This is a genomic window from Mycobacterium sp. 155 (genome assembly GCF_000373905.1).
GTDB lineage: Bacteria > Actinomycetota > Actinomycetes > Mycobacteriales > Mycobacteriaceae > Mycobacterium.
Window position 1 is genome coordinate 3,624,290 of sequence record NZ_KB892705.1, and the last position, 230,686, is coordinate 3,854,975.

203 protein-coding genes, 3 tRNA genes and 8 pseudogenes (1 of these 214 only partly in view) are annotated in these 230,686 nt (G+C 65.1%); 100 read left to right on the forward strand and 114 right to left on the reverse strand.

What is annotated here, in order from left to right; genetic code table 11:
- Positions 1-5: 5 nt before the first annotated feature.
- Together B133_RS0117230 and B133_RS0117235 are read right to left on the reverse strand one after the other, a co-directional pair.
- Entirely contained in the window at positions 6-284 is a 279-nt protein-coding gene (locus tag B133_RS0117230) for a barstar family protein (protein ID WP_018602794.1), read from the reverse strand.
- The gene (locus tag B133_RS0117235) at positions 281-670 is read right to left on the reverse strand and encodes a ribonuclease domain-containing protein (RefSeq protein ID WP_369751496.1); all 390 of its coding nucleotides are present in this window, start codon (positions 668-670) and stop codon (positions 281-283) included. The genes B133_RS0117230 and B133_RS0117235 overlap by 4 nt, the downstream gene beginning before the upstream one ends.
- Before the next feature lie 138 nt (positions 671-808).
- Here B133_RS0117235 and B133_RS0117240 point away from each other — a divergent pair, with 138 nt between their 5' ends.
- Positions 809-2,908 carry an acyltransferase family protein gene (locus B133_RS0117240; RefSeq protein WP_018602798.1) on the forward strand — a complete coding sequence of 700 codons (2,100 nt, stop codon included), beginning with the start codon at positions 809-811 and terminating at the stop codon, positions 2,906-2,908.
- 19 nt (positions 2,909-2,927) lie between these two features.
- Here the strand turns inward: B133_RS0117240 and B133_RS0117245 are convergent, their stop codons facing one another.
- Together B133_RS0117245 and B133_RS0117250 are read right to left on the reverse strand one after the other, a co-directional pair.
- Entirely contained in the window at positions 2,928-3,698 is a 771-nt protein-coding gene (locus B133_RS0117245; RefSeq protein WP_026256548.1) for a fructosamine kinase family protein, read from the reverse strand.
- 125 nt (positions 3,699-3,823) lie between these two features.
- Positions 3,824-4,222 carry a nitroreductase/quinone reductase family protein gene (locus tag B133_RS0117250; protein ID WP_018602802.1) on the reverse strand — a complete coding sequence of 133 codons (399 nt, stop codon included), beginning with the start codon at positions 4,220-4,222 and terminating at the stop codon, positions 3,824-3,826.
- 489 nt (positions 4,223-4,711) lie between these two features.
- On the opposite strand from B133_RS0117250, the gene B133_RS24675 reads away from it, so the two are divergent.
- Positions 4,712-5,548: an MAP_0585 family protein gene (locus B133_RS24675; protein ID WP_198291010.1), complete on the forward strand. Its 837-nt coding sequence runs from the start codon at positions 4,712-4,714 to the stop codon at positions 5,546-5,548.
- 54 nt (positions 5,549-5,602) lie between these two features.
- Complete coding sequence (locus B133_RS0117260; RefSeq protein ID WP_026256549.1) at positions 5,603-6,097, forward strand: lipoprotein LpqH; 495 nt, start codon at positions 5,603-5,605, stop codon at positions 6,095-6,097.
- A gap of 63 nt (positions 6,098-6,160) precedes the next feature.
- Here B133_RS0117260 and B133_RS0117265 read toward each other — a convergent pair whose 3' ends face one another.
- The 15 genes from B133_RS0117265 to B133_RS0117335 form a co-directional block, all read right to left on the reverse strand.
- Positions 6,161-6,829 carry a YoaK family protein gene (locus tag B133_RS0117265; RefSeq protein WP_026256550.1) on the reverse strand — a complete coding sequence of 223 codons (669 nt, stop codon included), beginning with the start codon at positions 6,827-6,829 and terminating at the stop codon, positions 6,161-6,163.
- 15 nt (positions 6,830-6,844) lie between these two features.
- The gene (locus B133_RS0117270) at positions 6,845-7,801 is read right to left on the reverse strand and encodes a hypothetical protein (RefSeq protein ID WP_018602809.1); all 957 of its coding nucleotides are present in this window, start codon (positions 7,799-7,801) and stop codon (positions 6,845-6,847) included.
- Complete coding sequence (locus B133_RS0117275) at positions 7,768-8,322, reverse strand: hypothetical protein (RefSeq protein WP_018602810.1); 555 nt, start codon at positions 8,320-8,322, stop codon at positions 7,768-7,770. Before B133_RS0117275 ends, B133_RS0117270 begins: the two co-directional genes overlap by 34 nt.
- Positions 8,322-9,326 (reverse strand): RDD family protein, encoded by a 1,005-nt coding sequence (locus B133_RS0117280; protein WP_018602812.1) that lies wholly within the window; start codon positions 9,324-9,326, stop codon positions 8,322-8,324. The genes B133_RS0117275 and B133_RS0117280 overlap by 1 nt, the downstream gene beginning before the upstream one ends.
- Positions 9,323-9,961: a hypothetical protein gene (locus B133_RS0117285; RefSeq protein ID WP_018602814.1), complete on the reverse strand. Its 639-nt coding sequence runs from the start codon at positions 9,959-9,961 to the stop codon at positions 9,323-9,325. The genes B133_RS0117280 and B133_RS0117285 overlap by 4 nt, the downstream gene beginning before the upstream one ends.
- Positions 9,931-11,490 carry an MCE family protein gene (locus B133_RS0117290; protein WP_018602816.1) on the reverse strand — a complete coding sequence of 520 codons (1,560 nt, stop codon included), beginning with the start codon at positions 11,488-11,490 and terminating at the stop codon, positions 9,931-9,933. Before B133_RS0117290 ends, B133_RS0117285 begins: the two co-directional genes overlap by 31 nt.
- Before the next feature lies 1 nt (position 11,491).
- Positions 11,492-12,664, reverse strand: coding sequence for a virulence factor Mce family protein (locus B133_RS0117295; protein WP_018602818.1), 1,173 nt, complete (start codon positions 12,662-12,664; stop codon positions 11,492-11,494).
- The gene (locus B133_RS0117300; RefSeq protein ID WP_018602819.1) at positions 12,664-14,283 is read right to left on the reverse strand and encodes a virulence factor Mce family protein; all 1,620 of its coding nucleotides are present in this window, start codon (positions 14,281-14,283) and stop codon (positions 12,664-12,666) included. The genes B133_RS0117295 and B133_RS0117300 overlap by 1 nt, the downstream gene beginning before the upstream one ends.
- Before the next feature lie 17 nt (positions 14,284-14,300).
- Entirely contained in the window at positions 14,301-15,878 is a 1,578-nt protein-coding gene (locus B133_RS0117305) for a virulence factor Mce family protein (RefSeq protein ID WP_026256554.1), read from the reverse strand.
- Positions 15,875-16,906, reverse strand: coding sequence for an MCE family protein (locus B133_RS0117310; RefSeq protein ID WP_018602823.1), 1,032 nt, complete (start codon positions 16,904-16,906; stop codon positions 15,875-15,877). The genes B133_RS0117305 and B133_RS0117310 overlap by 4 nt, the downstream gene beginning before the upstream one ends.
- A gap of 61 nt (positions 16,907-16,967) precedes the next feature.
- Entirely contained in the window at positions 16,968-18,188 is a 1,221-nt protein-coding gene (locus tag B133_RS0117315; protein WP_018602825.1) for an MCE family protein, read from the reverse strand.
- A 4-nt stretch (positions 18,189-18,192) separates the two neighbouring features.
- Positions 18,193-18,969 (reverse strand): MlaE family ABC transporter permease, encoded by a 777-nt coding sequence (locus B133_RS0117320; protein WP_369751497.1) that lies wholly within the window; start codon positions 18,967-18,969, stop codon positions 18,193-18,195.
- A gap of 94 nt (positions 18,970-19,063) precedes the next feature.
- A complete protein-coding gene (locus B133_RS0117325) occupies positions 19,064-19,807 on the reverse strand; it encodes an MlaE family ABC transporter permease (protein ID WP_369751498.1) in 744 nt (247 codons plus the stop codon).
- 369 nt (positions 19,808-20,176) lie between these two features.
- A complete protein-coding gene (locus tag B133_RS0117330) occupies positions 20,177-20,620 on the reverse strand; it encodes an SRPBCC family protein (RefSeq protein ID WP_018602829.1) in 444 nt (147 codons plus the stop codon).
- Positions 20,604-21,056: a thioesterase family protein gene (locus B133_RS0117335; protein WP_018602830.1), complete on the reverse strand. Its 453-nt coding sequence runs from the start codon at positions 21,054-21,056 to the stop codon at positions 20,604-20,606. Before B133_RS0117335 ends, B133_RS0117330 begins: the two co-directional genes overlap by 17 nt.
- Before the next feature lie 108 nt (positions 21,057-21,164).
- Here B133_RS0117335 and B133_RS0117340 point away from each other — a divergent pair, with 108 nt between their 5' ends.
- Positions 21,165-21,638 carry a GbsR/MarR family transcriptional regulator gene (locus tag B133_RS0117340; protein ID WP_018602831.1) on the forward strand — a complete coding sequence of 158 codons (474 nt, stop codon included), beginning with the start codon at positions 21,165-21,167 and terminating at the stop codon, positions 21,636-21,638.
- Positions 21,635-22,453 (forward strand): class I SAM-dependent methyltransferase, encoded by an 819-nt coding sequence (locus B133_RS0117345; RefSeq protein ID WP_018602832.1) that lies wholly within the window; start codon positions 21,635-21,637, stop codon positions 22,451-22,453. Before B133_RS0117340 ends, B133_RS0117345 begins: the two co-directional genes overlap by 4 nt.
- Here B133_RS0117345 and B133_RS0117350 read toward each other — a convergent pair.
- A complete protein-coding gene (locus tag B133_RS0117350) occupies positions 22,450-23,115 on the reverse strand; it encodes a TetR/AcrR family transcriptional regulator (protein WP_018602833.1) in 666 nt (221 codons plus the stop codon). The genes B133_RS0117345 and B133_RS0117350 overlap by 4 nt on opposite strands.
- Before the next feature lie 90 nt (positions 23,116-23,205).
- Here B133_RS0117350 and B133_RS24115 point away from each other — a divergent pair, with 90 nt between their 5' ends.
- A complete protein-coding gene (locus B133_RS24115) occupies positions 23,206-23,316 on the forward strand; it encodes a hypothetical protein (protein WP_018602834.1) in 111 nt (36 codons plus the stop codon).
- Positions 23,317-23,332: 16 nt separating this feature from the next.
- Here the strand turns inward: B133_RS24115 and B133_RS0117360 are convergent, their stop codons facing one another.
- A complete protein-coding gene (locus B133_RS0117360; protein WP_026256555.1) occupies positions 23,333-23,950 on the reverse strand; it encodes a DUF1345 domain-containing protein in 618 nt (205 codons plus the stop codon).
- Positions 23,951-24,083: 133 nt separating this feature from the next.
- Between B133_RS0117360 and B133_RS0117365 the strand changes: the two genes are divergently transcribed.
- The 5 genes from B133_RS0117365 (at position 24,084) to B133_RS0117385 (ending at position 31,045) form a co-directional block, all read left to right on the forward strand.
- Positions 24,084-25,088: a magnesium transporter CorA family protein gene (locus B133_RS0117365; RefSeq protein WP_018602836.1), complete on the forward strand. Its 1,005-nt coding sequence runs from the start codon at positions 24,084-24,086 to the stop codon at positions 25,086-25,088.
- A 109-nt stretch (positions 25,089-25,197) separates the two neighbouring features.
- On the forward strand, positions 25,198-26,733 hold the full coding sequence (locus B133_RS0117370) for a Re/Si-specific NAD(P)(+) transhydrogenase subunit alpha (protein ID WP_018602837.1): 1,536 nt from the start codon (positions 25,198-25,200) through the stop codon (positions 26,731-26,733).
- Between the two features lie 28 nt (positions 26,734-26,761).
- On the forward strand, positions 26,762-28,201 hold the full coding sequence (pntB, locus tag B133_RS0117375; protein ID WP_018602838.1) for a Re/Si-specific NAD(P)(+) transhydrogenase subunit beta: 1,440 nt from the start codon (positions 26,762-26,764) through the stop codon (positions 28,199-28,201).
- Between the two features lie 36 nt (positions 28,202-28,237).
- Positions 28,238-29,377: an acyl-CoA dehydrogenase family protein gene (locus B133_RS0117380; RefSeq protein WP_018602839.1), complete on the forward strand. Its 1,140-nt coding sequence runs from the start codon at positions 28,238-28,240 to the stop codon at positions 29,375-29,377.
- A gap of 84 nt (positions 29,378-29,461) precedes the next feature.
- Complete coding sequence (locus B133_RS0117385; RefSeq protein WP_157626041.1) at positions 29,462-31,045, forward strand: LCP family protein; 1,584 nt, start codon at positions 29,462-29,464, stop codon at positions 31,043-31,045.
- Between the two features lie 4 nt (positions 31,046-31,049).
- Here B133_RS0117385 and B133_RS0117390 read toward each other — a convergent pair whose 3' ends face one another.
- Both B133_RS0117390 and B133_RS0117395 read right to left on the reverse strand, forming a co-directional pair.
- Positions 31,050-32,213 (reverse strand): sensor histidine kinase, encoded by a 1,164-nt coding sequence (locus tag B133_RS0117390; protein ID WP_018602841.1) that lies wholly within the window; start codon positions 32,211-32,213, stop codon positions 31,050-31,052.
- Position 32,214: 1 nt separating this feature from the next.
- The gene (locus B133_RS0117395; protein ID WP_036418696.1) at positions 32,215-32,865 is read right to left on the reverse strand and encodes a response regulator transcription factor; all 651 of its coding nucleotides are present in this window, start codon (positions 32,863-32,865) and stop codon (positions 32,215-32,217) included.
- 75 nt (positions 32,866-32,940) lie between these two features.
- On the opposite strand from B133_RS0117395, the gene B133_RS0117400 reads away from it, so the two are divergent.
- Together B133_RS0117400 and B133_RS0117405 are read left to right on the forward strand one after the other, a co-directional pair.
- Entirely contained in the window at positions 32,941-33,822 is an 882-nt protein-coding gene (locus B133_RS0117400; RefSeq protein WP_026256556.1) for a LysR family transcriptional regulator, read from the forward strand.
- Positions 33,823-33,883: 61 nt separating this feature from the next.
- The gene (locus tag B133_RS0117405; protein ID WP_018602844.1) at positions 33,884-35,167 is read left to right on the forward strand and encodes an MFS transporter; all 1,284 of its coding nucleotides are present in this window, start codon (positions 33,884-33,886) and stop codon (positions 35,165-35,167) included.
- Here the strand turns inward: B133_RS0117405 and B133_RS0117410 are convergent.
- Complete coding sequence (locus tag B133_RS0117410) at positions 35,113-35,574, reverse strand: nuclear transport factor 2 family protein (protein WP_018602845.1); 462 nt, start codon at positions 35,572-35,574, stop codon at positions 35,113-35,115. The two genes, B133_RS0117405 and B133_RS0117410, sit on opposite strands and share 55 nt — an antisense overlap.
- A gap of 56 nt (positions 35,575-35,630) precedes the next feature.
- Between B133_RS0117410 and B133_RS22965 the strand changes: the two genes are divergently transcribed.
- From B133_RS22965 to B133_RS0117425, 3 genes are all read left to right on the forward strand, one after another.
- Positions 35,631-36,872 (forward strand): acyl-CoA dehydrogenase family protein, encoded by a 1,242-nt coding sequence (locus B133_RS22965; protein ID WP_198291085.1) that lies wholly within the window; start codon positions 35,631-35,633, stop codon positions 36,870-36,872.
- The gene (locus B133_RS0117420; protein WP_018602847.1) at positions 36,869-37,669 is read left to right on the forward strand and encodes a tyrosine-protein phosphatase; all 801 of its coding nucleotides are present in this window, start codon (positions 36,869-36,871) and stop codon (positions 37,667-37,669) included. The genes B133_RS22965 and B133_RS0117420 overlap by 4 nt, the downstream gene beginning before the upstream one ends.
- A gap of 315 nt (positions 37,670-37,984) precedes the next feature.
- On the forward strand, positions 37,985-39,214 hold the full coding sequence (locus B133_RS0117425; protein WP_018602038.1) for a DDE-type integrase/transposase/recombinase: 1,230 nt from the start codon (positions 37,985-37,987) through the stop codon (positions 39,212-39,214).
- Between the two features lie 464 nt (positions 39,215-39,678).
- Here the strand turns inward: B133_RS0117425 and B133_RS0117430 are convergent, their stop codons facing one another.
- The 4 genes from B133_RS0117430 to B133_RS0117445 are packed head-to-tail and all read right to left on the reverse strand — an operon-like array spanning position 39,679 to position 42,324.
- Positions 39,679-40,248: a YceI family protein gene (locus tag B133_RS0117430; protein ID WP_018602849.1), complete on the reverse strand. Its 570-nt coding sequence runs from the start codon at positions 40,246-40,248 to the stop codon at positions 39,679-39,681.
- Positions 40,218-40,703: a DUF456 domain-containing protein gene (locus tag B133_RS0117435; protein ID WP_026256558.1), complete on the reverse strand. Its 486-nt coding sequence runs from the start codon at positions 40,701-40,703 to the stop codon at positions 40,218-40,220. Before B133_RS0117435 ends, B133_RS0117430 begins: the two co-directional genes overlap by 31 nt.
- A complete protein-coding gene (locus B133_RS0117440) occupies positions 40,700-41,422 on the reverse strand; it encodes a methyltransferase domain-containing protein (protein ID WP_018602851.1) in 723 nt (240 codons plus the stop codon). Before B133_RS0117440 ends, B133_RS0117435 begins: the two co-directional genes overlap by 4 nt.
- Before the next feature lie 41 nt (positions 41,423-41,463).
- The gene (locus B133_RS0117445; protein ID WP_018602852.1) at positions 41,464-42,324 is read right to left on the reverse strand and encodes an SDR family oxidoreductase; all 861 of its coding nucleotides are present in this window, start codon (positions 42,322-42,324) and stop codon (positions 41,464-41,466) included.
- Positions 42,325-42,535: 211 nt separating this feature from the next.
- Between B133_RS0117445 and B133_RS24120 the strand changes: the two genes are divergently transcribed.
- Positions 42,536-42,703: a hypothetical protein gene (locus B133_RS24120; RefSeq protein ID WP_018602855.1), complete on the forward strand. Its 168-nt coding sequence runs from the start codon at positions 42,536-42,538 to the stop codon at positions 42,701-42,703.
- Between the two features lie 59 nt (positions 42,704-42,762).
- Here B133_RS24120 and B133_RS0117455 read toward each other — a convergent pair whose 3' ends face one another.
- Together B133_RS0117455 and B133_RS0117460 are read right to left on the reverse strand one after the other, a co-directional pair.
- Positions 42,763-43,698, reverse strand: a complete 936-nt coding sequence (locus B133_RS0117455) for a class I SAM-dependent methyltransferase (RefSeq protein ID WP_018602857.1) — start codon at positions 43,696-43,698, stop codon at positions 42,763-42,765.
- 60 nt (positions 43,699-43,758) lie between these two features.
- On the reverse strand, positions 43,759-44,394 hold the full coding sequence (locus B133_RS0117460; RefSeq protein WP_026256559.1) for a TetR/AcrR family transcriptional regulator: 636 nt from the start codon (positions 44,392-44,394) through the stop codon (positions 43,759-43,761).
- A 195-nt stretch (positions 44,395-44,589) separates the two neighbouring features.
- Between B133_RS0117460 and B133_RS0117465 the strand changes: the two genes are divergently transcribed.
- Positions 44,590-46,731, forward strand: a complete 2,142-nt coding sequence (locus tag B133_RS0117465) for an FUSC family protein (protein WP_018602861.1) — start codon at positions 44,590-44,592, stop codon at positions 46,729-46,731.
- A gap of 5 nt (positions 46,732-46,736) precedes the next feature.
- Here B133_RS0117465 and B133_RS0117470 read toward each other — a convergent pair whose 3' ends face one another.
- On the reverse strand, positions 46,737-47,723 hold the full coding sequence (locus tag B133_RS0117470) for a pirin family protein (protein WP_018602863.1): 987 nt from the start codon (positions 47,721-47,723) through the stop codon (positions 46,737-46,739).
- Positions 47,724-47,818: 95 nt separating this feature from the next.
- Positions 47,819-49,501, reverse strand: coding sequence for a putative PEP-binding protein (locus B133_RS0117475; RefSeq protein ID WP_051088064.1), 1,683 nt, complete (start codon positions 49,499-49,501; stop codon positions 47,819-47,821).
- A gap of 103 nt (positions 49,502-49,604) precedes the next feature.
- On the opposite strand from B133_RS0117475, the gene B133_RS0117480 reads away from it, so the two are divergent.
- The 9 genes from B133_RS0117480 (at position 49,605) to B133_RS0117520 (ending at position 59,023) form a co-directional block, all read left to right on the forward strand.
- Positions 49,605-50,372 (forward strand): DeoR/GlpR family DNA-binding transcription regulator, encoded by a 768-nt coding sequence (locus B133_RS0117480; RefSeq protein WP_018602866.1) that lies wholly within the window; start codon positions 49,605-49,607, stop codon positions 50,370-50,372.
- Entirely contained in the window at positions 50,369-51,337 is a 969-nt protein-coding gene (locus B133_RS0117485) for a 1-phosphofructokinase family hexose kinase (RefSeq protein WP_018602868.1), read from the forward strand. Before B133_RS0117480 ends, B133_RS0117485 begins: the two co-directional genes overlap by 4 nt.
- Positions 51,334-53,361: a fructose-specific PTS transporter subunit EIIC gene (locus B133_RS0117490; RefSeq protein ID WP_018602870.1), complete on the forward strand. Its 2,028-nt coding sequence runs from the start codon at positions 51,334-51,336 to the stop codon at positions 53,359-53,361. The genes B133_RS0117485 and B133_RS0117490 overlap by 4 nt, the downstream gene beginning before the upstream one ends.
- A 12-nt stretch (positions 53,362-53,373) precedes the next feature.
- Positions 53,374-53,631: an HPr family phosphocarrier protein gene (locus B133_RS0117495; protein ID WP_018602872.1), complete on the forward strand. Its 258-nt coding sequence runs from the start codon at positions 53,374-53,376 to the stop codon at positions 53,629-53,631.
- 324 nt (positions 53,632-53,955) lie between these two features.
- A complete protein-coding gene (gene mycP / locus B133_RS0117500) occupies positions 53,956-55,263 on the forward strand; it encodes a type VII secretion-associated serine protease mycosin (protein ID WP_369751499.1) in 1,308 nt (435 codons plus the stop codon).
- Positions 55,260-56,654, forward strand: coding sequence for a type VII secretion protein EccE (gene eccE / locus B133_RS0117505; RefSeq protein ID WP_018602874.1), 1,395 nt, complete (start codon positions 55,260-55,262; stop codon positions 56,652-56,654). Before mycP ends, eccE begins: the two co-directional genes overlap by 4 nt.
- A 99-nt stretch (positions 56,655-56,753) precedes the next feature.
- The gene (locus B133_RS0117510) at positions 56,754-57,080 is read left to right on the forward strand and encodes a YbaB/EbfC family nucleoid-associated protein (protein WP_018602876.1); all 327 of its coding nucleotides are present in this window, start codon (positions 56,754-56,756) and stop codon (positions 57,078-57,080) included.
- Positions 57,081-57,155: 75 nt separating this feature from the next.
- Entirely contained in the window at positions 57,156-58,700 is a 1,545-nt protein-coding gene (locus B133_RS25210; RefSeq protein ID WP_018602878.1) for a hypothetical protein, read from the forward strand.
- Positions 58,697-59,023: a YbaB/EbfC family nucleoid-associated protein gene (locus B133_RS0117520; protein ID WP_018602880.1), complete on the forward strand. Its 327-nt coding sequence runs from the start codon at positions 58,697-58,699 to the stop codon at positions 59,021-59,023. Before B133_RS25210 ends, B133_RS0117520 begins: the two co-directional genes overlap by 4 nt.
- A gap of 72 nt (positions 59,024-59,095) precedes the next feature.
- Here the strand turns inward: B133_RS0117520 and B133_RS24490 are convergent, their stop codons facing one another.
- The 17 genes from B133_RS24490 to B133_RS0117620 all read right to left on the reverse strand — a co-directional run bounded on the left by B133_RS24490 (position 59,096) and on the right by B133_RS0117620 (position 79,542).
- A complete protein-coding gene (locus tag B133_RS24490) occupies positions 59,096-61,330 on the reverse strand; it encodes a hypothetical protein (protein ID WP_157625912.1) in 2,235 nt (744 codons plus the stop codon).
- Positions 61,331-61,355: 25 nt separating this feature from the next.
- Positions 61,356-62,315, reverse strand: coding sequence for a hypothetical protein (locus B133_RS23855; RefSeq protein ID WP_232423318.1), 960 nt, complete (start codon positions 62,313-62,315; stop codon positions 61,356-61,358).
- Positions 62,316-62,586: 271 nt separating this feature from the next.
- Positions 62,587-63,312 (reverse strand): hypothetical protein, encoded by a 726-nt coding sequence (locus B133_RS0117550; protein WP_018602890.1) that lies wholly within the window; start codon positions 63,310-63,312, stop codon positions 62,587-62,589.
- A gap of 424 nt (positions 63,313-63,736) precedes the next feature.
- Entirely contained in the window at positions 63,737-65,269 is a 1,533-nt protein-coding gene (gene eccD, locus B133_RS0117555) for a type VII secretion integral membrane protein EccD (RefSeq protein ID WP_081618249.1), read from the reverse strand.
- Positions 65,266-66,690 carry a MinD/ParA family protein gene (locus tag B133_RS0117560; protein WP_018602892.1) on the reverse strand — a complete coding sequence of 475 codons (1,425 nt, stop codon included), beginning with the start codon at positions 66,688-66,690 and terminating at the stop codon, positions 65,266-65,268. Before B133_RS0117560 ends, eccD begins: the two co-directional genes overlap by 4 nt.
- Before the next feature lie 124 nt (positions 66,691-66,814).
- A complete protein-coding gene (locus tag B133_RS0117565; protein WP_018602893.1) occupies positions 66,815-67,102 on the reverse strand; it encodes a WXG100 family type VII secretion target in 288 nt (95 codons plus the stop codon).
- Between the two features lie 32 nt (positions 67,103-67,134).
- Positions 67,135-67,434, reverse strand: coding sequence for a WXG100 family type VII secretion target (locus B133_RS0117570; RefSeq protein WP_018602894.1), 300 nt, complete (start codon positions 67,432-67,434; stop codon positions 67,135-67,137).
- Between the two features lie 89 nt (positions 67,435-67,523).
- Positions 67,524-68,810: a PPE family protein gene (locus tag B133_RS0117575; protein WP_018602895.1), complete on the reverse strand. Its 1,287-nt coding sequence runs from the start codon at positions 68,808-68,810 to the stop codon at positions 67,524-67,526.
- A gap of 82 nt (positions 68,811-68,892) precedes the next feature.
- Entirely contained in the window at positions 68,893-69,186 is a 294-nt protein-coding gene (locus B133_RS0117580; protein WP_018602896.1) for a PE family protein, read from the reverse strand.
- A gap of 148 nt (positions 69,187-69,334) precedes the next feature.
- Positions 69,335-71,131 (reverse strand): type VII secretion protein EccCb, encoded by a 1,797-nt coding sequence (gene eccCb / locus B133_RS0117585; protein ID WP_018602897.1) that lies wholly within the window; start codon positions 71,129-71,131, stop codon positions 69,335-69,337.
- The gene (gene eccCa, locus B133_RS0117590) at positions 71,128-73,368 is read right to left on the reverse strand and encodes a type VII secretion protein EccCa (RefSeq protein ID WP_018602898.1); all 2,241 of its coding nucleotides are present in this window, start codon (positions 73,366-73,368) and stop codon (positions 71,128-71,130) included. Before eccCa ends, eccCb begins: the two co-directional genes overlap by 4 nt.
- The gene (eccB, locus tag B133_RS0117595; protein WP_018602899.1) at positions 73,365-74,807 is read right to left on the reverse strand and encodes a type VII secretion protein EccB; all 1,443 of its coding nucleotides are present in this window, start codon (positions 74,805-74,807) and stop codon (positions 73,365-73,367) included. The genes eccCa and eccB overlap by 4 nt, the downstream gene beginning before the upstream one ends.
- Before the next feature lie 13 nt (positions 74,808-74,820).
- Positions 74,821-76,545: a type VII secretion AAA-ATPase EccA gene (eccA, locus tag B133_RS0117600; protein ID WP_018602900.1), complete on the reverse strand. Its 1,725-nt coding sequence runs from the start codon at positions 76,543-76,545 to the stop codon at positions 74,821-74,823.
- A complete protein-coding gene (locus B133_RS0117605; protein ID WP_018602901.1) occupies positions 76,538-76,999 on the reverse strand; it encodes a YbaB/EbfC family nucleoid-associated protein in 462 nt (153 codons plus the stop codon). The genes eccA and B133_RS0117605 overlap by 8 nt, the downstream gene beginning before the upstream one ends.
- Before the next feature lie 14 nt (positions 77,000-77,013).
- Positions 77,014-77,862 (reverse strand): ESX secretion-associated protein EspG, encoded by an 849-nt coding sequence (locus B133_RS0117610; protein ID WP_018602902.1) that lies wholly within the window; start codon positions 77,860-77,862, stop codon positions 77,014-77,016.
- On the reverse strand, positions 77,859-78,200 hold the full coding sequence (locus B133_RS0117615; RefSeq protein ID WP_018602903.1) for an ESX-1 secretion-associated protein: 342 nt from the start codon (positions 78,198-78,200) through the stop codon (positions 77,859-77,861). Before B133_RS0117615 ends, B133_RS0117610 begins: the two co-directional genes overlap by 4 nt.
- Before the next feature lie 28 nt (positions 78,201-78,228).
- Positions 78,229-79,542 carry an EspA/EspE family type VII secretion system effector gene (locus tag B133_RS0117620; RefSeq protein ID WP_198291011.1) on the reverse strand — a complete coding sequence of 438 codons (1,314 nt, stop codon included), beginning with the start codon at positions 79,540-79,542 and terminating at the stop codon, positions 78,229-78,231.
- 212 nt (positions 79,543-79,754) lie between these two features.
- Between B133_RS0117620 and B133_RS0117625 the strand changes: the two genes are divergently transcribed.
- Positions 79,755-81,176, forward strand: a complete 1,422-nt coding sequence (locus B133_RS0117625) for a MinD/ParA family protein (RefSeq protein ID WP_018602905.1) — start codon at positions 79,755-79,757, stop codon at positions 81,174-81,176.
- A gap of 24 nt (positions 81,177-81,200) precedes the next feature.
- Here B133_RS0117625 and B133_RS0117630 read toward each other — a convergent pair whose 3' ends face one another.
- Positions 81,201-81,971: a hypothetical protein gene (locus B133_RS0117630; protein ID WP_018602906.1), complete on the reverse strand. Its 771-nt coding sequence runs from the start codon at positions 81,969-81,971 to the stop codon at positions 81,201-81,203.
- 384 nt (positions 81,972-82,355) lie between these two features.
- On the opposite strand from B133_RS0117630, the gene B133_RS0117635 reads away from it, so the two are divergent.
- Positions 82,356-82,649: a WhiB family transcriptional regulator gene (locus tag B133_RS0117635; RefSeq protein WP_018602907.1), complete on the forward strand. Its 294-nt coding sequence runs from the start codon at positions 82,356-82,358 to the stop codon at positions 82,647-82,649.
- Between the two features lie 270 nt (positions 82,650-82,919).
- On the forward strand, positions 82,920-83,885 hold the full coding sequence (locus tag B133_RS0117640; protein ID WP_018602908.1) for a pirin family protein: 966 nt from the start codon (positions 82,920-82,922) through the stop codon (positions 83,883-83,885).
- Here B133_RS0117640 and B133_RS0117645 read toward each other — a convergent pair.
- Together B133_RS0117645 and B133_RS0117650 are read right to left on the reverse strand one after the other, a co-directional pair.
- A complete protein-coding gene (locus B133_RS0117645) occupies positions 83,882-84,397 on the reverse strand; it encodes a PPOX class F420-dependent oxidoreductase (protein ID WP_018602910.1) in 516 nt (171 codons plus the stop codon). The genes B133_RS0117640 and B133_RS0117645 overlap by 4 nt on opposite strands.
- Before the next feature lie 35 nt (positions 84,398-84,432).
- On the reverse strand, positions 84,433-85,185 hold the full coding sequence (locus B133_RS0117650) for a DUF4190 domain-containing protein (protein WP_232423320.1): 753 nt from the start codon (positions 85,183-85,185) through the stop codon (positions 84,433-84,435).
- A 203-nt stretch (positions 85,186-85,388) separates the two neighbouring features.
- Between B133_RS0117650 and ygiD the strand changes: the two genes are divergently transcribed.
- The 3 genes and pseudogenes from ygiD (at position 85,389) to B133_RS22980 (ending at position 87,194) form a co-directional block, all read left to right on the forward strand.
- Positions 85,389-86,153, forward strand: a complete 765-nt coding sequence (ygiD, locus tag B133_RS0117655; RefSeq protein ID WP_018602914.1) for a 4,5-DOPA dioxygenase extradiol — start codon at positions 85,389-85,391, stop codon at positions 86,151-86,153.
- A gap of 36 nt (positions 86,154-86,189) precedes the next feature.
- Positions 86,190-86,606: an EVE domain-containing protein gene (locus B133_RS0117660; protein ID WP_018602916.1), complete on the forward strand. Its 417-nt coding sequence runs from the start codon at positions 86,190-86,192 to the stop codon at positions 86,604-86,606.
- Positions 86,607-86,628: 22 nt separating this feature from the next.
- Positions 86,629-87,194 (forward strand): annotated as a pseudogene (locus B133_RS22980) (class I SAM-dependent methyltransferase).
- Positions 87,195-87,485: 291 nt separating this feature from the next.
- On the opposite strand, the pseudogene B133_RS24680 reads toward B133_RS22980, so the two are convergent.
- The 8 genes and pseudogenes from B133_RS24680 to B133_RS0117700 all read right to left on the reverse strand — a co-directional run.
- Positions 87,486-87,794: pseudogene (locus B133_RS24680) on the reverse strand (HNH endonuclease signature motif containing protein); the annotation flags it as partial.
- A 106-nt stretch (positions 87,795-87,900) separates the two neighbouring features.
- A complete protein-coding gene (gene ltrA / locus B133_RS0117670) occupies positions 87,901-89,337 on the reverse strand; it encodes a group II intron reverse transcriptase/maturase (protein ID WP_018601686.1) in 1,437 nt (478 codons plus the stop codon).
- A 617-nt stretch (positions 89,338-89,954) separates the two neighbouring features.
- Positions 89,955-90,951 (reverse strand): annotated as a pseudogene (locus B133_RS22985) (DUF222 domain-containing protein); the annotation flags it as partial.
- An 84-nt stretch (positions 90,952-91,035) separates the two neighbouring features.
- A complete protein-coding gene (locus B133_RS0117680) occupies positions 91,036-91,419 on the reverse strand; it encodes a hypothetical protein (protein WP_026256561.1) in 384 nt (127 codons plus the stop codon).
- Positions 91,420-91,440: 21 nt separating this feature from the next.
- Positions 91,441-94,857 carry an ATP-binding protein gene (locus B133_RS0117685; RefSeq protein WP_036419379.1) on the reverse strand — a complete coding sequence of 1,139 codons (3,417 nt, stop codon included), beginning with the start codon at positions 94,855-94,857 and terminating at the stop codon, positions 91,441-91,443.
- Entirely contained in the window at positions 94,841-95,512 is a 672-nt protein-coding gene (locus B133_RS0117690; protein WP_018602919.1) for a DUF4194 domain-containing protein, read from the reverse strand. The genes B133_RS0117685 and B133_RS0117690 overlap by 17 nt, the downstream gene beginning before the upstream one ends.
- Before the next feature lie 60 nt (positions 95,513-95,572).
- The gene (locus B133_RS0117695; RefSeq protein ID WP_198291086.1) at positions 95,573-97,030 is read right to left on the reverse strand and encodes a DUF3375 domain-containing protein; all 1,458 of its coding nucleotides are present in this window, start codon (positions 97,028-97,030) and stop codon (positions 95,573-95,575) included.
- Between the two features lie 113 nt (positions 97,031-97,143).
- Entirely contained in the window at positions 97,144-99,387 is a 2,244-nt protein-coding gene (locus B133_RS0117700) for an NADP-dependent isocitrate dehydrogenase (protein ID WP_018602921.1), read from the reverse strand.
- A gap of 495 nt (positions 99,388-99,882) precedes the next feature.
- Here B133_RS0117700 and B133_RS0117705 point away from each other — a divergent pair, with 495 nt between their 5' ends.
- From B133_RS0117705 to B133_RS0117730, 6 genes are all read left to right on the forward strand, one after another.
- Positions 99,883-100,224 (forward strand): helix-turn-helix transcriptional regulator, encoded by a 342-nt coding sequence (locus tag B133_RS0117705; protein WP_018602922.1) that lies wholly within the window; start codon positions 99,883-99,885, stop codon positions 100,222-100,224.
- A 3-nt stretch (positions 100,225-100,227) separates the two neighbouring features.
- The gene (locus tag B133_RS0117710) at positions 100,228-100,713 is read left to right on the forward strand and encodes an SRPBCC domain-containing protein (RefSeq protein WP_018602924.1); all 486 of its coding nucleotides are present in this window, start codon (positions 100,228-100,230) and stop codon (positions 100,711-100,713) included.
- 50 nt (positions 100,714-100,763) lie between these two features.
- The gene (locus tag B133_RS0117715) at positions 100,764-102,263 is read left to right on the forward strand and encodes an amidase (protein WP_018602925.1); all 1,500 of its coding nucleotides are present in this window, start codon (positions 100,764-100,766) and stop codon (positions 102,261-102,263) included.
- Positions 102,264-102,415: 152 nt separating this feature from the next.
- On the forward strand, positions 102,416-107,911 hold the full coding sequence (locus B133_RS0117720) for a glutamate synthase-related protein (RefSeq protein ID WP_018602928.1): 5,496 nt from the start codon (positions 102,416-102,418) through the stop codon (positions 107,909-107,911).
- The gene (locus B133_RS0117725) at positions 107,908-109,644 is read left to right on the forward strand and encodes a sulfite reductase flavoprotein subunit alpha (protein WP_018602930.1); all 1,737 of its coding nucleotides are present in this window, start codon (positions 107,908-107,910) and stop codon (positions 109,642-109,644) included. Before B133_RS0117720 ends, B133_RS0117725 begins: the two co-directional genes overlap by 4 nt.
- Before the next feature lie 154 nt (positions 109,645-109,798).
- Positions 109,799-111,007, forward strand: coding sequence for a GNAT family N-acetyltransferase (locus B133_RS0117730; protein ID WP_036418709.1), 1,209 nt, complete (start codon positions 109,799-109,801; stop codon positions 111,005-111,007).
- 48 nt (positions 111,008-111,055) lie between these two features.
- Here B133_RS0117730 and B133_RS22990 read toward each other — a convergent pair whose 3' ends face one another.
- Positions 111,056-111,274, reverse strand: coding sequence for a type II toxin-antitoxin system death-on-curing family toxin (locus tag B133_RS22990; protein WP_018602934.1), 219 nt, complete (start codon positions 111,272-111,274; stop codon positions 111,056-111,058).
- Positions 111,275-111,441: 167 nt separating this feature from the next.
- The gene (locus B133_RS23865) at positions 111,442-112,533 is read right to left on the reverse strand and encodes a DNA cytosine methyltransferase (RefSeq protein WP_036418711.1); all 1,092 of its coding nucleotides are present in this window, start codon (positions 112,531-112,533) and stop codon (positions 111,442-111,444) included.
- A 126-nt stretch (positions 112,534-112,659) separates the two neighbouring features.
- On the opposite strand from B133_RS23865, the gene B133_RS23870 reads away from it, so the two are divergent.
- The 5 genes from B133_RS23870 (at position 112,660) to B133_RS24495 (ending at position 119,265) form a co-directional block, all read left to right on the forward strand.
- Complete coding sequence (locus B133_RS23870; protein ID WP_018602941.1) at positions 112,660-113,043, forward strand: very short patch repair endonuclease; 384 nt, start codon at positions 112,660-112,662, stop codon at positions 113,041-113,043.
- Between the two features lie 86 nt (positions 113,044-113,129).
- Positions 113,130-114,635 carry an ATP-binding protein gene (locus tag B133_RS0117750; RefSeq protein ID WP_036419382.1) on the forward strand — a complete coding sequence of 502 codons (1,506 nt, stop codon included), beginning with the start codon at positions 113,130-113,132 and terminating at the stop codon, positions 114,633-114,635.
- 25 nt (positions 114,636-114,660) lie between these two features.
- Positions 114,661-115,647: a PD-(D/E)XK motif protein gene (locus B133_RS0117755; protein ID WP_018602946.1), complete on the forward strand. Its 987-nt coding sequence runs from the start codon at positions 114,661-114,663 to the stop codon at positions 115,645-115,647.
- The gene (locus B133_RS22995) at positions 115,644-118,628 is read left to right on the forward strand and encodes a Z1 domain-containing protein (protein WP_051088066.1); all 2,985 of its coding nucleotides are present in this window, start codon (positions 115,644-115,646) and stop codon (positions 118,626-118,628) included. The genes B133_RS0117755 and B133_RS22995 overlap by 4 nt, the downstream gene beginning before the upstream one ends.
- Before the next feature lie 13 nt (positions 118,629-118,641).
- Positions 118,642-119,265 (forward strand): hypothetical protein, encoded by a 624-nt coding sequence (locus B133_RS24495; protein WP_157625914.1) that lies wholly within the window; start codon positions 118,642-118,644, stop codon positions 119,263-119,265.
- 531 nt (positions 119,266-119,796) lie between these two features.
- On the opposite strand, the gene B133_RS0117775 is transcribed toward B133_RS24495, so the two are convergent.
- Positions 119,797-119,879, reverse strand: a tRNA-Leu gene (locus B133_RS0117775).
- Between the two features lie 261 nt (positions 119,880-120,140).
- Here B133_RS0117775 and B133_RS0117780 point away from each other — a divergent pair.
- The 7 genes from B133_RS0117780 to pknB all read left to right on the forward strand — a co-directional run bounded on the left by B133_RS0117780 (position 120,141) and on the right by pknB (position 130,006).
- Entirely contained in the window at positions 120,141-121,661 is a 1,521-nt protein-coding gene (locus B133_RS0117780) for a DUF3662 and FHA domain-containing protein (protein WP_018602952.1), read from the forward strand.
- A gap of 130 nt (positions 121,662-121,791) precedes the next feature.
- Positions 121,792-122,259 (forward strand): FHA domain-containing protein, encoded by a 468-nt coding sequence (locus tag B133_RS0117785; protein ID WP_018602954.1) that lies wholly within the window; start codon positions 121,792-121,794, stop codon positions 122,257-122,259.
- Between the two features lie 75 nt (positions 122,260-122,334).
- Positions 122,335-123,858: a PP2C family serine/threonine-protein phosphatase gene (locus B133_RS0117790; protein ID WP_018602955.1), complete on the forward strand. Its 1,524-nt coding sequence runs from the start codon at positions 122,335-122,337 to the stop codon at positions 123,856-123,858.
- Complete coding sequence (locus tag B133_RS0117795) at positions 123,855-125,270, forward strand: FtsW/RodA/SpoVE family cell cycle protein (protein ID WP_018602956.1); 1,416 nt, start codon at positions 123,855-123,857, stop codon at positions 125,268-125,270. Before B133_RS0117790 ends, B133_RS0117795 begins: the two co-directional genes overlap by 4 nt.
- Entirely contained in the window at positions 125,267-126,745 is a 1,479-nt protein-coding gene (gene pbpA / locus B133_RS0117800) for a D,D-transpeptidase PbpA (protein ID WP_018602957.1), read from the forward strand. The genes B133_RS0117795 and pbpA overlap by 4 nt, the downstream gene beginning before the upstream one ends.
- Before the next feature lie 82 nt (positions 126,746-126,827).
- Positions 126,828-128,129 (forward strand): protein kinase, encoded by a 1,302-nt coding sequence (locus B133_RS0117805; RefSeq protein WP_018602959.1) that lies wholly within the window; start codon positions 126,828-126,830, stop codon positions 128,127-128,129.
- Positions 128,126-130,006, forward strand: coding sequence for a Stk1 family PASTA domain-containing Ser/Thr kinase (pknB, locus tag B133_RS0117810; RefSeq protein WP_018602960.1), 1,881 nt, complete (start codon positions 128,126-128,128; stop codon positions 130,004-130,006). The genes B133_RS0117805 and pknB overlap by 4 nt, the downstream gene beginning before the upstream one ends.
- On the opposite strand, the gene B133_RS0117815 is transcribed toward pknB, so the two are convergent.
- Entirely contained in the window at positions 129,984-130,658 is a 675-nt protein-coding gene (locus tag B133_RS0117815) for an aminodeoxychorismate/anthranilate synthase component II (RefSeq protein ID WP_018602961.1), read from the reverse strand. The genes pknB and B133_RS0117815 overlap by 23 nt on opposite strands.
- Before the next feature lie 17 nt (positions 130,659-130,675).
- Positions 130,676-131,425, reverse strand: coding sequence for a DUF881 domain-containing protein (locus tag B133_RS0117820; protein ID WP_026256568.1), 750 nt, complete (start codon positions 131,423-131,425; stop codon positions 130,676-130,678).
- 95 nt (positions 131,426-131,520) lie between these two features.
- Here B133_RS0117820 and crgA point away from each other — a divergent pair, with 95 nt between their 5' ends.
- Both crgA and B133_RS0117830 read left to right on the forward strand, forming a co-directional pair.
- The gene (gene crgA, locus B133_RS0117825; protein ID WP_018602963.1) at positions 131,521-131,805 is read left to right on the forward strand and encodes a cell division protein CrgA; all 285 of its coding nucleotides are present in this window, start codon (positions 131,521-131,523) and stop codon (positions 131,803-131,805) included.
- Positions 131,806-131,960: 155 nt separating this feature from the next.
- Positions 131,961-132,368, forward strand: a complete 408-nt coding sequence (locus tag B133_RS0117830; protein ID WP_026256569.1) for a PH domain-containing protein — start codon at positions 131,961-131,963, stop codon at positions 132,366-132,368.
- A 70-nt stretch (positions 132,369-132,438) separates the two neighbouring features.
- Here the strand turns inward: B133_RS0117830 and B133_RS0117835 are convergent, their stop codons facing one another.
- On the reverse strand, positions 132,439-132,984 hold the full coding sequence (locus B133_RS0117835; RefSeq protein WP_018602965.1) for a peptidylprolyl isomerase: 546 nt from the start codon (positions 132,982-132,984) through the stop codon (positions 132,439-132,441).
- Positions 132,985-133,087: 103 nt separating this feature from the next.
- Here B133_RS0117835 and cwsA point away from each other — a divergent pair, with 103 nt between their 5' ends.
- Positions 133,088-133,495: a cell wall synthesis protein CwsA gene (gene cwsA / locus B133_RS0117840; protein WP_018602967.1), complete on the forward strand. Its 408-nt coding sequence runs from the start codon at positions 133,088-133,090 to the stop codon at positions 133,493-133,495.
- A gap of 230 nt (positions 133,496-133,725) precedes the next feature.
- Here the strand turns inward: cwsA and B133_RS0117845 are convergent, their stop codons facing one another.
- From B133_RS0117845 to dnaA, 12 genes are all read right to left on the reverse strand, one after another.
- Positions 133,726-134,457: a peroxiredoxin gene (locus tag B133_RS0117845; RefSeq protein ID WP_026256571.1), complete on the reverse strand. Its 732-nt coding sequence runs from the start codon at positions 134,455-134,457 to the stop codon at positions 133,726-133,728.
- Positions 134,458-134,689: 232 nt separating this feature from the next.
- A tRNA-Ala gene (locus tag B133_RS0117850) sits at positions 134,690-134,762 on the reverse strand.
- A 161-nt stretch (positions 134,763-134,923) separates the two neighbouring features.
- Positions 134,924-134,997, reverse strand: a tRNA-Ile gene (locus B133_RS0117860).
- Between the two features lie 83 nt (positions 134,998-135,080).
- The gene (locus B133_RS0117865; RefSeq protein WP_026256572.1) at positions 135,081-135,989 is read right to left on the reverse strand and encodes a DUF3566 domain-containing protein; all 909 of its coding nucleotides are present in this window, start codon (positions 135,987-135,989) and stop codon (positions 135,081-135,083) included.
- A gap of 51 nt (positions 135,990-136,040) precedes the next feature.
- A complete protein-coding gene (gyrA, locus tag B133_RS0117870; protein ID WP_018602975.1) occupies positions 136,041-139,817 on the reverse strand; it encodes an intein-containing DNA gyrase subunit A in 3,777 nt (1,258 codons plus the stop codon).
- Between the two features lie 191 nt (positions 139,818-140,008).
- The gene (locus B133_RS0117875) at positions 140,009-140,812 is read right to left on the reverse strand and encodes a DUF5336 domain-containing protein (protein WP_018602977.1); all 804 of its coding nucleotides are present in this window, start codon (positions 140,810-140,812) and stop codon (positions 140,009-140,011) included.
- A 112-nt stretch (positions 140,813-140,924) separates the two neighbouring features.
- Complete coding sequence (gene gyrB / locus B133_RS0117880) at positions 140,925-142,937, reverse strand: DNA topoisomerase (ATP-hydrolyzing) subunit B (RefSeq protein ID WP_018602979.1); 2,013 nt, start codon at positions 142,935-142,937, stop codon at positions 140,925-140,927.
- Positions 142,938-143,156: 219 nt separating this feature from the next.
- A complete protein-coding gene (locus tag B133_RS0117885; protein ID WP_018602981.1) occupies positions 143,157-143,729 on the reverse strand; it encodes a DUF721 family protein in 573 nt (190 codons plus the stop codon).
- Complete coding sequence (gene recF / locus B133_RS0117890) at positions 143,726-144,880, reverse strand: DNA replication/repair protein RecF (protein WP_018602983.1); 1,155 nt, start codon at positions 144,878-144,880, stop codon at positions 143,726-143,728. The genes B133_RS0117885 and recF overlap by 4 nt, the downstream gene beginning before the upstream one ends.
- A gap of 16 nt (positions 144,881-144,896) precedes the next feature.
- Positions 144,897-145,790, reverse strand: coding sequence for a phosphogluconate dehydrogenase (NAD(+)-dependent, decarboxylating) (gnd, locus tag B133_RS0117895; RefSeq protein ID WP_018602986.1), 894 nt, complete (start codon positions 145,788-145,790; stop codon positions 144,897-144,899).
- A 25-nt stretch (positions 145,791-145,815) separates the two neighbouring features.
- A complete protein-coding gene (dnaN, locus tag B133_RS0117900; RefSeq protein WP_018602987.1) occupies positions 145,816-147,006 on the reverse strand; it encodes a DNA polymerase III subunit beta in 1,191 nt (396 codons plus the stop codon).
- A 589-nt stretch (positions 147,007-147,595) separates the two neighbouring features.
- Positions 147,596-149,050, reverse strand: a complete 1,455-nt coding sequence (dnaA, locus tag B133_RS0117910; protein WP_018602991.1) for a chromosomal replication initiator protein DnaA — start codon at positions 149,048-149,050, stop codon at positions 147,596-147,598.
- Positions 149,051-149,561: 511 nt separating this feature from the next.
- Here dnaA and rpmH point away from each other — a divergent pair.
- The 10 genes and pseudogenes from rpmH (at position 149,562) to B133_RS23005 (ending at position 156,084) form a co-directional block, all read left to right on the forward strand.
- Positions 149,562-149,705 carry a 50S ribosomal protein L34 gene (gene rpmH / locus B133_RS23880; protein ID WP_070355130.1) on the forward strand — a complete coding sequence of 48 codons (144 nt, stop codon included), beginning with the start codon at positions 149,562-149,564 and terminating at the stop codon, positions 149,703-149,705.
- A 21-nt stretch (positions 149,706-149,726) separates the two neighbouring features.
- Positions 149,727-150,083, forward strand: coding sequence for a ribonuclease P protein component (gene rnpA / locus B133_RS0117915; protein WP_018602993.1), 357 nt, complete (start codon positions 149,727-149,729; stop codon positions 150,081-150,083).
- On the forward strand, positions 150,080-150,364 hold the full coding sequence (yidD, locus tag B133_RS23885; protein ID WP_081618252.1) for a membrane protein insertion efficiency factor YidD: 285 nt from the start codon (positions 150,080-150,082) through the stop codon (positions 150,362-150,364). Before rnpA ends, yidD begins: the two co-directional genes overlap by 4 nt.
- The gene (gene yidC / locus B133_RS0117920; protein WP_036419389.1) at positions 150,339-151,421 is read left to right on the forward strand and encodes a membrane protein insertase YidC; all 1,083 of its coding nucleotides are present in this window, start codon (positions 150,339-150,341) and stop codon (positions 151,419-151,421) included. The genes yidD and yidC overlap by 26 nt, the downstream gene beginning before the upstream one ends.
- 35 nt (positions 151,422-151,456) lie before the next feature.
- Positions 151,457-151,993 (forward strand): R3H domain-containing nucleic acid-binding protein, encoded by a 537-nt coding sequence (locus tag B133_RS0117925; protein ID WP_018602997.1) that lies wholly within the window; start codon positions 151,457-151,459, stop codon positions 151,991-151,993.
- Positions 151,994-152,053: 60 nt separating this feature from the next.
- The gene (gene rsmG / locus B133_RS0117930; RefSeq protein WP_036418718.1) at positions 152,054-152,728 is read left to right on the forward strand and encodes a 16S rRNA (guanine(527)-N(7))-methyltransferase RsmG; all 675 of its coding nucleotides are present in this window, start codon (positions 152,054-152,056) and stop codon (positions 152,726-152,728) included.
- Between the two features lie 2 nt (positions 152,729-152,730).
- A complete protein-coding gene (locus B133_RS0117935) occupies positions 152,731-153,699 on the forward strand; it encodes a ParA family protein (protein ID WP_085974198.1) in 969 nt (322 codons plus the stop codon).
- A gap of 51 nt (positions 153,700-153,750) precedes the next feature.
- On the forward strand, positions 153,751-154,746 hold the full coding sequence (locus B133_RS0117940; protein ID WP_018603004.1) for a ParB/RepB/Spo0J family partition protein: 996 nt from the start codon (positions 153,751-153,753) through the stop codon (positions 154,744-154,746).
- A 228-nt stretch (positions 154,747-154,974) separates the two neighbouring features.
- Positions 154,975-155,775, forward strand: coding sequence for a hypothetical protein (locus B133_RS23000; RefSeq protein ID WP_018603006.1), 801 nt, complete (start codon positions 154,975-154,977; stop codon positions 155,773-155,775).
- A gap of 29 nt (positions 155,776-155,804) precedes the next feature.
- Positions 155,805-156,084: pseudogene (locus tag B133_RS23005) on the forward strand (putative quinol monooxygenase).
- 36 nt (positions 156,085-156,120) lie between these two features.
- Here the strand turns inward: B133_RS23005 and B133_RS0117955 are convergent.
- The 8 genes from B133_RS0117955 to B133_RS0117990 all read right to left on the reverse strand — a co-directional run bounded on the left by B133_RS0117955 (position 156,121) and on the right by B133_RS0117990 (position 167,042).
- Positions 156,121-157,311, reverse strand: a complete 1,191-nt coding sequence (locus B133_RS0117955; RefSeq protein WP_018603010.1) for an N-acetylmuramoyl-L-alanine amidase — start codon at positions 157,309-157,311, stop codon at positions 156,121-156,123.
- A gap of 127 nt (positions 157,312-157,438) precedes the next feature.
- Positions 157,439-157,771 carry a thioredoxin gene (gene trxA, locus B133_RS0117960; protein WP_018603012.1) on the reverse strand — a complete coding sequence of 111 codons (333 nt, stop codon included), beginning with the start codon at positions 157,769-157,771 and terminating at the stop codon, positions 157,439-157,441.
- A gap of 34 nt (positions 157,772-157,805) precedes the next feature.
- On the reverse strand, positions 157,806-158,741 hold the full coding sequence (trxB, locus tag B133_RS0117965; protein ID WP_018603013.1) for a thioredoxin-disulfide reductase: 936 nt from the start codon (positions 158,739-158,741) through the stop codon (positions 157,806-157,808).
- 85 nt (positions 158,742-158,826) lie between these two features.
- A complete protein-coding gene (locus tag B133_RS0117970) occupies positions 158,827-159,555 on the reverse strand; it encodes a hypothetical protein (protein ID WP_018603016.1) in 729 nt (242 codons plus the stop codon).
- Positions 159,506-160,144, reverse strand: a complete 639-nt coding sequence (sigM, locus tag B133_RS0117975; RefSeq protein WP_018603018.1) for an RNA polymerase sigma factor SigM — start codon at positions 160,142-160,144, stop codon at positions 159,506-159,508. Before sigM ends, B133_RS0117970 begins: the two co-directional genes overlap by 50 nt.
- Positions 160,145-160,243: 99 nt before the next feature.
- On the reverse strand, positions 160,244-163,846 hold the full coding sequence (murJ, locus tag B133_RS0117980) for a murein biosynthesis integral membrane protein MurJ (RefSeq protein WP_018603020.1): 3,603 nt from the start codon (positions 163,844-163,846) through the stop codon (positions 160,244-160,246).
- On the reverse strand, positions 163,843-166,215 hold the full coding sequence (locus B133_RS0117985) for a hypothetical protein (RefSeq protein WP_081618298.1): 2,373 nt from the start codon (positions 166,213-166,215) through the stop codon (positions 163,843-163,845). Before B133_RS0117985 ends, murJ begins: the two co-directional genes overlap by 4 nt.
- A gap of 26 nt (positions 166,216-166,241) precedes the next feature.
- Positions 166,242-167,042 carry an NUDIX hydrolase gene (locus tag B133_RS0117990; protein WP_018603024.1) on the reverse strand — a complete coding sequence of 267 codons (801 nt, stop codon included), beginning with the start codon at positions 167,040-167,042 and terminating at the stop codon, positions 166,242-166,244.
- Between the two features lie 84 nt (positions 167,043-167,126).
- On the opposite strand from B133_RS0117990, the gene B133_RS0117995 reads away from it, so the two are divergent.
- Both B133_RS0117995 and B133_RS0118000 read left to right on the forward strand, forming a co-directional pair.
- Positions 167,127-168,569, forward strand: coding sequence for a CCA tRNA nucleotidyltransferase (locus B133_RS0117995; protein ID WP_018603026.1), 1,443 nt, complete (start codon positions 167,127-167,129; stop codon positions 168,567-168,569).
- 18 nt (positions 168,570-168,587) lie between these two features.
- Positions 168,588-169,100 (forward strand): hypothetical protein, encoded by a 513-nt coding sequence (locus tag B133_RS0118000; RefSeq protein ID WP_018603027.1) that lies wholly within the window; start codon positions 168,588-168,590, stop codon positions 169,098-169,100.
- 1 nt (position 169,101) lies between these two features.
- Here the strand turns inward: B133_RS0118000 and B133_RS0118005 are convergent, their stop codons facing one another.
- Together B133_RS0118005 and B133_RS0118010 are read right to left on the reverse strand one after the other, a co-directional pair.
- Entirely contained in the window at positions 169,102-169,914 is an 813-nt protein-coding gene (locus B133_RS0118005; protein WP_018603028.1) for a TIGR03084 family metal-binding protein, read from the reverse strand.
- Positions 169,915-169,935: 21 nt separating this feature from the next.
- Complete coding sequence (locus B133_RS0118010; protein WP_026256574.1) at positions 169,936-171,222, reverse strand: MFS transporter; 1,287 nt, start codon at positions 171,220-171,222, stop codon at positions 169,936-169,938.
- Between the two features lie 150 nt (positions 171,223-171,372).
- Here B133_RS0118010 and B133_RS0118015 point away from each other — a divergent pair, with 150 nt between their 5' ends.
- Positions 171,373-171,978, forward strand: a complete 606-nt coding sequence (locus B133_RS0118015) for a YqgE/AlgH family protein (protein WP_018603032.1) — start codon at positions 171,373-171,375, stop codon at positions 171,976-171,978.
- A gap of 11 nt (positions 171,979-171,989) precedes the next feature.
- On the opposite strand, the gene B133_RS0118020 is transcribed toward B133_RS0118015, so the two are convergent.
- Entirely contained in the window at positions 171,990-172,340 is a 351-nt protein-coding gene (locus B133_RS0118020) for a hypothetical protein (protein ID WP_018603034.1), read from the reverse strand.
- 59 nt (positions 172,341-172,399) lie between these two features.
- Positions 172,400-173,317: an LpqN/LpqT family lipoprotein gene (locus B133_RS0118025; RefSeq protein ID WP_018603036.1), complete on the reverse strand. Its 918-nt coding sequence runs from the start codon at positions 173,315-173,317 to the stop codon at positions 172,400-172,402.
- Positions 173,318-173,559: 242 nt separating this feature from the next.
- Here B133_RS0118025 and leuS point away from each other — a divergent pair, with 242 nt between their 5' ends.
- A complete protein-coding gene (gene leuS, locus B133_RS0118030; RefSeq protein ID WP_018603037.1) occupies positions 173,560-176,424 on the forward strand; it encodes a leucine--tRNA ligase in 2,865 nt (954 codons plus the stop codon).
- A gap of 49 nt (positions 176,425-176,473) precedes the next feature.
- Here the strand turns inward: leuS and B133_RS0118035 are convergent, their stop codons facing one another.
- Entirely contained in the window at positions 176,474-177,139 is a 666-nt protein-coding gene (locus B133_RS0118035) for an SDR family oxidoreductase (RefSeq protein WP_018603039.1), read from the reverse strand.
- Between the two features lie 76 nt (positions 177,140-177,215).
- Here B133_RS0118035 and B133_RS0118040 point away from each other — a divergent pair, with 76 nt between their 5' ends.
- Positions 177,216-178,556 (forward strand): amylo-alpha-1,6-glucosidase, encoded by a 1,341-nt coding sequence (locus B133_RS0118040; RefSeq protein WP_026256575.1) that lies wholly within the window; start codon positions 177,216-177,218, stop codon positions 178,554-178,556.
- A gap of 6 nt (positions 178,557-178,562) precedes the next feature.
- On the opposite strand, the gene B133_RS0118045 is transcribed toward B133_RS0118040, so the two are convergent.
- The 9 genes and pseudogenes from B133_RS0118045 to B133_RS0118085 all read right to left on the reverse strand — a co-directional run bounded on the left by B133_RS0118045 (position 178,563) and on the right by B133_RS0118085 (position 186,302).
- Positions 178,563-179,096, reverse strand: coding sequence for a MarR family winged helix-turn-helix transcriptional regulator (locus B133_RS0118045; RefSeq protein ID WP_018603043.1), 534 nt, complete (start codon positions 179,094-179,096; stop codon positions 178,563-178,565).
- Between the two features lie 93 nt (positions 179,097-179,189).
- The gene (locus B133_RS0118050) at positions 179,190-179,927 is read right to left on the reverse strand and encodes an amino acid ABC transporter ATP-binding protein (RefSeq protein WP_018603044.1); all 738 of its coding nucleotides are present in this window, start codon (positions 179,925-179,927) and stop codon (positions 179,190-179,192) included.
- On the reverse strand, positions 179,927-181,696 hold the full coding sequence (locus B133_RS0118055; RefSeq protein WP_026256576.1) for an ABC transporter substrate-binding protein/permease: 1,770 nt from the start codon (positions 181,694-181,696) through the stop codon (positions 179,927-179,929). Before B133_RS0118055 ends, B133_RS0118050 begins: the two co-directional genes overlap by 1 nt.
- A 113-nt stretch (positions 181,697-181,809) precedes the next feature.
- Positions 181,810-182,607, reverse strand: coding sequence for an LLM class F420-dependent oxidoreductase (locus B133_RS0118060; RefSeq protein ID WP_018603046.1), 798 nt, complete (start codon positions 182,605-182,607; stop codon positions 181,810-181,812).
- 14 nt (positions 182,608-182,621) lie between these two features.
- Positions 182,622-182,762 (reverse strand): annotated as a pseudogene (locus B133_RS24500) (alpha/beta hydrolase); the annotation flags it as partial.
- 15 nt (positions 182,763-182,777) lie between these two features.
- Positions 182,778-183,167, reverse strand: coding sequence for a hypothetical protein (locus B133_RS0118070; RefSeq protein ID WP_018603049.1), 390 nt, complete (start codon positions 183,165-183,167; stop codon positions 182,778-182,780).
- Between the two features lie 337 nt (positions 183,168-183,504).
- The gene (locus tag B133_RS0118075; protein WP_018603050.1) at positions 183,505-184,584 is read right to left on the reverse strand and encodes an inositol-3-phosphate synthase; all 1,080 of its coding nucleotides are present in this window, start codon (positions 184,582-184,584) and stop codon (positions 183,505-183,507) included.
- A 63-nt stretch (positions 184,585-184,647) separates the two neighbouring features.
- Positions 184,648-185,193: a PadR family transcriptional regulator gene (locus B133_RS0118080; protein WP_026256577.1), complete on the reverse strand. Its 546-nt coding sequence runs from the start codon at positions 185,191-185,193 to the stop codon at positions 184,648-184,650.
- A gap of 257 nt (positions 185,194-185,450) precedes the next feature.
- The gene (locus B133_RS0118085; RefSeq protein ID WP_018603052.1) at positions 185,451-186,302 is read right to left on the reverse strand and encodes a DUF1707 domain-containing protein; all 852 of its coding nucleotides are present in this window, start codon (positions 186,300-186,302) and stop codon (positions 185,451-185,453) included.
- 103 nt (positions 186,303-186,405) lie between these two features.
- Between B133_RS0118085 and B133_RS0118090 the strand changes: the two genes are divergently transcribed.
- The 12 genes and pseudogenes from B133_RS0118090 (at position 186,406) to B133_RS0118155 (ending at position 196,564) form a co-directional block, all read left to right on the forward strand.
- On the forward strand, positions 186,406-186,837 hold the full coding sequence (locus B133_RS0118090; protein ID WP_026256579.1) for a DUF5318 family protein: 432 nt from the start codon (positions 186,406-186,408) through the stop codon (positions 186,835-186,837).
- Positions 186,830-189,291, forward strand: a pseudogene (locus B133_RS23010) (transglycosylase domain-containing protein). The gene B133_RS0118090 and the pseudogene B133_RS23010 overlap by 8 nt, the downstream one beginning before the upstream one ends.
- A gap of 11 nt (positions 189,292-189,302) precedes the next feature.
- A complete protein-coding gene (locus B133_RS0118100; RefSeq protein ID WP_198291087.1) occupies positions 189,303-190,904 on the forward strand; it encodes a glycosyltransferase family 87 protein in 1,602 nt (533 codons plus the stop codon).
- 115 nt (positions 190,905-191,019) lie between these two features.
- Positions 191,020-191,310 (forward strand): 30S ribosomal protein S6, encoded by a 291-nt coding sequence (rpsF, locus tag B133_RS0118105; protein WP_018603055.1) that lies wholly within the window; start codon positions 191,020-191,022, stop codon positions 191,308-191,310.
- 69 nt (positions 191,311-191,379) lie between these two features.
- Positions 191,380-191,883, forward strand: coding sequence for a single-stranded DNA-binding protein (locus tag B133_RS0118110; protein WP_018603056.1), 504 nt, complete (start codon positions 191,380-191,382; stop codon positions 191,881-191,883).
- A 35-nt stretch (positions 191,884-191,918) separates the two neighbouring features.
- Positions 191,919-192,176 carry a 30S ribosomal protein S18 gene (gene rpsR, locus B133_RS0118115; protein ID WP_018603057.1) on the forward strand — a complete coding sequence of 86 codons (258 nt, stop codon included), beginning with the start codon at positions 191,919-191,921 and terminating at the stop codon, positions 192,174-192,176.
- An 11-nt stretch (positions 192,177-192,187) separates the two neighbouring features.
- Positions 192,188-192,643, forward strand: a complete 456-nt coding sequence (rplI, locus tag B133_RS0118120) for a 50S ribosomal protein L9 (RefSeq protein WP_018603058.1) — start codon at positions 192,188-192,190, stop codon at positions 192,641-192,643.
- A 500-nt stretch (positions 192,644-193,143) separates the two neighbouring features.
- Complete coding sequence (gene dnaB, locus B133_RS0118125; protein ID WP_026256581.1) at positions 193,144-194,535, forward strand: replicative DNA helicase; 1,392 nt, start codon at positions 193,144-193,146, stop codon at positions 194,533-194,535.
- A gap of 16 nt (positions 194,536-194,551) precedes the next feature.
- Positions 194,552-194,704 carry a hypothetical protein gene (locus B133_RS24685; RefSeq protein WP_018603060.1) on the forward strand — a complete coding sequence of 51 codons (153 nt, stop codon included), beginning with the start codon at positions 194,552-194,554 and terminating at the stop codon, positions 194,702-194,704.
- 21 nt (positions 194,705-194,725) lie between these two features.
- Positions 194,726-195,500: pseudogene (locus tag B133_RS25395) on the forward strand (IS1634 family transposase); the annotation flags it as partial.
- A 305-nt stretch (positions 195,501-195,805) separates the two neighbouring features.
- Positions 195,806-196,039, forward strand: coding sequence for a hypothetical protein (locus tag B133_RS23020; RefSeq protein WP_018603062.1), 234 nt, complete (start codon positions 195,806-195,808; stop codon positions 196,037-196,039).
- A gap of 90 nt (positions 196,040-196,129) precedes the next feature.
- Positions 196,130-196,564 carry an FHA domain-containing protein gene (locus B133_RS0118155; protein WP_018603063.1) on the forward strand — a complete coding sequence of 145 codons (435 nt, stop codon included), beginning with the start codon at positions 196,130-196,132 and terminating at the stop codon, positions 196,562-196,564.
- A 154-nt stretch (positions 196,565-196,718) separates the two neighbouring features.
- Here B133_RS0118155 and B133_RS0118160 read toward each other — a convergent pair whose 3' ends face one another.
- Positions 196,719-197,372, reverse strand: a complete 654-nt coding sequence (locus tag B133_RS0118160) for a sensor domain-containing protein (RefSeq protein WP_018603064.1) — start codon at positions 197,370-197,372, stop codon at positions 196,719-196,721.
- 340 nt (positions 197,373-197,712) lie between these two features.
- Here B133_RS0118160 and B133_RS0118165 point away from each other — a divergent pair, with 340 nt between their 5' ends.
- The 3 genes from B133_RS0118165 to B133_RS24700 all read left to right on the forward strand — a co-directional run bounded on the left by B133_RS0118165 (position 197,713) and on the right by B133_RS24700 (position 200,339).
- Complete coding sequence (locus B133_RS0118165; protein ID WP_018603065.1) at positions 197,713-199,065, forward strand: MFS transporter; 1,353 nt, start codon at positions 197,713-197,715, stop codon at positions 199,063-199,065.
- Between the two features lie 308 nt (positions 199,066-199,373).
- Positions 199,374-199,880: an isoprenylcysteine carboxylmethyltransferase family protein gene (locus B133_RS0118170; RefSeq protein WP_018603066.1), complete on the forward strand. Its 507-nt coding sequence runs from the start codon at positions 199,374-199,376 to the stop codon at positions 199,878-199,880.
- Between the two features lie 306 nt (positions 199,881-200,186).
- On the forward strand, positions 200,187-200,339 hold the full coding sequence (locus B133_RS24700) for a hypothetical protein (RefSeq protein WP_018603067.1): 153 nt from the start codon (positions 200,187-200,189) through the stop codon (positions 200,337-200,339).
- A 96-nt stretch (positions 200,340-200,435) separates the two neighbouring features.
- On the opposite strand, the gene B133_RS0118180 is transcribed toward B133_RS24700, so the two are convergent.
- On the reverse strand, positions 200,436-200,867 hold the full coding sequence (locus B133_RS0118180) for an FHA domain-containing protein (protein WP_018603068.1): 432 nt from the start codon (positions 200,865-200,867) through the stop codon (positions 200,436-200,438).
- Between the two features lie 446 nt (positions 200,868-201,313).
- Between B133_RS0118180 and B133_RS0118185 the strand changes: the two genes are divergently transcribed.
- Positions 201,314-202,063, forward strand: a complete 750-nt coding sequence (locus B133_RS0118185) for an SDR family oxidoreductase (RefSeq protein WP_026256584.1) — start codon at positions 201,314-201,316, stop codon at positions 202,061-202,063.
- 70 nt (positions 202,064-202,133) lie between these two features.
- Here the strand turns inward: B133_RS0118185 and B133_RS25040 are convergent, their stop codons facing one another.
- Positions 202,134-202,346, reverse strand: coding sequence for a hypothetical protein (locus B133_RS25040; RefSeq protein ID WP_232423383.1), 213 nt, complete (start codon positions 202,344-202,346; stop codon positions 202,134-202,136).
- Here B133_RS25040 and B133_RS0118190 point away from each other — a divergent pair.
- Positions 202,300-203,679, forward strand: coding sequence for a serine hydrolase (locus B133_RS0118190; protein WP_018603071.1), 1,380 nt, complete (start codon positions 202,300-202,302; stop codon positions 203,677-203,679). The two genes, B133_RS25040 and B133_RS0118190, sit on opposite strands and share 47 nt — an antisense overlap.
- 13 nt (positions 203,680-203,692) lie before the next feature.
- Positions 203,693-204,166 (forward strand): annotated as a pseudogene (locus tag B133_RS23025) (DUF1906 domain-containing protein); the annotation flags it as partial.
- 62 nt (positions 204,167-204,228) lie between these two features.
- Here B133_RS23025 and B133_RS0118200 read toward each other — a convergent pair.
- On the reverse strand, positions 204,229-205,257 hold the full coding sequence (locus tag B133_RS0118200) for a fused (3R)-hydroxyacyl-ACP dehydratase subunits HadA/HadB (protein WP_018603073.1): 1,029 nt from the start codon (positions 205,255-205,257) through the stop codon (positions 204,229-204,231).
- A 128-nt stretch (positions 205,258-205,385) separates the two neighbouring features.
- On the opposite strand from B133_RS0118200, the gene B133_RS0118205 reads away from it, so the two are divergent.
- From B133_RS0118205 to B133_RS0118215, 3 genes are all read left to right on the forward strand, one after another.
- The gene (locus B133_RS0118205; protein ID WP_018603074.1) at positions 205,386-206,600 is read left to right on the forward strand and encodes an NAD(P)/FAD-dependent oxidoreductase; all 1,215 of its coding nucleotides are present in this window, start codon (positions 205,386-205,388) and stop codon (positions 206,598-206,600) included.
- 9 nt (positions 206,601-206,609) lie between these two features.
- Positions 206,610-207,389: a hypothetical protein gene (locus tag B133_RS0118210; RefSeq protein ID WP_018603075.1), complete on the forward strand. Its 780-nt coding sequence runs from the start codon at positions 206,610-206,612 to the stop codon at positions 207,387-207,389.
- A gap of 193 nt (positions 207,390-207,582) precedes the next feature.
- A complete protein-coding gene (locus tag B133_RS0118215) occupies positions 207,583-208,380 on the forward strand; it encodes a L,D-transpeptidase (protein WP_026256587.1) in 798 nt (265 codons plus the stop codon).
- Positions 208,381-208,466: 86 nt separating this feature from the next.
- On the opposite strand, the gene B133_RS23895 is transcribed toward B133_RS0118215, so the two are convergent.
- Together B133_RS23895 and B133_RS0118220 are read right to left on the reverse strand one after the other, a co-directional pair.
- Positions 208,467-208,877, reverse strand: coding sequence for a hypothetical protein (locus B133_RS23895; RefSeq protein ID WP_085974200.1), 411 nt, complete (start codon positions 208,875-208,877; stop codon positions 208,467-208,469).
- A 268-nt stretch (positions 208,878-209,145) separates the two neighbouring features.
- The gene (locus tag B133_RS0118220; protein ID WP_018603077.1) at positions 209,146-209,508 is read right to left on the reverse strand and encodes a metalloregulator ArsR/SmtB family transcription factor; all 363 of its coding nucleotides are present in this window, start codon (positions 209,506-209,508) and stop codon (positions 209,146-209,148) included.
- 93 nt (positions 209,509-209,601) lie between these two features.
- Between B133_RS0118220 and B133_RS0118225 the strand changes: the two genes are divergently transcribed.
- Positions 209,602-211,617, forward strand: coding sequence for a heavy metal translocating P-type ATPase (locus B133_RS0118225; RefSeq protein WP_018603078.1), 2,016 nt, complete (start codon positions 209,602-209,604; stop codon positions 211,615-211,617).
- On the opposite strand, the gene rfbA is transcribed toward B133_RS0118225, so the two are convergent.
- From rfbA to B133_RS0118250, 5 genes are all read right to left on the reverse strand, one after another.
- Positions 211,587-212,453 (reverse strand): glucose-1-phosphate thymidylyltransferase RfbA, encoded by an 867-nt coding sequence (rfbA, locus tag B133_RS0118230; RefSeq protein WP_018603080.1) that lies wholly within the window; start codon positions 212,451-212,453, stop codon positions 211,587-211,589. The genes B133_RS0118225 and rfbA overlap by 31 nt on opposite strands.
- Positions 212,454-212,620: 167 nt before the next feature.
- Positions 212,621-215,482 (reverse strand): RND family transporter, encoded by a 2,862-nt coding sequence (locus B133_RS0118235; RefSeq protein ID WP_018603082.1) that lies wholly within the window; start codon positions 215,480-215,482, stop codon positions 212,621-212,623.
- Positions 215,479-215,880: an MmpS family transport accessory protein gene (locus tag B133_RS0118240; RefSeq protein WP_018603084.1), complete on the reverse strand. Its 402-nt coding sequence runs from the start codon at positions 215,878-215,880 to the stop codon at positions 215,479-215,481. Before B133_RS0118240 ends, B133_RS0118235 begins: the two co-directional genes overlap by 4 nt.
- Before the next feature lie 190 nt (positions 215,881-216,070).
- On the reverse strand, positions 216,071-216,679 hold the full coding sequence (locus B133_RS0118245; RefSeq protein ID WP_018603085.1) for a TetR/AcrR family transcriptional regulator: 609 nt from the start codon (positions 216,677-216,679) through the stop codon (positions 216,071-216,073).
- Between the two features lie 53 nt (positions 216,680-216,732).
- Positions 216,733-217,623, reverse strand: a complete 891-nt coding sequence (locus B133_RS0118250; RefSeq protein ID WP_232423321.1) for a DUF732 domain-containing protein — start codon at positions 217,621-217,623, stop codon at positions 216,733-216,735.
- Between the two features lie 251 nt (positions 217,624-217,874).
- Between B133_RS0118250 and B133_RS0118255 the strand changes: the two genes are divergently transcribed.
- The 7 genes from B133_RS0118255 (at position 217,875) to B133_RS0118285 (ending at position 224,360) form a co-directional block, all read left to right on the forward strand.
- Entirely contained in the window at positions 217,875-219,476 is a 1,602-nt protein-coding gene (locus tag B133_RS0118255) for a SulP family inorganic anion transporter (RefSeq protein ID WP_369751460.1), read from the forward strand.
- Positions 219,477-219,496: 20 nt separating this feature from the next.
- A complete protein-coding gene (locus B133_RS0118260; RefSeq protein ID WP_018603088.1) occupies positions 219,497-219,898 on the forward strand; it encodes a MerR family transcriptional regulator in 402 nt (133 codons plus the stop codon).
- 62 nt (positions 219,899-219,960) lie between these two features.
- Positions 219,961-220,551: a TetR family transcriptional regulator gene (locus B133_RS0118265; protein WP_018603089.1), complete on the forward strand. Its 591-nt coding sequence runs from the start codon at positions 219,961-219,963 to the stop codon at positions 220,549-220,551.
- A complete protein-coding gene (locus B133_RS23030; protein ID WP_018603090.1) occupies positions 220,548-221,510 on the forward strand; it encodes a DMT family transporter in 963 nt (320 codons plus the stop codon). The genes B133_RS0118265 and B133_RS23030 overlap by 4 nt, the downstream gene beginning before the upstream one ends.
- A gap of 72 nt (positions 221,511-221,582) precedes the next feature.
- Positions 221,583-223,286, forward strand: a complete 1,704-nt coding sequence (locus B133_RS0118275) for a metallophosphoesterase (RefSeq protein WP_018603091.1) — start codon at positions 221,583-221,585, stop codon at positions 223,284-223,286.
- Between the two features lie 10 nt (positions 223,287-223,296).
- On the forward strand, positions 223,297-223,815 hold the full coding sequence (locus B133_RS23035) for a hypothetical protein (RefSeq protein ID WP_018603092.1): 519 nt from the start codon (positions 223,297-223,299) through the stop codon (positions 223,813-223,815).
- Positions 223,812-224,360 carry an NADPH-dependent FMN reductase gene (locus B133_RS0118285; protein ID WP_018603093.1) on the forward strand — a complete coding sequence of 183 codons (549 nt, stop codon included), beginning with the start codon at positions 223,812-223,814 and terminating at the stop codon, positions 224,358-224,360. The genes B133_RS23035 and B133_RS0118285 overlap by 4 nt, the downstream gene beginning before the upstream one ends.
- A 4-nt stretch (positions 224,361-224,364) precedes the next feature.
- On the opposite strand, the gene B133_RS0118290 is transcribed toward B133_RS0118285, so the two are convergent.
- The gene (locus B133_RS0118290) at positions 224,365-225,618 is read right to left on the reverse strand and encodes an amidohydrolase (RefSeq protein ID WP_018603094.1); all 1,254 of its coding nucleotides are present in this window, start codon (positions 225,616-225,618) and stop codon (positions 224,365-224,367) included.
- A 305-nt stretch (positions 225,619-225,923) separates the two neighbouring features.
- Positions 225,924-226,358, reverse strand: coding sequence for a hypothetical protein (locus tag B133_RS0118295; RefSeq protein ID WP_018603095.1), 435 nt, complete (start codon positions 226,356-226,358; stop codon positions 225,924-225,926).
- A gap of 861 nt (positions 226,359-227,219) precedes the next feature.
- Here B133_RS0118295 and B133_RS25220 point away from each other — a divergent pair.
- Positions 227,220-228,596, forward strand: coding sequence for a PGRS repeat-containing protein (locus B133_RS25220; protein WP_018603096.1), 1,377 nt, complete (start codon positions 227,220-227,222; stop codon positions 228,594-228,596).
- Between the two features lie 164 nt (positions 228,597-228,760).
- The gene (gene purU, locus B133_RS0118305; RefSeq protein WP_018603097.1) at positions 228,761-229,690 is read left to right on the forward strand and encodes a formyltetrahydrofolate deformylase; all 930 of its coding nucleotides are present in this window, start codon (positions 228,761-228,763) and stop codon (positions 229,688-229,690) included.
- Between the two features lie 80 nt (positions 229,691-229,770).
- Here the strand turns inward: purU and B133_RS0118310 are convergent, their stop codons facing one another.
- On the reverse strand, positions 229,771-230,686 hold the 3' portion of the coding sequence (locus B133_RS0118310; RefSeq protein WP_018603098.1) for a bifunctional 2-polyprenyl-6-hydroxyphenol methylase/3-demethylubiquinol 3-O-methyltransferase UbiG. Its footprint extends 290 nt past the window's final position; the window shows 916 of its 1,206 coding nt (coding positions 291-1,206); its start codon lies beyond the right edge, outside the window — the gene reads right to left on this strand; it ends in the stop codon at positions 229,771-229,773.

Here is a 230,686-nt window from a genome sequence, read left to right on the forward strand (position 1 = left end):
GATGCTCAGGCGGTCAGCCACAAATCGACGCCCTCACCCGTGAAGACGTTCAGCAGCGTGCTCCAGGCGTCCTGCCCGAGCGCTGTCTTCACATGCTTGTAGTCGGTCAGGACGAACCTGAACTTGCTGTTCTCGGGCGTGCCGAAGCCACCGCGCAGGCAATCGGCCAGCGCGTCGAAGTTGGCGCCGAAGTAGCCACCGTCTCCATTGACGGCACGTCCGATCTCGGTGAACAGGTCGGCTTTGGATCCGACCGCGGCACCGTCGATCCGATAGGTCTTCACATGCCTCCGATCCGACAGAAGCTCTGGTAGTGGTCGCCGGTGTAATAGAACTCCGGCGGATGGTCGAGCGGCTGCCCGCCGGTGACGATACGGCGGGTGCCGCGGGTTTTCGCGCCGGGCGTGGGCACCGTGTACTCGTGGTAATAGCCCCGTTCACGCTGGGGCAGCGCGCGTTCGTAATTACCGAAGACGATGCCGTCGTTGCGCGGGTACGGGAACGGGCCACCGGATTCGATGAGCTTGACGGTCTGCACGGTCTGTGGCGGCAGCCCGCCTAGATCGCACATACCGTCGGCAGCCTTCACTGCGGTCGCCGAGGTCACCGTCGCCGACTTGACGGCTGTAGAGGCGCTGTGCCCACAACCAGCCAGCAGCCCGACCATCATCACCACTGTCGCTACCCGCCGCACCGCCACGACGCTAGCAACAAATCCCCGGATACCGCAGAACCTCGTGGCACGATCGTTACTCGAGTGAGCACAACGTCCCCTTCAGAGCAGTCCGCAGCCCGCCGCGTCGCACCCGTGAGCGGACGGAAGGCCCTGTCCGCCAAGCAATTCCGCCCTGATATCGAGGGCCTGCGCGCGGTCGCGGTACTGGCTGTCGTGCTCTACCACGCCGGCGTACCTGGGATGGGCGGCGGATTCGTCGGCGTCGACATGTTCTTCGTGGTATCAGGTTTCCTGATCACGGGGCTGCTGTGGCGGGAAGCCGGCCGGACCGGGACGGTGCGGCTGGCGTCGTTCTACGCCGCGCGGGCGCGGCGGTTGCTGCCCGCCGCCGCGGTGGTGCTGGTGGCGACGTCCATCGGCGCGGTGGCGCTGCTGCCGCCACTGCAGGCCCGCAGTGTGCTCGGCGACGCGATCGCCAGCGCACTCTACGTCGGTAATTACCGGTTCGCCGTGGACGGTACCGACTACCTGGCCGCCGACACCACCCCCTCGCCGCTGCAGCACTACTGGTCCCTCGGAGTCGAGGAACAGTTCTACCTGCTGTGGCCGGCGCTGATCATCGGGGTCGCATGGCTGTTGACGCGGTCCGGCCGGGGCACGCGCTCGGCCGTCCCGTACGCGCTGGTGCTGCTTGCCGTGACGGGTGGCTCGCTGGCACTGTCATTGGCCTGGACGCAGACGATGCCGCCGTGGGCGTTCTTCTCACTGCCCACCCGCGCGTGGGAGTTGGCCCTCGGCGGCCTGGTCGCCTTGACCGCCGCGAGTTGGCGGGCGCTGCCGCCGGGATGCGCGGCCATCGCGGGCTGGGGCGGGCTGGCGCTGATCCTGGTGACGTGCACGCAGATCGGGGGTTCGGGGCCCTACCCCGGCACCGCCGCGTTGCTGCCGACGCTGGGCACCGCGCTCGTGATCGGCGCTGGGTGCGCGATGCCCGATCTGGGTGCGGGACGGCTGCTGGCCCTGCCGGTGATGCGCGGTATCGGCCGGGTGTCCTACTCGTGGTACCTGTGGCACTGGCCGCTGCTGTTGTTGGCGCCCGCGCTGTTCGGTGGGCCGCTGGGGCTGGGCGGCAGGGTGCTCATGGTCCTGACGTCGCTGGGGCTGGCGATCCTGACGCTGCACCTCATCGAGGATCCGGCTCGGTTCGCCGCGGCCCTGCGTGCCTCCGCATGGCGGAGCCTGGCGGTCGGCGCGACTGCCACGGGAGTTGCGGTGTGCGCCGGGCTGGTTCTGCTGGCCGTGCGTCCGGTGCCGACGGGTTCGGGGCCCGCGGCGATTCCGGTCGCAGCCGTGCAGTCCCCCGTTCCCGGGCCAACACCTCGGATGCTGACGCCGGCCGAGCAGCTGCGGGCCGCCGTGGCGGCGGCGGTGAACCTACAGGCCGTGCCGTCGAATCTGTCGCCGGCGCTGGGGAACATCACCAAACCGGAGGTGTTCCTCAACGGCTGCGTGTTGTCGTGGAAAGACGTCACCCTGCCGGAATGTGCTGCCGGTCAGACGAATTCGAAAACCACGGTGGCACTGATCGGCGATTCGCATGCGGGTATGTGGTATCCGGCATTGGAACCGATTGCGCACCAGCGTGGTTGGCGGCTGGAAACGATGGCCAAGGTCACCTGTCCGGTGTTGAAGCTGCCGATCGTCAGTCCCTATCTGGGCCGTGAATACACCGAGTGCAAGCAGTGGCGGGCCACCGTGCTCGCTCGGGTGCAACAGGAACGCCCGGCGCTGGTCGTGGTCGACATGGTGCGCCGCTACGGCGCCGACTTCGGTTTCACCAGCTACGACCGGGTCTGGCTGGATGCGCTGACCCGGTTGGTTTCGCAGTTGCGGGGCATGGGCGCCAAGGTGCTGGTGCTCGGCCCTGTTCCCGATCCTCACGGCACCGTGCCGACGTGCCTCTCGGCGCACATCAACGATGTCGGAACCTGCACGCCGCAGCGATCGATCGCCATGAACGACACCGGTATTGCCGCCGAGACTGCGGCCGTGCAAGCCGGGGGCGGGCAGTACGCGAACCTCGCCGAATTCTTCTGTACGGCCGACCGCTGCCCTGTCATCATCGGCAACACCATGGTGTTCCGCGACGACAACCACATCACCACCGAGTACGCCCGACTACTGAGCCCCATCGTGGGCGGGCTGGCCGAGGGCGCGCTGGCGCGGAACTGAAACCCGGCTCGTGGCGCCGTCAGCTGCTGGCGCGCAGCAGTTTCGCAACGACTGCAGCGACCTGACCCGCATAGCCGCCGCCGAAGAGCACCACATGCGCCAACAGCGGGTAGAGCTGATGCAGCCCGACGCGACCTTGCCAGCCATCCCGCAAGGGACATACCGATTGGTAGCCGGCCAGCACCTCGCCGAGATGTGGACAACCGAACAACGTCAGCATCGCGAGATCGGTCTCGCGGTGCCCACCGTGCGCGGCCGGGTCGATCAACACCACACCCTCGGCCGTCCACATCACGTTGCCGCTCCACATGTCGCCGTGCAGCCGAGCCGGGCCGTCATCGTCGTCGAACCGGCCCGCCCGGCACAACGCCGCCACCTCGGCCAGGCCGTGACGGGCGGTCGCGTCGAGCCGTCCCGCGGCCAACGCACCCATCGGCTCCAGGCGCTCCTGCGCATAGAACTCGCCCCAAGAATTGTGGTGGGTCAACGACATCGGAAGCGGTTGCGTCATCGGCCCGAAAAACGCTGCACCGCGGTAGCCGTCGGGTCCGGCGCCGAACGCCGGGGCGCCCGCATTGTGGGTCACCGCCAGCATGCGACCGAACTCGTGTGCGGCCCGCACCGACGGGGCAACCGATTGCAGCCGTTGCAGCGTCAGCGATGTCGCGTCATATGCCAGAACCCGAGCGCACGGCACACCACCGTCGACCGTCAACCACTGCAGCCCCGCGGCTTCGGCCGCGAAAAACCCTTGCGGCGCCGCCGGATTGCGTTTGACGAAATAGTCCATCAGACCAGGCGGTGGAACCGCCGCCTTCCGCGGGATGGACTTCTTCATAGGGCGAGGGTACTGCGCGCCGTCGCTGGAACCAGCCGATAACCTGCCCCGCGCGAGGGTTTCCGTGTTCGGCAGAGTCAGCTGGGTTCGAGGTCGATCCTGATTGTCAATCTGTCGGTTCCCGCAGCCCGCACAGCAAGGCTGTTGAGACCACCGAGCTCATCGAGTCGTTTCTGGGTGTCGTCATCGGGGAGCAGTGTGGCGGTGCCGGTATGCCATCGCCCTTTGAGCCGTAACCGCACGCGGGGGTTGGCTTGAATGTTGCGGACATAGTCGGATCGGTATCCGTGTTCGGACACCAGCCAGAAACTGTTGCCCTGGCGCCGGCCGCCGATCGGCGTGACCCGCGGCAGACCGCTCTTGCGGCCGGTGGTCTCCAGCATGGTCAGCCGCGATGAGCGCCGTGCCAGCGGGTTGACGACGAGGCGCTGACCTGTATGGATGAGTCGGAATTTCAAAAGGTTTCGGTCCACCATGTCATGTCCCTCTCGTCAGATGGTGTGTCAATTCCCAGCGGCTCCAAGCATCGAACTGCCTTGCCTCGAAGAGCTACGTCAACTACATGTTGCATCATCGATATGGCGCGTCATCGACTTTCGCGCATCGTATTCACGACTTCGAGTTCACCCGTCTGCTCTGTAGACAATCCCGTTCGGGGGCGCGGACTTTCGCGAGGCGCTCACCGCGGTGGAGACACTCGGCCGACAATCGCATCCTCAAACGTTGCCATAGTCCGCTTTGAAGACAACCGCCAATCTGCTGAAGGCCACTGCCCCAGCATCATTCACACAGCTCATACATAGGTCGCACACATGCGTCCGGGTTGAGACTGCCACGCTGGCCATTCTCTGGGAGTTCGCTGCGGTTGTTCATGGACGACGTTTCGAAGCCGTCGACGGTGTCAATGTGGAGTCGTGTGCCCGCGGTGACATCACGGCGGGCGTGGTCGGGGAGAAAGAGGCACTATGACCGTGAAACGCATAGCCGGTACCGCGGCAGCGGCTGCGGGCATCGGCATGTCAGCACTGTTGGCGGCGGGACAAGCCGCGGCCGTTCCTCAGGCGCCGCCGCCTTGTGATCCAGCCAATACCGCCAACTGCCAGCCAGGGCCGGGCGGTGCCGGTGGTGCTCCTGGCGGCGCACCTCAGACGCCGAACAACGCACCACAGAGCCCGCGCGGTAATCCACCGCAAAACAACGGACCGCAGGGCCCACAGGGCAATGCGCCTCAAGGCCCGCACAACAATGGTTCGCAGAACGGGCCGCAGGGCGGTCCGCCTCAGAACGGGCCGCAGGGTCCGCAGAACAACGGACCAGAAGGCAACCCCCGTCCGAATGGCCCACAGGGCAACGGACCTCAGGGCAACGGCCCACAAAACAACGGGCCTCAGAACAACGGGCCCGACAACCATCCCAACGGTCAGCCGAACGCGCCTGCGGGCCGCTACAACCGCGGTAATGACCAGATCGGCGGACCGAGGGACGCACCGCACGGATTCAGCACCCCAGGCAACGGCGCGCCGCCGCCCCCACCGGAGCGGGGTCCAGGCTGGAATGACGGGCCTCCCCCCGGCGGTCCGCCGCCCAATTGGGACGGCCCCGCTCCTGCCGGTGGCTGGAACGGACCGCCGCCCCCCGGTGGCTGGAACCCTCGATATGAGGGCCCAGGCCGTGACATCACCCAAGCCCGAGTGGATTTCGGTCCGTTCAACTACAACGGCTACACCGCGATCCCGATCTTCAACCCCGTGTTCGGGGGCTGGGGTTTCTGGTTCTTCGGTGTGTGGATCCCGCTGTTCTGATCAGCACGACGCGGCGGCTCAGCTGCCGGAATCTACAACCTCTAAGGAGATGACATGGTCACACGCGTTGTGATGATCGGCGTAGCGAGCGCAGCGGTCGCGGCCTGCGCCATCACCGGATGCTCGAACGGTACGTCCAGCGACAACTCCAGCAAGCCTGCGTCGTCGGAGTCTGCGACGGCAGGCACTTCAGGGTCCGTTGGCGCTTCCAGCGCCACCGCAGTCCTCATCGACGGTCAGAATCAGAATGTGTCCGGGCCGGTGACATGTACTGCCGTGGAATCCGACATCAACGTCACGATCGGCGATTCGGCTTCCGGCATAGGCGCGGTCGTCAGCAACGACTCTCCGCCGAACGTCCACTCGGTGGGCCTCGGCACGGTCAACGGTATGGCACTCGGATATGCCGATGCCGCAGCGGGACACGGCGACGCGTCGGCCACCAAGACCGGCAATACGTACAAGATCACCGGCAACGCCGTCGGTTTCGACACCTCGACCCAAAAACAGGTGACGAAGTCCTTCGAGCTCGATTTCACCTGCCCATGACCGAGCATCCGGCACATCTGCCTACCGGCCAAACCCGATGTCCCGGTCCATAGCCTCGAACTCTCAAGAACCGAACCGGAAGATCAATGCGCTCGCCGCAATGACCAACGCCGCCAACGCGATCACCGGCGCCACGGCGACCAGGGTCAGCGACGCACCGACCATTGCGCCGCCCATCATGGTCGCCACCACGCCGTAGCGCAGCTTCTCCCGCTCACCGGTGCCACCGGCCAGACGGCTGTCGAGCCCGATGCCCACGATCGTCTGGGTGAGCACCGTGGTACTGAGTTCCTGGATGCCGAACTGCCGCGCGGTGGCGTTCTGGATACCGAAAGTGATGGCCAGGCCCGAGATGAGGATCAGCTTCCGGTTGTCCTGATAGTCGAGCACACCGACGCCGGCTAGGATCGAAAGCGTCAGCAATATAACGACTTCCACCGAATGCGTGACCGTCAGCCACGTCCGGGGACTGCTCTGGAGGTGCCGCGCGAACCGCCCACCCACCACCGTTCCCGCGACGAAGCTGACGAAGGCGACAACCGCCGCCGCAAGATCCACCCCGGAGTGCGGCACCAACCAGAACCCCAGAAAGATCACATTGCCGGTCATGTTCGCGACGAACACATGGCCGAGCACCAGCACGCTGACCGCATCGACGACGCCGGTCGCGAAGGTGAGCAAAAGTAACGCGGTAACGGTAAGTCGGTCGGATACCGGTGACTGAATGGCCATTGCCTGATTTCCCGGTTACAGCTGCGGCGAGAGATCCAGCTTGGTCAACGCGGGCATCTGCGTGATCCGCCAAGTGTCACCGTCACGCTTGAGCGTCAGCCGGTAGGACAGGTAGCGCAGCGACGGGATGTTCTTGGTGACCGGGCTGGTCGACACCGAGTTGGTGTAGACGATCGCAGTCGCTTCGTCGGGCCCGATGGTCTCCACCGCCGTACCCATCACCTGGGTATTGCTGGAAACTTGCGCCTGCTTGTTAGTCGGCACGATCGAGTCGACGAATGTGCGGTACTGCGCGGCGAAATCGCCCGACAAGTATTGGGACGCGCGCTGCGGCAGGGAATCGATGTTGTCCGGCGTGTAGGTCCACAGCGTGGTGATCGCGTCGGCCGCCGTCTCGGCGACCTTCAGCTTGGTCGCGACCTGTGCCTGATCCGCCAGGTACGGCTGCACCATGGCACCCGCAAAGGCTCCGGCCGCCACGAACAACGCCGCGGCCCCGGCCGCCACATACGTCAACCGCTTACCCGCCGGGCGGAACGGCACCATGACGGTTCCGGCGTCCTGGTCTTCGTTTTCGTCTTCGTCTTCGTCTTCGGGTTCCGGTTCGGCTGGCTCCTCGGAATCCGTCGAATCATCCGAATCTATTGGTACTTCACCAGATTCACCGTCCACCGCAGCGTCCTCAGCCTTACCGGCCTCCACGCGACGACCTTTACCGACCGGCGTCCGCGATTTGGTGCCGGCCTCCGGCGAGGGCGCGCCCGCCGAGGACTCGTCAGACTCCGGCTCGTCAGTTGCCGCCTCATCGGACGACTCGGTCTCCGACTCGGCGTCGGTATCGACGGGCGGCTCTTCGACCTTGCGCTGCCACGGCATCCGCAGGCGGCGACGCGGCTTGGCCGAATTCTCCGGGCCCGCCTGCTGCGACCGCTCGGTGGTCAGATCACCTGATTCAGCTGGCTGATCTTCCACTGCTGTCCCTCTCGAATCGTCGTGACCACCCAACGGTTTCCGCTCTCGATTATCGATTTCCCGTCGGGTGACCGGGTGCTCGTCTTGGCCGCGACCAGCACATCAGCGCTGCCGTTGTCGTTCCAGCGCTGGATGCCCGCGTCTTCGACGGTGCCCTGTGTCGGCTCCGCACGGGCCACCTGAACGACGATCTCATTCTCTTTTTCTTTGAACATTTTCGCGAAATCGCCAGTGGCCCACTTGTTCAGGATGTTATCGGCGTAAGGGTTCGCATGGTACGGATCGATCGTCATGTAATCGGCCATGAACTCGCGCGCCGCTCCCAGCGCCCCCGCGGCGTTCCCCTGCGCCCGATCGTCTGACACGTGGCGCACCAACATGAACGCGCTGCCGGCGATGGCCGCGGCGATCAGCAGAGTCGACAGCACCGCAACCACCGGAAGCCCCCATCGCGCGGGTGGGTTAGGTTGCACCGCAAAGTAATCCGCCTCCGCGGCGTCGATCTTGCGCCGTGGGCTCATCAACCCGCCCCGTTCATCTGTGGCTTCGTGAGCACAGTGAGGTTGTCCACCCGCCACTGCCCATCGATCTTGCGGAAGTCGACCCGCACCGTCGCGGTGAGGAACTTCAGGTTCTTCGGGTCGATGCCGCGCTGACCTTGCAACGCCAGCAACATCGTCCCCTCGGTCTTGGTCGACCCAGGTAGCACGGCGCTGCTCACGGCCCAGTACTCGTTGGTGTTTGGACCGGCCTTGCGAACCGCCGCCTGCTGCTCGGCCAGCTGCGTACGGTAGTTGTCGGTGGTCAGGGTCAGCGCCCTGGCGAAATCCTGGTCCATCGAGTCGATGCCGTAGCTCAGCAGTTGTTCGACGGTCCGCGGTCCCTGGTCGGCCAGCTGTGCGCGGGCCTGCTGGACCGTCAGCTCCTGGCGGTATGAGCTCCAATATCCCAGTCCTACCGCGGATCCACACAACAGCGCAGCCGCCAGCATGGCCACCGCGGCCCGCCGGCGGACACCGCGCACATGCTCTTCGGCGACAGCGACCCGGCGCACCTCGGTGCGGGCCAGCAGATCGGCGAACGTCCGATTGCGGCTGTCCCACAGCGGCCACAGCCAGCCGATGCACAGGGCGGCGGTATCCAGTAGATGCGCGAGCTCACGCAACGTCAACCGCACCAGCCCCGCGTCACCGCCGGCGGTCGCCACCCGGATACCGAACACCGACCGGCCCAGCGTCCAGCCGGTCGTCGCAGGCGCAACAACGCGGTTGAGCAGCATCGCGCCCCCCACCGCGACGGCCACGCCGACGTACACCCACCACAGCCAGCCGTGGGTCGGCGACGCCGCCGCCAGCACCCCCAGCGTCACGATCACGGCCAGCCCCAGCAGGACGTCGATGGCGAACGCGCCCGCACGCACCGGCCAAGACGCCAACGCCGGTTCCGGGGCGGCGGTTGCGGCCGGCGAGTCGACGGTGTCCGACGAGACGATGTCCAAGGAAGCGGTGTCCAATACCGTCGTCACGAGGTGACCTGGTCGAGCCTGGCCACTTTGTAGACACCCTCGTCGGGCGCCATCCTCACCCGAAGCCGGTAGCCCTGCTCCTCATTGGACTTCTCGCTGTTGCTGACGACTATGCGGACCGCGACCAACAGATCCATCGAGCCGTCGTCGTTGTGCTTCTCCACCGCGGCCCGCAGGTCCGAGACCTGAACCTTGACGTTTGCCGCCTGGTAGGCGTCCACCAGCATGCTGCTGTAAAGCACCGACTGCGCACCGAAATCGCCGGTCGAACAGTCGATGATCTTGGTCTGGGCCGCCGTCATTGCTGCCGTGTCGGGCGCTTGGGTCGCCGTTACACAATCCTTGGCCGCTTGCAGTGCCGCCGCCTCGTCGCGAGCGATCTGCTCGCTCTCGGCGTGCGACCGCAACGCGAGGTAGCCACCGGTACCGGCCAGCGCCGTCAGGACGAGCAACCCCGCACTGATCGCGGCCATCGCGCCCCGGCCCAGCCGGGACGGACGCCGCTCGATTTCAGCAGCCGGGGTAACTTCCGGCCCGCCGGACTGCTCTATGGCCTCCTCGGCACGAGGTTCTGGATGTTCGGTGTCCTGCTGGCCGGCGAGGTTCAGCTGGCTGGCGCCAGCATCTCCTTCCATCCGTCATCTCCTGGTCTATTCGAGTTGGTGACGGAGTACTTCACACCGTCCGGACCGACCACCTCACCGCTTGACGGGCTATAGATCGCCGTCGAACCTGCTGCCGGAGTGTAGATGCATGGATTCGGCTGCTGTCCACTGCAAGTGACGCTACCCCCTCGCGGTGCGGTCAGCGGATCGCTGGTCGGAGCCGATCCGCCCACTTCAGGGGGCGGTAACATACTCGCCGGCAACGGGTTCAACCCGGTGTTCACCGAGGGCGCGGGGATCACCCGGCCCGGATCCACAGGCTGGTCGCATCGCGCGGCCGGGGCCGGACAGTTGCGGACCTGGTTCGGGTCGCCGTACCACGGGTTGGTGCCGAGCGGCACGTACGGTTCATTGCTGCGGCACTCGGCCGGGGTGGCCGCGCGCTTGCCCGGCACATCGGCGCACGGGTAGTTACGCGCCCCACGGACCGCATTCGGCGCGTCCTTGGGGATCTTGCAGTACAGACCCGACGGCACCGGCGCCGTCGTGGTGTCGGCGGGACCCCGCCACTGCGATGCCGGCAAGAACCCCGTGAGGCACGGTGGCGGCGCGTTGATCCCGAGGCCGAGGTGAATCAGGGCTTCCGGATGAAAGGTCGTGAGTACCTGCGCGATCGAGCCGCCCTGCGGCAGCACCACCAACGCCTGCTCGACGTTCTTGTTGTAGCGCTTGAGCATGTCGATGACGATCTCGAGGTTCGCCAACGTCTGCGGCAGCGACTCCCGGACGTCCCCGAACACCGCGTTCAACTGATCCGCAGTCGGCGCGGCCTGCTGGATGCCGCTCCGTAGCACCGCATCATTCTGGGCAGTCTGGGCGGAAATCGTGTTCAGGTTCTTCGCCCAGCGCGAGATCGCGTCGCCCGAATTCACCTGACTGTCGATGATCGGCCCGGAGTTGGTCACGATGTCGTTCACCGGATCCAGGTTGTCCTTGAAATCGCTCGCGATCGCCTGTGTCGAATCGACCAGGCGCTGTAGTGATGGGCCCAAGCCGCCGACCGCTTTTGCGGTCTCGTCGAGCAGAAGGCCGATCTTCTCCTTGGGCAGCACCGACAGACCGTGCTCGGCGGCATCGAGCGCCGGCCCCACCTCAGCGGGCACGGTGCCCTTCCTGATGGTGTCGCCCGACGCGAAGTACGCATTCGACTCCCCGGAGGAGATCAGATCGATGAACTGCTCACCGACCGCCGACACCGAGTGCACGTTGGCCGTGGCGTCGGTGGGGATCTTGAACTGGTCATAGATGTTCATCTGGATCCGGGCACCGGTCTCGGTGGGCTCCACCGACGTGACCTTCCCAATGGTGGTACCGCGGTACGTGACGTTGGCGGTCTTGTACAGGCCGGCCGAGTTGGGCAACTCGGCGTTCAGGTTGTACATCCCCACGCCTGCCCAGGTCGGCAGGCGCAGGTACACCACGGCCAGCACCGCCAGCGCGACCAGCGTCAGCGTCAGGAAGATGACGAGCTGCATCTTGATGAAGCGGGTCAGCAGCATCTCATTCCCCCCTTTCCACCAGCGGGCCACCGGGCACATCGTGCGGGTTTGGGGTGAACCGGATGTCCGGGACCATCGTGTTCGGATCACGACCCCACGCCTGTTCCAGCGCCCGCAGCATGCCCGACACACCGGTGCCGGACAGGAACGCGTTATCGATCGCGCTCAGGGTCAGATCCAGGTCCAACGACACGTTGAAGTAGTCACCTCGAATGACCTTCGGGACGTTGTCGATGTTGAACGGGGCGGTGAGTATCAGCTTCAGCGCACCGACCAGATAGGGCGCGGCCCGGCTGAGCTGCTTGAGCGGACGCTGCAGGTTTTCCAGATTGGTGTGCAGATTCGCATTGGTCCCCGACAGCGTCTCGTCAGCCGCGGCCGAGAGCCGGCCCAGCGCGGTCACCGCATCGGCGAACAGATCGCGGGTGTCGGCGAAATGTTGGATCAGCGGCGGGAACTCCGTCAGCACTCGATCCAGCGTGTCGTTGCGCTGGGCGACGATGTTGAGCAGTTTATTCGTCGAATCGATGGCCCGGGTGATGTCGTCGCGCTGCTGGTTGAGCTCATTGGTGAAGGTGTCCAACCGGCCCAGGAACTCCCGGATCTGATCGGCGCGACCGTTGAGGATGTTGAACACCTCGGTCTGGATCACCTCGAGGTTGGGGATGCCACCGCCGGTCAGAATCCCGGAGATCCCGGCCAGCGTCCGCTCGATCGTCGGATACGCCGAGGACTGCGCCAGTGGGATGGTGTCGCCGCTGCGCAGCATCTCCTTGGACGGATTCTTATCCGGCGGGTTGAGCTCGATGTGCTGCGAACCCAGCAAGCTGGTCTGGCCAATCTTGGCCAGCGTGTTCTTCGGCAGCTCGATGCCCGGCTGCAGGTCGAGAGTCAACGTGGGCACCCAGTTGACCAGCTCGATGCTGCGCACCCGGCCGACGAACACGTCGCGAACCCGCACCCGGCTGTTGGCGTTGAGGGCCAGCGTTTCCGGCATCTGCACGTACAGCGTGGTGTGGCCACGTTCGGTGCCCGGGCCACCTGGCAATGGAACGTTCGCGATGCCACGCCACTGACCGCACGAGGTCAGCAGCAGCGTCGCGGCCGCCAGCGCCGCCAGTCGCAGACCCACCTTTTTGGCGGCCAGTTTCTTCGGCAACCTCGTCCAACGCATTACGGCCCTCCTGCCTCGGCTGGCAGCGGCGGTCCACCTGGTGCGGGTGCCGGGGCGACGGCTGACACCGGATCTCCGGCAACGACGCCTGGCGCCGGTCCGGGCGGTGGCCCTGGCTGTGGATACCACGGAGGCGGCAACGGAGTGTTCTCGCTGTAGGCATTCGGCGGGCCGGGCAAGTTGCCGCCCGGCGGCACCCCGAATGCCGGCGGAGCCGGCGGAGCCACGATGTCGGGACCACCCATCAGCTCGGCCAACGACTCCGGAGTCAGCATGTTCTGGGTGAACGGCTGCACCTGGACACCCTGCATGCCCGGTGCGACAGTCCAACCCGGCTCGTGGTTGCCGTGCGAGAACAAGGTGTCCCGTGCCCAGATACCGGGCACAGTGGTGTCCTTGTACCCCGGCGGCGGCTGCAGCCGCGGCTCCGAGTACGCGATCTGCTTGGGCAGCGTCATCGCGGTGCTGGCCAGGTTCATGCCGAACGGCAGGTAGTTGGACTTGATCGCGTCCAGGATCGGCGCCAGGTACTGCGCGCACAACTCGGCCGAATCCTGGTAGCCCAGACGGCTTCCCGCCTGGATCGAGCTGCAGACGAACTGCAAGGGATTGGCGAAGCTGGTCAGGCCCGGCAGCACCGGCAGACCGATGATGCCACCCTGGTTGGGCGCGACGATGTTGACGAAGTTCGCGGCGAGGTTCGGGTAGGCGTGCAGACCCGTCTCCAGCCCGTTGCGCGGCTCCGGCTGCAGGATCGCCGTGGTGGCCTCTTCGAGGTTGTTGACGTCGTGGGTCAGCACGCCGCCGTTGCGGTCCAGGAACTCGCGGGTGGTCTTGAGCACCCGATTGAGGTCCTGCAGCGCGTTGGACAGTTCCTGATCCTTGGAGAAGGAATTGGTGAACTGGACCAGATCGTTGTTGAGCGCCACGAACTGCTGATCGCTCTTGTGCAACGCATTGACGAACAGCGCCAGGCTCTTGACGATCGTGAAGAAGTCCCCGCGGCCCTGGTTGAGCGTGGTCAACGCCTCCGACAGACCATTCAGCGTGCGGTTGAGCTGTTCCCCCTTGCCGGCGAAGCCGTCTGCGAACGACTCGATGACGTCACCGAACGGACCCTTGGGCTGTTCGGGGGTCGGGCCCAGCTCGGCGAGCAGGCGGGTCACCTGGTTACGCAGCTCGTCGTACTCGATGGGGATCTGGGTGCGGTCGACCGGGATGACCGCGCCGTCCTGCATCTGCGGGCCGCCCGTGTAGGGCGGTGACAGCTGGATCACGCGGGACGCCACCAGGCTCGGGTTGAGCACCGAGGCACTGGCGTTCTCCGGCACCTTGTACCGGTTGTTGAAGTGGAACACCACCTTCATCTTGTCGCCGGCGGTTTCGATGCTGTCGATCGCGCCGACCCGGACACCCATGATGAGGACCTTGTCGCCGGGATACAGCGCAAGTACCTCGGGGAAGTAGGCCGTGACCGTGGTGTTGGTCAGCTTCTTGTACAGGCTGATGCCGAAATAGCCGACCACCAGCGCCAACACGACGGCCACCGCACCGAAGATCACCGCCAACCGCGACATGTGCGGCAGCTTCAGGTTCCGGATGTTGAAAATCGTTGACATAGCTCGACGTATCCCCCCTATCCCTGCGATCCGGGCGGAAGGAACGGCGGGTTACCCGGCAACGGGGCTGTACCCGCAGGAGGCAATTCCGGTCCGGGGCCGGGCGGTGCCGGCGGCGCGTTCAGCGGTGGCGGTATCGGCGCAAACCCGGGGACGAACTCGTCGGGTCCGGGTTGCGGGCTGACCGGCACCGTGCGGGCACCCGGCGGACCGGGGGCCAGCGGCACCGGCGCACCCGGCTGATCCGGCGGCATCTGACCCGGGATGGCCGCGCTGGGCACGCCCGGCGAATGCGCGACGCCATCCGGATTCGGCGCTGATGTGGCGACGTCCGGCGGGCTGTAGTTCGCGCCGTACGGGTTGTCGCCGAACGGTCCCGTGGTGTCGGCCGCACACGGCAGCGGGTTGCCCGGGGATGGGATGCCGTCGGCGGCAGGCGTGTACGAGCACGGAGAACCAGGCGGGACGGCCGGTCCCGGATGCTCGGGAGTGCCTTCCAGCGGGGTCGGGGCGGGCGGCGGTGCGCCGTTTTCGAATCGCTCGCCGTTGGGGTCCGGGAACCGGAACGACGGCAGGCCCGCGCTGCGCCAGAACTCCTCAGGATCGATACCGCGCTTCTTGAACGCAGCATCGACGAACGGTTGCAGAATCTGCGGCGGCAACAAGTTGACGAGCATGACCTTGAAGTACGGACCGGAGGCCAGCGCCTCGGCCAATGACGTGATGAACTTGCCCGCGATACTCAGCGTGTCGGCCAAGTCCTGCTTGCGCTGCACCAGGATGTCGCTGACCGTGCGGAGCTGCTCCAACACGTGGTTGAGGTTCGGGTTATCGCTGATCAAGCCCTCGACTTGCCTCGATACCGTCGACACCCGTTCCAACAGCATGCTGACTGCCTGGCCGCGCTGGTTGACCGCGGCCAACAGGGTCTGCGCGTTCACCAGCAGCTGGTTGACCTGCGTGCTGCGGTCGCCGAGCACTGTGGCGATCTTGTTCGCGTTGGCCAGCAGTTGCCGAATTTGATCGTCACGCTTGCCGATGGTCTCGGAGAACCTGGCCACCCCGTCCAGCGCGGCACTCAGGTGTGGCGAGGTCTGATCCACCGTCTCCGACAACACATTCAGCGATTGACGAACCGACTTGGTGTCCCAGCCCGAGGCGTTGCGCGTGACGTCGAAGATGGCGTCGTAGATCTGGTAGGGCGTCGTCGTCTGGCCTACCGGCAGAATCCCGCGCGGGGCCAGGGCCTGGTTGCCGCGCGGCTGAATCTCGATGTTCTTGCGACCCAGGATGGTGTCAGTCCGGATCGCGGCCCGGCTCTCGGTGCCGATGGTGCGGCCGCCGAGCGTATAGCCGATCACCACCTTGTCGCCGTTGATGTCCATCGACTTGACGTCGCCGACGTCCATGCCGGCGATCCGCACTCGATCACCCAGGTTCAGACCACCGGTGTCGGTGAACTGCGCATAGTAGGTCGGCACAGCGAAGATCATCGGCACGCTGGTCAACGTCGAACCCACACCGATGATGAGCGCGACGACGGCCACACCCATCAGGCCCTTACGGGACCGGTCGGAACCCTGCAGTGTCCTCATTTCGGCGTGCACCTACCCGAGGGCTGCGACGTGATCCGTACGGTTCGGACCGGTCCGCCCGGCTGCAAACCGTTGAGCTTCAACGAGATGTCGCACGCGTAGAAGTTGAAGAAGTCACCATAGATGCCACCGGCACGGCCGATGATCTTCAATGCGCCCGGCATTTGCACCAGGATGTCGTTGACCTCCTGCTTCTGGTCGATCAAGGGTTTCTGGATGACGTCGAGATATCCGAGGGTGTCCTTGAGCAGCGGCCGGTTGTCGCTCAGCAGCTCGGCAAGGGAACCCGCCACGTTGCTGATGTTGGCCACCGAGGTGGCGATCGGGTCGGCCCGGTTCTTCAGCCCGGTGATCAGCGTCTCGAAGTTCTTCAGCGTGTCGTCGAACTGCTTCTGATGCTTGACGGTGGTGTCCAGCACGATATTGAGGTTCTTGACCACCTCACCGATGGCCTGATCCCGATCGGCGATCGTAGAAGTCAGCTGGGAGGTCTGGTCCAGGATGTCGTTGATGGTGCCGCCCTGGCCCTGGAAGACCGTGATCAACGACTTGGCAATGGTGTTGACCTTGTCCGGGGCCAGCGAGTTGAACAGCGGCCGGAAGCCACCCACCAAGGCGTCGAGGTCCAGCGCGGGCTGGGTGCGTTCCAGCGGGATGGTGCTGCCGGGGGGGATGATCTTGTTGCTCTCGCCGCGCTTGAGCTCGAGGTAGCGGTTGCCGATCAAGTCCTGGTAGCGCACTGCCGCAGTGGTCTGATCGAACAACGGCAACGACTTTTCGACGTTGAACGTGACCTCGGCCTGCTCACCGCCGTTGATCAGGTCGACCTTGGATACCTTGCCGACCTCGACGCCGGCGGCGCGGACGAACTGCCCGCTGCGCAGACCGCTGACGTTCTTGAAGATCGCCGAGTACTCGCTGGTGCTGTTGAACCGGATCTGGGCGAACACCACGAAGATGAGCGCGGTGAACGTGAGCAACACCAGGGAGAAGATCCCCAGCTTGATAATCGTGCCCTTGATGCTCATGCGGCTCCCTCGCAGGCTCGGGTTCCGCATGCCCTCTGCTTATTCGTTCCGCTAGCTTCACTCATGGGTTGATCGTGTTCTCCCCCACTTGGCGGCCCCAGACATACTCGGCCGTCAACGGCTGGCCGAGTTCGAAGTGGTTGTACGGCGCGATCGACGCACCGGTGTCCATCACCAGGTACGGCATCGGCCACAGATCACGCGTGATGGGCTGCCAGCAGCCGGGCCGGCCTTCAGGACCCCCCTTGGCGTTCACCCTGGGCAGGTTGTCCGGGTACACGTACGGGTTGGCCGCACCGACGAGTTCCGCGCGTTCCCGCAGCGAGTAGCCATTGCCGCCAAGCGACGCCGCGGCACTCGGCGCCGCATCGTGGAAGTTGCGGATGGTGCAGAACAACGCCGGGCTGTACTCGTCCAACAGAGCGGACGTCGGCAGGAGATCCCGCGCGCCGCGGACCAGGTACGGCCCGCCACGTTCGAAGATGTCGCCACCGGTGTTGCCGAACCCGACCGCGGCGACCAGCGCCTGGTCGAGGTTGCCGCGCTGCTCGTTGAGCGTGCGGGCAGTGGTCACCGCATTGGTCAGCCCGTCCCACAGATCCGGTGAGGCCTTGGCGTACACCTCACTCAGGTCGGCCAGCCCCGTGATGTCATGGCGGATCTGGGGCATCCGCGGGTTGAGGTCGGCCAGGATCGTGTTGCCGTTGACGATCGACTGGCCGAACTTGTCGCCGAGCCCATCGAGCGCCTGAGCCGTCGCGGTCAGGGTCTCGTTCAGCTTGATCGGATCGACCTGTTCGGAGATCTTCGTGATGGTTTCGAACAGCGTGTTGAACTCGGTCGTCACGCCCTGCGCCTGAATGGGCGTATCTGCGGAGACACGCTCGGCGGACGGATTCGCCGGCGAGATGAACGAGATGTACTTGTTGCCGAACACCGTGGTCGCCCGCAGCTCGGCGTCCACGTTCCGCGGGATCAGCTGCAAGTACTTCGGGTCGACGTCCAAAATCAGCTTGGCTTCCGGATTGTCGTTGACCTCGACGACGTTCACCGAGGCCAGCCGACCGATCGGCACGCCGTTGAAGGTGACCTTCGACCCCGGGTCCATCGACAACCCGGCCCGGCCGGACAGCACCGTCAGCTGTGTCTTGGGCTCGAACACCCCACGAAACTGTAACCAGGTCAGGCCGAGAATCAGCGCGGTGATCACGGCCAGGACGAGCCCCGCCAACTTGTACGGCGGGGTCCTCGGCTTGTTCAGGGGGGCGTCCGGCGCGGTCATGGCGCTACACCGTGAGATTGAAGTTGGGATTGGTGCCGTACAGCGCCAACGATGCCAGCAGAACCACCACCACGATCGCGATCAACGAGGTGCGCATCGACCTCCCCACTGCCTCACCGACACCGACAGCACCGCCACTGGCGAAATAGCCGAAGTAGCAGTGGTTCAGCATCACGATGATCGACATGATGATGACCTCGAGGAAGGACCACATCACATCGTCGACGCGCAGGAACGTGTGGAAGTAGTGCTCGTACGTTCCGACAGACTGTGCATAAAAAATGGTCGTCACCGTCTGCGCCGACAGGAACGACAGCAGGATCGCCATCGCGTACAGCGGGACGATGACGATGGCGCCGGCCATGAGCCGGGTGGACACCAGGTACGAAATCGACTTGATGCCCATGACTTCCAAAGCGTCGACCTCTTCGCTGATACGCATGGCGCCAAGTTCTGCGGTGGCGCCGGCGCCGACCGTGGAGGCCAGCGCTTGACCGGTGACCACCGGCGCGACGACGCGGATGTTGGCCAGCGCCGCGAAGAAGCCCGTAAATGCCTCGACGCCAATGTTGCCCAGGGATGCGAAGCCCTGGATGGCGATCAGTGAACCGGCCGAGAGGGTGACGAAGCCGATGATGGCGACGGTGCCGCCGATGACGGCCATAGCGCCGGTGCCCATGCCGATCTCGGCAACCAGCCTCAACGTCTCACGCCGGTAGTAGCGGAAGGCGTGCGGCACGTGACCCACCGCCTGCACCACGAACCATGCGACATGGCCCATGGTGTCGAGCAGCCGCGCCGGAGCAGCCGCCACCTCGGACGTTCGCGAGAACGCCCGAGGGAACCGGGAGCGAAGGACGGTTGCCGTACTCATCTCAGGTCTTCGTTCCGAACCGCACACCGATGGTGGTGAGCACGACGTTGACTGCGAAAAGAGCGATGACGCACAACACCAGGGTCTCGTTCACCGCGGTGCCAACACCTTTCGAACCACCCGCTGTCGTCAGCCCGCGGTAGCAGCCAACCAGTCCGGCGATCAGACCGAAGAGCGTGGCCTTGATGACCGAGATCATGACCTCGGGAAAACCGGTCAGCAGCGTCAGCGTGGAGACGTAGGCACCGGCCGAGACGTTCTGGATGTACACACCGAAGAAGAAGCCACCGACCAGGCCGATGATGATCACGGTGCCGTTGAGCAGGAAGGCGACGAACGTCGCGGCGACGACGCGGGGAACCACGAGGCGCTCGATCGGGTCGATTCCGAGCACCTCCATGGCGTCGATCTCCTCACGGACCGTCCGGGCGCCGAGGTCGGCACAGATGGCCGTCGACCCGGCACCCGCCACCACCAAAACCGTCACGAGGGGCCCGAGCTGCGTCACTGCGGCCAGGCCGGCACCGGCACCGGAGATGTCGGCTGCGCCGAATTCCGCGAGCAGGATGTTCAACGTGAAGATGATGAGCACGGTCAGCGGGATGGAAACCGCGAGAGTGGGCAGGAACGCGACGCGGATCAGAAACCAGCTCTGAAGGACGAACTCCTTCCATTGGAAGGGTCGAGTGAGAAGTGCCTTGCCGGTGAGTACAGTCATCTTGAAGAAGCCACCGACCATCGCCATCGGCTTTTCGAGCTGATCACGGACGTAGCCGACAACCGCGTTGGTCGATGCCGTCACCGGCGCGCCCCCTGGACCTGCCGCACGCCCCCTCCTTGGTTCAACCCCGTCTGTGTGATCGGAATCTCCCTACTCGTGGGTAGTAAGTGAGACCACAGGACTGTACCCGATACCAGCGGGGCCGTGTACCGCATCGGCTGGATTACGCCGCGATCCGTTAGCAAACCCCGACCCGGTTAATTGTTCTCCTTGATGACCAGCAGAAACCGTTGACGGAGAATAACTTTCGCTAACGTCAATCTGCGCGCGCACGCCGAACCGCTCACGTAGTTCGGCCACCGCCGCCATTGATCGCCAAGGCCGGGTGCGTGACTACGCCGACAGCTGCGCGGCCCTGGCGATCAGGCTGCTGGCCAGGTGCTCCAGGGTGTCACCGGCGAGCTTCTTCACCATCAGGCTCGGGACCGGCAGCTTGGTGTCGACCTCGACCTCGAGGTCGACCTGGAGCAGCGTGTTCGCGCCGAGTGGCACAACCGAGAATCTCTGCTCCTGCTTGGAGAAGTGGTCGCCCTGCTGCAGCACGGTGTAAATCTGGTTCTCGGCGGGGTAGTAGACGGCGGTGATGAAGACGGCGGACTGACCCTGAATCTCGACGTCCAGCCGCAGCTGGCTGGGCCGCCCGTCGTCGTAGCGGGCCAGGATCCAGCAACCCTTGATCTCCGGGTTCCATTGCGGATACGCCTCGAAGTCGGCGACGATTGCCATGATCGCCTCAGCGGGGGATTCGACTTCGACGGTCTTACTTACCAGCGGCATCCGCCGAGCATATCGACTCCAGCAGGGACCGGATCGCGTCGGGAATCGGTACCGGGCGCCGGGAGCCCCGCTCGACGTAGACATGCACCCAGTGACCCACCGCGGCGACCGGCCCGTCGGGCCGAAAGAGCCCCAGCCGGTAGGTGACACTGCTGTGGCCCAACTGAGTCACCGATAACCCCACCACCAGCCGATCCGGAAACTGCAACTCCGAGAGGAACCGGCAGCCCGACTCTGCCACCACCCCGAGCCAGGGTGCTGTCATCGGGTCGACATCGCAGTTGGTGTTGATCCATGCATTGATCGCGGTATCGAACAGCTCGTAGTACACCGCGTTGTTCAGGTGGCCGAACATATCGTTGTCGGTCCACCGGGTGAGCACCGGCCAGTGCAGTGGAAAGTCGGCAGAGGTGAGTGCGGCGGGGGCCTCGGTCATGGCTGAAGTCTTGCAGTCACGGCAGCCTCGTTGCCGGTGAGTTCCTCGACCACCCGACCCGACGTATAGTTGATTCAGTTTGTACTGAACGAACTATCTGGAGGACTGTTGTCACCGGAAGAGTCCGAATTCGTCGACCGCATCGGGCTGTTCATGGAGCTGCTCGGCGGGTCACGGACCATGGGCCGAGTCTTCGGCTGGCTAATGATCTGCGATCCTCCGGAGCAGTCGCTGACTGCGTTGGCCGACACGTTGTCGGTCAGCAAGGCCTCGGTGAGCACCGTCGCACGCCAACTGCGGGAGGGCGGCCTGATCGAGCGGCTGCCAAGCGCCGGGCGACAGCACCGGTACCGCGTGCGCCCGGGAGGTTTCACGAGCGTGCTCAGCCTGCAGCTGTCGCGCATGGGGCTCGGTATCGAGGCCGCCGATTTCGGTCTGGCATTGCTCGACGGGAACCGCCCCGACCAGCGCGAACGGCTCGAGGATTTCAAGCACTTCTGCGAGTTCTCCAGCCAGGCGTACCACGAGGAAATGCTCCGACTATGGGCCGAATACCGAGACTCCAATAGGAGAGAGTCATGACGACAAGCAAGGTGGACTTCAGCTCCGTGCGCTGGGGGTCGGTGGAATGGACCAACCTGTGCACGCTCTACCTGCGGGCATGTGAGAGCCGGTTGCCGCAACCGGTTCTCGGCGATCATGCGGCCGCCGAGGCGGTCGAGCGCATCGACTACGACTTCAAGCGCATGCACCGGGCCTCACTGCCGTGGGCCAATCAGTTCCTGGTCGGGTTGCGCGCCAAGCAACTCGACGACTGGACCGTCGACTTCCTCACGCGCCATCCCGACGCCGTCGTACTGCATCTCGGATGCGGGCTGGACACTCGGGCTTTCCGGGTGCAGCGCCCCGAAACCGTCGACTGGTTCGATGTGGATCAGCCCGGTGTCGTGGAGCTACGGCGCAAGCTCTACGCGGACGGGCCGGGCTACCGCATGATCGGCTCGTCGGTGACCGATTCCCGCTGGCTCGACGAGGTTCCCACCGATCGTCCCGCCCTTGTTGTCGCCGAAGGACTGCTGATGTATCTCGCGGAGAGCGACGTGCGGGAGCTGCTGCTACGCCTGACCGATCGGTTCGAGCACGGCGAGGTCGACTTCGACACGATCGCCCCGATCGGGCCCAAACTGTCCAGACTGTTCAGCAACGGGATGGTCAAGTGGGGCATCAGTGACGTGGGTGAGATCGAACGCTGGAATCCGCGCCTGCAGCTCGTCGACCGGGTTCCGGCGTACACCAACTACAAGACGATCCCGCTCACCGCACAGCGACTGCTGTTGGGTTTCCTCAACGCCACCGTCGCGGGTCGCTACGACGTGTTGAACCGGTTCCGGTTCTAGATTTCGACACCCAGCGGCGATTCGTTGCGGATCTTCTCGTCCCGGATGAGCCCGCGCAGCAGCGCGGTGCTGAACTCGACGGCGATCTCCTGCGCCGAACGCCGGCCGTGCGGCCGCAGCCACCGATAGGCGCCCAGGGTCATCCCGATGTAGCCCAGGGCCAACACGTGCGAGTCGCAGTCGTAGAACTCGCCGCTGGCGATGCCCCGGTCGATGACGTCGCGGACATGCTCGTAGACCTGAGTCTCGGCGCGTCGGATATAGGCAACCTGCTCCTCGGTGAACCACTCGGTGATGTAGGGCCCCTCTTGGAAGTACACCGCCGCCTTCTCCAGGTCGTTGGCGATGCCGACCATGAGCCGACGGGTGAAGTTGTAGATCGTTTCGCGGGCCGAGGCGGTGGGATCGTCATGAAGGGCCTCGACGGTGAAATCCGCGGTGCTCTTGTAGAGGTCGTAGAGGATGAGCGACTTGCTCGCGTAGTAGTGGTAGACCGTGGCCTTGTTCAGGCCGACGGCCTCGGCCACGTCATCCATCCGGGTGCCGTGGTAGCCGCGCGCGGCGAACAGTTTCGCGGCGACACCCAGCAGCTCGTCCCGCCGCGAGGTACCGTTGGCGGACGCGGCGCCGCGACCTCGCCCTGCTTCTGCATCGGATGCCATCTAAAACTCCGTACTCACCTATCAACTCGTTGGTTGAACAGTGTAGGCAATGCCTGTTCCGCGTGGGCGTTACCGGTCTAGACTTCGCGCATGGATCCGAATCCGGATTACGACGCCAGTGACGAGATCGAGTATTTCTTCAACTGGGTCCCGTGGGGCCTGCGCGGTGTGTACCCGCCCCCGGCATATCCCCCGGTGTAGTCCCACCCGTCGGTGACTATCCGACGAGGTTGATGACCAGGTTGATGGTGCACGCGATGATCACCGTGCCGTAGATGTAACTGAACAGGCAATGCTTGAGGACCTCACCGCGCAGCTGCGAGGTGGTGACGTCGGTATCGGACACCTGGTAAGTCATCCCGAGGTTGAACGAGAAGTAGTAGAAGTCGACATACCGGGGAGGGACGTCGGAATTGAAGTCGATGTCCCTCGGCTCGCTCTGGTAATAGATCCGGGCATAGCGCGCGGCGTACATGGTGTGCAACAGCGCCCACACCGCCAGAATCGCCACTAGCGACATACCCGCATATCGGGCCTTGTCGGCATTGTTGGCCGATGCCAGCAGGATGCCGATCGAGGCGAGACTGGCGGCGAGGATGAGCACCAGCACCAGGTCCCCGACATCACCTTTGACATCGGCATCGCTCGCATGATCCCGCGTCTGATCCGGATCCATCGGCCACAGCACTGCCAACGCCCACACCACACTGAGCCCCGCCGTGACGATGACCACCGTCAGCAGCCCGACAGGCCAGTGACCGGAAAGTGCCCCCGCGCCCGCGCCGACGGCCAGCCCAGTGGCCAGGCTGATCCAGAACCTGTTGGCCCCCGATATCGACGACCGATCGCTCACAGCTCCCCCCGATCGCTACCGATTCGGCTCACCAGAGCGTACCGGCAGCCGACCACCGCCACGGGCCGAGCGCTGACGATGGTTACCGCCGCGGATCGTGATTGACTCGACACCCATGACCCAGGTGCACGGCCGGATCTGGCGAGCCGGCGAGCCGGTCGACGGCTTCGTGTTCGACGAGATCTCGGACTACCTGACCGACGAGAACACCCTGATATGGGCTGACATCTACGATCCGGACCACGACACACTGCGGGATTTGGCCGAGGAACTCGGGCTCAACATCTGGGCCGTCGAGGACGCTATCGCGCCGATGGAACGCACCAAGGCGTCCGTGTACCACACCCATACGTTCTTCACGGTCTACGCGGTGCACCTGCGCATCCCTACCGACGACATCTCGACCACCCTGGTCAAACACCGCATCTCGGCGTTCGTACTGCCCCGCGGATTGATCACCGTGCGGTTGCCTCCCACCGAGTCGGAGGCCACCGACTTCGACGCCGAAGAGGTGTCCCGACGTTTCGACGAGCTCGGCGGACAGCAGTACGGCGTCGGTGCGCTGATCCACGGTCTGCTCGACGTCGTGGTCGACGGACATTTCGAGGCAGTGCAAGAACTCGACGACGCCATCGAGTCGCTCGAAGACGAGCTGTTCGACGACGGCGGGCCGCGACGGGGACTGCAGCGACGCACCTTCCGGCTCCGCAAAGATCTGGTTCAGCTGCGGCGCGTGGTCCTGCCTATGCGCGAGGTGGTCAGCACCATCCAGCATCGCCGGATGGATTCGCAGATCTCCCCCGATCTCGACCCGCTCTACGCCGATCTCTACGACCATGTGCTGCGGGCCTCGGAGTGGACCGAGTCTCTGCGGGACATGGTCACCACCGTTTTCGAGACCAACCTGTCTCTGCAGGACGCACGGCTCAACACCGTCATGAAGAAGCTGACCGGTTGGGCCGCGATCATCGCCGTGCCGACGGCCATCACCGGCTTCTACGGCCAGAACGTCACCTACCCGGGGATCAACACCGTGGTGGGCTTCATCGCCAGCTCGACTCTGATCGTCGTGCTGGTCGTCCTGCTGTACGTGATGTTCAAACGCCGAGATTGGCTGTAGCGATTCAGTGATGGGCGCACCACTTCACCCCCTCAAGAGGGATGCGTGGTCCCACGGTGCAAATGGGAGACTCGAATCGATGCCCAATCAACAGATCGGACAGAACTAGATGATCATTGGGATACCACGGGAGTCTCAGCCAGGGGAAACGCGTGTTGCCGCCACTCCGCAGACCGTCGGACAGATCATCAAGCTCGGCTACACAGTCGTCGTCGAATCCGGCGCCGGTGCGGCCTCCAGCTTCGCCGACAGTGCATACGTAGCGGCCGGCGCCGAGATCGGGCAGCCGTGGGACGCCGACGTGGTGTTGAAGGTGAACGCGCCCAGCGACAACGAGATCGCCGAACTGCGCGACGGCGCGATACTGGTCAGCCTGATCTCGCCCGCACTGAAACCCGAGCTGGTCGAGAAACTGTCCGCCCGACCGATCACGGTGTTGGCGATGGACGCGGTACCGCGGATCTCGCGGGCTCAGTCGCTGGACGTGCTGTCCTCGATGGCCAACGTCGCGGGCTACCGCGCAGTGATCGAGGCGGCTCATGAGTTCGGCCGATTCTTCACGGGCCAGGTGACCGCGGCGGGCAAGGTGCCGCCCGCGAAGGTGCTCGTGGTGGGTGCGGGGGTGGCCGGGCTGGCCGCGATCGGTGCGGCCGGCAGCCTCGGAGCAATCGTGCGGGCCACCGACCCCCGGCCCGAGGTGGCCGATCAGGTCGCGTCGCTGGGCGCGGAGTACCTCTCGGTCGCCGACCCCGCGGCCGCGGAAAATGAGGTGTCGGCCACCGGCTACGCCAAGGAGATGGGTGACGACTACAAGGCCCGCGAGGCCGCGCTGTACGCCGAGCAGTGCAAAGACATCGACATCATCATCACCACGGCACTGATCCCCGGTAGGCCCGCGCCGCGCATCATCACCGCCGACATGGTCGCGTCGATGAAGTCGGGCAGCGTGATCGTCGACATGGCCGCGACCAACGGCGGCAACGTCGAGGGCACCGTCAAAAACCAGGTGACCGTCACGGACAACGGCGTGACCATCATCGGCTACACCGACCTCGCCGGCCAGCTGCCCACCCAGGCCTCCCAGCTGTACGGCACCAACCTGGTGAATCTGCTCAAGCTGCTGACCCCCGAGAAGGACGGAAAAGTCGTCCTCGACTTTGACGACGTGGTGCAGCGATCGATAACGGTCGTCCGCGACGGCGAGATCACCTGGCCGCCACCACCGGTGCAGGTCTCCGCCGCGCCGGTCGCCCAGCCGGCTGCCGCCGCACCAGCGGCAAAGCCAGAGAAGCACCCGATGTCGATTGGGCGCCGGCTCGGGGTCACCTTTGCCGTCGCGGCCGTCGTCTTCGCGCTGATCGCGTTATCACCCTCGGCGCTGCAGGTGCACCTCACCGTATTCGCGCTGGCGATCGTCATCGGCTACTACGTGATCGGCAACGTGCACCACGCGCTGCACACCCCGCTGATGTCGGTGACCAACGCGATCTCCGGGATCATCGTGGTGGGCGCCCTGCTGCAGATCGGCCAGCACAACCTGCCGGTCACCGTGCTGGCCTGCCTGGCGATTCTGCTCGCAAGCATCAACGTATTCGGCGGATTCGCGGTGACGCGCCGCATGCTCGCCATGTTCTCCCGCAGCTAGTGCCCACAGAAACTTCGGAGCGGATTCCATGCTCACTTTAGAAAACATCGCCACGGCGGCCTACGTCGTTGCCGCGCTGCTGTTCATCCTCGCACTGGCCGGGCTCTCCAAACACGAGACATCCAGGGCCGGAAACACTTTCGGCATGGTCGGGATGGCGGTCGCCCTGACCGCGACCATCGCGCTCGCGTTCGACCGCAAGATCGAACCGATAGGCGTGGCGCTGCTGGTCGGCGCGATGATCGTCGGCGCCGCGATAGGCCTGTGGCGCGCCCGAGTGGTCGACATGACGGGCATGCCCGAGCTGATCGCCCTGCTGCACTCCTTCGTGGGTCTGGCTGCGGTGCTCGTCGGTTGGAACGGCTACTTGCACGTCGAGCACGACCTGGCCGGTGCCGAAGCCGCGAAACTGACCGGCGAACACATGCTCGGCATCCACTCGGCCGAGGTGTTCGTCGGCGTCTTCATCGGCGCTGTCACCTTCACCGGATCGATCGTGGCCAATCTCAAGCTCTCGGCCCGTATCAAGTCCGCACCCCTGATGCTGCCCGGCAAGAACTTTCTCAACGTCGGGGCGTTGGTGGTCTTCTCCGCGCTCACCGTGTGGTTCGTCATCGAACCCCACCTGTGGCTACTGGCGGTGGTCACCGTGCTCGCGCTACTGCTGGGCCTGCACCTGGTGGCCTCCATCGGCGGCGGCGACATGCCCGTGGTGGTGTCGATGCTCAACAGCTACTCCGGGTGGGCCGCGGCCGCTTCGGGTTTCCTGCTCGGTAACGACCTGCTGATCATCACCGGCGCACTCGTCGGCTCCTCTGGTGCCTACCTGTCCTACATCATGTGCAAGGCCATGAACCGGTCGTTCATCTCTGTCATCGCCGGCGGGTTCGGGATCGAGGCCGGCCCCGCCGAGGACAAGGACTACGGCGAACCCCGTGAGATCACCGCCGATGCCGCGGCCGAGCTGCTCAGCCACGCCGACTCGGTCATCATCACCCCCGGCTACGGCATGGCCGTGGCGCAGGCTCAGTACGGTGTCGCCGACCTGGCCCGCAAGCTGCGCGAGCGCGGCGTCAACGTCCGCTTCGGCATCCACCCCGTCGCCGGCCGCCTGCCCGGTCACATGAACGTGCTGCTGGCCGAGGCCAAGGTGCCCTACGACATCGTGCTCGAGATGGACGAGATCAACGACGATTTCGACGGCACCTCCGTCGTGCTCGTGATCGGCGCCAACGACACCGTGAACCCGGCGGCGGCCGAGGACCCGGGCAGTCCGATCGCGGGCATGCCGGTGCTGACGGTGTGGAACGCCGACAACGTCATCGTGTTCAAGCGGTCCATGGCCTCCGGCTATGCCGGCGTGCAGAACCCGCTGTTCTTCCGTGAGAACACCCAGATGTTGTTCGGCGACGCCCGCGACCGGGTGAACGACATCCTCGCCGCCCTGCCCGCCGCACAGCGCGTGTAACCATCCGAACTGAGCAGGAAACTAGGATGTGCAAGTATGCCGGTCGACCGCTTGCTGCCATCCGATGAGGCACGCGAACTTATCGCCCTGACCTGCGATATCGCCGACAAGGTGCTGGATCCGATCGTCGACGAATATGAGCGGCACGAAAAGTATCCGGAAGGGGTCTTCGCCCGGTTGGGGGATGCGGGGCTGCTGACCCTGCCCCAGCCCGCGGAATGGGGTGGCGGCGGTCAGCCCTACGAGGTGTACCTGCAGGTGCTCGAGGAGATCGCCGCCCGGTGGGCCGCCATAGCGGTCGCGGTCAGCGTGAACAGCCTGTCATCGCATCCGCTGCTGGTGTTCGGGAGCGACGAGCAAAAGCGGCGCTGGCTGCCCGGCACGCTCTCGGGCAGCCAGATCGGCGCGTACAGCCTGTCGGAGCCCGGGGCGGGCTCGGATGCCGCGGCGCTGCGCTGTGCGGCCAAGCGCTTCGGTGACAGCTACGTGCTCAACGGTTCCAAGGCGTGGATCACCCATGGCGGCAAGGCCGACTTCTATACGTTGTTCGCGCGCACGGGCGAGGGTTCCCGCGGAGTGTCATGCTTCCTGGTGCCCGGGGATCTCGAAGGCCTGACCTTCGGGAAGCCCGAGGAGAAGATGGGCCTGCACGCGGTGCCCACCACCTCGGCGTTCTACGACAACGCCGTCATCGAAGCCGAGCGGCTCATCGGTGCCGAGGGCCAGGGTCTGTCCATCGCGTTCTCGGCCCTGGATTCGGGACGCTTGGGCATCGCCGCGGTAGCCGTGGGTATCGCCCAGGCCGCGCTCGACGAGGCCGTGCGCTACGCCAACGAGCGCAGCACGTTCGGCCGCAAGATCATCGACCATCAGGGCTTGGGGTTCCTGCTGGCCGACATGGCCGCCGCTGTGATCAGCGCCCGGGCCACCTACGTCGACGCCGCTCGCCGCCGCGACGCCGGACTGCCGTATTCGACGCAGGCCAGCGTGGCCAAGCTCACCGCCACCGATGCCGCGATGAAAGTGACGACCGACGCCGTACAGGTCTTCGGCGGGGTCGGCTACACGCGCGACTACCGCGTGGAACGTTTCATGCGGGAAGCCAAGATCACCCAGATCTTCGAAGGCACCAACCAGATTCAGCGGCTGGTGATCGCGCGGGGGTTGAGATCCTGACAGGCCGCATAATGGCAGGTAGCCCCATAATGACAGGCGACTATGACACAGCCCGCGCATGCGCACCATTCCGCTCGGCACCGGATGGACCGCCGAGCACCACGCCGCGGTCTTCGGGTTGCCCGCAGGGTGATCGTCGGGCTGGCCGCGACAGCCGTGCTGGCGGGCACGGGCATGGCCTGGGCCGGCTATCACGGCGCGCTCAACGGCATCACTACGTCCAATGCGCTGGCGGGCGGTCCCGCGTCGTCGGGTAACACCGAGAACATCCTCATCATGGGACTGGACAGCCGGCTCGATCAGCACGGCAATCCGCTGCCGCAGGACATCTACGATGCTCTGCACGCCGGCGATGAGACGGTCGGGGGCTATAACGCCAACGTGCTGATCGTCGTTCACCTGCCGGGCGACGGGAGCCCGGCCACGGCGTTCTCCATCCCGCGCGACGACTATGTACAGCTGGCCGGATGCCCGTCGGGCACCTGCAAGGGCAAGATCAAGCAGGCCTACGGGCTGGCCTACCAGCATGCGATGGACAGCCTGGAGTCGGAATCCGACAACGCGGCCGTCCACGAGCAGCAAGCCCGCGAGGCGGGACGCAAAGCCGAGATCGCCACGGTGCGCAATCTGCTGGGTATCCCGATCGATCACTTCGTCGAGGTCACCCTTGGCGCGTTCTTCCAGATCGCCAAGGCTGTCCAGCCGATCACCGTATGCCTCAACGCCGACACGTCGGATCCCTACTCAGGAGCCAACTTTCGCAAGGGCGTCCAGGAGATCGACGCCGCTCAGGCCATGGCGTTCGTGCGGCAGCGCCGTGACGTCAACGACGAGAACTTCACCGACCTCGACCGCACCCGGCGCCAGCAGGCATTCATCGCGGCGCTGGTGTCCGCGCTGGGTCACAACGGCGGGCTGAACGACGCCAGCACGCTGCACAACCTACTGAACGTCGCCAAGCAGAACGTGGCCCTGGACTCCGGTTTCGATCTCGCCGAATTCACCAGGCGCGCATCGGCTCTCACCGATCATCCGCCGTCGCTGTACACCTTGCCGATCAAGGAGTTCGGGCGGGACTCCCTGGGCGAGGACGTCAACATCATCGACGTACCCACCGTCCGCAAGATCGTGCACGACCTGGTCTCCGGACCCGATTCCGGTTCCACGCCGACCAGTACGCCGGCGAAAGAGTCGAAACTCGACGGTCACGGTGCTGTACTCGACGTAGTCAACGCGTCGTCCTACAGCGGACTGGCCACACATCTGGAGTCCACCTTCACCGCAAAGGGATTCACCGAGGGGCAGATCAGTGACGCACCGGCGTTGTCGGCGACCACCACGCTCGAGTTCGGGCAGGGCGCCGACGCGGCGGCGCACGCATTGGCCGACGAACTGGGACTGACGGCCGCGCCGGCCACCGGTGTCACTCCCGGCGCCGTGCAGTTGACCATCGGCACCGACTTCCCCGCGGACGAGTACCTCGGCCAGGGCGCCGACGCGATGTCGGGCAGCCAGACGTCGTCTGGAACTTCGTGGTCGACGACAACCGCGTCGACTACCGCGAGCGCACCCGTGACCACCGTGGCCGCCACCGCGACCGGTAGCTACACACCCGCGCCGACGGACCTGACCCAGATGAAGGTTTCAGGTATTCCGTGCGTGAAATAGGCTGCTAGAGCACCACTGTCACGCGGGTACCCACTCCCGGCCGGGTGTCGACGTTGATGGTGCCGCCGTTGGCTTCGACCCGGACCTGCAACGACGCCAAGCCGATGTGCCCGCTTGCGACGGATGTCGTCACCCTCGCCGGGTCGAAGCCGACGCCGTCATCGGCCACCACCAACACGATCCGATCCCCTTTGCAATGCAGGCCGACGGTCACCTCGGTGGCGCGGGCGTGCTTGTTCACATTCGCCAGCAGTTCGCGGGCCACCCGGTACAGCAGGGCCTGCGACGCCGGCTGGCCGACGTCCCCGATGTCGGCGGTGATCACCAGATCGCGATTATCGTACTGGCGCAACAATTCCCGCACCGCCGCGGCAAGTCCGAGCTGCGCGAGCACTTGCGGGTGCAGTTCGGTGACCGTCAAGCGCAACCCGGCAGCGGTCTCCTGCAGCGCCGCGCGCACCCGATCCAGCGCTGGATCCGGAATGCGTTCGCGGATCTCGTCGAGATCCAGCCGCGCGGCCAGCAGAGTCTGCAACGGCCCGTCGTGCAGGTGCTCTGCGAGTTCGGCATTGCGGATGTCGTCGGCGCGCGCGGATTCCGACACCAATCGGCGGCGTACTTCCAGCAGCGACCGCACCCGCGCCGACCGGCGCACCAGCACCAGGGACAACGCGGTGGTCGCCACCGCAAGCCAGACCAGGAAGCCCACGTTCATGTAAACGACGTTGGGCAGCCCGACGTTGTCGTCACGCTTGGAGTAGAAAATCCACACCACCAAGTAGCCGAGCGCGGTCGCAGCGCCGAGCAGCGCGGTGAGCATCGGACGGTCTTGGAACGCGATGGAGATCGGCAGCAGGAAGAACACCGGCAGCAGCGCTGCCGTGGCGCCGCCCGAGACCGCGCACAGCGCCACCAGCACCAGCACGTCCACGGCCGTCGACGCCCATTCCACCCAGCGCGGCATCGGCCCGCGCAGCACCACCACCAGCCAGAGCACCGCCGCTATGGCGTACACACCGATGATCACCGCGTAGACCTCGGGCAGCCAGTGGTCCACTTCCCACACCGAGACCAGCATGAGGATCAACACGATCAACGGGATCCGCAATATCGCCGATACCCGCACGGGTTGCGAGGCAAAGAAGTCGACGGTCCGTTGAAACGGCATATCAGTCCAGCAGCTTGCGCCGCATCGCCTCGGCGACCGCGGCGGCACGGTCACCGACCCCGAGCTTCTCGTAGAGCCGCTGCACATGCGTCTTGACCGTCGACGGCGCGAGGTAGAGCTCCTTGGCCATGGCCGGAATGCTGCGTCCCTTGGCGATGAGATCGAGCACCTCGCGCTCACGCGGGCTGAGCACCGGGGTGTCGGGATCGTTGCGCCGCCGGATTTCGCCGGCCAGCCCGGCGGCCAGGTTCGGGTCGATCACGTCGCGACCCTTCGCACAGGACAACACCGCGTTGACCAGCTCGCTGCGGGTCGACTCCTTGGACAAGAACCCCGCCGCGCCCTGCTGCAGGGCCGTGTACACGATGGCTGACTCGTCATGCGCCGAGATCAACAACACCCGGGTCCCAAGTTCGTCGCGACTGACCGCGGCCGCCACTTGCGCGCCGTCGAGTTGCGGCATGCGGTAGTCCAGCAGAGCCACCTGGGGGCGATGGGTCTTGATGAGCTCCAGTGCGTCCGCGCCGTTGTCGGCCTCGGCGACGACGTCGATCTCACCACTGGAGGTCAATGCCCGCACTACACCTTCGCGGAACATCGGATGGTCATCGCCCACTACCACCCGCACCTTGTCGACCATGGGGCACAGCATCCCACAGCGTCGCTCTTCACCGGGCCGGAAAACCCCTTGGTTCTGCCGCTGGAACGGACCCGGGACAATCACCACATGCACCTGGACGAGCTGCACTGGTTCGTCGTGCTCGCCGAGACCGAGCACGTCACCGACGCCGCGGCCGAGCTGCACATCAGCCAGCCCACGCTGTCGCGCGCGCTGGCCCGGTTGGAGGACGAGGTGGGCACACCGTTGTTCGACCGGGTCGGGCGCCGGCTACGGCTCAACGCCTACGGTGAGATCCTGCTCGAGCATGCGCGCCGGAGTTTGGCCGAAATGCGTTCTGCCACTGAGCGAATTGCCGCCCTGCACGATCCCGACACCGGAACCGTCCGGCTGGCATTCCTGCACTCACAGGCCAGCTGGTTCGTTCCGGATCTGCTGCGCCGGTTCCGCGCCGAGGCTCCGCGCGTGCAGTTCGGCCTGATCCAGGGTGCCGCCCACGAGATCGTCGAAGCGCTCGCCGGGGGCCGGGTGGACCTGGCCATCACCTCGCCCCGCCCGGAGGGATACCGGTGGCGCGGGCTGTACCTGGAACGGTTGTGCCTGGCTGTGCCGCGCGGACACCGGCTCGCCGGGCGGACCCGGATCCGCCTGGCCGACGCCGGCGCCGAGCCGTTCGTCGCGCTGGCACCCGGGTTCGGGCTGCGTCAGCTCACCGATGAATTGTGCGCGGAGGCCGGGATCGAGCCGCAGGTGGTGTTCGAGGCCATGGAGATCCCGACCATGGAGGGTTTGGTTGCAGCCGGTTTCGGTGTCGCGGTGGTGCCGGTTCCGCGGCCCGAGCGGGCCGAGCCGGGGGCCGTCTACATCCCGTTGTCGCAGACCTCGGCCAAGCGCCATCTGGGTCTGGCCTGGTCCGCGGACCGTCCGTTGCCGCCCGCTGCCGAGAGGTTCGCTCAGTTCGTCATACGTGAATCGCATGAAGAGCACTAAATCTATGCATTGGACACATCGGATGTAGCTGCCTAACGTCGACGGGGTGACTGCTGCTCCTGTGATCTCCGTTGACTGGCAAGGGCACACGCGCGGCTCCGCCGACTACCGGCGGTTGCTCGCCGCGTTGTTCTGCGCCGGAGTCGCGACCTTCGCGCAACTGTATTCCCCACAGGCCGTGCTGCCCCTGATCGCGCGCGACCTGGGTACCGGCGCTGCCGGCACCGCTCTGGCCATCTCGACGGCGACCATCGGTCTGGCGGTCGGAGTGATCCCGTGGGCGGCGCTGGCAGACCGCATCGGCCGCGTCCAGGCGATGACGATATCCGTCACGGCTGCCGCGGTTCTCGGGCTACTGGTGCCGCTGTCACCGACTTTCCACCTGCTGCTGACCGGCCGTTTTCTGGAGGGGTTGGCGGTGGCCGGAGTGCCGGCAATCGCGGTCGCGTACCTGACCGAGGAGATCAACGCCGGACATGCGGCCCGGGCTGCAGGCACCTACGTCGCAGGCACGACGATCGGCGGGCTGTCCGGCCGACTGGTAACAGGGCCCGTCGCCGAACACTTCGGCTGGCGCATCGGCGTGCTGACGGTGGCCGTGCTGTGCGGACTGGCTGCGTTTGCGTTCGCCAAACTGGCCCCGCCGGCGCAGGGATTCACCCCCGCCCGCAGCCACCGCGAGCTGGGCCCGCGGCTGTGGGCCAACCTGCGCTCACCGCGTCAGCTGGTGCTGTACGCCCAGGGTTTCCTGCTGATGGGCGGGTTCATCGCGATCTACAACTTCCTGGGCTTCCGGCTGATGGCTGCGCCGTTCCATCTGCCCCAGACCGCGGTAAGCCTGGTGTTCCTGGCCTACCTGGCGGGCACCTGGGCGTCGGCGCGGGCCGGGGCCGAAGCCACTCGGTTCGGCAGGCGGACAGTACTGCTCGCCTCGATCGCGACGATGGTCGTCGGCGTCGCCATCACGCTGAGCGACAACCTCGCGGCGGTGCTGGCGGGCCTGGTGATCGCTACCGCAGGGTTCTTCGGGGCGCACGCCGTAGTTTCAGGTTGGGTCGGCACCGCCGCAGCTCCCGAGGGCAAGGCGCAGGCCTCCTCGCTGTACAACCTCTTCTACTACGGCGGGTCCAGTGCGGTGGGCTGGTTCGGCGGCGTTGCGTTTGATGCGGTCGGCTGGCCTGCCGTGGCGGCGCTGGTCATCGCCCTGGCGGTGGTAGCGGGGTTGCTGGCGTGCACGCTCAAACACCACAGCGGCGGGCCGCTCAAACACCACAGCGGCGGGCCGCTCAACTACCAGAGTTCGATATCGCGGCCGTATTCCGACTCCGGACGCGGACCGAAGTAGCGCCGCTGCGATTCGTCGATGAGAACGTCGTTGATGCTGGCTTCACGCCGCGCCATCAGCCCGTCATCGGTGAACTGCCACAGCTCGTTGCCGTAGCTGCGGTACCACTGCCCGTCGGCGTCGTGCCATTCGTACTGGAACCGCACCGCCATCCGGTTCTCCCGGAAGCCCCACAGGCTCTTGCGCAGCACGTAGTCCAGCTCGCGCTCCCATTTGCGGGTCAGGAACGCCACGATCTGCTCCCGGCCGACGATGTGTTCGGCACGGTTGCGCCAGTGGGAATCCGGCGTGTAGGCCAGGCTGACGCGTTGCGGATCGCGGGTATTCCAGGCGTCTTCGGCGGCTTGGACTTTCTGAGCAGCCGTCTCCTGAGTGAACGGCGGGAACGGGGGGCGAGGTCCGGTCATGTCACCTTTCTACCTGTCTAACCATGTGTCATATCGTGGCTTGCATGGACTTCGCGATGTCGGCCAAGGCGACTGATCACCACAAGCGGCTCACCGACTTCATGACCGAGCATGTCTTCCCGGCAGAGGCGTCCTACGACGCCTATCGAGAAGAGAAAGGTCCGAAAGACCACACGGTGCCGCCGGTGATCGAGGAGCTCAAGGCCAAGGCGAAGGCCGCCGGGCTGTGGAATCTGTTCCTGCCCTCGGAGTCGGGGCTGACCAACCTGGAGTACGCGCCGCTCGCCGAGATCTCGGGCTGGAGCCCGGAGATCGCCCCCGAGGCGATCAACTGTCAGGCCCCCGATACCGGCAACATGGAGACCCTGCACCTGTTTGCCACCGAGGCGCAGCGCAAGCAGTGGCTCGAGCCGCTGCTGGCCGGTGCCATCCGCAGCGCGTTCGCGATGACAGAACCCGCCGTGGCCTCCTCCGATGCCCGCAACATCGAGACCACGATGCTGCGCGACGGGGCCGACTACGTGATCAACGGCCACAAGTGGTGGATCAGCGGGGCCGCCGACCCACGCTGCAAGATCCTGATCGTCATGGGCCGCACCAACCCCGACGCAGCCTCGCACGCTCAGCAGTCGATGATCCTGGTGCCGATCGATACGGCGGGGGTTACCGTCCGTCGTTCCTTGCCGGTGTTCGGTTGGCAGGACCAGCACGGGCACAGCGAGATCGTGTTCGACAACGTGCGGGTGCCGGCCGAGAACTTGCTGCACGCGGAGGGCAGCGGGTTCGCCATCGCTCAGGCCCGGCTGGGTCCGGGCCGCATCCACCACTGCATGCGCGCGCTCGGGGCTGCCGAGCGAGCGTTGGCGCTGATGGTCGACCGGGCGCAGAAGCGTGTCGCGTTCGGTAAGCCGTTAGCCGATCAGGGTGTGGTGCGCGAGTCGATTGCCAAGTCCCGCAACGAGATCGACCAAGCCCGGCTGCTGTGCGAGAAGGCTGCGTGGACCATCGACCAGCAGGGCAACAAGGCCGCACATGTGCTGGTGTCCCAGATCAAGTCGGTGGCCCCGCAGGTGGCGTGCACGGTCATCGACCGAGCTATCCAGGTACACGGCGCGGCCGGGATCAGCGACGATTTCCCGTTGGCGCGGCTGTATGGCTGGCACCGTGCGATGCGGTTGTTCGACGGGCCCGACGAGGTGCATATGCGCACCATCGCGCGCGCGGAACTCGGTCGCCAGAAGTCTCCGCTGGCAACGGCGGCGTGCCGCCAATCGAATACGGCGGTGACGGCACAGTGACCGTCGGGCTAGGGGAACTGTCGGGGGCGTGGAACTTCCGGGATGTCGCGGAGTCCACCGGGATTCGGCCGGGGCGGCTTTACCGGTCCAGTGAGCTGAGCGCGCTCTCCGACGCGGGGCGCGACCGGTTCGTCGATCTCGCCATCACCGACGTCGCTGACCTGCGCTCGCACCGCGAGGTGCAACGCTGGGGCCCGGGCCTGGTTCCCGACGGCGTCGAGATACACATGCTGCCGTTCCACTTCCAGGACGACTCCGATCAGGACGCACCACACGAGTCGACGTTCCAGCGGGTGATGTCCGAATCACCGGGCATTGAGAATATGGTGGACGCCGCCAAGCGGTACATGGTCGAGGTGTACCAGGAGTTCCCGACGCTGCCCGGCGCGCATATCGCAGTGCGACAAGTGATCTCGTTGCTGGCCGCGGGACGGCCGGTGCTCGCCCACTGCTTCGCCGGCAAAGACCGCACCGGGTTCACCGTGGCGACCGTGCTCAATGCCGTCGGCGTGCCGAGAGACGCCGTGATGGCCGACTTCCTCCGCAGCAACGATGCCATAGGAGCGCTGCGTGAGCACATCCTGGAGTCGGTGCGGGTCCGGTCTGCGGAGCGCTCCGAGATGTTGTCCTTCGCCGAAGCCCGGTTGACCGACGAGGTGCTAGGGGTGCGCGAGGAGTACCTCGACGCAGCTTGGCGCACGCTGGAGGACCGCTATGGTTCGGAGGTCGGCTTCCTGCAGGCCGCTGGGGTGACCGAGACGGACCTCGTCGGCCTACGGGCGACGCTCCTCGGCTAGTTCACCGGCTTCGCCGCTGTCGTCACGATGATCAACTGTCACACTGGTCACCGAGCCGAACACTTGGTCGTTCGGCCCGGCTGTTCGCGACTTTGTCGCTCAAATCGCCACACCCGACCGTCTAGATATCATCAGCCCCACTGGCAATAACCTCAATTGACACTTATATCACTTCAGCATGTTCAGCCATCAGCTGTCACATGCCGCGTTGACTCATCAAAAATGTCCGTTTCGTTGATTCGTTGCCTCATGTGACAGTGCCCGGTTGCGGCGTGTCGTTGCGGTGGTGGGGTGGGGGTGGGTTAGCGCCGGGGGATGGGGTTGACGTTGACGGAGCGCACGGCGGTGACCAGGGCGATCGCGGTGCGGTATGTGCAGGCGAGTCGGGACGAGAAGTCCCGGATTCTCGATGAGTTGTGTGCCACGACGGGCTGGCATCGCGATCATGCCCGCAAGGCGTTGCGGGGTGCGCTGCGGCCGCGGGTGGTGCGGGCGCGGCGGCCCCGGCCCCCGACCTATGGCCCGGAAGTCATTGAGGCCCTGGTGTTGTGCTGGAAGGTGGTGGGGATGCCGGCCGGTAAGCGGTTGGCGGAGGTCTTGGGTGAGTTGGTGGTGGTACTGCGCCGGTGCGGGGAGTTGGTCATCGACGATGCCACGGCAGGGTTGTTGGCGGGGATGTCGGCGGCCACCATTGATCGTCGACTGGCTCCGGAACGGAAGAAACACCAGCTTAAGGGTCGTTGCCGGACGAAACCGGGCACGTTGCTCAAGAGTCAGATCCCGGTGCGCACTTGGGCGGCGTGGGACGATGCGGTGCCGGGGTTCGTCGAGATCGACCTGGTCAGCCATGACGGTGGGGTGGTCACCGGGGTGCATGCCTACACGTTGACGGTCACCGACATCGCCACCGGTTGGACCGAGACCCGCAGCGTGTTGGGCAAAGGCGAGAAACGGGTGATGGTCGCGTTGAGTGAGATCGCGGCGGGGATGCCGTTCCCGATCCGGGGGGTGGATTCGGACAATGGGTCGGAGTTCATCAACTTCACCCTGTTGGAGTGGTGCCGAACGCGGCATATCACCTTCACTCGGTCGCGGGTGGGCAACAAGAACGATGGTTGTCACGTCGAGCAGAAGAACTGGACCACGGTGCGGGTCCTGGTGGGCTATCACCGCTACGACACGGCCGCAGAGGTGGTGTTACTCAACAAGATCTGGGTATTGCAGTCGTTGTTGGGCAACTATTTCTCCCCGCAGCAGAAACTCAAGTCGAAGGTCCGTCGGGGTTCCAAGGTGACCAAGAGGTATCACAAGGCCGCCACCCCGTACCGTCGGGCCCAGGCCCATGCGGTGGTCACCGCCGAGGAGGTCAAACACCTGGCCGAGATCTACGCCGGGCTCAATCCCGCCGCCCTGCAACGTCACATTCAAGCGTTGTGCGCTGAGCTGCTCACGGTGACCACCAGCAAAGCCGGTCCCCGACCGATCGCCCGCCTGGGGCGGGCACCGGTGGCTGAGGCAACGAATATTTCCACCCCCAACGCCTGAACCCGGACACCACCAATTGAGGCAACGATCACCGCCGGGCATTGTCCAATTGAGGCAACGAATCCCCCCGCGGGCATATTGACATGAGGCAACAGGCATGCCCGACTATCGGCGACTTTGTCGCTCGCAGAAGACCGCTACCACCGCCACAGACGGCGCCGCCGCGGTTCTTGCACTAACTCCTCGCCTACGTATGCGGAACCCGCCAGGATCGTGCCGCGACCGCGAATGCCGTTGCTGCCCAAAGACATCCACTTGTCCACCACCGAGCGACTTTGTCGCAAATAGTCGGGCACACCCATTTTCGATGCCGCCGGGGCCGACGATGCTGGAGTGCCTCAAGTGACTCGCCCCTCGGCAACAGAAGTGAATGATGGTGTCTACGAGTCGAATTGAGCGACTTTGTCGCAAACAGTCGGGCACACTGACACTGCCCTGGATTCTGTTACTAATGCGACAGCAGGCTAACCGTGGGTCGCCTTCAACGTCACCCGCACCTCGTCGGCCACCTTCATCGCGCCCATCAACATCGAATACTGTTTGATGCCGCAGCCGGTATGTCGCACAACCGCCTCACCCGAGATGCGCCAATCCGAACCGTCGCGCACCACGTGGACATCGACGGTCTGTTCGCTGCGGCGGCCGCCGATCTCCAGGGTTCCGACGAGCCGCAACGCGTCAGCGACCTTTTCGATCGAGGACGAGCGGAATATCGCCCTAGAAAACCTGTTGGCCTGCAACGCTTTCAGTGCATTGGCCCGCACCAGCTTCTTCTCGGCTCCGGACAGCGGCGTCACACCGCCCTCGCCCGTCAGCACGTCCAGGGAATCGAGATCGATCGTCACCTCGACCGCCGACGGGTCGTCCCCGTGCCAGTCCACCGTCGCCTGCCACGACCTCATCGCGATGGTCAACCGGTGACCCATGCGGGCCGCAGTTCCGGTGACGCCCGTGTGCAGGAGCAACTCACCGTCGGACGCGTCGAGAATCCATTGCGGAGAAGTCAACTGCTGAGCACCAATCCCGTCACCCACGCGATAGTAGCCAGCAGCGCACCGATCAGCTCCACCCCGACCGACAGGGCCACGCCCTTGACCGCGTGCACAGTCGACGCCCAGGCCCGGCGGCGGTCCCGCCGCAACGACAACTCCGCCAGGTACACCCCGATGACGAAACCGAGCAGCAGACCCAGCACCGGGATGACGAAGAACCCGATGACGCCCAGCACGCCGCCGGCCACCAGACTCCAGGTGCGGACGTCGGCGGCCCGCATGCGGCGCACCGGCCACAGGTACTTGACCACCTCGGTGGCGATGAACAATGCCGCGACGACGCCAAGGGTGACCCACGAGACGGCGGTGTGCTCGACGATTGCCCACACCGCGATCGCGGCGAACACGAGCAGGCCGCCCGGCAGGATCGGCACCACGATGCCGATGAGGCCGACGGCGATGGCCAACGCGACAAAAATGACTCCAACAGTGCTCACGGCTTCTGGCCGCGCACCCACTGAATGGAGCCGATGCTCTTGGTGCGTACCCGGATCAGACCGAGCTGCTCGAACCGGTCGCCGATCTCGTCCTGACCGAAGAACCGCGCGCCGCCCTTCGACAGCAGGCGCACGGGGCCTCGTCCGGCGGTGGGCACCATGACGGCTATGCGGCGGCTCGGCCGCAGCACGCGCACCATCTCGGATAACGCGGCTTCGGCATCGGGGATCAGCTGGACGACGGCGATGGAGGTCACCGCGTCGAAACACTCGTCGCGGAACGGCAGCCGTTGCGCGTCGGCCCGCACGAACCCCACCTGAGGTCCGGCCTCGGCTTTCACCGCGCGAGCCAGCATGGCCTCGGAGATGTCGACGCCGACGGCCAGCCCGTCGGAACCGGCAGCGCGTGCCAGTGCCGCAGTGATGTTCCCGGGGCCGCTACCGACGTCCAAAGCGGTTCCGCCGGGCGGGATGCTCAGCCATTCGGTCGGCTCCTGCCACGCCGTCAACAGTTTGCGAGCCAGCACCTGGGCGCGGTCGTAGAGCATCGAGCCCCTCGGCGACGCCCACAACTTCTGGATCGCCCCGGAGTTCTTCGGGGTGTCGCCGCCGGCCGCGCCGAGCAGATCGAGATACCCCTTGCTGATGTCGGGTTCGGCCGGCGGATCGATGAGAAGATCCAGTGCCCTGCGCAATGCCCCACTCGATACGGTGTCCACAACTCCACGCTACGTGCCGAACTCGCTCGGCTGAGGCCACTTCAGAGCTTGAAGCTGGCCTGCTGCGCCTTGGACAGGTCGGTGATCTTGTCCCACTTGGCGGCAATGTCATCGACCGACGGCACCTGGGTGAAGGTTGTGCCGTCGTTCTGGAAGAGTGCTGCCCGCTGTATTTTGCCGCCGCCGACGATGAAGATCGAGTCGGTGTCGGCCAGTTCCTCGGTCATCAGGTACGCCACCACCGGGGCGACGTACTCCGGGGTGAGCTTCTCGAACACCTCGGGTGGCAGGATGTCCTGCGTCATCCGGGTGGCGGCGATCGGCGCGACGGCGTTGGTCTTGATGTTGTACTTGGCGCCTTCCAGGGCCAGCGTGTTGATCAAGCCGACCAGGCCGAGCTTGGCGGCGCCGTAGTTGGCCTGGCCGAAATTGCCGAACAGGCCGCTGGTGGAGGTGGCGACGACGACGCGGCCGAAGCTCTGCTCGCGGAAGTGCGGCCATGCCGCGCGGATGACGTTGTAGCCGCCGTACAGGTGCACCTTGAGCACAGCGTCCCAGTTCTGATAAGTCATTTTGTGAAAGGTGCCGTCGCGCAGGATGCCGGCGTTGCTGATGACGCCGTCGACCTTGCCGAACTCGTCGATCGCGGTTTTGACGATGTTCTCTGCGCCCTCGGGCTCGGCCACGCTGTCGTAGTTGGCGACGGCACGACCGCCGGCCTCTTTGATCTCGCTGACCACCTGGTCGGCCATGCTGTGTCCGGCACCGGTACCGTCGCGGGCGCCTCCGAGGTCGTTGACGACGACGCTGGCACCTTCGCGCGCCATCGTCAGGGCGTATTCACGTCCCAGACCACCACCGGCTCCGGTGACGACGACAACACGGTCTTGCACACCCGGCATGAGGGTCCTCTCTTTCACAAAGGGGGCTTCGCGTATCGGTCCCTCCCCTGTATACGGCGGTCAACTCAGCTCCGCTGAGCCGGGTCCGCAAAGCACTCGGTCGATTCTGCCAACCGCCGATCAATTGCTGCCAAAGCCGTGCGAGCCGAAATCACCGCGTATCGCTTTCGGTTGAACGGGTCAGGAAAACAAAAAAGGAAGAGGCGAAAGAATGAAGAAGTTCGGATTCACCGCAGTCATCGCAAGCGGACTGGCCGCAGCCGTTCTGGGGCTGGCCGGGCCGGCTTCAGCAGGGGTGGACCACCACAGCTGGCTGGACCAGATCGGTCCGCACGTGAGCGTGCCGCAGGTCGACACCTCCGCCCACCAGAGCCGCTGACGACATAGAAAGCGGGGCACCGGAGAATATCCGGCGCCCCGCTTTTTGTTGCGCTGCTGCTACGAGCGTTCGCCCGTCACGAACGTCGAGAACGCGTCATCGTCGAGCGGATGCTCCAATTCGACGGACCGGTTCAGCCGGCGCATCTCGGCCAGCGAATGCAGGCCGTGCGCCCGCCAGCCATGCTCGTTGAGCCACTTGGTGACATCGGCCCGGTCCGGATCGTCGTAGATCAGGTTCTGGATATCGAGGGCCTGGCCCAGGTTGAACTGGGCCGCGAACCGTGCGAACCGTTGCCGCATCTCCTCGCGCCGCTCCTCGGCCGTACGTCCCGCGGTCTCGGCCGCGATCCGGCTGCCCGGCGCCGACAGTTCGGTGATCTGCTCGAAGAGGCGGTCCTGGGCGTCGGCGGGCAGATACATCAGCAAGCCCTCGGCCAGCCAAGCCGTGGGCTTGGCCGCGTCGAAACCAGCCTCCCGCAACGCCTTCGGCCAGTCGAAACGAAGGTCCATGGCCACCTCATGCCGCTCGGCCGACGGCTGTGCACCATGGTCGGCCAGGGTGACCGTCTTATACTCCAGCACCTTGGGCTGGTCGATCTCGTACACCGTCGTGCCCGCGGGCCACTCCAACCGATACGCCCGCGAATCCAGGCCAGAGGCCAGGATGACGACCTGACGGATACCGGCCCGCACAGCGTCGGCGAAGTACGCGTCGAAGAAGTGGGTACGCACCGCCTGGTAGTTGCCCATGTGCTCGAAGATCGCTGCGGCCTCAGTATCGACCGACTCGATCTTGGCGGCAAAATCCTTATCCAACAAAGTTTCCCAGATGCCGGTGCCGGCTCCTGTGACCAGTACGCGGGCGTACGGGTCGGTGATCAGCGGATCCTCGCGCTCGGTTTCCACGGCGCGGGCCGCGGCCACCATGACGGCCGTGGCACCGACGCTGGTGGCGATGTCCCAGGTGTCGTCGTGACTACGCAGTGAGCTCATCTGACCGATGCTACTCAGCAAGTTAGGCAGGCTACGGGCTGCCGTGGCTCAGCTCACATGTCAGTCGCGCAGCCGCCAGAGCTTGTTGGCCATCAGCAGTTCGAACTTGTCGACGACGACTGCGAGTTCATCAGCGTTACCGACATAGCCGGCGTAGAAACCCATGCCCCACATCACCGCGATCAACATCTCCACGATCGCCGGGATGTCGGTGTCGGCGCTCAGTTCGCCACATTCGACGGCGTCGTTGACCGCCCACGACACGAACGCTCTCGAACCCTTCAACGCATCGTGTTCTTCAGAGATCAGATCGGGGTGCCGCTGGGCCTCCAACACCGAGGTGACCAGGAACGCCGCTGTCGACCGGTCGGCCGAATCGGCGTCCATCGCGGCGGAGAAAAAGGCCGACAACCGGCCGAGCAGCCTCGAGGACTCGTTTGCTCTGGCAATGCCCGCGGCAATCACCGATGTATTTGTCTGCTCAACCACTTCGCGGTACAGCACGCTCTTGCTGCCGAAGTAATGATTGATCGCCGGACGGGTCAGATCGGCCCGGATCGCTATCGCCTGGAAAGTGGCAGCGTCGTATCCGAGTTCGCTGAACACCTCACGAGCAGCACGCAAGATGCGCTCACGGGTCTCTGCAGCCTTAGCTGCGGGGGGACGTCCCGGCCCCCGGCTCGCGGTATGCGCCACATGACAAAGTGTGCCACAACACACCGGGCGCTGGCCGCAACGGCCGCCGCCGCGACGCCGCCTCAGACCTGCCCAGCAAACATCAGGTGGGGAATTGCCCGACCGAGAAACGATGATGTCCTGGCTGGCCGGCGGCGTCTCCCGAGAGCCGTGCTGCGGCGCCCAAGATCAATCACCCGGCTAGCATCGGCAGTCATGCTGAACCCGGGCGAGCTCTGGCACCGGGCAGTAGATCGGATCCATGACCGCGACCCCGAACACGACGCACTGCGCCGCGCAGCACGAGCGGCCATTGTGCTGCCCATCGCGGCGGCCATCGGCTTCATCGTCGGGCCCGGTTCGCAGACCCCGCTCTTCAGCATCTTCGGCGCCGTCTCGCTGCTGATCACCGCCGACTTCCCCGGCAACCGGGCCGCCCGCGCCCTGGCCTACTGCGGCCTCGCGTTCAACGGCGCCGTGCTGATCACATTGGGCACGCTGCTGGCGCCGCACCCGTGGTTGAGCGTCGCGGCGATGTTCATCGTGGGCGTGGTGGTGTCGTTCTCCGGGGTGCTCAGCGAGATCGTCGCGGCCGGCCAGCGCGCCACCCTGCTGATGTTCGTGCTGCCAGTATGTACACCGGTCGGCCCGATTCCCGACCGATTACTGGGCTGGCTCATCGCCCTGGTGGTCTGTGTGCCCGCGGCCTTGTTCCTGTTCCCGCCACGTCATCACGATGAATTGCGCCGCAATGCGGCCAAGGTGTGCCAGCTGCTCGCCGACCGACTGGAGGGCACCGCGTCGGGCCGCGACGTCACCCGGGCGATGAATGCCCTGTACGCGAATTTTCTCGGCGCCGACTACCGGCCGGTGGCGCTCACCGCAGGCAGCCGCGCCCTGGTGCGGGTGGTCGACGATCTGGGCTGGCTGACCGACCAAGTCACCGGCGACACCGGGGACCTGCTGGGTCCGATGCGCGCTACGGCGGTGCGGGTGCTTCGCGACAGTGCGGCGGTGCTGAGCATCCACGACGTCGGCAAGCGGGCAGCTCATGGCGCGGACCTACATACGGCACTCGCCGAGCAGCGGACGGTGGCACAAGGCACCTACCGTGAGGACGTCATCGCAGTGCTCGACGCGCCCGACGACGAGACCGCCGTCGAAGTCGGCCGCACGCTGCTCAAGCGGCGCACCACCTCGGCCACCATCGCGGTGACCGGGCGCGTCATCGGCAACGCCGCGCTGGCCGACGCGCGGCCCGTATGGGCCCGGGTGCTGGGACTGCGGCTGCCGAAGACCGGCGCCGCGGACTGGGTGATGCCGGAGACCGTCGCGGTCGCGGCGATCGCCAGAGGATTTCTGGCCACGCGGGCGGTGGTGCTGCGCAACAGTCTGCGTACCGGAATCGGCCTGGCGGTCGCCGTCACGGTCACGCACGTGTTTCCGGTCCAGCACGGATTCTGGGTGGTGCTCGGCGCCATGTCCGTGCTGCGCAGCAGCGCGCTGGCCACCGGGACGCGGGTGTTGCGGGCAGTGGCCGGTACGGCGGTGGGTTTCGTGCTCGGTGCGATCGTGATCAAGCTGGTCGGCGTGGATCCGGTGGTGCTGTGGCTGCTGCTGCCGGTGGTGGCGTTCGGTTCGGCGTATGTGCCGGGGGTGGTGTCGTTCACGGCCGGCCAGGCCGCCTTCACCATGATGGTGCTGATCAACTTCAACCTGATCGTGCCGACCGGTTGGCGGGTGGGCCTGGTGCGGGTCGAGGACGTGGTGGTCGGCGCGTCGGTCGGCATCGTGGTTTCGCTGCTGTTGTGGCCGCGGGGCGCTTCCGCGTCGGTGGCCAAGGCGATCAACAACGCCCGGACGGTCGGGGCGAAGTTCCTGCGCGCCGCGGTGCTGCGGGCGACCCGGGGTGCGTCCGAGGAGGCGAACGATCGGGTGATCGCGCTCAGCTACGACGCGCTGCAGGCGACCCGGATATTGGATGACTCGGTGCGCCACTATCTTTCAGAAAACGGCGGGCCTTCTGACCTGCGCGCCCCGGTGGTGAAGGCGGCCAACCGGGCGATTCGGGTACGGGCTGCCGCGGAGCTGATCACCGACGTCGTACCGCCGCCACACGGCGCCTACCAGCAGACACGAGATGTGCTGGAGCTGCACGCACAGGCGATCTGTGCGCGACTGGTCGGCGGCGACACCCGCTCTCTGCCGCCAATCAGCGACAGTCTCGTGCGGTGCCTGCGCTCCGAGTCCACCGGTGACGATCTGGCGGTGTCGGCCGCGCTGCCGCTGGTGACGGTGGCCGCCAACCTCGGCGAGCTGGAACTGCTGTATCCACAGCCCGCCGAGACGATGCGGTAGCCGCGTCAGTTGAACGGCCGATGCGGCATCAGTGCGTTCGGCGGGATCTGGCCGAACCTGCCGGACTGATAGTCCTCCAGGGCCTGGATCAACTCCGCCTTGGAGTTCATCACGAACGGACCGTAGTGGAAGACCGGCTCCCGGATCGGCCGACCGCCCAGCAGCAGGATCTCCAGCGCTGGCCGGTTCGAATCCTGGGTGCCTTCGGCCGTCACCGTAATGCGGTCACCGGGCCCGAACACGGCCAGCTGACCCTGGTGGATGGGGTGTGCGACCGGGCCTACGCTGCCGCGCCCGCTCAGGACGTAGACCAGTGCGTTGAACTCGCGGTTCCACGGCAGGTTGAGCTGCGCGCCGGGTTCGATCGTGGCGTGGGCCATGGTGATCGGCGTGTGTGTAGTACCAGGACCGCGTGCGGGCCCGGTTTCACTTTCGATGTCGCCGGCGATGATGCGCACCAGCGAGCCGCCGTCCTGCGATGCCAACAGCCTGGCCTCATCGCCCTCGATGGCCTGGTATCTCGGCGTCGCGAACTTGTCCTTGCGGGGCAGGTTCACCCACAGCTGGATGCCGTGGAATGTTCCGCCGCTCTCGACGAGTTCGGCCGGTGGGGTCTCGATGTGCAGGATGCCGGCCCCGGCCGTCATCCACTGGGTGGCGCCATCGGTGATCAAGCCGCCGCCTCCGTGGGAATCCTGGTGGGCGAACCGGCCGTCGATCATGTACGTGACGGTTTCGAAGCCGCGGTGCGGGTGCCAGTCGGTGCCACGGGGCTCGCCCGGCTGGTACTCCACCTCACCCATCTGATCCATGTGGACGAACGGGTCGAGGTCGGCGGCGCTGACCCCGGCAAATGCGCGCACGACGGGGAATCCTTCGCCCTCGTAGCCGCGCGGGCCGGTGGTGATGGACCGAACGGGGCGTTCGGTGTCCGACGCCTTGGGTGCCGCGATGCGCGGCAGAGTCAGGGTGTCGGCGGTGATGGCTGGCATCTGTACCTCCTGGGGTATCTGAGCTGATACCCCTATAACCGGACTGCGGTCCGATTATTCCGCGCGGATGCTTTGCCCCTCGCCGCCCCTCAACGTCAGGAGAGGAGGGCCAGCGCGGCAGCCCGCGCCTCGGCGGCCGTCGCAGTCCCCAACACCGCGTCGGCGGCCGCGCGGCATTGCTCGAGGCTGACCTGCGCGAGCTTCGCGCCGACCGCAGCGACCGCCGCCGCGGCCGCCGACAGGGACGTGACACCGAGGCCCACCAGCACACAGGCCAACAGCGGGTCGGCAGCCGCCTCGCCGCACACACCCACCGGCTTTCCGACCGCCGCACCGGCCCGCACCGCCATCGCCACCAGCGCGAGTACCGCGGGTTGCCAGGGGTCGGTCAGCGTGGCCAGATCAGCAGACATCCGGTCGGCGGCCATCGTGTACTGCGTCAGGTCATTGGTGCCGATCGACAGGAAGTCGACGTGATCGAGGATCTTGTCGGCCAGCAGCGCCGCGGCGGGCACTTCGATCATCACGCCCGGCGTCAAACCGTAAGCACGAGCAGCGGCGGCAAAGCTTTCCGCTTCAGCCGCGGTCGAGATCATGGGCGCCATGACCCACGGCTGGTTACCCGACGCAACGCCCGCGGCGGCAATGGCCTCGAGCTGGCGGTGGAGCAACCCTGGATTTCCCTCGGCGATCCGGATGCCGCGCACTCCGAGTGCCGGGTTGGCCTCATCGGGATGTCCGGCGAACTTCAGCGGCTTGTCCGAACCGGCATCGAGCGTGCGGATCACCACCTTGTGGCCGACGAACGCGTCGAGCACCTCGCCGTAGATCTTGGCCTGCTCGTCGACCGTGGGCTCGGTGTCGCGGTTCAGAAAACACAGCTCAGTGCGAAACAGACCGATACCTTCGGCCGGGGTCTGACTGGCAGCGCGGGCCGCGGCGCCGTCCTGCACGTTCGCAAGGACGGCGACGACGTGACCGTCGGCGGTCGCACCCGGGCCGGTCCACCGCCGCGCCTGCTCGGCCGCGTGTTCAGCAGCGGTCACCGCGCTCGCCGCCTCGAGCGGGTCCGGATCGATGGTGAGAGTGCCCGACGTACCGTCCAGCAGCACCGACGTACCGATGGCGACATCATCGAGCCCACCGACCGCCACGACACACGGAATGCCCAGCTGGCGGGCAATGATCGCAGTGTGGCTGGTAGGGCCGCCCAGCGTGGTCGCCAGCCCGATCACCAGCGAGGGATCCAGGCCCGCGGTGTCGGCTGGCGCAAGGTCCTCGGCGCACAAGATCGACGGCACGTCCGGCAGCGGCACTCCCGGTTCCGGCAGACCGGACAGTTCGGCGACGACACGATCGCGGATGTCCCGCAGGTCGGTGACTCGCTCGGCCATCAATCCCCCCAGCTGGGTGAACAGCGCCACGAACTGGTCGACGGCCCCGTCGACCGCGCGCACTGCGGGCGCGCCGCCGGCGATGCGCTTCTCGGCAGCGCCCAGCCAGGCCCGGTCCTGCGCCAGTGTCGCGGTGGCGGCCAGCACCTCCGCGGCAGCTCCGGTGGCGTGCGCCGCCCGGTCGCGCAGGCGGTTGGCGACGGCTGTCGCAGCGGCGGTGAAGCGCGCGGCTTCCGCCGGCCGCTGGGGCTCATCGACGTCACCTGCCGGCGCGTCGATGACGGGCAGCCTGCCCGGACGGATCACGGGCCCACATTGCACCCCGCCCACCACGGGGACACCGCGTAGGACGACGTGTGAAGTAACGGGAGATGAAGTACTCATGTGAGACACATTACAAGAAACCGTTGACAAGTCAACACGAATAAGCGTAAAACAACATAGGTCAACATCTAATTACGATCTAACCCACACAAACGGGAGGGTCATGTACGCCGAAGAACGCCAGCAGGCCATCGCCACGCTGGTGATGAGCAGAGGCCGGGCCTCTGTTGCGGAACTCGCACAGACTTACGACGTCACCACCGAAACCGTGCGCCGCGACCTGGCCGTGCTCGACAAGGCCGGCCTGTTGCGCCGTGTCCACGGCGGCGCCGTCCCCGCCCGTACGCTTCACCTGGTCGAATCCGGAGTCGGCGAGCGCGATACCACCCGTGCGGAGCAAAAGGATGCGATTGCTGCCTCAGCCCTGGACTTCCTGCCCCTCAGTGGCGCCACAGTGCTGCTGGACGCCGGGACCACCACGGCGCGCCTCGCCGCCCAATTGCCCACCGACCGGGAATTGACCGTGGTGACCAACTCGGTGCCCATCGCGGCCCGACTGGCCGTCATCCCGACGGTCACGCTGCAACTGCTCGGTGGACGGGTACGCGGCCTGACTCAGGCCGCCGTCGGGGAGCAGGCCCTGTCCGTGCTCAGCACGCTGCGGGTGGACGTCGCATTCATGGGCACCAACGGCATCACCGCGCGGCACGGCCTGTCCACCCCGGACTCCGATGAGGCGGCAGTCAAACGCGCCATGGTCGCGGCCGCCAATTACGTTGTGGTGACCTCGGACTCATCGAAGGTGGGCCGGGAGAATTTCGTCAGCTTCGCCCCGATCGAGAAGGTCGACACCCTGATCACCGACGGTGATATCGCTCCGGCCGACCGCGCCGAACTGACCTCGCACGGCGTCGAAGTTGTGATTGCATGATCGTCACCGTGACCCCCAATCCGAGCCTCGACCGCACCGTCACACTGGCCAACCCGCTGACCCGCGGCGCGGTGCAGCGTGTCGACACCGTCACGGTCGAACCGGGTGGCAAAGGGATCAACGTCGCCCGCGCCCTCATCCTGGCCGACGTCGACGTGTTGGCCGTCCTGCCCGCCGCCGATGACGATCCGCTGCTGGGTGCACTGCGCACCCGCGGAGTTCCGTTCACCGCGGTGCCGATCGACGAGCCGGTCCGCACCAACCTTGCCATCACCGAAACTGACGGCACCACAACCAAACTCAACGAGCGCGGGGCACCACTCGACGAGGCGTCGCTGCGCGCCCTCACCGACTGCGTGGTGCAGCAGGCCCAGTCGGCATCGTGGGTCGTGCTGTCGGGATCGCTGCCCCCCGGAGCACCTGTCGATTGGTATGCCCGCGTCGCAGCGCAGCTCGCACCGCTCGACTGCCTGGTGGCGATCGACACCTCCGAAGCCCCGCTGGCGGCGCTGGCCGCGGCATTCGACGTCGCCGCACCCGACCTGATCAAACCCAATGCCGAGGAACTGGCCGACCTGGTCGGCGGCTCCGCCGAAGAACTGGAACACGCTGCCGCCCAGGGTGATCAAGCGCCGATCGTGGCAGCGGCCACGCAACTGATCGACCGCGGCGTCGGCGCAGTACTGGCCACGCTGGGCGCGGCGGGCGCCATACTCGTCAACCGGGTCGGCGCCTGGCACGCCTCGCCCCCTCCCATCACCCCGCGCAGCACCGTCGGCGCCGGCGACGCCTCTCTGGCCGGTTATCTGCGCGCCACAGTGGACGGTGCCGAGCCGCCGCAACGGCTGCGCATGGCAGTCGGTTACGGCAGCGCCGCCGCCGCCCTGCCCGGATCTGCCCTGCCCACCCCTGCCCAACTCGATCTCGAACCCATCCGTATCCACGCCATGAAGGTGCCGCTATGACCCAATCGATCATCACCCCAGATCTCGTCCTGCTCGACGTGGCCGTCGACGGCGACAAGGAAGCCGTCATCGGTCGCCTGGCGGGTGCACTCGCCACGGCGGGCCGTACCTCCGACACCGAAGGACTGATCGGTGCGGCACTAGCCCGCGAGGCGCAGTCCGCGACCGGACTGCCCGGGGGCATCGCCATCCCGCACTGCCGGTCGCCGTACGTCGACACGCCCACCATCGGGTTCGCCCGGCTGTCCCCCGGGGTCGACTTCGGTGCGCCCGACGGCCCGGCCGATCTCGCATTCCTCATCGCAGCGCCGGAATCCGGTGGTGCCGAACATATGAAACTGCTGTCCAGCCTGGCCCGGGCGTTGGTGCGCAAGGAATTTGTGGCGTCGCTGCGCAGCGCCGCATCCGCCGAGGACATCGTGACGCTCGTCGACGGTGTGGTGAACCCGGCGCCCGCCGCCGCACCTGCTCCTGCCGCAGCCGCCGCTCCGGCGTCAGCGACTCCGACGGCCGCGCCGAAGACCGTGTCCATCGTCGCAATCACCGCCTGCCCAACGGGAATCGCCCATACCTACATGGCGGCCGACGCGCTGAAGTTCGCGGCCCAGGAGGCCGGCGTGAACTTCACTGTGGAGACCCAGGGTTCGTCTGGCAGCACACCGTTGGCCGCTTCGACCATCGCCGAAGCCGACGCCGTCATCTTCGCCACCGACGTCGGGGTCAAGGACAAGCAGCGCTTCGCCGGTAAGCCCGTCATCGCATCCGGTGTGAAACGCGCCATCAACGAACCGGGCAAGATGATCGCCGAAGCCGTCAGTGCGGCAGGCGATCCCAATGCTGCACGGGTCGCCGGTGATGTCACCGCGGCGGCCACGCCGTCGACCGCCGGAGGGGTGGGCTGGGGCACCCGGCTGCGGCAGATCCTGCTCACCGGCGTGAGCTACATGATCCCGTTCGTCGCCGCCGGTGGTCTGCTGATCGCGCTCGGCTTCCTGTTCGGCGGATACGAGATCGCCAACAAGCCTGCCGGGCAGACGGATTCGCTGGCTCACATCATCGCCACCACCAACACGCTGACCAACCTGCCCAGCGGCGGCTTCACCCAGTACCTAGGGGCGGTGCTGTTCAGTCTCGGCGGGCTGGCCTTCGGGTTCCTGGTGCCCGCGCTGGCCGGCTACATCTCCTTTGCGATCGCCGACCGGCCCGGTATCGCACCGGGTTTCACGGCAGGAGCCGTGGCGGTCTTCGTCGGCGGCGGATTCATCGGCGGTATCGTGGGCGGTCTGATCGCCGGGTTCGCCGCGCTGTGGATCAGCTCCTTCAAGGTGCCGAAGTGGTTCCGCGGGCTGATGCCGGTCGTGGTGATTCCGCTCGGCGCGTCGCTCATCGTCGGCCTGCTGATGTTCATGCTGCTCGGCCGGCCGCTGGCCGCCATCACCTCGGGCCTGACGCACTGGCTCGGTGGACTCTCCGGCAGCTCGGTGGTCCTGCTCGGTGTCATCCTCGGTCTGATGATGTGCTTCGACCTCGGTGGGCCGGTCAACAAGGCCGCCTACGCGTTCGCCACCGCCGGGCTCAACGTCGCCGACCCTTCATCGCTGCGGATCATGGCCGCCGTGATGGCTGCCGGCATGGTGCCGCCGTTGGCCATGGCACTGGCAACCACGCTGCGGCCCGGGCTGTTCAGTGAGCCGGAGCGTGAAAATGGCCGCGCCGCCTGGCTGTTGGGGCTCTCGTTCATCTCCGAGGGTGCCATCCCGTTCGCCGCAGCCGACCCGTTCCGGGTCATCCCGTCGATGATGCTCGGTGGTGCGGTCACCGGTGGCCTCATCATGGCGTTCGACGTCACCTCGAAGGCCCCGCACGGCGGCATCTTCGTGTTCTTCGCGATCGGAAACCTGTTGTGGTTCCTGATCGCGCTCGCTGCCGGCGCCGTCGTCAGTGCCCTGGCCGTCATCGCGGCCAAGCAATTCGCCAAACCCACCGTCACCACGTCGGATGCCCCGGCGCTGGCCACCACCTAAGGAGAAGAATCAATGCCCAGCAAGACCGTCATCGTCGGCTCCGCCATCGGCCTGCACGCTCGGCCCGCCGCCGTCATCGCCGAAGCCGTCGTCAACGCCGGTGTACCCGTGACTCTTTCGGTCGACGGCGGCGAGCCGGTGGACGCCGGATCCGCCCTGATGATCATGACCCTCGGCGCCGGCAACGGAGCATCGGTCACCGTCGAATCCGACGACGCCGACGCTCTCGCCACTGTCGCCGGCCTCGTGGAGCAAGACCTCGACGCGTAAGTAGTTGTGTCCCAGCGACTCGCACCGTTCGTACTCGAACGGTGCGAGTCGTCATTTGGTCGGCCTGACAAGCCAGCCCGGCGTCATTGCCCCGCATCATCCGCCACGTACCCCGGCAAGAAAGCGTAATTCCGGCCTCTGGTACACCTTTATGATTGCCTGCGTGCAAATGGCCAGTCGGCTTGACGTAGGTGGATGCGGTTCGGGGCAGGCGAAGATTTGTTTGCTGCATGTGCACCAGCACACGGCAGACGAATCTACCGTCGAGGGGGTGCGTGAGGCGTGCAGCGGTTAGCCGTCGTGGTGCTTGCGGTGTTGCTGACGATGTTCAGTGCACCGCCGGCCTGGGCCATCGATCCGCCTGTGATCGATCCCGTCGCAGTTCCGCCAGATCAACTAGGTCCCGACGAGCCGACCGAGCAGCGCTACGAGTGCAAGGGCCCCACGGTCATGCCGAACTCGAACTTCGCAGATAAGCCGTGGGCGAACACCTACCTCCGGATCGCCGACGCGCAGAAGTTCGCAACGGGCGCCGGGGTAACTGTGGCCGTCATCGATACCGGCGTCAACGGTTCGCCACGCGTGCCCGCCCAACCCGGCGGTGATTTCGTCGACGCCGGCGGCAACGGCATGTCCGACTGCGATGCCCACGGAACCCTGACCGCGTCCATCATCGCCGGACGCCCGTCACCCACCGACGGTTTCGTCGGTGTCGCACCCGATGCCCGAATCCTGTCGCTGCGCCAGACCTCGGGGATGTTCCAGCCCAAGGGTGCTCAGCGGGACCTGAACAACCCGAACGACACCCCTACCGCCGGGTCGATCCGCAGCCTGGCCCGGTCCATCGTGCATGCCGCCAACATTGGGGCGCAGGTGATCAACATCAGTGAGGCCGCCTGCTACAAAGTCACCCGACGTATCGACGAGTCAACTCTGGGCGCCGCAATAAACTACGCGGTCAGTGTCAAGAATGTGGTGATCTTGGTGGCCGCCGGAAACACCGGCGGCGACTGCACGCAGAACCCGCCGCCAGACCCATCGGTTCCCTCCGATCCCCGGGGATGGGGGAAAGTTCAGACCATCGTCAGCCCCGCCTGGTATGACCCGATGGTCCTGACCGTCGGCAGCATCGCCGAGAACGGTCAGCCAAGCAACTTTTCGATGTCCGGTCCCTGGGTGGGTGCCGCAGCACCCGGTGAGAACCTCACCGCGCTCGGGTACGACGGTCAGCCGGTCAACGCCGTCGCCGACCAGGACGGTCCCAAACCCCTGTTCGGAACGTCGTTTTCGGTTGCCTACGTGTCAGGTCTAGCTGCACTGCTCAAGCAGCGCTTCCCGGATCTCACCGCCGCGCAGATCATCAACCGGATCACCGCCACTGCCCGGCATCCCGGCGGTGGCGTAGACAACTATGTCGGGGCCGGGGTCATCGACCCCGTCGCCGCGCTCACGTGGGAGATCCCCAGCGGCCCGGCCAATGCCCCCATGCAGGTCAAGGAAGTGCCGCCGCCGGTGCACATCCCACCGCCGGACCGTGGGCCGATAACGATCGTCGTCGCCATCGGTGTCGGCTTGGCCTTCGTCCTCGGCGTCGGCGCCATGGCTCGGCGCGCATTGAGGCGACGCCGATGAATATACTGCGCCAGTTCGGTTTTCGGTTCAGCACCGGCCACGCCATCTGGGCTGCGGCACTGATCCCCGCGTGCGTGGCGCTCTGCCTGCACTTCCACCTGCTGTGGTTGGGGATCACGCTCGCCGCGCTCGCCGCGGTGTTCTCAATGCTGACGATCCGCGGGCGACGGCTCACCGGTTGGGTCGCAGCCGTCGTCTCTTGGCGCCGGCGGCACCGCACCACCCCCGATCCGGCATCCGAGCCTGCGGTGGGCTCGACCGTGCTGCCCGGCGATCACGTCGCGGTGCGGTGGCAGGGCGAGTATCTGATCTCCGTGATCGAGCTGGTGCCACGGCCGTTCACCCCGACGGTGATCGTCAACGGCACAGCCGTTACCGATGACATCGTCAGCAGCAAGCTCGTCGAAGATCTGCTACTCGCGCACTGCCCTGACCTTGAGGCCGACATCGTATCGTCCGGCCATCGAGTGGGCCGCACAGCACCGGCCAGTCTGGTGGCGCTCTACGAGCAGGTGGTGGGGCCCTACCCTGCGCCAGCGAACCGGCGTACCTGGGTTGTGTTGCGCGCGAATCCCGATACGACGCAACGTTCTGCGCAGCGACGCGACTCGGGGGTGTCGGGCCTGGCGCGGTATCTGGTGGCGTCGACGACGCGAATCGCCGATCAACTGGCCAGCCATGGGATCGACGCCCAATGCTGCCGCAGCTTCGATGACTACGACAAGGCCACTGAAATCAGTTTCGAGCAGGAAGCCTGGTCGGTCATCAAGGGCCGCAGTACTTTTACCGCTGCCTACAGTGCTCCGGGTGGCCCTGACGTGTGGTGGTCGGCACGAGCCGATCACACCACCACGCGGGTGCGGGTCATTCCCGGCATGGCGCCGATCAACACGGTGCTGCTGACAACGTTGGCCAATCCCACCACTCCGCGCGGGTTTTCGTGTCTGTTCGGTGGCCAGCGGGCGGCGCTGCAGGGCATCAGCCCGGTGGCCGACAAGCACTACGAAATCCCGATCGGATCGGCCGGTGTGCTTATCGGCGAGACCGCCGACCGCTACCCGGTGTACATGCCGTTCGACAACATCGATGTCAGCATCAACCTCGGTGACGCGCGGCTCTTCACCCAGTTTTTGATCCGTTCGGCAGCCGCCGGTGCGGTGATCACACTCAGCCCACAGTTCCGCGAGTTCGCGTCGTTGATCAACGGCCGAGTCGGACGTGTGCCCCGGGTGGCCTGGCCCCATGCCACGACCTACCTCGGCCCGCATCAGGGAGTCGGACGAGTCATCTTGCGGCCCAACTTTATTGATACACCCCGGCACCGGCAGCTGCCGATCCAGCTGATCAATCCGCGTGAAGAGAGCCGTTATCAAATGGCGCTGGAACAGTAGGGGGATCGCCATGGCAGACGGCGGTCCGCAGCCGACACCCAACGATGGTGTCGCTGGAGCACCACAACGACGCCGCAAGGAAGACGGAAAGGAGTCCTCATGACCGACGGCATGCACCCCGAAGTCGCCGCAGTCCTACAAAAAGCACAACAACTGCAAGCCCTCATGGACGACCAACTACACAAAATGAACACCGAAACCTTCACCGCCGCAGACGAAACCAACACCGTCGAAGTGACATTGAACGGACATCACCACCTCAAATCCGTCTTCATCGAAGAAGGCCTCTTCCGCCTAGGCGCCGCCACCGTCGAACAACGCCTCAACGAAGCACTCCACAAAGCCACCACCCAAGCATCAGCCTCCATCACCGCCGACCGCGAACGACTCGACCACACAGTCGCCGCCCTCACCCAACACGAATAGCTCCAGCCGATCCGAGACTCCCTCCGGGGCGATACACCGTTATCAGCTGGCATTGCAACAGTCAGAGGGGATGCCATGACAAGCGAACAGTCATTCGTCAAAGTGACGCCAGAGACCCTGGACGCGAAAGCCAGTGCGCTAGAGGCGGACCTCCCGACCGTGCCGGAGATACCCAGCCTTGGGGACACACCGTGCGAACTCCAGATGGCGCGGAAAGCCATAGCAATCATTGCCGCTTCACTGGAGAACCTGAGAACTGCGGTTGCCGCCGGAAACGCCGAGGCGAAGCGACTTGCCGCGTGTCTTCATGCCACAGCTGATGCCTATCGGATAGTTGACGAGGCCAAAGCTCGATCGGTCGACAGTGGCGTTCCGACGGGTGTCGAATCGATCCAGCCGCGACCCCAATTCGATGCCGAGTCGGTTGCGATGACCTACGCCGGCACCGGCCTGCCGGCACCGGCCCCCGACGACGATCCCGACTGGGAACCCGCCGCCAAGGCCATCAACACCTCCGACGGTGGCCGAAGCCTGCTCGACTTGAAAGAACAGATTCAGAAGCTGCAGACCGCAATCGGCGAGCGCGCCCAGTTGTACAACCTGGACAACACCCACTGGGAGGGCGCCTCAGCCGAGGTGGCCGAGGCTGCTTTCCGCAAACATCAGTCGTGGCTGCTCGACACGCTGGCGCCGGCATGCGGCAAAGTAAACGATCAGATACAGAAGCTTGTCGACACGCATTACTCGGAACAGCCCAACCACCCGACCGAGATGGATGTCGAATCTGTCGAAAACGAACAAGACGGTGACTCCTGGAGTCGGCTCTACCAGATGAAACAGGAGCTATCCACCCAAACACTAACTCGGTACGCCAACGGCCTCGACATCTCTCCGATTCGACCAGAAGGACCCCCACAAGGCGGCTACTCAACACCTCCGGTGAAACCGGACGATGTTCCTCGCGGCAAACCGAGCGGGCAGACCGACAAGCCCGGAGGCAGCGAGGCCCACAAGACCGGCGGTGTTGGTGGCAGGAATTCGACTTCGCCCAATGAATCCGGCTCCGCCCGAGATACTGCGTCAGCCATGGCAGCACAGCAGCCGCAGTCGGCTGGTCCATCCGGGGCCGGCTCGCCATCCGGTGCAGGCGGGTCGCCCGCCGGCGGTGGTTCACCTGCGGGCACCGGCGGGTTTCCTGCCGGTGGGATGCCGGGTGGACTGGGAGACGCTGAGCCCCCGCTGCCGAAAGTTAAAGAGCCCGACCTGAAACCGGCCAGTCTCGGCGATGGCGGAGCAGGCGGTGGCGGTGCTGGTGGAGGCGGCGCGCCGTCGGCGCCGCTGGGAACAGCCCCGAGCGGCGTTGACGCCGCAGCAGCATCCGCCCGCGGCCCGGTGCCTGTTGGCACTGCTCCCACGAGTACCGCTGGTGGTGGTATGGGCGGCGGTGGCATGGGTGGCATGGGCCACGGCGGCGGCCACCAAGGTAAAGAAAAACGCCGCGACCCCAACCTGTCCCCCGACGAAGACCTCTACGTAGAAGACCACGCCTACACCGAACCAGTCATCGGACGCCAAAACCCACAACGACGCCGCAAGGAAGACGGAAAGGAGTCCTCATGACCGACGGCATGCACCCCGAAGTCGCCGCAGTCCTACAAAAAGCACAACAACTGCAAGCCCTCATGGACGACCAACTACACAAAATGAACACCGAAACCTTCACCGCCGCAGACGAAACCAACACCGTCGAAGTGACATTGAACGGACATCACCACCTCAAATCCGTCTTCATCGAAGAAGGCCTCCTCCGCCTAGGCGCCGCCACCGTCGAACAACGCCTCAACGAAGCACTCCACAAAGCCACCACCCAAGCATCAGCCTCCATCACCGCCGACCGCGAACGACTCGACCACACAGTCGCCGCCCTCACCCAACACGAATAGCTCCAGCCGATCCGAGATAGCCTCGGACACAACTAATTCGAGATTATCGATACGCTCAAGTTCCGAGCAGTGTTATCCCGCTGGCACCAAGCTATCGCTGATCAGCACACTGATGTGCTGCCAATACACCCAATCGGCGATCGCTGCACGCTGCTCGTCGGGACTGCTCGCTATGTGAGCGCGGTGCAACGCCAGTTCCCCCTGGTGATTGGCGTAATTGATGAAGGCCTCCAGATGCGCGACCTCGCGACCTTCGGTGGTGCGCATCAACGGCTTCTGGAGCTCACGCCACAACGACTGGGATTTATCGGCCGGTGCTGTGTCATCGGCAGGTCTCGGCGGCAACAGCTCGGTCAACCCACTGTCACTCGTTGCGGCCAACATCGCCGCTGCATCCGGTGCGATGATCTCCAACCGGCTGCGGCCCTGCATGCGGCCATCCTCCGGGATATCGCTTTCGTCCAGGACCATCTTGGTCACACCCGGATCGATACCCGTCAGCTGTTCCTGCGTACCGACGACCGCCTGCAATCGAACACCCTGATGCTGTGCCCAGTCCTGTAATGCCAGGAACGGGTAGGTCGCCCACTTCGCCCGATCCGATGCTGGAATCGACTCATCGGCACTGACCATGCGGACCTGTTCGGGCAGGTTCACCTCGTCGGGAATGTAGGCGATTCCATAGCTATTGGCGACGAGGATGCCGCCATCGACGGTCAGACCGGTAGCCCATACAAAGCCCCACCCGTACTTGGGAATTGACGGCGACGCGTTCAGGGCTGCCGCGATGCGCCGTGCGAGTTGCAACGGGTCATTGCCAGCCTGCTTGCGCCGCAAAGCATTCGCGGTTTGAGCAGCCGCGATAGCATCCCGTTCCGCCCGAGCTGCCGTCACGGGTACAGGTGCAGGCGCTACATTCGACGATGCGTTCGACGATGTCGATGCCGGCGCCACGGCAGGACCCATCGGCCCCGGTGCTGGCGTTCCTGCTGTCGGCAGCGACGGCGCCGGACCCAACGGCATACTTGGCGTCGGTCCACTGGCCACGTTGAGATTCGAATTCACCGGCGGCGCAGACGGACTCGCTCCTCCACCGGATGGCGCAGCAGGTGCCGAATCCGCCGGTGCGGCCGGAGCAGAAGGTGGCGGCTGCAACGAGGCAGCCGGATTCACCGGCGCCGACGAGGGACCCAGCCCACCCGTCTGCGGCCCCGCGAATGGCTGATTCAGGGGCGCCTGCTGCGCTGCGTTGCTCATTGCCCTTGTGAAGTCGTTGAGCTGCTGCTGTGGAGTCAACGGCTGCCCTGTACTGCCCATCATCTGAGGGGTTATCTGTGAAGGAATACCGGGCGAGCCAGGGCTGTCCAGTCTCGGTACGCCGGGCGCTCCCGCAGGTCCTGGTACTGGGGAACCAGTCGCGGGAGTAGGTGGCGGAGGCGGCGTTCTGCCTGCGCCTGGCACGGAAGGAATTTGTGGCGTGGTTGCAACCGGCTCAGGAAAGACATTGGCGGCTGGCAATGCTGGCTCACCAGGCACCGGTGCAACCGGAGCAGGATTCTTGCCTGGGTTGGTTGCACTTGGGTTAGGCGGAGTACCAGCAATGTTGCTCACAGGCAACGCCGGCTCACCGTCGCCCGGCACTGCGGCGCCGGGCGATGGATTTTTACCCGGGTTGGTTGCACTTGGGTTAGGCGGAGTACCAGCAATGTTGTTCACGGGCAACGTCGGGGCGCCGTTATTCATGAGGTTGTTCACGCGGGTAATATTTCTACTGCCCTGGTCGCGCTTGACCTCGTAATGAGCAAGATCTGGTTTGGATTGTGCCCCCGAAATAAACTTCGCCTCTGCTTGAATCAGAGCAATATTAGTATTTTTGGTATCTTGAATTTTCTGTTGGATATAGCGTTTCTTATCGTCGTCCTCTATATTCTCGTCACCTTTGACTGAGCCAATATCTTCGTTGGCGCTCTCCACGTTGTTAGATATCTGTTTCTTGGCGTCTTTAACCGCTTCACTGCAGGCGTGGAGCAAATCGCAAGCGGCTTGAAGCTCAGTCGCCAAATTCTGGAGATCAGTTATGCGTTGACCGAGAGCACTGTGCGCGGCGCCTGCAGCTGCACCGGACCACAGTGCAGCACCAGCAAACATCATTGCTTGCTCGTGCTGGGTGGATTCCACCTGTCTCCGAACAGTGCTTGCCGCGTTCTTAAAGGTCTGCGACAGAGTTTCGAGCGCATCTTCGTCGGCTTCTGGCCACGCAGGTGGAGCAGCCATACCGTACGGATCGTCCGGCTTCTGGATGCTCATATCAAGTACGTCACCGTCCTTTATCCTATGCCCCGAACGAGCGGCACGCCTGGACTGTGATCTGCGATAACCGTTTGCCGACCTGAGCTAGGTAAAAATCCGCCTTTACGTATGCCGGCAACGCCGCAACGTAAGCACGCCAATACTGCGCGGCCAACACTGAGAAGTCCGCAATCGTCGGGTTACTACTGCTGCGCCCCAAACTCTCTATATCGTCCGCATATTTCTTCATGACAGGAACAACCGCATCAATAATTGTGCGCTCATCAGAATCCCAATTCTCAGCGGTATGGTTTGGATCTAAGTTGCCCCACGCCTTCGTATCTGCATCGAATGCATCCGATAGCGATTGCCACTCGGAGCAAGTCTCGTCGCGTGACTTCATGAAGCGCTGCGGGCTTTGGGGATCGACTGCCTTGGAAACCTCAGTCGGTGGCGCTGGATCCGGGACAAGCGGGGCGCGTGAGGCAGCCGCCTTGTAGCTGATTGCCTCGCATATGTACAGTATGGCAACACCTGAATGGACTGCGATATTAGCCAAATAATTATCTGCAGCGGTATAGTTGGTCAGCGAATTGGCAAATGCTCGTGCGTAGGCGATATACTGTTCGTATAGCTCTCGCATCACACGATGGGGCGTCTTTTTCGCTAACGCAATTGCCTGGTCGGCAGAGGTGCTCATCGCCCTACTGACCGTCTCGTACTTTTCACGCAGTTCGGGAGTCCAATCGGCAGACGGAATCGTGTGGTCGTGATCGGCCCAACCAGCCCTTGTTTCGGCCGCCGATTCAGCGTTGCTTATCGGTCCCCATGCCGCACAAGTAGGGTCTTCCGTAATGATGGTCGCGGGGCCGGTGTCGTTCGCGCTGGCGATGTCGGAATTCGACGCGGTCGGTGATTGCGACGCACCAGATGTCGGGGGTTGAGTGGTCTTGCCGCCATCCTCATTGCCCTTGACCACCGAGATGGATATCGCAGCGGTCACACCAATGATCGCAAGAAGAGCTACCCCGCCGAGACCCCACTTCCAGCCGTTACCCCGCTTCTTCGGTGGTAGTCCCGGCTGCTGTGCACCAGGATTGGGCGCCCACGCTGGCGGCTGCTGTTGCGGGGGCTGCCACTGTGGCGCCTGGTACTGCGGCGCTCCGAACGGATCACCGCCCCCGAATTGAGGCGGCGGCCCGGGGTTACCCGATGGTGGCGGTGGCAACGTCATTCAGCGTCCCCTCGAAGCACTCGATACATCAACAACGACTTCACACATCACGCGCTGGATCCGCAGCATTCCGCGGTGGCGCAGCCGGAGACGGATTAACCGGCGCTCGTTCACCAGCACTGGGTCCTGGGGCGGGCGCAGCCTGCGAATGCTGCACGGGAGCTTTCGCCTCGCCAGTCCCGCCATGCGCGCCGGCCGACGGCGACGCCGCCTGACCAGAGTCGTTGCCCTTGTGCTCGGCATCGGGTCCCTGCTTGTCCTGCCTGGCGCCTTGACCGGCGTCGGCCTTATCGGCATCCTGACCGTCGCCCCGGCTCCTGGCCGCCTCCACGATCTGCTGCACACCCTGCGTGACCTGCTGTGGCAACTGACTCACGCTGCCCAACATTTGCCCGGGAACCTGCGCAGCCTGCTGAGCCATCTGCATCATCTGGCCTATTTGGCCCATCCCCTGGTCGCCGGCAGCAGGCCAAGCACCCTGCGCGAGTGTTGCCGGATCGGCCGCGCTGTGAGCCGAAGCTGGCATACCAGGAGCGCTTCCTGAGGGGTGGGAGCTGCTGGACTCATCTCCCAGGACTCCCAGCTTCCGCTTGATGTCCTGAGAAATCTGCTCATCCGTAGTCTGATACGTCGACGCTGCACTCGTCACGTTGCCCGAATACGCCGCAAACGCGTCCTTGACCTCGGGCAGCTGCGTCAACACCGGGTCAACCACTTTCGTGATCTGACTCGAAATGGTGGTCGACAATTCGTCTGCACCTGTCACTGGGGTAACTGTCGGCGGCGACGGAATTTGTCCCGCAATAGCCGACAACCGATTGCCGGCGTCCCTTACCAAATCCGTATCGATCCGCAAGGTCTCAGTCACACGCCACCCACCTCACCCGGCCGGCCCTGCACATGACATTCCCATGCAAAAACCCACCCGTCCTCAAATCCCTGCGGTGGATGCTACCGGAGCAACGCCACCCCCGATGACGCCAAATTCGAGACCGTGTGCCCAATAGAAAGGTCCTGGCATCAGGTCACCGCCACCACAGTCATGGAGATCAACGAAAACGTTGTCATTGCACCAGGATTACAACACTTTCGTCGATTTCGAGGCAGCAACCACCCCTGCGACCAAGTCGCCACAGAACTACCTCCGCGGCGCACGAATTCTCAACAGGCCGGCAAAAAGTGACAAGCCCTCAGTGCAGCCGCAGATTCCGCAGCAGGTCGTACACGCCGGCGATCCACAGCAGCAGCGGAATAACTGCCGCGATCGCGGCTCCGTCGATGAGTTCGAGGATGCGCTTGGTGACCGGGGAAACTCGGCGCACGCCGTCTGTGGCACCCACGGCAATCAAGGCGACGACACCCACAATGGTGTAGATCGCCAGCACCAGCCAGGCACTCTCGGGGTACCACAGGCACAGCCGCACCATCACGCCCGTCGGGGCGATCACGGCAGCCGCCAGAAGGGCCCAGGAGCACCATCTTTCGGCGTACAGCCGAGACCGGAAGCCGCAGACGAGCGACACCAGGCCGGCCACGATCAGGCTGTGGATGAAGAAATGCCCCTGCACCACAACCGCAACGGCGCCGACCGACAACACCAGAGCGCCCGCGGACAGGAAACCGATCAGCAACTGACGGGTCAGCAGGCTGCGTTCCTGAAGGCGTGCAGCCGATTCCGGCACCGAAGCGATGATTGCCTGCCAGGTGGAGGTTTCTTCCTCGGCCGCGTCCGGTCCAACAACCGGGTCGAGCAGCTCGTCGTTGGAGACGACTTCACCGGGAGCTGGGATAGGTGGCAATGCAATACGGGCTACGGCCACGGTCAGTTTCGCGGCGTTGGTCACCACGATGAGTCCGAATGCGATCGCGCCCACCGGCACCCAGTTGCTCGAACCGTAGCCGTACGCAACAGCGGCCCCCGTGATAGCGAGGGCCAATATTGCCAGGAACGAGGCGACTTCCGCCCGGCCTCGCGGGCCGCCGCGGGTGGCCAAAGTCAACAACAGCACGACAGCGCCGGCCCCAGCGACCTGCGGAGCTCCCAAACCGGTGACGCCGTCGGGGAGCGGGACCGCCAACGCGGCGGCGCCGGCCAGTGCCGGCACTGCGCCGAGCAGCAGACTCTCGGCCAGGTTGGTGTTGTCGTAGTTGTTCTGCGCGAACACACTTCCGCCCAAGAACCCCAGACCGAAGATCGCGAGCGCCAACGGCCACCACCAACCGTGGCTGGTCAGGCTCCACGTCACCACCGACATCACCGTGATCGCCAGCCCGACCACCGGGATCGCAACCCCGACGAAACGGTACAGCGACTCGCGGCCGAACACCGGCGACTCATCGAGTACAGCGATCGCATCGATCACGTCCTCGACCAGCGGCCGGTACCGCTCGGTGCGGCTCACCGACACCAGAGTCAGCAGCGACCCGTCGACCACGCCGGAATCGTCCAAGGACTCATCGGCTTTCAGCGGCGGCGCCCCTGGCCGCGCAAACGCCCAAGAACCCTGTGCTTTGAAATCGAACCCGGCCAACACGTCTTTCGGGGTGTCCTCCAGCAGATCAGCCAGGACACTTACGGTTTCGTCGATGTATGTCTCGATAGGCGCCGCAGCAGGCAACACCAGGTCGGTCATTCGCTTACCCGTGAGGACAGTGACCCGCGTTGTCGCCGGGCGCCCGGGCGTCACACTGGAGGTGTCTGAGGCAGCGGCGGTGGCGGTCAACGGCGTTCGAGCCTGTCGAAGTCATCGGACAGGGCCGCGGCCAGCTCGGTGATCCGACGCTGGTACGTATCGCCGAGCAGGCCCAGCTGAATCTCGGTGCCCTGGGCGATGTGTTTGTCCCACGGCAACACGATGACCCGACCCGGCGGCACATGCCGCTCGAACTGCTGCACAAGGTCATCGACATCGACGTTCGGCCGGCCGGGGGTGACGTGGTTGATGACCACACACGAGCGCCCGAGCAGATCCTGATATCCGTTCTGGCGCAGCCAGTCCATCGTGATGGCCGCCTGCCGGGCACCGTCGATGGACGCGCTCGCGACGATCACCATGCCCGACACCGTCGAGAGCACGCCACGCGATGCCCTCTGGAACAGGCCCGCACCACAGTCCGCCAGAACCAGGTTGTAATACCGCGACACGATCGAGGTCGCACCCTGCCAGTCGTCGTCGTTGAACTCGCGGGGAGCGCCGCTGTACTCCTCGGAGGACAGCACCTCCAGGTTGGACGAGTTCATGCTGGTATACGCACGAATGTCGTTGTAGCGCGACAACTCCTGATCGGACAGCAGATCGGAGATGGTCGCCGCGGACTGCCGACCGGCACGGTCGGCGAGGTTGCCTCCATCGGGATCGGCGTCGATGGCCAGGATGCGGTCACCGCGGATCTTCGCCATCGCGGACCCGAGCGCAACCGTGACCGCAGTCTTGCCGACACCGCCCTTGAGACCAAAAATGCCGATCTGGTAGGAATCTCGCGCGTTACGGCGAATCCGGTTATTCAGGTCCAGCTCATAGACCTCGTCAGGCGACAGCCCGAGATTGATGCGGGTCATGAGGTAGAGCCAGTGCCGCCAGCCCCGTTGCGACGGCATCTTCACGCCAGTCTTCACCCCGACGTGCGACAACGCGTCGATCGCGCGGTGATTGCCCATGGTTGCGGCGGAAGTTTGGGCGGGCTGGGCGGGTACTGGAATAGCCTGTCCCGCACGCCATGCCCCACTGATCTCGGGGTCGTAGTCGGGGAACTGCGACGGCGCCGGTCCCGGCACCATGTGGGCGGGCGGCCCAGGCAGCGTGTACGGCTGCTCGTAGCGAGCACCCGCCGGCATCTGCTGCTGCGGTGCACGCAACATCGCGTTCTGCGGCCATTGCGGTGCTGACGGCGGCGGCATCTGCGGCATGGGCGGCGGCGCTTCAGCGTGCCGCTGAGGCGGAGCCGAGGCCTGCATCTGCGTCTGCGGTGGTGCCACCGGCATCGACGCCGACGGTGAATCGCTGGATCCGGAATCCCCGGTCGGCATCGGCGGCGGTGTCGCCGTGGCCTTCAGAATGGCATCTCGGTCCACGGTGATCGTGGCATCGTCGACCGGTTCACCCGGGTTCGACGGGTGAAAGAGCCGGTCATAGTCGGCCGACATGGGGTCCCCTCAGAATAGTGCAAATAAAGATATTCAGCTGTCCGCACCGAGGCGCACGCAGTGGGCGGGTGAGGCCTGGCCTAGTCGGGCAGCCTACCCGCCCACAAACGCGTACATGGTTGTGCTAGGCAAACATGCCCGTGACGCCAGCCTCGGTCTGCGCCATGGTCGAGCTGGCCTCGCTGATGGTCTGCGCAAGGTTCTGCAGCGCTGTGTTCAACTCGTTTGAGGTGTTGTCCCAACGGGTCTGAACAGCCTGGTAGGCCTCCGAGCCCGAGCCACCCCACACCGAGGCGAGCGCGGCGAGTGAGCCCTTGCCCTCGTCGAGCAGTCCATGAGTGGTGCTGACGGCACCCTGGATCTCACCGACTCCGCCTTCGATACCGGCGAAATTCCAAACCTGTTCCGTCATGTCTGATTCTCCGTTTCTCTGTGGTCTCTAGGTCAGATGTTCATCGCCGCGGACAGCGAGGAAGCCTGGTCGTCATCGGTCGAGCTGTACTGGACACCCGACTGGTGGATGTTCTGCGAAATGTCGTTCAGCTCCTGGACCTGCCGTGCAGCGGCCTCGTGGAACCGTGCGAGCGCAGCCTGGGCTGCGGTACCGGCCTGCCCGACCATCTGGCTGGCCAGCATGCTGCCGGTCGACTCGACCTGCGCGATGACGCTCTGCAGCTCACCGGAGATACGTTCAAAATTGCCGGCCTCCTTGGCGAGGACGGCAACGTCTGTATTCATTGCCATGCTGGATACCCCTTATTTTCCTTGTGTCCCCACCATGGGTATGGCGAGTCTTCCGACCCGGTGGCCGGGAAGTCTTGTGGTGCAACCGTTCACCAGTCGTCGTCTTCGTCTTCCGACCGGTCGTATGTCAGCGGCGTCGCGGCGGTCAGACCCTGCTTCGTCGACTCGCCTTCCTTCTTTTCCTTGGCTGCGCCGATCATCGGGCCGACACCGCCACCGACCGGGGCCAAACCTCCTGTCGCGTTGGACGAGGCGCCTGTCGCGGCCGGGATCTTGGTCTCCTCGGTGGGCCCGAGCAGATCTGACAGCAGCGAGGTCCGCGGTGCGGTGCCACCGAGGCCCGGCAGCGAGGCGGCCCGGACAAGGCCCGCACCTGAACTCGGGCCTGTGCCTCCAGCCATCGGATGGTTCGAGAACGGCATCGCGTTCAGCAGCCCCATCTGGATGCCCTTGTCGTGGTCTCCGCCCATACTGCTGAACTGGCTGACCATCTGAGTCACCTGCTGCAGCGGCTGGGTAAGGCTCTGCATCGGGCTCTGGATCATCTGTGCGAACTGCTGCCGGAGCTGGGCGACCAGCGATCCCATCTGCATCGCCATCTGCATGCCTTGCTGCAGGCCCTGCTGCGCGGGTTGCTCACTCTGCTGAGTCTGCTGACCCGAATTCTGCGCATTCTGCGCGGCACCCACCGCGCGCTGCTCACCTTGATTTATCTGTGCTGCCGTGCGGCCGGTGATCAAACCGACCGACTCGATCATCGCAGTCGCGCCGGCCTGCTCGATCACCAAATTTCGCAGCGCACCCTCGGCGGCGCGGGGAGCCGTCGACGCCAACGCCGCGGCCGCGGCCGTCTCGCCCACTCCGGGCATGACGATCGGCGTCATCGGCGTCATCGGCTCGAAAAGCACGTTCATCGCCGTCTCGGCCTGGTAGGCGTCCATCGCGCCCGCCGCCTGGTTCCACATCCGCACGACGTAGTCCGTCTCGTTGGCGGCGATGGCTCCGGTGTTGACCCCGAAGAAATTGGTGGCATTGAGGACGACATTGGTGATGTGGTTTTCCTCGATCTCCGGAATAGGCGGAGTCGCGGCCAATGCGACCGAATATGCACTGGCCTGAGCCGAGGCCTGCAATGCCCGCTTCTGCGCTTGCAATGCGGTGGAGCGCAACCACATCACCATCGGCATTGTCGCCGCGACGGCACGTTCGCTGGCCACCCCACTCCACACCGAGGTGAGATTAGCCAGCGCCGCCGCCAACTCATCGGCCTGCGTCTCCAACAGCACCGCCATGGCTTCCCAGCCGGCCGCAGCCTGAAGCATCGGCACCGGGCCGGCACCGACCATCAACCGGCCCGTGTTCACCTCCGGTGGCATGCCATGCCACGTCGGTGGCGCAGGCAGTACCGGGACCATCGCTGGCTGAACCTATCTGTTGGAGACGAATGCCGAACGAGAGTTAGAGCGTGCTCGCCTGAGCCGAGTCGACAGCGTTGTAGATGCCCGAGGCCTCCGTGTACGCCGCACCAGCCCGGGTCAGCTCTTCCTGCGCGAACGTGTTCGCCGTCAGAGCCTCGACACCCTCGCTTGCGAAAGACATCGCAGCCAGGGCCGAAACCTCGTCGGCGCCCGCGGGCACCAGCGCGGTCACAGCGGCGGTGGCTGTGGTGCCACCGGCGAGACCACGAGCCGCATTTGCGATAACCTGCGCAGCGATGGCTTCGGCACCCGGATCGTGCGTCATCGGTTGCATTTGCTGTTCTCCCTTGTTCGATATGAATCGCAAGGACATGCCCCCCATGAACAGCCCGGCTGCAATTTGCCAGTCCGTTAAGGAATCCGTCCCCCGATTCCTTTGCTGGCGGCCTGCCGCCAGCGTTGCTAAATGCGTTGAATAAATACTAACCGCCCTGTAGGGGTGGTGCGAACACTTCTTCTTCCGGCGGATCTTCTTCCGGGGGATCAATGTATGCCGCCTGAATGACTTCTTTGGCGTCCGGAGAAACCATGAATGCCTGGCCAGGTGGCCTTTTCCTGACCGTGATCTCACGTGACGGGAAGTCGTTCTTCTCGCCCGAGAGGAACAGCGTCGGCGAACCTGCGCCATACGCGGCACCCACGAACTTGTCCATGGTGGCCTTGTGCGCCTGGCTCATCTGGCACGTCACCACAAGGTGCAGGCCGATGTCGGCGGCCGCCGGCAACAGCGGCGACAGGGGCATCATCGGCGACATCATGCCCGAGGCCGCGACGATCATGTGCCAGTCGTCGACCAGCAGCACGATGTCCGGCCCACTCCACCACGACCGGGCCCGCAGCTGCGCCGTGGTGAGATCCGGCGGAGGCAGACGCTTCTGCAGGTTCTGCGCCAGCGCCTTGATGGACTCCTCCAAAGACGCGTTGTTCCGGTTGATCGCACCGGCAGCGAGCAGGTGGCTCTGCGGCACCGCATCGAGCAGACCCGAGCGGTAGTCGGCCAGCATGAACCGCACCTGCTGCGGGCTGTTACGGCTGCAGATCGCCCGCGAAACCGCTTGCGCGATAGTCGTCTTACCCGACTTGGGTGCCCCGAAGATCAGCAGATGCGGCGTCACGTTCATGTGGTTGTAGGCCACCGCGAGATCCGATTCCCGCACTCCCACCGGCACCGTCCAGCGGGTCCGGTAATCCGAATCCGGCCCGGGTGGGTTCGGATCGAGCTGATGCAGATAGATCCGCTCGGGTAGCACCCGCACCTGGGGCGCCTGCTCGCTGTGGAGCTCGGACACGTGCTGCACGGCCGCCGAGATCGCCGCCACGAGACCTTCGGCGCTGTGCATATCGTCGAGCCGGGGCACGCCCATCATCAGATGGTGTTTCTCCACCGAGACCGCCCGGCCCGGCCGGTTGACCGGTATCTCCCGGGTGATCCGGTCGATCTGGGTTTCGTTCACATCGCCGAGGCGGAACTCGATCTTGGTACCGAGATAGTCGCGCACACGGGATTTGAGCTCAGTCCACCGCGGCGTCGAGATGATGACGTGCACGCCGAAGGCCAGACCCTGCCCGGCAAGGTCCTGGACCACCGGTTCCAGGTCGGGGAATTCGGCGACGAACGCCGGCCACCCGTCGATGACCAGGAACACGTCACCGAACGGGTCCTGATATGCGGCATGCTCGGGGTCCTGGCGCATCTCGCGGTAAGCGGCGATCGAGCCCACCCGATGCTGCTTGAACATCTGCTCGCGTGCCCGTAACACCGCCTTGACCTCGGCCACGACCCGGTTGACCCGGTCCGGTTCGGCACGGGTGGCCACACCGCCCACATGCGGCAGATCTTCCAGATACATCAGGCCACCACCACCGAGGTCGATGCAGTAGAACTGCACCTGCCGCGGCGAATGCGTGGCCCCGGCCGAAAGCATCAGCGTCTGCAGGAAGGTCGACTTGCCGGTCTGCGGCGCACCGCCGATCGCGATGTTCCCACCGGCCGCCGAAACGTCGACGCCCCACACTTCCTGTCGGTGCCGGCGCGGCTCGTCCATGATGCCCAGCGCGAAGCGCAGCGGTTGGCGCTGGTAATCACGTTCGATCAGCTCATTGACCGGCGTCGGATCGGCCAACGGGGGCAGCCACATCTTGTAGGCACGCGATTCGCCGGTGGCCAGCTGCCGAAGAACGACCTCGCGGAGGACCCTGGGTTCGGCGTCGGTACTCATCGCGCCGCTCCCGCCGCGTCGAGGATCGGTGCCGTCGTGAACTGACGGATCCGAATCGCCGCCTGCCGCTGGGCGCGCGGCTTGGCATCGCCGTCGCCGTTGTCTTGGTCTGCCGGCACGTAGTTGGCGCCGGTGTAGAGGCTGCGGAATTTCACCGGATCCTCCATACCGACCCGCAGAAAGCCCACACCGCTTTCCTTGTTGGTGATGAACTGCGCCTCGGGAGTACCGATCACGGCCTTCGATTCCGCAGAGCTGGTGGTACGCAAGGCGATTCGGTACGTCAGGTTCGGTTCGAGCTTGTCGATCCGGACGCCGCCGGTGTTCAGCGACTGGGTCGCCAACAGCAGGTGCACGCGCAGCGACCGACCGACGCGACAGATCCTGTCGAACAGCGCAATGAAGTCGGGGTGATTCTGCAGCAACTCGGCGAACTCGTCGACCACCACGAACAGCGTCGGCAACGGCGCCAGGTCGGCGCCACGCTCGCGGTGCTTCTCGTACTCGGCGACACCCGACAACGCACCGGCCGCCCCCACCTGGATCCCGGCCTGACGCAGGATCGACTGGCGGCGGTCGAGCTCGCCGGTGAGCACTTCACCCATACGGCTGACCAGTTCGGCTTCCTCTTCCATGTTGGTCACAACGGCCGCGGTGTGCGGCAGCGTCTCCATACCGAGGAACGTCGAACCGCCTTTGAAATCTGTCAGGAGGAGGTTCACTTGATCGGGGTCGTGGGTCGCCACGAGCGACAGGATCAACGTGCGAAGGAATTCCGACTTACCCGAGCCGGTGGTACCGATCAGCATGCCGTGCGGGCCTGCACCGAACTCGGCGCCTTCCTTGATGTCGAGGCTCATGATCTCGCCGGTCTTCAACTGGTGGCCGAACGGGATCTTGAGCCGGTCGCGGTCGGTGTCGGTGAACATCCGCCAGCGCGCCGGGGTGACCTCCTCCACCGACTGCGCACCCACCAGGTGGTGCCACTCGTTGGAGACCTTTTTCTGCACGCGCACGTTCTTGTCGATGATCGTTCCGGTGATCGACCAGCCGGCCAGCTTGCGCGCGACCCGGTTGGCCTGCGTGGGGGTCATCCGGTCCGTGACCCGAACCACCTCCCGGTAGGGCTGATTGGACAGCTTGTCCTCCGTCTCGCCGTCCGGAGAAACCCGCAGCCGGTACGCCGAGCCGCGGTGATTGCCCAGGGTGAGAACCGTGACGCCGGCCCGGCCGTCGACCGGGAACCCGGCCTTGCCACCGGTGAGATCGACGACGATGACGTACGGGCCGCCCGGTGCCGAGTCGGCGGTGTGCGGCCCGCGCGCGGTCAGGTCGGCAAGTCCGTCGGGGCGGGTGAACACCATCCGCGTGGAGCCTGCGGCATCGGTGTCGGTCTGGTGCTGCACGTGCGGCAACCACTTGAGCCACGACCACTTGGGATCCTCGGGATCCTCGGTGAGCACGCGGATCTGCAGCAGGTCCGGCGGGTGGAACACCGCCAGGTGGCAGATCATCGCAGTCAGCAGCGCAGCGGCGCCGGCCTCGTCACCACCCACGGCGATCGTCGGAAAGGTGCGCAGCTGAACGAGTTTCGGGCAATCGTGCACAAGGCCGTGGGTGCGCAGGAACTTGGTCACCCACATATGGCTGACGGGTTCGAGGTGCGGCGCAGGCGCCGCCTGGCCGCCGGACATCTCCCCGCTGGTATTCGGTTTGAGCAGCCGGTCGACGGCGATCTCGGCACCGATGCCCACCCGGGCGGCGGTGAAGAAATCGGGGTTGCCGTTGGTCTGCCGTGACCACTGCCGACTGGTGCCGATGATCGACAGCAGGTCTTCCGGGTGTGGGGCGTGGTAGCTGAAGAACGCGACCTGCGCTGATGCCGACGAAGTCACACGCGTACGCAGGCCCGCCAAGTAACGCAGGTACTCCTTACGGTCGGCGTTGACCTCGGGGACCTTCTTACCGCCCGAACCGCCGCCGGACATCATTGCGAATGCGCCCATGATCATCATCAGCGGCATCATCAGCATGTACGGCGACAGCTGCCGGAAGCCGGTGAAGGCCATGATCGCGATCATGCCGATCATGCAGGCGCCCATCACCCACGGCATTGCCTTCTGGAAACCAGAAGGCGGTATCTCGATGCCGAGGTCGTCGGGTGGTGCGACGTTGATCTCACCGGGTGTCAGGCGCGGACCACGCTTGATGGTCGGGGTGAATTTCCGTGTCGTCATGAGCCTGTCTTGTCCTTCACCTTGCGCGGTTTGGGATCCGACGGCAGGGTGTCGTGCTCCAACAGCGCCGCGTCCTTCGACAGCACCGGCCCCTCCACGAGGAGGCTCACCACGGGCCAGGGGGCGTTGACCGGCGCTCCCAAACCGAGATTTTTCGCGGCATCGGCGTTGGCCACCCCGTACCGCACACCCTGGGGATCGATGTAGAAAAGGCCCTCTCCGACTTTCGGATCGGGGGACTGCAGGCGGACGAACTGCCCGCCGTCGATGTACACCGTGGCGTCGCCTTCGATCTGTTTGACGCCGGTATCCCTCACAGACGACGAGACGGGTAGATGCCGCCCGGCGATCATCGTGGTCTTGGCGGACTGATCACCCGGTTCGCGCTGCCAGGCCCAGCACAGCACCGGGTCGTCCTGGCGCAGGAGAATAGTCATCGGTTCGGCGGGCAACGGCGAAACATACACCTGCTCAGGGATTTTCACGACCATGCTGGACTCGACGGTGGGCGGGGTGATCAGGCCGTAGGAGTTGCTCGCACGCAAGGCCGCTGCCGTGGTGTCGTTGACACGCGCGACCCCGTCCGGCAGCACGACATAATGCTGTTTGCCAGACTCCGTGGCGGTCTGAAACACCGAGCCGATGACCAGATTGTCCGGCAGCCCAACGGTATTCGGCGCGCCCGCGGCTATGATCTGCGGCAACTGCCACGGCCCCATGTTGGGCAGCGCATTGAACAGTCCTTCCGAGATCGGCGTGGCCTTGGCAGTGACCGGAATCCCGACGGCTGAGGTCACGGCACGGTCGGCCAGATCGATGGCGTGCCTGCCGATCTCGTTGACCAACCAGTTATCACCCTTGAACGACACCAGCATGCCCTGACTCGGACCGAGCGGCCCGACCGACATGTCGGTGACCAGCGACCGGATGAGGATGGACGTTTCCAGCTCTGGCGCAGCTCTTTCCGGCTTGGTCACGGTGTCGCACAGCGACCAGGTGGAAGCCGGTGTACCGGTAGGGGTGGCGTACGGTGCGCCCGGGATGCCGATCGGCTGACCCTTCGGCATACGATCCAGTTCCTCGGATTTGACCATCGCGGGCGCGTCGCCATGCCCCAGCGCCAACCTCGCCGAGGTCAGGTTGTACACGGGCCGCAGCAGATCGGAGCCGGGCAGCATCACATAGAGCTGGTTGGTGGTGCGGTCCACCACCAGGGTGTCACTCCCCCGCTTGCCGAGCGGCTTGAAGTAGGCCAGCGCCACTGCGCCGAGGCAGACCATGACTGCGATGACGACGCCGGTGGACACCGCGCGGCTGTAGAACTGCAGCGGATCGTCGAACATCCGGGTATCGCGGCGCACGATCGCATGCTCGACCCGGCGCAGCAGGAACCGCCAGCCGCTGACCTGGATCTTTGTGGTGAGTCGAAACCCTGCCATCGCCTGCTCTCGCCTATTCGTCGATGTTCAGCCGACTGTGCACAGATGAGATCGCCGATGCCATGTCTTCGCCGTTGATCTCGCTGAGCTGCTCAACGCCCAGGCTGTCGAAGTCCAAGGTGCGGGCCAGCCGCATGTCCCGGTTCTGCTCGCCGGCCTCGACCAGCTGCCGCGCGTAGCGCCCGTTGCCCGCGATGTCCAAGGCCGGCTTTCCGTTGAGCCTGCGCTGGCTCAACAACGCGGCCGCCTCGTACACCCGCTTGGCAGCGGTATCGTCAAGCTGTGAATCATTGGATTTGGCAATGACTTTCGCGATCTCGACGATGTCCTCAGGAGCGTAGGAGTCGAATTCGATACGAGTGGCGAAGCGCGATCGCAGACCGTCGTTGGCCTCCAGGAGCCGGTCGATGTCGTTGCTGTAGCCGGCGATGATGACCACGAGCCGGTCCCGGTCGTTCTCCATCCGGGCCAGCAGCGTGTCCAGCGCCTCAGTGCCGAACGGATCGGCCCGCCCGTCGCGCTCCTGCACCAGCGTGTAGGCCTCGTCGATGAACAGCACACCGCCGAGTGCCCGGTCGACGGTCTTGGCCGTCTTGACCGCCGATTGCCCCTCATACTCGGCGACGAAATCCTTACGTGACGTCTCGATCAGTTTCGGCTCGGCGATCACCCCGAGCCCGGCCAGGCTGTTGGCCACCACGCGCGCGATGGTCGTCTTACCGGTACCCGGAGGCCCGGCGAAGATCATGTGCTTGGACGTCTGGGCGACCTTCATACCCCGCGCGGCACGGATCCTGGCCATCTGCGTCGCGGCCCGGTAGGCCTCGATCTGTTCCTTGACCCGGCTCAGACCGATCTGACGGTCGAGTTCTGCCTGCGCCTCGGCAAGCAGCTTCTCCCGGCCGGAGGTATCGGCCACAACGCTGTTCGGATCCCACGGATCCTTGCGCGAGGAGATCGCCTCGGCCGTCGTGGTCGTCAGCCGGTAGGTTGGATCCCTAAGGGCAGCAGTTACTTTCGGCTCCGGAAAGTTGGCTTGCAGCCATTCCAACAGAACCCGGGCCGATTCCTCGTTGCCTTCGTTGCGTCGCGCCATCGCCAGATACCAGGCGATGGCAGGCGCGCACGCCTGGCCGGCCGGAGTGTCGTTGGCCTCGGTGAGCCTGCGGTCGGCCTCGGTGAACAAGCCGAGGTTGGCCGCCGCGACACCGTGCGCAACACCCGCCGCCGCGGTGAGGAACTTGTCCTGCCATGCGCTGGCACCGCGCACCTCGTCGATGACGTCCGTCCAGCGCTGCGCAGCGGCGTAAATGACCGCCTTGACCCACGCCACGAGGTACTCCGCGCCTCCAGCGGGCGCCGCTTCCATGACCTCCATCGCATCGGCGTAGTTGCCCTCGGCCGCCTCCTGCACGGCGAAGCCCATCGTGATCGCCAACGGCGAGTTGACCGGGTAGCTGATGTCCTTGCTGAACCCGCCTCCGATCGGGATCCGCGCACCCAGGCTGTTCATCGAGACTTCGGCGGCACCGGCGAGCTGGCCGAAGTTCGACCGGGAGTACCAGGCCCGGAACAACGTCACCCGGTCGGTGTCGCCACAGCGAATCCGACCGACCCAGGCGTCACACGCCGATTCCTCATAGTTGGTGATCTCGGTGAACAGCTCGAGGGCACGGGCCGGAGAACTGGCCAGCATCCCCACCGCACTGCCGAACATGCCTGCGAGATGGTCAGCCATTTTCTCCTCCGTAGCGGGTTGCGAAGATCTCGGCCCGAGCCGCATCGGACTGTTCGGGCGTCGGCAGGTTCAGATCACGGGTCAGGAAGTCACGCGTCGCGAAATCGTCATGCCCCTGTTCACGCATTCCTTCGAGCATGAACGAGTACTGGGCCGCGCGTGCGTCCTGCGTAGCCAGGTCAGCGATCACGAGAATTTCGTCGACGAGATCGGATTCGGTCATGTCGACGGCCCTGGGCGACAGGTCGATCTGCTGCACGCGGCCGTCCATGTACGCGGTGACCGTCACGGTTCCCGGCGGGTTGGTGACGCTGAAGATCGGCACATCAGGGTCCGACTCGTCGTCGGGTTGCTCCGGGTATGCGGAATCGAGCGCCGAAAGGATGTCCTGACCGTCGTCCTCATCGTGATCGTCGTATTCGTAGTCCCGGTCGTATGGCGGAGACTCACCCACCGTGGCGGCCTTTCTCAGTGAAGATAGGAGCTATCCGAATCGGTCTTGTCGAACCAGCCACCTGACGGCAGGAACTCCAGCAGACCGTCCAGGGCACGCTGCAGGTTGTCTTGCGTACCGGACAGGAAGCTGCCGTACAGCTCGCCGTTGACCTTGCGGGGGATCGAGACGATCCGGCCCGGGGCCGAGTCCAATACGCCTGCTGCGACGTCTGATTGGGCGGTGGTCCCACCGGGAAGGCGTTCGGACGCGACGATCTCGACCCAACTCTCGGGTTCGGAGATGATGCCCGCATACGCGCGGGCCGAGGTGGGCGGAATGCCGTAGCCGATCAGATCGTCAGCTGTACGGCATTTGGCCAGCTGGTCGGCGACGCCGGTCAACGGTTCGACGTTGGCGGGGTTACCGGTGCCGAGCACTGTCATCACCATTCCGGCCATTCCGACCTGGGGGGCTACCCGCTGCAGCACCAACATCTCGTTGTCCCGCGCACACACGACGTGTCGAGTCCCCTTACGACACACCACGAATCGGATCATCTTGCCACCGAGATTGCGACGCCACCAACGCCCTTCCAAGGCGCGATCCGCCCTGCTGAGGGTGTCGAGCATGGCAGCGACTTCAGGATGCGGGTTACCGAATACGTCCAGTACGCCCTGCGCGGTCAGATCACGCTCAACCTGCTCCCAGACGATCTGGCGCAGATCCACCTGCGGGATATTCAGCCGGATACCGAGTGACGGCGGGAAATCTGCCAGTCCCAATTTGTCGGCGATCACCAGCATGCCGTCGATGGTCACCTCGATCCCGACGACGTCGTCGTAATGCGGTGCGCCGCGATCAGCCCCGTGCACCGACGTCATCGGATTTGCTCCACAAGATGGTCGAAACAGTCGGTGTGCACCTTCAGACTGTCGGCCCGGTCCCCGTCGGTGTGGTCGTAACGCCGCGCAGCCGCGGACAGCTTCTCGCTCAAGTCCTCGGACAACCTGGCGATGCCATGGCCGGCGATCCGGCGAGCATTCTGGGCGACCTCGACCGCGCTGGCGGCGGACCACGAGATCGGTCCATGTGTCCAGCGCAGTGCGCTGTCGACGCCGGTCACGACGTCGGTTGCGGTGATCAATGCCCCGGCAGCACGCTCCTGCCTGGCGGACAGCTCGCGTAGGTGTGCGGTGGTGACACGCAAATCTCCCGACATGAATTCCCCCTCGATTCTTTTCCCGGATCTACGTCCTAGTCACGGCCGTAGATCCGGGAAGAGCTGCACCCAATCTAACTGCCGCAGGAACACTTAGCTGAGCCTCATCCTGTTCCACTTCGGCACGGGCCCCCGCACGGCCGTCACCACCGCTGAATTCACCCGATGCCAGATCTGGCGGCAACGTCTTGGCTGCGCCTTTGTCGGTTGGGCCTGCAGCGTCTGTGACGACGTCGCCGGTATCGAGCATGCCATTCTGGCCGCGCTCTTCAGTCTTGTCGGCAGTTGCCGTCGCCGCGGTCTCGTGGTTCTTCTCGTCTTTCGGGGACTTGTCGTCATTCTCCGACTTCTCCCTCTCGTCATCGCCTGCCGTGTCGGCTTTGTCGGCCAGTGTGTCCAGACCTGCTGACGATGGCTGCGCTTGGCCGACGGCCTGGGTGGCGCCTTGGGCGGCTTGCGCGGCGGTCGCTACCGCCGCCTGCAGCGCCTGAGATGCGGCCTGGGTGATACCGCCCAGGATGCCGCCGAGCGGACCGAGGATTGAGCCGATCGCGGTGCCCGCCGTCACCTCCGGCGTGGCACCCATAGCGGCCTGTTGCGTGGCTTCAGGTCGTTCCACTGGTACAGCGGCCCCGGCAGCCGGGTCCGGCTGGGCCGATTCGTCCCTGCGTGGCTGCGCCGGGGCCGAGGCGCCGCAGTCTGTCTCGCGGGGTTCGGTACTGGGCCCGGCGTCACGCGCGATGTCCGCATACTTCGCGACGGCGTTCCGCAGCTCGGCGGCATTGACCTCGACGTTCTGCCCCATGGTCAGTATCTGATCGGTGGACACCCCAAGTGCCTTCGCCACCATCGCGATCTCGGTTGCGGTCTGCGAGGCCTTGCCGACATACGGGATACCGGCGATGGCGGCCGTGACCGGGCTCATGTCGGCCAGCCAGTCCGATTGGCCATCGAGGTTCTGCCGCGTCGTGCAGATCTGGTCCGATTCGCGCGCGAGCACGGCCGCGACCGCACGATCGGCCTCCAGCATCGCTGCGGTGCGGCTCAGCTGCTCAGTATTGCGTGCGCTGTAGGCGACGGATCCGCTGCTTGTCCACGAGTCATCGGGAAACGCCGACTTCAGCGTGTCGCCGGCCTCACCGAGCTGCTCGGCTCCGGTGCCGAAAGCGCCGCCGTTGTCGGGTGCACCAGTGCCCGTGGTGACCTTCATGTCTTCGATGACGTTCCGGCCGGCGCCGAGGATCCCCTCGCGCTGCTCGATCAGTTCACTACCGGTCTTAGCAATATCGCCCATCAACCCCATGCGCAGATCCCCCTCGGCGCGAGACGTTACCAGCGCCAAAGGGCCCGCCTGAGCACCAAATTCGACCCAAATATGTTGTCTTGCGACCCCTTGGGCAGCGGGTATGGGATTGACGACGACGGGCCATCGCCCGCGCCCCGCGGCCGCGAAGGACAGGGGCCGTCACCAGCGGGTGCGGTGAGGTGGTGCCGTAGTCGATACTTGAGGCCGGTCGAAATAGCCGTCGCGTGACTACCTGAGGAGATTCCGTCGTGACCGACCCCGACGACACCCTGCATGGAGAGCTTGGCTGGACGGGGTCGGAAGACACCGATTTCGAATCGGACACCGGGCCGACGCCCCAGCCAGGGCCGCGCGCCGGGCACCATGAGGCCGTCGAACCGCCGCAGGCTCCCCCAGCGGAGCAGGCACGCAGCAGCTTCCGCGAACCAGCTCAGCACCCGGTACCTCCCGCACCCCCACCGCACGACGGTCGTCAGGTGCCCTCGGCACCGAGCAGGTTCGACAGCAGCCACTGGGAACAGCAGCCCGGCTGGCCGGTGCACCAACAGCGACCTCAGGCGCCGATCGTGCACCCGCATCCCATCCCTTCGGCGCCGCCGACACCAACGGGGCCCGGGCCGCAACCGCCTCAGTCGTTCGTGCCATCACCCGGGTCGCCGTGGCCTGCCGAGGGTGGATTCGCGCCGCATGGCACCGGCCAGCCGGCGCCGCAGACGGTTCCGGGGTCCTACGCCGACCGGATCCGGGTCAACGACCTGGTGCCGCCACGCCGCGAGCCGCCGGCCGGCGGTTGGCGACTGCTGCTCTACAAGGCGACTTTCGGGCTGTTCAACCCCGGACCGTCCCCAGAGGACACGCGCCAGGCTGAGCTGGAGGCCAAGATCAGGGGCGTCCTGCGCGGCCACTACAAGGTCGGTGTCATGGGTAAGGGCGGCGTCGGCAAGACCACCGTCTCGGCAAGCATCGGCTCGGTGTTCGCCGAGTTGCGCCAGGACGACCGTGTGGTGGCGATCGACGCCGACACCGCGTTCGGCAAGCTGGGCAGCCGCGTCGACCCTCGAGCCCAGGGCTCGTACTGGGAACTGGCCTCCGACAAGCACCTCGACACCTTCGCCGACGTGCGTAGCCGGGTCGGCAACAACGCCGCGGGTCTGTTCGTCCTCGCCGGCGAGGCGACCCCCGCCCGGCGTCGCGTCCTCGACGCCGCGATCTACCGCGAGGCGACAACCCGGCTCGACCGGCACTTCTCCATCTCGGTGGTGGACTGCAGCTCGACGATGGACTCCCCGGTGACCCAGGAGGTGCTGCGAGACCTGGACGCCCTGATCGTGGTGTCCTCCCCGTGGGTCGATGGTGCCGCCGCAGCCGGGCAGACGCTGGACTGGCTGGCCAATCGAGGGATGACCAGCCTGTTGCAACGCACTGTCGTCGTGCTCAACGACTCCGACGGTCACGCGGACAAACGGACCCGATCCATCCTGGCCGCGCAGTTCGCCGGACAGGGCCAGACTGTCGTCGAGGTGCCGTTCGATGGCAACCTGCGTCCCGGTGGCGTGATCGAGGGCACCCGGGTGATGACACCGGCCGCACGCCAGAAGTTCCTCGAAATCGCCGCGGCGCTCGCCGACCACTTCCCGTCCTCGGACGATCGGCATCGGGAGCGCTTCTGAGCGCTCGCGATATCAGGCCGGGTATCAGGCCATGGCGCTGATCAGTGCCTCGATCGCGTGCACCGCGGCGGCGTCGACCGGATGCTCGGTCTCGGCACGGGTGATGACATCCTCGGGGACGCCTGCTGCCTGAGCGGTCTCCTCGATCGTGAGGTTCGCGCGCCGGCGTGCGACGTACAGCCGTTGGCCGAGCGTGGCCCCCGGTGCTGCTGCGGCCCGCGTGGTCAACTCGTCGATCTGGTGGCGCACAGCGCTGAGCGCCTTGATCAACGCCGGGGTGACCTGGCTGATCCGGGCCGCTCGGGATGCGACCGCCTCGAGCTGACGCAGGTCGGCGAGGATGGCCGTGACCCGGGGAATGAAAGCGGGATCGCTGGCGGGCGGCATGGCGTCCATGGTCGAGCCAAGTGTGTTGGCGGCGGTGAGCACCGCTTGGGCGATCAGCGGCACCTCGGCATTCACCGGGGCAGCCGCGGGAGCTTCGGCCGGCACGCTCGCGGCGGGTGGAGGCGGTATCGCAGGTTCGGGCCCCGGGACCGGTGCGCCCTGGCGCAGCCGCGCAATGGTGCCCGGTGGCCAGTGCAGTACCTCTTCCAGCTTCAGCCGGGTGCGTTCACGGGGCCAGCTGCGGCCCTTCTCGAAGGCGATCAGTGCACCGGCATTGATGACACCGTCGGCGGCCAGGCTGCGCTGGCTGATGTCAAGTTCGCGCCGTCGCGCGGCGGCAGCCGCTCCGGCGCGAATCAAGCCGACGTCGAACTCACCGGTCGCGAGATCGAACTCCGCATCGGTCATCTCCGGAGGGTTCCTTAGCTGAATGAGCTGGAGCGCTAGAGCGGCTGTCTTGGCTGCGTGGACCTGTCGATTCTAACCGCATACTGCAGCACCGCTACGTCTTGGGCTCTGGATCTTTTATCTAACCGAACTATTGCTACAGCTCGGTCTCGTATCGGCCGTGCAGGCGCTACGGCGTGTACTCGAACTGCTTCGGTTGCTATTTACACTGTTCACACAGGTAATCACAACTACGTAGTTTTACTATTGCTTCCGGATCCAACACAGTTTCGTAGCGCCGCAACGGTTTTATCCATCTTAAAACGTTGCATTGCTACGGTTCTTGCTATAGCGTTCCCCTCACCGCGGGACACCCGCACAGTTCTTACGAGGGGAGCAATAGAAATGACCGCTTTGATGGCCAATGGAATCCCGCTCGGCGTCTGCACCGCCAACCCGGAACGGTGGACTTCCACGCCCGACGAAGAGGCCAAGGTGATCTGCCGCGAGTGCCCACGCCGCTGGATGTGCGCCAGGGAGGCCTGCGAACTGCCCCGTGCCGAAGGGCTCTGGGCCGGGATCGTGGTTCCTGAAGGTGGTCGCGGCCGCGCGTTCGCACTCAAGCAACTGCGCTCGCTCGCTGAGCGGAATGGCTACCCCGTCCGCAAGACCCGGCTGATCTTCCCGGAAGCCGCCTGATCTCCTGCCTTCTCGCCGCCGAGTTCGAGGGGACGGCGGCGGGAGGGCAGCAGTTCCACACGGGGGAGGAATAGGGGCCCGGGGCGTGCTGTTGATGCGTGCGACGGTGCCGGGCATTGCCCCGGGCCCCACACCAAAACCGTCGCTTCGAGCGACCACTCGCCGCGAGGCGCAGTGTCGGCACCGTCCCCGACTTGCTTCAGCGATGGAGCGTGGCGACTACCGCATCGAGCAGGCGATCAACTTCGTCCTCGCACTACGGTGGCAGCTATGAGCAACACCGACGTCGCACCCACTGAAGTCACCTGCGCGGCTTCGGCATTCGCCGGAATTCTGCACTCCCGTGAGGTACCGCTCGGCGGCCCGCGGGCACTGTTGGTGCGGCGCACGCTGCCGCAACGGGACCGGTCGCTCATTGGCGCCTGGTGCTTTGCCGACCACTACGGACCGCACGACGTCCGTGGCGGCACAGGCATGGACGTTCCGCCGCATCCGCACACCGGATTGCAAACCGTCAGTTGGCTTTTCCAAGGCGAGATCGAACACCGCGACAGCGCCGGCGTGCACGCCATGATCCACCCCCGTGAGCTCAACCTCATGACGGCAGGAGCAGGCATCTGCCACTCCGAGGTATCCACCTCGGCGACAACCATCCTGCACGGCGTGCAACTCTGGGTGGCCCTGCCCGCTTCTGACCGGGACACCGCCCGCGATTTCGCCCACTACACACCAGCGGCTCGCAACGTCGCCGGCGCGACCCTGCGTGTATTTCTCGGCGAGCTGGCCGACTCACGATCGCCGGTACACACCTTCACGCCGCTGCTCGGCGCCCAACTCGACGTCGCCCCCGGCGCCACCGTGAGCCTGGAGGTCGACCCGAGCTTCGAACACGGCGTGCTTCTCGACGAAGGCGATGTCGAGGTGGCCGGATCATCGCTGGCGGTGGCCGATCTCGCCTACCAGCGGCCCGGCCACCAGGAGCTGCATCTGGTCAACCGCGGAGGAGGCCCGGCCCGGCTGATTCTGCTCGGCGGCACCCCGTTTCCCGAGGAACTGGTGATGTGGTGGAACTTCGTCGGACGCAGCCACGAGGACGTCGCCGCCTACCGCGAGCTGTGGCAGGCCAATGATGTCCGATTCGGCGACGTGGCTGGGTACCGCGGCCGCATCGGACGGCTACCGGCTCCGCCGCTGCCGAACGCGCGGCTCAAGCCGCGGCCCCACCCGACGGGTTAGACACCGGACTCTCCACCCAGGTACTGCGCGGTGCTGCCACCGACAGGCATCGCAGGAAGGCCCAACTTGCGGTGATCCCAGCTGCGCAGCCGGACCGGCACCACACGCACGGCGACGCGGTTGTTCATCATCTGGTCGACAAACGGCCGCATCTCCTCGGTATAGGGGCCGGTGTACCGCTCCCACACGCTGATTCCCACGCACAGTAGGGTTTTCGGGTCGTCGACGATCTCGGCACGGCTGTCGATGGATACCCCGCGAAGAGTGTCGTAGGTCTGCCCATCCTCGATCATCACCGTGATGGTCGGATCGCGGCGCAGGTTCACCGCCTTCTGCGACTTGGCCTTGGTCTCGAACCAAATCTCACCATCGAGCACCGCGTACCACATCGCGACGAGGTGCGGCCTGCCGTCAGCTTGCAGTGTCGCCATGGTCGCGGTCCGGCTGTGCTCGATGAATTCGGTGATCTCGTCATCAGCCATGACGATCTTCGCGCGTTCGTTCCTACCCATGCATCAGCACCTCTCGCTCTTGAGTGCGGCGCATGTCAGCCGCGGTACTGGGAAACGCAGACGAACGTCGTCTTATCGGTGTCGTACAGAGTGTCCCCGGGGCATGTTCCCTGCACCTTGCTCACCTCATCGACGTGATAGACGTCGGGCCCCGGCGCGCATGGAGCGAGCGTGATCGTGATGGCCGTCGCGTTCGGATTGTCGGGATCGGTGCCGAATTCCTGGATGCGGACACAGTCACCGACCCGCAGGTCCCCCACTGCGACGGTCTGCGGCACCGGCGGAGGCGCCGACACAGTGGTGCGCGGCGTCGACCGCTTGGTGGGGGCCTTCGACATCGTGGTCTTAGACGTCGTGGTCGTGGTGGTCGTCGTGGTCGACGACGAGTTGTTCTTATGCGACACCAGGAACACCACGAGTGCGATGATCGCCACGAAGATCATCAGGTAGGACACTGTCAGACCGATCAGGGCACGTCCGCGGCCCTTCTCGCCGGTCTTCTTGATCTGGGACAAGGCCAGATGGCCCAATACCGCGCCGATAGGTGCGAAGACAATCCCGAAAACGATCGACAGGGTCGCCAGCGCGTTGGTCCGGCCCGGCGGCGGTCCGTACCCAGGTGGGCCCGGCGGATAAGGCGGATAACCGGGCGGAGGGCCTGGGGGAAAGCCGGGCGGGCCTCCGGGCCCGCCCGGAAAGCCCGGTGGAGGAAAGCCTCCGCCTGGTCCGGCAAACGGATCGTTGCCGTACGGGCCTACCGGTCCACTCCCGTACCCGCCGTATGTCATTACCAGTCTCCGCCGTCGACTACGCCTGATTCTGCGCCAAATTTCACCACCATGGGACGTGGATCGCCCGCCAATGCTGTGCGGAGACTCGATCGTAATCGGCCCGCCACCGGGTGACTCGATCCTCGCTGCCGTGCAGAACTTCCCGCCGCGGGCCGGGCATCTTCCGGCGCTAGCCTGGTCCGATGGAGCCAACTTCGGCGATGCCGGCGGCGTTCATCGGACACGGCAGCCCGATGAACGCCATCGAGTCCAACCGGTACACCACCGCATGGCGCGACTTCGGCCGGTCAGTGCCACGGCCACGGGCCATTCTGGTGGTCAGCGCCCACTGGTACATCAATGCCACCGTGGTCACGGCGATGCCGCGGCCGCGCACCATCCACGATTTCTACGGGTTCCCGCGCGAGCTGTTCGATGTCCGGTACCCGGCGCCCGGACTGCCCGAGCTCGCTGAGGAGATCAGCGATACGGTGCGCCCGACCTGGGTGGGCGCCGATGTGGACAGCTGGGGCATCGACCACGGGACCTGGTCGGTACTCGTGCACGCGTTCCCCGACGCATCGATCCCGGTGGTGCAGTTGGCCATCAACGCCAACGAACCGGCCGACTACCACCTGGAACTCGGGGCCAGGCTGGCGCCGCTGCGCGAGCGTGGCGTGCTGGTGCTGGCCAGCGGCAACATCGTGCATAACCTGGCAGGCATGGACGCCGCGCGTCCCGACGATGGATACGACTGGGCTCAGCGGTTCGACGATGCCGCCCGCGAGCAAGTGCTCAACTCCCCCGCCGACATCCTCACCCTCGATGCCCACCGGGACTATCCACTGGCCGTCCCGACCCCCGATCACTTCATCCCGTTCCTGTACTTCGCCGGAATCTCCTCTGCCACAAACACTCCCGCCGAGGTACTGACCAGCGGCTACACCTTCGGATCGCTGTCCATGACGGCATACACGCTGCGCTGAGCCCGATCTGTCGGTGGGCCGCCGTAGCGTGCCGTCATGACGTACTGGATCAACACCGTCAGCCGTGACCACGTCGCACGCGCTGTGGCCGGCGGCTTCACGCAGGCCAACCACGGCAAGCCCCACATGCTGCGCAAGATGGCGCGCGGGGACTGGATCGTCTTCTACTCGCCGCGGACTACTTTCCCGGACGGTCCACCGCTGCAGGCGTTCACCGCACTCGGCCAGGTCAGCGACGACGTGCCGTACCAGGCCGAAGTGACGCCGGATTTCCACCCGTGGCGGCGGGCGATGGATTTCCTGGCCTGCAACGAAACCCCGATCCGGCCACTGATCGAGAATCTTGATTTCGTGGAAGACAAGAAGCGTTGGGGATACCGGTTCCGGCTCGGCGTTTTCGAGATCGATCAGCATGATTTCGACGTCATCCGCTCGGCGATGAGCCCACCGTGATCGCGCGCCTACACGCGGATCGGTGACAACCACGCAGCGCCGCGGATTCAACGACACCGTCACCCGGTTCTGGAGCTTCGCCGCTCCGGCCTACGACCAGCAGTGCCTGCGACGTTGGATCTACCGGCCCGCCCAGGACGAGGTGATCACCCAGCTGCGGCAGCACGCCTCCACTGACGATCATTCGTGCTCCTCACGTGCGCGGATCGCCGATGTCGCATGCGGCACCGGGATCCTGGCCGACCGCATCCAGCGTGAGCTACAGACCGACGAGGTCTACGGCATCGACATGTCCGAGGGCATGCTGGCCCAGGCCCGCAAGCGCTGCGACCGGGTGCGGTGGAGTTCCACCGCGTCCTCGCCCCGGGCGGCATCGTCGCTGTGACGACTATCAGTCCGCGCCAACCGATTCCACTGTTGCAGGCGCTATCCGCGGCGGTGTGGAGTCCCGTGCACAACCCGTCTGAATCGGAATTGCTGGCCTTGTTCGCGGGTGCGGGGTTCACCGTCGCCGACCAGCACCGGGTGCGCCGGCCGATCTGGATGCCCGTGTCAGACCTGATCACCGTCGGCGTCAAACCGGCCTAATAGTGTGCCGACTGATGGAAGTTCCTACGCGGGAGTGGATTTCGGCACATAGCACGTAGATCGCGGAGTCGACCGCTCGGGGTCGGCCACCAGCAGATCCTCGATGCCGGGTCCAGGTCGTACCCGAACCCGACCGTGCGCATCGGGAACGGTTCGGCTTTGCCGGGGAGCGCCGTGCGCCGTCCGGCCGGCCTTCGCCGCGTGCTTTTGGCGTGCACAGTCAGCCTCACTTGGTTCGTACCACCGAATCGACAGACCTGAGTCAGGCGCGAATTCGTTTGGTGGCCATCGTCAGCCAACCCAGCTCGGCGGCTCTAGCGACTTCGTCGACGGTGGGGGTGGTTGGGGTTGGAAGGGTTGGTACCACCACCAGTTGGCGCGTTCGCCGGTGGGGCCGGGGCAGGGTGGGACGTCGGGTGGGGGTGTGGTTGGTGGCCGGGCCAGGGACCCTGCACTGAGTCGTCGCCCGGCGGCATCGGTGACGATGAGTCGGTCAGCCGGTCCGGTGATGGTGACACCCCCGCGATGGTGCAGTCGGTGATGATATGGGCATACCAACACCAGATTGTCCAGGTCGGTGCGCCCGCCGTCCTCCCAGTAGGCGTCGGCGGCGGGCGTAGTGTCTGAGCTTGTCGCTCAGGCTATTTCCCGCCGCCGCGCCCCCGAACCGGACGTGCGACTCTCATCGCATCCGGCTCTCCGTAGGTCAAGCTGGGACGACGATAGGTGTTGCCCAGGGTGTCGGGATCTTCGAGCCCCGGTAGCGATAGCGCTGGATGCTCATCGTGGTGGGGTTGTAGAGCCGAACACCGTTGTACTGCGGCCAGCGGCGCACGTGGTACTGGGCCCAGAGGGCCCGTTTGCCGGTGCGGGGATGTTTGTGCAGCAGCCAGCTCCACACCCGCCACCACATGTAGTTGGCGATGTGGGAGTAGGCCCGGCTGGCTGAACTGTGCCGGAAGTACTGGGCCCAACCGCGGACCATCCGGCTCAGTTGCCCGAACAGCTGATCGGCGGGTTGGTGGGTAATCCGTTTGGTCACCGTCTTGAGCTTGCGTCGCATCGTCTGCAGCGAGGTGCGCGACGGGTAGCTGTAGACGTATGCCCGGTTGCTTCCCCGCTGGATATGCCGCTGGATGCGGAATCCCAGAAAGTCGAAGCCCTCGTCGATATGCACGACCTGCGTCTTGGCCGGGGCCAACCGCAGCCCCATCGGTGCCAGCAGATCGGTCATGTCCTCCCACAGTTGTTCGGCGTGCCCGCGTTGGCCAAAGACCAGAACCACGAAGTCATCGGCGTATCGCACGAGGTGATACGTCGCTCCGCCGTGCTGGCGATGGGTCCTGCGGGCCGATCCGTGCCGGTGGGCCGCCCAGCGATTGTCGAAGTGGTCATCGATAACCGACAGAGCGATGTTGGCCAGCAGCGGCGAGAGGATGCCGCCCTGGGGAGTTCCGGTGTAGGTGTCATAGGTGGTGCCGTCGGTGCCGAGCACTCCGGCCTTCAGGAATGCCTTCACCAACCCCAGGATGCGTTTATCGCCGATCCGACCACGTATCCGGTGCAGCAGGGCAGTGTGGTCGATTTCGTCGAAACACGCTGCGATGTCGGCTTCGAACACCCACTCATAACCACGGTGAGCGAACATCCGAATGTCCTCGATCGCGTCCTGAGCCCGTCGCTGCGGCCGGAACCCGTAACTCGAATCGGAGAAATCCGTTTCGAATATCGGTTCCAGCACCAGCTTCAGCGACGCCTGTACCACCCGATCGGCCACGGTCGGGATACCCAACTTGCGGACCTTGCCGCTGGCTTTGGGTATCTCGACTCGCCGCACCGGTACCGGTCGAAACATGCCGGAGCGCAATGCGTCCCGCAACTGTTCGAGGAACCCGACGACACCATCGGCACTAGCCTCAATGCCGCGGGCGGTGCGTTTATCGATCCCCGCACTGCGGGCACCGGTGTTCTCCCGGACCCGTGCCCACGCTACCGCGAGGAAACACGGGTCCGCCACGAGGTTGAACAGATCGTCGAACCGACGACCACGATCGGCCATCGCCCAACAGTGCAGTTTGGTCTGCATCCTCAGTACCCGCTGGGCCGCCACGGACGGCAACTCCAGCGCGGCACCGATATTCATCGGTGCATCTTCTGACATGGCAATCTCCGTATTCTGCGTGTCCTACTGCCGCCCTTCCCGATGTGACCGGCTTTCCCGGCCTCGCAGTACTACGGCGGCTCCGCCCCATCCCAGTGCCCTCGGTGGGCATCGACACCTACCCGCCGCACCCCTGGCCGGGACGCGGGAAGGGAAGCACCCGAATGGTTCCCGTGTTCACATGTATCCGATTGGTGAGGCCGGCACCCAGCTTTACCCCGATGGCCCCGGTAGGTACGCCACAGACAATTCCCCACCGGCTGCTGCCCACCCCTGGCCGGGACAGGCAACGGACGCGTCCGATACACCACTTCCGCGTGCACCACAACACCGGTCCGATATCCGCCAGATTTGCAGACCGGTTCCACCTAACGAGGATTCCGACACTGGTTCCTCACGTATGCCCTCTCACCTTGCTCACCACGCGCCATGTCATCTGGCAGTACTGACCCGCCGTGGTTTTGTCAGGGCCGCTTGCCACCGAATCCCTCTCGATCCCTACGAGATTCAGCTGCCCTCAGCTTTCATCCGACCGCTGTGACGGCCGAACATCGGAGGTCTCTCACCTCCGATCGGAATACACGCGCCTCACGGCGCACATGCTGCAGGTGATGAGCGTGCAGACCGCGGGTGGCGCCGCAGCCGGGCACCACACAGCACCGATCCCGATGCCTCCAACACCCGGCGCAACCGGCGACTGACCTGCCGCGTACTACGCCCCGCACCGATCACCCGCCCGTGCCGTTCAAACCACACCTCACAGCTCGCATCACAGGACAGGAAGCGGCGTTCCTCATCGGACAACACCGGCCCGAGGTGCAGTGAGGCGACCGGTTTCGCACCGTCGCGGTCGAGGTCGACGTGCACCACCACCGTGGTGTGCTGCCCATGTGGGCGGCGCGCCACGTCGGTGTCCCAGCCGGCCTCGATCAGGCTCATCAATGCATCCACGGTGCCGGGGAACGGCGGTGCCTGCTCCGATGCCTGGTCGGCATCCTCGTGGTCACGCTTCCACTGCGCGATCAACGCGTCGTGATGCGACTGCATCGCAGCATCGACTGTCGCTGCCTCGTCGCGCGGCAGGGTGATCCGGTAGGTCGTGCAGTCGTCGTGAACCTCTTTGCGGAACGCGCGTTTGGGATCCGGTTCGGGATCTGGATCAGGGGCGGGGCGGGGTTCGAGTTTGACCGCCGTACGCAACTGGGCAACAGTGGCCACCGCCGCCAACTCCGCATAATGCGCATCGGAACCGTCGGCGGCGCGTTCGGCGATCACCCCCACCTGATCCAGCGACAACCGGCCCTCCCGCATCCCTTCGGCGCAGAGTGGGAACCCCTCGAGGCGGCGTGCGACTGCCACCATTGTTTCGGCGTTGTGCGGGGTGACACCGGTCTTCCAGGCCACCAAAGCTGTGATCGATCGGGCGCCGGTGGCGCCGCACAATTCGTCGCGCTCCAACTCGGCGACGATCTCCACCAGCCGCCCGTCGATGGCGTTGCGTTGCCCACACAGTTCGGCCACCTCATCGAACAACTCTTCCGTCCGCCGCGCAGGGCTCAGCGCGTCAGCATCGAAAGGTGTTGCGCCCGATGGCATGCCCCCATTATTGCAGTCAGGTCCGACAAGTTCCGGGCGATGGACAGTGCGAAGACCACAAGGCTCACCGAACCGAATCCCAAGTTAGTACAAGCCACTTGGGCGGCGTCCGGGTTGGCCCACTGCACCGGATCGCGGCTGGTGGAGTTGTGCGGGTTGACCATGAAACGGTGCCGCTCGAACAGCGGCCCGATGGTTTCGGGAGCGCGGAAATGCTTCCCCCGTACGAGAAATGGTGCGGACCAGCTCCATTACGAAGCGCTCGGGCGGCGGAAAGGCCGACCCGTCGGGACTGTCGAACGGACCTGACATTGTACGGCTGTGCCAGTCCTCGGTCTGCGGATCACCACCATCGCGGTCGAGCCTGGCCACCACGTTGTAGAGGCTGTTGCCCCACTGGCTAAACGCGACGAAATTGTGGAAGCACTCGAAGACGATCTTCTGCGTGACGTCGCGGTAGGCCAGCACCGCGTTGAAGCTGGCGGAATATCACACGGGTTCCGGCACCTTCAGTTCCCGCCGCAGGGCGCTGAAATCGCTGATGGTCTTGGTGGCAACGGTCGCGACGGGACGTGCGTTGCGTCCGGTCGCCTCGGTCTTGGACACCATCACCACACCGTCGATGTAGGGCTCGATGGTGGTGGCGTTCTGCACGGTGGCCACGATCACCAGCTGGAAGCCGAACTTGCGGAACGCTTCGAGCGCCTGTGCGGCGAACTGCGGGTCGGACTTCGAGAACGCCTCGTCCAGCATCAGCTGCGCGAAAACCGGTGTGTTGTCCCCGCTGTCGGGGCTGGCGAGGTTGAAGCTCAGTGCGCCGGCCAGGCAGAACGCCATGAGCTTCTCTTGCTCGCCACCGGAGTTGTCACCAGCGTTGCTGTGCGTACGGATGAGCTCGTCGGTGCGAACGTCCCACTCCGCGCAGTCGAACATGAACCGGTTGCGCACGTCGAGCGCATCTCGGGTCCAGGCGCGATCCTCAGGAGTGTTGCTGGCCAACCGGTTTCGCAACCGCAAGATGTCGGCATACTGATCCAGGATCGCCTTTTTATCACCGAGGCCCACCTCCGCGATGCGCCGCGAGATGGCCTTGACGATGTCGGTCAGCTCCGATACCGCAGCCAAGCTGCGCGGAGTGGCCCGCAGCGTCAACCGGGTGCCGCGGTTGAATTCGACCGCGCCCAGCCCCGTGTTCACCCGCGCGATCTGGTCGCTGATCCGCCGGGTCTCCTGCTCGGCCACGCGGTGCAGCGTCAGGATCGCGTCAGGGGCCTGCTCGGTGATGAGCCGCATCATGCGCTCGTAGGCGTCGGGCAGCTCGCGTTCATCGATGTGGCGGCACACCGCGACGTAATCATGCACGCGTTCGTCGAAGTCATCCGAGTCGTTCGGAATCGCGTCGGGAAACGATGCATCGAAAGTCGCGATGATGCGGGCCAATTCGTCGTATGAACGCCTGCGGCTTTCGGTCAGCTGGTCGCGTTCGCGGCGGATCGCGCTGAACAGTGCCTCTCGGTGTGGCTCGGGATTGAGCAGTTCCAGTTCTACGGGGATCTCGGCGGCATACCGGTGCAGCAGTTCGCTGATGGGCTCCGACACGACGGCGGGCGCGAGCCGGTCCAGCAGTTCCAGCAGGCGGGTGCGACGCCCGTCCAACTCGTCGCGACGCGTCTGGATCGCCCCGCGCCGGGTCATCAGAGTCTGGATGTCCCTCCAGATCGCCTCGGCCCGCGCGCTGAGCGCCTCGATGTCCGGGTGGTCGGCCAGCAGCAGCTCGTACTGTTCGCGCAGCCGATCCGCGTGCCCATCGGCGGTCTCGGTGTCGATCTGGCTCCACTGCGGGAACTGCTCGTAGATCGCCTTGCAGGCCGCCGCCTGATCGCGCCACTGCTGCCGTTGTGCCGCAATCGCATCCGCGGCATGGCGGGCCTGGCGGAAGGCTTCCTCGGCCTCGGTCAGCTCGGCGGTCAGCGCGTCAAGCTTGGCCGCGATGTCGCCCTGGTAGATGTATTCCGAAGGTTTGATCGGGCGGCGGTCGTCCTTGATGGCCAACCGGTCGGAATCCTTGTACAGGCCCGTGTCGGTGACGGCGCGCCGGAACCGTGCGAACACATCGGGGGTGTCGACGCAGATGTGGTCACCGGCGGCGGCGATCACATCGACCGCCTCAGGCGCGCACGGGTGTGCCGGGTCGACGATAAACAGCTTGCCCGCCAGCGTTTGCGAGGAGCCGGAGGCGGATCGCGCAGATCCGGTGTTCGGCTCGGCTTGCCGCCCCGTGGCGGTGACGCGGACGTGATGCAGCGCGAGCCGGCCGCGCATGTTGGTCTCGTTGACGAACCGCAACACCCTGGCGTAGTGCTGATCCGGCACCAGCAGTCGCAGACCCACCGGTCGCAGCACCTTCTCCACCGCCAGCCGCCAGCGCGCCTCCTCGGGACGCAGGTCCAGCAGCTCGGCTACGTAGGGCAGCTCCTCCGGATCGATACCGACAGCGGTGCAAATGTTTTCGCGCATGACGACAGCAGACTCGGGTACCGCCGAACCCACGTGCTCGACGCGCTTGAGTTCCTTGGCGGCGTTGTCGCGCACGATGCGGGCCGACTTCTGGGCATACTCGGCGTCGGTCGACGCGTCACGTCCCCATTCCAGCTTGCCGAGCATCTCGGTGGCCTGCCGGGTCAGTTCCTCACGCAGATTCCAGAACTCGTCGGCCGACTCGGGAGGCTCGATTCCCTGGGCGGTCACCAGATCCTCGTACGCCGCGCGGCGTCGTGAGACCTCCTCTGCCTGCGCTTCAGCCGCGGTCACCTGCGCCTGCAGCGGGCCGACGTTGGTGCTGGCTCCGCTGATCTGCGCGTTGAGCGAATCCCCTTCAGCTTTGGCCAGATTGAGCTGGCGGGTCAGATCGGCATGCTCGTTGTCGAGCTGTGTGACGTTCGCGTCGAGCGTCTCGATCTGGGCGGGGCATTGCTTGAGCCGGACATGGTCGGTATAGGCCCGCACCATCGGCTGGTCCACCAGATCGATGATGCCCAGATCCGAGGATTCCGACGCGTAGCGCACCTGGATGGCCTCGATATCGCCGAGGATCTTACGCTTGCGCTGGGCGACGGCCAGCAGCTCTCGAGCCTCGACCAGCGGGTCGATCTGCTTGAGCGCCTCAGGCAGCCGGGCCAGGCTGTCCGGTTCGTCGAGCATGAATTCACTCACGAACTGTTCCAGTCCGCCAACGCTTTTCAGCGACTTGGCCTTGCCGAGCAGCTGCTGCGCGGCATCCGACGCCCGGATCCCGATAGCGGCGTACAACTGGGCCAGGTACTGCGATTCCACCTTGGTGGTGAATCGCCAGCCGCTATATTTCCCGTCGCTTCGCTCGCCCCGGATGTCCTTGAACACACCGGTGTCGAAACGTCCTGCGGCCCAACGGTTGCAGACCTCCTCGATGTCGAGGTCACCGTCGCCGAGGACGTAGCGACTCGACGAGTCCGAGCGAGACTCCCCGGTGAGCCACTTGAGCACCAGGCCGGTGATCGTGCGCCCGGTGTTGCTGCGGTATGTCACGCCGACTGCAGACCAGGTGGTCCCGTCACCCCGCAGGTACATCACCTGACTGGCCCCGCCGTCGCTGCGCTGGCCCCACGCGCCGCGCACGTACTTGTCGACGGTGCGCCGACCGGCGCTGGACCCCGCCGCGGTGTTGTCACCCGAGGCGTTGAAGTTGCGCCGGTTGAACGGCAAGAACCCTAGTGAAATCGCGTCCAGCAGTGAGGATTTGCCGCTGCCGGAGGCGCCTGCGATGAGCGATCCGCCGGAGCTGAACGGGATCGAGTGGTAACCGTCGAACACACCCCAGTTGATGATCTGCAGCCGGGAAAGGTGGAACTGCTCAGTCGCGGATGGCATCGTCAGCACCCCCGTTCAGCAGAGCTTCGAACTGCTGCTGCAGTTCGGTGATCACCGAGGCCGTCATGATGGCGCTGATGACCGGGCTGACGGTGTAGCTGTCCTCGTCGTCGCGCGTCTTGCGCAGAATGTCCAGGCCGGCCAGCCGGGCGATGGCCGCGTCGATACGCGCGGTGAACGTGACGGTGTCCCGGTCGGTGTCGTTGAGCACCCCGGAGAACAGGCCGTGGACCTCGTCGCGGGTGATCAGGAAGCTCTGGTCGCCGCCGGCACGCATCATCTGTGCCAGGTGCAGCGCCAGGATCGAATCATAGGTGCCCAGCGGTTCACGTCGTAACAGCTTGACGCCCTTGGCAGATTCGTAACGGGCCTGCTCGATGAAGGCGATCCCGATGTCATCGACGATGCGCAACTGCAGGTCGAGTTCCGAGAGCCGGACCGCGAGATCTGCGCGGTACTCCTTGACCCAGCTGTACACGTCGGTGTCGGATTCGTTGCTGATGTAGCGCCGCGTCAACAAGTTTTGCAGGGCCCAGCAGGCGCGGTCGGGCATGGCGCTGACGTCGCCGTCGAAACGGGGCCGACGCTGCTGCGGGGCCCGGCCGTTTCGGTCGACCTCGGGCAGTGACGCGAAATCGATAGGTGTGTCGGTCATATCGGCTCCTCGCGCAAGCGCTCGTCGGTCATATCGGCTCCTCGCGCAAGCGCTCGTCGGTCACGACGCCGATCCCAGGATCGGTTCGGTGAACATGAGGTGCGGCACCTCCATCTCGCGGTCCCTGCCGTCCAGGGACTGGAATCTCACGGTGGTAGACGCCGGGGCTGTTCCTGAAGCGCCGGCCGATCGCGGTTGCTTGAGTGCCCACGACCACAGCACGATGACGTGGCCCAGGTAGGCCGAGTCCAGCATGCTCACCGCATCTGGCAGGGACACCGGGGCCCGCCGCAGCGCGGTGTTGATCATCTCCGACATGGCCGGTGCGTCGACCTGGGTGCTCAGCGCGGCGAAACTCGACAGATCTAGCTCCCCTTCGGCCATCTGTGCGGGCTTGGGCGCGGACAGATCGTTGATCCGAAAGCTCAGGGCACCAATCGAACTGATGGTGTGCCGGGCCAGCGGCACGTCGAGGTCCAGGCGCGAATCGGTCAGCGACACCTTCAGCAGCGCGCGAGCGGCACCGATCGCGTCGTTGAGCTGGCGGGCCACTCCGCGGCTCTGCTCCAGCGTGCCGAACGCGGTGAATCGCTTGACTCGTTGTGCGCAGCGCTGCTGGATGCGTTCCACCTCGTCGATCTGATGCCCCACCAACTCGAAGAACTCGGCCATCACCTTGCGCAACGCCGGGTCGAGCTCGGGCAGTGTGGCTGCGACGGTGGAGATGTCGGCCTCCAACTCCGTGCGCTGCTGCGGATCGTTGATCATCCGCAGGAAGGCCCGATGCGAGTCCCGCCCCGCCGAATCCCAGGCTGCCTGGTAGTCGGCGTACATCTGGCGTTGCCGGTCCCGATAGTCGGCGTTGCTGTCGATCGGATCGTCGAGCTCGGCGGTGGCCTGCTCGATCATGCTGCCGTACAAGCCGATGTCGGTGATCAGCCGTTCCATCTGCATCGCGATGGCACGCGCCTCGTCGTACATGGCGGTGACATCGGGATCCGGCCGCAATCCGGCGTCGAGCTCGGCGAGCTCGGCGTGCAGGACCGCGATCTCCGCCTCGATACCGGCCCGGATCTGGTCGGGATCGTTGCCGACGCGCACGGCGACCTGCCTGAGCCGCGACGCGATCCCGTTGATCGATCCGCCGGTTGCGATGGTGTCGTTGCGGCGCACGCCCCGGACGAAGTCCAGCGCCCGGCGCGCGTCCTGGGTCAGATAGCAGACATTGCGCTCGTGGCCGGTTCGGGTCTCGGTCACCCGGTGCAGCCAGCCCTGACTGGCCCAGCTCTTGATGAGGGTCAGCCCGGCCTGCTCGGATTCGCCGAGTTCGGCCAGGTCACGCTCGAGGCGTACCACCAGGTCGGCCTCGGCCACCGTGCCACCGGAGAGGTGGCGCTCCATCAACGTCGCGTACACGCCGAGGTTGAGGGTGGCCAGCAGCCGGACCGCGCGCGAGCCTTGAACATCACGGTTGAGTTCGAGTAACTCGGCGGCCGGCAGCGCCGCGTTGTCCTCCAACGTGATCTCTCCCCCATGTCGTTCGCTGGACGGTCCAAGATAGGCCACAGGACCGACATCGGGCGAAATCGGGGTTGGGTGGCGCTGGTCAGGCCCGTGGGGCCGCAGACGCCCTAATTGCTCCTCACGTCCGCAGCCAGCGTCGAGTTGAACGTCTTGCTCGGCCGCATCACCGCAGCCGTCTTCTCGCTGTCCGCGGCGTAGTAGCCACCGATGTCGACCGGCTGGCCCTGCACCGCTGCCAGCTCGGTGACGATGGCCTCCTCGTTCTGGGCCAACGCCTTGGCCAGCGGCTCGAAATGCTTGGCCAGCTCGGGATCGTCGGTCTGGGCCGCGAGTTCCTCCGCCCAGTACATGGCCAGATAGAACTGGCTGCCGCGGTTGTCGAGTTCGCCGGTCCTGCGCGACGGGCTCTTGTCGTTGTCGAGCAGCTTGCCTGTCGCGGCATCCAGGGTCTTTGCCAGGATCACGGCCCTCTTGTTGCCGGACTTGTTACCGAGGTCCTCCAGGCTCGCGCCCAGGGCCAGGAACTCGCCGAGCGAATCCCAGCGCAGGTGGTTCTCCTCGACCAGTTGGTGCACATGCTTGGGTGCCGAACCGCCCGCACCAGTTTCGTACAACCCGCCGCCGGCCATCAGCGGCACAATCGAGAGCATCTTGGCGCTGGTGCCGAGCTCCAGGATCGGGAACAGGTCGGTGAGGTAGTCGCGCAGGATGTTGCCGGTCGCCGCGATAGTGTCCTGGCCCCGCATCGCCCGTTCGATGGTGTGCCGCATCGCGCGTTCCTGCGACATGATCTGGATGTCGAGGCCCTCGGTGTCGTGGTCCTTGAGGTATCGGTTGACCTTCTTGCGCAACTCGGCCTCGTGCGGACGCTCCTGGTCCAGCCAGAACACCACCGGCATGCCGGACAGCCGCGCCCGGTTGACGGCCAGCTTGACCCAGTCCTGGATCGGCAGATCCTTCACGATCGGCATGCGCCAGATGTCACCGACCTCGACGTTCTGGGTCAACAGCACCTCGCCGGTGTCGTTGTCGACGATGTTGGCGACGCCGTCCGCGGGGATTTCGAACGTCTTGTCGTGGCTGCCGTACTCCTCGGCCTTCTGCGCCATCAAGCCGACATTGGGCACGGTGCCCATCGTCGTCGGATCGAACTGGCCGTGCGTCTTACAGAAGTTGATCATCTCCTGGTAGATCCGGGAGAAGGTGGACTCCGGGTTGACCGCCTTGGTGTCCTTGGTGCGGCCGTCGGCGCCGTACATCTTGCCGCCGAGCCGGATCATCGCCGGCATCGAGGCGTCAACGATGACATCGCTGGGCGAATGGAAGTTCGAGATGCCCTTGGCCGAATCCACCATGGCCAGCTCGGGCCGATGCTCGTGGCAGGCGTGCAGGTCGCGGATGATCTCCTCGTGCTGCGAGGCGGGCAGCGACTCGATCTTGGCGTAGAGATCGGAGAGCCCGTTGTTGACGTTGACGCCCAGCTCGTCGAAGAGCTTCTGGTGCTTGGCGAAGGCGTCCTTGTAGAAGATCTTGACGGCGTGGCCGAACACGATCGGATGGCTGACCTTCATCATGGTGGCTTTGACGTGCAGCGAGAACATGACGCCGGTCTTGTAAGCGTCCTGCATCTGCTCTTCGTAGAAGTCGCAGAGGGCCTTGCGGCTCATGAACATACTGTCGATGATGTCGCCCGCGTCGAGCGCGACCTCGGGCTTCAATACGATGACCCGGCCGTCGGTGGTGACGAGTTCCATGCGTACGTTGTGCGCCTTGTCGAGCGTCAGCGACTTCTCGCCGTGGTAGAAGTCGCCGTGCTTCATGGTGGCCACGTGGGTCCGGGAGGCCTGCGACCATTCCCCCATGCTGTGCGGGTGTTTGCGGGCGTACTCCTTGACCGCCTTGGGTGCGCGACGGTCCGAGTTGCCTTCGCGCAGCACCGGATTGACCGCGCTGCCGAGGACCTTCGAGTACCGCGCGCGGATGGCCTTTTCCTCGTCGGTCTTCGGGTCCCCCGGATAGTCCGGCACCGCGAAGCCTTTCCCCTGCAGCTCCTTGACGGCCGCCGTCAGCTGCGGGACCGAGGCGCTGATGTTGGGCAGCTTGATGATGTTCGTGTCCGGAAGCTGCGTCAGCCGCCCCAGCTCGGCCAGGTTGTCCGGGACACGCTGGTCCTCGGTCAGGTAGTCACCGAACTCGGCGAGGATGCGGGCCGCCACCGAGATGTCACTGGTCTCGACGTTGATGCCGGCCGGATCGGTGAACGCGCGGATGATCGGCAGGAAGGCGTACGTCGCGAGCAGCGGCGCCTCATCGGTGAGCGTGTAGATGATGGTCGGCTTCTGCGAGCTCATTCTCTGCGTCTCCTGGCGTCACGAAGTCACGGCGGCTATCAGTATCAGGTCGAATACGACACTACGTGCGGCTATGCGGGCCGTATACATGTGCCCAGCGATCCCGGTTACGTTCCCCGTCCGGGCGAGCGGCACACGGTTTGCCCGGCCGCCTCCTCGAAACCGACGCCATGGTCGTGAACCGGCAGCGAGCACAGCCCTCATGTAGATCTCGGCTATTTCTGGTGCATGGCAATCCAGAGTCCGACGCGCTCTGGGACCCACTTGTGGCGACTCTCGGGCGCGACGACGTCGATCGCGGCAGCACAAGGTCCCCAGATGGGCCGGGCAGCCGCGCGAGCCGGCGCGTAGCGCGGCTGCGCTCAACCGCTTCTGGGAAACACCGGTTTAGCGGGCCCAGCCACTTATGTTGTGGCCCAACATAATCCAGTGATGGAAGATTCTTTCCCGTCAGAGACTTGACAACATACAACCATATGGTTGTACGTTGTAGGGGTGACCGAGTACAACGAGGACCGGACAGACGCCCTGTTCCACGCGCTGTCCGATCGCACCCGGCGCGACATCATGCGCCGGGTAATGGCAAGGGAGCACTCGGTTTCCACGCTCGCGGCGAAGTACGACATGAGCTTCGCGGCGGTGCAGAAGCACGTCGCCGTGCTGGAGCGGGCCGGCCTGCTCACCAAGCGACGCAGCGGTCGAGAACAGCTGGCCAACGGCGACGTGGCCGCGGTGCGGTCGGTGGCGTCCATGCTCACCGAGCTGGAGCAGGTGTGGCGTGGTCGCATCGCACGCATCGACGAATTGATCGTATCCGATACGCCCCAGGAGGACTGAACCATGCCCGTGACCGACGTCCAGCACGATCTCGACAACCTGACCCTGACCATCACGGCCGAGTTCGCCGCACCCGTGCAGCGCATCTGGCAGATCTACGCCGATCCGCGTCAACTGGAGAAGGTGTGGGGACCACCGACGTATCCCGCGACCGTGGTCGACCATGACCTCACGCCCGGTGGCCGCGTGACGTACTTCATGACCGGCCCCGAGGGCGACAAGCATGCCGGGTACTGGGAAATCACGGCTGTCGACGAACCGGTGAGTTTCTCCTTCGTCGACGGTTTCGCCGATCTGGACTTCACCCCGAATCCCGAGATGCCGGTGTGCACGAACGTCTACGCCTTCAGCGAGCACGACGGCGGAACCCGCGCGGTCTATATGAGCACCTTCGCCTCTGCCGAGGCCCTTCAGCAGCTGTTGGAGATGGGCGTCGTCGAAGGCGCCTCCGCAGCGATCGGACAGATCGACGACCTCGTCGCGTCCTGACCGCCAGCGGTACCTCACTACGTAACGTCCATGGCGTATACGTTCGTGCGATGGACTTCGAGACCTACCGTGCGCACGACGCCACGGGTCTGGCGAAACTGGTTGCAGACAAGCAGGTTTCGCCATCCGAGCTGCTCGCTGCCGCACAGGAGCGGGCCGCCGCGGTCAATCCGCGGATCAACGCCATCGTGCGCGACATCCCGGCGTCCCCGCCGGACGACCTGAGCGGACCGTTCGCCGGGGTGCCGTTCCTGATCAAGGACCTCGCGCAGGATTACGCGGGCACACCCACCTCGGCGGGGTCGCGGGCGCTGCAGTCGCTGCCCGCCGCCGAGCACGCCACGATCGTGCAGCGCTGGATCGACGCAGGACTGGTCATCTTCGGGAAGACCAACACACCGGAGTTCGGGGCAAAGGGCATCACCGAGCCGCTCGCATGGGGGCCCACCCGCAACCCGTGGGACCTGACACGGACACCCGGCGGGTCTTCGGGCGGTTCAGCGGCGGCTGTGGCGGCAGGCATCGTGCCGTGCGCCGGGGCCAATGACGGCGGCGGATCGATCCGGATCCCGGCGGCGTCCTGTGGACTCGTCGGCCTGAAACCCGGCCGCGGGTTGACGCCGTCGGGCCCCGGATACGCCGAGTCCATGCACGGCGCGGCCGTACAAGGCGTCGTATCGCGGACGGTGCGCGACACCGCGGCGATGCTCGACGTCATCAGCGGCGGTGAACCGTGGGGACCGTACCTACCGGCCCTGCCCGATGCGTCGTACGCGTCATGTGTGGGTGCGGATCCCGGAAAGCTGCGGATCGGGATGCGGGTTCCGACGGCGATCAACCCCGCCCCACATGCCGAAGCCGTCGCGGCCGTGGCGGCAACCGTGCGTGCGCTCACCGAGCTCGGCCATCACGTCGACGAACTTCCACAAGCGCCATTCGACGACGCCGCGCTGGCGCGGGACTTCCTGCTCAGCTGGTTCGTGTACACGGCATGGGAACTCGCCGAGGCCAAGCGGCTCACCGGTGCCGGCGACGAGTTGTTCGAACGGGACACGCTGATCATGGCCGCGCTCGGCCGGGCCACCAGCAGCGTCGACTACGTGGATGCCGTACAGCGCCGACACCAGCACACGCGTCGACTCAGCACCTACTTCGAGTCGTATGACCTGTTGCTGACTCCCACCTTGGCGACGCTGCCCCCGACGATCGGCGAGTTCGAATTGCCGACGGCGCTGCAGCGTGTCGCAGATGCGCTGATCAAGACGCGGACGGCAAGCCTGTTGCGCCACACCAAGATCATCGACGACATGGTGGACAAGAACCTCGGGTGGGTTCCGTATACCCAACTCGCGAACATCACGGGCCGGCCGGCGATCTCGCTGCCCCTGCACTGGACCGCCCAAGGTCTGCCCCTCGGCGTCCAGTTCGTAGCACCGCTGGGCGGCGAATCGCTGCTGCTCAAGCTGGCAGCCCAGCTCGAAGAGGCAGTGCCCTGGGCTGGTCGCGTCGCGCCGGTCTCGTGGTCCGCAGTCCCCTCGCGATACTCTTAACGCCGTTGCGGGCGTTCAGCCGGAACGCGATCACGCTGTCATCGACACTTGCGTTAAGCTAAGATGCTCGCACGCCGCTCACGACCGTCCGGTAACACGTCGAGGCGAGCGGGGTTCACTCAACGACGAGAAAGCCTAAAGTTCCCAGTTGGGTGCGCCGTGCGCGGCGCGGGTTGAGGAGAACACGTCTGAACGGCCTGTACGACCCGGAGCATGAGAAAAGCAGTTGTGGTGTCGGATTCCTGACCCGCAAAGACGGCATCCAGAGCCACGAGGTCATTCGCAAACTCCACGAAGCACTGTGCGCGGTACCCCACCGTGGTGGCATGTCATCGGAGGGCGTCGGTGACGGCGCGGGGGTAAACCTCGACCTCTCCCTACGCTTCTTCGCCGACCTCACGGGTCGCGACGATCTGCAACCCGGCCGTTTCGGCGTGGGCAACTTCTTCGTCCCCAACGACCCGGCCTCGCACGCCGAGGCCGACGCCGTCATCGAGACCGCCCTGCTGGCACAGGGATTCGAGATCTTGATCAAACGCGATGTTCCCGTGGATAATTCGGCCATCCGGCCCGCCGCGGTCAAATATCAGCTACCCATCCGGCAGTGGGTGTTCTGGGCGGGTTCCGAGACGGTCTCCGACCGCAAGATCCACGACGCGCTCATGGCCATCGAAGCCGTGGCCTACACCCGCGACGAGCTGCGCGGGTTGTACCCCCTGTCGCTCAGTGCCCGGACCCAGGTCCTCAAGGGCCGGCTGAACTCCAACGAAGTGGTGCCCTACTTCACCGACCTGTCGGACCCGCGGATGGAAGCGCACTCGATGTTCTTCCACACCCGGTTCTCGACCAACACTGCGCCCAACGCGACCATGGCCCAACCGTTTCGGTTCATGGCCCACAACGGCGAGCTCAATACCGACAAGAAGAACCGGCTCTCCGACAACGCGATCGCCAGGTCCCGCAACCGCGCGATCATCCGTCCGGAGGGCCAATCCGACAGCTGCCGGCTGGACCAGACCCTGCAGAACCGGGTGCTCGAGGACGGCCTGGACCTGGTGACCGCTGTGGTCGCGATGATGCCCCCGGCGTGGGAGAACGATCAGACGTTGACCCCGCAGGTGCGGGCGATGCTCGAGTACTTCAGCCTGTACGAGGAAAAGAACGACGGGCCTGCCGCGGTGATCTTCGGCGACGGCACCATCATCGGAGCCCGCCTCGACCGGCTGGGGCTGCGACCGCTGCGCACCGTGGAAACCGACGAATACCTCGGGGTGATGTCGGAGGCCGGCCAGGTCGACTTCCCGGCCGATCAAGTGATCAAGCGCGGGCGCATCGAGGCCGGCGGCATGCTCTACTACGACCACGCCGAAGGCAGGTCCTACACCACCACCGAAGCCCTGGAAATGCTTGCCGCACGGGCTGATTACCAGGCCATGCTGGACGACGCCCGGGTGGACCTCGCCGACCTGCCGGACGCGGCGGTCGAGAACCAGCTCTCCCCCGCGCGTTACAACGGCGATCTCAACCGCCATCAACGCTACGTCGCATACTCACTGAATCAAGAGAGCTTCAAGTTCCTGATGGACCCGATGCTGGCCACCGGGCAGGAGAAGATCTCGGCGATGGGATACGGCGCGGCGATAAACGCGCTGTCCAACCATGAAGGCGGAATCGCACGGTACTTTTCGCAGCGGTTCGCACAGGTTACGAACCCGCCGCTGGACAGCATCCGCGAAGCGGACGGTATGACCCTGCGCGTGGCGCTCGGCGCCAAGCCCAACAGCGACGCACAACCGGCCCCGCAGATCGTCGTCGGATCACCGATACTCACCCACCTCGACATGCTCAAGATCCGCGATCAACCGCACACCCCGGTGCAGCGGTTCGGGATGCGCTACCCGGTGGATCTGACGGATTCCGAGGCCAACGCCCGCGCACTCGTCGGCGCCATCGACGAGTTGTGTGACGAGGTGGAGGCGTTCGCGCGCGCAACCGGTGGCATCGCCGTCATCTCCGACCGGCACGTCGAGAGCAGCCTGGCGGCAATGCCGGTCATCATTGTGATCTCGGCGATCAACCAGCGGCTGATCGAGGAGGGGCTGCGGTTGCGGGTCTCGGTGATCGCCGAGAGTGGCCAATTGTGCTCGTCTCATCACATCGCGACGGTGCTCGGGTTCGGTGCGTCTGCGGTGTATCCGCTCGCGGTGCAGATGCGCGCCGAGGAGAAGTTCGGCGGCTCTGAGAACGACACAGCCGCGGCCTTCCGGCATTTCGCCAAGGCGGCCGAGAAGTCGCTCATGAAGACCATGGGCCGGGTCGGGCTCTGTACCGTCGAAAGTTACATCGGCGGAGAGTTTTTCGAGCCCAGCTATCTCGACACCGCAGATCCCGTGCTGCGGCGGTATTTTCCCAATGTCGTTTCCCCCGTCGCCGGTGTCGGGTTCATGACGCTGGCCGACACGGCCGCCGACTGGCATGCCAGGGCACTCGCAGTGACCGGTGAGAAAGACGTGCCATTGCTGGGCCTGTTCAAGGAGCGCGCAGAGGGCGCTGGGCATTCGTACGGGACAACGGCGGTGCGCGGATTTGTCGACATGACCGAGGAATCCATCTCGTTCGACGACGAGGCCCGGCCGGAGAACCCCGACATGGCCGATCCCGGGTTTCTGCGGGAGCTGCCGCTGCATCAGCTCGAAGGCGCATTCGGCCTCACCGACGAGGCTTACCGCAACACCAGTTTCGACGAACTGACGCCGCGCGCGATCAACAGCTTCGACATCACCCCCGGATACCGCAGTTTCGTGTTTGCGATGAACGCCGAGCGGACGCGCCGACCGGCGGCGCTACGGGACGTGCTGGCCTTCCCCGCTGATGTGAATTTTGTGTACACCGCCGACGAGTTCCGCACCGAGATGGGGCAATTCGCGCGGTTCGGCAACAACGACTTCCAGGTGCGGGGCCTGACGTGCGAGCAGGTCGGTGACGAGTTCACGCTACGGCTCCATCAAGGTCCCGAACGCCTGACAGCACTCGCGGAGTCGCTGCAGGCGCGGTTCGGCGGTGAGATCGTCGACTCCGAGGTCCTCGAGGACTGTCTGCGGCTGCGCGCCACCGGCGAAGCGCTGACCTATCTCGCGCATATCCGGACGGCACCGGACTCGATTCCGCTGACTTCCGTGCAGCCGGCCAGCGAGATCAGCGCCACCCTGGCATCGGGAGCGATGAGCCACGGCGCCCTGGTGGCCCCGGCACACGAGGCGGTCGCACACGGCACCAACATGGTTGGCGGGCTGTCGAACTGCGGCGAGGGCGGCGAACACCACACGCGCTACGGCACCATCCGCGGCTCCCGGATCAAACAGTTCGCATCGGGCCGCTTCGGGGTGTGGGCGGGCTATCTCGCCGACCCGATGCTGCGCGAATTGGAGATCAAGATCGGTCAAGGCGCCAAACCCGGTGAGGGCGGCCAACTCCCGGCCCCGAAGGTGACGGTGCAGATCGCGGCCGCACGCGGCGGCACGCCCGGCGTCGAGCTCGTTTCGCCGCCACCGCACCACGACACGTACTCGATCGAGGACCTCGCCCAGCTGATCCACGACTGCAAGGCCGCGCGGGTGCGGGTGATCGTGAAGCTGGTGTCGTCGGAAGGCATCGGCACCATCGCGGTCGGCGTCGCCAAAGCGGGCGCGGACGTCATCAACGTCGCCGGCAACACCGGCGGTACCGGCGCCGCAGCCGTCACAAGCCTCAAGTACGCCGGTCGCTCTGCTGAAATCGGCGTGGCCGAGGTTCATCAGGCACTGTGCGCCAACGGTATCCGCCAGAAAGTCGTGCTGCGCTGTTCCGGCGCTCACCAGACCGCCAGCGATGTGCTGAAATCGGCGCTGTTGGGCGCCGACAGCTTCGAGTTCGGCACCACCGCGCTCATGATGCTCAAGTGCGTCATGGCCAAGAACTGCAACATCAAGTGCCCGGCCGGATTGACCACCAACGCCGAGGCGTTCGACGGTGATCCGCGGGCCCTGGCCCAGTATCTATTGAACGTCTCGCATGAGGTGCGTGAGCTCCTCGCGACGCTCGGCTTGCCGTCCCTGCGCGCCGCTCGCGGGCGCAGCGACCTTCTGCACCTGCTCGATCACCCGTCGAGCATCGGCCGGCTCGACTTGCGGGCCATGCTCGCGGTCGTCGACGAGTTCGTCGTCGACGAACCGATCTACATGGAGAAGGACTACACCGTCGACGACGGATTCCTGACCCATCTCGATCTCGACGGTGTGGCCATGACGCCGCTGCGGCTGACCAATCGGAACAAGAGCGTGGGCGGGCAGCTGGCGATCGACATCGAACGCATGCTCAACCACGAGGGCGCTTCCGGCGCATCGGTGGCAGACGATGGCCGCGGCCGGCGTTACCTACTTCCCGACAGTGTCGTGATCACCACCACCGGGTCGGCAGGCCAGAGTTACGGCCTGTTCTGCAACGACGGTATGACCTTGACGCACACCGGAACCTGTAACGACGGCGTCGGCAAGAGCGCCTGCGGCGGCACCATCGCCGTCCGCTCCCCCGGTGGCGGTTCGGATGCACCGGGCGGCAATGTGCTCGTCGGCAACTTCGCGCTGTTCGGTGCGTCCGGCGGCCGGCTGTTTGTGGCAGGCGAGGCCGGCGACCGCTTCGCGGTTCGCAATTCAGGCTCAACGGCTGTGGTCGAAGGCGTCGGCGACTTCCTGTGCGAGTACATGACCAACGGTGCGGTGTTCAACCTCGGAGGGTTCGGCAAGGGCGTCGCCAACGGCATGAGCGGCGGGTTCCTCTACCAATACGATCCCGCGGGTCAGCTGAGTTCGAAGGTCAGCGCCGATGCCGCGCTCGTGGCACCGATCGTCGAGGCCCCGTTCCATGAGGTCGCTGCCCGCACGATGCTCGAATGGCATCGCGACGCCACCGGATCGGTGAAAGCCCAGGCATTGCTGGCTGATTGGGACCGGGTCCGACACCACATCCGGTACGTGATGCCCCGGGCACTGCTGCAGTATCAGGATTCCGACGCAATCCTCGCGACCAAGACCCGCAAGGAACTGCTCGACGAACTGTCCGCCTCACTCGCGGGATTCCAGGTCCACAAGTTCAAGCGGTCCTACCGCGACCAGCAGATGGTGCTGAACGGGTCGGTACCCGGGTACGGGGATACCGACACCGAAGAGATGTTCGCGTTGCTCAACACCTACACCGTGTTGAACATCGCTCAGCAGATGGCACTTTCGCGGATACCCGGCGTCACTGACATCACCGACCCGCAGATCGGCAAAGCCGTACGGAACCTGGTGTTGACCGAGGACTTCTTCCTCATCCAAAAGCTGCAGAAGCATGCCCGCGAAGCCATCGAGGTGTTCGACGACGAGCAACTCGCTGTCCTCATCGCCGACAAGCGGATCACCGACTACAAGGAAGCGCTGACGCAGCGCAACGTGTTGTCGACGGACAGTCTCGGCACCTGCGGATGGATTCTCTACCAGAACGCCAAGAACCTCGACAAGATCGGTCGTCTGCCCTCCTTCGAGGAACTGTTCGCCCACCAAGTGATCCCCGTCGTGACGGCGTCGTTAGCGGCCGGAACCCTCCTCGTCGACCAGGTGAAGAACACATGAAAATCGCCTACATCCCCGAAGACGCCCCGTTCAACGAAGATCAACGGGCCTGGATCTCGGGCTTCCTGGCCGGGCTGCACTCGCGCCTCGCGATGAACCTGTCGGCGCCACCCCCGGCGACCACCGACACCGCGGCGCCGCGGCCGGCACTGTGGATCCTCTACGGCACCCAGACCGGCAACGCCGAAGCGGTTGCTGCTGATACTGCCGCAGCCGCCAAGGCGCAAGGATTCGACGTCACGGTGAGCGGACTCGACGAGATCACCGTCGACGAGCTCGCGGGATTTCGCTACCTGCTCATCGTCACGTCGACCTACGGCGAAGGTGAGATGCCCGACAACGCCGAATTGTTCTGGGAAGCCTTGGCATCGACACAGGCACCGCGGCTGGAAGCCGTGTCATACGGTGTCCTGGCGCTCGGCGATACCAGCTACGACGGTTTCTGTCAGGCCGGCAAGCTGATCGACACCCGACTCGAGCAACTCGGCGCGAGCCGTATCGTGGGCCGCGCGGATTGCGACGTCGACTACGAGGCGCAGGCCGCCGAGTGGGTTCAGGGCGCCGTCGGTTCCCTGGTCACCCTCGCCGGCGCCAGCGGAAGCCCCGGCACCACCCCGCCGAGCATCATCGCCCGCTCCGGTTGGACTCGCAAAAACCCTTATCTCGCAGACGTTCCGGTCAACCGGTTGCTGTCCGGTACCGGCTCGGACAAGGAGATCCGGCACTACGAGTTCGCGCTCGCCGACAGCGGCATCACCTACGAGGCGGGCGATGCCCTGGCCGTCGTTCCGGAGAACGATCCCGCACTCGTCGAGGCCATCGCATCGCATTTCCGGGTTTCGGTCGACACCCTGGTCGACGCCGACCCGTTGGGCGAGCTGCTCGGCCAACGCTACGAGATCAGCACGCCGTCAAAGGATCTGCTGAGTGAGGTGGAGAGCCGCGCCGAAAGCGAGGAGTTCTCACATGCCCTGCGGGGCGGTGTGAAAGAGGTCCTCGACCGTTGGCTGTACGGCAAAGATGTGCTCGACATCCTCCGCATCGGCGGCGACACGTTGAGCCTCGAGGAGTTCGTGGGGCTGCTGAAGCCCTTGCAGCACCGGGCGTATTCGATCTCGTCGAGCTCCCTGGCTCACCCGGACCACATCCATCTGACGGTCGCGAGCGTTCGCTATCAGAGCACGGGCCGCGAACGCGGCGGCGTGTGTTCGACTTTCCTCGCCGACCGCGGCGGACGCGCGCGAATCTTCTTGCAGCCGAACAAGTCGTTCCGAGTCCCGGCCGATGATGCACCGATGATCATGGTCGGTCCCGGCACCGGCATCGCGCCGTTCCGCGCCTTCCTGCAGGAACGCGAGCACCGCGGGGCGCAGGGCCGCAACTGGTTGTTCTTCGGTGACCAGCATCTCAAACACGATTTCATCTATTCCGAAGAACTAGGCGGCTGGCGGGATTCCGGGCTACTCACCCAGCTCGACCTCGCTTTTTCCCGTGACCAGTCCACCAAGGTGTACGTCCAGACGCGCATGCGGGAGAACGGCAAGGACCTCTTCGCGTGGCTGCAGGACGGCGGGCACTTCTATGTCTGCGGCGACGCATCCCGCATGGCCAAGGACGTCGACAAGGCGCTGCACGACATCGTCAGGAAACACGGCGGGCTGGATATCGACGAGGCGACCGAGTACGTCAACACCCTCAAACGAGAGAAGCGGTACGTGCGCGACGTGTACTGACGGCCGATGCCGCGAAAACGGCCCGGTCAAACGGCTTTCGGCCGGGATCATTCCTTAGTCTCTGCCGTGTCTCATCTGAATGCGAGTGGATAACAAAACGTCCCTACGTCTAATGCAGATGCGGTTCTTGGTCGTTCTGTGAAAGCGTCTATCAATGACTCTCTCGACGCGATTACCGGTGGGCGTGACAGTTCGCAGCGCAAGCGATGCCGATTGGCCCGCGATCGAGCTGCTTGCCGCGACGTGTTTCGGATCGTTCCGGGCCCCCGAGATCACTGCCATGTGGCGTTCAATGATGCCCGCCGATGGTGTGGTCGTGGCCGTCGACAACTCAAACGTCGTCGGCATGTCCATGTACCTGGATCTGCGGCTGACCGTGCCGGGCGGAACAGTTCTGCCGGCAGCGGGGGTGACCTGGGTGGCTGTTTCGCCGACACACCGACGCCAGGGAATCTTGCGAGCCATGCTCGACGAACTACATCGCCGCATGACCAGCCGCAAGTATCCAATTGCCGCGTTGTTGGCCAGTGAGGGCGGCATCTACGGCCGATTCGGTTACGGGCCAGCCATTGTCGAGCAGCAGCTACGCGTTCAGCGTCGCTGGGCGCAGTTTCATGCAGACGTTCCCGATCCTGGGGGTGTCACAGTCATAAGCCCGGCCGCGCACGCCGGCGTATTGGCGGCCATCGATGAGCGATGGCGTCAGCGCGTACCGGGCGGACTGCAGACCCCGCCGGCCATGTGGGAGGAAGTCTTGTCCGACCGAGAATCGGCTCGCGGCGGGGGCGGCCCTTTGTTTGCGCTGCTGCATCGCGATGGATATGCGATGTACCGCGTGTTTGACGCCACGGATTCCGTTGTAGTGACCCGGTTCGTCGCGGTGACCGCCGACGCGCACTTCGCGCTGTGGCGGGTCTTGCTCGGGCTGGATCTGATTGACACGGTTACCGTCCATACCTACCCGGCAGACCCGTTGCCCTACCTGCTTACCGATCCGCGGCGGGTGGAAACGATAAGCTCCAGAGACTCGCTGTGGCTGCGCATCATTGACATCCCGGCGGCGTTGCAGGCCCGCACGTACGAGGCCGATCTTTCTGTCGTGATCGAAATCCGTGAGCCTACGCCCGGCGAGTCGACGTTCGCCCTTACCATTCGAGACGGAAAGGCCCACGTGGTGCCAACCGACAAAGTCCCCGACGTTCATGTCGACCCATCTGTCCTGAGCAGCATCTATCTCGGGGCGCACCGACCATCGGCTTTCGCGACGGTGAATCGGCTCCTCTGTCGCGACACTGACCTCCTCAAGCAGCTCGACCTCGCGTTTGCGAGCCACGTCCCTGCCCAAGTCGGTTACGACTTCTAAACCGTCGCAGCGAACGAGACAAGAACCGGTCACTGATGTCTTGTTGAGCTACGCCGGTACGAACAGTTCGGCCAGACGGCCCGCAATCTTCGCGACCGTGGATAGTTCGCCGGTTGCCACGGACATGACGAAGTCGTATTGCTCGTCTTCTGTGGCTGACGGATCATAGCCATTGAGTCCATAGAACAGGCTGGTGGCGACCCAGCCCAGGCGTTCATTGCCGTCCACAAGTGCATGGTTTTTGACCAGCGATTCCAGTGGTCCCATTTGCGCCAATTAGGGCAGTTATTGGGTAGTCGAAAGTGATCCGAAGATCTTCTTCGAGGGCCTTATACATCGGGAACCGGATTTCTTCAATGTACGGCAAGAAATGTTGGGCATTCCTCAGCCTCGCTCCGATTCTCTCCCGAAGGCTTTCCATGCAACTCCGATGGCTAAAGGGATAACAACAGCTGTGCTGCGACCGCTTGCGCGAGCGGCGTTGGTACCGCGTTCCCAATCTGCCGAGCGATCGACGCTTTAGAACCGACCCACTTATAGTCGTCCGGAAACCCTTGTATTCGTGCTGCTTCATGGTGGGTTAGTGCTCGATGCTCGGTGGGGTGCAGGTACCGACCCTTCTCAGGTTTATAGAATTCTGTTCGAATCGTGACAGATGGCTGATCCCATCTAAGTCGACCCATTACGTCCCCAGCACCGCTCTTGTGCCGCGCCCAGCAATCCGAGAGCAGATGCGGTGGTATGTCAAATCTATTTCCACCTGGCGGAATGTGCGCGAACCTCTTGAGTGACCGGTCTTCATAGGTACGAGCCAAATGGAGGTCGGCAGTCCGGAAGACTCCGGGAAATTCGCGGCCCCATCGCTCGACATAACTCTCAGGCAAAGCCACTTGACGAACCACTTCAGGCAGGCCAGCCAACGCATCCTTCAACTGCCTGTAGTCATCCCGTGCATACCGCGCCTCGGGGAATCCTGGATCTGCCAGATCCCTATGTCGGCCGATTACGATGACTCGGCGACGCAGTTGCGGGGCACCAAAATCGGCTGCGTTCAATACCTTTGACTGAAAGGTGTAATCCCCCAGCCGATTGCTCGGCTGGCACTGCCGTTTGAATCGTTTCAGCTGGTCCGAGTTGAGGAATGCTGGCACATTCTCTAAAACAAAGAACTTCGGCTGCGCCATTCGGATGACGTCCGCGTACCGCAGCCATAGTTCGTTGCGGTGATCAAGTACGTCTTGCTTTCCAAGAGCTGAGAATCCCTGACACGGTGGGCCTCCGATTACAACATCCGCAGCAGGCACCTCATCTTGTTTCAGCCAATCTTCAATACTGCCGGCAAAAACCCCGTCTTCGCCATGGTTCTCGGCATACGTCGCGGCAGCAGCGCCGTCGTGTTCGACGGCACGAACGGTGACGAATCGTGATGATGCCTGTGCAAATCCCTCACTTAGGCCTCCGGCACCGCAGAACAGATCGAGCACCTTCACGGCACGCGCAGTAGCTACCCTCTCCGCGCGGTCCATGGCGGTAACATATGCGGCCCCGCCGACAAATCGCTACCGCCGTGCTCAGATTGAGACCGGGCCGAAAGCTACCCTCGACATGTGACCAGGACGCTCCCGACGACCGACGTTGCGACCTCGCGACGGATGGCGCGGCAGCGTACTCACGACACCGCTCCAGAGGTCGCGCTCCGACGCATCCTGCACGCGAGGGGTCTTCGCTATCGCATCAACCAGCCGCTCCCCGGGTTACCGCGCCGACGCGCAGATGTGACTTTCGCTCGGCAGCGGATCATCGTGTTCGTCGACGGTTGCTTCTGGCATGGGTGTCCGCAGCACCGGACCTTGCCGAAGCGCAACGATGCGTGGTGGGCCGCCAAACTTCGACTCAACACCGAACGAGATCGCGAGACGGACCGCCGCCTCGCGGAGGCTGGCTGGACGGTAATACGAGTGTGGGAACATGAATCGCCTGACGAAGCCGCGGATCGGATACAGAGGGCGCTCGCGACGCTGCCAAAGCCCCGCTGACAACGACAACGTCGGTCGTTTCTGGTAACCACTTCCATGCGCTCTGAGAGCATGCACGTGTGGACGAGGGAGCCGGGGATACACGCATGATTGACCAGACGGACGTTGTTGAACGAATCCACCTGGCACCGGACCCAGGCCTCGTCGCGAGCCTCGGCGCTAACCACACTCTGCAATCGGCGATCGCCGACGTCATCGACAACAGCGTTGATGCGGACGCCTCCAAGGTTTCGATTCGGCTCCTGACAAGCAGCCACCGGCTTGTGCGAGTCGAAATCCTCGACAACGGTCACGGAATGGGCGGCGATGCGATTACGAAGGCGCTGACCCTAGGGCACCAACGCGACTATGTAGAGACCGACCTTGGACACTTCGGCATCGGCCTTAAGGCAGCATCTTTCGCCCACGCCAATGTGCTCACTGTGTGGTCTGAAACCACTTCTGGAATGCCGGTCGGTCGGCGAATAAGGCGCGCGGACTTCTCAAGGGACTTCTCCTGTGAAGTACTCACCACCGACGCGGCGGGTGGCGCTTCGCAGCATCGAGCAATGCTCTTTGGCTCCCCGGCTGGTACCTCTGTGATCTGGACGGACATCCGAAATTCGTATCGCGGCAAGAATGACCTCGAGGCCCAGGAGTGGATCGCTAACATTGAGCAGTCACTGCGATCACACATTGGACTGGTGTTCCATCGACTCATTGAAGAACGCCGCCTGGATATCGAGTTGGTGGTCGACGAGCAAGACGAGATCGCACTGGCTGTCGGAGTCCCCATCACACCGATCGATCCGTTCGCGTATGGCACATCGGGACATCCTGGTTACCCCAAGAGTCTCACTACATATGCCGGCACCGCCGCAGTGACCTTGACATGCCACATTTGGCCGCCCAAGTCTGACGTCACTGGGTTCCGGATTGGCGGGAAGTCCGGAGAGCATTTTCAGGGGTTCTTTATCTACCGGCATGATCGCCTTCTTCAGGCAGGCGGCTGGTCTGGCGTTGCGATGCCCAGTCCTGCAAGACAACTCGCGCGAGTGGTGCTGGACGACACGATGGCGATCGGGTCCTTGTTAACGATGAACCCCGAAAAGCACGGGTTGAAGTTCGAACCTCTCTTTCACGATGCAGTCGGGCATGCGGCTGCCGCGGACGGCACGACCTTCGACAAGTTCCTGGCGGATGCCGAGGCGGTATACATCGACTCCAAGAAGCGGAAACGCTCACGGAAGCCGGCCATCGCCCCGGACAAGGGCTTTGCACCCAAGCTCCGCAAAATCATCGGCAAAGAACTCCCCTTGATCCAGGGGGACACCTTGTCACTGCAGTGGAAACGCCTGGCGGACAGCGAATTCCTTGACGTCGACTACGCAGATCGGACGTTATGGCTGAACAGTCGTTACCGCTCATTGTTCGCTCCGGAACGCGGCAGCCTCAACGACGCTCCCGTGATGAAGGCGCTGTTGTACCTACTCACCCACCATGTCTTCGAAGGCCAGTACCTGGGAGTGAAAGACCGGGACGAAATCGCCCTCTGGAAGAGCGTGCTCGGCGCGGCAGCTCGCGCCGAGCAGCAGATGCGGGACAACAAGTAGACATAGCGCGAATAGGAATCGGCAGGTGAATAGAGAGCTTCCGGACGCTCGCCATCTTACTTTCGCGAACCTTGAACTACTCTGGCGCGGAGGAGTTCCACTGATACTCCCCGTCGATGGAACTCCTACCTGTCAACTCGAGTTCGACCCCACTGCGGGTCGCATCACCCTCATCACCGAGTACCAGCCACCCGAGCCCAACCTTGCAAGGCTGCAACACATTAGCTTCGAGGCCGTGTACACCGACGGGCGAGAAGTTGCGCGGATAACCGTGCACACCGCCAACAACGTTCACGGTGCGTACGGCCTTCTCGCCGCGATCGCCGACGAGATTCAGATAGCTAAGTCACCGTTGGCCCAGGCTGTCTCGGCGGGTGTGGAGCAGTACAAAGACATGCTGATATCGCGCGGAGGCCTGACGGCTGAGGAAGAGACCGGACTCGTGGGCGAGCTGATTTTCTTCGACTATCTAATCCGCACAGTCGGTGCAGGCCCGGGAGTGGACGCCTGGCGTGGGCCCTACTCGGAGGAGCACGACTTCGTCTTCGATGGCTACGACATCGAGGTCAAGACCACTGCTTCCGAGCGAAGACGACACATCATTAGCGGATCGAGCCAGCTCGTTCCCCGCCACAGTGCTTCACTTTGGATGCTCTCGCTCCAAGTCACTAGAGCCGGGCAAGCCGACGGCCGGACACTCGCGGGATGGGTGGCTACCGTTCGAACGCTGGCAGGCGGACATGTTGCATACCTCGATGAGCTGCTACGAACCGCTGGGTGGAACATTGCGGACGCCGATTTGTACCCAACAATCTGGGGCCTGCGAAACCGCCCCCGCGCTTATCTCGTCGGGCCGGACTTTCCCGCGATCACCGAGTCGGTCTTACAGGGCGCCGTGCCCCGAGCGGGCTGCTTGTCGGACATCTCGTACAGACTCGACGTGACTGACTTGAAGTTCGACGCATTGCCGGCCCCCCTGTTGGGGTTCGTGGAGGAGGGGATCAACCAATGACCGCTCAACGGCCCCAATGGGCGGACGCATTGAAGGAACTACTGACCGGATTGGCAAACGGACAGCCCAAATCGCTGCTCTCCGGGCTCGCATACTTCGCTCAGTCGCCGGTGACAACCGACGATCTCAGCACGTACCTCACGACAGCGAGCGAGAACGATCCGACCCTCACGCAACTCCGCCTAGCGCTCGCTCGATGGGACGCCGACGAGGTCGGCACGTATGCGGATCTCGATGGGTCGCCAACATCGCCCCGATCAGACGCCCGGCGGGCCGCCGTATACACCGCACTGGATCTGGGTCCCGACGTTTCTGTGACATTGAGCGCGCGAGCTCCCGTCTTCAAGAAGCCGGTAATCGAAATCTCGAAGAAGTTCGAACCCTGGTATGCGCTGGCGAGGAGTCAACGGACGAGCGTGTATTGGGACGATTACGAGCGCTATCTGCGAGACACCATAGGGTGGTCAGCCGAAGCAATCTCCGCTCTCGACGAGACGACCACCGACGTCATCGAGCGGTTGAGTGACCCCACGCGCGACACCGTGAAACAGACCAAGGGGCTGGTTGTCGGGTATGTGCAGAGCGGCAAGACCGCCAATTTCACCGGGGTAGTCGCGAAGGCAATCGATGCCGGCTATCGACTGATCATCGTCCTTACTGGAACCATCGAGATTCTGCGCGCCCAAACCCAGCGACGCATGGACATGGAACTCATGGGTGTTGAAAACATTCTCAAGGGCCAAGATCCTAGCGACCCGCAAGTGGCAAAAGAAATGGACTACCAACAGGATACGGAGTGGTTGGCGAATCGCTTTCTCCGCCACGGCATTGCGCTCGAACAGGACGGGGTTGTCCACATTGATCGGGTCACTACTCACCGGAGCGACTACAAGAGGCTTCCTCAGGGTCTTACCAAGCTCAAGTTCCACAAGTACGACAAGGCGAAGACACTCAACGACCCGGCTAACCTCTTCCGGTCTGACGCATACGTCGCGGTGATAAAGAAGAATCCCGCGCCTCTTCGCAAGCTGATCGCAGACTTGAAGCCAATCCAGGGAGATTTGGCTCAGTTGCCGGTACTCCTTATTGACGACGAGTCCGACCAGGCTTCCGTGGACACCACCAATCCGTCGAAGTGGACCAAAGAGACGTCGGCAGATCGTCAACGCACGACAATCAACAAGCTTATAACGAGCCTTCTTGAACTCTGTCCCCGTGCACAATACGTCGGCTACACAGCCACTCCGTTTGCGAACGTCTTTGTAGACCCGGACGATGAGCGTGACCTATTCCCTTCGGATTTCGTGTTATCGCTCCAGCGGCCAATCGGCTACATGGGTGTGCAAGAGTTCCACGATGTCGGCAAACGCTGGGATGACGAAGACAAGACTCTAGCGACCTCCAATGAGCTGGCCTACGTAAGAAGCCTCGTCGGGGATACGGATGATGATCCCGACCGGAGACGAGCCGAATTGCAGGAAGCCATCGATGCATGGGTTCTCAGCGGTGCGATCAAGAAGTTCCGCGAGTCCGTCTCCACCGATTCGTTTCGGCATCACACCATGCTCATTCACGAATCCGTGAAGCAAGCCGAACATCTCGCGACGGCAGAAGATGTACGCGCGATCTGGAAAACATCCAGGCACACCTGTGCGGCGGGGTTGAGGAGGCTACAGAACCTGTATGACATGGACTACTACCCGGTCATACTGGTCCGTTCTCAAGGGCACCGCATACCCGACTCGTTCGAGACGCTCAAACCGTTCATCGCATCGGCGATCGCGCAGATGACCACGGATGGCGATCCTGTACTAATTGTCAACTCGGACAAGACTATCCAGGAACAGCAAAAGAAGCTCGACTTCGAGGCCGAGAAGGTTTGGCGCATTCTCGTCGGAGGGACACAGCTGAGCCGCGGATTCACCGTAGAAGGCCTCACCGTCTCCTATTTTCGGCGAAAGGCTGGCCAAGCAGATACTTTGATGCAGGCGGGTCGTTGGTTCGGATTTCGGCCCGGCTACAAGGATCTGGTCCGTCTTTACATTCGCCGAGACACGAAGGTGGATCTGTACGAGGCGTTCGAAGCGCTGCTATTGGACGAAGAAGCGTTCCGCGAAGAGTTGCGCCAGTACGAAGGATTCGACAGCGAGGGGCTTCCGTTGGTGGAACCTCGCCAGATTCCACCGTTGGTCAGCCAGCATCTTCCGTGGCTGCGGCCCACTGCTCGCAACAAGATGTGGAACGCCGTGATCGACTCCAAAGCTACTGCAGGCGGCATCCAAGACCGGTACGGTCTACCACCGCGCGGTGACGCCCAGAACGAAGGAAACCTGATCGAGGTCGGAATTCCGTTGCTCGCCACAGCATCCCACAAGGCAACCCTTCACTATGAGTTGGCCCACGGTGACGAAGGCGACGTTCCGGTCAAACTCGGGACGGTAACTGCAGAGCAGTTCCAGACTCTCTTTCGGAGACTGCGATGGCACCCTCAGTATGACGAGGTGATCAATCCGTTCACCAAGTTCCTCGACAATGCGACGAGCAGCGGCCGGATCACCGAGTGGGTAGTGGTTTGGCCCCAACCCCAAAAGTCCATGGGCACAGTGAAACTGGACGGGATTGGGGCGGCGCCAGTCATCAGACGAACCCGTAGAACCGGGGGACGTATCGACTTTGTAGGCTCCGATCGCAAGCATGGCAACGCCGTCCTTGGGATTGCGCGCGGCGAGGCGATCGGAGGCTTGCCCGCCGCGGATGGCCGAGGGGTTGTTCTGATTTATCTAGCTGACGACCGGTCCGACCCGTCGGTACCGTTGTCCACCGCGAACGTGGTACCGCTTCTGTCCATCGCAGTACCGAAGTCGGCGACGCCCCATAAGAGGGACCTCATCCAGTGGACAGTCCGAGTTAAAGCGCAGGAGGGTGACGCGGCGGTGGATGTCGAGTCAGCGATTAGCGAACATGCTCCTGGTTTATCTTGACCAGAATGCGTGGGTGGCGCTGTTGCGCGGCGTCCAGTCGCACGACCCGCGTGCTGACAAGTTGGTACAGCGGCTGATTGAGCTGCGTGAAGCAGGTCTCGTATCGATTCCCTTATCCGCTTCTCACTACCTCGAGACCTGGCATCGCCGCGACACGACTTCCCGGCACGACCTTGCGGGCCTTATGCGCGACGTCAGCGCCTACGCCACACTCGCACCTGTCCACTCTGTGGAGCGCGCGTGGGTACGGTCAGAAATTTGGCGGTGGTGCGGCCGGACGCCCGCACCACCTGATACGAACATTCTCGGGTACGGCGTGAATCATGCCTTCGGAACGGCAACTGGCCGATTTCGCTTTGTCACTTCAATAGCAACCGACGACCAGCCAGAAGGTCCACCTGCCGAGGTCCCTGCAGACTTGATCGACCTCGCGGGAGCCAGCGGCGAAAATTGGGAGTGGTTGAACCTAGCGGGTCCCCCAGAACTATTCATGATGGACGGTGTCGATATCCGGCCCGAGCATCGACGTGGGCCTGCCGACGTTGAGTTCGAAACAGCGGTTCGAGACCATTTACAGAACGATGCGGGCTATCGCCAGCGGCTCGTCGACCTGATTCTCACTCAAGAATTCATCTGAATTCTAGACTATGTCAACGACACCTGCGAGGAACTCGGGGTCGACCCCCACCTACTTTTCCTCGCAGACAACCCGAAGGAGAGAGTCCGCTCGTTCGTCGGCGGCGTGCCAGTCACGAACGTCATATCCAAACTGAGAATCCACCGTCATCGTGATCACAGCTTTCCGCTGGTGCAGCATGATCGGACAGACATGTGTGTCCTTGCCCTTGCCATCCCAAGCTGCGCCGTAATCGCGACCGAGAAGCGCTGGGCCCATTTTGCGCGCCAAGCGGGTCTGGATCGCACGTATGGGGCGGTTGTCTGTGGCTCACTCGCCGACTTAGATCGAGCGCTAGAACGACTCGACAACACCGGCTCGACCGACGACCAGTGAGCCGCGCCAAGTTGATGCCCTTCGGGGACTTAGGCCACGAAGTCCCCCACCCCCGGGATTCGAGGCGCGGTGACCGACAGCCCCCACAAACACAAAGGTCACGACCTCTTTCGAGTTCGTGACCTTGATGCCGGCAGTTCGTAGAACTGCTGGTAGTGGGCGAAGGGGGACTTGAACCCCCACGTCCCGAAGGACACTGGCACCTGAAGCCAGCGCGTCTGCCATTCCGCCACTCGCCCGAGCGACCCGGGGCAGCCTATCACTGCGGTCACACGGTTCCCAAACCGCGACGTTCGAGGTCTCCGATAGCACAAAGAATGGTTCATGTCATCAAGATCAGGTCACTGACCTGCAGCGATCTGATTCTCAGAGTTCTGTTGGTCCCGCACGGTCGCGCATGGCCGATACCATTCATGTGAGCAGTGTGGCCAGAGCGACACGCGGTGGCTTCGGTTGCCGGTGCGCACCATGAACGACAACGAGTGAAGGCGGGCGGTGATATGGGTCTTGTCGACCGCATCGAACGCAAGCTCGAGTCCACGGTGGGCGATGCATTCGCGCGGGTCTTCGGCGGCTCGATCGTCCCACAGGAGGTGGAGGCGATGTTGCGCCGCGAGGCGCAGGCCGGCGCCCGCACCGTAGGCGGCGGCCAAGTTTTGGCGCCGAACGCCTACGTAATTACTCTCAGTGACACTGACTATCAGAAGGTAAGCGCCGATACTGACCTGACCGCGTCCGCTTTCGCCAAACATCTGGGGGGATTTATCCATGATCAGGGGTGGCAAACGTATGGTGATGTGGTCGTCAGATTCGAGCAATCACCGAACTTGCACACCGGACAGTTCCGCGCACACGGCGCGGTCAACCCCGATTCCGCCGTCGGCGAGTCCGCACGAGTGCATCGCGACCAGGCGTTCACCGCAGAATCAGGAGAACCATCTATGACCGACAATCCGAGCTACCGCGGCGGCCAGGGACAAGGTCGGCCTGGCGACGACTACTTCGATGACCGGTACGGACGCCAGCAGGATGACCAGCGCGGCGGGGGCTACCCCCCACAAGATGACCAGCGCTCCGGGTATCCCCCACAGGACGATCAGCGTGGCGGGTATCCCGCGCAGGACGATCAACGTGCCGGATATCCCACGCAGGACGACCATGACCAGCGCGGCGGCTATCCCCCGCAGGAGCAGCCGGGCGGTTACCCGCCTCGCGGCGGAGGCTATGGCGACCAGGGCGGCTACCCCGATCAGGGTGGTTATCCGGACCGCGGCGGTTACGCCGACCAGGGTGGTTACCCAGAGCATCGCAGCGGCTACGACCAGCGCGGCGGTGGCGGTTACGGCCAGCAGCCCGGCGGCTACGGTCAGCAGCCTGGCGGGTACGGCCCGCCCCAGGGCGGAGGCTACGGCAGTCCGTCCGGCCCCGGCCCTAGCTCCGACTATGACTATGGACGTCAGCCCGGCGGGCGCCCCGACGACTACGGCCGGCACGAAGGCCGCCCGGGCGGCTACCCGGACCAAGGCGGCTACGGTGGGCAGCCCTATGACCAGCGCGGCGGCTACGGCCAGCCGCAGCAGGATTACAGTCCGCAGGATTACGCCCACGGCTATCAGGATCAGGGCTACGGCGACCAAGGCGGCTACGGCGACCAGGGGCGCGATTACGACTACGGCCAGGAAGGTGGTCAGGCCGGGTACGGCGGCTACGCCGGCGCCGACTACCAGGCCGGCGGCGCGATAGTCACCCTGCAACTCGATGACGGCAGCGGCCGGACCTACCAGCTGCGCGAAGGCGCCAACGTGATCGGCCGTGGTCAGGACGCCCAATTCCGGCTGCCGGACACCGGGGTGTCGCGTCGGCACCTCGAGATCCGGTGGGACGGCCAGGTCGCCCTGCTGTCGGACTTGAACTCCACCAACGGCACCACTGTGAACAACGCCCCGGTGCAGGAATGGCAGCTGGCCGACGGTGACGTCATCCGGCTGGGCCATTCCGAGATCATCGTGCGCGTGCACTGAGGTATCGGACCGGACACACCGGGGTGGCTAGCAACCCGCTTCACCCTCATCCCAGTCGCCGTCCAAGTATCGTGACGATGCCGCAGGGCACGGAACGACACCGTTGGCACGGGTACGGAGAGGACGTCAGATGCAGGGGTTAGTGCTGCAGCTGACGCGCGTCGGGTTTCTGTTGCTGCTGTGGTTGTTCATTTGGTCGGTACTGCGGATTCTGCGCACCGACATCTACGCGCCGACCGGCGCGGTCATGGTCCGTCGCGGGTTGGCGTTGCGCGGTTCGCTGCTACCCAGCCGTCAACGCAGGCATATCGCCAGGCAGATGGTTGTCACCGAGGGCGCGCTCGCCGGCACCCGCATCACGCTGAGCTCCCAGCCGGTCCTGATCGGCCGGGCCGACGACTCGACACTGGTGCTCACAGATGATTACGCCTCGACGCGCCACGCCCGACTGTCGCCACGCGGTTCGGAGTGGTACGTGGAGGACCTAGGATCGACCAACGGCACATACCTTGACAGGGCGAAGGTGACAACAGCGGTAAGGGTTCCCATTGGCACGCCGGTGCGAATCGGCAAGACGGTAATAGAGCTTAGGCCGTGACCCCGCGGACGCGAGGAGCGAAATGACGCCGCGCACGCGAGGAGCAGAAATAGGCCCGCGCACGCGAGGAGCGAAATGACCCTCGTTCTTCGATATGCCGCGCGCAGTGACCGCGGCCTGGTCCGCGCCAACAACGAGGATTCCGTCTATGCGGGCGCGCGGTTGCTCGCCCTGGCTGACGGTATGGGCGGACACGCCGCCGGCGAGGTGGCCTCGCAACTGGTCATCGCCGCATTAGCTCATCTCGATGATGACGAACCCGGTGGCGACCTGCTCGGCAAGCTCAATTCGGCGGTGGCCGAAGGCAACTCGGCGATCGCCGCTCATGTCGATGCCGATCCCGAGCTCGAGGGCATGGGCACGACGCTTACTGCGATCCTGTTCGCCGGCGGCCGGTTGGGCCTGGCGCACATCGGTGACTCCCGCGGTTACCTGATGCGTGACGGCGAATTGACCCAGATCACCAAGGACGACACCTTCGTCCAGACCTTGGTCGACGAGGGTCGTATCACCGCCGAGGAGGCGCACAGCCACCCGCAACGCTCGCTGATCATGCGGGCGCTGACGGGCCATGAGGTCGAGCCGACGCTGACGATGCGCGAGGCCAAGGCGGGTGATCGTTACCTGCTGTGCTCCGACGGGCTCTCTGATCCGGTCAGCCAGGAGACCATCCACGAGGCGCTGCAGATCGAGGATGTGACCGAATGCGCCGACCGGCTGATCGAATTGGCCTTGCGCGGCGGCGGTCCGGACAACGTCACGGTGGTGGTCGCCGACGTCGTCGACTATGACTACGGCCAGACTCAGCCGATCCTGGCCGGCGCGGTATCCGGCGTGGACGACGACACAGCCCCGCCGAACACTGCGGCGGGTCGGGCTTCGGCCTTCAACCCGCGCCGCAACGAACCCAAAAGAGTGGTCCCCCAGCCCGCCGAACCGGTGCCTAAACCACGCTCCCGACGGCGCTACGTGATTGCCGCGATCGTGCTGGTACTGATCGTGCTCGCGGGCCTGGCGATCGGCCGACAGATTGTCCGCAGCAATTACTACGTCGGCGAGCACGACGGCGTCGTGGCGATCATGCGCGGTGTCCAGGGCTCGTTTCTCGGGATCTCCCTGCAAGAGCCCTACGGCCTGGGATGCCTGAACAATCGCAATGAACTCTCGCTGATCGGTGCCGGCGACAACCACGAAAACCTCGGCTGCCGGTTGATGGCGGTCAGCGACATGCGCCCCTCCGAACGGGCCCAGGTGACCGCGGGTCTACCGGGCGGCACGCAGGATGAGGCCATCGCCCAGATCCAGGAGCTCGCGCGTAGTTCGGTGCTACCGGTGTGTGCCCCGCGCACCCCGCCGACCACCACGAGTTCTCCGCTGCCACGGCCTACCACCACAGCGAGTCGGGCGCCGATGTCGGCACCGCCTTCCGCGCCGGCGACGACGACCGCCGCGCCCTCCCCTGAACCGTCTCCAGAGCCCACTGCGCGGCCACCGGGCGGATCGGTGCCCGCGGAGCCTGCCCCGCCGTCAACACCCACCGCCACAGCGCTACCTCCCCCGTCGCAGGTACCGGGGACGGACTGCCGGGCGGTGGCATGACCACCGCACCCCAGTCACCGGTTACCGTGACACCGCCGCTACCCAACCGGCGCAACGCGGAACTACTTCTGCTGGGGTTCGCGGCACTGATCACCACTGTCGCGTTACTGATCGTCGAGGCCAATCAGGAGCAGGGCATCACCTGGGACCTGCTCCGGTACACCGTCGGGTATCTCGCGCTCTTCGGCACCGCCCATCTGGCGGTACGCCGCTTCGCGCCCTACGCCGACCCGCTGCTGCTGCCCGTGGTCGCGCTGCTCAACGGACTCGGCCTGGTGATGATCCATCGCCTGGACCTGGCAAAGGGCACCTCGAACTCCGACGGTCTCGGTGGCACCGCCAACCAGCAGATGCTGTGGACGCTGCTGGGAGTCGCGGCGTTCTGCGTGGTGGTCATCTTCCTGCACGATCACCGTATGCTCGCCCGCTACGGTTACGTCTGCGGACTGACCGGCCTTGTGCTGCTGGTGATTCCCGCCCTGCTGCCGGCGAAGTACTCCGAGCAGTACGGCGCCAAGATCTGGATTCAGTTCAAGGGCTTCTCAATTCAACCAGCCGAGCTCTCCAAAATCCTGCTGCTCATCTTCTTCGCCGCCGTGCTGGTGGCCAAGCGTGAGCTGTTCACCAGTGCCGGCAAACACGTCTTCGGCATGGATCTGCCCCGGCCTCGCGACCTGGCGCCACTGTTGTTGGCGTGGATCGCGTCGATCGGCGTCATGGTCTTCGAAAAAGACTTGGGCGCTTCACTTCTGCTCTACGCGTCGTTCCTCACGCTGCTCTACATCGCCACCGAACGGCTCAGCTGGGTGGTAATCGGTTTGGCCCTGTTCGCAGCGGGAAGCGTTGTGGCGTATCACATTTTCACCCATGTGCAGGTGCGGGTGCAGAACTGGTTGGATCCGTTCGCCGATCCTGATGGCGCCGGCTACCAGATGGTGCAGTCGCTGTTCAGCTTTGCCACCGGTGGCATCTTCGGCACCGGCCTCGGCAACGGTCAGCCCGGCACGGTTCCGGAGGCTTCCACCGACTTCATCATCTCCGCCATCGGTGAAGAGCTCGGATTGGTCGGTCTCGCCGGCGTGCTGATGCTCTACACGATCCTGATCATCCGCGGCATGCGCACCGCCATCGCCGTGCGGGACAGCTTCGGCAAGCTGCTCGCCGGCGGATTGTCCTCGACGCTGGCGATTCAGCTGTTCATCGTCGTCGGTGGCGTCACCAAGCTCATCCCGGAAAGCGGTCTCACCACGCCGTGGATGTCCTACGGCGGCTCGTCACTGTTGGCGAACTATGTGCTGCTGGCCATCCTGGTTCGGATCTCACACGGTGCACGCAGGCCGATCACCACCACCCGGCAACCCAACGCAACCCCGATCGCCGCGGCGAAGACCGAGGTGATCGAGAAGGTATGAACACCTCGCTGCGCCGGGTTGCCGTCACGATCATGGTGCTGATCGTGTTGTTGCTGGCCAACGCCACCCTGACCCAGGTGTTCACGGCCGACGGGCTCCGGGCCGACCCGCGCAATCAGCGTGTGCTGCTCGACGAGTACTCCCGCCAGCGCGGCCAGATCACCGCGGGCGGCCAACTGCTCGCCTACTCGGTGTCGACCGACAACCGGTTCCGCTTCCTGCGGGTATACCCGAACCCGCTGGTATACGCCCCGGTCACCGGGTTCTACTCGCTGGCTTACTCCAGCACTGGGCTGGAACGGGCCGAGGACACCATCCTCAACGGTTCCGACGAGCGGCTGTTCGGCCGCCGGTTGGCCGACTTCTTCACCGGTCGTAATCCGCGCGGCGGAAATGTCGACACGACGATCAAGCCGCAGGTGCAGCAAGCCGCCTGGGATGCCATGCAGAGCGGCTGCGACAACGGCCCGTGCAAGGGTTCTGTGGTCGCGCTGGAGCCTTCTACCGGCAAGATCCTGGCCATGGTGTCGTCGCCGTCGTACGACCCCAACCTGCTGGCGACCCACGACCTGAGCGCGCAGGCCGCCGCCTGGCAGAAGCTGCGCGATGACCAGACCTCGCCGCTGCTCAACCGGGCGATTTCGGAGACCTACCCGCCGGGCTCCACGTTCAAGGTCATCACGACTGCCGCGGCACTGCAGGCGGGCGCCACCACAGACACTCAGCTGACGTCGGCGGCGCGGACCAACCTGCCGGACAGCACGGCGACGCTGGAGAACTTCGGTGGCGCCCCGTGCGGTCCCGCCCCGACGGTGTCACTGCGGGAAGCTTTCGCCAAGTCCTGCAACACGGCATTCGTGCAGTTGGGCCTCGACACTGGCACCGACAAGCTCAAGAGCACCGCGCAGGCGTTCGGCCTGGACACCACACCCCCGGCCATCCCGCTACAGGTCGCCGAATCCACCACCGGGCCCATCGACGACGGTGCGGCGCTGGGAATGTCGAGCATCGGGCAGCGTGACGTGGCAATGACCCCGCTGCAGAATGCCGTGGTGGCCGCCACCGTCGCCAATGGCGGTGTCGCCATGCGGCCCTACCTGGTCGATAGCCTGAAAGGGCCCGACCTGGCCACCATCAGCACCACTGCCCCCGTCCAAGAGCGCCGGGCGGTGTCACCGCAGGTCGCCGCTACACTTACGAACTTGATGGTCGGCGCCGAGCAGGTGACGCAGCAGAAGGGAGCCATCGCCGGCGTGCAGATCGCTTCGAAAACCGGTACGGCGGAGCACGGGACAGACCCCCGCAACACTCCGCCGCACGCCTGGTATATCGCCTTTGCACCGGCCACGGACCCGAAGGTCGCGGTCGCGGTGCTGGTCGAGGATGGCGGGGACCGGTTGTCGGCCACCGGCGGCGCACTGGCCGCCCCCATCGGACGCGCCACCATCGCGGCGGCGCTGCGGGAGGGATCATGAGTGACGCTTGCGGGCGGATCGTGAGTTCGCGCGAGCGGATCGTCGGTTCAGCATGCGTCAAGCGAGTCTGGGAGGTGGATATATGAGCCCCCGGGTCGGGGTCACGCTGTCTGGCCGGTACCGGCTGCAGCGACTCATCGCCACCGGCGGCATGGGCCAGGTGTGGGAAGCTGTCGACTCCCGGCTGGGCCGTCGCGTCGCCGTCAAGGTGCTCAAGGCCGAGTTCTCGACCGACGCGGAGTTCGTCGAACGGTTCCGCGCCGAGGCCCGCACCGTGGCCATGCTCAACCACCCCGGCATCGCCAGCGTGTACGACTATGGCGAGACGGAGTTGGACGGCGAGGGCCGCACGGCGTATCTGGTGATGGAGCTCGTCAACGGCGAGCCGCTGAACTCGGTGCTCAAACGCACAGGACGGTTGTCGTTGCGGCACGCCCTTGACATGCTCGAGCAGACCGGACGCGCCCTGCAGGTCGCACATACCGCAGGCCTGGTACACCGCGACGTAAAACCGGGCAACATCCTGATCACCCCGACCGGGCAGGTCAAGCTCACCGACTTCGGCATCGCCAAGGCTGTCGACGCCGCGCCGGTCACGCAGACCGGCATGGTGATGGGCACCGCCCAGTACATCGCCCCTGAGCAGGCGCTCGGGCATGACGCCACCGCCGCCAGCGATGTGTACTCACTGGGTGTCGTCGGCTACGAATCGGTGTCGGGTAAACGCCCGTTCACCGGCGACGGCGCCTTGACCGTGGCGATGAAGCACATCAAGGAGACCCCGCCACCGCTGCCGGCGGATCTGCCGCCCAACGTGCGCGAGCTGATCGAGATCACGCTGGTGAAGAACCCGGGCATGCGCTACAAGTCGGGCGGCCCGTTCGCCGACGCCGTCGCCGCCGTGCGTGCCGGCCATCGCCCGCCACGGCCCAACCAGGCTCCCACGCTGGGCCGGGCCGCGCCCGCTGCCGTGCCGTCAGCCGCACAGGCCCGCGCAGCGGCGGACCTGACCGGGCGCGCTCCGGCGACTGCGGCGCGGCCCCGCACCAGCACCGCGAACCACCGGCCGGCCGCGCCGCGGCGGACCTTCTCGTCTGGCCAGCGCGCCCTGCTGTGGGCCGCAGGGGTGCTCGGCGCCCTGGCCATCGTGATCGCGGTCCTGATCGTGCTCAACGCGCAGGACCGCAAGGACCGTCAGCAGTCGCCGCCGCCCACGGTCACCGATACGGTGACGCAGACGACGCCCTTCCAGTCACCCGCCGCGCACGCGAGGAGCGAAATCGACCCAGCGCACGCGAGGAGCGAAATAGATTCAGCGCGTGCGACGGGATTCACCATGATCGTGCCGCAGCAATTTGCTGCCCCGGAGCAGATATTGCGATGACGACTCCTCAGCACCTTTCCGACCGATACGAACTCGGCGAGATCCTCGGCTTCGGCGGCATGTCCGAAGTCCATCTGGCGCGGGACCAGCGCCTGCACCGTGATGTCGCGGTCAAGGTGCTGCGCGCGGACCTGGCCCGCGACCCCAGCTTCTACCTGCGTTTCCGCCGCGAAGCGCAGAACGCCGCCGCGCTGAACCACCCCGCGATCGTCGCGGTCTACGACACCGGCGAGGCCGAAACGCCGAACGGGCCGCTGCCCTACATCGTGATGGAGTACGTCGACGGCGTCACACTGCGCGACATCATCCACAACGACGGGCCTGTCCCCCCGCGGCGGGCGATCGAGATCATCGCCGACGCCTGCCAGGCGCTGAACTTCAGCCACCAGCACGGCATCATCCATCGCGACGTCAAGCCGGCCAACATCATGATCAGCAAGAACAACGCTGTGAAGGTGATGGACTTCGGCATCGCCCGAGCGTTGGCAGACGTCAACAGCGTCACCCAGACGGCCGCGGTGATCGGCACCGCTCAATACCTGTCGCCTGAACAGGCGCGCGGCGAGCCCGTCGATGCCCGCTCGGACGTCTACTCGCTGGGCTGCGTGCTCTACGAAATCCTTACGGGAGAGCCACCTTTCATCGGTGATTCACCGGTCGCGGTGGCCTATCAGCATGTCCGCGAGGACCCGGTACCACCGTCGACGCGGCATCCGGGTATCCCGCCAGAACTCGACGCGGTGGTGCTCAAGGCGCTGGCCAAGAATCCCGACAACCGGTACCAGTCGGCGGCGGAGATGCGCGCGGATCTGGTGCGGGTGCACAGCGGCGAGGCTCCGGACGCGCCCAAGGTGCTCACCGACGCCGAACGCACGTCGATGATGACGCAGTCCGGCCCGATGTCGTTCGGCGCGCAGACCGAGCACATGCCCGCCCCCATTCAACCCATGGCCGCCGGCCGGGACCGCAACGCTTCGATCGGTCGCTGGCTGATCGCGGTGGCGGTGCTGGCGGTGCTGACCGTGGTGGTGACGGTGGCGATCAACATGATCGGTGACCGCCCGCGCGATGTGCAGGTCCCGGATGTGACGGGCCAGACCGCCGACGACGCGGTCGCTGCGCTGCAGAACCGGGGCTTCCGGACCCACATAGACCGTCAGCCGGACAACACGGTCCCGCCCGAGAAGGTCATCAGCACTGATCCGGCCGCCAACTCGCAGGCCAGCGCCGGGGATGACGTCGCCATCACAGTCTCGACCGGCCCGAACCAGGCACTCGTGCCTGACGTCACGGGACTCAGCCCAGTGCAGGCCAGGGACAAGCTCAAGGCTGCCGGGTTCGAGAAATACAAGGAATCGCCCAGCGCCTCCACGCCGGAGCAGAAGGACAAGGTGATCGCGACCATCCCGCCGGCGAATCAGACGTCGGCGATCACCAACGAGATCACCATCGTGGTGGGCTCAGGGCCGGGCAGCAAGATCGTGCCCGATTGCGCCGGACAGAGTCCCGATGTGTGTAAGCAGATCTTCAACGCTGCGGGGTTCCCCAACACGGTCAGTGTCGATGTCGACAGCCCGCAGCCTAAGGGGCAGGTCGTCGGCACCGAGCCGGCCTCCGAACAGAACGTCCCGGTCGACACCCTGATCCAGATCCGGGTGTCGCGCGGCAACCAGTTCGTCATGCCGGATGTACGCGGGGGATTCTGGACCGACGTCGAGGCCAACCTGCGTAATGCGTACGGCTGGACGGGGAACCTCAACCGTGCCCCCGATGTATCGAACAGCGGTCAGCGGACCAACGCCGTGGTGACCCAGAGCCCGTCTCCGGGCACCCCGGTGAACTTCGGGGATCCGATTACGCTGGCGTTCGCTTCGTAGCCGCGGCAACCGCGCGGCCGACCTCGTCCTCGAGCTGACGCACAAGGTTCTCGTCCGGCGGGCAACCGCAGAGCACCAACCAGTTGGCAAGCATCCGGTGCCCGCCCTCGGTGAGGATCGATTCGGGGTGGAATTGCACACCGTGGATGGGCAACTCACGGTGACGCACGGCCATGATGACGCCGCTGTCGGTCTGCCCGATCACCTCGAGGCCGGCCGGCACGGTTTCGGGCAGGATCGTCAGCGAGTGGTACCGGGTGGCGGTGAATGGATCCGGAAGTCCTCGCAGCACACCGGCATCCGCGTGATGCACCACGCTGGTCTTGCCGTGCAGCAGCTCCGGGGCCCGGTCCACGGTGCCGCCGAACGCGACGCCGATGGCCTGATGTCCCAGGCACACACCGAGCAGGGGAGTACCCGCCTCAGCGCAGGCGCGGACCAGCGGGATCGACGCACCCGCACGTTCCGGCGTGCCCGGACCTGGGCTCAACAGCACCCCGTCGAAGTCCTGTGCTGCCTTCGCGATATCGGCTTCGGTGGCCAGCCGCGCGTCGTCGTTACGCCACACCTGCGCGTGCACCCCGAGCTGGCCCAGGTACTGGACCAGGTTGAACACGAAACTGTCGTAGTTGTCGACCACCAGAACCTGCATCGGCCCAGGTTACCGACTCAATACCCGATGGGACCCGCCGGCTGGGCATAGCGCATCCGGACCGGCTCGGTATGCCCGACGAGGTCCACCTGGGCGCGGGGTTCCTCGACGTAACCGAGCCCGAACCGCACCACGTACCGCTTATAGAGCGTGACGAGGGGAGCTGCAGCCAGCGCGGCCTGCATGGCACCCGCGTCACCGACCGCGGTGATGACATACGGCGGGCTGTAGGTGCGGCCGTTGAGCAGGAGAGTATTTCCGACACAACGCGGCGCGGAGCCGGCCATGATGCGCTGATCCTGCATCTGGATACCTTCTGCGCCCGCACTCCACAGCGCGTTGAGCACGGCTTGGATGTCTTGCTGGTGCACCACCAGGTCGTCTGGCGCGGCGTCCCCCGGGAATCGGCCCTGGGCGTCGCGCTGAGCATCGTTGAGGGTCACCACCAGACCCGGTCCACGCATCGGGGTGATGTCTGCATCGACAGCCAACGCGTCGGCACGTCCGGTGATGGCTTTCAGCGCGGCGTGTGAGGTCGGCGTGCCACCGTGATGGCTGTCGACTTGGTCGGCCAACGCGTCCCGTTGGGCGGTCAACCGCTCGACCGACTGTTGAGCCTCACGCACCAGGTCGACCAGACGCGGCGCGTCGCTGCGGCGGATCTCGCCACCGCCCGAAACCCCGTGGGTCGCGGCCAGCAGCAAACCCGCCAGCAGGCACACCACCGGCACGCCAAACCGCCACCGGGATCGGCGCGGTCGGTCCATCGATTTCTCCCCTGGACGTGCAGCTACGTTAGTGTCGTGAAGCATCCTGCTTCCATCGTCGCACCGTGTGACGCCGACTGCCCGTGAAGGTACCCATGCCCAAGTCCAAAGTCCGTAAGAAGAACGACTTCACCATCAAGCCGGTGAGCCGGACACCGGTCAAGGTCAAGGCCGGACCGTCCAGTATCTGGTTCGTGGCGCTGTTCATCGGGCTGATGCTGTTCGGCCTGATTTGGCTGCTGGTGTTCCAGCTCGCTGCCACCAATCCGATCGACACTCCGTCGTTCCTGCAATGGATGGCCGAGTTAGGTCCGTGGAACTACGCGATCGCGTTTGCCTTCATGATCACCGGACTTTTGCTCACGATGCGCTGGCACTGAGCTGCGGCGATACGATGATGAATTCATCGCACGTTCCAGGCGCCGAGGATTCAGCAACGTCGCGGCGGTCCAATCACATCGTTGTTATTCATCCCCACTGTGGATAGCACCTGTGGATAACTTCATTAGCCACGGTAAGAGGGTGTGACAAACCTGTGCAGCAAACGCAGTGGAGTCCGTCGACGTTGGGAATCCTCGCTTGCGGCATAACCGGACTCGTCATGGCTACCGGGGCTGTGACTTTGATCACAGATTCTCCGGGACGTGTTCTGGCCGGCGTTGCGGGGGTGGGATTGATCACCTTTGCAAGCTTCTCGTGGCGCGCGCGGCCGAAGCTGGCAATCACCGGCGAGGGCTTGGCGATCGGCGGTTGGTGGCGCACCCGAACACTCCGCCGCAATGACATCCGGTCGATCCGCATCACCGAGTTCCGGCGGATCGGGCGGAAAGTGCGACTCCTGGAGGTCGACACCGTCGATGACCGGCTGACCGTCTTCACCCGGTGGGACCTTGGGACCGATCCGTTGGACGTTCTCGACGCCCTGAAAGCGGCCGGCTACTAGATCTGTCCGCACAAACGACGCGACGCCCCCGCGCAGGAGGGCGTCGCGTCGTCTGGCGAACTCTAGAAGATCAGGACACGGTGACCGATTCGATCACGACCGGCTCGGTCGGACGGTCTCCACGATCGGTCGCCGTGGTCGCGATGGCGTCGACCACTTTCTGCGACTCGGGGTCGACGACCTCGCCGAAGATGGTGTGCCTGCGGTTCAGGTGGGGCGTCTTGCCCACCGTGATGAAGAACTGGGAGCCGTTGGTGCCCGGCCCGGCGTTGGCCATGGCCAGCAGGTAGGGCTTGTCGAACTGCAGTTCCGGGTGGAACTCGTCGGCGAACTGGTATCCCGGCCCGCCACGGCCCGTGCCCGTCGGGTCACCGCCCTGGATCATGAAGCCGTCGATGACACGGTGGAAGACGGCCCCGTCGTAGAAGGGACCGGACGTGCCGCCGGAAGCGTTCTCGGTGCTGTAGTCCTTGGTGCCTTGCGCCAACCCAACGAAATTGGCCACGGTCTTCGGAGCGTGGTTTCCGAACAGTGCGATCTTGATGTCACCGCGGTTGGTGTGCAGGGTCGCCGTCGCGGTCTGAATGGGACTCGTCACGAGGGTTGAGTCTGCCACTACGGTCTGCAGCCCCAACCAGCACCCGTCAGTTACCCACCTGAACGGCGCCGAGATGGCAGGCTGGTGTGCAGCTTTCCCCACGGCGGCAGAAAGGTACGAGATGACCGCTACGACCGACGACCGGCTGGCCCCCAATCAACGACTGGCGCGTGGCCTGAAGTACTCCGCGATGGGCTCCGTCGACGTCTCCCGGGGTGTTGTGGGGTTATGCCTGCAGGCGGCCGTGGCAGCAGGAACAAGTGCGCGCAGGCGCTACCAGGACGGCCAGCTGCGCCATCAGCTGGCGGCGGTGGCGGAGAGGCTGGAAGAGGCGCTGCCCGACGTTCTCGCCGACGCGGTCCCGGCCAAGTCGAAGTCCAAGTGCCGGCGTCGACCCTGGCTCATCGCCGGGGTCGCCGCTGCGGTGCTGGCCGGGGGAGCGGTGGCCTTCTCCGTCGTGCGCCGTACCAAGCGGCCCGAGCCGCCCGCGACGCTACCGCCGAGCGTGGAAGTCTCGCCCAAGCCGTAGCGGCGGAGTCGAACACCCAATTCGACGCCGGATTACTTGTTGCCGGCCACTTTGACGCGATCCCTGCGTACGAAGTCGCGTGGATCGTCGTCAGGGACCTCTGAGCAGGTGCATCGTTGGTCCTCAGGAACATCGGCCATGACACTGTCGACGTGCTGACCACAGCCCGCCCAGCCGGTCTTACCGCATATTGCGCACCGCACGGGGTAACACATGAGGCTCTCCTCTCGCTAGGCGTGGCCGTCAGCGCGGATGGCGGACTCGACGTCGACGGCGGAGAGCTCCTTGGTGCAGAAGAACCAGTCCGCGCATTCGACACCTTCGGTCTGACCACCCATCCGTTCCTGTGCGGTCCCGCACGAACCTGGTGGGGGCACGATCACCGGCTCGCCGGGACGCCAGTCGGCCGGCATCGCGACATCGAAGTGGTCGGCTGTTTGCAGGGCCTTGACCACGCGCAGCAACTCGTCGAAGTTACGGCCGAGGCTGAGCGGGTAGTAGATGATCGCGCGGACGATCCCCTTCGGGTCGATGACAAACACTGCACGCACCGCCTTGGCGGAGTCCTCGCCGGGCATGATCATCCCGTATTTCCGCGCGACCTCCATCGAAATGTCCTCGATGAGCGGGAATGTGACCTCGACATCTCGCATGTCGCGGAACGCGATCTTGTCCTTGATCGTGCGCAACCAGGCGATGTGACTGTAGAGACCGTCCACCGACAAGCCCACCAGTTCCGTGTTGTAGTCCGCGAATTGCTGCTGCATGGCGGCGAAGGTCATGAACTCGCTGGTGCACACCGGGGTGAAGTCCGCCGGATGCGAAAACAGGATGACCCACTTGCCGGCGTAGTCGACGGGAAAGTTGATCTGACCCTGCGTTGTGACGGCGGTGAACGCCGGAGCATGGTCTCCGATGCGGGGCATGGCGGTTACGGGGCTTGGCGTCTCTGCGATGGTCATCGTGGTGAATCCTTCCGATAGAACGTGACACCAGTAGGAACATATACCCCATGGGGTATATTCCGGCGTAGCGACGACCACTACCCAGATAACCGATGGGGCGATGTGGGTTGATCGGGAGACGGCAGGGGTGCCAGTTCAAGACCAGGTGCGGCAGATCGTCGAACAGGCTCCATCGAATGGCGATTATCGGGAGGTGCAGGACATAGGCCGACGACGGCGCAATTAAAAGTGGAGCCTAGGAGATTCGAACTCCTGACATCTGCCTTGCAAAGGCAGCGCTCTACCAACTGAGCTAAGGCCCCGTGCCTGGATCAGGACGGCTGTGCCGCCTGGTGCCACACCTCCGCGCTATGCCGGGATCGCCACACGATTCCCGCCACAACCGCCACCGCGAGTGCCAACACCAGCTTCATGGTGGACCTCCGGTTGGCCAGTACCGACACGACCGGCAGTGCCGGTTTCGTGGGCCTAGGAGGACTCGAACCTCCGACCTCTTCGTTATCAGCGAAGCGCTCTAACCGCCTGAGCTATAGGCCCGTATTGGGGACGACCGAGCGACGAGATTACCGTACCGATGCCCGGTCTCCCAAACCGGTTGATTTGGGCTGGTCGGCCGACCGTCAGTCACGGTCGGCGAGCGTCACCTCCACGCCGCCGACCAGGTCGGTGGTGAGGTTGTAGACGAACGCGCCGATGGTGGCCATCGCCGTCATGACGACGATGTTCACCAGGCCGATCAGTGTCGCGCCGCCGAAGATTGTGCCGGCGGAGACCAGCTCACCGCCGGCGTTGCCGCCACTGCTGGTCAGCAGGTCACCGACGTTGCTGTTGAGCTTGCTCCACACCCCCATGCCGCCGAGCACGACGTAGAGGAACGCCACCGCGATCATCCACACAAAAAACAGCGCCGAGGACAGCACCAGGGCCACCTTGAGCACCGTCCACGGGTCGACGCGGCGGATCTGCATGCTGGCCCGGATGGGTCCCTTTGTCGACGTGCGGCTGGCCACTTGGATGCGGCCCGACGCGCCCGAGGACGACGAATGTAGCGACGACGATGCCTCAGCAGCCTTGCGTTGCGGGGGCCGCGGTGTCGGCCCGGACAGGTCCGGTAACTCGCTGGCATACGCCTCGGTGCGGACCGGCTCGGGACGCGACACTTCGGCGCGGGTCGCTTCGGCGCGCGACGGCTCGGGACGCGACGGTTCGGGACGCGACGGTTCCGGACGCGACCGGGGCGGTTCGACTTCGGCCGTATCACCGCCCGAGACGAACCGCTGCAGCCGGGCCTCGACGCCGGGGGAGTGCCCTGCCGGAGTGCGGTCGCCGTCCTGATGCGGTTCGGCAGGCTGCTGAGCGGGCCGGGCAGCTGTGCCCCGCTCCCACGGTGGCACCTCACCGGTCTCGGTGATGTTGCCCGTCGGCCGGGGCACGTTGCCGACGCTCCCGCCCTCGGATCCTGAGCCGTTGGTACTGCTGCCGGACCGGTCGCCCGTACGCGGGTACCCCGGCTCGCTCGGTGAAGTCACCTAACAGCTCCTAAGCTCAGGCCGAGGGCCAGGTGTGCCTCGGCGGCTGCGTCATGTCTCGGAAGACTCGGCGGACTCGGCTTCTTCCGCATCCGGTTCCTCCTCGGCATTGCGCGCAATCGCAATCAGTGTGTCGCCCTCGCCCAGGTTCATCAAGCGGACCCCCTTGGTTTGCCGCCCGGCCTTGCGAACCTGACGGGCCGCGGTCCTGATGACGCCCCCGCCTGAGGTGATGGCATACAGCTCGGTCTCGTCGTCGACGATAAGCGCTCCGACAAGGTTGCCACGCCGACGGTCGTACTGGATCGTCAGGATGCCCTTGCCACCCCGGCCCTGGACCGTGTACTCCTCGATCGCGGTGCGCTTGGCGTACCCGCCCGACGTCGCTACCAGCAGATACGTGTCGGGCTGAACCACGTTGAGGGACAGCAAGCGGTCGTCCTCGTTGAATCGCATGCCCTGGACACCGGAGGTGGCGCGGCCCATCGGCCGCAGCGCCTCGTCGGTGGCCGAGAACCGGATCGACTGCCCGTTGGCACTGACCAACAACAGGTCGTCATCGGCCGAACACAGCACGGCACCGACCAGCTCGTCGCCGTCGCGCAGATTCACCGCGACGATGCCACCGGAACGATTCGAGTCGAAGTCGGTGAGCTTGGACTTCTTCACCAAGCCGTTGCGGGTGGCCAGCACGAGATATGGCTCATCTTCATAGCTCTTGATCTGAATGACCTGAGCAATGCGCTCTTCGGGCTGGAACGCCAGCAGGTTCGCCACATGCTGGCCACGCGCGGTACGCAAGGCCTCCGGCAGTTCATAGGCCTTGGCCCGATACACCCGACCCTGCGTGGTGAAGAACAGGATCCAGTCGTGCGTCGAGCAGACGAAGAAGTGGTTGACGATGTCGTCGGCCTTGAGCCCGGCGCCCTGCACGCCCTTGCCGCCGCGCTTCTGGCTTCGGTACAGGTCGGTTTTGGTGCGCTTGGCGTACCCGGTCTCGGTGATCGTGACGACCACGTCCTCGCGGGCAATCAGGTCCTCATCGCTGACCTCGCCATCGGCGGGGACGATCCGGGTGCGACGGTCGTCGCCGTGCTTCTCGACGATCTCAGCGAGCTCGTCGCGGACGATGGCGCGCTGCCGCTCGGGCTTGGCCAGAATGTCTTCGAGGTCCGCGATCTCGGCTTCGATCTTGGCCAGATCATCGACGATGCGTTGACGTTCCAGAGCAGCCAACCGCCGCAGCTGCATGTCCAAGATGGCCTGGGCCTGGATCTCGTCGACATCCAGGAGCTCCATCAAGCCGGCCCGGGCGACATCGGCATTGGCCGACGCCCGGATCAAGGCGATGACCTCGTCGAGAGCGTCGAGCGCCTTGACCAGACCACGCAGGATATGGGCCCGCTCGTTGGCCTTCCGCAACCGGTAGCGGGTGCGCCGGTTGATGACGTCGAGCTGATGGTCCACGTACAGCCGGATCAGCTGATCCAACCGCAGGGTGCGCGGCACACCGTCGACGATCGACAGCATGTTGGCACCGAAACTGGTCTGTAGCTGAGTGTGCTTATAGAGGTTGTTCAGCACGACCTTGGCGACGGCATCGCGCTTGAGCTCCACCACAATTCGGATGCCGACACGATCGCTGCCCTGGTCCTCAATGTTGGAGATGCCGGCCAGCTTGCCGTCGCGCACCTGCTCGGCGATCGAGGTGATGAAGTTGTCGTGGTTGACCTGATACGGCAGCTCGGTAATGACGATCGAGGTGCGCCCACGGGAGTCTTCCTCGATCTCGACCACACCGCGCATCCGGACCGAACCGCGGCCCGTCTTATAAGTGTCCTCGATCCCCTGCGAGCCGACAATCAAACCGGCAGTGGGGAAGTCGGGCCCTTTGACCCGCTCGCACACCGCGGCCAGCGTGGCTTCTTCATCGGCCTCGTGGTTCTCCAGGCACCAGTACACCGCCTCGGCCAGCTCGCGCAGGTTGTGCGGCGGGATGTTAGTGGCCATACCGACGGCGATACCGCCCGAACCGTTGGCCAGCAGGTTGGGGAACCGGCTCGGCAGAACCGTCGGTTCCTGCACCCGGCCGTCGTAGTTCGGGATGAAATCGACTGTTTCCTCGTCGATTTCACGCAGCATCTCCATAGCCAACGGTGTCAGCCGGGCTTCGGTGTTGTGACTGACGAACCCGTTGGTAATGAACGCGTGGTCTTCGGTATCGACGCGCAGGCTGTACACGGGCTGCACACCTGCGTCGGTCACCGATTCGACCCGGGCGTAATAGAAGCGGCCGTCAGTCAGCTCCGTTGCGATGGCACGAACGTCGGGATCGGCTATATGCGAAAGGATCTCGGCACCATTTCGCCGCCACCGATCGAGCCGATCGATGTTGTGCTTGCGCAGCCACTCCTTGTCAGCCCAGCGACCTCCACCATGGGTGCGGATGAACTCACCAAGACCCGGCACGTGGTCGCCGTCGCGGCCCTTGGCCGCGGCAGGCAGCGCCGACAGGATTCGCTGCAGCTTGGTCTGCTTCACACCACCGAAGCCGATCTGTGTGGCAAACAGCTCCGCCTGCGCACGGTTAGTGATCGCGACCTTGTACTCACCGGTGGCATGCCGATAACGACTCGACACAACACCGAACTCCAGCAGCATCTGCTGGACGTCCTTGGCGAGCTGGTCACTACGCGTCGAATAGGAGACCTGGATCGTGTTGCGCGGCAACGCCGAGCACGATCCGTCGCCTTCGAAGAGCGCCTGAAGGAAGGCGCGCTTGACCACTGTCGCCGAGTGCCACAACCATTCCGGTACGGCCTTGTCTGCCGATCGCTGGCCAATCATGTCGCTAAGCCGGGAGGCCTTGAGCGCCTGCAAGTTATGCACGTCGAGCTCGTGCAGTGTCGACCCTGACGCAATAGTCCGCGACGACACATATCTCGGTCCGCCCACGACAGCGTCATAGGCGGCAACAACGATTTCGAAGAAATCTCGGTCGAGATTATTGAAACCCGCCCGACTCTCGGATACGAAACCTTCACTGATAAAGGCGCCCAGCAGCAGTGCTTCCAGGGTTTCGTACCAGTCGGCAGCACCGAACTCAGCAGGCGGCGTGCGCTGAATCGCCACCCGGTCCCCGGGACGGATCTCTTCGATCAGTTTCCACAGGAGTGTCGGCACGCCAGCAACGTCGACGAGGCACAGCAGTGGGTGGTTGCTCGTCCCCGTGACTGTGTATCCCTCGGTCGTCCTCACCCTGTATGCCTGATGCTCACCCGAATGGAAGAGCCGATCCGCCAATACCGGATTACCGTGCCGATCGACAACCTTGAGATCGATCACGTGCTCGGTGTTCGGCCGCGCCGCGGGCACAACATCAGCGATACGCACCGAGTGACCCATCGGCAGGCGCACGAGCGCATCACCAGTGATGCAGTACCTCATGGCGGCCGGCGGGTCGTTACCCGGCGAGCCGAAGTTGCCCTGGCCGTCGACCAGTGGGTAGCGCAACGACCACGGCTGGGCCATCCGGACCAGGGTGTCGTAGATCGACGCGTCACCGTGCGGGTGATAGTTACCCATCGTCTCGGCGACCGAACGTGCGGACTTGGCATGACTGCGGTCCGGCCGGAAGCCGGAGTCATACATGGCGTAGAGCACCCGGCGGTGCACCGGCTTGAGACCGTCGCGCACCTCCGGCAGCGCGCGGCCGACGATCACGCTCATGGCGTAGTCGATGTAGCTGCGCTGCATCTCCTGCTGAATGTCAACCGGTTCGACGCGGTCTGAGGCGCCGTCGCCAGGCGGCAACGTGGTGTCTGTCATCTAATCCTCGTTCGTCACGGCACGCCCGGGCGACAAAAGCAACCTCGGGCAACCTTTAAAGTCTAGTTGGTCTGCAGCTCAGCACCCCGAGACGCGTCGGGGCAGTGTCGTCAGAAGGCCCAGCTGCCGCCGGCCTCGGCAGGGTGTCGATAGTCGCGCCGGCCGACGAACTCCGTTATATCGAGCGGTCTCTACCCGCCCGGTGGCGGTCCCTCGCCGCGCGGATAGTTGCGGCTGGGATCGGGCCCGGCATCACCGGATTGCCACCGATCGGGGAGCGGTGGCATGTTCCGCCGCCACCCTCCAGGAGTCTCGTGTGTCGGCGCCGGCCTGGCGGGCTGTGCTCCTCCTCCCGGAGATGAGGGCGGGACAAAGTCCGGATGTTCGCGGTATCCGGACGGCGGCGCCTGTTGCGGGACACCGTGACCACCCTGTTGACCGTATTCATGCGGCACGCTCCGCGGTGACGGGCCACTCACCCCGAAGCGAGTCGTCACCTCGCCCATGTCGCGGCGAGCAGGCGGGTGTTGTTTCCGTAGACGCTGAGACGGTTGTTCGGACAGCGACTTGGTGGCTCGCACAGCGAGTACAGCCACCACGGTCTGTGCCAGGGCCAGCACCGCGATGACGATGAGCGCCCAACCGATCTCGGTCTCCACCGGGCGCTTCACCAGGCCCATCACGACCGCCAAGAAACCGAACGCCGACAACACCGCGGCGACGATGCGGTAATGGGTTGCGGGGACCTTGGTTCCAGGGATAGCCAGCAAACCGGCGAAAAGTAGAGCGAGCGTGCCTGTCCCGACCCACGTGGCAATAGGTTGACCGGCCAGTGCCGCAGCACTCTTACCGGTGTATACCGGGCCGGCCTGCATCCCAAAACCGATGACGGCCAACGCGGTAACGCCCAGACCAGCTGGGGCCGTCAGATCGTGCGCAACCGGCTGAACGGCTATCGGATCACCGATTCCCGATGGTTGACCCGGGTAGGCCATGGCGGTCCTCCTCGCGGCGAGCTATCTACTGAAATCGAACCCAGCACAATGTGCTGTGGCTCCTGGGAATACATTGCCGGTCACCTTGGTGTAGCTCGTTTTTCGACGCATATCAGACATCGAGGAAGCGGACGTCCTTGGCATTGCGGGTGATGAAGCTGCGCCGGGCCTCGACATCTTCACCCATCAGGATCGAGAACAGTTCGTCGGCCGCCGCGGCGTCGTCGAGCGTCACCTGACGCAACACCCGGACGGCGGGGTCCATGGTGGTTTCCCATAGCTCCTTGGCGTCCATCTCGCCGAGGCCTTTGTAGCGCTGGATGCCGTCGTCCTTGTTGATCTTCTTCCCCGCGGCAAGGCCAGCCTCGAGCAAGCCGTCACGCTCGCGGTCGGAGTAAGCGAACTCCGGCTCTTGACGCTGCCATTTCAGCTTGTACAGCGGCGGCTGGGCCAGGAAGATGTGCCCGTTTTCCACCAGCGGCTTCATAAACCGGAACAACAAGGTCAGCAGCAGCGTCGAGATGTGCTGGCCGTCCACGTCGGCGTCGGCCATCAGAACAATTTTGTAGTAACGCAATTTGGAGATGTCGAACTCGTCGTGGATGCCGGTGCCGAGTGCGGTGATGATGGCCTGGACTTCGGTGTTCTTCAGAACCCGGTCGATCCGGGCCTTCTCGACATTGATGATCTTGCCGCGTAGCGGCAGGATCGCCTGGAACATCGAATCCCGGCCACTCTTGGCCGAGCCACCGGCCGAATCACCCTCCACCACATACAGTTCCGATTTTTGTGGATCGGTGGAACGGCAGTCCGCCAGCTTGCCGGGCAGGCCGCCGATGTCGGTAGCGCTCTTGCGCCGCACCAGCTCTCGCGCCTTGCGCGCGGCGATTCGCGCCTGCGCTGAGGAAACCGCTTTGTTCACAACGGTTTTGGCTTCAGCCGGATTAGCCTCGAACCAGTGCGTCAGCTGCTCGTTGCAGATCTTCTGTACGAACGACTTGACCTCGGTGTTGCCCAGCTTGGTCTTGGTCTGACCCTCGAACTGCGGCTGGGCCACCTTGACCGAGATCACCGCGGCCAAGCCCTCACGGATGTCGTCACCGGTGAGGTTCGGATCCTTGTCTTTGAGGAGCTTCTTGTCCTTGGCGTACTTGTTTACCACGCTCGTCAACGCCGAGCGGAAGCCTTCCTCGTGCGTGCCGCCCTCGTGGGTGTTGATCGTGTTGGCGAAGGTGTGCACCGATTCCGAATAACCCGCGTTCCACTGCATCGCGATCTCGACCTCGTGTCCTTCGCCCTTGCCGTCGAAATCGATGACACTGGGCTGGATCGCGGTCTTGGTCCGGTTGATGTGCTTGACGAAGTCGACCAGGCCGCCGGGGTAGTGGAATGTGCGGTGCTTGACCTTGTTCGGTGCAGTCGCCTCGGCTGCCTTCTCGTCGGCGCTTTTCGGAGCGGCGGCCATGTCGGAGACGACCTCGTCGACGACCTCCTCCGAGGTGACCCGCTCGTCGGTCAACTCGATGGTCAGACCTTTGTTCAGAAACGCCATCTCCTGCAGCCGCCGGGCGATGGTCTCGAAGTCGTAGTCAGTGGTCTCGAAGACGTTCGGATCCGCCCAGAAGCGAATGGTGGTGCCCGTCTTGTTGGTCTTGTCACCCTGTTTGAGAGTGCCGGGAACCGAGTTCGCGTAAGTCTGGAACCATTCATAGCCGTCGCGCCGGATGTCGGCTTCCAGCCGCGTGGACAGTGCGTTGACGACGGAGACACCGACACCGTGCAGACCGCCGGACACCTGGTAGGCGCCTTCTTCGAACTTTCCACCTGCGTGCAGGACTGTCATCACGACATCCACGGTGGGGACACCCGTGGCGTGCATCGCAACCGGGATGCCACGTCCGTCGTCGGTGACCTGAACCCCGCCGTCACCGAGGATTCGCACGTCGACCTTGGTCGCGAAGCCAGCCATCGCCTCATCAACGGCGTTGTCGACAACCTCCCACACCAGGTGGTGCAGACCGCGTTCACCGGTGGAACCGATATACATCCCGGGACGTTTGCGCACCGCTTCGAGGCCCTCGAGCACCTTGATCGAATCGGCACCGTACTGATCTTGGGCAGCCACGTCGGACGCGTCTCCTTGGGGTTCACGGGAGGCGGTGAATACACCACCTCAGATCCTGAGACAGTCTACCGTCAACCGACGGCAGCACCGGTCCTACGGCGCGGTTTTCACCTATCTGTATGCGCCGTGCGCGGAATTTCACGACTCCAGGTGCGTGGGGACGCCTCAGAAACTCGTCGGGCACCGTCTCGGGGCTCTGAGAGGAAGCCACCCAGGTTGTCAGCCGTACGTGTCCCTCGGGCCGCGACCGGGGACGCTACGCGGACCCTTGCGCCAGGACGGACCCACCGGACCGACGATTTTCAGAGACTTCACCACACCGTCGCCCACCGCAGCCGCAATCTTGGCCAGCAACTGAGCCTGCACCATCCGTAGCTGGGTCGCCCACGCTGTTGACTCTGCCGACACCGTCAATACCCCGTCGTTGAGGCCGGTGGGATTCGCATGATCGGCGATCTGGTCCCCGACCACTGCGCGCCACCGTCCGAACACGGCACCTTCGGACACCTGTGTCGACCAACCGCGGGATCTGGCGAGGTCCTGCGATGCCACGCCGAGTAGCTGCGGATCCCGGCGGTCAGGACCGGGACCCGACCAGCTCCGCCGCGACCGCGCACCGCCGGCCACGCGGCGTACTGGTGCGGTGCGGCCCCGGCCGACATCCTTGCCTTGACTGCGCGCCGCGCCGCGGGCCTCCTCGAGCGTGCGTCGAACCAAGTCCATCCCACGCAGCCCGGCCAGGTGTTCCGGGGGGACAGTGGCACCGTCCTCAGCCGCATCATCGTCACTCATTGCTGCACCACCGAAATACGGCCGTCCTCACCGTCGATCATTCGGATCTCGATACGGCGGACATCCTCGTCCTCTGGAATATCTTCCTCCACCGCGGCGGTGATGAGCACCTGTTCGGCAGTGGCGGCGACGCCGGCGAGCGCACGCCGCCGTGCCGCGTCCAACTCAGCAAAGACGTCATCCAGTAGCAGCACCGGCTCCGCGCCGTCGGCACGCAACAATTCGTAGGCCCCGAGCCGCAGCGCCAACGCCATCGACCACGATTCACCGTGGCTGGCAAAGCCTTTCGCGGGCTGATCGCCGAGCCGTAACTCGAGATCGTCACGGTGCGGGCCGACGAGGCACACCCCGCGCTCCAGTTCGGCGTCACGGCGCCGGGCCAGTGCGTCGAGCAGCGCAGCCTCGTAGAACTTTTCGGTCTCCGGGCCGGGCGCATTTTCAATGGCTTCGATCGCACTGCGATATCGGATGGTCGCCGGGCGCGACGACGGCGCCAACAGTTGGTACGCCTTCTGCACCTCGGGATGCAGTTGCTCGACGAGCTTCACCCGCGCCGCGATGAGTGCCGCACCGTGCGCGGCCAAATGCCCGTCCCAGACCTCGAGCGTGCTCAGAACATTACTGTCACCGCGATAACGCGCTGCCGCAGCGGTTTTCAGCAATGCGGTGCGTTGCCTGACCACCTTGTCGTAGTCGGCCCGCACCCCGGCGATGGCCGGACGACAAGTGGTCGCGAGCTCATCGAGGTAGCGTCGCCGCTCACTCGGATCGCCACGAACCAGCGCCAGATCCTCCGGACTGAACAACACAGCCCGCAGCACACCGAGGATTTCGCGCGGACTCCGCACCGGAGAGCGGTTGAGCCGGGCCTTGTTCGCCCTCCCGGTGGTGATCTCGAGATCGACCGCCAGTTCTCGCGCATCATTGACGACGATGGCCGACACGATGGCGCGCTCAGCGGTCGACCTGATCAACGGTGCATCGGTGGACACGCGGTGCGATCCGAGCGTCGCCGAATACCACAGCGCCTCAATCAAGTTCGTCTTACCAAAGCCATTCGGCCCGACGAACACGGTGCGGCCCGGCTCAAGCTCCACATCGGCGTGAGCCCAGGACCGAAAATCGGTCAGGGCCAGATGCCGGGCGTACACGGCTATACCTCCCGGATCACCCGGACTCGCTGATCCTCTGAACCGCGTGACCACCGAACTGGTTACGCAGCGCTGCCACCGCTTTCATGGTGGGGGAGTCCTCCTGCCTCGAGGCGAACCGCGCGAACAGCGCTGCGGCGATCACCGGCATCGGTACCCGGTGGTGGATGGCCTCTTCGACGGTCCACCTGCCTTCACCGGAATCCTCTGTGTAGCCGGTGATGTCGTCGAAACCGGGATCTTCCTTGAGGGCCTTGGCCAGCAGCTCCTGCAACCACGAGCGCACTACTGTGCCATTGGTCCAAGCCTGGATGACGGCCTGTGGATTCTTGATGAGCTTCTCAGCAGCCAGCAGTTCATAGCCTTCGGCGTAGGCGTGCATCAGCCCGTACTCGATACCGTTGTGCACCATCTTGGCGTAATGCCCGGCGCCCACCGGCCCGGCGTGCACGAATCCGTCGGCGATCTCACCGGCCGGCCGCAATGTGTCGAAGATCGGCATCGCCCTGGCCACGTCGGCATCGCTACCACCGACCATCAGCCCGTAGCCTTCGGTCAAGCCCCACACGCCGCCGGACACCCCGGCGTCGATGAACGAAATACCCTTCTCGCCCAACAGTTTCGCGTGCAGTTCATCATCGGTGTAACGCGAGTTGCCGCCGTCTATCACCAGATCGCCGGGGCTCAATACATCAGCCAGCGACTTGATGGTGTCGTTCGTAATCGTTCCGGACGGCACCATGACCCACACCACGCGAGGCGCGCTCAACGCGGCCGCCAGGTCGGTGAGGCTCGCCACGTCGCTGACCTCGGGGCGCGGGTCGTAACCGATGACCTCGTGGCCACCCTCGCGGAGCCGCTCCCGCATGTTGAAGCCCATCTTGCCCAGGCCGATCAACCCCAATTGCATATGGGTTCCTCTTTCGTCGGGCCGGTCAGCCAGGAAGGCGGACCGGCATCAACAGGTAGACGTAATCGGTGTGGGCGGCCGGGAATGGGCCACCTCCACCGGTTCCATCATCGTCGCCCGCCGGGCGCAACACTGCGGGACGGCTGGGTGTCGTAAATCCGAATGTCACACGTTCTGAACGCAACGAGCCCAGTCCGTCGGTCAGGTATGTCGGGTTGAACGCAATCGTCAGCGGCTCACCCACGAACGACACGGGAAGATCTTCTTCAGCCCTGCCGACATCGTCGGCGCCCGCCGAAAGGCGCAGCACGTCGTCGGCGAACTCCATGCGGATCTGCGCGCCCCGATCGGCCACCAGCGCCACGCGCTTGATGGCCTCGGTCAGCTCCGCCACGCCGATGGTGGCTACCGCCGTGTGCTCGGTGGGCAGCAGCTGGCGGAACTTCGGAAATTCCGCGTCGAGCAGGCGCGTGGTGCTGCGCTTGCCATTGCTGCGAATGCCCAGCAACCCGTCTTTGCCGACTGATGGTCCGGATCCGAGCGACAGGTGCACCTCGGTGCCATCGGTGCCGGCTTTGGCCGCCTCGGCCAGCGTCTTGGCCGGTACCAACACCGCGGTCTCGACGTCGGCCGCCGTGGCCACCCAGGTCAGCTCCCGCACTGCCAGCCGGAATCTGTCGGTAGCCGCCAAAACTACTGATTCGCCTGAGATTTCGACGCGAATGCCAGTCAGCATCGGCAAGGTGTCATCGCGGCCCGCAGCGACCGCGACCTGTCCGATGGCCTCGGCAAAGAGGTCGGCCGCGACCACACCGGTCTCGTCGGGTAGCGCGGGCAGCGCAGGGTAGTCCTCGACTGCCAACGTCGGCAGGGAGAACCGAGCACTTCCGCACGTCAGGGCGGCGCGGGTGCCCTCGACGCTGACGTCGACGGGCTTGCCCGGCAGCGCCTTGGTGATATCGGAGAGCAGCCGACCAGATACCAAAACGCTTCCCGGAGAAGCTATTTCGGCGGCAACCCGGACCTCGGCCGAAACTTCGTAGTCGAATCCCGAGATGGTCAGACCGTCATCGGTACCGGTGAGCAGCACACCGGCCAGCACCGGGATGGTGGGCCGGCTCGGCAGGTTACGGGCCACCCAGGCCACCGCGTCCGCGAAGTCCTCGCGCACCACGCGAAACTTCAGGTCGGTCAGCCCAGCCGTAGTCGTCGACACGTCCTATGCGCCCCTTCGATAATCCCCACAATGAGCTCTATTCGACGGTTTCCGGCCGGGCTGCACAGCGTAAGGCCATGCAAGCACGCCGAAGAAACCGTTGTCGAAGAACCACCGTAGAGCTTTCCGCATCAAGTTGAAAGCTAATCGATCGGGGTGACATCAGCAGGTGTCGAGGCATGTGAGGCGCCCCTCGATCAGGGGTGTCCCCAACAGCCTTCTTCTAGGAAGAATTCTAAGTAGATATTTGAGTAACAGTAATAGGCATTGTGGAATCTGGGGATCACGCGGTGTATGTGCTGTATGTCCGGTGTGTCGTGGTGTGAGTCGGCTGTGGAGACTTGGGTCGGACCGTAGCGGGTGCTGTGGACAATCGGGGCTGTGTGGATCGTCTCGCCACTCATCCTGTGGTTCGCCCGCAGCTTGTACACAGTGCTGTCCACAGGGCTCGACCGCGTGAAACTGTGACGCCTGACGCGGCTGTGACAAAAGATGTCGTTCAGATCGGCTGCGCGATGAGCCGATACGACCACTATGTGGGACGGCGACAAGACGCCGATCGCAGGAGGAAGCGCAGGGGAGGTGTGCGTCAGCGCTTGGCGCGCTGGCGGATACGGGTGGTGAGTTCCTTGACGTGATCGAAAACCTCGCGTCGCTCGGCCATCTCGCCCCGGATCTTCTTCTCGGCGTACATCACCGTGGTGTGGTCGCGACCGAACGCCTGCCCTATCTTCGGCAGCGAGAGATCGGTGAGTTCACGGCACAGATACATGGCAATCTGCCGGGACTGCGCCAGAGCCCTGGTCTTTCCCGGCCCACGCAGTTCCTCGACGGTGGTTTCGAAGTACTCCGCGGTGGCGGCCATGATGGCGGCCGCACTGATCTGCATGGTGGTGGGGTCGGCGATCAGATCGCGCAGCACGACTTCCGCCAGTGACTTGTCGATCCGGGTCTTGTTGAGCGAGGCGAACGCCGTCACGCGAATCAGCGCGCCCTCGAGCTCACGAATGTTGCGGTCGATGCTGCTGGCGATGAGTTCGAGAACGTCATCGGGCACATCGAGACGATCCATCTGGGCTTTTTTGCGCAGAATCGCGATGCGAGTTTCCAGCTCGGGAGGCTGGACGTCGGTGATCAGGCCCCACTCGAACCGCGTACGCAACCGGTCTTCGAGGGTGGCCAACTGCTTGGGGGGCCGATCGGACGAGATCACGATCTGTTTGTTCGCGTTGTGCAGCGTGTTGAAGGTATGGAAGAACTCTTCCTGGATGCCTTCTTTGCCTTCGATGAACTGGATGTCGTCGACCAGGAGGATGTCGATGTCGCGGTAACTGCGTTTGAACGTCGCCTTGCGATCGTCGCGCAGCGAGTTGATGAAGTCGTTGGTGAATTCTTCGGTGGAGACGTACTTGACGCGCATGCCAGGAAAGAGACGTTGGGCATAGTTACCCGCGGCGTGCAGCAGATGGGTCTTGCCGAGGCCGGATTCACCCCAGATGAACAGCGGGTTGTAGGCCCGGGCCGGCGCCTCGGCGATCGCGAGCGTCGCGGCATGGGCGAACCGGTTGGACGCCCCGATGACGAAGGTGTCGAACGTGTAGCGCCGATTCAGGTTGACTGCGTTGGCATCGGTTGCAGCGGCGCTCGGCTGCGGGTTGCTGAAGTAGGTAGGCCAGCTTTCCTCGACATTGACGCGAGCCGCTCGGTCATCGTCGACCTCGTCGACTTCGGCCGTGGCCGGCTCGAGGTGGCTGTCGGGGATGTCGATTTCCTCCGGCGGGCTCGGGGTCGCGATCCGGACGCCGAGTTCGACTCGCTGCCCGAGCCGGCGGCTCAGTGCTGAGACGATAGGTTCGCGCAGGTGACGTTCGATCTCATTCTGGACGAAAGGCGTCGGAACCGACAGCAGAGCAAACCCCTCGGTGATGACCAGCGGCTGCACGAGCTTGAGCCAGGCTCTTTGCTGAGGGGTTGTGTCGCCGTTGAGTTCGGCAACGACGTCGTTCCAGATCGAGACGAAGGGCGGGTCGGGGTCAGCGGTCATCGACGGTTACCCCTATCACTGTCCTTGGAGGTCCGGTCAACGGACGACCAATAGAACGAAGACGAACTGTCCACATATTTATCCACAGGTTGTGGAAAAAGGACAGTCGTCGTCGCTTTTGTTGACTTGTGCGCAGGACGTCGTAGCGGGCTCACATCGTGTGAGAATGTGGCAGGTGCTTGACGTCCTCGATTCCTGGTCTGAGGCCAGCCCGATGCGGGACGGCTACGAACGGTATTGCCAGAAGCTAACAGTTTTCTTTCGACGTGCCAACCGTTCTGCAACATTGCCCTAATACGCCCGGGTAGTAGGTTTGACCCAGCGAAAACTCGTCAGTACCCTCGAGCAGTCGCCCGCACGTGGCGATACGGCTGCGATCCTGGTCCGCCCGGAGTCTGCGCCGGTAAGTAGAGCACGACGCACCACAGCTTATTAGGGACAGTCGCGTCCTCACCGACACATATCGGGTCGGAGAGCCGCGGGTGCCATATAGAAACAAGGAGAGATTGCCGTGGCCAAGGGCAAGCGGACCTTCCAGCCGAACAACCGCCGTCGTGCGCGGGTGCATGGTTTCCGGCTGCGCATGCGGACCCGTGCCGGTCGCGCCATCGTCTCCAGCCGCCGTAGTAAGGGCCGTCGTTCGCTCACTGCGTGATTCGACGCAGGATCTAGCGCGGTGCTTCCGGCTCAGAACCGGATGAGGCGGTCCGCGGAATTCGGTGCCACCGTCAGTCGCGGTGTGCGCGTAGCACAACCGGATGTGGTGGTGCACGCGTTGCGTGACGACTTGGACGCCAGTGGACCGCGGATCGGCCTGGTGGTCTCAAAATCCATCGGTAACGCCGTAGAGCGGCACCGGGTGTCGCGCCGTCTCCGGCACGCTGCCCGTACGGTGCTGCCTCGCCTCGAGCCCACCGATCGCGTGGTCATCCGGGCGCGGCCGAGTTGCCGAGAGGCCCTGTCTGCGCATTTGGAACGTCAACTCACCGCCGCTCTGGAGCGAGCCACAGTACGGCTCGGTACGGCTTCATGATCCGGCGGGCAAGTAAAGGTGCGGCCCGCGCTGTGATCTTTTTGATCCAGCTCTACCGACACATGCTCTCGCCACTGCGCTTGCCCACTTGCCGGTTCACCCCGACGTGTAGCCAGTACGCCGTGGACGCACTCACTGAGTACGGCCTGTTCTATGGCGGCTGGCTGGCGATGGTTCGACTGCTGAAATGCGGGCCGTGGCATCGGGGAGGATGGGATCCGATACCGGAGCGCCGAAACGCTGATGCCGTCCGAGATGGCAGAAACGAGTCCTATGTTTAATTGGTTCAGTCTCGACATCATCTATTACCCGGTGTCGGCCATCATGTGGGTCTGGTACAAGGCGTTCTCCTTCGTCCTGGGGCCGTCGAACTTCTTCGCCTGGGCGCTGTCGGTGATGTTCTTGGTGTTCACCCTGCGCGCGATCCTGTACAAGCCGTTCGTCAAGCAAATCCGCACGACGCGGCAGATGCAGGAGTTGCAACCGCAGATCAAGGCGCTCCAGAAGAAGTACGGCAAGGACCGCCAGCGGATGGCCCTGGAGATGCAGAAGTTACAGAAGGAGCACGGGTTCAACCCGATCCTCGGCTGTCTGCCGATGCTGGCGCAGGTGCCGGTGTTCCTCGGGTTGTTCCATGTGCTGCGGTCGTTCAACCGGACAGTGGGCGGATTCGGTCAGGTGCACATGTCGGTGGCCGAGAACCGGGCCACGGGCAACTATGTGTTCAGCCCGACCGACGTGGGGCACTTCCTGGATGCCAACCTGTTCGGTGCACCCCTGGGCGCGACGATGGTGCAGACCACGGGTCTGGATGCTTTCACTGTCTTCAACCGACCGGCGGTGATCGCGGTTGGCGTACCGATCATGATCCTGGCCGGTATTGCGACTTACTTCAACAGCCGGGCGTCGGTGGCGCGGCAGACTCCTGAGGCGGCGGCCAACCCGCAGACCGCGATGATGAACAAGCTGGCGTTGTACGTGTTCCCGTTCGGCGTCGTCGCCGGCGGACCGTTCCTGCCGCTCGCGATCATCCTGTACTGGTTCTCGAACAACATCTGGACGTTTGGTCAGCAGCACTACGTGTTCGGATTGATCGAGAAGGAAGAGGAAGCCAAGAAGGTCGAGGCGATGGAGCGGCGGGCGGCCAATGCGCCGGCGCCGGGAGCCAAGCCCAGTCGATCGCGTAAGGCCGAGTCGAATTCGGCAGATGACGAGCCGGAGGGTACGGCGACCGAACTGACCGAAAGCACGGGCGATGGTAGTGCAGCGGGCTCGACGGAGGATGCGGCCGGCCGCACTCCGAAGCCCGGCGCGCGCTCCAAGAAGCGGAAGCGTTGACCAGTTCCGGCTGGCGAAAGTAGGGAGAGACAGACATGACGGACGCACAGACCACCGATGCCGGCCTCGAGCCAGAGGCTCCGCGGACAACACCATCGGCGGACGATCTCGAAGAGCGACTGGTCGCCGAAGGCGAGATCGCCGGCGACTATCTCGAAGAGCTGCTCGATCTGCTCGACTTCGATGGTGACATCGATCTCGATGTGGAGGGTGATCGTGCGGTCGTGAGTATCGACGGCGGGAGCGACTTGAACAAGCTCGTCGGCCGCAAAGGCGAGGTGTTGGACGCGTTGCAGGAGTTGACCCGGCTGGCCGTGCATCAGAAGACCGGCGAGCGCAGTCGACTGATGCTCGACATCGCGCGGTGGCGTCGGCGGCGGCGCGATGAACTGGCCGCGCTGGGCGACAAGGTGGCCCGCCGGGTGCTGGAGAGCGGCCAGCGCGAGGAACTCGCGCCGATGACTCCGTTCGAACGGAAGATCGTGCACGACGCGGTTGCGGCCGTGGAGGGTGTGCGTAGCGAGAGCGAGGGCGTCGAGCCGTCGCGTCGCGTCGTTGTACTGCTCGGCTGATTCATTAGTTACATCGGTGTAGTTCGTGTGTAGTAGCCCGTCGCCGCGGGAGTGCGGAGGATGTTTCACGTGAAACATGGCCCGGTTCCCGCGGTGCCGGATGTGGCAGCCGACCTGTTCGGCGATCGACTCGAGGTGGCGGAACGGTACACCGCCATCCTGGCCGGAGCAGGTGTGGAATGGGGTCTGATCGGGCCCCGTGAAATCGACCGACTGTGGGAACGCCATGTCTTGAATAGCGCGGCTGTCGGGGAACTCCTGATCGAAGGCGAACGCATAGCCGACATCGGTAGCGGAGCCGGACTACCCGGGATACCGTTGGCTCTGGCTCGACAGGATGTCACAGTCACCCTCATCGAACCTCTCTTGCGGCGGAGCGAGTTTCTCCGCGAAGTCATTGCCGAGTTGGATTTGGATGTGGCGGTCGTCCGTGGGCGTGCCGAGGATCGGGTTGTTCGCGATGAGGTGGGGGAGATGGATGTGGTGACATCCCGGGCGGTTGCCTCTCTCGACAAACTGAGCCGGTGGGGTATGCCGCTGCTGCGAGCGGACGGTCGCATGCTCGCGATCAAAGGTGAACGGGCAGAGGTTGAGATAGAGGAACATCGGCGTGTGATGAGGTCAGTCGGTGCAGTGGATGCCAGGGTAGTGAGATGTGGCGCGACCTATTTGAACCCACCCGTAACCGTCGTCGTGGCACGGCGCGGAATGCGGGGGAAGACGAGCAGGAGATGAAGATGAGCTCGGGTCGGAGCAGGACCGCAGCCGCCAAGACGAGCATCGTTTCACGTGAAACACTCGGCGGTGCCGATCGCTCTGACTGGACCGCGGACACCGGAATGGACACCCCGATCGCGGCCGAGGCCGAGCGGGCCACCCGGCTCCTGCACACCACGCATGGTCAACTCCCGCGCCCGGCGCATCAGCGGGTCTTTACCATCGCCAATCAGAAGGGCGGCGTCGGCAAGACCACGACGGCGGTAAATGTTGCAGCTGCCCTCGCGCGGCAAGGACTTCGCATCCTGGTGATCGATCTCGATCCGCAGGGCAACGCCAGTACGGCGCTGAGTATCGAACACCGGCCTGGCACCTTGTCCTCATATGAGGTCTTGATTGGTGAGACGCCGGTCCAGGAGGCGCTGCAGCAGAGTCCGCACAACGAACGCTTGTTTTGTATTCCCGCGACGATCGACTTGGCCGGCGCGGAGATTGAACTCGTCAGTATGGTTGCGCGCGAGGGTCGGTTGCGTTCTGCGCTGGCCGAGCTCAAGCAGCACAACTTCGACTACGTCTTCATCGACTGCCCGCCGTCGCTGGGCCTGCTGACCATCAATGCGTTCGTGGCCGCGGCGGAGGTACTCATTCCGATCCAGTGCGAGTACTACGCGCTGGAAGGCGTCGGTCAGTTGCTCCGAAACATCGAGATGGTCAAGGCCCACCTGAACCCGAATCTGTCGGTATCCACAGTGATACTCACGATGTACGACGGCCGAACCAAGCTGGCGGATCAGGTTGCCGAGGACGTTCGTGAACACTTCGGTGACAAGGTGCTCAAGACCGTGATTCCGCGCAGCGTCAAAGTGTCGGAAGCACCCGGCTACGGGATGACGATCCTCGACTACGATCCGGGTTCCCGTGGCGCGCTGAGCTACCTCGACGCCAGCCGCGAGATCGCGCACCGTGGTGCGCCGCCCCGCGCAGAGTAGGGCGATTGGCGAACAGGTCGGGCAGTTGACAGCGATGAGCAGGAGACGATCATGAATCAGCCGGCGAAGAAGCGCAGTGGGCTCGGACGCGGCCTGGCGTCTCTGATTCCTACCGGACCGGCCGACGACGGCACCGACTACTTGAGCCCGCGAATGGGGGCGACAGCCGCGGACGTTCTGCTCGGCCCGCCCGCGTCGTCGTCACCTGATACATCGCGGGCAGAGGTCGATGGCGTCGGTGCGACGTATCGGGAGATCGATCCCGGCCTGATCGATCCCAACCCGCGGCAGCCCCGCCAGGTCTTCGACGAAGAGGCACTCGACGAACTCGTGCACTCGATCCGCGAGTTCGGTTTGATGCAGCCGATCGTGGTGCGTGCCGTGGAGACCGATGGCGCCACGCGCTACCAGCTGGTGATGGGGGAGCGGAGATGGCGTGCGGCACAGATCGCCGAGCTGACGGCCATCCCGGCGATCGTGCGGGAGACCGCTGACGACAGCATGCTGCGCGACGCACTCCTGGAGAACATCCACCGGGTGCAGCTCAACCCGCTGGAAGAGGCTGCGGCCTACCAACAGTTGCTCGACGAATTCGGTGTCACCCACGACGAACTCGCGACAAAGATCGGTCGGTCGCGGCCGCTGATCTCGAACATGATCCGCTTGCTGCGGCTGCCGATCGCGGTGCAGCGTCGGGTGGCAGCCGGCGTGCTCTCAGCGGGCCATGCCCGTGCGCTGCTTGCTCTGGAGGGCGGCCCGGAAAAGCAAGAGGAGCTTGCGGCGCGGATCGTGGCCGAGGGACTGTCGGTGCGTGCCACAGAAGAGGCCGTCACACTGGCCAATCGGGATGGCTCGACCCCTCCGGCGCCGCGGCGGAAGCCGATTCAGATGCCTGGTCTGCAGGACGTTGCTGACCGACTCTCGACAACGTTCGACACCCGAGTGACCGTGAGCCTCGGCAAACGCAAAGGCAAGATCGTCGTCGAGTTCGGCTCGGTCGACGATCTACAGCGAATTGTCGAACTGATGAGCACCGAAGAACACTGAAAACCTACGTCCAACCACACAGGGGAATTACGTCACTGTGACACATCGGGTCGCAAGTATCGTCGCGTGAACCGTCGCGATAGGGAAAGCACTTGGGCGGCACCATATTTCGTTCGAAAAGCGGCGGAAGATGAGAGATTCGTCGCGGACCGCGCGGTTGCCGCCAAGCTCTCCTATCCTTGAGGGAGTGCCGCGTATACCGGCATCGTGTGGAAACCGGGGAGTCTAGTGTCAGCACGCATCACGCCGCTCCGGCTCGAGGGATTCGAGCAGTTGCCGAAGCACGCGCGGCGGTGTGTCTTCTGGGAGGTCGATCCCTCGACGCTCGGTGGTGAGGACCATCTCAGCGATCCCGAGTTCGAGAAGGAAGCCTGGCTCTCTATGGTCATGCTTGAGTGGGGATCGTGCGCCCAACTTGCCGTGGAGTCTCCGCCCCACGCTGGTGGCGAGTTCAGCCCGCCGATCACGGGTGACGAAGCCTGTCTCGGGTATGCGTTCTATGCCCCGCCCGGGGCGGTGCCGCGGGCTCGACTGTTCCCCACGGCACCGGTCAGTGCCGATGCGGTGCTGTTGACTGCCGTCGCGGTGGAATCCACCGATGACACCGAGGGCTTGCCGGCCAGCCTGCTCGCCGCCGTGGTCGGTGATCTTGTTCGGCGCGGGGTGCGGGCATTGGAGGCGTTCGGCTATACCGAGGCAGTCACCGACCGCGAAGGCTGCGCGTCCCTACCCGAAGAGTTGGCGCCGGTCGTCCAGGTGCTGGGGGATTGCGCCGTAGATCAGTGCATGATCAGGTCCGACTTCCTGTTGGATGTCGGATTCTCGATCGTCGCTCCGCACACGTACTTCCCGCGGTTGCGCCTCGAGTTGGACAAGGGCCTCGGCTGGAAGGCCGAGGTCGAGGCCGCGCTCGAGCGATTGCTCGCGAGTGCCCGGATTGAGTTGCCGGTCGGCTCGGCGATGATCGGCGCCGCGATGAACACCCGATCACCGATGAATTCGGTGTCGGTAAGTTGGCTACCTGAATAGCGCAGGAGTACTCGACGACAAGACAGCGCGTGATCATCGTTGCAGGGCACATCATTGTCGAACCCGCACAAGGGCAGTCATATCTGACGGGGATGCGTAGCCGTCGTGGACCAGGCCCGCTGCGCGCACGGCTGTCTCGACTTCGCGGTCACTGCCGACCCGATCGATCCGGGCCGGATCAATGTGTACGAGCGGTGGGCTTCGCATTCAGCGGTAGAGGCATTCCGCAGTGACGGGCCGAGCGACGATCAAAGTGCGGCAATGATTTCGGCGTCCGCGGCCGAGATCCTGGACAGCACAACACCGTAGCCGTCAAGGTGCCGAAACACGTTCGGGTTCTATCGATTACGCTCCGCGCGGGGTCTGCTCGACCGACAGTTCGTGGGCGAGCAGCTCGGCGAACGTGAAAGTTCCTGTAGGACGGTCGTTCTTGCCCAGCAGGTATAGGCGCTTGACCGCCGCGAGGATGCCCTCTGCGATGGCGTCGCGAGTTTGGGTGGAGACCAGAAGATTGCGGTCACGCGGATTGGTGATGTAACCGACGTCCACCTGGACGGTCGGCATCCGGGTCAACCGGAGCAGATCCCAGGTGCGGCCGTGGGTGCGACAATCGCGTAACCCGGTGCGGGCCACCACCTCCCGCTGAATGAAGTCGGCGAGGTTGCGGCCGATGGTCGACACTGAACCGTGCGAGTTACCGAAGTGAAATGAGGCCACCCCGTTGGCCGACGGGCTGAGCTGAGTCGCGCAACGCAGGCTGATCATCAGATCGGCACCCACCGTGTTGGCGGTCGCCGCACGCTCGGTGTCCAGCGGACTGCGGCCGGCGGAGCGGGAGGTGAACGTGTCCATCCCGATGGCCGTCATCCGGCCTTCCAGCCGACTTGCCAAGTCCCACAAGATGTCAGCTTCGCTGATCGGACCCTCGGGGCCGTGCATGATCATGCCGTGGTCGGAGCCGCCGCGGCCCGGATCGATGATCACCCGCTTGCCCGACAGCCGAGGTCCCGACCGGCGGACCAGTTCCTCTTCGCGAATGGCGTGCGGTGAGCCGCCGGTCACCCGCGACCCCAGGAAGTACAGGGAGCGAAGAGTTTCGGGGCCGCAGATGCCGTCCGGATACAGGCCGTACTCACGCTGGTAGGACGACAGGGCGTTGTGGGTCTGCAGGCCGAAGTGGCCGTCGACCATGCCGGTGTAGAAACCGAGGTCCTGGAGCCGGGCCTGCAGCGTGGCGACGTCGTCGCCGTACATCGGTGCACCGAACTGATGGGTGAGAGTGCGCGCACCCAGCCGGTAGGAGGCCTCTCGCAACGCGCGATAGGTCGCCTCTCCGACCATGCCGTCTACCAGCAGCCCGCGATGCTGCTGGAAGGCACGTACTGCCTGGTCGAGTTCGGCATCGAACACATCCAGGGCGACATGCCTACCGGTGCTCAGATCGGCGTCGGGGCTGTCGATGAGACCGAGCGCCATGAGCGCTTCCCGGATCTCGGTGACCGCACCGCCACGGTCACCGTGACGCAGACTCGACATACGGTCCCTCCAGGCTGGTTTTCGGCGGGTTGCCGAAACTGACCAGCCAGCATTGTCTCAGATTTCGACCAAATACCGGAAAACGGCTGGCGGGCCGATGCGGGTCTTACCGTCTGTTAACGCGGGGTCAGAGTGCGTCGCCGAGCTCACGCAGCAGCGCGGCCTTGCCCTTGGCCCCGACGATGCGCTTTACCGGGGCGCCATTCTTGAACAGGATCATCGTCGGGATCGAGACGACCTGGAAGTCCCGGGCGGTAGCCGGGTTGGCGTCTACGTCGAGCTTGGCCACCGTCAACTGACCGGCCTTCTCGGAGGCGATCTCCTCCAGTACCGGCGCGACCATCTTGCAGGGCCCGCACCACGTGGCCCAGAAGTCCACCAGCACCGGCGTGCTGCTGGCCAGAACGTCGTCGGAAAACGAATCGTCGGTGACCGCTACGGTCGCGCTGCCCTCACTCATGGTGTCATTCCTGTCGCTCGAAACGGGTTGGGGATCAGTCGTTGTCGGCCAGCCAGCGTTCGGCGTCGATGGACGCCGCACAGCCGCTGCCCGCGGCGGTGATGGCCTGGCGGTAGGTGTGGTCGACCAGGTCCCCGGCTGCGAATACGCCGTCGACCGATGTCGCGGTGGTGCGCCCGACGGTCAGCACGTAACCCTCGTCGTCGAGGTCGACCTGGCCGCGTACCAGTTCCGAACGCGGATCGTGGCCGATCGCCACGAACACGCCGGTCACGGCCAGCTTGGATTCCTCACCCGTCACGGTGTCGCGCAACCGCACCCCTGTCACCTTGGGCGAACCTTCGATCTCGGTGATCTCGGTGTTGGTGAGGAAGGTGATCTTGTCGTTGGCCCGGGCGCGTTCCAGCATGATCTTCGACGCGCGGAACTCTTCGCGGCGGTGGATGAGGGTCACGCTGCGGGCGAACCGGGTGAGGAAGGTCGCTTCTTCCATGGCTGAATCACCGCCGCCGACGACCACGATGTCCTCGTCGCGGAAGAAGAAGCCGTCGCAGGTGGCGCAGGTACTCACCCCCATCCCCGTCAGCGCCTCTTCGCCGGGCACCCCGAGGTGGCGGGCCGCGGCACCCATCGCCAGGATCACCGAGCGGGCCCGGTGGGTCTCGTCGCCCACCGTGACCGACTTCAGCGGGCCGGTGAGGTCGACCGCGTCGACGTCTTCCATCCGCAGGTCCGCGCCGAAGTGCAGTGCCTGCTCGCGCATCTGGTCCATCAGCTCGGGCCCGGTGATGCCGTCGCGGAAGCCCGGGTAGTTCTCCACCTCGGTGGTGGTCATCAGCGCGCCGCCGAACTGCGTGCCCTCGAACACCAGCGGTTTGAGCTGGGCGCGGGCCGCGTACACGGCAGCGGTGTAACCGGCAGGTCCCGATCCGATGATGATGACGTCGTGGACGGTCTCTGGGGAGGTCATATCGGCCTTTCTGCCGGATAGTCGTTCGGCATGCCTGGTAACGCCAGCCTAGGCTGAGGTGTTCCCGGCGAACGCGTGGGACAGACTACGGGTGTTTGACCATTGTGTCCGCAAGCAACCCGGCGTGGGCGGCATCGCAGTCCGGGGCCACCACGAGACCCACGACCGAACCGGGGACATCCGAGGGCAGCAGGATCAGCACGCCGCGTCGGCCGCCGGCATCCATGGGCCGGCCACCCAGCACCTTGATTCCCGGCGGGTAGCCGAGCGCGGACAAGCACTGGGCGCGCCGGTCGGGATCGGTCAGCGGCCCGAGATCAGGGCGGGCGGACAGCAGCCCGAGTAGCTGCGGCTCGGAGAGGTCGACTGCCGGTTCTTGTCGCGACACCGTGATCTGCTCGAACCTCGCCGTCGCCGCCGGTGTGGGCCGGGCGGGGTGCATCAGTGCGGCGCTGCCGACCCCGATGACGGCCAGTGCCGCACACCCGCCCGCGATGGCAGCGACCCGGCGCAGCCTGTGCACACCGGGTCTCAGTGAGTGTTCGGGCGGGGGAGCGGCGCGTAACGCAGAGGTGAGGCGCGCGGTCACCTCGTGGGGTACCGGAGGCGCGGATCGCGCATCGTCGGCCAGATCTGCCAGGTCTCGGCGCACCCGGTCGAGGGCGGCCAGCATGTCCGCTGCTTCGGGTTCGGTACGCGCGCGGTGACGCAGCCGGGCGGCGGTGGCGTCGTCGAGCAACCCCGCCTGCAGCTGAGCGAGCAGGTCAGGCGTGATCGGCTCGTCTGACGGCGCTGGGTGCGTGCTGGCGCTCATCGGGATCAAAATATCGCAGCGACCGCGCAAGTTTGGCCCTGCCTCGCGCGCAACGGCTTTTCACGGTGCCCTCTGCGACGCCGAGCAGCCGGGCGGTCTCGGCCACCGAGTAGCCCTGCATATCCACCGCGACGATCGCTGCGCGCTGCTCGACGGGCAGGGCCAGCAGTGCGCGTTCCACCATGATCGCGGTGTCGACCCGGTGCGCCGGATCGCCTGCGGGGTCCCGCAGATGGCCGAGTTCGGTGTCGTCGGGCGCGACGGCCGGCTGGGACTTGGCCCGCCGGAGCCGGTCCAGGCAGGCGTTGATGACGATGCGGTACAGCCAACTGCTCACCGCGGAGTCGTATCGGAACGATGCCGCGGTGCGATGCGCGGACAGCAGGGCGTCCTGCACCGCGTCGTCGGCGTCGTCGTCATGGCGGCTGGTGAGGTACGCCAGCCGGCGCAGCTGCCGATGATGGCGGTGGACCAATTCCTCGAACGCGTAGCGATCCCCGCACACGTGGGCGGCGAGTAACTCGGCATCCGTGCGTGCTCCGGTACCCGCTGACGCCGACGGATCTCCGGTCCCCCCGAACCTGCTCACAGCCGAACACTAAGGGGTGCCGGGCAAGGCTCCTGACACTTATTTGTCGGACCGCCCCTCAGCCGTGCTCAGCGCGGCCGGGAGGTTGTGGATGACCTGTCAGGACGCCGCTCGCACGGTGATCTCGGAGATGTCGGTGCGGTTCTTTCCATCCACGGTGCCCAGCGTCGTGATCCACACCAGCACATTGGATGTCGGTGCTGCCTTGTTCACGGTGATGGTGTTGGACCCGGGCTTGAGTGGGGTCGGCGGACTCAGCTCGGTGGTGTCCGTCAGTGCCGACGGCGACGAACTCTGTGCGGACCGGATCTGCACAGCTGTACCGGTGCTGTCGAGGTTGACGGTCACCGAGCCGACCACCGTGGGCTGCGGCAGCTGCAGCAGCAGTCCGACACCGTTCTTGAAGTTCGGGAACGGTGTGGAGTCGGTGTAAGCGTCGGTGGACCACGCCGTGCCCGGATCACCGTCGATGGCCTGCCCGGCCTGGCCCGGGTTGTCGGCCTCTCCTTCAGGCGAAAAGACCGTCGCCTTGACGGGTTTCACGACGCTGCCCGACGGCGCGGAACCGTTTGTCGCTGTGGTCGAGGCGGAAGGCGCGTTCAGACCCAACTCGTCCTTGTTCAGCCCACCGCCGACGTTGCCGAAGATGTGGTTGAGGATCGAGGCGAGCACGACGAGTGCGACGATGATGACCGCGCCGCCGGCAACCAAGCCGATCATCAGACCCTTGCGACGACGTGCGGCAGCTTCCTCGGCGGCACCCGTGGTGGCGTAGGGCCGGGCCGGCTCGGGAGCCGGAGGTTCGTGCGGAGCCTCCATCAGCTCTGTGCGATTGGCAATGGCGGTGGCCTGCTGCAGCAGGTTGAGCAGCGTGGGTGCGCTGCGGATACCGCCACCCTCCTGGACGGCACGGGCCGCGGCCGCTGAAATCTGGAACGGGATGTCACGGTCCACCGCGCGTGGTTCGACGGGTTGGCCGGCAGCGTCGCGGGCAGCTGGTTCGAGTCCGCTGCGTACGCCGGACTCGGGTAGCGGCCACCGGTCGATCAGCAGGGCGTACAACGCCGCACCGATGCCCCGGATGTCGTCGTCGGGCGTGGCCTCGGGCAGGGTGGCCGGGAAGGCCAGCGCCACGTCGCCCTCGATGCTGACCCGCACGCGACTGGGATGGTCGATCGACAGCGCCACACCGGCCCGGTGGGCGGCCTCGGCGGCTGCGGCTAACGACTGGATGGCCCGAGCGCCGCCGATCGGCGACGGCGAGGTGTCGGCCACCTCGGCCAACGAGCCGCCGCGGATCCACTCCGATACGACGAGCCCACCCGACCCGCTCTGGGCGACATCGAGCACCCGAGCGACACCAGGCACGTCGAGGCGGCTGAGCTTGAGGGTGCGCGAGAGGATCTCTTGCACCTGTTCGCGGGGCATGACGCCGTCGGGGTCGACGAATGTCAACGCCACCTGCCGGTCCAGTGCGGTATCGAGTGCCTGCCAGAACTGCAGGTTGGGCGGCCCGCCATGGAACACCAGCAGCCGGTAACGGCCGTTGGCGATGGTGGCGCCCGGGATCAGCTGGATGTCGTCGTCGGTGGCGGTTTCGGCCACCGGTTCTCGCCGCGGGGCAAACGAGGTCGGTTCGCGGGCGGAGTCACCGCTGTAGTCGGCCGGAGTGTTGATGACTGCCGTGGCGCCGTTGGACGGGCCTGTCGCCGAACTGTCGGGTTCGACCGTGTCGTGAGCGTCGGGCACGTCGGGCCGGAAGTTGTCGGCGGTCGGGCGTGGCAGCCTCGTCGTTGCGGTGCCCTCAGGGTGGGGTGCCGGTCCGCCCGCGGATTCGTCGGTCAACGGTGGTCCTTTCCGCATCCCCGCTCCGGCAACCGAAGCCGGAGCCCCACCCAAGGTGGCCGCCGGGTTTGGTGACCACCGATGTGGAGAAGAATTCCTCTGATCAGGGTACGGGACCGGGGCCGGGCGGCGTGGCCGGACCGGCAGGGCAGCTGGCGACGCGGCTACCTCTGCACGCGGCGTCGACACCCGGCGGCCGAGCCGGCGTCGCACTATCGCCAGCGCCGTCTGAGCTTCCGGCACCCGAGCGACCACCAGCACCCAGATGATGATCGGGACCATGATCAGCCCCAGCCCCAGCAGCCGCAGCAGCGATCCGCCCGCGCCCAGATGCGAGGTCAGGGATGCCAACCCGAACAGCCGATCGGCGACGTACGCCACCAGACCCGCACCCAGTGACGCGGTGATCGTCACCAGGACGGTCCGTACGACAGGCCGGCTGACCAGATGGCCGCCCGGCGGACGCAGACTGGACCGCAGCAGCAGATGGCCGACGCCCGCGCCCGCAAGGAACCCCAGCCCGTTGGCCAGGCCGAGGTAACCGGCCACCATATCGGGGTTGTCGGTCAGGTGCGGAGCGACCAGCGAGCCGGCGATCTTCACCGCGGTGATGACGACGATCAGGATGATCGGTGTCCACGGCTGTTCGCGGGCATAGAACACCCGCAGCTGCAGCAGCACCATCGAGTACGGGATGAGGGTGAACGCCGACAGCGTGATCGCCATGCCGAGGTAACCGGCGTCGGTCTCGCCGAAGTTGCCGTAGGCGAACAACGCGCTGCCAATCGCGGGACCGCCGACGGTCATCATCGCGACGATCGGGATCAGCGTCACCATGGTGAGCCGGGTGGCCAGCGACAGGTCGTCGAGAATGGCCGGCACATTGTCGGCGGCTGCGTTACGGCTCAGCCGCGGCATGACCACCGTCAGCACGGTCACCCCGATCATGCCGAACGGAAGTTGCAGCACTAGCCAGGTGTAGTTGTAGATCGCCGGTCCGGACGCCGCGGCGGTGCTGGCGATCTGGTTGCCGACGATGAGGCCGATCTGACTGATCAGCACGTAGAGCACCATGGCCGCGGCCATCGCCCCGAACTTCTTGAGCCGGTCGTCGACACCCCACAGCGGGCGTAAGCTGACGCGCTCGGAGCGGATCGCCACCAGCAGCACGCCGGCCTGGACCACCACACCCAACGTGGTGCCGATTCCGAGCACGAGCAATTTGGCGTTGCCCATCTGCACCGGGTCCACCGAGAGCTCGCCGGGAACCAGGACGTAGAGGCCCAACGTGAGGATGGCCACCACGTTGTTGAGCACCGGGGCCCACGCGGGCGGGCCGAACACGTTGCGGGTGTTGAGGATCGCGCCGAACACCGACGACAAACCGTAGAACAGCACCTGCGGCAGCAGCAGATAGGCGAACGCCGTCGTGAGTGGATTGTTGACCTGCGGATCGCTGCCGAGCATGACCCGCACCAGCATCGGGGCACATGCCACCGACAGCACCGTCGCCACCAGCAGCAGGGTGGTGGCCAGGGTCACCAGGCGGCGCACGAAGGCTGTGCCCCCGTCGGGGTCGTCGCGTTCGGCACGGGCCAGCACCGGCACGAAGATCGCGGTGAAGGTGGCCTCCAGCACCAGCGCCGCCACCATGTTCGGCAGCTGGTTGGCTACCGAGAAAGAGCTCGACAGTGCCGCGCCGAGGATCGCCGCCAGCAACACGATGCGGAGGAAGCCGGTGATCCGGGAGATCAGGGTGGCGAATGCCATGCCCCACGATCGGGACACCACGGCGGCGTCGGACAGCTCGGGACGGCCGCCGGCGGGTGGGCGAGGAGGTGGCGTCGGCACGGTCATCGATGCTGTCCCTGGGTCGGAGGCTCATCTGGATTGAACGCCCGCGCGACGTCGATCGGGTCGGGGCGGTCCAGATCGGCCCGGTCGGGTTGGCCGCGGAACCGGTGCCACAGGCGTCGCCCGGCCAGCAGCACCAGGACCGCGCCCGCCGACAGGGTGATGAAGAACAGCACCTTGCCGTAGGCGTTGGAGTGGACCGAAAGGCGTACCGGTTCGCCCAGCGGCAGACCCGCCACGGTCTGTAGAGCGACGTCGACGGCGACCCGCTGAGTGAAGTGGACCTCGATCGGCACGCGCAACGGCAGATAGCCGGGCGGCAGCTCGATCACTCCCATGTCGGTCACGGTCATCCCGGGCGGGGCGTTGATCTGCAGGCGGACCCGGATCGGCACAGGAAGGTCGTTGCGCAGCGCGAGCGGCAGCGGGCTGCGTTCGGTGGCCAGCGTGTACGAGCCGCCGGGGTTCACCACCGTCACGGCCTTGAACATGTCGTTGACGCTGTGCGTGACGATGTCCAGGCGCTGGCGGGCTAACCCGTCGCGGGCATCGGGTGGCACCGACTGACTCAGCGCCCGCAGCATGTCCTCCCGCAGGGGCGCCGTGTACTGCGTACCGGTCAGGCCGGTGCGCTCGTCGGTGGTCAGCGCCACGGTCAGGCCCCACAGCCTGCCGGTCACCCCCGCGATCCCGGAGATGATCGCATCGTCGATGCGGCTGCGCGGATTGCCCAGCGTGTCGGCCGGCCGTGGTTGCACGGGTTCGGCGGGTACCGCGGCGGATTCGGCGATCACCGCGGTCAGCGGGCGGGGCACCGCCAGCCCGGCGTGAATGGTGGTCGCCACCGAAGTCAGGATCGCCTCTGCATCGTCGGGACGCAGGGACCAGACCAGCGGCGGCATGAGGATCTGGGTGCGCGGCTCGATGCTGTGGGTCAGTCCCTGCCACAGCAGCGCGCCCACGGCATCCTGGCGCCGCGCGGTCGCCGAGTCGTGCCGTACCGGGATGTCCATCGTCGGATCGAGATACGAGGGTGCCACCGGGTCGGTACCTGCACCGGCCAGTGCGGCGCCGACTGCGGGATCGAATGCCGCGGACACCAGGTCTGGGCTGTATCGCAACGGCCTGACGTCGGCGGTCTCAGGAGCACCGGTTGCCGAGTCCTGAGCGGTGGTGTGCGCAGCCGCGATCGCCACGGTCGGGCCCTGGGCGCTGAGCAGGTCCACGGCGGATCCGGTGAGCGGTCCGTCCCCGACGATGCTTGCTCCGCGGGTCGAGGCGACGCCGAGGATCTGGTCGACGATGTCGCCAGCGCCGTTGGTGGCGATGGCGCTGAGGCCTGCGTCGTTGACGCGGTTGAGCGCCTCCAGGTCAGCGTGCGCGTACGTCGTCGGCGCCACGCACATGTGCTGGGCCAGCCCGCGTAACCGGTTCAGCCAGGCGACGGCGGCGTCGCGTCCGGTGCCGGGCCGGGTCGGGGTGCCCGGTCCCGCGTCGGGGGCCTCGTCGACGACGTAGCCACCGGTCATCGCGTTGACGGTGACCAGCAGATCCGGATCGACGGCCAGGCACAGTGCGGCACGGACCTGACCGCCCGGATCGACCGTCGGCCCGGTGGCGAAATCCACCGCGGACAGCAGCGTGTCGAGCCGGCCACCGGGGGCCAGGGACGTGGCGAGATCGTCATCGATCAGCCGCACCGGTGTGGTGCCGCCGGGGGCTCCCGCAGCCAGCCGCGGGCGGTCGGCCAGCGGCCACAGCATCGTCAGGCCGACAGGCCGCGAAGTGTCCGGAGCCACCACCGCGCTCAGCGCCCCGCCGTCGGCAGGCCCACCTGGTTGCTCGGACGGCACTCCGAGTACCGGCAGCAGGAACCGGGCGTCGTCGAGTCGGGCGGGCTCACCGTAGTCCGGCGTGCCGTTGACGTTGACCAGCACCGGATATACCCCGGGTTGGTCGATCTGCAGGGATGGCCGGTCGGCAGCCCGTAGCGGGTAGGACAGACTGAACGGAACCGTTTGGCCGCGGGCCATTTCCGTGGAGACGTCGATGAAATCGGCGACGGGCGAGAATTTGTCGAGGCCTCCGCTGAGGTCGGTACGCAGTTCGGTGGACGAGGCCACGGCCCGGGCATGCTCCAACCGGATCACCACGTCGCGTACCGGCCGGTCACCCACGTTGGTCACCACGCCGGACACCGTGACCACAGGCTCGCTGGTGGTGGTGACCAGGTCGGGGGATACGTGATCGATACGCAGCTGCAGGAACGGCAGTTGCCCGGGCTCACCGGCCGCCGCGCGTGGCAGCACAGCAGGTACGGCCATGAGCAACAGCACGGCTACGACCATGAGGATGCGCGCCGCCGTCGACATCCAACGGGGCATCGCCGGGTCCGCGGTCACGGCCCTTGTCCGCATCCGTTCGTGCGCCGGGGAGGCTGGGGCTGACCGGAATCGTCGCGGCGGTGATCGCGGGTGTGCGAATGGGTTTGGGCCCGCCGCCGCGGCGCACTGTGGGGCAGCGGCGGCAGAGCGCCGGGCCCGTCGGTCTGCAGCTTGTCGATCAGCTCGCCGGCCACTTCGGCCAGCTTGCGTTCGTCGGCGTAGGCCAGCCGGGAGGGCAGCTCGTCCAGCGGCACCCAGGCGACCTCCGTGACTTCGACGTCGTCGTCGGAGAGCTCGCCGTCCCGGAACCGCATCAGATAGTGGTGCACGGTCTTGTGCACCCGGCGGCCCTCGGTCACGAACCAATAGTCGATGCTGCCCAGCGCGGCCAGCACCGTGCCCTGGATTCCGGTCTCCTCGGCGACCTCCCGGATGGCGGTCTGCTCGGCCGTCTCGCCCAGTTCGATGTGCCCCTTGGGAAGTGACCACAGCATCCGGCCCCGGCGGTCGACGCGGCCGATCAAAGCCGCGACCTGAGTGTCTTTCGGGCCGTCGATACCGTCGATCACCAGACCGCCGGCCGAGGTCTCGTGCACGGTCCGCAACCGCTCGGGCGGACGCCGCGGACGCGGTTTGCGTTGGTTGGACTGGTCCCGCGGGGTGGGGTGCTTGTCAACGCTGCTCGCGGACTCCGCGGGATGTTCGCTGGACTGGTCGGTACTCGCGTCGGGCGGTCCGGCAGCCCGCTGGGCACGGCGTTGGCCGCGGCGGCGACTGCGGCGCCGTCGTGGTTTGGCCTGTTCGCCGTCCGACACCCAAGCGATAGTAGCTGCCACAGAGTGGCGGTCCTGCCACACTCGCCGGTAGCGGGCCCACAGGGCGCACTAGGCTCTCCGAACGTGTCCGATGCTTCAGCCGATGACGCCGAACTGCTGGCCCGCGCACTCGTCGCGCTGAACCGGCACGGTGAACTGCTGCGCGGGCTGGGCCAGCTGTTCGCTGCCGAGGGCCACGAGCTCTACCTCGTGGGCGGCAGCGTGCGCGACGCGTTGCTGGGCCGGCTGGGCGCCGATCTGGACTTCACCACCGACGCCCGGCCGGAGGCGGTGCAGAAGCTGCTGCGCGGCTGGGCTGACGGACTGTGGGATACCGGAATCGAATTCGGCACCATCGGTGCGGCCCGGGCCGGTCAGCGGGTGGAGATCACGACGTTCCGCGCCGACAGCTATGACCAGGTGACCCGTAACCCCACGGTCGAGTTCGGCGACACACTCGATGACGATCTGGTGCGCCGCGACTTCACCGTCAACGCCATGGCTGTGCGCATCACGCCTGAAGGTCCCGGTGAGTTCTGCGATCCGCTGGGTGGTTTGGCGGCGCTGCAAGCCAAGGTGCTCGACACCCCGTCGACCCCGCAGGTGTCCTTCGGCGACGATCCGCTGCGGATGCTGCGGGCCGCCCGGTTCGTCTCACAACTCGGGTTCACGATCGCGCCGCGGGTACTTGAGGCGCTTTTGGAGATGGCGCCCCAACTCGGCCGGATCACGGTCGAGCGGGTGGCCGCAGAGTTGGACAAGCTGCTGCTGGGCATGGACCCTGTCGCGGGCGTCGATTTGATGGTGCAGACCGGGCTCGGCGCTGTGGTGCTGCCGGAGGTCGGCGACATGCGGATGGCCATCGACGAACACCACCAGCACAAGGACGTGTACTGGCATTCGCTGACCGTGCTGCGCCAGGCCGTGGATCTAGAGGGTCCTGGAGGTCCTGATCTAGTGCTGCGCTGGGCGGCCCTGCTGCATGACATCGGTAAGCCCGCGACGCGCAAGCACGAGTCCGACGGCGGCGTCAGCTTTCACCACCACGAGGTGGTGGGGGCCAAGATGGTCCGCAAGCGCATGCGTGCGCTGAAGTACTCCAAGCAGATGGTCGACGACGTGTCCCAGCTGGTCTACCTGCACCTTCGGTTCCACGGGTACGGCGAGGGCAAGTGGACCGATTCGGCCGTACGCCGTTACGTCACCGACGCCGGGCCGCTGCTGGAGCGGTTGCACAAGCTGGTGCGTGCCGACTGCACCACTCGCAACAAGCGTCGGGCCACGCGGCTGCAGGCCAGCTACGACGACCTGGAGACGCGGATCGCCGAACTGGCCGCCAAGGAGGACCTGCAGCGGGTGCGGCCGGATCTCGACGGCAACGAGATCATGACGATCCTCGGTATCCCGGCCGGGCCCCAGGTGGGCGAGGCGTGGCGCTACCTCAAGGAGCTGCGCCTGGAGCGCGGCCCGCTGGAGCACGACGAGGCCATCGCCGCTCTGCAGGAATGGTGGAACGCCCAGGCGTAACCGTGCGTCTGATCAGTCATGGACTACTGCCTTGGCGATACCGACGGTTCGGCGACCATGTGGAGTGCAGTGCCCGACGTCGACCTCGACGCGGACGGCACACCGGACGGCGTGGGCCTGGATTTCGACGGTGACGGGCGACTCGACGATGTGATGGCCGACCTGGACGGCGACGGCATCGCCGAGCATGCGGTGCTCGACGTCGACGACGACGGCCGGGCCGAGAGCTATTTCACCGACGACGGTTCGGGCACCTGGGCACTGCGAGTGGATCGCGGCGGGCAGGTGCGGTGGTTCGGGCTGGACGGTGTGGAAGTCGCCCAACCCGGTGGACCGCTGGTCGACTTTTCCGGCGACGGTTCGGCTGACGATCAGCTACTCGACGTCGATGGTGACGGGCTGGCCGACCGTGTGCTGGCGGGCGACCGGGCTTATGTCGACACCGACGGTGACGGCCGGTGGGACCTCATATTGACCGACTCCGACGGCGATGGGCTCGCCGATTCGGCCGGCACGACGGCTGGCCATTGATTCAGCCCCGCCCGGTCCCCGGCGGGCCCGCGAAGGCTTGGGCGATGGTCAGCCACTTCTCGGCGTCGGCACCCACGGCGGTCACGTCGAGCCCGGCCAGTGGGCGACGCTGGGTGACCAGCAGGCAGAAATCCTCAGCCGAACCCGTCACGCGCTGCGTGGCATCCTCGGGACCCCAGGTCCACAGGTCACCGCCCTCCGCTGATCCCCCGGTCGTATCGCTGCTGGCCGCCGGACCCTTCAACTCCACCCGAAACGCCTCGGCGGGAGCAGACAACCCGTGAAGGGCGAACGCGAAATCGCGTGTGCGCACGCCGATGTGGGCGACCGAGCGCAGGCGCGGGGTGGCAGGTCGGCGCACCCCGAGGGTGTCGGCGACATCGAGTCCGTGCGCCCACGTCTCCATCATCCGCGCCGTGGCCATCGATGCCGCACTCATCGGTGGCCCGAACCACGGCAGCTTGCGGCCGTCGGCGACCGTCAGCAGCGCGTCGTGCAACCGGCCCCGGGTCTGGCGCCAATCGGCGAGCAGCTCGGCGGGCGGGGTGGCCGCAACATTCTCGGCGGCGGCGTCGACGAAGCCCGTGGGGTTCTTCATGGCCTCGGCTACGACGTCGGCGAACCCCGTCTCGTCTGTGACGGAGACCAGCGCGACTCGGTCGGTCCACAGCAAGTGTGCGATCTGATGGGCGATGGTCCAGCCGGCGGCCGGAGTTTCGGTGGCCCACTGTTCGGCGGGCAGATCGGCGACGAGCGCGTCGAGTTCGTCGCTTTCGGCACGAAGATCGGCCACGATCGGCTCTGCTGTCGACATGCTGGTCAGCGTAGAGCGGTCTCAGGTGCGTCGTGGCGAAGCCATCGTGGCGTGGATGCCCAACCCCGCCAGGTAGATCACCGAGCCGGCCACCACCAGTGCGGGCGACTTTCCGTCGGTGGGAATGACCGCCGCCGCCACCGAGGTGGCCGCGATGAACGAGATCCAGAACAACGCGTCTTGCACGGTGAAGACATGTCCGCGCAGGGCGTCGTCGACGTCGAGCTGCATGGCGGAGTCCGCGCACAGCTTCACCAGCTGTCCGGCGGCGCCGAGCAGGAACCCGCAGGTGAGCATCACCGGCAGGTGTAATCCGATCGCGGAGAGCTGGGCGACGGCGGCGAATGCCAGTGCCCCGTTGGCGGTGGCGTACCGACCGAAGCGGGCGATCATCGCAGGCGCGGCCACCGTGGCGAGGAACGCGCCCGAGCCGGTGGCTGCGAGAAACAGCACTGCGGTACCCAGGCCGAAACCGGCAACATGCGTGGGCGTGTCGGTGTGCCGCACGATCACCAGCACCAGCAGGGTGTTGATACCGAAGGCCATCCGGTGTGCGGCCAGCCCGGCGAGCGTGCCCGCGACGGTTGGCACGGATGCCACTGTGCGCGCACCGTGCACCCACCCGGTGGCCACCGCGTAGGCGGCTGAGCCGTGGATGGTGCGTTTGCTCTCGTGGGGGCCCAGCACGTGCGGCCCGAACCGCACCGACAGCCACAGTGCCAACGAGACCGGGGCCAGCACGCTGAAGATCACCACGGATGCGCCCGCATCGCTTGCGCCGAACAGCCACCGTGGCACCAGCATGAAATTGGCCCCGAAGAACGCGGCCGCCGATCCGATGGCCGTCGCCACCGAATTCATCGTGACGACCTGGCCACTGGGCACCACATCGGGTAGCGACGCCGACAGGCCCGATGAGACGAACCGGGTCAGCCCGTTGACGATCAGCGCGGCGAGCAGAACCGCCACATCCCCGGCGCTGTAGGCCAGCAGCACACCGGTGAGCAGCACCACCAGCAGCCGGCCCAGGTTCGCGCCGACCAGCACCAACCGGCGGTCCCAGCGGTCCAGCAGGGCGCCGGCGAACGGCCCGAGTAGTGAGTACGGCAGGAACGTCACGGCAAACGACCCGGCGACCTGCCACGGCCCGGCGGCCCGTTCCTGGCTGAACAGGATCGCGCCGGCCAGCCCGGCCTGGAAGAGCCCGTCACCGAACTGGCTGACCGCACGCAACTCCAGCAGTTTGCGGAACTCCGTCATGCCGCGCAGAGACCGCCATAGGGCCCTGGGGGCGGCAGCGTCAACCACGGCAATCACATTCTGGTCGGGAGTTGTGTCGGGGGCTGTTCAGCCTACGATCGGCGACCTGTTCCACAGTACAAACTTCCGCGATCACAAATTGCGCACCGCGCGTGGTTGTTCGCCACGTCTCGGCGGTGCTGGTGCCATGATGGACGGGTGGCGCCGTCAGAGGATCCGGAGGACTTCGTCGCGCCTGCGGCGCACCGGGTACGACCGGGGACGCTCCTGCTGGCCAATACCGATCTGTTGGAGCCGACGTTTCGTCGCAGCGTCATCTACGTCGTCGAGCACAACGCCGGTGGGACGCTGGGTGTGGTGCTGAATCGGCCGAGCGAAACCGCGGTCTACAACGTGCTGCCGCAGTGGGCCAAGCTTGCCGCCAAACCCAAGACCATGTTCATCGGCGGTCCGGTGAAGCGGGATTCCGCGCTCTGTCTTGCACTGCTGCGCGTGGGCGTGCAAGCCGACGGGGTGCCCGGGTTGCGGCATGTGCAGGGCCGCATCGTCATGGTCGACCTCGACGCGGATCCGGACACACTCGCCCCGACACTCGAAGGCGTCAGGATCTTCGCCGGGTATTCCGGGTGGACCATCGGGCAGCTCGACGGCGAGATCGAGCGCGACGACTGGATCGTGCTCTCAGCGTTGCCGTCCGATGTGCTGATCGAACCTCGGATCGATTTGTGGGGCCGGGTGCTGCGGCGTCAGCCGTTGCCGACATCGCTACTGGCGACTCACCCGATCGACACCAGCCGTAACTGACGGTCGTCCGGTCAGTTACACGACAAGGTGCAGCTGGCGCACGAACCGGTGCATCCGCCACCGACCGGTGTCGCCGCCTCGGCGCGGGCGACGACCTTGGCGCTCTGCCAGCAGCCGGCCGCCACTGTGGTGATCGCACCGATGACGCAGACCGTCACCACGACCACGCCGGTCCGCGGCTGAGCGGACAGCGCCGCGACGCCGCCGGCTGCCAGCATCACGGCCGCGGCAAGCTGGGTGGGGGCCACGGCTCGTAGCACGGTGCGGACCGGATCGCCGGACTGTGGCCTGGTCAATGACCACAGGCCCAGGATTCCGACGATCACGGCGACGCTCAGGCACAGCAGCGCGGCGATCAGCATGGGCCACACAATACGAGCTGGACGGGCATGTTGTCAGATCGGGTTCTGCTGGGCGGAGCTTAGCCGTGTAGGCCTAGGAGCTGCGGCAAACCCGCCGCGGCTGCCGGCGCGACGGGCCTCGCGGGCGCGGGCAAACCCGCAGCCGGGGGTGCGGGCGGGGCTGGGACGCCGGCGGTAGGCGCGCTCACCTTGAACCCCGACACGATCGCGTCGGTGGCATCGGCGGCTGCCGACACGCCCTGGCTCGCAGCTCCCGAGTTGACCGACAGTGACACCAGGTAGCGGTCGGGCCCGACGGTCGCGATGACGTGCCGGCGCGAGGTGTTCAGCGTCTGGCTGTCCGCCCGGTAGCTGCCTTCGATGAACGACGACGGGAAGCCGTTGAAATCGCCCATTGCCATGTCGGTGGTCTGCCAGCCCATCTGCTGCAGGCTGTCGATGTAGCCGTGGCTGATCGCTTCGACGGGGTCGAAGTTACCGATGAGTTTGTAGACCACCACCTGGGCGTTCGGGGTGTACAGGTCGGTGCTGGAGCGGTTGGCGATCACCGCGAAGGCGTCCGGGACGTTGGGGTCGGGCACCGTGGACCAGCCCGCTGGCATCGGCAACACGATGCTCAGTGCGGTGAAGTTGTGGCTCACCTGGGGTTCGAGTTTGACGCCTTTGCTCCCGAGATAGTCGGCGATGGTGCCCGAGGTGGCCGGCACGATGGCAGGTGCGACGGGCACGGGTGCCGCGGCGGGTATGGCGGTGGCTGCGACACCCGGGGCTGCGACGCCTGGCGCGAGTGGGCCGGCGACCGCTGCCGGCGTGGCCGCGACGGTCATGGGTTGGGTCACGGTGGCAGGGCCCGGAGTGGGAGGTAGCGGGAGGAGTGGCTCGGCCGAGGCAGTCGGTCCCGCCACGCCGATGACACCGGCCATCCCCGCGGCCAGTCCAGCTGCTAGAACCCGCCAGCGGCGGGCGATCTCGATCATTCCTCGGTCCTTCCCAGTGGTGCCGGCGGACACCGTCCTTTCCGCAGACAATGTCCTTTTCCGCACGTAGGCGCCGACTGTATCCAGGTGACCGCGTTTGCCACCAGGTACTCAACCGACCTGGGATCAACCCCTGATCCGGCTGCGATGCAACCGATACCAAGCCGTGCCCTCGGAGCGGGCCTCACGGCAGGTCAGCTGGCATTTCGGTCCGGCAGCGGTCGCCTTATACCCTGTTTGGCGTGACCGAACCCGCGACCACGCAGTCAGGTGCAGACGCCTCGCGTCTGGAAGAAGACACTCCGCGGCACCGCTACACCGCGGAGCTGGCCGGGGAGATCGAGCAGGCCTGGCAGCAGACCTGGGCAGAGCGAGGCACGTTCAACGTTGCCAACCCGGTCGGCACGCTGGCACCCCCGGACGGTGCCGCGGTCCCTGCCGACAAGATGTTCGTCCAGGACATGTTCCCGTATCCGTCGGGGGAAGGTTTGCACGTCGGTCATCCGCTCGGCTACATCGCCACCGACGTCTACGCCCGCTATTACCGGATGACGGGTCGTAACGTCCTGCACGCCTTGGGCTTCGACGCGTTCGGCTTGCCCGCCGAGCAGTATGCGGTGCAGACCGGGACCCATCCGCGGACCAGGACCGAGGCCAACATCGTCAACTTCCGGCGCCAGTTGGGTCGGCTGGGGTTGGGGCATGACGCACGCCGCAGCTTCGCAACCACCGATGTCGACTTCTACAAGTGGACTCAGTGGATCTTCCTGCAGATCTACAATGCCTGGTTCGATCCGGAGCAGAACAAGGCCCGGCCGATCGCCGAGCTGGAGGCCGAATTCGCCTCGGGCACACGTTCTCTCGATGACGGTCGGGCGTGGTCGTTGCTGAGCGCGGCCGAACGCGCGACGGTTATCGACTCCCATCGGCTGGTCTATCGCGCGGATTCGATGGTGAATTGGTGCCCGGGTCTGGGCACCGTGCTGGCCAACGAGGAGGTCACCTCCGACGGCCGCAGTGACCGCGGCAATTTCCCGGTGTTCCGCAAGCGGTTGCGGCAGTGGATGATGCGGATCACCGCCTACTCCGACCGGTTGCTCGAGGATCTCGACGTGCTGGATTGGCCGGACAAGGTCAAGACCATGCAGCGCAACTGGATCGGGCGCTCGATCGGTGCGCAGGTGCACTTCGCGACCCACGCCGGCGACATCGAGGTGTTCACCACCCGTCCCGACACACTGTTCGGCGCGACCTACATGGTGCTGGCACCCGAACATCCGCTGGTCGAAAAGCTCACCGCGGCGTCCTGGCCCGACGGCGTCGATAGCCGGTGGACCTACGGTGCGGCCACGCCCGGCGAGGCGGTGTCCACATACCGGAGCGCGATCGCCGCGAAATCCGATCTGGAACGCCAGGAGAACAAGACCAAGACCGGCGTGTTCCTCGGGGCCTACGCCACCAACCCGGTCAACGATCACCAGATTCCGATCTTCATCGCTGACTATGTGCTGATCGGCTACGGCACCGGGGCCATCATGGCGGTGCCCGGCGGCGACCAGCGCGACTGGGACTTCGCAGGAGAGTTCGGCCTGCCGATTGTGGAAGTGGTTGCGGGCGGCGATATCTCGCAAGGCGCATACAGCGGTGACGGGAAACTGGTCAACTCCGACTATCTGAACGGCATGTCGGTGGCCGACGCGAAGGACGCGATCGTCAGCCGGTTGCAGGCCGACGGCCGCGGGCAGGCCCGCATCGAATACAAGCTGCGGGACTGGCTGTTCGCGCGACAGCGGTATTGGGGTGAGCCGTTCCCCATCGTCTACGACGCCGATGGTCAGGCCCACCCGTTACCGGAATCCACTCTGCCGGTCGAACTTCCGGATGTGCGCGACTATTCGCCGGTTTTGTTCGATCCGGACGACGCCGACAGTGAACCGTCCCCGCCGCTGAACAAGGCCACCGACTGGGTGCATGTCGAACTGGACCTCGGCGACGGCTTGCAGAGCTACACCCGTGACACCAACGTGATGCCCCAGTGGGCAGGCAGCTCATGGTATGAGCTGCGGTACGCCGACCCGCACAACTCGGAAGAGTTCTGCGACAAGGAGAACGAGGCCTACTGGATGGGCCCGCGGCCCGAACTGCACGGCGCGGACGATCCAGGTGGGGTGGATCTGTACGTCGGCGGTGTCGAGCACGCGGTGCTGCACCTGCTGTACTCGCGGTTCTGGCACAAGGTGCTCTACGACCTGGGCTATGTGACCTCGCGCGAACCGTACCGGCGCCTGGTCAACCAGGGTTACATCCAGGCTTTCGCCTACACCGATTCCCGGGGTAGCTATGTACCGGCCGCCGAGGTCGTCGAACGCGACGGCAAGTTCTTCTACGAGGACGCCGAGGTCAACCAGGAGTTCGGCAAGATCGGCAAGAGCCTGAAGAACTCGGTGTCGCCCGACGAGATCTGTGACGAGTACGGGGCGGACACCCTGCGCGTGTACGAGATGTCGATGGGCCCGCTGGAGGCATCGCGCCCGTGGGCGACCAAGGACGTCGTCGGCTCCCACCGGTTCCTGCAGCGGGTCTGGCGTGCGGTGATCGACGAGACCACCGGCGCTCAACGTGTTGCCGAGCACGAGGCGCTCTCCCAGGAAACCTTGCGCGCACTCCACAAGACCATCGCCGGGGTGACCGAAGACTATGCGGCACTGCGCAACAACACTGCCGTCGCCAAGCTGATCGAGTACACCAACCACCTCACCAAGGAAGGCGTGTCGTCGCGCGCCGCGCTCGAGCCATTGGTGCTGATGGTGGCGCCGCTCGCGCCGCATCTGGCCGAGGAGCTCTGGAAGCGGCTCGGCCACGACACGGCGTTGGCGCACGGGCCGTTCCCGGTGGCTGACCCGGCCTACCTGGTCGACGACACTGTGGAACTGCCCGTTCAGGTCAACGGCAAGGTGCGTGGCAAGGTCACCGTCGCCGCGAACGCAGATGCTGCTGTCCTTCAGGCCACAGCACTGGCCGACGAGAAGGTGCAGGCCTTCCTGGACGGGAAGACACCCAAGAAGGTCATCGTCGTCCCCGGGCGGCTGGTCAACCTCGTCATCTGAGTGATTTGTGTGCGTTCACCGGCGCTGACCGCCGCTGAACGCACACAAATCACCCCGGCCGCACCACGATCTCGTGCACGTGGCCGTCGGGCGGGGTGGTGAGGGCCGTGACGACGAGGCCCGCGACGGTTTCCGGGCGTAGAAAGTGGTCTGGGTGATAGTCGCGTTCTTCGTAGGCGACGAGCTCACGCTGCATGTCGGAGTCGGTGCGGCCGGGGAAGATCGATGTCACGCGCAGCGACGGCTCATCGGCCCGCAGCGAGTCGGCGAACGCCCGCAGCGCGAACTTGCTCGCTGAATATGACGCCATACCGGGTGAAACCGTCAGCCCCGCACCGGAATTAATGAACGCCACGTGTCCGCGGACCGCGCGCAGCGCCGGCAGCAGCGCGAGCGTCAGCGCCACTGCGCCGGTGACGTTGATCTCGAAGCTGGCCCGCCATTGCTCGGCCGAGGACTCGGCGACCCGGCCCGGATAGAGCACGCCGGCGTTGTGCACCAGCACGTCGAGCTCTGAGAGCACTTCGGAGCTGGCCTCGATCGAATCGGGATCGGCCAGGTCCAGTGGCCAGGTCGGCGCGCCCAGGCGCTCGGCGAGTGCGTCCAGCCGGGCAGACGGTCGACCGGCCAGGAGCAGGGTGTGGGTGGGCGCGAGAGCAGCGGCGATGGCCGAGCCGATGCCGCCGCCGGCCCCGGTGATCAACGCGGTGGGCACGACCGCAACTCTACTGAGACGTCGCCGTTGGCGGTTGGCCGTGCGAGTTCTGCGCGCGCGTCGCATGATGGTACGGATGCCACCGAACCCCAGCTTCGCACCCACGCAACTCGCTGCCCGCGCCGCTTATCTGCTGCGCGGCAACGATCTCGGCGCCATGACTACGGCCGCGCCGTTGCTGTATCCGCACATGTGGAGCTGGGATGCGGCGTTCGTCGCGATCGGACTGGCGCCGTTGAGCGTCGAGCGCGCCGTGGTGGAGCTGGACACCCTGCTCTCGGCGCAGTGGCACAACGGCATGATTCCCCACATCGTGTTCGCCAACGGCGTCGACGGCTACTTCCCAGGTCCGGCGCGGTGGGCCACAGCGGCGCTTTCGCCGAACGCACCCCGCACTCGGCACACGTCGGGCATCACCCAGCCGCCGGTACATGCCATTGCGGTGCAGCGCATCCTCGACCATGCCCGCATCCGGGGCCGGTCCACTCGAGCGATCGCCGCCTCGTTCCTGGACCGGCGCTGGGCGGACCTGGTGCGCTGGCACCGCTGGCTCGCCGAGAACCGTGACCAGAACGGGCGTGGCCGCATCACCCTGTATCACGGCTGGGAGTCCGGCATGGACAACTCGCCACGCTGGGACACCGCCTACGCCAACGTGGTTCCCGGCAACGTCCCGGAATACCAGCGGGAGGACAACAACGTCGTCACCGACGCCACCCAGCGGCCGTCGGACCTCGAGTATGACCGGTACCTGTGGTTGCTCGAGGAGATGAAATCGGTGCGCTACGAGGATCATCTGCTACCGAAGGTGATGAGCTTCGCGGTCGAGGACGTGTTCGTCTCGGCGATCTTCTCGGTGGCCTGTCAGGTGCTCGCCGAAATCGGAGAGGAGCACAAGCGCCCCAACGCCGACGTCCGTGATCTTTACTCCTGGGCTGAGCGGTTCCGCACCGGTGTGGTCGAGACTGCGGACGAGCGTTCCGGTGCGGCAAGGGATTACGACGTCCGGACAAAAAGGTGGGTGGCTACCGAGACGGTCGCCCAGTTCGCGCCGCTGCTCTGTGGCGGCTTGCCGCATGGGCGCGAACGGGCCCTGCTGCGACTGTTGGAGGGTCCACGCTTCTGCGGGCATCCGGATCTGCGGTACGCGCTGATCCCGTCGACATCCCCGGTGTCACGGGACTTCCGGCCGAGGGAGTACTGGCGGGGGCCGGTGTGGCCGGTGATGACCTGGCTGTTCTCGTGGTGCTTTGCCCGCCGCGGCTGGGCCGAGCGGTCGTTGGATTTACGCCGGGAAGGGCTGCGGCAGGCCAGCGATGGCACCTTTGCCGAGTACTACGAACCATTCACCGGTGAGCCGCTGGGCAGCATGCAGCAGTCGTGGACCGCGGCCGCGGTGCTTGATTGGTTGGGTTGAGCAGGCTCAGCCGCAGTCGGGGTAGTCGGCTGTTGCTGAGTTGTCAGCACTTTCGGGGCTGCCGTCGTGGTGCGCGCCGGCCTGGTCGTCGGGATCCTGCGCGGCGAGCCGCTCCAGCGGTGCGATCGCCTTGGCCAGGGTTTCCAGATCCTCGTCGCTGAGCCGCGCAAGTCGGTTGGCAAGGTCGGCGCGGCGCGCCGCGAGGGATTCCCGATGCTGGACCAGCCCGCGCGGCGTGACGTCGACGAGAACGGCCCGCAGGTCGGACGGATCGCGTGAGCGTTTGACCAGGCCGAGCTTCTCCAGGCGCCGGATCGCGACGGTTGTCGTGGGGGTGCGCACCCGTTCCCGGGCGGCGAGTTCGGTCATGCGGATCGGGCCCTGGTCCAGCAGGGTTAACAAGATTGATAGCTGAGCCAGCGTGAGCTCACCGGCTGTTCCCTTGTGCGTGTCTCCGCGGCGCAGCACCGAGAACACCTTGGAGAGCACCCGCTGCAGTTCCCCTGCCAGCTCGGTGACCTGGGATTCGGTCTCCACCATAGTTCGCCAGTCTAACCTGTCTGGACCTGCCACGACGCCACCTTGCGAGGTTTGCCAACTGGCGCGTCAACTCACGGTTTCGTCCGCGTGGCCTCACAGCACTTGGGAAAGGAAACGCCGCAACCGGTCGGTTTCGGCCGCGGAGAAGATGTGGTCCGGGCTGCCCGATTCGACGACCGCGCCGTGATCCATGAACACCACGGTGTCTGCGGTCGACTGGGCGAAGCCCATCTCATGGGTGACCGCCACGATCGTCATCCCGTCAGCCGCCAGGTCGGCCATCAACGCCAGAATGCCTTTGACCAGTTCGGGATCCAGCGCCGAGGTGGCCTCGTCGAAGAACATCACCTGCGGCGCCATCGCCAGCGCCCGGGCGATGGCTACCCGCTGCTGCTGCCCGCCGGACAGCGTGGTGGGCCGGACATCGGCCTTGTGCCGCAGGCCGACTCGGTCCAGCTGGGCCAGGCCCAGCTCACGCGCCTCGTCGTCGGCGAGCCTTTTCAGCTTGCGTGGGCCCAGTGTCACGTTGTCCAGCACGCTGCGGTGCGGGAACAGGTTGAACTGTTGGAACACCATGCCGATGCGTTGGCGCAACTGGTCGGGGTTGTCGGTCAGCACCGAGCGGCCGTCGAGCAGGATGTCGCCCGCGTCCGGCTCGTAGAGCCGGTTCAGGGTTCGCAGCAAGGTTGATTTGCCGGATCCGGACGGTCCGATGATGGCGGTCGTGGTGCCGGCGGGAACGTCCACACCCACCCCGCGCAACACGGTGTTCGGCCCAAAGGCGAGCTTGATTCCTTTGGCGGACAACGAGACTGGTTCAGCAGCCGGCATCAGATCATCTCCTGGTCGACGGACGCCGTCGGGTCTTCCTCGGCGGCAGGTCGACCTCGGCGCAGCCGGTTGTCGACGAAGTTCACCAGGTGGGTCAACGGAATGGTCAGCAGCAGGTAGAACAAACCGGCCGCGACCAACGGGGACAGGTTGCCGGTCTGTGCGTTGAGGTCGCGACCCACCTGGAACAGCTCGCGCTGGCTGGCCACCAGGCCCAGGAAGTACACCAGGGATGAGGCTTTCAGCAGAGAGATGAACTGGTTCATCAGCGCGGGCAGTACCCGCCGCACCCCCTGCGGGATCACCACCAGTCGCATCGACGCGGAATAGCTGAAGCCCAGCGCGCGAGACGCTTCCAGCTGTCCGGCCTCGACACTCTGGATGCCGGACCGGAAGATCTCCCCGATGTACGCCGCGGCCATCAATCCCAGGGCGGCAATGCCGAGCGGGTAGGGGTTGTTGCCGGTGAGTGAGCCGACCACCGGCCCGACACCCAGCCCGATCAGCAGGATGATCACCACTTCGGGTAGCCCGCGGAAGATGTCGGTGTAGATGCGGGCCGGCCAGCGCAGCCATCGTGACCGCGAGATGCCGGCTACCGCGAGACCCATCCCGAGGACGAGCCCGATGATGCTGGCGCAGACGGTCAGGATCACGGTGTTGGGCAGGCCGGTCTTGAACAGGATGGGGATCGACTGCCGGTAGAGATCCCAGTCCAGGAACGAGGCGGCCAATTGCGACAGTGTGGATTTCGGTGCTACCGCACCGTTGCTGACAGGTTTTTCGCGGGCCGCGGCGATCGCGGCGAAGTCGGGCAGCTGCGGTACCGGAGCGGCCTTCGAGCCGGGCTTCCAACCCGGCGGCAGAGCGCGGGGCACCCAATCGGAGTACAGCCGGGCCCAGGTGCCGTCGGCGATCACGGCGTCGAGACCGGAGTTGAGTGCGTCGATCAGTGGCCGATTCTCCTTGGCCACCGCCCACGCGACGAAATTGTCCAAGCTGAACGTGTTTTCGATGATCTCGGCGGGATCACCCGGTTGGACGGTGCCCGATGCCTGCTGCGAGGGCGCGACCCAGGCGTCGATCTGACGGGTCTTGAGGCTCGCGTAGACGGTGGCGTAGTCGGGGAACTTCACCGGTTGCAAATGGAGGGTGTCGATGACGTAGGACTCCTGCACGGTGCCCTGCACTACGCCGATGCGCTGTCCCGGTGCGAGCTTGCCGAAGCCGGTGATCGGCGACCCGGTGGGCACCACGAGCGAGAAGTAGCCGAAATCGTAGCCGTTGGTGAATCCGACAGTGCGCCTTCGCGCATCGGTGGTGGTGATCGAGGACGACGCGACGTCGAAGCGTCGCGACGCGGTCTGGGCCAGCAGACCGGAGAACTCCGTTCCGACGAAGTTGATCTTCAAGCCCAGCTTGTCGGCGACGGCCCGCAGCAACTCGTTGTCGAAACCGGTGAACTGCCCTTTGGCATTGATGCAGATGCTGGGCGGCGCGTCCGACAGCGTGCCGACGGTCAGCACACCGGGGGTTCCCAGCCCGAGGTCGTCCACCTTGACGGTGTCCAGTGGCTGCACCGTCGCGGTGGTGTATTTGTCCGCGCCGGGACCGGTTGCGGCAGCGGCCAAGTTGGTCGGCAGCGCACTGGCGCTGTCGATCCCGGGCGGCGCGCACTGGTCGGTGTCAGCGTGGGCCGGGCCCGCCAGCGTCAACCCCATGACCATCAGGATCGATGCCATCAGCGCCAGTAGCCGTCTGAAGCTCATCGTTGCAACGTAGTGGTCACGCGCGCAGCGGTGTGGGGTTCCGCTCAAGGCGACTGCAAGTCGCCGAATACGCCGCGACGGTCAGCCCGGATGGATGGACGACGGAATCCGTATCAGCCGGCGTTGCGCCGGTCTCGCCACCGGCACAGCGCCTCGGCCGCGGTCAGGTCGTAATCCGGGCCGTTGGCGTCGATGGTCAGGATCGTGACACCGAGATCGGCGAGCACGTCGGCCTCGGCAAGCATGGCATCGAGCCCGCCGGTGTCCCGTACGGCGGCCGAACGAACGACGGTCTTCGGGTCACGGCCCACGCTTTCGCAGTGCTCGAGAAGCACCTGTGCCTTAGCCGGGTAGGTGTTGCGGTCGACAAACGCGTGCCACAGGTCGGCGTGCTCGGCGACCAACCGCAGGGTCTTGCGCTCGCCCTGCCCGCCGATGAGGATCGGGATCTTGCGGGTGGGAGCCGGGTTGAGTTTGGCCAGCCGGGCACTGATCCGCGGGAGTGCGGCGGCGAGGTCGTCGAGCCGACTGCCCGCGGTGCCGAAATCGTAGCCGTACTCATCGTAATCCCTTTGTTTCCAACCAGATCCGATGCCCAGGATGAGCCGTCCAGCACTGATGTGGTCCACTGTGCGGGCCATGTCGGCGAGCAGTTCAGGGTTGCGGTAGGAGTTGCAGGTGACCAGCGCACCGATCTCGATGCGCGACGTCTGCTCGGCCCAGGCACCGAGCATCGTCCAGCATTCGTAGTGCGCGCCGTCAGGATCGCCGGAGAGCGGGAAGAAGTGGTCCCAGTTGAATGCGATGTCGACGCCGATGTCTTCACAGCGACGGACCGCGTCGCGGATATAGCCGTATGTGGGGGAGTGCTGCGGCTGCAATTGGACGCCAATGCGGACGGGATGACTCACTTTTTCGAGCCTACTCAAAGAATCAGCCCGCGCAGGATCTCCACCAACTTGGCCGGCTGATCGTCCTGCACCGAGTGCCCGGAGTCGGCGACGACGTGGGTGCGCTGAAAGCCGGGTGCGATCGCCGGGACGTCATCCCAGAGTCCCTCAACTCCCTGTGGCACAACAAATTACAGTTCGTAGTCGTCAGCGGACTGTGTGGTGGGGGCATCGATCCTGCGCAGTTCGATGATCCGGGAAGCAGGGGGCAGGATCGTCGATGCGAGGAAGTCGGCGTAGAAGCCCGGACACGTCTGATCCCAGAACCTCGCCCCCTCATCGATCTGTTGGAGGTATTCGTGATGGACGACTCCGCGTTCGATGCTCTCCGGGGAAACGAACGGTGCCGCCCCGATGTACGCGACGACGGGGCCACGTATTGCGGCAGATCCGTAGCTGGTGACCTTCGCGCTGATGTTATGGCGGGCGTAGCGCAGTTCGCGCTGGTCGAGAGCAACCAAGCCGGCTTCGTCGATCGGTACGCAGACGCCGTTGACCCATCGGCCGGCATCTTCAGGCATGTCGCAGAAGAGGACGACGGGTGGGCGAACGCCAGCAGCATCCAGGTACCTCTTGTCGCGTTGACTGCCCTCATTTGGGAAAGCCACAGAGAAGGCCCGGACATGCCCGTCACAGCGGGCGGGGAGACAAGTCGGCGGAGAGATTCCCGGAAGCGTGCCGCGCAGTGATTCAGGCGCCATCAGTGAGCCGTACGCGAAGACGAACATGATCAAGCGCCCGGATGCCGCCGTGCATGCCCCGATGACACGTGATGACGCCGGGTGTGTGGTCGCCGCATACGAACTGGCGGCAGGGAAACACCCCTTGCCGCCAGTTCGTAGAGTGAAGCCTGCGGGATCAACCCGCTATGAAGGTCTCCAGCTGCGTGCGGGCGATGTCGTCCGGCAGCTGCTTGGGCGGGCTCTTCATCAGGTACGCCGAGGCCGGGATGATCGGACCACCGATGCCGCGATCCTTGGCGATCTTGGCGGCACGCACGGCATCGATGATGACGCCGGCCGAGTTCGGCGAATCCCACACCTCAAGCTTGTACTCGAGGTTCAGCGGCACATCGCCGAAAGCGCGGCCTTCCAGCCGCACGTAGGCCCACTTGCGGTCGTCGAGCCAGCCCACATGGTCGGACGGGCCGATGTGCACGTCCTTTGTCTTGAATTCGCGCTGCAGGTTGCTGGTCACGGCCTGGGTCTTCGAGATTTTCTTGGACTCCAGGCGCTCACGCTCGAGCATGTTCAGGAAGTCCATGTTGCCGCCGACGTTGAGCTGCATGGTGCGGTCGAGTTGCACGCCGCGATCCTCGAACAGCTTGGCCATCACGCGGTGGGTGATGGTGGCGCCGACCTGGCTCTTGATGTCGTCGCCGACGATCGGCACCCCGGCGTCCTCGAACTTCTTGGCCCATACCGGGTCCGAAGCGATGAACACCGGCAGCGCGTTGACGAATGCCACCCCGGCGTCGATCGCGCACTGGGCATAGAACTTGTCGGCCTCTTCGGAGCCCACCGGTAGATAGGACACCAGCACGTCGACCTTGGCGTCCCGCAGGACCTTGACGACATCGACCGGGTCGGTGTCGGAAACCTCGATGGTGTCGGCGTAGTACTTGCCGATGCCGTCCAGCGTCGGACCGCGCTGCACGATGACGTCGCTCGGCGGCACATCGGCGATCTTGATGGTGTTGTTCTCGGAGGCGAAGATCGCTTCGGACAGGTCGAAGCCGACCTTCTTGGCGTCCACGTCGAACGCGGCGACGAACTTCACGTCGCGGACGTGATACGGGCCGAACTTCACGTGCATCAGCCCGGGCACGGTGGTGTTCTCGTCGGCGTTCTGGTAGTACTGCACGCCCTGTACCAGGGACGACGCGCAGTTACCCACGCCGACAATGGCGACCCGGATCTCTCCTGCGTGCTCAGACATGGACGGTCTCCTTACTCAATTCGGTACTGCTTGGCAGTGGCCTGGTTCCGGGCCGGACTGCACTCAAGTGTTTTCTGGGCGGCCTTGGCCCAGTCGTTCAGCCGCGATCAATTCGTTGAGCCATATCACTTCGCGTTCGCTCGACTCCAGCCCCAACTGGTGGAGCTGACGGGTGTAGCGGTCGAACGAACTACTGGCCCGCGCCACGGCTTCGCGCAGACCTTCCCGGCGTTCCTCCACCTGGCGGCGGCGCCCCTCCAGAATCCGCATCCTGGCCTCGGCCGGGGTGCGGTTGAAGAAGGCGAGGTGTACACCGAAACCGTCGTCGGAGTAGTTCTGTGGGCCGGTATCAGCTACCAGCTCAGCGAACCGCTGTTTGCCCGCATCGGTGAGCTGGTAAACCCGGCGCGCGCGGCGCACCTTGGTCGACCCGAGCGGCGCTGCATCCTCGACGATCAGCCCGTCGGCCTGCATACGCCGCAGTGCCGGGTAGAGCGAACCGTACGAGAAGGCCCGGAAGGCGCCAAGTAGACCCGTCAAGCGTTTACGCAGCTCGTAGCCGTGCATGGGAGATTCGAGCAGAAGACCCAGGATGGCGAGCTCCAGCATCGAATTCACCCCCTCGACAGGACATGTGTGGATCGCTACGACGGATCAACACCTCGTATCACTGTATCGCGCCGATATATTGCGTGCCAACTGAAGTTCCAACGCACACGCTTCGCCACCCCGGCTTCGTCACCTCAGGTGTTTGTCACCCCAGAGTGGCCGCCGACGTCGAGTGTCACGCCAGAGTGGCCGCCGACGTCGAGCGTCACGCCAGAGTGACGCAGTGGGCGAATCAGCGCGCGGTCATCGGCGGCCGATCACTGCTTGGGGTAGACCTCTTTGGGTGTGCCGTCGGGCCCGAGAACCATGAAGCCGCCACCGAAATCACCGCTGACGCGAATGGTGATGTTCACCGCATCCGGCGTCGCGGGATCCTTTGACGGGGTGATCTCCAACCACGTGTATTTGACATCGGCCCGAGGGACGTTGAGCGATTCCGGTGCGCCGCGCAGCATGCCGATGATTGCGTCGAAATTGAATTTCGCCAGGTCGACGAGGCGGTCCCCGTCACTCAGCGCGCGCGGTGACGACGAGCTCGGGTCGCCCCAGCCGCCGCGGTAGTCGTACTCGATCTTGCGACGGTTGTCGTTGGGGTCGGCGCGGTACAGCTCCGCCCAGTCCTCCCGGATCTCCAGTTCGTAGCCGGTGGTGTCGCCGAACTTCTTCCGCATCTGCTCGAAGAGCCCGTTGAACCCGCCCAGGGACAGCAGCTGCCGTGGCGAGGTGAGCACCGTGGCGGGGATACCGTCGGATTTGGCGCCCGGGTCCGTGGTGAAGCTCAGCGGTGACGTGGTGTTGCCGTAGAGGCCCCAGCCGATCCCGATGCCGAACAAGACCAGCACCCCGGCCATCGCCAATCGCAGACCCCAGCCGGCGTGAATGGCGCCCGGTACTTTTCGCACCCGCGATTGGGTCAGGGTCGGCAGCTGGACCGGTGCGTTGGAGTTCTGCAGGTCCTCCACGAGCGTGGCGAGTTGACCCAGGGTGGTGGCGTTGGTGGCGGCGCTCACGCGTTGACGGTGCTCCTCCATCGACAGCTGACCTTCCGCCAACGCGCTGTCGAGCACTTTGCAGGTGTCGTTGCGGTCGCTGTCCTTGGCCCGTGTCATGGCGCTTCGCGGAGACTGCTGTCTTGTTGCCACGCCGATGATCGTAGGAGCTCCGGACCCGGTCACGCCTCGGCGGCGGGAGGGCCGACGTACTCTGGTCAACGTGCGATTGCAGAGACAGGTGGTGGATTACGCGCTTCGGCGGCGGTCCCTGCTGGCTGAGGTCTACTCGGGACGCACCGGCGTCTCCGAGGTCTGCGACGCCAATCCGTACCTGTTGCGCGCGGCGAAGTTCCACGGAAAATCCAGCTCGGTGATGTGCCCGATCTGCCGCAAGGAACAACTGACGCTGGTGTCGTGGGTGTTCGGGGATCATTTGGGCCCGGTGTCGGGTTCCGCGCGCACGGCAGAGGAGCTGGTCTTGTTGGCGACCCGCTACGACGAGTTCGCAGTACATGTGGTGGAGGTATGCCGGACCTGCAGTTGGAACCATCTGGTCAAGTCGTATGTGCTCGGCGCGCCCCGTTCTCCGGAGGCGCGCAGGCCGCGACGAACCCCGACGACGCGCAAACCCGCGCGTACAGCCAGTGAATAGCGAAGGGCACCAGCACCGGTCAGCCGACGACGTCCAGAACGCGGCTGACCGCCTTGGTGCACGTCCGGCCGCGGGCGCCAATCGGTCGCATTCCGCGGTTCCGCCGGATGACCGACTGACAACAGTGCTCCCGCCGGTCCGCGAGGGCATTCCGGCCCCCATCGACGTCGTCAAGGCCGCGCTGGATGGCACCCCTCCGCTCAAGCCCCCGCCTCCGCCTCCCCCGGGCGGCGGCGGTCCGTCTGGACCGTCCGGGCCCCCGCCAGGACCGCAGCAACCACGCAAGCAGTTCCGGATCAACTGGAAGTGGGTGCGACGCGGGTCGGCCGCCGCCGTGGCCGTGCTGGTGCTGCTGCCACTGGTGACGTTCGGCATGGCCTACCTGATCGTCGACGTTCCGCAGCCGGGCGACATCCGCACCAATCAGGTGTCGACCATCCTGGCTAGCGACGGCTCAGAGATCGCCAAGATCGTGCCGCCGGAGGGCAACCGGGTGGACGTCAACATCGACCAGATCCCGGTACACGTCCGCGACGCGGTGATGGCCGCCGAAGACCGTGACTTCTACACCAATCCGGGCTTCTCGTTCACCGGCTTCATGCGGGCCATCAAGAACAACCTGTTCGGCGGTGAACTGCAGGGCGGCTCGACCATCACGCAGCAGTACGTGAAGAACGCGCTGGTCGGGGACGAGCGGTCGGGGATCGGCGGCCTCGTCCGCAAGGCCAAGGAGTTGGTCATCTCGACGAAGATGTCCAGCGAATGGTCCAAAGACGCCGTGATGCAGGCGTATCTGAACATGATCTATTTCGGTCGCGGCGCCTACGGCATCTCCGCGGCGGCCAAGGCCTACTTCAACAAGCCCGTCGAGCAACTCGACGTGGCCGAGGGCGCTCTGCTGGCGGCCTTGATCCAGCGTCCGTCCACCCTGGATCCCGCGGTCGATCCCGAGGGTGCTGCGGAGCGCTGGAACTGGGTGCTCGACGGCATGGTCGACATCGGGGCACTGTCGGCCGATGATCGGGCCAAGCAGGTGTTCCCGCCGACGGTGTCGCGTGACCAGGCCAGCGAACAGAATCAGACCACCGGTCCCAACGGTCTGATCGAACGGCAGGTCATGAAGGAACTGATGGGCCTGTTCGACGTCAGCGAGCAGACGCTGAACACCGAGGGCCTGCAGATCACCACCACGATCGACCCGCAGGCGCAGGAAGCCGCCGAGAAGGCCGTCACCAAGTACATGGACGGCCAGGATTCGGACATGCGGGCCGCGGTGGTGTCGGTCGACCCGCACGACGGGGCGATCAAGGCGTACTACGGCGGATCGGACGCCAACGGCTTCGACTTCGCCCAGGCGGGGTTGCCGACCGGGTCGTCGTTCAAGGTGTTTGCGCTCGTCGCCGCGTTGCAGCAGGGCATCGGTCTGGGCTATCAGGTGGACAGTTCGCCGGTGACGGTCAACGGCATCCAGATCACCAACGTCGAGGGTGAGGGCTGCGGGGTCTGTTCGATCGCCGAGGCGCTCAAGCGGTCGCTCAACACGAGCTACTACCGGTTGATGCTGAAGCTCAAGAACGGACCGGAAGACGTCGCCAAGGCCGCGCATGACGCCGGTGTCGCCGAGAGCTTCCCCGGGGTCGAGCACACGCTGTCCGAGGACGGCAAGGGCGGTCCACCGAACAATGGCGTGGTGCTGGGGCAGTACCAGTCCCGCGTGCTCGATATGGCCTCGGCGTACGCCACGCTGGCCGCGTCGGGCGTCTACCACAAGCCGCACTTCGTGCAGAAGGTCGTGAACTCCGCGGGCCAGGTGCTGTTCGACGCCTCGCAGCAGGACAACGGGGAACAGCGCATCGACAAGGCCGTGGCCGACAACGTGACCTCGGCGATGCAGCCGATCGCCGGATGGTCGCGTGGGCATAACCTGGCCGGCGGCCGGCTGTCGGCAGCCAAGACCGGCACTGTCCAGCTCGGCGACACCGGCGCCAACCGCGATGCGTGGATGGTCGGTTACACGCCCTCGCTGTCGACCGCGGTGTGGGTGGGCACCACGGAGGGTGTCAAACCGCTGGTGAATCAGTGGGGTTCACCGGTCTACGGGTCCGGTCTGCCGTCGGACATCTGGAAGTCGACGATGGACGGCGCCCTGGACGGCACCGACAACGAGTCTTTCCCGAAGCCGACGGAGATCGGTGGCTATGCCGGTGTGCCGCAGGCCCCGCCGCCCGCGCCGCCGGTTCCGGTGGTGCTGCCGGGCCAACCCGTGCCAGGCACCCCGCCGTCGGAGACCGTCATCCAGCCGACCATCGAAGTGGCGCCGGGTATCACGATCCCGGTCGGCCCCCCGACCACCGTGCCGGTGGCACCGGCGCAGCCGGCTGAACCGGTTGCGCCGGTTGCGCCGGTTGCGCCGGTGCGCCGAATGGTCCCGGCGCGCCCATGCCGCCTCCGTGACGGAACGGGAATTGGTTTCACCGGCTCCGCTCGCACGGGACACCCGCGAGGCGGACGATCGCGATCTGCCCAGCCGCAACGACGTCCTGAGTCGTGCGCTGTCGCATCCGATCGGCGGCCCGGTCGGACGGCATGCGGTGATCGGGCGGGCGCGGTTCATGACGCCGCTGCGCGTCATGTTCATCATCGCGGTGGTGTTCCTGGCCCTGGGCTACTCGACCAAGGCCGCCTGCCTGCAGACCACCGGATCGGGCACTGCCGGTCAACGCGTCGCCAACTGGCAGAACAATCGGGCCTACTACGAGCTGTGCTATTCCGACACGGTCCCGCTCTACACCGCAGAGCTGTTGAACCTCGGCAAGTTTCCGTACAAGTCGAGCTGGCAGGAGAACGACGCGACGGGTAAACAGCGCATGCAGTACGACGGCAAGCCCGCCGTGCGCTACATGGAGTATCCGGTGCTCACCGGCATCTACCAGTACGTGTCGATGGCACTGGCGAAGACCTACACCGCCGCCACGACAGTGATTGCGCTCCCGATCATCGCCGAGGTGGTGATGTTCTTCAATATCTCCGCATTCGGGCTGGCGTTGGCCTGGCTCACCACCGTGTGGGCGACGGCACGTTTGGCGGGTCGGCGCATCTGGGACGCCGCGCTGGTGGCCGGTTCGCCGATCCTGATTTTCCAGATATTCACCAACTTCGACGCGTTGGCGACTGCTGCGGCGGCCGGCGCGATGCTGGCCTGGGCGCGCCGCAAACCCTGGCTCGCCGGGTTGTTGATCGGGCTCGGCGTCGCGGCCAAGCTCTATCCGCTGTTGTTGCTGCTGCCGTTGGCGATGCTGGCGGTGCGCACCGGGCGGGGCCGCGAGGTCGGCACGACGGTGCTGGCGGCGGTGTCCACCTGGCTGGTGGTGAACCTGCCGGTCATGGTGATGTTCCCGCGCGGGTGGTCGGAGTTCTTCCGGCTCAACACCCGCCGCGGCGACGATATGGATTCGCTCTACAACGTGGTGAAGTCGTTCACCGGGTGGCGTGGGTTCGACCCGAATCTCGGGTTTTGGCAACCGCCGACGGTGACCAACGCGGTCACCGCGGTGTTGTTCGCGGCGTGCCTCATCGTCATCGGCTACATCGCACTGACCGCGCCGCAGCGGCCCCGGGTAGCGCAGTTGGCGTTTCTGGTGGTGACGGCATTTCTGCTGACCAATAAGGTATGGAGCCCGCAGTTTTCGCTGTGGTTGGTGCCGCTGGCGGTGCTGGCCCTGCCGCATCGTCGAATCCTCTTGGCCTGGATGACGATTGACGCGCTGGTATGGGTGCCGCGGATGCTCTACCTGTACGGCGAGGCCAACCGTGGACTGCCCGAGCAGTGGTTCACCACGACCGTGCTACTGCGCGATATCGCCGTTATCGCCTTGTGCGCGTTGGTGATTCACCAGATATACCGGCCTGAGTTGGATCTGGTGCGGTACGGCGGCCGTATCGATGATCCGGCGGGCGGAGTGTTCGACGGTGCACCCGACAATCCGCCGCGGTGGCTGCCGGACTGGCTGCGCCCCGACCGCGACCGGGTACGCGTGGAGGCCGCGCCCGAGCCTCTCGTCCTATAGCGATTTCACAGCTCAGGGCGGTTTCGGGTAGCCTGGCCCGGTTGCCGACGCAGGCGACCCTCCTGCCACGGAATCCGCCGTGGCCGAAACGACCATAGGAGGTGATGAGGTTCTAATGCGTCCATACGAAATCATGGTCATTCTCGACCCCACACTTGACGAGCGCACCGTAGCTCCGTCGCTGGAAACGTTCCTGAACGTGATCCGCAAGGATGGCGGTTCCGTCGACAAGGTCGACATCTGGGGCCGTCGCCGGCTGGCATACGAGATCGCCAAGCATGCTGAGGGCATCTACGCCGTTGTTGACGTCAAGGCCGAACCGGCCACCGTGTCCGAGCTCGACCGTCAGCTCAACCTGAACGAATCGGTGCTGCGCACCAAGGTGATGCGGACCGACAAGCACTAAGGGCTGTCAGTCGTCGGCGTCGCTACGTAGGCTTCGCGCAAACGGACATGCCTATCCCAGGAGGATCTCGTGGCTGGTGACACCACCATCACCGTTGTCGGAAACCTGACCGCTGACCCGGAACTGCGTTTCACGCCGTCCGGCGCGGCCGTCGCCAACTTCACCGTTGCGTCGACACCGCGCACGTTCGACCGTCAGACCAATGAGTGGAAAGACGGCGAGGCGCTGTTCCTGCGCTGCAACATCTGGCGGGAGGCCGCGGAGAACGTGGCGGAGAGCCTCACCCGCGGTTCGCGGGTGATCGTTCAGGGTCGGCTCAAGCAGCGCTCCTTCGAAACCCGAGAGGGCGAGAAGCGCACGGTAGTGGAGCTCGAGGTCGACGAGATCGGTCCGTCTCTGCGCTACGCCACGGCCAAGGTCAACAAGGCCAGCCGCAGTGGCGGGGGCGGCGGCGGGTTCGGCAGTAGCGGCGGCGGGGGAGGCTCCCGCCAATCCGAGCCGAAAGACGATCCGTGGGGCAGCGCGCCCGCGTCGGGCTCCTTCAGCGGGGCCGACGACGAACCGCCCTTCTGATCAACATCGAAATTTTTGCAAGGAAGAGATAACCAATGGCCAAGTCGAATACCAAGCGGCGGCCGGCACCGGAGAAGCCGGTCAAAACCCGCAAGTGCGTGTTTTGCTCCAAGAAGGGGCAGAACATCGACTACAAGGACACCGCGCTGCTGCGCACCTACATCAGCGAGCGCGGCAAGATTCGTGCGCGTCGGGTGACCGGCAACTGTGTCCAGCACCAGCGCGACATCGCCGTCGCCGTGAAGAACGCCCGCGAGGTGGCTCTGCTGCCGTTCAGCTCGTCGACGCGGTAGAGGGGAACATCATGAAGCTGATTCTCACCGCCGAGGTGGAGCACCTGGGTGTCGCCGGCGACGCCGTCGAGGTCAAGGACGGCTACGGCCGCAACTACCTGTTGCCGCGCGGGCTGGCCATCGTGGCCTCCCGGGGCGCCGAGCGCCAGGCCGAGGAGATCCGTCGGGCCCGCGAGACCAAGGTCGTGCGGGGTCTGGAGCACGCCAACGAGCTCAAGACCGCGCTGGAGGGGCTGGGCGAGGTGTCGCTGCCCGTCCACGCAGCTGCCGACACCGGCAAGCTGTTCGGTTCGGTCACTGCGACCGACGTGGTCGCCGTCATCAAGAAGGCCGGTGGCCCGAACCTGGACAAGCGCACCGTCCAGCTGCCCAAGGCGCACATCAAGTCCGTCGGCACCCACCCGGTGACCATTCGCTTGCACACTGGTGTCGAAGCCAAGGTGTCGCTGAACGTCATCGCGGAGTAAGTGGCCGAGTTCTAACGGCAGCGTCAAAACGCCCGGGTCGGGTCCGTGATCGGATCCCACCCGGGCGTTGCTGTGCCTGCGGCGAACATTGTCAGCACGATGCCGTATACAGCGAACCCACCCGAGCGTTAACCTGACCGGCCCTTGTGCGCAACACAACACGCCCGAGTTGGCAACCTGCGCCGACACGCCGTGGTAATTGCCATCCACAGTTCTTGAGCCATTGGTTAGTGGTCTGAACTGGGCGTATAGCAACTGACTCGGCAGTAATCCACAGGTTCTCCCCAACGACTCAACACCACTACCCACAGATATCCCCAAGCCATCCACACTTTCATTAACAGGCCGAGTATCGGGGGTCGCCAGCAACGTCTACCGTAAGCTGCCGCGAGGCGTTCGACGGGTTTGGTTGTCAGACCTCGGTTCTACAGTCGCAGTACCGTTTCGAATAGACGTTCGAACTTGTCGCAGGGCAGGTCTCGAAAAGGGGGTGGAAGTCTGTGGCTGTCGTCGACGACCTGGGGCACCCGGACGGACCTCCGGATATGGACGGCGCGCCGCCGAGCGAGGATTTCGGCCGTCAGCCTCCGCAGGATATGGCCGCCGAGCAGTCTGTACTGGGTGGGATGCTGCTCTCCAAGGACGCGATCGCCGACGTACTGGAGCGGCTGCGACCCGGTGACTTCTACCGCCCGGCTCACCAGAACGTCTACGACGCGATCCTTGACCTCTACGGCCGTGGGGAGCCCGCTGACGCGGTCACTGTCGCGGCCGAGCTGGACCGGCGTGGTCTGCTGCGCCGTATCGGCGGAGCGCCCTATCTGCACACCCTGATCTCCACGGTGCCCACTGCCGCCAATGCCGGTTTCTACGCCGGCATCGTCGCGGAGAAGGCGCTCTTGCGCCGGCTCGTGGAGGCCGGCACCCGCGTGGTGCAGTACGGCTACGCCGGCGCCGACGGCGCCGATGTCAGCGACGTGGTGGATCGCGCACAGGCCGAGATCTACGACGTCACCGAGCGGCGCGCGTCGGAAGACTTCGTGCCGTTGGAAGACCTGCTCCAGCCGACCATGGACGAGATCGACGCGATCGCGTCCCAGGGCGGCATCGCTCGTGGCGTACCTACCGGGTTCACTGAACTCGACGAGGTCACCAACGGTCTGCACGCCGGGCAGATGATCATCATCGCGGCGCGTCCCGGTGTGGGGAAATCGACTCTCGGCCTGGATTTCATGCGCTCCTGCTCGATCAAGCACCAGATGGCCAGCGTCATCTTCTCACTGGAAATGAGTAAGTCCGAGATCGTTATGCGCCTACTCTCGGCGGAGGCGAAGATCAAGCTGGGCGATATGCGTTCGGGCCGCATGAGCGATGACGACTGGACGCGGCTGGCGCGGCGCATGAGTGAGATCAGCGAAGCGCCTTTGTATATCGATGATTCGCCCAACCTGACGATGATGGAGATCCGTGCCAAGGGACGACGGTTGGCACAGAAGGCCGATCTGCGGCTCGTGGTGGTCGACTACATGCAGCTGATGAGCTCCGGTAAGAAGTATGAGTCGCGCCAGCAGGAAGTATCCGACTTTTCTCGTAGCTTGAAATTGATGGCAAAAGAATTGGACGTTCCAGTAGTTGCAATTAGCCAGCTTAACCGCGGGCCCGAACAACGCACAGATAAGCGTCCGCAGGTCTCTGACCTGCGCGAGAGCGGAAGTTTGGAACAAGATGCGGATATGGTAATGCTTTTACATCGCCCCGATGCATTTGATCGCGACGATCCGCGAGGTGGCGAAGCCGACATTATTCTCGGTAAGCACAGGAATGGCCCCACCGCCACAATTACAGTGGCACATCAATTGCATTTATCGCGGTTTACAAATATGGCGCGATAAGGCGACTTTTGTCTAGATGCAGGCCAAATTGGCAAAACCCCGTGATGACGCCCAACACGAACTGGGCCTGGGCATCACCCTCAAGGCCCGCAAGGTCGAGATGGTCGCACCACCTGTGGGAGCGCTGTTCACCGATGCCTCCGCGGGCCCGTGGCGCCGCAATTGGTGACCCGCCCACGGAATCCTCAAGAGCTCCAGCGGGTTGCTCTATGACGCCCTGGCCGGCGTCTACGCGAGCCTGGGTTTCGATGAGGCTGTCGGCGATGAGGTCTTCCGGGATCTGGTGATCGCCCGCAGCGTCACTGTCGAGGCGTAAACGCACTATGCGCCGCGCCCGTGCCGGTGGCTACCGCGACCAGATCGCCACCGCCTGCTTCACTCACGTCCGCACTGCTGGTGATGTCAGCCTGGTCCTCTGCGCCGTCACCACCTGGTACTGCGAAGCCGACACCGAAGGTGATCTGCGTAGAGTCGGCTACTCCACGCAACGCCGCGTGGACCCGCAGATCGTGGTCGGGCTACTGGTCGACCGGAGCGGATTCCCGTCGGAGATCGGCTGTTTCGAGGGTAACAAGGCCGAGACCATCTAACCATCGTGCCGATCGTCAAAGCGTTCCAAGCTCGCCACACCATCACCGACATGGTCTGTCGTCGCAGATGCCGGCATGCTCTCCGCGGGCAACCTGCGCGACCTTGATGATGCCGGGTTTCGGTTCATCGTCGGATCCCGGATCGCCAAAGCCGCCAACGATCTCGCATCGTACTTTCATTGGCAGGGTGACGTTTTCAACGACGGGCAGATCATCGACACCATCACTCCACGCGACCAACGCGGCACCGCTGCCAAGAGCAGCGACCGCAAGGTCAAAGCCGAACCCGTCTGGAACCCGAACACCAACACGAAGTCGTGGCGGGCGGTGTGGGCGTGCTCAACCAAAAGGGCGATGCGTGACAACAAGACACTGAACCTGGGAGGCTTCGTCTGGGTATCTGATAGTGACACTGGCCCAGTAAGTTTGGGTCACTGTCGGCGTCTGCCGACACAAGTATCGGTAGGAGGTGGGGGCCGCGTCGTCCTGGTATCGGTGCAATCTCTGAGCCGGGTGACCCGGTGACGGGCGCCCTTGTCCGCCGATCGGGGGACACCGGATTCCACCGGTTCAACCACCTATCGCCGGACAGACGCGGCCAGCGCGACGCGAGAGAGTTGTGTCAACGCCGACACGACCGGCAGCAGAACCGAAACGCCCATCCCCGCAGGAGAACTCTGATGACCATCACCCGCTACATCGCCGTGTCCGCTGTTTCCGCAGGCATCCTCGGAGGCGCGGCACTCGGACTGGCGGGCATGGCCAGCGCAGGCACGTACTCCTACCAGCCGACGCCCAGGCCCGGAATCGTCGCCACGCCCAACACCATCGCCCGGCCACCCGTCGTCGTGCTACCCGGCCATCGGTGGCACACGGACCGCTCGTTCTCCAGCGACGTCCTTGCGGGCGAATAGTCAGAAGCCCGCGGGCGCTTCGCCCTCGAAAAGATCAGTTAACTGCAGGACACACCACGAGACCGCGCAAGCGGCCGAAAAGGACAACCCGTGAGCACCACACACAGCCACCAGACCTCTGAGGACCGGGTCGAGGACACCGCCACCGGACTTCCCGCCCCGTCCAGCCAAACCATCGCACCCGAAGCAAACGTGCTGGATCACCTCGACGCGGTGCCGGCCGGAGCCGCCGTGCTGGTCGTCAAACGCGGCCCCACCGCCGGGCTACGGTTCGTGTTGCATCAGCCGATCACCACCGCTGGGCGTCATCCCCGCAGCGACATCTATCTCGACGACATCACCGTCGGCCGCCTGCACGCCGAATTCCGCTGCACCAGCGGTGAATTCCAGATCGTGGACACCAATAGCCTCAACGGCACCTACCTCAACCGCCAACCGGTGGAGACCGCGACACTGACCCACGCCGATGAAATTCAGCTCGGCAACTTCAGCTTGCTGTTCTTCACCAGCAGCGCAGCCAACTGACCGAGCAGCGAGCGGGCTATCCCTCGAAAGCACTGTACGGATTTGGTTCCACCCGCTCTTTCGATGAACTTGCAGTAATGAAGTGGCGAGAATTGCACACGAGAAGGACCCGACCCACCGAGGCACGCGCCAAGAACCTCGATGGTTCGTGCGCTCAGAGCTTTCCGTGGTCGACTATCGCATTGACCACACGCACGGCCTGGTCGTCGAGTCGCTCCCCGGTGACCCGCACATCGATGACGATGTCGCCGCGGGCTCGCATCGCGTGCACCGTGCCCCAGCCCGTGTACGACTGCGATTGGCAGTCCGTGACCTCGTCGGCACCAACGGTGCGCGGGACGTCGATGGTGAACGTCCGCGGCGGTCGGCCCGCGGACGTGATGGTCAGCACCTCGTCGGAACAGCGCTGCCAGGTACCCACAATGGACGCGACGAAGTCACGGGCGTGTGCGGCGGTGTCGAACGCCACCACCGCCTCGTCGACCTCGGTGCTGCCCTGATCGTTGGTGAACAGCGTCCCGCGCATCTCGCCGCTGCGGGTTCCCTGGTACACCGACGCCATCGCGTTTGCGCTGACCGCCAGGCAGTCCGCGGGCGAGTAGGAGTACCCGGCAGGCCATTGTTCGAACGCGCGGTAGGTGTGGGTGGCTTTAAGCGGTGGCGGACCCATGATCGCGTTGACGACGGACTCGTCGACGAGCATGTCATCGAGCCGAGAAACGACCGCGGCGTCATGTACGGGTGTGGGTGCGCAAGCGCCCAGCAGCAGCGCAACCCCGAGCAACGCGACACCCATCCGCACACGCATGCATCAACTGTCGCAGATTCAGCGGGTGCACCTTGGCTGACCTGTGCGATTTGGCCATGTCGGGGGAGGTTTCCGGTTCAGACATCTGCATCCGGGCGTCGGTGCTGTCGAGATCGGTTGGTGTGCCGGATGGTTCGACTCCGCTCGACATCGAGGTGTCCCACTTGGCGTCTTCTGAGATTTGGACTTATTCGTCCTACTGGACAATGGATTTCGTGGCGCAGGCCATAGGGAACGCGAGCACTCACGGACTTGGCACCCAGCTGGCGCCGTGCCGCTGGAGTGGTGCCAGGTGCGATGCACGGATGAGCAGGCAACGTCGACCTGTCACTATCGGGGGGTGACGACACCGTGCGATAAGGGGTTGCCGTGGGCCAGTGATCGGATCTCGTGGCCGGTGATGATCCCGCTACTTGTGGGAATCCTCGCTCAGAGCCTCGCGGTGAGCATGATCAACACCGCCCTGCCGAAACTCGCCCACGATCTCGGCATCGCCCCTGCGGACCAGTCGTGGGTCGTCAACATTTACCCGCTCGCCGTGGCAGCTGCGATCGTGCCCGCCGCGCGGTGGGGCGACCGCTCCGGCCGCCGCCGCGCCCTGGTCGCGGGCATGACTGTGTTCGCGCTGCTCAGCGCGGTGGCCCCGTTGCTGTCCGTCCCCGGGCTGCTCGCGGCGCGACTCGGCCTCGGCGTCGCCGGCGCGCTCATCCTGGCGAACGTGGTGTCCACGATCGGCGCGGTATTCATCGGCCACGCCCGGACGATGGCGAATGGTCTGTGGGTGGCCGTGTTCGGTGCGGCCAATACCATCGGCCCGCTCGTCGGCGGCTACCTCACCGATCACTGGGGCTGGCAGTGGGTCTTCTGGATCTGCGTACCGATCGCGGCGATCGGAGCGGTCCTCACCCGGGTTGCGGTGCCGAACACGCGGGCTCCGGTGCCTCCGGCGTGGCATCCGGGGTGGGTAATCATTGCGGCGCTCGGGCTCGCCGTCACGGTGTACGGCGTGCAGCGCCTGCCGTTCGCACCGGCTGTCGGCGCCGTCGTCGGGCTGGCCGGCGCGGGCGTCCTGACCGTGTTCTTGCGGGCCCAGCGGCGGCTGCGGGACCCACTGCTGCGGGTGGACCTGTTCGGAGACCGAGGTTTCTCGGCGGCGGTGGCAACGATCATCGTCTCGGCCGGGATCACCCTCGGGGCGATCTATCTGACCAGCCTGCATCTGCAGAACGATCGGGGGTGGTCGGCGTCCGCGACCGGCCTCGTGTTGCTCTGGCAGGCGATCGCCACCATGGTCGGCGGCATCGTGGCGCCCATGCTGGCCCGGATCGACCGCCGCGGCCTGGTCCTACCGGCGGCGCTGATGCTGCAGGCGGCCGGGCTGGCCTGGGCGGCAACGGATCCGGCGGCGATCGGCCCGGCCCTGCTGCTGATAGGCGCGGGCTTCGGGGTGATCGGCACCCTCGGCACAACGGCGCTGTTCGTGGCGGCTCCCGCCGACGCGGTGTCCCAGGTGGGGGTGGTGCAGGAGGTGTCCTTCGCGCTGGGCTCCGGGCTCGGCGTCGCAGTGCTGGCGGCGCTCGCGGCACCGTCGGGCTACTCTGGCTCGCTGGCCGCCGCGGCCGTTGGGGTGACGGTGACGGCCGCGGCCGTCGCCCGGATCGGCAATCCCCTGGCTCCGACCTCCGGCACCTGACCGGTACCTCGCTCCGCAGTGAAGTGCGAATGGGACATCTTGAGTGCGCGCACACCGGGATCCGTGGGGGAGGGGACAGTCTCGGCCGGCGGGTGTGAGATCGAGTCCGGTCGGCGGTGTTATGAAGTCGCCAATCCTCCGGTCTACTTCGACGGAGACGCCAGCGAGATGTCGGCAGTGATTCGGTTGCTGCTTCGTTGGACGCTCAGGGCTCCGGAGTTTGCGCGTCGAGGTGGTACGGGAATTCGTTGCCGCGGCGTGAGGGCAGGTCCATTGTGGGGACGCAAGACCTTTGACAGGAGGAGTCGATGAACAGATCGAAAGCCGCAGCATTGAGCGCGGGATTCTTCGTGGTCGCGCCCGGCACGGTGGTCGGACTGATCCCATGGCTGATCACACATTGGCAGTTTCGGCGTCCGCTCCCGGGCTGGGCGGTGATGCGCGTCGTCGGCGGGCTTCTGATTGCCGCGGGCCTGGTTCCTCCGGTCTCGGCCTTTGCGGAGTTCGTCAAGGCCGGTGGCACCCCCATCCCGGTCGCGCCGACCGATCGTCTGGTCGTCTCGGGATTCAATCGCTATGTACGTAACCCGATGTATGTCGGACTGTTGCTGGCGATCATCGGACAGGCCGTGCTGTTCGGAAACATCCGGCTTCTGATGTACGCGGTAGCGGCGTGGGTAGCTCCCGCGGCGTTTGTCCGCTGGTATGAAGAACCCACTCTCGCAAGACAATTCGGCGACGAGTATGAGGCGTACCGGCGGGCGGTACCGGCCTGGCTGCCGCGGTTGCACGCGTGGGAACCACCACTTCGATGACAGCTGCACCCTTCGGTGGGTGCGGATTTCGACGGGCAAGCAGCGACGCGGTGGCCTCGGCCGCCGTCATCGTAACCACGGGTCACCTCGAAACGAAAAAGGAGTAGTCAACTACTCGTGCGTCATCTCTGACCCGGGACGGACGATTACTGCGACTGCGACGGCCCGGGGCTGACTACCAAGTCCGCCAAGTCCGTGTTGGCGGAGCCGTGACGATGCCTATTGGAGGCATGCAATAACCCGTCTACGGCGAATCCCCGGCCGTGGCGTCTGCCATTGACATCACACACAGCGGGGTGTAGTCAGATGAACGATATCTACGTCATTGAGAGCTGGTTCGGCGAGCGACGGAACGTGCGCAACGTCTGTGCTGCCGACGAGGACGACGCATTTCAAACCCATGAGTTGCATTACCCCGGTGAACGCATCGTGAGCGTGCGGACAACCATCCCGAAGTAGCCGCGATCATCGGACAGGCCGTGCTGTTCGGAAACATCCGGCTTCTGCTTTCAGAAAAGTGCAGCGCTGTCGAGCGGTAGCCCGTGCGCTTTTCGGTCAGTGGGTTGCGGTGCTGGTGAAGAACAGCAGGCAAAAGTTACCGATCTGAATTTCGTCGCCGTGGGTCAGTGTCGCGGTGTCCACCGGTTGACGGTTGAGGTAGGTGCCGTTGAGGCTGTTGGTATCTATGATTTGGAATTCTCCATTGGTGCAGCGGAATTCGGCGTGCAGGCGGCTGACGGTGATGTCGTCGAGATAGATGTCGCTGCGGGGATGACGCCCGGCGGTGGTGATCGGCTGATGCAACCGGTACTGCAGTCCGACGGCGGGGCCGCGTTTGACGACCAGCATGGCGGCGCCGGGCGGCAATGGGTCGAGGTGATCCAGAGCGGTTGCCACGGATGCGATAGTTTCGCCACAAGGGGCGAGCAATTCGGTGGTGTCCTCGACCCGGAACTCGGCGGTCTGATGGTTGTCTGTGGTGCTCACGGGTTGTCCTCTTCGGCCGCATGCGCGGTCTAATTGACTAGAGTGCATCTATTCCGACGTACAGCGCGGCGATGGTTCGTTCGCGTTGGTGCCCTCGGTTTTTGAGCCCGCAACGACTGGCACATGGCGTCTGCCTCGGACGGAGCCGTCGACATAGATCGACCACGGACAGGAGCTGCATTCGCTTCTGTCGAGCTCATCAAGAGCAGCGGCGGCGATGATGATGATCGGAGCCCCGCACGCCGGGCACCGCATCATTTAGCAATACCACTCTCGGTCCGTAGGCACAACAAGGAAACCGTCACCTCGGCTGGCCGCGCGCCCGGTGTCGGTACGGACATTGCTCAGGTGTGGCGGACTCCTTTTCGTGTCCTGTGGTGTGGTGTGCGACGTAGTCTGGGTTTTCGTTGTTGGGGTTGGTGGTGTGGATGGAAGGTGTTGGCAGGGTGAAGGTGACGGTGTTGGGGGCTAGTGGCCTTATCGGGGGGTTGTTGGTTGATCTTTTGGTCCGGGAAGGCGAAGAGGTGGTGAGGGCGTCGCGGCGCTCGGGGGTGGATGTGTGTCGTGGGGTGGGGGTGGACAAGGCGGTGGCCGGCGCGCAGGTGGTGGTGGATGTGACGAATGCGTCGTCGTTTGATGATGAGGAGGTGATGGATTTTTTTGTCGCCTCGACCAGGAATGTGGTGGCGGCGGCGCGGGCGGCGGGGGTGGGCCATTATGTGGCGTTGTCGGTGGTGGGGGCGGATGGTTTGCCGGATAGTGGTTATTTGCGGGCGAAGGTTGCTCAGGAGCGGATCATTGTGGCGTCGGGGTTGCCGTACACGATTGTGCGGGCGACGCAGTTTGGTGAATTCGCTGGGGCGATTGTGGAGTCGATGGTGGTGGAGTCGGATGCGGATGAGGATGGTGAGCATGATGTGCGGGTGCCGGATGCGTTGATTCAGCCGATTGCTGCTGATGAGGTGGCGGCGTTTTTGGCTGAGGTGGCGATTTCGTCGCCGCGGAATCATGTGGTTGATATTGGTGGGCCGGAGAAGATTTCGTTTGCTCGGTTGGCTCGGGAGGTGTTGGCTGTTCGCCATGATGATCAGCGGGTGGTGGTGGATCGGCAGGCGCGGTATTTCGGTGCGGTGTTGAAGAAGGATAGTTTGGTGACCGGGCCTGGTGCGATGATCGCCTCAATCCCCTTCTGCTAACCAACCCGCCCGCCGGAACCTCTGTGTTTCAACAGTATTCGCCGGTGGCATCACGCGAAGGGACGATCACCTACTCCCCGGTGGGGTCGGGATCGCGCGTCATCCGAGTCTGCGTCGTTGGAACCGTTTTACTCAGCCTGACGGCGGTCCCTTCGTGCGGACAAACGCCGCCGCCGTCGGCCGCGACTAGGGCGTCGGCAAGCGCGGCACCGACGACCACCGTGCCGACGATCACCGTGGCCACGACCACTGCACCCCCTGTTGTTCCCGAGGGTGATTTCACACCTGTCACCCAGCTCGTGAACGCCGCGGTGGCAGCACATCGGCTGCCCGGTGCCGTAGTCCAGATCGGACACGGCGGCAACGTGGTTTTCCGTCAGGCGTTCGGCCTCCGCAAACTGCCCGACGAGCCAGGGCTCGACGGCGAACCCGCGCCGGCCGAAGCAATGACCGAGGACACGATCTTCGACCTGGCGTCGTTGACGAAGAGCCTCGCGACCACCGTCGCCGTCCTCCAACTCTACGAACAGGGCCGCATCCAGATCGACGATCCCGTGCAGAAGTACCTGCCCGAGTTCAACCCGGCGAATGACCCGCGGCGCGCCCAGGTGACGTTGCGCATGTTGCTCACGCATACGTCAGGCATCGCCGGCGATTTGAGCCTGGACGGGCCATGGGGGCTGGACCGGGCCGACAAAGTCCAAGGCGTTCACCGTGCGCTCGCCGCATGGGTGGTGTTCGATCCCGGAAAACTCTTCCACTACTCCGATATCAACTTCATCATCCTCGGCGCACTGGTCGAGAAGATCACCGGCGAAGCATTGGACGCTTATGTGCCCGACAACGTTTTTGCGCCACTGAGCATGTCCGACACCCGCTACCTTCCCGCGGATAAAGCGTGTGGACCGCACCAGATTCGCGGCACGGCAATCGCTTTCGACAAGAACACTCCTGCGGAAGGGCCGTGTTCCCCAGGCTCGTGGAGCACCGATCTCTTGGCGCGCATCGCGCCGACCGCGCACGACGGCGACACTCCGGGTCTCAACCCCGACTATGGCCACCTGCTTCGTGGCACCGTCCATGATCCGACGGCACGCCGCATGGGCGGGGTGGCAGGAAGCGCCGGGGTGTTCTCGACAGCACAAGATGTCGGCAGGTATGCGCAGGCGCTGCTTGATCGCCTCGCCGGACGCCCAAGCCCGTTTCCGCTGAAACAATCGACGCTGGAATTGATGACGACACCGCAACAGCCCGGGCATAACCCCGCGCAACTGAAGGATGCCAATCAGGCCACTCGGCAAGCCATCGAAAAGAGCCCTAACACAAGGGATCCCCTGCTCGCTCCGAATTATCCGGCGATAGCCGGCCAAGACCTCCGCGGTTTCGGCTGGGACATCGATACGGAACAGTCCCGACCGCGCGGAATGGTCTTTCCCATCGGCAGTTTCGGCCACACGGGCTTTACCGGAGTGACGCTGTGGATGGACCCGGGGTCAGACACCTACGTCGTCGTCCTGGCGAACGTGATTCATCAACCCGGCGGTCCTCCCGTTGTAGAACTGAGCGGTGACATTGCCACCGTGACCGCCCGAGCCCTGCATCTCTACAACGAATAGCCGGCCACACGAGATGTCACGCCGAATTCGCTACGCTACTGGCGTGGCGCGATCCGCTTCACGACGCGAAGTCCTCAGGTATGCGGCGCTGTTCGCACCGGCATTGGCCGTCCCGGGCGGGCTCGCGGCGACAACGGCTATGCAGCGGGCATCGGCCGACGGTCTGCGAATAGTCGATTTTGCCGACCGGTTGGTCCAGCCCGAGCAGATCAAGTCCTCGGGCTTCGGCGGGGCACTGGTCTACGTCTCCGAATTGCGGCCGGGTGCCACGTTCGACTTCAAACCGGTCACGCGTGACTATGCTGACGGCCTGCGAGCGGCGGCCCTGCAGATCGTCAGCTGTTACCAGTTCGGCAAGCCCGGGTGGCCAACACCATCGGATTTCACTCGCGGCTACGACGGGGGTGTGGCCGACGCCCAGACGGCGTTAGGCTTGCACACCGCGGCCGGCGGCCCCGCGTCAGCACCGATCTTCTTCAGCGTCGACGTGAACGACGTTCTGGCAGCCGATTTCGGTCAATGGGATCTCGCGCGATAGGAGTTCGCCGGTCAGCGGAAGCGGACGTCCATCGTCGCCAGGCCGAAGATCTTCCGGCCGCCCGACTTCGCGGCGACGATGACGACGCCGGTGCGGGTCTGCGGGTCCAATGATTTGATCCGGCCGCTGAATTCGATGTCGGCACCCTCTTTCGCCGACACGATTGCGGGTTGCGAGAGCCGCACGGCATAACGGGTCACGGCCCCCGGGTCGCCCGACCATGTGGAGACGAATCCGGCACCCAGGCCCATGGTGAGCATGCCGTGGGCGATCACATCGGGCAGCCCGGCCAGCTTGGCGATGTCCTCGTCCCAGTGGATCGGGTTGGCGTCACCCGCCACACCGGCATAGTTCACCAGGTCGCCGCGGGACAGTCGGGTGTGGTGCACCCCTAGCTCGTCCCCGACTTTCACGTCGTCAAAGGACAGTGTGCCCGGCGTGCGGGTCGTGCCTCCCTCGGCGAGCCGCACTTCGCCATCGGGCCGCACGGTCTTGTGGTAGTCGGTATCGGTCGCACCGATTCCGGAGAAGTCCACGTCATGCATCATCGCGTTCTGCACGGCCGCCATGGTCCCGGGATTGATGTCCTCGGCCGTGACGCCGACGACGGTGGTGTGCAGGGTATGCACGCGCTCACCCGCCAGATCGGTGAAAGTGTTGGTTACGGTGATCATGTCTCGGCCGGCGATCCGTCGGACCGATGTCAGTTCGACGTCGATGTTCAGCTCGTCGCCGGCGACGATCGGGCGGTGCTGCTCGAAGACCTCTTCGGTCTGCAGATAGGTGTCGTAGCCGACGACCACCGATTCGAACATCCGCCGATTGCAGGCCATGGCCGGGGTTGATGTGAATGTCAGCGGTGCGACCACGCCGGAATATCCCAGCTCAGCGGCGGAGGCGACGTCCCAGTGTGCGGGGTGGTAGTCCTGCACGGCACGGGCGTACTCGCGCACCTTCTCGCGGCCCACAAGGTAGGGGCCGTCCGCCTGGTAGTAGTGGCCGACCCGGGATTCGAGCGTCGATGTCTCTGCTGCGGTCATGAATCTGCTCAACTTTTCTATCGGCTTGTACGCTGAGGCCGACCACAGCACACTAACGTGCGAGCTGGCGGCAACACACGCCGACGCACGTCACGGGGTATCGGACCCGGCCTTGGGATCATGTATCGGTGACCGATCGTGTGCTTGTCCTCGGTTCGGGTTTTGCGGGCCTGTGGGCGGCTCTCGGGGCGGCTCGGCGCCTTGACGAGTTGGGAGTGTCGACGGACGCAGTCGAGGTTGTCGTGATCAGCTCGCAGCCGTTTCACGACATCCGGGTACGCAATTACGAAGCTGACATCAGCGCCTGCCGTATCCCGCTGAGCGATCTGCTCGACCCGGTCGGCGTCCGGCACATCGTCGGGGACGTCACAGGCATCGACGTCGAGGGCCGCACCGTATCGGTTGCCGATGGCACGCGCTACACCTTCGATCGGCTGGTGCTCGCGCTGGGTAGCCACGTGGTCAAACCAGACATTGCCGGGTTGTGGGAGTTCGGCTTTGACGTCGATACCTATGACGCCGCGCAGCGGCTGCAGGATCACCTTCGACATCTCGCCGACGGCGTGGCAGACGCCACGGCAACGACAGCGGTCGTGGTCGGCGCCGGTCTGACAGGAATCGAGGCGGCCTGTGAGCTGCCTGCCATGATCCGGACGGCATTCGGCGCACGCGACGTCACGCCCCACGTGGTACTGATCGACCACAACCCTTATGTCGGCTCGAACATGGGCGAATCCGCCCGCCCGGTCATCGAGAAAGCATTGGCGCATAACGGAATAGTGACGATGACGAATGTTCATGTGGTGGCCGTCGACAACGCGGGAATCACGTTGTCCACCGGCGAGGTGGTTGCGGCGGGCACCGTCGTCTGGTGTGCCGGTATGCGGGCCAGCCCGTTGACCGGCCAGCTCGGCGTCGAGCGGGACGGGCTGGGTCGCGTGCCGGTCGACGACTGCCTTCGGGTGATCGGCGCGCCCGGGGTGTTCGCCGCAGGCGACGTTGCGGCGGCCCGGATGGACGACGCACACATGTCGGTGATGTCGTGTCAGCACTCCCGTCCGATGGGTCGGTACGCGGGACACAACGTGATCAGCGATCTGTGCGGAGAGCCGTTGCTGTCACTGCGAATCCCTTGGTATGTCACGGTCCTCGATCTCGGACCGGCCGGAGCGCTCTATACCGAAGGATGGGACCGGCATGTGGTGGCCGATGGTGCGCAGGCCAAAGCCACCAAGCGCGTCATCAACACCCAACGCATCTATCCTCCGCTGGATCGGGACCGGAGCTCCTTGCTGGCCGCCGCCGACCCGACACTGCAGACGGCGCCGGCCTACGGGCAGTAGGTTTGGGGGGTGGTGTGGCTGAACGACTGGTGGCAGCACGACATCGTCAATGGGTACAAAGGGCCGCTGCTTCTGAGCTTCGTGGCGTTCGTCGTGACTTTTCTTGCTACCCGCACGATCACGCGCTTGATCCGGGCGGGCAAGGGTCCCTTCCATAACATCAGCAGCGGTGGCGTACACATGCATCACTCGACGCCCGGCGTGCTGCTGCTCATTCTGGGGGCGTTCATGGGTGTCGGCTCGCCGCCACTATCGGCATGGACCTATGTGTCGGGAGTGTTGATCGGCGTTGGTGCATCGCTCGTGCTTGACGAATTCGCGATGATCTTCCGGCTCCAAGACGTGTACTGGTCGCAGGAGGGCCAACTGTCGGTGAACATCGTCACGCTCGCGGCGGCATGCGTCGGGCTGGCGGTGGTCGGAGTGTCTCCGGTCAATATGCATGACGTGCCGGGACCTCTCACCGCGGTGCGGATGGGCGCGGTCGCGTTTCTGGTGTTCCACTTCGTCGTGGTCGCCGTAACCGCTCTGAAAGGCAAATACCCGACCGCGCTGATCGGCCTGTTTGTCTCGCCGGTCGCCTGGGTGGCCGCCATCCGGTTGGCGCGCCCCACATCGCCGTGGGCGCGCTGGCGCTACGAGCCGACCAAGCTTGCGCACGCCCAGCGGCGCGCCGCCGAGTTCGACCGGCGCTGGGCGCCGGTACGTCGGCATTGGGACGACTTCATCGGTGGCACACCGACATCAGACAACGCACAACAGCTGAAGCCACCTGGATCTCCTGCCTGAGGGGTCGCGCCGATCGTCGCCACAGTGGCCAGCGAGCAGGTCACCAAGGCACGAGTCGCCGACTACTCGTGGTGTAGCCGAACCGTGATGAAGCCTTGACCGAATCGCCAACGCGCCAAGATGTTCGAGGCCAGAACTACCCATACCATGACGAGGTTCAACACCAGGTGGTCATCATCAAGGGGTCAGACTGATGCGGGCGGTAACTCATTGTGTTCTCGCGTTGGTCGTAATAGCCATGGTCCTATTGGGCGGTACGGCGAGCGTCGATACCGCCGCACTGCGTCTGCCGCTGAGCTCGGACATCGAATCAATTCTGCCCAGCGGAACTGCAGCCGTGGGCGTGGCGCACCCGGTGATGGTGACATTCCGGCGGCCGATCGTCAGCCGGGACGCCGCCCAGCGCGCCATTGCACTCACGTCGTCCCCCGCCAGGACCGGTAAGTTCGAGTGGCTCGATGACAAAGTCGTGCAGTGGGTTCCCGACCAGTACTGGCCGGCGCACAGCACGATCAGCCTCTCGGTGGGTGGTATGCCGCTGGAATTCAAGACTGGACCGAAAGTTGTTGGAGTGGCGAGCATCTCGGAGCACACCTTCACTGTGACGATCGACGGTGAAACGCCGATCGACATGCCCGCCCCGCACCACCTGCCCCACCTCGGGGAACCGGGTGTGCTGCTGGCCTCACTGGGGCGGCCGGAGTACGCAACCCCTGTTGGCAGCTACACGGTCCTGGGGAAGGACCGTTCTGTGACCATGGATTCCAGCAGCGTCGGCATACCCGTTGAGGCTCCTGACGGTTACCTCACCGAGGTGGAGTACGCAGTTCGCTTCACGCGCCGCGGGCTGTTCGTGCATTCGGCCCCGTGGGCCGTCGAGTCGATGGGCTTCGAGAATGTCAGCCACGGCTGCATCAGCCTGAGTCCGGCAGCCGCGGAATGGTATTTCAACACGGTCAACGTCGGTGATCCCGTCGTCGTTCAGGAATAGACGAGTGTAATCGGCTGCAGCCGAACGTAATTGGCTCGTCGAGCCTTACTTGGTATATAGGCGTGTGCCGGCCTTGCGGCGCCGGATCAGCCCTGGGGGCCAGGTTGAATCGGGACGCCCGGCGTAGGCCCGTCGGCATCGGCGGGCCTGCTGGTGGGTGCCTCCTTGCCCGTGGCTATCCCGACCAGGTCTGTGACCGGAGCGCCTACGGGGCCAGCTGCCGCCGCGATGGGGGCACCCGCGCCCGCGGGCACGACGGGAACCGGTGGGGCCAGTGGAACCGCTGGCACACCAGCGGGAGGCACCACAGGTACCGGTGGAATGCTCGCCGGTACGACGGGTACCGGTGGCGCCAATGGCGCAGCGACGCCCGCCGCCTCGACCGCCGCTGCGGCGCATGGCGCTCCTGCGACACCCGGCGCTGCAGTTCCTGCCGCAGCGTCGAGGCACTTGTACCCGCCCGTCTTGAGCGGAGTGGCCGCCGCGTCCGGGCTCAATACAGTGATGGCTACGCAGAAGCCAGTGCTCGCAGCAACTTTGACTGCGATTCGAGCAAACCTCGCCATCCCGACGGCTCCCCTGATCGTGCTCTCAAATTACCTTCGTGAGAATTTGTGCAGCTGAACGGTAGAGCGGTCCGCAGGCGGCGTCCATACGTACGTGTGATTAGTTGCGGGGTTGACATGTGCCCGAGCTGCCGCCGTGACCGCACCGATGCCGACTCGTATCTCCAGGACGGTGTGACGAAGCGACTCGCGAAACCAGCTAGCCTGCGTTGTTGGCGCGATCGGTCAGGCCGAGCCGCAGGTGTTCGCTGTGGTAGACGGCTTCGTCGAGAAGTTGGGCGACGTGATTGTCGTAGAGGCTGTAGACAATGCTGCGGCCGGTGCGGGTGCCCGCGACCAGACCGAGATTCCGCAGCAATCGGAGTTGATGGGATACCAGAGATTGCTCGAGGCCGATCGCGTCGGCCAGCTCTGTCACCGAACGTGAGCCTTGGCGAAGTTCGGTCAGGATCATCAATCGACTCGGCGTCGCGAGTGCCTGCAGCGTCGTAGCAACCTGCGCAGCGGCATCGGCGTCGAGCCGCCCGGCCGGGCGATCACGCCCTTCGACGCCATGTCCCATGTCTCCAGTCTACTAACGCCAACGAATGAAGACATGTTCATGTGTTCTGATATCGTGCGGACAGTCGTACTGATGAACGTGTGGAGGTGATTCATGCCGGCCGTGACTCAGGCGGGGCAGCGGTCCGCCGTGATCGCCGGGGCCCATCCCAAGCACCGCGAGATCTTTGATTTGCCCGAGATGCGCTGGGCTGCAGCGGCTTTGGTCTTATTTCTGATCGGCCTGGGGATGCAGCTGGCAAACGGGCCGACGTGGTCCTGGTGGATGCTCTATCTGGCCTGCTATGTCACCGGTGGATGGGAACCGGCGTTGGCCGGGCTGCGGGCGCTGCGGGAGAAGACCCTGGACGTGGACCTGTTGATGGTGGCTGCGGCGATCGGTGCGGCCGCGATAGGACAGATCACCGATGGCGCCCTGCTGATCGTTATCTTCGCGACCTCGGGTGCGCTGGAGGCGCTGGCCACCGCCCGTACCGAGGATGCTGTGCAGAGCCTGCTGGACCTGGCGCCCGAGCGCGCCACTCGAATTTCAGATGACGGTACCGAGGAGATCGTCGGGGCCGGTGACCTCGAGGTGGGTGATGTCGTACTGGTCCGGCCAGGGGAGCGCGTTACGGCCGATGCCACGGTGATCGCCGGCGCCAGTGAAGTCGATCAGGCCACCATCACGGGCGAACCCTTACCGGTGGACAAGAGTATCGGCGACGAGGTGTTCGCCGGCACCCTCAATGGCACCGGGGCGTTACGGATCCGAGTGGACCGGCGCGCCGAACACTCGGTAGTGGCCCGAATCGCCGCGCTGGTGGAGCTGGCCAGCCAGACCAAAGCCCGCACGCAACTGTTCATCGAGAAGGTCGAACAGCGCTATTCGATCGGCATGGTTGTGGTCACCGTCGCTGTGTTCGTCATCCCTCTGCTCCTCGGTGACTCGTTGCGAGGTGCGCTGTTGCGCGCGATGACGTTCATGATCGTCGCGTCGCCGTGTGCTGTGGTCTTGGCGACCATGCCGCCCCTGTTAGCCGCGATCGCCAATGCCGGCCGACACGGCGTCCTGGTCAAGTCGGCAGTGGTGATGGAACAAGTCGGTAGCACCGGCCGGGTCGCGTTCGACAAGACTGGGACGTTAACCAGTGGTACTCCGGAGTTGGCTGAAATTCGGGTTCTTGCAGCCGGTCTGACCGATGACGACGTGTTGATCGTCGCCGCGGCGGCCGAGCATCCGAGCGAGCATCCACTGGGCGCGGCGATCGTGCGCGCCGCGAGATCGCGGGGCCTGCGCTTGCCCGACGCCGTCGACTTCACCGCCCAGCCGGGCCGGGGCGTCACGGCGACGGTGAACGATGAGCACATCACGGTGGCAGCACCGCAGACATTTGGGGACGGGCTTGACGTCGACGTGCTCGCCGAGGTCGCGTCGATGCAGCAGCGCGGGTGCACCACGGTGATCGTCGGTGTCGCACGTCGTCCCATCGCGGTGCTCGGTCTGACCGATCAGCTTCGTCCCGACGCCGCCATTGCAGTGGCGGCAACCACCCGCTTGACCGGCCGCGCGCCGGTGCTGCTGACCGGCGACAACACGGCCGCAGCCACGCTTCTCGCCCATCGGGTGGGTATCACCGATGTGCGAGCAGGTTTGCTTCCGCACGAAAAAGTCAGTGCTGTCGGCCAATTGCAGACCGATGGCACGAAGGTGGCGATGATCGGCGACGGTATCAACGACGCGCCTGCGCTGGCGGCCGCCGACACAGGCATAGCCATGGGCGGCGCGGGGTCAGACCTGACGCTGCAGACCGCTGACGCGGTGGTGATCGGCGACGACCCGAACGCCGTGCCGACGGTGATCGCCTTGGCCCGCCGGGCCCGCCGGGTGGTCGTGGCCAACCTTGCCATCGCCGCCACCTTCATTGCTGTGCTTGCGGTTTGGGACTTGGCGGGCGCATTGCCGTTGCCGCTGGGCGTGGCCGGTCACGAAGGATCCACCATCATCGTCGGCCTGAACGGGCTGAGGCTGCTGCGGGATGGGGCCTGGCACGCGGCCGGCGGTATCCCGCGCTCTGCGCGAGTTGTCCCGCTCGCTGGCTACTTTCGCTCGAGCAGTTCCAGCAGATAGCTGCCGTATCCCGATTTCAGGAGGACCCGGGCGCGTGCGGCGAGCTGATCATCGTCGATGAAACCGGCTCGCCAGGCAATCTCCTCAGGCACGCCGACTTTCAGGCCCTGACGACGTTCGATGGTGCGTACATAATCGCTGGCATCAAGGAGTGAATCGAATGTGCCGGTGTCCAGCCACGCGGTCCCGCGGGGTAGTACTTCGACGGACAACCGGCCCCGATTCAGGTATGTCTGGTTGACCTCGGTGATCTCGTACTCGCCCCGAGCCGACTTGCGGAGCGAGCGGGCGATCTCGATCACGTCATTGTCGTAGAAGTACAACCCCGGGACAGCGTAGTGAGACTTGGGCGTCGCGGGCTTCTCCTCCAGCGACAGCGGTGTTCCGTCGGCGCTGAACTCCACCACGCCGTACGCCGACGGATTGGCCACCCAGTATGCGAAAATCGCTCCACCACTGACATTTTGGAATCGGCGCAGACTGGTGCCCAAACCCGGCCCGTAGAACACGTTGTCGCCAAGGGCGAGCATCACACTGTCGGTGCCGATGTGGTCGGCACCGATCACAAACGCCTGCGCCAGCCCCTCGGGGTTGGGCTGTACTGCGTAGCTCAGATTGATGCCGAATGCTGATCCGTCTCCGAGCAGCCGCTCGAATGCTGGAGCATCGGCCGGTGTTGTGATGACCAGGATGTCACGGACGCCGGCCAGTATCAGTGTGGACAACGGGTAGTAGATGAGCGGCTTGTCGTAGACCGGAAGCAGCTGCTTGCTGACGCCCGTGGTGATCGGATGCAGCCGGGTGCCTGAGCCACCGGCGAGGATGATGCCGCGCATGTCTCCCCCTACTTCGACGACGTGGACGCCGGGCTCGCTGAGTTCGGTTGCGGTGACGATGTTTCAAGGCTGTCGCGACGCAACATGTAGGCCACCTTATCGTGCACAAACACGATGCCCAAGTACATGCTCCGGGTGAATGGACCCACCGCCGCTCTCTTGCTGATTCAGCCGCTGTCGTCGTCCCACAGGAGCAATTGACGCACTGCCGGGCGTGATCCGTAGGGCTGCAGCATTTGACTGGCCGGCCGCGGGCGCACCCGTTGCGGCCACCAGAACCAGCGTCCCAGCAGCGCTGCGATGGACGGCGTCATGAACGAGCGCACGATCAGCGTGTCGAACAGCAGGCCCAGCGCGATCGTGGTCCCGATCTGACCGAGCACCCGAAGATCGCTGAACGCGAACGAGGCCATCGTGAAAGCGAACACCAGTCCGGCGGCTGTGACGACCCCGCCGGTGCCGGCCATGGCGCGGATGATGCCGGTGTTGAGGCCGGCCCCGACTTCCTCCTTGAACCGGGAGATCAGCAGCAGGTTGTAGTCCGATCCCACCGCCAGCAGCAGGATCACGGCCAGCGCCAATACAACCCAGTACAGCGGGATGCCCAGGATGTCCTGCCAGACCAGTACCGACAGCCCGAACGACGCGCCCAGTGACAGTGCCACGGTGCCCACGATGACCAGTGCGGCGACCAGGCTTCGGGTGATCAGCATCATGATGAGCAGGATCAGGCTGAGCGCCGAGATCCCGGCGATCATCAGGTCGTATTTGGCCATGTCCTGAATGTCTTTGTAGGTCGCGGCAGTTCCGCCGATGTAGATGTGGGACCCGGCCAGAGGTGTTCCCTTGACGGCTTCGGCAGCGGCATGCCGGATTGCTTCGATATGTGAAATCCCTTGGGGTGTCGCCGGATCGACGTCATGAGTGATGATCATCCGAGCGGCCTTGCCGTCCGGGGAGAGGAACAGTTTCAGGCCACGCTGGAATTCGGGGTTGGTGAAGGCTTCCGGCGGTAGGTAGAACGAATCGTCGGTCTTCGCGGCGTCAAAGGCCTGCCCCAGAGCGGTCGCGTTCGCCAGCGCCGCCGCGGTCTGGTCGTAGATTCCCGACTGGGTGGCGTAGTTCGTCATCGTCAGGTCGCGGTTGGTCTGCTGGCTGGCGATCTGCGGCGGGATCAGGGCCAGCAGTTTCGGTTGGAGTTGATCCAGCTTGTCGAGGCTCGCCGTGACATTTCCCAATTGCTCGGTGAGCGCGTCGATCCCGTCGAGCGCGTCAAAGATCGATCTCAGCGCGGCACACATCGGGATGTCGAAACAGTGTGGCTCCCAGTAGAAGTAATTGCGCAGCGGCCTGAAGAAGTCGTCGAAGTTGGCGATCTTGTCGCGCAGGTCCTGTGTCACCGCGACGGTTTGGTGGAACGCTTCCACCTGGTCGTGGGTGGCGGCTGCGCTCTGCTGCTGCAGGGCGTACTGCTGTCGAAGGATGCCGATGGTCTTGTCGATCTCACCGACCTGTTTGAGCAGATCGCGCGCGCGGGCCTGCTGGTACGCCAGGTTCTGGATCTGCGCGGCGCTTTGGGCACTGATCTGGAACGGTATGGATGTGTGGTCCAACGGAGTACCCAACGGTCGGGTGATGGACTGCACCTGAGCCACCCCGGGTGTATGGAAGACGGCCTTGGCGACTCTTTCCAGCAGGATCATGTTGGTCGGGTTCCGCAGGTCATGGTCGGACTCGATCATCAGCAACTCGGGATTCAGCCGGGCTTTCGAGAAATGCCGCTCGGCGGCGGTGTAACCGACGTTGGACGGGGTGCTCGCCGGCATGTAGGAGCCGACGTCGTAGCTGGTTCGGTACCCGGGGAGGGCGAGCAGGCCGATCAGCGCCACCCCGATCGTCACCACCAGAATGGGCCCGGGCCACCGGACGACAGCGGTGCCGACCCGCCGCCATCCCCGGGTGCGCGCCGTGCGCTTGGGTTCCAGCAGCCCGACTTGGCTGCTGAGGGTCAGTACGGCCGGTGTCAGGGTGAGCGCGGCGAAAAGCGCGACGAGGACGCCGATCGCGGCTGGAATGCCCAGACTCTGGAAGTACGGCAGCCGGGTGAAGCTCAGGCAGAAGACCGCACCGGCAACGGTCAGCCCCGAGCCCAGGACGACATGAGCCGTCCCGCGGTACATGTTGAAGTACGCGGTCTGGCGATCCTCCCCGGCGCTGCGACCTTCGTGATAGCGGCCGAGGACGAAGATCGCATAGTCGGTCCCGGCAGCGATCACCAGCAATGTGAGCAGGTTGGTGGAATACGTTGAGAGACCGATGATCCCGGAGTTGGCCAGGAAAGCCACGATCCCGCGGGCCGCGGCCATCTCGATGAGGACGGTGATCAGCACCAGAATCATGGTGACGACGGAGCGGTAGACGAGAAGCAGCATGATCGCGATCACCAGAATGGTCAGCAGGGTGACCTTGGTGGTGCCCTCGTTACCCACTTCGAACTGGTCGGCGACTTGCGGTGCGGCACCGGTGACGTATGCCTTGACGCCGGGCGGCGCCGGAGTCCGGTTCACGATGTCGCGAACCGCGTTGACCGACTCCAGCGACAGTGCCTCGCCTTGGTTGCCGGCGAGAAATACCTGGACATAGGCGGCCTTGCCGTCTTGGCTTTGCGAGCCCGCGGCCGTCAGTGGATCACCCCAGAAGTCCTGGATGTGCTGGACGTGCTTGTGGTCCTGCGATATTCGCCGAATGAGCTCGTCGTAATAGGCGTGGGCGTCGGCGCCAAGCGGCTGATCGCCCTCCAGGACGATCATCGCCGCACTGTCGGAATCGAACTCACCGAACACCTGACCGATGCGTTTGAACGCCTGCAGCGACGGTGCATCGGGCGAACTCAACGCGACGTTGTGTGCTTCGCCGACCACTTCCAACTGTGGGACGAGGATATTGGTGACCGCGGCGATGGCCAACCAGAACAGCACGATCGGCACCGAGAGCCGGCGGATCGTCTTCGCCACGGTGTCGCCGCTCATCCGGACTTGTCCAGACAGTATGTATAGGCGTTGCGGGTGTCGACCGAGCGCTCGTCTTTGATCACGTCATCGATGGTGATCCGGCAGCCGATCGAATCGCTGTTGCCCTGTGCCTGGACGTTCACGAACACCGCGGGATCGGTGGTTGTGGTGTCGTAGGACCACGGCAGCGAGGCGTCGTCGACACGCTGGGGTTGAGCGTGGACGTCCAGATAGTTGATCGACGCCACGCTGCCCGGCGGGCCGAAGACCTCAAGGACCACATGCTTGGGATTGAACGGAACGATTTCGTTCGACAGGGCGCTGGGAGTTCCGGTGTGGTGGGTGCCGAACGCGCCGTGCAGTCGATACACGGAAAACGTGGCGACCGCGATCACCCCGAGTGCGACCAACAGCATCCAACCCCGCCTGACTGAGCTGCCAATCGAAAGTTTCTGCACCCGTTAGCCTTTCGATAACCGGTGACACGATCGGTGGGGTCGGGGTCCTTCTCCTGCGGCGAAGAAACGATCGCCTTGAACGGTACGGTACGGTACAGGACTGCCTCGGGCAAGGCTTTGAGAGGATCTTGAAAGTTCGGATGCTGCCTTACATGACGGGTCGGGTAAGGCTGGGGAGCATGACGTCGTCGACAAGGGCCCGCACGGTCTCCGGACCAGGCGGCCGATTCGGGATGATCGAGCGAAAGATCAGGTAACCGGGCATCAGATCCCACAGCTCGTCGCTGATCGTGGCTTCACTGATCTCACCGCGCTCGACGGCCTGTCGCAGGATGAGCTCGAGCATCGCCTTCCGCTGGTCGAGGAACTGGTGCTGCATCGCGTCGCTCAACGCGGCATCGCGCGACACCTCAGCGAGCACCGCGCGGATGGTGGTGCCGTGCTGGTGGGTCTGCTCGCAGATCACTTGACCCACTCGCAGCAAATCGCCTCGCAGCGAGCCGGTCTCGGGAGGAACAGCCGCCTGACGGATGCCCTCGATAAAGGCAGCCAGTACCAATTCGCCCTTCGACGGCCATCGCCGGTACACCGTGGCCTTGCTCGCGCGGGCCGTCGCCGCCACGGCGTCCACGGTCAGCCGTTCGTAGCCGTGCTCCTGCAGTAACCGCAATGTGACGGCGAGCAGTTCTGACTCGCGTGGTGACCACGGAGAGGACTCTGCGGCGAGGTCGACGGTCTCGGGCACAGCGCCCACCATAGATCCGTGAGCACAGTACGGTCCAGGACCGTACTGTCGGCGCACAGGCGCCGTCAGTGGCCGAGTCGAATCTGGACGCCTTGGGCGCGCAGCTGCCCGAAGGTGTAACTGAACTCGCCGCGGTGTCCGACCGAGACGACGTAGCGGTCCTGGCCCTCGGTGACGGGGAAACTGAACGAGAAGGTGCAGTTGGTGCTGTTGCCCTTGCCCTGGCCGAGTGCCGTGGTCGCGAGGATCTCACCCTTGCCGTTCTTTACGGTGACCTGCGTGTCCCGGCCCACGTCGGAATATCCGTTGGCCCCCGCGCACGTTGCACCGTCGGAGGCGATCGCGTCCAGGCCCGCGGTGTCGGTGACGACGAAAATTCCTGAGACAGTGGCGGTATCAAGGGTGTGGAAACCCTGGGTGAACTGCGGGCAGAACGAGTCGACGGCGATCTTGTCGGCAGGCAAACCTTGCTGGGGCCCGCCGTCTTCGAGTTGACGGCACACCCGATGCCCGTGGGCGACGGCGTTGGCATCGGAATTGAACTGGTCCGTCAGCCCCGCTTCCCGCAATGCCGAGAGGTACCCGGTCTCCGGCGGAGGAGGTGGACGGCGAGCAACCGTCAGCAGCACCCACGCCACCACCGCCACCATGACGATGATGACGGTCGCGGCGGCGGTTCCGAGCCACGTCGAGCGGATCGATCGGATGGCGGGCAACTCGACATAGTCCGGCAGCATCCGGCCGCCGCCTGGATCCATCGATTGCGCTTTGCCGTCGCGCACCCGGTTCGTCGGCCGGCCCGCGGCGTAGTAGCGGCCCTCATGACGCGCCGTGGGATCCGGGCGCCACCCCGTCAGAGCCGTGTCGTCCTGCGGTCGACCACAGCGACCGCACGTGCCGCTGCGGTCGACGTCAGCACCGCAGAACGGGCACTTCCTCGATCCGCAATTCATCATCACCACTGTTATATGTCGACTCGGCGGTTGCGGTATGCAAGTACTGTGGAACGCCGGTAGGCGGTTGCCCAGCGACGGTTGTCAAAGTTCTTGTACGCGGCGGGGTTTGTGGCCTTACCCACAGCCGGTGCTGCCGATTTGGATCCCAACCCTCCCCCACGGGTAGGGTTTGGTGTTGTCGCCGAACGTGGCGGTCAGCTGAACCGCAGCGGCAGCGTTCTCGTTGAGTCCACTAATCCGACGTTCTGGCAATGCCTTTCGCGCAACGACGCGTGTTCGAGCGAGCGTATTCGATTGTGATGGTCCGCCGTGCCGGTAGTGGGTGCGGCGGCCGGAACGGAGCTGTGGTGAAACGACTGCCCGACGCGCTCTCCCCGCGCGAGCAGCAATCGGTGCTGGGTGCGTTGCGCTCGCCGCGCCGGTTGCGCACCGAGGTGCTGGCCGGCCTGGTGGTGGCGCTGGCCCTGATCCCGGAGGCGATTTCGTTTTCGATCATCGCCGGGGTGGATCCGCGGGTGGGCTTGTTCGCGTCGTTCACGATGGCCGTCACGATCGCGATCGTCGGCGGGCGGCCGGCGATGATCTCGGCGGCCACCGGAGCCGTCGCGCTGGTGGTGGGGCCGCTGGTGCGCAGCTATGGGCTGGACTACCTGATCGCCACGGTGATCCTGGCCGGTGTGCTGCAGTTGGTGTTGGGCGGCCTGGGTGTGGCCAGACTGATGCGATTTGTGCCGCGAAGCGTGATGATCGGCTTTGTCAATGCGCTGGCGATCCTGATCTTCCTGTCCCAGTTGCCGCACCTGATCGGTGTGCCGTGGCTGGTCTACCCGATGGTGGCAGCGGCGATCGTGGTCATGCTGGTGTTGCCGAAACTGACCACCGTGGTCCCCGCCCCGCTGGTGGCCATCGTGGTGCTCACCGCCGCCACGGTAGGTCTGGGCTGGTCGGTACCCAACGTGGGTGACGAAGGGCAATTACCGTCGAGTCTGCCGTCCTGGCTCATTCCTGATGTTCCGTTCACGTTGCACACGCTCGGTGTGATCGCTCCCTACGCGCTGACCATGGCCGTAGTCGGGCTGCTGGAATCGTTGATGACCGCCAAACTGGTCGACGACATCACCGACACCCACTCCAACAAGTCCCGCGAGGCGCTCGGCCAGGGCGTGGCCAACGTCGTCACCGGGTTCTTCGGCGGTATGGGTGGCTGCGCAATGATCGGCCAGACCATGATCAACGTGAAAGCCTGCGGCGCGCGCACCCGCATCTCCACCTTTCTGGCCGGTGCGTTCCTACTCGGATTGGTGGTCGGGCTCGGAGATATCGTGGCCCGGATTCCGATGGCCGCGCTGGTGGCGGTGATGATCATGGTGTCGGTCGGCACCCTGGACTGGCACAGCGTCAACCCGAAAACGTTGCGGCGCATGCCCAAGAGCGAAACCACCGTCATGCTGGCCACCGTCGCGGTCACCGTGGCCACCGCCAACCTCGCCTATGGGGTGGCCGTGGGCACCTTGACCGCCATGGTGCTGTTCGCCCGCCGCGTCGCCCACATGACCGAGGTCGTCGACATCGCCCACCCCGACGAGAACACCCGGGTGTACGCGGTCAAAGGTGAGCTGTTTTTCGCCTCCAGCAACGACCTGGTCTACCAGTTCGACTACATCGGCGACCCCGACAACGTCGTGATCGACATGAGTCAGGCCCACATCTGGGATGCGTCGACCGTGGCGACCCTGGACGCGATCACCACCAAATATGCCGCCAAAGGTAAGACCGCCAGCATTGTCGGAATGAACGACAACAGCGCCGAACGTCACGCCCGGCTCAGCGGCCAACTCACCGCAGAACACTAGCCACGCCAAGGAGATCCGACGTGCGCAGCTCTGACACCGGTATCGAGCACCTGCAGATCGGCGAGGTCGCCGCCCGCACAGAACTGTCCATCAAGACCATCCGCCATTACGACGATGTCGGTCTGGTGGTGCCGTCAGCACGCTCAGCCGGGGGATTTCGTCTCTACACCACCAGCGATGTCGAGCGGCTGCTGGCTATTCGCCGCATGAAACCCCTGGGCTTCAGCCTCGACGAAATGCACCGACTGCTCGCCGCGCTTGACACGCTCAACGCCGCCTCTGCAGCGAAAGCCCAACGCGCCCAGGCCATCGCCTTTGTGGCCGAATGTCACGCCCGGGCTCAAGATGCGTGCGACAAACTCTCCAGACAACTCGCCTACGCCCATGAACTGACCAACCAGCTGGCCGATTACCGCAGCTGATCGAGTGCGGGAGCGAGGGTAGAACGTCAATTAATAGACAGATCTACCTAGTAAATGAGAGCATGGGCGCCGTGACCAAACGTGGGCGTCCGGGCGGGCAAGCGCGGCGGCGGCTGTTGGACGCGGCAGCACGCCGCTTCTACGCCGACGGTATCGCCGCAACCGGCATCGACATGGTCACGGCCGATGCCGGTGTGGCGAAAATGAGCCTGTACAACAACTTTGGGTCCAAGGCGGAGCTGGTGGCGGCTTACCTCGAAGAGCGCCACGCGGAGTGGCTTTCGCTGTACGCGCAGCGGTGTCGACAGGCCGTGACCGTCCAAGACAGGGTGCTTGCGGTGTTCGACGCGTATACCGATCACGCTGAACTCGCATATGACCACGGCTTCCGCGGCTGCGGACTCCTCAACGCGGCCGCCGAGCTGCCGGCCGGAGATGCGGGCCGGGAGGCTGTGCGGGCCCACAAGGAGGAAGTAGAGCAGATCCTGCGTACGGAGCTCGTCGCGATCTGCGGGGAAGATGCCGCCAACGGCGTCGCCGAGCATCTGTCCTTCCTGTTGGAGGGAGCGATGGCGCGCGCCGGGTTGGAAGGCCGAGCCGACCGCATCGAACATGCCCGCACCATGGCCGCTGCACTGATGGCCGCGCTGTGACATCGCGCAACGCCGGATTCGCGGCCATCGTCGTCGCGTCGTTGCTGTGGGGCACCACCGGGACGGCATCGGCGCTGGCGCCGTCGGTCAGTCCGATCACGGTCGGGGCCGGCGCGATGGGCATCGGCGGTCTGCTGCAGATCGGCGTCAATGCACGCGCGCTGTACCGCGACCGTGCACGGCTTCGGGCGCGGATTCAGCTCGTAGCGTTCGGGGGAGTCTGTGTCACCGCATATCCGTTGGCGTTCTACAGCTCGATGCGCATCGGCGGCGTCGCGCTGGGCTGCGTAGTGTCCTTGGCCTCGGCGCCTTTGGCGTCGGCCGTGATCGAGCGCGTCTGTGATGGTCGGGCGCTGACCCGGCAGTGGGCGCTCGCCTGCGGGTTCGGCATCGTGGGCAGCGGGTTGCTGAGTATGTCGCGCCACTCGGTCGCGACGACCGGCGCGGCGAACTCTGCGGTTCTCGGCGTTGCACTGGGCTTGGCGGCGGGCGGCTCGTATGCCGGTTACTCCTGGGTCTTGCGCCGACTCATGGACAACCGAGTGAGCCGAGGTGCTTCCACCGCAGCAGTCCTGGGACTCGGCGGGATTCTGCTGATCCCGGTGTTCGTGGCGACCAGTGACACCGTCGTCGGGTCGCCCGCAGGACTCGGTGTCATCACCTATCTCGCGGTGTTGCCGATGTTCCTCGGATACGTCTTCTTCAGTTACGGGCTGGCACACGTGGACACAACCTCGGCCACGACAATCACCCTCCTCGAGCCCGCTGTGGCGACTGTGCTGTCGGTTGCGATCCTGCATGAAAATGTCGGTGCCGTCGGGTGGGCAGGGGTCGCGTTGATCGCGCTGTCACTTGTCGCGCTGACCTTCCCGGCGTCCCGCGACCGGCTGAGTACGCCCGCAAATACGCCCGGCACACAACCAATTCGCAACCCCACGACCCTCGCGTGCGAGCAATGATTCACTCGGACGTAACCACGTGTTCGACGCGTCGCGCGGCGTAGGGATACGGATTGGACCACCATCTTCACTGTGGGCACGCAACGTCTGACGGCACCCGGTGAGATCCCGGACACCGGTATCCCGGCCGCCGTGGCCACCGGCATAACGATGGCCGAGCAATACGACTGGCATCGGGACTATCTGCGCAGGCACCGGGTATCGCGACGGAATTTTCTGCAAGGGTCGGCGGCGTTGGCGGCGGTCGCCGGGCTGGGTGTCTCACCGTTCGGTCACCGCGCCTACGCCGCTGACGCTCCGCTGACGGTGGCCAATCGTCGAGTGGGCTACGGCTCGGACGCTGCCTCTGAACTGCGGCTGGCGGCACAGTTGTCACGCAGTCCCGGCAACTTGAAAGTCTTCGTCGATCACGGGCCGACGCCGGTGTTGGGCGCGACGGTCGAGGCCGAGGTACGCAACCTCGTGACACAGATCCCGGACAGTCGCGGGGGTGTGCTGGCCGCTGAGCAGTTCTACGCGCACGTGCCCGTCAACGGTCTGCCGGGCCGGGCGCGGCACTTTTACCGGTGGCGCACCGAGGACGGTTTCGTCAGCGACGTCCTGTCGGCGTCCACGGCGATGCCGAGCGCACGTGATGCGCAGGTTCCATTCCGATTCACGATGCTGGGCGACCAGGGGACCGACGACACTCCGGTGCTGCCACCGGGACTGGTACCCGGCGATTACGACGACCGCTACTACAAGGCCGACAACGACCCAACCATCGCCCACACCAGTAACCTGCTGAATCAGATCGTCGCGTCGCAGCCCGACTTTCATGTATTGGCAGGGGATATCGCTTACGCCGATCCGTCGGGGGCAGGCAAGCCGGGCGCGTTCGTGCCCTCGGGCGGCGGCAACCCGCCATCCGGGTTCGATAAGTTCAATCCCTTCGTTTGGGATGTCTACTTCGGGTCCATCGAGCGCAGCGCCGCGACGACGCCATGGATGTTCGCCACCGGCAACCACGACATGGAAGCCAGCTATCCGGTGCATGGGTATGCCGGCCACCTGGCCCGACTCGACTTTCCGGGCACCGGCCCGGCGGCCTGCCCTTCTGTGTATTCGTTCGTGTACGGCAACGTCGCGGTGCTCTCCCTGGACGCCAACGACGTCAGCTATGAGATCAAGGCGAACACCGGCTACTCCGATGGTGCGCAGAACACCTGGGTGGAAAGCACACTGGCCGCGCATCGGGCCGATCCCAACATCGATTTCATCGTCTGCTTCTTCCACCACTGTGCGTATTCGACGACCGATTCGCACGCCAGCGACGGCGGGGTCCGCGCGGCATGGGTCGGGTTGTTCGACCGGTATCGAGTGGATCTGGTGTTGCAGGGCCACAATCACGTGTTCGAGCGGACCGATCCGCTTCGCGGGGGCACCCCGACCCGGGTCGCCGGAGACAACGCCATCGTCTACCCCGACACGGACGGCACGGTGTACTACACGGTGGGCTCGGGCGGGCGGCCGCGCTACAACTTCCAGCCCGGTGAGTTGGAGAGTTATCGCGGCCACGACATCGCCGACACCTTCGTCCCGAACAGCTATGTCTGGGATGCCAACGGGGACAAGAACCCTGAAGCCGTCGCCTGGTCGCGCGTGCGGTTCCGCAACTACGCGTTCATCCGAGCCGACGTCAGGCCCGGAACGTTCGTCAGCGAGATGGACGTCGTCGCCGTCGACGAATACGGCAACGAACTCGACAAGGTCACTTACCGTCGCCAAGCGTCGTAGCCTCGGTTACATGACGAAACCGGCACTGCCATCGGCAGTCACCGTCGCTCGATTCGGTCGGGCAGCCTGGTTCTTCGGGAACGCCTACGAGGCTGTGGTCGGTGTTCCGCAGCTGATCGCCGGGTCGCGTGACCGGCAGCCCGGCATCCTCGCCGGCGGCAGCCCGGCGCCCTACTACGCGCCCATCACCCCGGCAGCCATGGGTGGGACCTCGGTGGTGCTGGCCCGGGGGTTGAAGGGCGGCGCGGACCGTCGAACCGTTGTAGCAGCGGGCGCGACGCTGGGTGCCGCGCTCGGGTTGAGCACCTACCTCATCCGATGCATCAACATCCCGCTTCTCAGGGGCGAAATCGCGCCAGAAGCGCAACCGCCACTGATCGCACGCTGGCACCGGGTCAACGCGGTGCGGCTAGTGTTGCTGATTGCTACCGAAGTGCTCGTTCGGCGGATCGAGCCCTCAGCACGTCAGCGATGGCGCACTGCCCCGCAGACACAATCGAATAGCCCAGCAGTGAAGGAGAATTCATGAGGATCGGGATTGTGGTCGGGTCAATCCGCGAGGGCCGCAACGGTAAAGCCGTCGGTGACTGGGTCGCCAAAGGCGCCGCGCAGCGCACCGACGCTGATTTCGAGGTTCTGGATCTCAAAGAGTTCGACGTTCCCCTGCTGGCCTCGGCGACGGTTCCGGGGGCGGCGAACAAGCAATACGATTCGCCGAACGTCACACGTTGGAGCCAGGCGATCGACTCGTGTGACGGATTCATCTTCGTCACCCCGGAGTACAACCACGGGGTCCCTGGTGCGTTGAAGAACGCCTTCGACAGTCTCGGCAACGAATGGTTCCGCAAGACGGTCGCGTTCGTGTCCTACGGTGCAGACGGTGGGATCCGTGCCGTCGAGCAGTGGCGGCAGATCGTCGCCAACTTTCAGATGTTCGATGTCCGAGCCCAGGTGGCACTGTCACTGTTCCAGGACTTCGGTGGTGACGGGTTCGCCCCGCAGGATCGACGCGACGGCGAATTGGGCGTCTTACTCGACCAATTGATCCTCATGACCGGCAAGCTGAGCGCATGAGCGTTCAGCGCGTCGTCTTCAGACGCGAAAGCGCTGCGACGGTGAGAGCTTCGACGCCTGTGGACAGCGTGGGTTCGAGAACCGGTGCGAACAGCGGGGAGTGGTTGGTCGGTACCGGTCGGCCGCTGCGGGCCGATTCGTCGAACCGCTCCTGGGAGTAACCACCCCAGAACCAGAAGGCCGTCGGAGCACCCGCGGTCGTGCCGAAGTGACCGACATCCTCGCTTGCGGCGAGCGGCTCGGGATTCTCGATGACCCGCTCTGCGCCGAAGTGCTTGCGAAACACCGTGGCCAGTTCCTGCATGACGGGGTCGTCGACGACCGTCACCGGGAAGCTGTGCGTGGTGCTCACCGAGGGTTCTTTGCTTGCACCGGAGGCCGTCGCCTCGGCCTGGGCGATCCGGGTGATCGACGCCAGCGTTTTGCTTCGCACCCCCTCGTCGAAAGTGCGCACATTGATCCCGAGTTCCGCGTCGTCGGGAATGACGTTGTCTTTCGCGCCGGCGTGCAGGTAGCCGACGGTGACGACGGCGGGGTCGAACGGTGACAGCTCCCGCGACACGATCGTCTGCAGACGCTGCACAACATTGGCCGCCATCACCACCGGGTCCACGGTCGAATCCGGTTGTGAGCCGTGCCCGCCATGGCCGAACAGCTGCATCTTCAGCGAGTCGGACGCGGCCATCGCCACCCCGGTCTTGTAGGCGATCACCCCGGCCGGGAGCGGGCCGACGTGCTGACCGAGAACCACGTCTGGGGAGGGGAAACGGTCCAGAATGCCGTCGGCGATCATCGCGGCTGCGCCGCCGCCGATCTCCTCGGCCGGCTGGAACACCGCGACCACGGTGCCTGACCAGCGTTTCTTGAGCTCCGTCAATAGCTGCAGGGTGCCGACGAGCGCCGTGGCGTGCATATCGTGCCCGCACGCATGCATGACCGGGACATCCTTGCCGTCCGGATTTATCGCGTGCGCCGTGCTGGCATAGGGCAGACCGGTCTGTTCCCGCACGGGAAGAGCGTCGAAGTCGGCACGCAGCCAGACGACCGGCCCGGGTCCGTTGGCCAGGACTGCCACCACGCCGGTGCCGCCGACTCCAGCAGCCACGTCAAGACCGAGCGGCGCGAGCGCCTGCTGGACTCTCTCGGCGGTGCGGTGTTCCTGAAATGACAGCTCGGGGTGTACGTGCAGGTCGCGATAGAAGTCAGCGAGTGCCGCACCCAGCCGGGCGGACCAGTTTTTCGGCAAATCGATTGTCACAGTCGCCCCTCCCAGTCGGTGCTTGCATCATCGTAAGCCGCGACGCTGTGGGTGAAGCCCCGTGCACGGTGGCTGGGTTGGCGGCGAAACCTCGAAGAACCTGCCCGCTCATCGCTGAGCTTTTACGAGAAGCCTTGGCATCAAGACGAGTTCGGCTACCGCTGCCCGCCGCGGTGTCGTGGTCGGGTGCATTCCGCACTCGGATCGGCCGGCAGATGCCAATGGATCCGTTGAGTTCGGTTGCCACGAGACGCTTTTGCGGTCGTGAACGTTGTCGTCACACTCAAGTCCCTATGGGACAGCCGTCAATTCACCTTGATCAGGGTGAACGGTGCGGAAAGAGTTTGAGCTTTGTCGCCACAAACCCCGGTGTTATAAGAGCTGGTCCAGCCGGAAAGCGTGACAGCGTCCCACGAGTACGAGACTTGGCCGGGATGGACGCTGCCGTCCTTGCAACCGATCGCATCTGGCCGATCGACGAACATGGTCCAGTAACCGACAGACAAGTGGGCGTCGGCATTCCACGGCTGCGCCTCACCGCCCGTCTGCGCCACGTGTACACAGGGAACGAAGGAATCATCGCACGGTGTAAGCGCCCAGGTGCCCTGGTCTGAGCCGGCGATGTCGAGGGTGTACGCACCGGCCAGGTCGTCTGCCGAAGCCGGGCTTGCGAAGACGCAAGCGGCGGCGGTGAGACCCGCGCCGATCACGGAAACGGCAACCGGCAGAGTGATATTCATCGTGCTCCTAGCTTGTGCGTCGGCGAATGGCGGCAACAGATGGGCCACTGTACCTGACGCGTTTGCTCCCGCGGTTCATCTTGCTGGGGGCCAGTGCCGACCGATCCGATGGACGCCTGGTGGGACGGTGTCGGGTCCGTTCCAGTGGTTGTGGGTGCGTATTTGCCGACCTGCTCACAGCAAACAATGAGGTTGCGTCGTCGGACGTCCGCATCGCGCTTGAAAGCTCATCTCGATACCGACGGTAGCGGCTGTCACCTCTACTTTTACTGCCCATGAAAGCGGATGAGTCCGAGATGGCATGACTCAAACGGTCCGCAAACAGCACACTTTGGTGACGTTCTGTCAGTTCGCTAAAAATGGCTCTTCAAGATATAAATCTATATGGTGAATCTGTTTGCTCGTTATTAACTCGACGGTCCGAATGATCAACGTCGATGAACGGCAGCAGTGCCCACTACGGCGAATCTCGAACCTGAGCACAGCCTGATAAACCACCGAATATCGATCGGCGAATGAAGCCCTGACGATGGCATGCCAGTGTCGTGACAGTCGGGTGGCACGCATAAAAAATGGGGTCTGTACTGCACAGATGGGGTGCGGAGGGCTGCGGTGTAGCCCCCTGAGAAGAGCTGAGGGGTTCTCAGTCTTTTGCAAGGTGCGTCAAGTGTCAGCTACTTGAAAATAAAATTAAATGAGGCCGGAGTGTCAGAGACTTGGCGCTGAAGAATGGACGTGTGCTACGTTGCTCGAGCTTGGTGGTCAAGCACTATCCGAGGGGAGAATTTCTACATGTCCAAGCAGCACAAGAATATCCGCACGAACGGTCGAGGTAGCAGCTCTCGCCAGGTGCGGCGGCCAATGATGGCGGCAGTGGCCGCCATCGGCGCCGGCGGCATGATCCTGGGCGCCCCCGCCGCAGGGTTGTTGACAGCGCCTGCAGCTCAGGCAGCCCCCATCGAGATTTCCGATTTCTTCGGAGCCGGGTTTGACTCGCTGCCCACGCCTAACTCATTCCTGGCGCCTGGGTTCGGCATCGCGGACTCGTTGCTCGACCTGGCCGGTGCAATCCCGATCGTCAACATCTTCGTCGGCAACGGGGCGGACGGCGCGCCGGGGCAGGACGGCGGCAACGCCGGAATGTTGATCGGCAATGGCGGCAACGGCGGCAACGCTTATTACGATGCCACCTCGCAGACGTGGACCAATGGCGGCAACGGCGGCAACGCCGGGCTCTTCTTCGGCAACGGCGGTAACGGCGGCGCCGGCGGCTACGGCGGCTACGACACTCAAACCGGCGTCGCGGTCGAGGCCAGCAATGGCGGTAACGGCGGCAACGCCTCGTTCTTCGTCGGCAACGGTGGTAACGGCGGCGCCGGTGGCGCGGGCCGCGACGGCCTGGACGGCGTGAACCCCCGACCCGACGCGGACAACCCGGTCGACGGACTCTCTGACGGTACCGACGGCGTCGCCAATACCGGCCAGAGCGGCACCGACGGCGGAATCAACGGCGGCAACGGCGGCAACGGCGCCACCGGCAACCTGGCCGTGGACGCGGGCCTCGGCGGTAACGGCGGCAACGCCCTCGGCGGCGGCGGTAACGGCGGTAACGGCGGTGACGGCGCCCTTTCCGACGGCGTGGTGGCCGGCGGCAACGGCGGCAACGGCGGCAACGGGTTCGCCTCGTCCGCGAACGGCCAGGACGGCGGCCCCGGTGGTAACGGTGGCGCCGGCGGTGCCGGTGGCTTCCTGTTCGGCACCGGCGGTAACGGCGGCTGGGCCGGCAACGGTGGTGCAGGCGGCGACGGCGCCGCCGGCGGTAACGGCGGTAACGGCGGTAACGGTGGTGCCGGCATCAACGCCCAAAACGGCGGTGACGGCGGTAACGGTGGTAACGGCGCCGATGGTGCCAACGGTGGTGCAGGCGGCAACGGTGGTGTCGGCGGCCCGGCCGGCTCCAGCGGGTTTATCCCGTTCCTGACCAACTCCGGAAGCGCCGGTAAGGACGGCGACGGCGGTAACGGCGGCACCGGTGGCGCCGGCGGCAACGTCGGCAAGGGCGGCGCAGGTGGCGTGGCCACCGGCACCGGCACCGACGGCAAGGCCGGCAACGACGGCACCACGGCCGGTGTCGGCGGCAAGGGTGGCCCCGGCGGCCAGGCCGGCGGGCCCACCGGCAAGGCTGGCACCGGTGGTAGCGACGGCGCGGCCGGCAACGGCCCGTCGAAGGCTCCGTAATCCGCTAGCCGCAGGGACTCGACAGAGTTCCGCACGGTTTGATCCCAGGGGCGTCGCCCCCCGACGCCCCTGGGACTCCCCACACCGGCAAGTAGTTCGGCAGAACACCGGGTCCCACATGGGCCCGGTGTTCTTGCATGTCATGTCATGAGGAGAGACGCGTGATGATCACCGCATCCGGTGCCACCGGTGCCGCCGCCACCAGTGACGAATATCCGCCCGGTCACGCGCTGCTCCCGGTCGCAGAAGTGGGACGTCTGCTGCTGCGCTGTGCGGATCGGCCGGGACTGGTCGCCGCCGTCAGCACCTTCCTGGCCGATGCGGGTGCCAACATCGTGTCGTTGGATCAACATTCCACCCAGGCGTCGGGTGGAATGTTCGTGCAGCGCACCATCTTTCATCTCCCAGGTTTGGCCGCCGCGCGCGACGAGCTGGAACGCGACTTCTCCGAGAGGGTCGCCGCGCCGTTCGGCATGGACTTCACGATGACCGAGGCCGCCAAACCCAAACGCGTCGCGATCATGGCGTCGAAGCAGGACCACTGCCTGCTTGATCTGCTGTGGCGCAACCGACGTGGTGAGCTGGATATGTCGGTGGTGATGGTGATCGCCAACCACCCCGACCTCGCCGACCAGGTGCGCCCGTTTGGCGTGCCGTTCATCCACGTGCCCGCGCACAAAGATATCCGCGAAGATGCCGAGCGTCGTCTACTCGACTTGCTGCGGGGCAACGTCGACCTCGTGGTGCTTGCCCGCTACATGCAGATCATCACCCCGCAGTTCCTCGACGAGGTGGGGTGCCCGCTGATCAACATCCACCACTCGTTCCTGCCGGCGTTCATCGGTGCGGCGCCCTATCGGCGCGCCAAGCAGCGCGGTGTCAAACTCGTGGGTGCAACTGCCCATTACGTCACCGAAAACCTCGACGAGGGCCCCATCATCGAACAGGACGTGGTGCGTGTCGACCACCGCCACAGCGTGGAGGACCTGTCCCGTCTGGGTGCCGACGTCGAACGCGCGGTGCTGTCGCGTGCGGTGTTGTGGCACTGCGAGGACCGCATCATCCGATCCGGCAACCACACCATCGTCTTCTGACGCCGCGCTGCCGCCGCGAACTCCGGTGTGGTGCACCATGTTTCCGCGACGGCAGGCTCAGCGAGCGGCCAGCCCTGTTGTCAGTCGAGGTTCAGGGCCATCGTCATATAATCGAGGCGCCACAGGCCCTCGAACAGCTCAAGACCGAATCTCTCGGTCGCCGCCGAGCCGTCCGGCCCTACCGCCACGCTGGCAGCAATCTCACGGATCGTGCGACGCCCGTCGACGCGTTGCACCAGCGACAGCTGGGCCGGCCCGAGTCTGGTCTGCCCACCCGGCTGGACAATGTCAGCCCCCGAAAGACGGCATCGCATCCGCATCACCGGAATGTAGTCGAGCGCGGCGGGCGTGGAAAAATCGATGGTGTAGCGCTCCTTTGGCCGATCGGGACGGCATCCGACGAAGAAATGACACCCGTTGAAGGTCTGGAGGCGCTCCATCACCGACCAGAGCTTGGGCTTGGGCAATGCGTTGAGCGCCGTGTGGAGCTCGCTCGTCGAGCTGGGGGAATCGTGCGGGTAGTACGGTGAATTCATCAGCCAGGTCTGAAATACCAGCCCGGCGGAATCGAGCAGGTCGATGCAGTCCCCGACGGTGTAACTGCGATCGCGGCCGTGCAGAAATGTATCTACCACCCCGGCGTCGTAGCGCAGATCGGGCGCTGCGCTCAGATAACCGCGTGCCAGGTGCTGCGCCGGCAACGACGAAAGCGTCTCTTTGACCATCCGCACCGATGTGTCGTCCTGGCCCAGCTCCAGGTCGTGAAAGACCGATTGCAGCAGTTCAACTCCGATCCGGCCGTACTTTGCGTACAGCATGACGGCGACTGCACCGTCCCGGCGCACGCAACCGGCCAGCGCCCTCATACCCACCAGCGGATCCGCCAGGTGATGCAGGACGCCGGTCGACACCACCAGATCGAAGTCGCGCCCCAGACTGGACAGCTCCTCGATCGGAAGCCGATACAGCTCCAGGTTGTCCAGCCCGTACTTGCCC

Excerpts from the sequence above, each read along its gene's own strand:
- B133_RS0118170 (WP_018603066.1), top strand. The coding sequence starts at position 199,374 with ATGAACAGATCGAAAGCCGCAGCATTGAGCGCGGGATTCTTCGTGGTC.
- B133_RS0117390 (WP_018602841.1), bottom strand. The coding sequence starts at position 32,213 with ATGCCGTTTCAACGGACCGTCGACTTCTTTGCCTCGCAACCCGTGCGG.
- B133_RS0117985 (WP_081618298.1), bottom strand. The coding sequence starts at position 166,215 with ATGTCGACGGCGGCGCGCATCCTCATGGTCGTAGCCGTGCTGTTGCTC.
- B133_RS0118215 (WP_026256587.1), top strand. The coding sequence starts at position 207,583 with ATGCGGGCGGTAACTCATTGTGTTCTCGCGTTGGTCGTAATAGCCATG.
- B133_RS0117310 (WP_018602823.1), bottom strand. The coding sequence starts at position 16,906 with ATGAGCATCAAGGGCACGATTATCAAGCTGGGGATCTTCTCCCTGGTG.
- B133_RS0118235 (WP_018603082.1), bottom strand. The coding sequence starts at position 215,482 with ATGAGCGGCGACACCGTGGCGAAGACGATCCGCCGGCTCTCGGTGCCG.
- cwsA (WP_018602967.1), top strand. The coding sequence starts at position 133,088 with ATGACCGCTACGACCGACGACCGGCTGGCCCCCAATCAACGACTGGCG.
- B133_RS24700 (WP_018603067.1), top strand. The coding sequence starts at position 200,187 with ATGAACGATATCTACGTCATTGAGAGCTGGTTCGGCGAGCGACGGAAC.
- dnaA (WP_018602991.1), bottom strand. The coding sequence starts at position 149,050 with ATGACCGCTGACCCCGACCCGCCCTTCGTCTCGATCTGGAACGACGTC.
- B133_RS25210 (WP_018602878.1), top strand. The coding sequence starts at position 57,156 with ATGACAAGCGAACAGTCATTCGTCAAAGTGACGCCAGAGACCCTGGAC.
- B133_RS23870 (WP_018602941.1), top strand. The coding sequence starts at position 112,660 with ATGGCGCGGCAGCGTACTCACGACACCGCTCCAGAGGTCGCGCTCCGA.
- trxB (WP_018603013.1), bottom strand. The coding sequence starts at position 158,741 with ATGACCTCCCCAGAGACCGTCCACGACGTCATCATCATCGGATCGGGA.
- B133_RS0117250 (WP_018602802.1), bottom strand. The coding sequence starts at position 4,222 with ATGGTGGACCGAAACCTTTTGAAATTCCGACTCATCCATACAGGTCAG.
- B133_RS0118245 (WP_018603085.1), bottom strand. The coding sequence starts at position 216,679 with ATGGTGGGCGCTGTGCCCGAGACCGTCGACCTCGCCGCAGAGTCCTCT.
- B133_RS0118265 (WP_018603089.1), top strand. The coding sequence starts at position 219,961 with ATGGGCGCCGTGACCAAACGTGGGCGTCCGGGCGGGCAAGCGCGGCGG.
- B133_RS24490 (WP_157625912.1), bottom strand. The coding sequence starts at position 61,330 with ATGAGCATCCAGAAGCCGGACGATCCGTACGGTATGGCTGCTCCACCT.
- B133_RS0117470 (WP_018602863.1), bottom strand. The coding sequence starts at position 47,723 with ATGCCAGCCATCACCGCCGACACCCTGACTCTGCCGCGCATCGCGGCA.
- B133_RS0117400 (WP_026256556.1), top strand. The coding sequence starts at position 32,941 with ATGCACCTGGACGAGCTGCACTGGTTCGTCGTGCTCGCCGAGACCGAG.
- B133_RS23020 (WP_018603062.1), top strand. The coding sequence starts at position 195,806 with ATGACCATCACCCGCTACATCGCCGTGTCCGCTGTTTCCGCAGGCATC.
- B133_RS0117490 (WP_018602870.1), top strand. The coding sequence starts at position 51,334 with ATGACCCAATCGATCATCACCCCAGATCTCGTCCTGCTCGACGTGGCC.
- B133_RS0118055 (WP_026256576.1), bottom strand. The coding sequence starts at position 181,696 with ATGAGCTTCAGACGGCTACTGGCGCTGATGGCATCGATCCTGATGGTC.
- B133_RS0117650 (WP_232423320.1), bottom strand. The coding sequence starts at position 85,185 with ATGACATACGGCGGGTACGGGAGTGGACCGGTAGGCCCGTACGGCAAC.
- B133_RS0118070 (WP_018603049.1), bottom strand. The coding sequence starts at position 183,167 with ATGCCTGAAGATGCCGGCCGATGGGTCAACGGCGTCTGCGTACCGATC.
- B133_RS0117710 (WP_018602924.1), top strand. The coding sequence starts at position 100,228 with ATGCCCGTGACCGACGTCCAGCACGATCTCGACAACCTGACCCTGACC.
- B133_RS0117235 (WP_369751496.1), bottom strand. The coding sequence starts at position 670 with ATGATGGTCGGGCTGCTGGCTGGTTGTGGGCACAGCGCCTCTACAGCC.
- B133_RS0117320 (WP_369751497.1), bottom strand. The coding sequence starts at position 18,969 with ATGGGCCATGTCGCATGGTTCGTGGTGCAGGCGGTGGGTCACGTGCCG.
- B133_RS0118040 (WP_026256575.1), top strand. The coding sequence starts at position 177,216 with ATGCCACCGAACCCCAGCTTCGCACCCACGCAACTCGCTGCCCGCGCC.
- B133_RS0117610 (WP_018602902.1), bottom strand. The coding sequence starts at position 77,862 with ATGACGTCGGTGCACGGGGCTGATCGCGGCGCACCGCATTACGACGAC.
- B133_RS0117750 (WP_036419382.1), top strand. The coding sequence starts at position 113,130 with ATGATTGACCAGACGGACGTTGTTGAACGAATCCACCTGGCACCGGAC.
- B133_RS0117640 (WP_018602908.1), top strand. The coding sequence starts at position 82,920 with ATGAGCAACACCGACGTCGCACCCACTGAAGTCACCTGCGCGGCTTCG.
- B133_RS0118005 (WP_018603028.1), bottom strand. The coding sequence starts at position 169,914 with ATGTCGACAGCAGAGCCGATCGTGGCCGATCTTCGTGCCGAAAGCGAC.
- B133_RS0117685 (WP_036419379.1), bottom strand. The coding sequence starts at position 94,857 with ATGCCATCCGCGACTGAGCAGTTCCACCTTTCCCGGCTGCAGATCATC.
- trxA (WP_018603012.1), bottom strand. The coding sequence starts at position 157,771 with ATGAGTGAGGGCAGCGCGACCGTAGCGGTCACCGACGATTCGTTTTCC.
- B133_RS0117465 (WP_018602861.1), top strand. The coding sequence starts at position 44,590 with ATGCTGAACCCGGGCGAGCTCTGGCACCGGGCAGTAGATCGGATCCAT.
- B133_RS0118200 (WP_018603073.1), bottom strand. The coding sequence starts at position 205,257 with ATGACCGCAGCAGAGACATCGACGCTCGAATCCCGGGTCGGCCACTAC.
- B133_RS0117475 (WP_051088064.1), bottom strand. The coding sequence starts at position 49,501 with ATGAGTACTTCATCTCCCGTTACTTCACACGTCGTCCTACGCGGTGTC.
- B133_RS0117845 (WP_026256571.1), bottom strand. The coding sequence starts at position 134,457 with ATGACCATCGCAGAGACGCCAAGCCCCGTAACCGCCATGCCCCGCATC.
- eccE (WP_018602874.1), top strand. The coding sequence starts at position 55,260 with ATGAATATACTGCGCCAGTTCGGTTTTCGGTTCAGCACCGGCCACGCC.
- B133_RS0117330 (WP_018602829.1), bottom strand. The coding sequence starts at position 20,620 with ATGCCGCTGGTAAGTAAGACCGTCGAAGTCGAATCCCCCGCTGAGGCG.
- rsmG (WP_036418718.1), top strand. The coding sequence starts at position 152,054 with ATGTTTCACGTGAAACATGGCCCGGTTCCCGCGGTGCCGGATGTGGCA.
- eccA (WP_018602900.1), bottom strand. The coding sequence starts at position 76,545 with ATGGCTGACCATCTCGCAGGCATGTTCGGCAGTGCGGTGGGGATGCTG.
- B133_RS22990 (WP_018602934.1), bottom strand. The coding sequence starts at position 111,274 with ATGGGACCACTGGAATCGCTGGTCAAAAACCATGCACTTGTGGACGGC.
- B133_RS0117940 (WP_018603004.1), top strand. The coding sequence starts at position 153,751 with ATGAATCAGCCGGCGAAGAAGCGCAGTGGGCTCGGACGCGGCCTGGCG.
- eccCb (WP_018602897.1), bottom strand. The coding sequence starts at position 71,131 with ATGAGTACCGACGCCGAACCCAGGGTCCTCCGCGAGGTCGTTCTTCGG.
- B133_RS0118080 (WP_026256577.1), bottom strand. The coding sequence starts at position 185,193 with ATGCTGGAGCTCGCCATCCTGGGTCTTCTGCTCGAATCTCCCATGCAC.
- B133_RS0117495 (WP_018602872.1), top strand. The coding sequence starts at position 53,374 with ATGCCCAGCAAGACCGTCATCGTCGGCTCCGCCATCGGCCTGCACGCT.
- yidC (WP_036419389.1), top strand. The coding sequence starts at position 150,339 with ATGGCAGAAACGAGTCCTATGTTTAATTGGTTCAGTCTCGACATCATC.
- B133_RS0117410 (WP_018602845.1), bottom strand. The coding sequence starts at position 35,574 with ATGACCGGACCTCGCCCCCCGTTCCCGCCGTTCACTCAGGAGACGGCT.
- B133_RS0117690 (WP_018602919.1), bottom strand. The coding sequence starts at position 95,512 with ATGACCGACACACCTATCGATTTCGCGTCACTGCCCGAGGTCGACCGA.
- ygiD (WP_018602914.1), top strand. The coding sequence starts at position 85,389 with ATGCCGGCGGCGTTCATCGGACACGGCAGCCCGATGAACGCCATCGAG.
- B133_RS0117570 (WP_018602894.1), bottom strand. The coding sequence starts at position 67,434 with ATGGCAATGAATACAGACGTTGCCGTCCTCGCCAAGGAGGCCGGCAAT.
- B133_RS0117955 (WP_018603010.1), bottom strand. The coding sequence starts at position 157,311 with ATGTCGAGTCTGCGTCACGGTGACCGTGGCGGTGCGGTCACCGAGATC.
- crgA (WP_018602963.1), top strand. The coding sequence starts at position 131,521 with ATGCCCAAGTCCAAAGTCCGTAAGAAGAACGACTTCACCATCAAGCCG.
- eccCa (WP_018602898.1), bottom strand. The coding sequence starts at position 73,368 with ATGACGACACGGAAATTCACCCCGACCATCAAGCGTGGTCCGCGCCTG.
- B133_RS0117885 (WP_018602981.1), bottom strand. The coding sequence starts at position 143,729 with ATGAGTGACGATGATGCGGCTGAGGACGGTGCCACTGTCCCCCCGGAA.
- B133_RS0117295 (WP_018602818.1), bottom strand. The coding sequence starts at position 12,664 with ATGCGTTGGACGAGGTTGCCGAAGAAACTGGCCGCCAAAAAGGTGGGT.
- pntB (WP_018602838.1), top strand. The coding sequence starts at position 26,762 with ATGCTCACTTTAGAAAACATCGCCACGGCGGCCTACGTCGTTGCCGCG.
- B133_RS24675 (WP_198291010.1), top strand. The coding sequence starts at position 4,712 with ATGACCGTGAAACGCATAGCCGGTACCGCGGCAGCGGCTGCGGGCATC.
- B133_RS24685 (WP_018603060.1), top strand. The coding sequence starts at position 194,552 with ATGCAGGCCAAATTGGCAAAACCCCGTGATGACGCCCAACACGAACTG.
- rplI (WP_018603058.1), top strand. The coding sequence starts at position 192,188 with ATGAAGCTGATTCTCACCGCCGAGGTGGAGCACCTGGGTGTCGCCGGC.
- gnd (WP_018602986.1), bottom strand. The coding sequence starts at position 145,790 with ATGCAATTGGGGTTGATCGGCCTGGGCAAGATGGGCTTCAACATGCGG.
- B133_RS0118285 (WP_018603093.1), top strand. The coding sequence starts at position 223,812 with ATGAGGATCGGGATTGTGGTCGGGTCAATCCGCGAGGGCCGCAACGGT.
- pknB (WP_018602960.1), top strand. The coding sequence starts at position 128,126 with ATGACGACTCCTCAGCACCTTTCCGACCGATACGAACTCGGCGAGATC.
- B133_RS0118085 (WP_018603052.1), bottom strand. The coding sequence starts at position 186,302 with ATGACACGGGCCAAGGACAGCGACCGCAACGACACCTGCAAAGTGCTC.
- B133_RS0117565 (WP_018602893.1), bottom strand. The coding sequence starts at position 67,102 with ATGACGGAACAGGTTTGGAATTTCGCCGGTATCGAAGGCGGAGTCGGT.
- B133_RS0117275 (WP_018602810.1), bottom strand. The coding sequence starts at position 8,322 with ATGAGCCCACGGCGCAAGATCGACGCCGCGGAGGCGGATTACTTTGCG.
- B133_RS0117315 (WP_018602825.1), bottom strand. The coding sequence starts at position 18,188 with ATGACCGCGCCGGACGCCCCCCTGAACAAGCCGAGGACCCCGCCGTAC.
- murJ (WP_018603020.1), bottom strand. The coding sequence starts at position 163,846 with ATGACCGTGCCGACGCCACCTCCTCGCCCACCCGCCGGCGGCCGTCCC.
- B133_RS0117300 (WP_018602819.1), bottom strand. The coding sequence starts at position 14,283 with ATGTCAACGATTTTCAACATCCGGAACCTGAAGCTGCCGCACATGTCG.
- B133_RS0118225 (WP_018603078.1), top strand. The coding sequence starts at position 209,602 with ATGCCGGCCGTGACTCAGGCGGGGCAGCGGTCCGCCGTGATCGCCGGG.
- B133_RS0117660 (WP_018602916.1), top strand. The coding sequence starts at position 86,190 with ATGACGTACTGGATCAACACCGTCAGCCGTGACCACGTCGCACGCGCT.
- B133_RS23865 (WP_036418711.1), bottom strand. The coding sequence starts at position 112,533 with ATGGACCGCGCGGAGAGGGTAGCTACTGCGCGTGCCGTGAAGGTGCTC.
- B133_RS0118250 (WP_232423321.1), bottom strand. The coding sequence starts at position 217,623 with ATGATGAATTGCGGATCGAGGAAGTGCCCGTTCTGCGGTGCTGACGTC.
- B133_RS0117455 (WP_018602857.1), bottom strand. The coding sequence starts at position 43,698 with ATGAGCTCACTGCGTAGTCACGACGACACCTGGGACATCGCCACCAGC.
- B133_RS0117795 (WP_018602956.1), top strand. The coding sequence starts at position 123,855 with ATGACCACCGCACCCCAGTCACCGGTTACCGTGACACCGCCGCTACCC.
- B133_RS0118255 (WP_369751460.1), top strand. The coding sequence starts at position 217,875 with ATGCCTTTCGCGCAACGACGCGTGTTCGAGCGAGCGTATTCGATTGTG.
- B133_RS22995 (WP_051088066.1), top strand. The coding sequence starts at position 115,644 with ATGACCGCTCAACGGCCCCAATGGGCGGACGCATTGAAGGAACTACTG.
- B133_RS0117875 (WP_018602977.1), bottom strand. The coding sequence starts at position 140,812 with ATGGCCTACCCGGGTCAACCATCGGGAATCGGTGATCCGATAGCCGTT.
- B133_RS0117780 (WP_018602952.1), top strand. The coding sequence starts at position 120,141 with ATGGGTCTTGTCGACCGCATCGAACGCAAGCTCGAGTCCACGGTGGGC.
- yidD (WP_081618252.1), top strand. The coding sequence starts at position 150,080 with ATGATCCGGCGGGCAAGTAAAGGTGCGGCCCGCGCTGTGATCTTTTTG.
- B133_RS0117805 (WP_018602959.1), top strand. The coding sequence starts at position 126,828 with ATGAGCCCCCGGGTCGGGGTCACGCTGTCTGGCCGGTACCGGCTGCAG.
- B133_RS0117345 (WP_018602832.1), top strand. The coding sequence starts at position 21,635 with ATGACGACAAGCAAGGTGGACTTCAGCTCCGTGCGCTGGGGGTCGGTG.
- B133_RS0117445 (WP_018602852.1), bottom strand. The coding sequence starts at position 42,324 with ATGCCGGGTGTGCAAGACCGTGTTGTCGTCGTCACCGGAGCCGGTGGT.
- B133_RS0117560 (WP_018602892.1), bottom strand. The coding sequence starts at position 66,690 with ATGTCGGCCGACTATGACCGGCTCTTTCACCCGTCGAACCCGGGTGAA.
- B133_RS0117935 (WP_085974198.1), top strand. The coding sequence starts at position 152,731 with ATGAGCTCGGGTCGGAGCAGGACCGCAGCCGCCAAGACGAGCATCGTT.
- gyrA (WP_018602975.1), bottom strand. The coding sequence starts at position 139,817 with ATGACAGACACCACGTTGCCGCCTGGCGACGGCGCCTCAGACCGCGTC.
- B133_RS0117335 (WP_018602830.1), bottom strand. The coding sequence starts at position 21,056 with ATGACCGAGGCCCCCGCCGCACTCACCTCTGCCGACTTTCCACTGCAC.
- pbpA (WP_018602957.1), top strand. The coding sequence starts at position 125,267 with ATGAACACCTCGCTGCGCCGGGTTGCCGTCACGATCATGGTGCTGATC.
- B133_RS0117635 (WP_018602907.1), top strand. The coding sequence starts at position 82,356 with ATGACCGCTTTGATGGCCAATGGAATCCCGCTCGGCGTCTGCACCGCC.
- B133_RS0117630 (WP_018602906.1), bottom strand. The coding sequence starts at position 81,971 with ATGACCGATGCGGAGTTCGATCTCGCGACCGGTGAGTTCGACGTCGGC.
- B133_RS0117385 (WP_157626041.1), top strand. The coding sequence starts at position 29,462 with ATGGACCGCCGAGCACCACGCCGCGGTCTTCGGGTTGCCCGCAGGGTG.
- B133_RS0117925 (WP_018602997.1), top strand. The coding sequence starts at position 151,457 with ATGACGGACGCACAGACCACCGATGCCGGCCTCGAGCCAGAGGCTCCG.
- B133_RS0117725 (WP_018602930.1), top strand. The coding sequence starts at position 107,908 with ATGAAAATCGCCTACATCCCCGAAGACGCCCCGTTCAACGAAGATCAA.
- B133_RS0118240 (WP_018603084.1), bottom strand. The coding sequence starts at position 215,880 with ATGCTGTTGGTCGCACTCGGGGTGATCGCGGTCGCCACGTTTTCCGTG.
- B133_RS0117305 (WP_026256554.1), bottom strand. The coding sequence starts at position 15,878 with ATGAGGACACTGCAGGGTTCCGACCGGTCCCGTAAGGGCCTGATGGGT.
- B133_RS0117520 (WP_018602880.1), top strand. The coding sequence starts at position 58,697 with ATGACCGACGGCATGCACCCCGAAGTCGCCGCAGTCCTACAAAAAGCA.
- rpsR (WP_018603057.1), top strand. The coding sequence starts at position 191,919 with ATGGCCAAGTCGAATACCAAGCGGCGGCCGGCACCGGAGAAGCCGGTC.
- eccB (WP_018602899.1), bottom strand. The coding sequence starts at position 74,807 with ATGGCAGGGTTTCGACTCACCACAAAGATCCAGGTCAGCGGCTGGCGG.
- B133_RS0117370 (WP_018602837.1), top strand. The coding sequence starts at position 25,198 with ATGATCATTGGGATACCACGGGAGTCTCAGCCAGGGGAAACGCGTGTT.
- B133_RS0117815 (WP_018602961.1), bottom strand. The coding sequence starts at position 130,658 with ATGCAGGTTCTGGTGGTCGACAACTACGACAGTTTCGTGTTCAACCTG.
- B133_RS0118020 (WP_018603034.1), bottom strand. The coding sequence starts at position 172,340 with ATGCTGATCGCCGCGCTGCTGTGCCTGAGCGTCGCCGTGATCGTCGGA.
- B133_RS0117425 (WP_018602038.1), top strand. The coding sequence starts at position 37,985 with ATGGGGTTGACGTTGACGGAGCGCACGGCGGTGACCAGGGCGATCGCG.
- B133_RS0117480 (WP_018602866.1), top strand. The coding sequence starts at position 49,605 with ATGTACGCCGAAGAACGCCAGCAGGCCATCGCCACGCTGGTGATGAGC.
- B133_RS0118050 (WP_018603044.1), bottom strand. The coding sequence starts at position 179,927 with ATGCCGGCTGCTGAACCAGTCTCGTTGTCCGCCAAAGGAATCAAGCTC.
- B133_RS0117820 (WP_026256568.1), bottom strand. The coding sequence starts at position 131,425 with ATGGACCGACCGCGCCGATCCCGGTGGCGGTTTGGCGTGCCGGTGGTG.
- B133_RS0117365 (WP_018602836.1), top strand. The coding sequence starts at position 24,084 with ATGACCCAGGTGCACGGCCGGATCTGGCGAGCCGGCGAGCCGGTCGAC.
- B133_RS0117575 (WP_018602895.1), bottom strand. The coding sequence starts at position 68,810 with ATGCCACCGGAGGTGAACACGGGCCGGTTGATGGTCGGTGCCGGCCCG.
- B133_RS0118025 (WP_018603036.1), bottom strand. The coding sequence starts at position 173,317 with ATGATCGAGATCGCCCGCCGCTGGCGGGTTCTAGCAGCTGGACTGGCC.
- B133_RS0118045 (WP_018603043.1), bottom strand. The coding sequence starts at position 179,096 with ATGGTGGAGACCGAATCCCAGGTCACCGAGCTGGCAGGGGAACTGCAG.
- B133_RS23035 (WP_018603092.1), top strand. The coding sequence starts at position 223,297 with ATGACGAAACCGGCACTGCCATCGGCAGTCACCGTCGCTCGATTCGGT.
- B133_RS0117790 (WP_018602955.1), top strand. The coding sequence starts at position 122,335 with ATGACCCTCGTTCTTCGATATGCCGCGCGCAGTGACCGCGGCCTGGTC.
- ltrA (WP_018601686.1), bottom strand. The coding sequence starts at position 89,337 with ATGAATATCGGTGCCGCGCTGGAGTTGCCGTCCGTGGCGGCCCAGCGG.
- B133_RS0118160 (WP_018603064.1), bottom strand. The coding sequence starts at position 197,372 with ATGCGTGTGCGGATGGGTGTCGCGTTGCTCGGGGTTGCGCTGCTGCTG.
- B133_RS0117715 (WP_018602925.1), top strand. The coding sequence starts at position 100,764 with ATGGACTTCGAGACCTACCGTGCGCACGACGCCACGGGTCTGGCGAAA.
- B133_RS0117380 (WP_018602839.1), top strand. The coding sequence starts at position 28,238 with ATGCCGGTCGACCGCTTGCTGCCATCCGATGAGGCACGCGAACTTATC.
- B133_RS0117350 (WP_018602833.1), bottom strand. The coding sequence starts at position 23,115 with ATGGCATCCGATGCAGAAGCAGGGCGAGGTCGCGGCGCCGCGTCCGCC.
- rfbA (WP_018603080.1), bottom strand. The coding sequence starts at position 212,453 with ATGCGCGGCATCATCCTCGCCGGTGGCTCAGGCACCCGGCTGCATCCG.
- B133_RS0118220 (WP_018603077.1), bottom strand. The coding sequence starts at position 209,508 with ATGGGACATGGCGTCGAAGGGCGTGATCGCCCGGCCGGGCGGCTCGAC.
- mycP (WP_369751499.1), top strand. The coding sequence starts at position 53,956 with ATGTTCAGTGCACCGCCGGCCTGGGCCATCGATCCGCCTGTGATCGAT.
- B133_RS0118295 (WP_018603095.1), bottom strand. The coding sequence starts at position 226,358 with ATGAATATCACTCTGCCGGTTGCCGTTTCCGTGATCGGCGCGGGTCTC.
- rpsF (WP_018603055.1), top strand. The coding sequence starts at position 191,020 with ATGCGTCCATACGAAATCATGGTCATTCTCGACCCCACACTTGACGAG.
- B133_RS0117645 (WP_018602910.1), bottom strand. The coding sequence starts at position 84,397 with ATGGGTAGGAACGAACGCGCGAAGATCGTCATGGCTGATGACGAGATC.
- B133_RS0117245 (WP_026256548.1), bottom strand. The coding sequence starts at position 3,698 with ATGGACTATTTCGTCAAACGCAATCCGGCGGCGCCGCAAGGGTTTTTC.
- B133_RS0117265 (WP_026256550.1), bottom strand. The coding sequence starts at position 6,829 with ATGGCCATTCAGTCACCGGTATCCGACCGACTTACCGTTACCGCGTTA.
- B133_RS0117615 (WP_018602903.1), bottom strand. The coding sequence starts at position 78,200 with ATGTCGGGAGATTTGCGTGTCACCACCGCACACCTACGCGAGCTGTCC.
- B133_RS0117580 (WP_018602896.1), bottom strand. The coding sequence starts at position 69,186 with ATGCAACCGATGACGCACGATCCGGGTGCCGAAGCCATCGCTGCGCAG.
- B133_RS0117260 (WP_026256549.1), top strand. The coding sequence starts at position 5,603 with ATGGTCACACGCGTTGTGATGATCGGCGTAGCGAGCGCAGCGGTCGCG.
- B133_RS0117700 (WP_018602921.1), bottom strand. The coding sequence starts at position 99,387 with ATGAGCTCGCAGAAGCCGACCATCATCTACACGCTCACCGATGAGGCG.
- B133_RS0117510 (WP_018602876.1), top strand. The coding sequence starts at position 56,754 with ATGACCGACGGCATGCACCCCGAAGTCGCCGCAGTCCTACAAAAAGCA.
- B133_RS0117730 (WP_036418709.1), top strand. The coding sequence starts at position 109,799 with ATGACTCTCTCGACGCGATTACCGGTGGGCGTGACAGTTCGCAGCGCA.
- B133_RS0117285 (WP_018602814.1), bottom strand. The coding sequence starts at position 9,961 with ATGGAAGGAGATGCTGGCGCCAGCCAGCTGAACCTCGCCGGCCAGCAG.
- B133_RS0118075 (WP_018603050.1), bottom strand. The coding sequence starts at position 184,584 with ATGTCTGAGCACGCAGGAGAGATCCGGGTCGCCATTGTCGGCGTGGGT.
- B133_RS0117325 (WP_369751498.1), bottom strand. The coding sequence starts at position 19,807 with ATGGCGATGGTCGGTGGCTTCTTCAAGATGACTGTACTCACCGGCAAG.
- B133_RS0117290 (WP_018602816.1), bottom strand. The coding sequence starts at position 11,490 with ATGCTGCTGACCCGCTTCATCAAGATGCAGCTCGTCATCTTCCTGACG.
- B133_RS0118000 (WP_018603027.1), top strand. The coding sequence starts at position 168,588 with ATGGACTACTGCCTTGGCGATACCGACGGTTCGGCGACCATGTGGAGT.
- B133_RS0117485 (WP_018602868.1), top strand. The coding sequence starts at position 50,369 with ATGATCGTCACCGTGACCCCCAATCCGAGCCTCGACCGCACCGTCACA.
- B133_RS22965 (WP_198291085.1), top strand. The coding sequence starts at position 35,631 with ATGTCGGCCAAGGCGACTGATCACCACAAGCGGCTCACCGACTTCATG.
- B133_RS0117785 (WP_018602954.1), top strand. The coding sequence starts at position 121,792 with ATGCAGGGGTTAGTGCTGCAGCTGACGCGCGTCGGGTTTCTGTTGCTG.
- purU (WP_018603097.1), top strand. The coding sequence starts at position 228,761 with ATGATCACCGCATCCGGTGCCACCGGTGCCGCCGCCACCAGTGACGAA.
- B133_RS24120 (WP_018602855.1), top strand. The coding sequence starts at position 42,536 with ATGAAGAAGTTCGGATTCACCGCAGTCATCGCAAGCGGACTGGCCGCA.
- B133_RS0117970 (WP_018603016.1), bottom strand. The coding sequence starts at position 159,555 with ATGAGCGCCAGCACGCACCCAGCGCCGTCAGACGAGCCGATCACGCCT.
- B133_RS25220 (WP_018603096.1), top strand. The coding sequence starts at position 227,220 with ATGATGGCGGCAGTGGCCGCCATCGGCGCCGGCGGCATGATCCTGGGC.
- B133_RS24115 (WP_018602834.1), top strand. The coding sequence starts at position 23,206 with ATGGATCCGAATCCGGATTACGACGCCAGTGACGAGATCGAGTATTTC.
- B133_RS0117395 (WP_036418696.1), bottom strand. The coding sequence starts at position 32,865 with ATGCTGTGCCCCATGGTCGACAAGGTGCGGGTGGTAGTGGGCGATGAC.